The organism is Luteibacter mycovicinus (assembly GCF_000745235.1).
Taxonomy (GTDB): Bacteria; Pseudomonadota; Gammaproteobacteria; order Xanthomonadales; family Rhodanobacteraceae; genus Luteibacter; species Luteibacter mycovicinus.
This window is the reverse complement of the sequence record NZ_JQNL01000001.1, coordinates 171,688-399,864: the sequence shown is the minus strand read 5'-3', so window position 1 is coordinate 399,864 and position 228,177 is coordinate 171,688. Positions and strand designations below refer to the sequence as shown.

General features: G+C 64.6%; 206 protein-coding genes, 1 tRNA gene and 6 pseudogenes (2 of these 213 cut by a window edge). 111 read left to right on the top strand and 102 right to left on the bottom strand.

Going from position 1 to position 228,177, the window contains the following annotated elements; genetic code table 11:
- Window positions 1–270, top strand: the end of a protein-coding gene (locus FA85_RS21300; RefSeq protein WP_081907440.1) for a lysozyme inhibitor LprI family protein. The gene continues 663 nt to the left of window position 1, outside the view; 270 of the gene's 933 nt are visible here — the last part of the coding sequence; its start codon lies beyond the left edge, outside the window; its stop codon occupies window positions 268–270.
- A gap of 493 nt (window positions 271–763) precedes the next feature.
- Here the strand turns inward: FA85_RS21300 and FA85_RS01790 are convergent, their stop codons facing one another.
- On the bottom strand, window positions 764–1,213 hold the full coding sequence (locus FA85_RS01790) for a glycine zipper 2TM domain-containing protein (protein ID WP_036112607.1): 450 nt from the start codon (window positions 1,211–1,213) through the stop codon (window positions 764–766).
- Window positions 1,214–1,330: 117 nt separating this feature from the next.
- Between FA85_RS01790 and FA85_RS01785 the strand changes: the two genes are divergently transcribed.
- Window positions 1,331–2,770 carry a cryptochrome/photolyase family protein gene (locus FA85_RS01785; protein WP_051943538.1) on the top strand — a complete coding sequence of 480 codons (1,440 nt, stop codon included), beginning with the start codon at window positions 1,331–1,333 and terminating at the stop codon, window positions 2,768–2,770.
- Here the strand turns inward: FA85_RS01785 and FA85_RS01780 are convergent.
- Entirely contained in the window at window positions 2,709–4,193 is a 1,485-nt protein-coding gene (locus FA85_RS01780; RefSeq protein ID WP_081907441.1) for an MFS transporter, read from the bottom strand. The two genes, FA85_RS01785 and FA85_RS01780, sit on opposite strands and share 62 nt — an antisense overlap.
- 102 nt (window positions 4,194–4,295) lie before the next feature.
- On the opposite strand from FA85_RS01780, the gene ligA reads away from it, so the two are divergent.
- Genes ligA through gloA2 form a run of 3 tightly spaced genes read left to right on the top strand, consistent with a single transcriptional unit; the run spans window position 4,296 to window position 8,058 of the window.
- On the top strand, window positions 4,296–6,686 hold the full coding sequence (ligA, locus tag FA85_RS01775; protein WP_036112610.1) for an NAD-dependent DNA ligase LigA: 2,391 nt from the start codon (window positions 4,296–4,298) through the stop codon (window positions 6,684–6,686).
- Complete coding sequence (gene epmA, locus FA85_RS01770; RefSeq protein WP_051943541.1) at window positions 6,683–7,666, top strand: EF-P lysine aminoacylase EpmA; 984 nt, start codon at window positions 6,683–6,685, stop codon at window positions 7,664–7,666. Before ligA ends, epmA begins: the two co-directional genes overlap by 4 nt.
- A gap of 8 nt (window positions 7,667–7,674) precedes the next feature.
- Window positions 7,675–8,058: an SMU1112c/YaeR family gloxylase I-like metalloprotein gene (gene gloA2, locus FA85_RS01765; RefSeq protein WP_036117441.1), complete on the top strand. Its 384-nt coding sequence runs from the start codon at window positions 7,675–7,677 to the stop codon at window positions 8,056–8,058.
- Window positions 8,059–8,169: 111 nt separating this feature from the next.
- Here gloA2 and FA85_RS01760 read toward each other — a convergent pair whose 3' ends face one another.
- Window positions 8,170–8,856, bottom strand: a complete 687-nt coding sequence (locus tag FA85_RS01760) for a DUF2461 domain-containing protein (protein WP_036112614.1) — start codon at window positions 8,854–8,856, stop codon at window positions 8,170–8,172.
- A gap of 5 nt (window positions 8,857–8,861) precedes the next feature.
- A complete protein-coding gene (gene sbcB, locus FA85_RS01755; protein ID WP_036112615.1) occupies window positions 8,862–10,286 on the bottom strand; it encodes an exodeoxyribonuclease I in 1,425 nt (474 codons plus the stop codon).
- Window positions 10,287–10,362: 76 nt separating this feature from the next.
- On the opposite strand from sbcB, the gene orn reads away from it, so the two are divergent.
- The 4 genes and pseudogenes from orn to FA85_RS01735 all read left to right on the top strand — a co-directional run bounded on the left by orn (window position 10,363) and on the right by FA85_RS01735 (window position 14,344).
- Complete coding sequence (gene orn / locus FA85_RS01750; protein WP_036112618.1) at window positions 10,363–10,929, top strand: oligoribonuclease; 567 nt, start codon at window positions 10,363–10,365, stop codon at window positions 10,927–10,929.
- Between the two features lie 3 nt (window positions 10,930–10,932).
- On the top strand, window positions 10,933–11,832 hold the full coding sequence (gene folP / locus FA85_RS01745) for a dihydropteroate synthase (protein ID WP_036112620.1): 900 nt from the start codon (window positions 10,933–10,935) through the stop codon (window positions 11,830–11,832).
- 155 nt (window positions 11,833–11,987) lie between these two features.
- Window positions 11,988–13,390: pseudogene (gene glmM / locus FA85_RS01740) on the top strand (phosphoglucosamine mutase).
- An 18-nt stretch (window positions 13,391–13,408) separates the two neighbouring features.
- Entirely contained in the window at window positions 13,409–14,344 is a 936-nt protein-coding gene (locus tag FA85_RS01735; RefSeq protein WP_036112623.1) for an isopenicillin N synthase family dioxygenase, read from the top strand.
- A 294-nt stretch (window positions 14,345–14,638) separates the two neighbouring features.
- On the opposite strand, the gene FA85_RS01730 is transcribed toward FA85_RS01735, so the two are convergent.
- From FA85_RS01730 to FA85_RS01710, 5 genes are all read right to left on the bottom strand, one after another.
- A complete protein-coding gene (locus FA85_RS01730; RefSeq protein ID WP_036112625.1) occupies window positions 14,639–15,535 on the bottom strand; it encodes a DMT family transporter in 897 nt (298 codons plus the stop codon).
- 137 nt (window positions 15,536–15,672) lie between these two features.
- A complete protein-coding gene (locus tag FA85_RS01725) occupies window positions 15,673–17,823 on the bottom strand; it encodes an AsmA family protein (protein WP_036112627.1) in 2,151 nt (716 codons plus the stop codon).
- Window positions 17,824–17,953: 130 nt separating this feature from the next.
- Window positions 17,954–18,718, bottom strand: a complete 765-nt coding sequence (locus FA85_RS01720) for a siderophore-interacting protein (protein WP_036112629.1) — start codon at window positions 18,716–18,718, stop codon at window positions 17,954–17,956.
- Window positions 18,715–19,335 carry a PadR family transcriptional regulator gene (locus FA85_RS01715; RefSeq protein ID WP_156108716.1) on the bottom strand — a complete coding sequence of 207 codons (621 nt, stop codon included), beginning with the start codon at window positions 19,333–19,335 and terminating at the stop codon, window positions 18,715–18,717. Before FA85_RS01715 ends, FA85_RS01720 begins: the two co-directional genes overlap by 4 nt.
- Before the next feature lie 85 nt (window positions 19,336–19,420).
- Complete coding sequence (locus FA85_RS01710; protein ID WP_051943543.1) at window positions 19,421–20,386, bottom strand: thioredoxin family protein; 966 nt, start codon at window positions 20,384–20,386, stop codon at window positions 19,421–19,423.
- 117 nt (window positions 20,387–20,503) lie between these two features.
- On the opposite strand from FA85_RS01710, the gene FA85_RS01705 reads away from it, so the two are divergent.
- Window positions 20,504–22,021: a fumarate hydratase gene (locus FA85_RS01705; RefSeq protein WP_036112632.1), complete on the top strand. Its 1,518-nt coding sequence runs from the start codon at window positions 20,504–20,506 to the stop codon at window positions 22,019–22,021.
- A 67-nt stretch (window positions 22,022–22,088) separates the two neighbouring features.
- Here FA85_RS01705 and FA85_RS01700 read toward each other — a convergent pair whose 3' ends face one another.
- The 3 genes from FA85_RS01700 to FA85_RS20715 all read right to left on the bottom strand — a co-directional run bounded on the left by FA85_RS01700 (window position 22,089) and on the right by FA85_RS20715 (window position 26,580).
- Window positions 22,089–23,117, bottom strand: coding sequence for an acetate/propionate family kinase (locus tag FA85_RS01700; protein ID WP_036112634.1), 1,029 nt, complete (start codon window positions 23,115–23,117; stop codon window positions 22,089–22,091).
- Window positions 23,114–25,495, bottom strand: a complete 2,382-nt coding sequence (locus FA85_RS01695; RefSeq protein ID WP_051943547.1) for a phosphoketolase family protein — start codon at window positions 25,493–25,495, stop codon at window positions 23,114–23,116. Before FA85_RS01695 ends, FA85_RS01700 begins: the two co-directional genes overlap by 4 nt.
- A 140-nt stretch (window positions 25,496–25,635) precedes the next feature.
- Window positions 25,636–26,580, bottom strand: a complete 945-nt coding sequence (locus FA85_RS20715) for a restriction endonuclease (RefSeq protein WP_051943550.1) — start codon at window positions 26,578–26,580, stop codon at window positions 25,636–25,638.
- A gap of 183 nt (window positions 26,581–26,763) precedes the next feature.
- On the opposite strand from FA85_RS20715, the gene FA85_RS01685 reads away from it, so the two are divergent.
- Window positions 26,764–27,291, top strand: coding sequence for a hypothetical protein (locus FA85_RS01685; RefSeq protein ID WP_139382614.1), 528 nt, complete (start codon window positions 26,764–26,766; stop codon window positions 27,289–27,291).
- Here FA85_RS01685 and FA85_RS01680 read toward each other — a convergent pair.
- Window positions 27,288–28,340, bottom strand: coding sequence for an HDOD domain-containing protein (locus FA85_RS01680; protein ID WP_051943553.1), 1,053 nt, complete (start codon window positions 28,338–28,340; stop codon window positions 27,288–27,290). The two genes, FA85_RS01685 and FA85_RS01680, sit on opposite strands and share 4 nt — an antisense overlap.
- Before the next feature lie 83 nt (window positions 28,341–28,423).
- Here FA85_RS01680 and FA85_RS01675 point away from each other — a divergent pair, with 83 nt between their 5' ends.
- Entirely contained in the window at window positions 28,424–29,287 is an 864-nt protein-coding gene (locus tag FA85_RS01675; RefSeq protein ID WP_036112637.1) for a pseudouridine synthase, read from the top strand.
- Window positions 29,288–29,332: 45 nt separating this feature from the next.
- Window positions 29,333–30,730 (top strand): MFS transporter, encoded by a 1,398-nt coding sequence (locus FA85_RS01670; protein WP_051943556.1) that lies wholly within the window; start codon window positions 29,333–29,335, stop codon window positions 30,728–30,730.
- 49 nt (window positions 30,731–30,779) lie between these two features.
- Here FA85_RS01670 and aat read toward each other — a convergent pair whose 3' ends face one another.
- The 3 genes from aat to trxB are packed head-to-tail and all read right to left on the bottom strand — an operon-like array spanning window position 30,780 to window position 33,626.
- Window positions 30,780–31,490, bottom strand: coding sequence for a leucyl/phenylalanyl-tRNA--protein transferase (gene aat, locus FA85_RS01665; RefSeq protein WP_036112640.1), 711 nt, complete (start codon window positions 31,488–31,490; stop codon window positions 30,780–30,782).
- Complete coding sequence (locus tag FA85_RS01660; RefSeq protein WP_036112645.1) at window positions 31,487–32,620, bottom strand: GNAT family N-acetyltransferase; 1,134 nt, start codon at window positions 32,618–32,620, stop codon at window positions 31,487–31,489. Before FA85_RS01660 ends, aat begins: the two co-directional genes overlap by 4 nt.
- 43 nt (window positions 32,621–32,663) lie before the next feature.
- The gene (gene trxB, locus FA85_RS01655) at window positions 32,664–33,626 is read right to left on the bottom strand and encodes a thioredoxin-disulfide reductase (RefSeq protein ID WP_036112649.1); all 963 of its coding nucleotides are present in this window, start codon (window positions 33,624–33,626) and stop codon (window positions 32,664–32,666) included.
- Between the two features lie 183 nt (window positions 33,627–33,809).
- Here trxB and ald point away from each other — a divergent pair, with 183 nt between their 5' ends.
- The 7 genes from ald to FA85_RS01620 all read left to right on the top strand — a co-directional run bounded on the left by ald (window position 33,810) and on the right by FA85_RS01620 (window position 44,236).
- On the top strand, window positions 33,810–34,874 hold the full coding sequence (ald, locus tag FA85_RS01650; RefSeq protein ID WP_036112652.1) for an alanine dehydrogenase: 1,065 nt from the start codon (window positions 33,810–33,812) through the stop codon (window positions 34,872–34,874).
- Between the two features lie 32 nt (window positions 34,875–34,906).
- Entirely contained in the window at window positions 34,907–37,252 is a 2,346-nt protein-coding gene (locus FA85_RS01645) for a DNA translocase FtsK (protein WP_081907443.1), read from the top strand.
- A gap of 7 nt (window positions 37,253–37,259) precedes the next feature.
- Entirely contained in the window at window positions 37,260–37,688 is a 429-nt protein-coding gene (locus FA85_RS01640; RefSeq protein WP_036112654.1) for a hypothetical protein, read from the top strand.
- Between the two features lie 31 nt (window positions 37,689–37,719).
- On the top strand, window positions 37,720–38,370 hold the full coding sequence (gene lolA, locus FA85_RS01635) for an outer membrane lipoprotein periplasmic chaperone LolA (protein WP_036112657.1): 651 nt from the start codon (window positions 37,720–37,722) through the stop codon (window positions 38,368–38,370).
- 239 nt (window positions 38,371–38,609) lie between these two features.
- Window positions 38,610–41,438 carry a DUF2339 domain-containing protein gene (locus tag FA85_RS01630; protein WP_036112660.1) on the top strand — a complete coding sequence of 943 codons (2,829 nt, stop codon included), beginning with the start codon at window positions 38,610–38,612 and terminating at the stop codon, window positions 41,436–41,438.
- Window positions 41,428–42,831, top strand: a complete 1,404-nt coding sequence (locus FA85_RS01625; RefSeq protein WP_036112663.1) for a DUF3999 family protein — start codon at window positions 41,428–41,430, stop codon at window positions 42,829–42,831. The genes FA85_RS01630 and FA85_RS01625 overlap by 11 nt, the downstream gene beginning before the upstream one ends.
- A gap of 76 nt (window positions 42,832–42,907) precedes the next feature.
- The gene (locus FA85_RS01620; protein ID WP_036112666.1) at window positions 42,908–44,236 is read left to right on the top strand and encodes a replication-associated recombination protein A; all 1,329 of its coding nucleotides are present in this window, start codon (window positions 42,908–42,910) and stop codon (window positions 44,234–44,236) included.
- Between the two features lies 1 nt (window position 44,237).
- On the opposite strand, the gene FA85_RS01615 is transcribed toward FA85_RS01620, so the two are convergent.
- Window positions 44,238–44,546 (bottom strand): hypothetical protein, encoded by a 309-nt coding sequence (locus FA85_RS01615; protein ID WP_036112669.1) that lies wholly within the window; start codon window positions 44,544–44,546, stop codon window positions 44,238–44,240.
- 151 nt (window positions 44,547–44,697) lie between these two features.
- Here FA85_RS01615 and yidA point away from each other — a divergent pair.
- The 19 genes and pseudogenes from yidA to FA85_RS20705 all read left to right on the top strand — a co-directional run bounded on the left by yidA (window position 44,698) and on the right by FA85_RS20705 (window position 59,062).
- Window positions 44,698–45,513, top strand: a pseudogene (gene yidA, locus FA85_RS01610) (sugar-phosphatase).
- Between the two features lie 79 nt (window positions 45,514–45,592).
- Entirely contained in the window at window positions 45,593–46,189 is a 597-nt protein-coding gene (locus FA85_RS01605) for a hypothetical protein (RefSeq protein ID WP_051943558.1), read from the top strand.
- Between the two features lie 138 nt (window positions 46,190–46,327).
- Window positions 46,328–47,869 carry a cation:proton antiporter gene (locus tag FA85_RS01600; protein ID WP_036112672.1) on the top strand — a complete coding sequence of 514 codons (1,542 nt, stop codon included), beginning with the start codon at window positions 46,328–46,330 and terminating at the stop codon, window positions 47,867–47,869.
- 314 nt (window positions 47,870–48,183) lie between these two features.
- Entirely contained in the window at window positions 48,184–48,837 is a 654-nt protein-coding gene (locus tag FA85_RS01595) for a response regulator (protein ID WP_051943560.1), read from the top strand.
- 117 nt (window positions 48,838–48,954) lie between these two features.
- Entirely contained in the window at window positions 48,955–49,515 is a 561-nt protein-coding gene (locus FA85_RS01590; protein WP_036112675.1) for a glycoside hydrolase family 108 protein, read from the top strand.
- 3 nt (window positions 49,516–49,518) lie between these two features.
- Complete coding sequence (locus FA85_RS01585) at window positions 49,519–50,040, top strand: DUF2589 domain-containing protein (RefSeq protein ID WP_036112676.1); 522 nt, start codon at window positions 49,519–49,521, stop codon at window positions 50,038–50,040.
- 69 nt (window positions 50,041–50,109) lie between these two features.
- Window positions 50,110–50,727 (top strand): annotated as a pseudogene (locus tag FA85_RS01580) (DUF2589 domain-containing protein); the annotation flags it as partial.
- A 162-nt stretch (window positions 50,728–50,889) separates the two neighbouring features.
- A complete protein-coding gene (locus FA85_RS01575; RefSeq protein WP_036112678.1) occupies window positions 50,890–51,150 on the top strand; it encodes a hypothetical protein in 261 nt (86 codons plus the stop codon).
- Between the two features lie 6 nt (window positions 51,151–51,156).
- Window positions 51,157–51,597: a hypothetical protein gene (locus FA85_RS20710; protein WP_051943562.1), complete on the top strand. Its 441-nt coding sequence runs from the start codon at window positions 51,157–51,159 to the stop codon at window positions 51,595–51,597.
- A 202-nt stretch (window positions 51,598–51,799) separates the two neighbouring features.
- Window positions 51,800–52,198 (top strand): hypothetical protein, encoded by a 399-nt coding sequence (locus FA85_RS01565; protein WP_036112681.1) that lies wholly within the window; start codon window positions 51,800–51,802, stop codon window positions 52,196–52,198.
- Between the two features lie 19 nt (window positions 52,199–52,217).
- Complete coding sequence (locus FA85_RS01560) at window positions 52,218–52,547, top strand: hypothetical protein (protein ID WP_036112683.1); 330 nt, start codon at window positions 52,218–52,220, stop codon at window positions 52,545–52,547.
- Window positions 52,544–52,870: a hypothetical protein gene (locus FA85_RS01555; RefSeq protein ID WP_036112685.1), complete on the top strand. Its 327-nt coding sequence runs from the start codon at window positions 52,544–52,546 to the stop codon at window positions 52,868–52,870. The genes FA85_RS01560 and FA85_RS01555 overlap by 4 nt, the downstream gene beginning before the upstream one ends.
- 24 nt (window positions 52,871–52,894) lie before the next feature.
- Window positions 52,895–53,758, top strand: a pseudogene (locus FA85_RS01550) (MBL fold metallo-hydrolase); the annotation flags it as partial.
- Window positions 53,759–53,899: 141 nt separating this feature from the next.
- On the top strand, window positions 53,900–54,400 hold the full coding sequence (locus FA85_RS01545) for a YciE/YciF ferroxidase family protein (protein WP_036112688.1): 501 nt from the start codon (window positions 53,900–53,902) through the stop codon (window positions 54,398–54,400).
- Between the two features lie 159 nt (window positions 54,401–54,559).
- Window positions 54,560–55,840: a serine--tRNA ligase gene (gene serS, locus FA85_RS01540; protein ID WP_036112689.1), complete on the top strand. Its 1,281-nt coding sequence runs from the start codon at window positions 54,560–54,562 to the stop codon at window positions 55,838–55,840.
- 75 nt (window positions 55,841–55,915) lie between these two features.
- Window positions 55,916–56,005 (top strand) — tRNA-Ser (locus FA85_RS01535).
- 87 nt (window positions 56,006–56,092) lie between these two features.
- Window positions 56,093–56,575, top strand: coding sequence for a DUF6538 domain-containing protein (locus FA85_RS01530; RefSeq protein ID WP_036112691.1), 483 nt, complete (start codon window positions 56,093–56,095; stop codon window positions 56,573–56,575).
- A gap of 13 nt (window positions 56,576–56,588) precedes the next feature.
- On the top strand, window positions 56,589–57,668 hold the full coding sequence (locus tag FA85_RS01525) for a site-specific integrase (protein WP_051943564.1): 1,080 nt from the start codon (window positions 56,589–56,591) through the stop codon (window positions 57,666–57,668).
- 422 nt (window positions 57,669–58,090) lie between these two features.
- The gene (locus tag FA85_RS20705; protein ID WP_197056466.1) at window positions 58,091–59,062 is read left to right on the top strand and encodes an ImmA/IrrE family metallo-endopeptidase; all 972 of its coding nucleotides are present in this window, start codon (window positions 58,091–58,093) and stop codon (window positions 59,060–59,062) included.
- Between the two features lie 103 nt (window positions 59,063–59,165).
- Here FA85_RS20705 and FA85_RS01515 read toward each other — a convergent pair whose 3' ends face one another.
- Window positions 59,166–59,525, bottom strand: coding sequence for a virulence factor (locus tag FA85_RS01515; RefSeq protein ID WP_239739779.1), 360 nt, complete (start codon window positions 59,523–59,525; stop codon window positions 59,166–59,168).
- Window positions 59,526–59,937: 412 nt separating this feature from the next.
- On the opposite strand from FA85_RS01515, the gene FA85_RS01510 reads away from it, so the two are divergent.
- On the top strand, window positions 59,938–61,659 hold the full coding sequence (locus FA85_RS01510; protein WP_036112695.1) for a MobA/MobL family protein: 1,722 nt from the start codon (window positions 59,938–59,940) through the stop codon (window positions 61,657–61,659).
- Between the two features lie 31 nt (window positions 61,660–61,690).
- Here the strand turns inward: FA85_RS01510 and FA85_RS20700 are convergent, their stop codons facing one another.
- Together FA85_RS20700 and FA85_RS01500 are read right to left on the bottom strand one after the other, a co-directional pair.
- Window positions 61,691–62,491 carry a hypothetical protein gene (locus FA85_RS20700; RefSeq protein ID WP_051943568.1) on the bottom strand — a complete coding sequence of 267 codons (801 nt, stop codon included), beginning with the start codon at window positions 62,489–62,491 and terminating at the stop codon, window positions 61,691–61,693.
- Window positions 62,488–63,150 (bottom strand): hypothetical protein, encoded by a 663-nt coding sequence (locus tag FA85_RS01500; RefSeq protein WP_036112697.1) that lies wholly within the window; start codon window positions 63,148–63,150, stop codon window positions 62,488–62,490. The genes FA85_RS20700 and FA85_RS01500 overlap by 4 nt, the downstream gene beginning before the upstream one ends.
- A gap of 481 nt (window positions 63,151–63,631) precedes the next feature.
- Here FA85_RS01500 and FA85_RS01495 point away from each other — a divergent pair, with 481 nt between their 5' ends.
- Both FA85_RS01495 and FA85_RS01490 read left to right on the top strand, forming a co-directional pair.
- Entirely contained in the window at window positions 63,632–64,576 is a 945-nt protein-coding gene (locus tag FA85_RS01495) for a retron St85 family effector protein (protein ID WP_156108717.1), read from the top strand.
- A complete protein-coding gene (locus FA85_RS01490) occupies window positions 64,573–65,508 on the top strand; it encodes a retron St85 family RNA-directed DNA polymerase (RefSeq protein ID WP_051943570.1) in 936 nt (311 codons plus the stop codon). Before FA85_RS01495 ends, FA85_RS01490 begins: the two co-directional genes overlap by 4 nt.
- 85 nt (window positions 65,509–65,593) lie before the next feature.
- Here the strand turns inward: FA85_RS01490 and FA85_RS01485 are convergent, their stop codons facing one another.
- The 3 genes from FA85_RS01485 to FA85_RS01475 all read right to left on the bottom strand — a co-directional run bounded on the left by FA85_RS01485 (window position 65,594) and on the right by FA85_RS01475 (window position 69,133).
- Window positions 65,594–67,270: a site-specific integrase gene (locus FA85_RS01485; protein WP_036112701.1), complete on the bottom strand. Its 1,677-nt coding sequence runs from the start codon at window positions 67,268–67,270 to the stop codon at window positions 65,594–65,596.
- A 421-nt stretch (window positions 67,271–67,691) separates the two neighbouring features.
- Entirely contained in the window at window positions 67,692–68,354 is a 663-nt protein-coding gene (locus FA85_RS01480) for a hypothetical protein (protein ID WP_036112703.1), read from the bottom strand.
- On the bottom strand, window positions 68,351–69,133 hold the full coding sequence (locus tag FA85_RS01475) for a hypothetical protein (RefSeq protein WP_036112704.1): 783 nt from the start codon (window positions 69,131–69,133) through the stop codon (window positions 68,351–68,353). The genes FA85_RS01480 and FA85_RS01475 overlap by 4 nt, the downstream gene beginning before the upstream one ends.
- Window positions 69,134–69,316: 183 nt before the next feature.
- Here FA85_RS01475 and FA85_RS01470 point away from each other — a divergent pair, with 183 nt between their 5' ends.
- From FA85_RS01470 to FA85_RS01445, 6 genes are all read left to right on the top strand, one after another.
- Window positions 69,317–69,619: a helix-turn-helix domain-containing protein gene (locus FA85_RS01470; RefSeq protein ID WP_081907447.1), complete on the top strand. Its 303-nt coding sequence runs from the start codon at window positions 69,317–69,319 to the stop codon at window positions 69,617–69,619.
- Window positions 69,620–69,643: 24 nt separating this feature from the next.
- Window positions 69,644–69,889, top strand: a complete 246-nt coding sequence (locus FA85_RS01465; protein ID WP_036112707.1) for a hypothetical protein — start codon at window positions 69,644–69,646, stop codon at window positions 69,887–69,889.
- A gap of 32 nt (window positions 69,890–69,921) precedes the next feature.
- Window positions 69,922–70,404 (top strand): DUF6650 family protein, encoded by a 483-nt coding sequence (locus tag FA85_RS01460; RefSeq protein WP_036112708.1) that lies wholly within the window; start codon window positions 69,922–69,924, stop codon window positions 70,402–70,404.
- 176 nt (window positions 70,405–70,580) lie between these two features.
- Window positions 70,581–71,015, top strand: a complete 435-nt coding sequence (locus FA85_RS01455) for a hypothetical protein (protein WP_036112710.1) — start codon at window positions 70,581–70,583, stop codon at window positions 71,013–71,015.
- On the top strand, window positions 71,012–71,932 hold the full coding sequence (locus FA85_RS01450; RefSeq protein WP_036112712.1) for a DUF2971 domain-containing protein: 921 nt from the start codon (window positions 71,012–71,014) through the stop codon (window positions 71,930–71,932). The genes FA85_RS01455 and FA85_RS01450 overlap by 4 nt, the downstream gene beginning before the upstream one ends.
- A 483-nt stretch (window positions 71,933–72,415) precedes the next feature.
- Complete coding sequence (locus FA85_RS01445) at window positions 72,416–73,483, top strand: serine hydrolase domain-containing protein (protein WP_197056465.1); 1,068 nt, start codon at window positions 72,416–72,418, stop codon at window positions 73,481–73,483.
- A gap of 75 nt (window positions 73,484–73,558) precedes the next feature.
- On the opposite strand, the gene FA85_RS22085 is transcribed toward FA85_RS01445, so the two are convergent.
- Window positions 73,559–74,203, bottom strand: a complete 645-nt coding sequence (locus tag FA85_RS22085; protein WP_051974342.1) for a TetR/AcrR family transcriptional regulator — start codon at window positions 74,201–74,203, stop codon at window positions 73,559–73,561.
- A 128-nt stretch (window positions 74,204–74,331) separates the two neighbouring features.
- Here FA85_RS22085 and FA85_RS01435 point away from each other — a divergent pair, with 128 nt between their 5' ends.
- Complete coding sequence (locus FA85_RS01435; RefSeq protein WP_036112718.1) at window positions 74,332–75,258, top strand: NmrA family NAD(P)-binding protein; 927 nt, start codon at window positions 74,332–74,334, stop codon at window positions 75,256–75,258.
- A 402-nt stretch (window positions 75,259–75,660) separates the two neighbouring features.
- Here the strand turns inward: FA85_RS01435 and FA85_RS01430 are convergent, their stop codons facing one another.
- On the bottom strand, window positions 75,661–76,695 hold the full coding sequence (locus FA85_RS01430; protein ID WP_036112720.1) for a hypothetical protein: 1,035 nt from the start codon (window positions 76,693–76,695) through the stop codon (window positions 75,661–75,663).
- Between the two features lie 58 nt (window positions 76,696–76,753).
- Here FA85_RS01430 and FA85_RS22825 point away from each other — a divergent pair.
- Window positions 76,754–76,930 (top strand): annotated as a pseudogene (locus FA85_RS22825) (hypothetical protein); the annotation flags it as partial.
- Window positions 76,931–76,942: 12 nt separating this feature from the next.
- Complete coding sequence (locus tag FA85_RS20690; protein WP_051943574.1) at window positions 76,943–77,749, top strand: hypothetical protein; 807 nt, start codon at window positions 76,943–76,945, stop codon at window positions 77,747–77,749.
- A 765-nt stretch (window positions 77,750–78,514) separates the two neighbouring features.
- Here FA85_RS20690 and FA85_RS01420 read toward each other — a convergent pair.
- The 13 genes and pseudogenes from FA85_RS01420 to FA85_RS01360 form a co-directional block, all read right to left on the bottom strand.
- Entirely contained in the window at window positions 78,515–79,900 is a 1,386-nt protein-coding gene (locus FA85_RS01420) for a peptidoglycan-binding domain-containing protein (RefSeq protein WP_051943576.1), read from the bottom strand.
- 47 nt (window positions 79,901–79,947) lie between these two features.
- Window positions 79,948–80,346 carry a lysozyme inhibitor LprI family protein gene (locus FA85_RS21290; RefSeq protein ID WP_197056464.1) on the bottom strand — a complete coding sequence of 133 codons (399 nt, stop codon included), beginning with the start codon at window positions 80,344–80,346 and terminating at the stop codon, window positions 79,948–79,950.
- Window positions 80,347–80,454: 108 nt separating this feature from the next.
- Entirely contained in the window at window positions 80,455–81,000 is a 546-nt protein-coding gene (locus FA85_RS01415; RefSeq protein ID WP_051943578.1) for a substrate binding domain-containing protein, read from the bottom strand.
- A 449-nt stretch (window positions 81,001–81,449) separates the two neighbouring features.
- A complete protein-coding gene (locus FA85_RS01410; RefSeq protein WP_156108718.1) occupies window positions 81,450–81,836 on the bottom strand; it encodes a hypothetical protein in 387 nt (128 codons plus the stop codon).
- Between the two features lie 34 nt (window positions 81,837–81,870).
- Window positions 81,871–82,176 (bottom strand): annotated as a pseudogene (locus FA85_RS01405) (integrase core domain-containing protein); the annotation flags it as partial.
- A gap of 277 nt (window positions 82,177–82,453) precedes the next feature.
- Window positions 82,454–82,930 carry a M35 family metallo-endopeptidase gene (locus FA85_RS01400; protein ID WP_036112724.1) on the bottom strand — a complete coding sequence of 159 codons (477 nt, stop codon included), beginning with the start codon at window positions 82,928–82,930 and terminating at the stop codon, window positions 82,454–82,456.
- 83 nt (window positions 82,931–83,013) lie between these two features.
- Complete coding sequence (locus FA85_RS01395) at window positions 83,014–83,751, bottom strand: hypothetical protein (protein ID WP_036112727.1); 738 nt, start codon at window positions 83,749–83,751, stop codon at window positions 83,014–83,016.
- Window positions 83,752–85,131: 1,380 nt separating this feature from the next.
- On the bottom strand, window positions 85,132–85,929 hold the full coding sequence (locus FA85_RS01385) for a transporter (RefSeq protein ID WP_239739780.1): 798 nt from the start codon (window positions 85,927–85,929) through the stop codon (window positions 85,132–85,134).
- Window positions 85,930–86,098: 169 nt separating this feature from the next.
- Window positions 86,099–86,812: an arsenical resistance protein ArsH gene (gene arsH, locus FA85_RS01380; protein WP_428977053.1), complete on the bottom strand. Its 714-nt coding sequence runs from the start codon at window positions 86,810–86,812 to the stop codon at window positions 86,099–86,101.
- Between the two features lie 234 nt (window positions 86,813–87,046).
- Window positions 87,047–87,787, bottom strand: a complete 741-nt coding sequence (locus FA85_RS20685) for a TlpA family protein disulfide reductase (RefSeq protein ID WP_156108719.1) — start codon at window positions 87,785–87,787, stop codon at window positions 87,047–87,049.
- Window positions 87,788–87,870: 83 nt separating this feature from the next.
- The gene (locus FA85_RS01370; RefSeq protein WP_036112741.1) at window positions 87,871–88,971 is read right to left on the bottom strand and encodes a M56 family metallopeptidase; all 1,101 of its coding nucleotides are present in this window, start codon (window positions 88,969–88,971) and stop codon (window positions 87,871–87,873) included.
- 14 nt (window positions 88,972–88,985) lie between these two features.
- A complete protein-coding gene (locus tag FA85_RS01365) occupies window positions 88,986–89,354 on the bottom strand; it encodes a BlaI/MecI/CopY family transcriptional regulator (RefSeq protein ID WP_036112744.1) in 369 nt (122 codons plus the stop codon).
- Window positions 89,355–89,447: 93 nt separating this feature from the next.
- On the bottom strand, window positions 89,448–90,239 hold the full coding sequence (locus FA85_RS01360) for an SDR family NAD(P)-dependent oxidoreductase (protein ID WP_036112747.1): 792 nt from the start codon (window positions 90,237–90,239) through the stop codon (window positions 89,448–89,450).
- A 622-nt stretch (window positions 90,240–90,861) separates the two neighbouring features.
- Between FA85_RS01360 and FA85_RS01355 the strand changes: the two genes are divergently transcribed.
- Both FA85_RS01355 and tehA read left to right on the top strand, forming a co-directional pair.
- Window positions 90,862–91,134 carry a hypothetical protein gene (locus FA85_RS01355; RefSeq protein ID WP_036112750.1) on the top strand — a complete coding sequence of 91 codons (273 nt, stop codon included), beginning with the start codon at window positions 90,862–90,864 and terminating at the stop codon, window positions 91,132–91,134.
- 114 nt (window positions 91,135–91,248) lie between these two features.
- Window positions 91,249–92,229 carry a dicarboxylate transporter/tellurite-resistance protein TehA gene (tehA, locus tag FA85_RS01350; RefSeq protein ID WP_036112754.1) on the top strand — a complete coding sequence of 327 codons (981 nt, stop codon included), beginning with the start codon at window positions 91,249–91,251 and terminating at the stop codon, window positions 92,227–92,229.
- 82 nt (window positions 92,230–92,311) lie between these two features.
- On the opposite strand, the gene FA85_RS01345 is transcribed toward tehA, so the two are convergent.
- On the bottom strand, window positions 92,312–92,671 hold the full coding sequence (locus FA85_RS01345; RefSeq protein ID WP_081907451.1) for a helix-turn-helix domain-containing protein: 360 nt from the start codon (window positions 92,669–92,671) through the stop codon (window positions 92,312–92,314).
- A 355-nt stretch (window positions 92,672–93,026) separates the two neighbouring features.
- Between FA85_RS01345 and FA85_RS01340 the strand changes: the two genes are divergently transcribed.
- Window positions 93,027–95,021 (top strand): AAA family ATPase, encoded by a 1,995-nt coding sequence (locus tag FA85_RS01340; protein ID WP_036112759.1) that lies wholly within the window; start codon window positions 93,027–93,029, stop codon window positions 95,019–95,021.
- Here the strand turns inward: FA85_RS01340 and FA85_RS01335 are convergent.
- Window positions 95,014–95,529, bottom strand: a complete 516-nt coding sequence (locus tag FA85_RS01335; RefSeq protein WP_197056463.1) for a helix-turn-helix domain-containing protein — start codon at window positions 95,527–95,529, stop codon at window positions 95,014–95,016. The two genes, FA85_RS01340 and FA85_RS01335, sit on opposite strands and share 8 nt — an antisense overlap.
- Window positions 95,530–95,885: 356 nt before the next feature.
- Here FA85_RS01335 and FA85_RS01330 point away from each other — a divergent pair, with 356 nt between their 5' ends.
- The 3 genes from FA85_RS01330 (at window position 95,886) to FA85_RS01320 (ending at window position 98,773) form a co-directional block, all read left to right on the top strand.
- Window positions 95,886–96,716: an NAD-dependent epimerase/dehydratase family protein gene (locus FA85_RS01330; RefSeq protein WP_036112764.1), complete on the top strand. Its 831-nt coding sequence runs from the start codon at window positions 95,886–95,888 to the stop codon at window positions 96,714–96,716.
- A gap of 202 nt (window positions 96,717–96,918) precedes the next feature.
- A complete protein-coding gene (locus FA85_RS20680) occupies window positions 96,919–98,358 on the top strand; it encodes a sensor histidine kinase (protein ID WP_051943584.1) in 1,440 nt (479 codons plus the stop codon).
- A 31-nt stretch (window positions 98,359–98,389) separates the two neighbouring features.
- Window positions 98,390–98,773 (top strand): response regulator, encoded by a 384-nt coding sequence (locus tag FA85_RS01320; RefSeq protein ID WP_239709161.1) that lies wholly within the window; start codon window positions 98,390–98,392, stop codon window positions 98,771–98,773.
- Between the two features lie 92 nt (window positions 98,774–98,865).
- Here FA85_RS01320 and FA85_RS01315 read toward each other — a convergent pair whose 3' ends face one another.
- The 3 genes from FA85_RS01315 to FA85_RS01305 all read right to left on the bottom strand — a co-directional run bounded on the left by FA85_RS01315 (window position 98,866) and on the right by FA85_RS01305 (window position 101,042).
- A complete protein-coding gene (locus FA85_RS01315; RefSeq protein ID WP_036112766.1) occupies window positions 98,866–99,348 on the bottom strand; it encodes a GNAT family N-acetyltransferase in 483 nt (160 codons plus the stop codon).
- Window positions 99,349–99,381: 33 nt separating this feature from the next.
- Window positions 99,382–100,179 carry a thioesterase family protein gene (locus FA85_RS01310; RefSeq protein ID WP_036112768.1) on the bottom strand — a complete coding sequence of 266 codons (798 nt, stop codon included), beginning with the start codon at window positions 100,177–100,179 and terminating at the stop codon, window positions 99,382–99,384.
- 98 nt (window positions 100,180–100,277) lie between these two features.
- Complete coding sequence (locus FA85_RS01305; protein WP_051944224.1) at window positions 100,278–101,042, bottom strand: DUF72 domain-containing protein; 765 nt, start codon at window positions 101,040–101,042, stop codon at window positions 100,278–100,280.
- 167 nt (window positions 101,043–101,209) lie between these two features.
- Here FA85_RS01305 and FA85_RS01300 point away from each other — a divergent pair, with 167 nt between their 5' ends.
- From FA85_RS01300 to FA85_RS01275, 6 genes are all read left to right on the top strand, one after another.
- A complete protein-coding gene (locus FA85_RS01300) occupies window positions 101,210–101,404 on the top strand; it encodes a hypothetical protein (RefSeq protein WP_036112770.1) in 195 nt (64 codons plus the stop codon).
- 126 nt (window positions 101,405–101,530) lie between these two features.
- On the top strand, window positions 101,531–102,670 hold the full coding sequence (locus tag FA85_RS01295) for a hypothetical protein (RefSeq protein ID WP_197056461.1): 1,140 nt from the start codon (window positions 101,531–101,533) through the stop codon (window positions 102,668–102,670).
- Window positions 102,670–103,881 (top strand): efflux RND transporter periplasmic adaptor subunit, encoded by a 1,212-nt coding sequence (locus tag FA85_RS01290; protein WP_051943587.1) that lies wholly within the window; start codon window positions 102,670–102,672, stop codon window positions 103,879–103,881. Before FA85_RS01295 ends, FA85_RS01290 begins: the two co-directional genes overlap by 1 nt.
- Window positions 103,878–106,967 carry an efflux RND transporter permease subunit gene (locus FA85_RS01285; protein WP_036112772.1) on the top strand — a complete coding sequence of 1,030 codons (3,090 nt, stop codon included), beginning with the start codon at window positions 103,878–103,880 and terminating at the stop codon, window positions 106,965–106,967. The genes FA85_RS01290 and FA85_RS01285 overlap by 4 nt, the downstream gene beginning before the upstream one ends.
- A 10-nt stretch (window positions 106,968–106,977) precedes the next feature.
- The gene (locus FA85_RS01280) at window positions 106,978–110,094 is read left to right on the top strand and encodes an efflux RND transporter permease subunit (RefSeq protein WP_036112773.1); all 3,117 of its coding nucleotides are present in this window, start codon (window positions 106,978–106,980) and stop codon (window positions 110,092–110,094) included.
- Between the two features lie 8 nt (window positions 110,095–110,102).
- Complete coding sequence (locus tag FA85_RS01275; RefSeq protein ID WP_197056460.1) at window positions 110,103–111,464, top strand: efflux transporter outer membrane subunit; 1,362 nt, start codon at window positions 110,103–110,105, stop codon at window positions 111,462–111,464.
- On the opposite strand, the gene FA85_RS01270 is transcribed toward FA85_RS01275, so the two are convergent.
- The 8 genes from FA85_RS01270 to FA85_RS01235 form a co-directional block, all read right to left on the bottom strand.
- Window positions 111,461–112,303 carry a hypothetical protein gene (locus tag FA85_RS01270; protein WP_051943591.1) on the bottom strand — a complete coding sequence of 281 codons (843 nt, stop codon included), beginning with the start codon at window positions 112,301–112,303 and terminating at the stop codon, window positions 111,461–111,463. The genes FA85_RS01275 and FA85_RS01270 overlap by 4 nt on opposite strands.
- A complete protein-coding gene (locus FA85_RS01265; RefSeq protein WP_036112775.1) occupies window positions 112,300–113,637 on the bottom strand; it encodes a lipopolysaccharide biosynthesis protein in 1,338 nt (445 codons plus the stop codon). Before FA85_RS01265 ends, FA85_RS01270 begins: the two co-directional genes overlap by 4 nt.
- Window positions 113,634–114,818 carry a serine palmitoyltransferase gene (gene spt, locus FA85_RS01260; RefSeq protein WP_081907453.1) on the bottom strand — a complete coding sequence of 395 codons (1,185 nt, stop codon included), beginning with the start codon at window positions 114,816–114,818 and terminating at the stop codon, window positions 113,634–113,636. The genes FA85_RS01265 and spt overlap by 4 nt, the downstream gene beginning before the upstream one ends.
- Entirely contained in the window at window positions 114,815–115,066 is a 252-nt protein-coding gene (locus tag FA85_RS01255) for an acyl carrier protein (protein WP_036112777.1), read from the bottom strand. Before FA85_RS01255 ends, spt begins: the two co-directional genes overlap by 4 nt.
- 13 nt (window positions 115,067–115,079) lie before the next feature.
- Window positions 115,080–116,045, bottom strand: coding sequence for an NAD-dependent epimerase/dehydratase family protein (locus FA85_RS01250; RefSeq protein ID WP_036112780.1), 966 nt, complete (start codon window positions 116,043–116,045; stop codon window positions 115,080–115,082).
- Window positions 116,046–116,047: 2 nt separating this feature from the next.
- Window positions 116,048–117,781 carry a fatty acyl-AMP ligase gene (locus tag FA85_RS01245; RefSeq protein ID WP_036112782.1) on the bottom strand — a complete coding sequence of 578 codons (1,734 nt, stop codon included), beginning with the start codon at window positions 117,779–117,781 and terminating at the stop codon, window positions 116,048–116,050.
- Between the two features lie 201 nt (window positions 117,782–117,982).
- Window positions 117,983–118,699, bottom strand: coding sequence for a nucleoside/nucleotide kinase family protein (locus FA85_RS01240; RefSeq protein WP_036112785.1), 717 nt, complete (start codon window positions 118,697–118,699; stop codon window positions 117,983–117,985).
- Window positions 118,696–119,421 carry a nucleoside/nucleotide kinase family protein gene (locus FA85_RS01235; protein WP_036112788.1) on the bottom strand — a complete coding sequence of 242 codons (726 nt, stop codon included), beginning with the start codon at window positions 119,419–119,421 and terminating at the stop codon, window positions 118,696–118,698. Before FA85_RS01235 ends, FA85_RS01240 begins: the two co-directional genes overlap by 4 nt.
- A 145-nt stretch (window positions 119,422–119,566) precedes the next feature.
- Here FA85_RS01235 and FA85_RS01230 point away from each other — a divergent pair, with 145 nt between their 5' ends.
- The gene (locus FA85_RS01230; RefSeq protein WP_036112791.1) at window positions 119,567–120,271 is read left to right on the top strand and encodes a nucleoside/nucleotide kinase family protein; all 705 of its coding nucleotides are present in this window, start codon (window positions 119,567–119,569) and stop codon (window positions 120,269–120,271) included.
- A gap of 27 nt (window positions 120,272–120,298) precedes the next feature.
- Here FA85_RS01230 and FA85_RS01225 read toward each other — a convergent pair whose 3' ends face one another.
- Both FA85_RS01225 and FA85_RS01220 read right to left on the bottom strand, forming a co-directional pair.
- Window positions 120,299–120,562, bottom strand: a complete 264-nt coding sequence (locus FA85_RS01225; protein ID WP_036112792.1) for a hypothetical protein — start codon at window positions 120,560–120,562, stop codon at window positions 120,299–120,301.
- 43 nt (window positions 120,563–120,605) lie between these two features.
- Complete coding sequence (locus FA85_RS01220) at window positions 120,606–121,769, bottom strand: zinc-dependent alcohol dehydrogenase (RefSeq protein WP_036112793.1); 1,164 nt, start codon at window positions 121,767–121,769, stop codon at window positions 120,606–120,608.
- 242 nt (window positions 121,770–122,011) lie between these two features.
- On the opposite strand from FA85_RS01220, the gene FA85_RS01215 reads away from it, so the two are divergent.
- Window positions 122,012–122,338 carry a hypothetical protein gene (locus tag FA85_RS01215; protein ID WP_036112794.1) on the top strand — a complete coding sequence of 109 codons (327 nt, stop codon included), beginning with the start codon at window positions 122,012–122,014 and terminating at the stop codon, window positions 122,336–122,338.
- Between the two features lie 5 nt (window positions 122,339–122,343).
- Here FA85_RS01215 and FA85_RS01210 read toward each other — a convergent pair whose 3' ends face one another.
- The 4 genes from FA85_RS01210 to FA85_RS01195 are packed head-to-tail and all read right to left on the bottom strand — an operon-like array spanning window position 122,344 to window position 125,925.
- Window positions 122,344–122,928, bottom strand: a complete 585-nt coding sequence (locus FA85_RS01210; RefSeq protein ID WP_036112795.1) for an SAM-dependent methyltransferase — start codon at window positions 122,926–122,928, stop codon at window positions 122,344–122,346.
- The gene (locus FA85_RS01205) at window positions 122,913–123,650 is read right to left on the bottom strand and encodes a PIG-L deacetylase family protein (RefSeq protein WP_036117497.1); all 738 of its coding nucleotides are present in this window, start codon (window positions 123,648–123,650) and stop codon (window positions 122,913–122,915) included. The genes FA85_RS01210 and FA85_RS01205 overlap by 16 nt, the downstream gene beginning before the upstream one ends.
- Entirely contained in the window at window positions 123,647–124,795 is a 1,149-nt protein-coding gene (locus tag FA85_RS01200; RefSeq protein WP_051943596.1) for an acyl-CoA dehydrogenase family protein, read from the bottom strand. Before FA85_RS01200 ends, FA85_RS01205 begins: the two co-directional genes overlap by 4 nt.
- Window positions 124,792–125,925, bottom strand: a complete 1,134-nt coding sequence (locus FA85_RS01195; protein WP_081907455.1) for a glycosyltransferase family 2 protein — start codon at window positions 125,923–125,925, stop codon at window positions 124,792–124,794. The genes FA85_RS01200 and FA85_RS01195 overlap by 4 nt, the downstream gene beginning before the upstream one ends.
- A gap of 125 nt (window positions 125,926–126,050) precedes the next feature.
- Here FA85_RS01195 and FA85_RS01190 point away from each other — a divergent pair, with 125 nt between their 5' ends.
- Entirely contained in the window at window positions 126,051–126,803 is a 753-nt protein-coding gene (locus FA85_RS01190) for an EAL domain-containing protein (RefSeq protein ID WP_036112797.1), read from the top strand.
- On the opposite strand, the gene FA85_RS21285 is transcribed toward FA85_RS01190, so the two are convergent.
- The 5 genes from FA85_RS21285 to FA85_RS01170 form a co-directional block, all read right to left on the bottom strand.
- Window positions 126,787–127,053 carry a DUF3253 domain-containing protein gene (locus tag FA85_RS21285; protein WP_081907456.1) on the bottom strand — a complete coding sequence of 89 codons (267 nt, stop codon included), beginning with the start codon at window positions 127,051–127,053 and terminating at the stop codon, window positions 126,787–126,789. The genes FA85_RS01190 and FA85_RS21285 overlap by 17 nt on opposite strands.
- A gap of 43 nt (window positions 127,054–127,096) precedes the next feature.
- On the bottom strand, window positions 127,097–128,302 hold the full coding sequence (locus tag FA85_RS01185) for a GAF domain-containing sensor histidine kinase (protein ID WP_081907654.1): 1,206 nt from the start codon (window positions 128,300–128,302) through the stop codon (window positions 127,097–127,099).
- 117 nt (window positions 128,303–128,419) lie between these two features.
- On the bottom strand, window positions 128,420–130,357 hold the full coding sequence (locus tag FA85_RS01180; protein WP_081907655.1) for a glycoside hydrolase family 76 protein: 1,938 nt from the start codon (window positions 130,355–130,357) through the stop codon (window positions 128,420–128,422).
- Window positions 130,358–130,589: 232 nt separating this feature from the next.
- A complete protein-coding gene (locus FA85_RS01175; RefSeq protein WP_036112800.1) occupies window positions 130,590–131,330 on the bottom strand; it encodes an alpha/beta fold hydrolase in 741 nt (246 codons plus the stop codon).
- 76 nt (window positions 131,331–131,406) lie between these two features.
- A complete protein-coding gene (locus FA85_RS01170; RefSeq protein WP_036112802.1) occupies window positions 131,407–131,967 on the bottom strand; it encodes a TetR/AcrR family transcriptional regulator in 561 nt (186 codons plus the stop codon).
- A gap of 83 nt (window positions 131,968–132,050) precedes the next feature.
- Here FA85_RS01170 and FA85_RS01165 point away from each other — a divergent pair, with 83 nt between their 5' ends.
- A complete protein-coding gene (locus FA85_RS01165; RefSeq protein WP_036112804.1) occupies window positions 132,051–132,785 on the top strand; it encodes an SDR family NAD(P)-dependent oxidoreductase in 735 nt (244 codons plus the stop codon).
- Between the two features lie 22 nt (window positions 132,786–132,807).
- On the opposite strand, the gene FA85_RS01160 is transcribed toward FA85_RS01165, so the two are convergent.
- Window positions 132,808–133,170: a hypothetical protein gene (locus FA85_RS01160; RefSeq protein WP_036112806.1), complete on the bottom strand. Its 363-nt coding sequence runs from the start codon at window positions 133,168–133,170 to the stop codon at window positions 132,808–132,810.
- A 194-nt stretch (window positions 133,171–133,364) separates the two neighbouring features.
- Here FA85_RS01160 and FA85_RS01155 point away from each other — a divergent pair, with 194 nt between their 5' ends.
- The 4 genes from FA85_RS01155 to FA85_RS01140 all read left to right on the top strand — a co-directional run bounded on the left by FA85_RS01155 (window position 133,365) and on the right by FA85_RS01140 (window position 139,478).
- Window positions 133,365–134,648 carry a tetratricopeptide repeat protein gene (locus FA85_RS01155; protein WP_036112809.1) on the top strand — a complete coding sequence of 428 codons (1,284 nt, stop codon included), beginning with the start codon at window positions 133,365–133,367 and terminating at the stop codon, window positions 134,646–134,648.
- Between the two features lie 50 nt (window positions 134,649–134,698).
- Complete coding sequence (locus FA85_RS01150) at window positions 134,699–135,766, top strand: metallophosphoesterase (protein WP_051943602.1); 1,068 nt, start codon at window positions 134,699–134,701, stop codon at window positions 135,764–135,766.
- A gap of 177 nt (window positions 135,767–135,943) precedes the next feature.
- On the top strand, window positions 135,944–137,440 hold the full coding sequence (locus tag FA85_RS01145) for an ATPase domain-containing protein (protein WP_036112810.1): 1,497 nt from the start codon (window positions 135,944–135,946) through the stop codon (window positions 137,438–137,440).
- Window positions 137,418–139,478, top strand: coding sequence for a hybrid sensor histidine kinase/response regulator (locus FA85_RS01140; protein ID WP_036112813.1), 2,061 nt, complete (start codon window positions 137,418–137,420; stop codon window positions 139,476–139,478). Before FA85_RS01145 ends, FA85_RS01140 begins: the two co-directional genes overlap by 23 nt.
- Here the strand turns inward: FA85_RS01140 and FA85_RS01135 are convergent.
- Complete coding sequence (locus tag FA85_RS01135) at window positions 139,426–140,970, bottom strand: cryptochrome/photolyase family protein (RefSeq protein ID WP_036112816.1); 1,545 nt, start codon at window positions 140,968–140,970, stop codon at window positions 139,426–139,428. The two genes, FA85_RS01140 and FA85_RS01135, sit on opposite strands and share 53 nt — an antisense overlap.
- Window positions 140,971–141,016: 46 nt before the next feature.
- Window positions 141,017–141,490, bottom strand: coding sequence for a hypothetical protein (locus FA85_RS01130; RefSeq protein WP_156108721.1), 474 nt, complete (start codon window positions 141,488–141,490; stop codon window positions 141,017–141,019).
- Window positions 141,491–141,704: 214 nt separating this feature from the next.
- Here FA85_RS01130 and FA85_RS01125 point away from each other — a divergent pair, with 214 nt between their 5' ends.
- The 3 genes from FA85_RS01125 to FA85_RS01110 all read left to right on the top strand — a co-directional run bounded on the left by FA85_RS01125 (window position 141,705) and on the right by FA85_RS01110 (window position 143,823).
- Window positions 141,705–142,127 carry a substrate binding domain-containing protein gene (locus FA85_RS01125; RefSeq protein ID WP_051943604.1) on the top strand — a complete coding sequence of 141 codons (423 nt, stop codon included), beginning with the start codon at window positions 141,705–141,707 and terminating at the stop codon, window positions 142,125–142,127.
- 239 nt (window positions 142,128–142,366) lie between these two features.
- Window positions 142,367–142,663, top strand: a complete 297-nt coding sequence (locus FA85_RS01115) for a hypothetical protein (protein ID WP_036112821.1) — start codon at window positions 142,367–142,369, stop codon at window positions 142,661–142,663.
- A 203-nt stretch (window positions 142,664–142,866) separates the two neighbouring features.
- Window positions 142,867–143,823 carry an NAD(P)-dependent oxidoreductase gene (locus FA85_RS01110; RefSeq protein WP_081907458.1) on the top strand — a complete coding sequence of 319 codons (957 nt, stop codon included), beginning with the start codon at window positions 142,867–142,869 and terminating at the stop codon, window positions 143,821–143,823.
- Here the strand turns inward: FA85_RS01110 and FA85_RS01105 are convergent.
- The gene (locus tag FA85_RS01105) at window positions 143,797–144,996 is read right to left on the bottom strand and encodes an MFS transporter (protein WP_255349720.1); all 1,200 of its coding nucleotides are present in this window, start codon (window positions 144,994–144,996) and stop codon (window positions 143,797–143,799) included. The two genes, FA85_RS01110 and FA85_RS01105, sit on opposite strands and share 27 nt — an antisense overlap.
- A gap of 119 nt (window positions 144,997–145,115) precedes the next feature.
- On the opposite strand from FA85_RS01105, the gene FA85_RS01100 reads away from it, so the two are divergent.
- On the top strand, window positions 145,116–145,727 hold the full coding sequence (locus FA85_RS01100) for a TetR/AcrR family transcriptional regulator (RefSeq protein ID WP_036112823.1): 612 nt from the start codon (window positions 145,116–145,118) through the stop codon (window positions 145,725–145,727).
- 165 nt (window positions 145,728–145,892) lie between these two features.
- Window positions 145,893–148,070, top strand: coding sequence for a TonB-dependent siderophore receptor (locus FA85_RS01095; RefSeq protein ID WP_036112824.1), 2,178 nt, complete (start codon window positions 145,893–145,895; stop codon window positions 148,068–148,070).
- Window positions 148,071–148,109: 39 nt separating this feature from the next.
- Here the strand turns inward: FA85_RS01095 and FA85_RS01090 are convergent, their stop codons facing one another.
- Window positions 148,110–148,388 carry a hypothetical protein gene (locus FA85_RS01090; RefSeq protein ID WP_036112826.1) on the bottom strand — a complete coding sequence of 93 codons (279 nt, stop codon included), beginning with the start codon at window positions 148,386–148,388 and terminating at the stop codon, window positions 148,110–148,112.
- Window positions 148,389–148,490: 102 nt separating this feature from the next.
- A complete protein-coding gene (locus FA85_RS01085) occupies window positions 148,491–149,477 on the bottom strand; it encodes an AraC family transcriptional regulator (protein ID WP_239739787.1) in 987 nt (328 codons plus the stop codon).
- Here FA85_RS01085 and FA85_RS01080 point away from each other — a divergent pair.
- The 6 genes from FA85_RS01080 (at window position 149,461) to FA85_RS01055 (ending at window position 157,927) form a co-directional block, all read left to right on the top strand.
- Window positions 149,461–150,147, top strand: coding sequence for an O-methyltransferase (locus FA85_RS01080; protein ID WP_036112831.1), 687 nt, complete (start codon window positions 149,461–149,463; stop codon window positions 150,145–150,147). The two genes, FA85_RS01085 and FA85_RS01080, sit on opposite strands and share 17 nt — an antisense overlap.
- Window positions 150,144–150,860 (top strand): siderophore-interacting protein, encoded by a 717-nt coding sequence (locus tag FA85_RS01075; protein ID WP_036112834.1) that lies wholly within the window; start codon window positions 150,144–150,146, stop codon window positions 150,858–150,860. The genes FA85_RS01080 and FA85_RS01075 overlap by 4 nt, the downstream gene beginning before the upstream one ends.
- A 118-nt stretch (window positions 150,861–150,978) precedes the next feature.
- Window positions 150,979–151,854 (top strand): hypothetical protein, encoded by an 876-nt coding sequence (locus FA85_RS01070; RefSeq protein ID WP_036112837.1) that lies wholly within the window; start codon window positions 150,979–150,981, stop codon window positions 151,852–151,854.
- A gap of 193 nt (window positions 151,855–152,047) precedes the next feature.
- Window positions 152,048–155,500 (top strand): response regulator, encoded by a 3,453-nt coding sequence (locus FA85_RS01065; protein WP_051943605.1) that lies wholly within the window; start codon window positions 152,048–152,050, stop codon window positions 155,498–155,500.
- 14 nt (window positions 155,501–155,514) lie between these two features.
- Window positions 155,515–156,345 carry a CheR family methyltransferase gene (locus FA85_RS01060; protein WP_036117510.1) on the top strand — a complete coding sequence of 277 codons (831 nt, stop codon included), beginning with the start codon at window positions 155,515–155,517 and terminating at the stop codon, window positions 156,343–156,345.
- A gap of 16 nt (window positions 156,346–156,361) precedes the next feature.
- The gene (locus tag FA85_RS01055) at window positions 156,362–157,927 is read left to right on the top strand and encodes a response regulator (RefSeq protein ID WP_036112844.1); all 1,566 of its coding nucleotides are present in this window, start codon (window positions 156,362–156,364) and stop codon (window positions 157,925–157,927) included.
- A 74-nt stretch (window positions 157,928–158,001) separates the two neighbouring features.
- On the opposite strand, the gene FA85_RS01050 is transcribed toward FA85_RS01055, so the two are convergent.
- The 3 genes from FA85_RS01050 to FA85_RS01040 all read right to left on the bottom strand — a co-directional run bounded on the left by FA85_RS01050 (window position 158,002) and on the right by FA85_RS01040 (window position 164,942).
- Entirely contained in the window at window positions 158,002–160,983 is a 2,982-nt protein-coding gene (locus FA85_RS01050) for a TonB-dependent receptor (RefSeq protein ID WP_036112845.1), read from the bottom strand.
- Window positions 160,984–161,049: 66 nt separating this feature from the next.
- Window positions 161,050–163,422, bottom strand: a complete 2,373-nt coding sequence (locus tag FA85_RS01045; RefSeq protein ID WP_036112847.1) for a TonB-dependent receptor — start codon at window positions 163,420–163,422, stop codon at window positions 161,050–161,052.
- 320 nt (window positions 163,423–163,742) lie between these two features.
- Window positions 163,743–164,942 carry an MFS transporter gene (locus tag FA85_RS01040; protein ID WP_036112848.1) on the bottom strand — a complete coding sequence of 400 codons (1,200 nt, stop codon included), beginning with the start codon at window positions 164,940–164,942 and terminating at the stop codon, window positions 163,743–163,745.
- 101 nt (window positions 164,943–165,043) lie between these two features.
- On the opposite strand from FA85_RS01040, the gene FA85_RS01035 reads away from it, so the two are divergent.
- The 4 genes from FA85_RS01035 (at window position 165,044) to scpC (ending at window position 169,946) form a co-directional block, all read left to right on the top strand.
- Window positions 165,044–165,628, top strand: a complete 585-nt coding sequence (locus FA85_RS01035; protein WP_239709046.1) for a TetR/AcrR family transcriptional regulator — start codon at window positions 165,044–165,046, stop codon at window positions 165,626–165,628.
- Between the two features lie 197 nt (window positions 165,629–165,825).
- Window positions 165,826–167,730, top strand: coding sequence for a diguanylate cyclase domain-containing protein (locus tag FA85_RS20675; protein WP_051943607.1), 1,905 nt, complete (start codon window positions 165,826–165,828; stop codon window positions 167,728–167,730).
- Window positions 167,731–167,943: 213 nt separating this feature from the next.
- Complete coding sequence (locus FA85_RS01025; protein WP_036112853.1) at window positions 167,944–168,348, top strand: hypothetical protein; 405 nt, start codon at window positions 167,944–167,946, stop codon at window positions 168,346–168,348.
- A gap of 77 nt (window positions 168,349–168,425) precedes the next feature.
- Window positions 168,426–169,946 carry a succinyl-CoA:acetate CoA-transferase ScpC gene (gene scpC / locus FA85_RS01020; RefSeq protein ID WP_036117515.1) on the top strand — a complete coding sequence of 507 codons (1,521 nt, stop codon included), beginning with the start codon at window positions 168,426–168,428 and terminating at the stop codon, window positions 169,944–169,946.
- A 26-nt stretch (window positions 169,947–169,972) separates the two neighbouring features.
- Here scpC and FA85_RS01015 read toward each other — a convergent pair whose 3' ends face one another.
- The 6 genes from FA85_RS01015 to FA85_RS00990 all read right to left on the bottom strand — a co-directional run bounded on the left by FA85_RS01015 (window position 169,973) and on the right by FA85_RS00990 (window position 175,965).
- Window positions 169,973–171,397, bottom strand: a complete 1,425-nt coding sequence (locus FA85_RS01015) for an efflux transporter outer membrane subunit (protein WP_036112856.1) — start codon at window positions 171,395–171,397, stop codon at window positions 169,973–169,975.
- Window positions 171,397–172,293, bottom strand: coding sequence for an efflux RND transporter periplasmic adaptor subunit (locus tag FA85_RS01010; RefSeq protein ID WP_036112859.1), 897 nt, complete (start codon window positions 172,291–172,293; stop codon window positions 171,397–171,399). The genes FA85_RS01015 and FA85_RS01010 overlap by 1 nt, the downstream gene beginning before the upstream one ends.
- On the bottom strand, window positions 172,290–172,511 hold the full coding sequence (locus tag FA85_RS01005; protein WP_036112861.1) for a DUF1656 domain-containing protein: 222 nt from the start codon (window positions 172,509–172,511) through the stop codon (window positions 172,290–172,292). Before FA85_RS01005 ends, FA85_RS01010 begins: the two co-directional genes overlap by 4 nt.
- Window positions 172,508–174,514, bottom strand: a complete 2,007-nt coding sequence (locus FA85_RS01000) for an FUSC family protein (protein ID WP_051943609.1) — start codon at window positions 174,512–174,514, stop codon at window positions 172,508–172,510. Before FA85_RS01000 ends, FA85_RS01005 begins: the two co-directional genes overlap by 4 nt.
- 12 nt (window positions 174,515–174,526) lie before the next feature.
- Complete coding sequence (locus FA85_RS00995) at window positions 174,527–174,964, bottom strand: MarR family winged helix-turn-helix transcriptional regulator (RefSeq protein ID WP_051943611.1); 438 nt, start codon at window positions 174,962–174,964, stop codon at window positions 174,527–174,529.
- A gap of 89 nt (window positions 174,965–175,053) precedes the next feature.
- Window positions 175,054–175,965: a LysR family transcriptional regulator gene (locus FA85_RS00990; protein ID WP_036112863.1), complete on the bottom strand. Its 912-nt coding sequence runs from the start codon at window positions 175,963–175,965 to the stop codon at window positions 175,054–175,056.
- 104 nt (window positions 175,966–176,069) lie between these two features.
- Here FA85_RS00990 and FA85_RS00985 point away from each other — a divergent pair, with 104 nt between their 5' ends.
- The 4 genes from FA85_RS00985 to FA85_RS00970 are packed head-to-tail and all read left to right on the top strand — an operon-like array spanning window position 176,070 to window position 181,418.
- Window positions 176,070–177,116, top strand: coding sequence for an SDR family oxidoreductase (locus FA85_RS00985; protein ID WP_036112866.1), 1,047 nt, complete (start codon window positions 176,070–176,072; stop codon window positions 177,114–177,116).
- 48 nt (window positions 177,117–177,164) lie between these two features.
- Window positions 177,165–177,827, top strand: a complete 663-nt coding sequence (locus tag FA85_RS00980) for an ABC transporter ATP-binding protein (RefSeq protein ID WP_036112868.1) — start codon at window positions 177,165–177,167, stop codon at window positions 177,825–177,827.
- Window positions 177,820–180,336, top strand: coding sequence for an FtsX-like permease family protein (locus FA85_RS00975; protein ID WP_081907462.1), 2,517 nt, complete (start codon window positions 177,820–177,822; stop codon window positions 180,334–180,336). Before FA85_RS00980 ends, FA85_RS00975 begins: the two co-directional genes overlap by 8 nt.
- Window positions 180,336–181,418: a lipocalin-like domain-containing protein gene (locus FA85_RS00970; RefSeq protein WP_051943613.1), complete on the top strand. Its 1,083-nt coding sequence runs from the start codon at window positions 180,336–180,338 to the stop codon at window positions 181,416–181,418. Before FA85_RS00975 ends, FA85_RS00970 begins: the two co-directional genes overlap by 1 nt.
- Here the strand turns inward: FA85_RS00970 and FA85_RS00965 are convergent.
- Window positions 181,408–182,799 carry a cation:proton antiporter domain-containing protein gene (locus FA85_RS00965; protein ID WP_036112875.1) on the bottom strand — a complete coding sequence of 464 codons (1,392 nt, stop codon included), beginning with the start codon at window positions 182,797–182,799 and terminating at the stop codon, window positions 181,408–181,410. The genes FA85_RS00970 and FA85_RS00965 overlap by 11 nt on opposite strands.
- Window positions 182,800–182,840: 41 nt before the next feature.
- A complete protein-coding gene (locus FA85_RS00960) occupies window positions 182,841–183,800 on the bottom strand; it encodes an AraC family transcriptional regulator (protein ID WP_036112878.1) in 960 nt (319 codons plus the stop codon).
- A gap of 98 nt (window positions 183,801–183,898) precedes the next feature.
- On the opposite strand from FA85_RS00960, the gene FA85_RS00955 reads away from it, so the two are divergent.
- The 4 genes from FA85_RS00955 to FA85_RS00940 all read left to right on the top strand — a co-directional run bounded on the left by FA85_RS00955 (window position 183,899) and on the right by FA85_RS00940 (window position 189,460).
- A complete protein-coding gene (locus FA85_RS00955; protein ID WP_036112880.1) occupies window positions 183,899–185,125 on the top strand; it encodes an MFS transporter in 1,227 nt (408 codons plus the stop codon).
- 123 nt (window positions 185,126–185,248) lie between these two features.
- On the top strand, window positions 185,249–186,445 hold the full coding sequence (locus tag FA85_RS00950) for a DUF2252 family protein (RefSeq protein ID WP_036112882.1): 1,197 nt from the start codon (window positions 185,249–185,251) through the stop codon (window positions 186,443–186,445).
- Between the two features lie 75 nt (window positions 186,446–186,520).
- On the top strand, window positions 186,521–187,687 hold the full coding sequence (locus FA85_RS00945) for an AI-2E family transporter (RefSeq protein ID WP_081907463.1): 1,167 nt from the start codon (window positions 186,521–186,523) through the stop codon (window positions 187,685–187,687).
- 99 nt (window positions 187,688–187,786) lie between these two features.
- The gene (locus FA85_RS00940; protein ID WP_036112884.1) at window positions 187,787–189,460 is read left to right on the top strand and encodes a methyl-accepting chemotaxis protein; all 1,674 of its coding nucleotides are present in this window, start codon (window positions 187,787–187,789) and stop codon (window positions 189,458–189,460) included.
- Window positions 189,461–189,508: 48 nt separating this feature from the next.
- Here FA85_RS00940 and FA85_RS00935 read toward each other — a convergent pair whose 3' ends face one another.
- Window positions 189,509–189,838 (bottom strand): hypothetical protein, encoded by a 330-nt coding sequence (locus tag FA85_RS00935; RefSeq protein ID WP_036112887.1) that lies wholly within the window; start codon window positions 189,836–189,838, stop codon window positions 189,509–189,511.
- 159 nt (window positions 189,839–189,997) lie between these two features.
- On the opposite strand from FA85_RS00935, the gene FA85_RS00930 reads away from it, so the two are divergent.
- On the top strand, window positions 189,998–191,239 hold the full coding sequence (locus FA85_RS00930) for a cyclic di-GMP phosphodiesterase (protein ID WP_036112890.1): 1,242 nt from the start codon (window positions 189,998–190,000) through the stop codon (window positions 191,237–191,239).
- An 18-nt stretch (window positions 191,240–191,257) separates the two neighbouring features.
- On the opposite strand, the gene FA85_RS00925 is transcribed toward FA85_RS00930, so the two are convergent.
- The 6 genes from FA85_RS00925 to FA85_RS00900 all read right to left on the bottom strand — a co-directional run bounded on the left by FA85_RS00925 (window position 191,258) and on the right by FA85_RS00900 (window position 199,513).
- Window positions 191,258–191,539 (bottom strand): hypothetical protein, encoded by a 282-nt coding sequence (locus FA85_RS00925; RefSeq protein ID WP_036112893.1) that lies wholly within the window; start codon window positions 191,537–191,539, stop codon window positions 191,258–191,260.
- A 208-nt stretch (window positions 191,540–191,747) separates the two neighbouring features.
- Complete coding sequence (locus FA85_RS00920) at window positions 191,748–192,956, bottom strand: histidine phosphatase family protein (protein ID WP_036112897.1); 1,209 nt, start codon at window positions 192,954–192,956, stop codon at window positions 191,748–191,750.
- Complete coding sequence (locus FA85_RS00915) at window positions 192,953–195,424, bottom strand: TonB-dependent receptor (protein ID WP_036112900.1); 2,472 nt, start codon at window positions 195,422–195,424, stop codon at window positions 192,953–192,955. Before FA85_RS00915 ends, FA85_RS00920 begins: the two co-directional genes overlap by 4 nt.
- Window positions 195,425–195,543: 119 nt before the next feature.
- Window positions 195,544–196,689, bottom strand: coding sequence for a FecR family protein (locus tag FA85_RS00910; RefSeq protein WP_036112902.1), 1,146 nt, complete (start codon window positions 196,687–196,689; stop codon window positions 195,544–195,546).
- Complete coding sequence (locus FA85_RS00905) at window positions 196,682–197,200, bottom strand: RNA polymerase sigma factor (RefSeq protein ID WP_036112903.1); 519 nt, start codon at window positions 197,198–197,200, stop codon at window positions 196,682–196,684. Before FA85_RS00905 ends, FA85_RS00910 begins: the two co-directional genes overlap by 8 nt.
- 102 nt (window positions 197,201–197,302) lie before the next feature.
- Window positions 197,303–199,513 (bottom strand): TonB-dependent receptor, encoded by a 2,211-nt coding sequence (locus tag FA85_RS00900; protein ID WP_036112905.1) that lies wholly within the window; start codon window positions 199,511–199,513, stop codon window positions 197,303–197,305.
- 180 nt (window positions 199,514–199,693) lie between these two features.
- Between FA85_RS00900 and FA85_RS00895 the strand changes: the two genes are divergently transcribed.
- Window positions 199,694–202,807: a CheR family methyltransferase gene (locus tag FA85_RS00895; protein WP_036112907.1), complete on the top strand. Its 3,114-nt coding sequence runs from the start codon at window positions 199,694–199,696 to the stop codon at window positions 202,805–202,807.
- A gap of 22 nt (window positions 202,808–202,829) precedes the next feature.
- Window positions 202,830–203,219, top strand: a complete 390-nt coding sequence (locus tag FA85_RS00890) for a response regulator (protein ID WP_036112909.1) — start codon at window positions 202,830–202,832, stop codon at window positions 203,217–203,219.
- 37 nt (window positions 203,220–203,256) lie between these two features.
- Here FA85_RS00890 and FA85_RS00885 read toward each other — a convergent pair whose 3' ends face one another.
- Together FA85_RS00885 and FA85_RS00880 are read right to left on the bottom strand one after the other, a co-directional pair.
- Window positions 203,257–204,561 carry a carbohydrate-binding protein gene (locus FA85_RS00885; protein ID WP_051943619.1) on the bottom strand — a complete coding sequence of 435 codons (1,305 nt, stop codon included), beginning with the start codon at window positions 204,559–204,561 and terminating at the stop codon, window positions 203,257–203,259.
- A 479-nt stretch (window positions 204,562–205,040) separates the two neighbouring features.
- Entirely contained in the window at window positions 205,041–205,877 is an 837-nt protein-coding gene (locus FA85_RS00880; RefSeq protein ID WP_036112912.1) for a CHAD domain-containing protein, read from the bottom strand.
- A gap of 108 nt (window positions 205,878–205,985) precedes the next feature.
- On the opposite strand from FA85_RS00880, the gene FA85_RS00875 reads away from it, so the two are divergent.
- A complete protein-coding gene (locus tag FA85_RS00875; RefSeq protein WP_036112914.1) occupies window positions 205,986–207,572 on the top strand; it encodes an inorganic phosphate transporter in 1,587 nt (528 codons plus the stop codon).
- Here FA85_RS00875 and FA85_RS00870 read toward each other — a convergent pair.
- From FA85_RS00870 to FA85_RS00845, 6 genes are all read right to left on the bottom strand, one after another.
- Window positions 207,569–208,456, bottom strand: coding sequence for a bestrophin family protein (locus FA85_RS00870; protein WP_036112915.1), 888 nt, complete (start codon window positions 208,454–208,456; stop codon window positions 207,569–207,571). The genes FA85_RS00875 and FA85_RS00870 overlap by 4 nt on opposite strands.
- Window positions 208,453–208,794, bottom strand: a complete 342-nt coding sequence (locus FA85_RS00865) for a hypothetical protein (RefSeq protein ID WP_051944229.1) — start codon at window positions 208,792–208,794, stop codon at window positions 208,453–208,455. Before FA85_RS00865 ends, FA85_RS00870 begins: the two co-directional genes overlap by 4 nt.
- A 161-nt stretch (window positions 208,795–208,955) precedes the next feature.
- On the bottom strand, window positions 208,956–209,477 hold the full coding sequence (locus FA85_RS00860; protein ID WP_036112918.1) for a hypothetical protein: 522 nt from the start codon (window positions 209,475–209,477) through the stop codon (window positions 208,956–208,958).
- Between the two features lie 14 nt (window positions 209,478–209,491).
- A complete protein-coding gene (locus tag FA85_RS00855; protein WP_036112919.1) occupies window positions 209,492–209,860 on the bottom strand; it encodes a BON domain-containing protein in 369 nt (122 codons plus the stop codon).
- Between the two features lie 104 nt (window positions 209,861–209,964).
- Window positions 209,965–210,696 carry a 2OG-Fe dioxygenase family protein gene (locus tag FA85_RS00850; protein WP_036112920.1) on the bottom strand — a complete coding sequence of 244 codons (732 nt, stop codon included), beginning with the start codon at window positions 210,694–210,696 and terminating at the stop codon, window positions 209,965–209,967.
- A 115-nt stretch (window positions 210,697–210,811) separates the two neighbouring features.
- Window positions 210,812–212,539, bottom strand: a complete 1,728-nt coding sequence (locus tag FA85_RS00845; protein WP_081907465.1) for a L,D-transpeptidase family protein — start codon at window positions 212,537–212,539, stop codon at window positions 210,812–210,814.
- A gap of 142 nt (window positions 212,540–212,681) precedes the next feature.
- Between FA85_RS00845 and FA85_RS00840 the strand changes: the two genes are divergently transcribed.
- Together FA85_RS00840 and FA85_RS00835 are read left to right on the top strand one after the other, a co-directional pair.
- Complete coding sequence (locus FA85_RS00840) at window positions 212,682–213,404, top strand: murein L,D-transpeptidase catalytic domain family protein (RefSeq protein WP_036112921.1); 723 nt, start codon at window positions 212,682–212,684, stop codon at window positions 213,402–213,404.
- Between the two features lie 53 nt (window positions 213,405–213,457).
- Window positions 213,458–213,796 carry a hypothetical protein gene (locus tag FA85_RS00835; protein WP_036112922.1) on the top strand — a complete coding sequence of 113 codons (339 nt, stop codon included), beginning with the start codon at window positions 213,458–213,460 and terminating at the stop codon, window positions 213,794–213,796.
- Window positions 213,797–213,811: 15 nt separating this feature from the next.
- Here FA85_RS00835 and FA85_RS00830 read toward each other — a convergent pair whose 3' ends face one another.
- Entirely contained in the window at window positions 213,812–214,498 is a 687-nt protein-coding gene (locus tag FA85_RS00830; protein ID WP_036112924.1) for an SOS response-associated peptidase, read from the bottom strand.
- Between the two features lie 87 nt (window positions 214,499–214,585).
- Here FA85_RS00830 and FA85_RS00825 point away from each other — a divergent pair, with 87 nt between their 5' ends.
- Window positions 214,586–214,801 carry a hypothetical protein gene (locus tag FA85_RS00825; protein ID WP_036112927.1) on the top strand — a complete coding sequence of 72 codons (216 nt, stop codon included), beginning with the start codon at window positions 214,586–214,588 and terminating at the stop codon, window positions 214,799–214,801.
- A gap of 3 nt (window positions 214,802–214,804) precedes the next feature.
- Here FA85_RS00825 and FA85_RS00820 read toward each other — a convergent pair whose 3' ends face one another.
- Together FA85_RS00820 and FA85_RS00815 are read right to left on the bottom strand one after the other, a co-directional pair.
- Window positions 214,805–215,188 (bottom strand): DNA-binding transcriptional response regulator, encoded by a 384-nt coding sequence (locus tag FA85_RS00820; RefSeq protein WP_036112930.1) that lies wholly within the window; start codon window positions 215,186–215,188, stop codon window positions 214,805–214,807.
- Between the two features lie 38 nt (window positions 215,189–215,226).
- Complete coding sequence (locus tag FA85_RS00815; RefSeq protein ID WP_036112932.1) at window positions 215,227–215,631, bottom strand: hypothetical protein; 405 nt, start codon at window positions 215,629–215,631, stop codon at window positions 215,227–215,229.
- Between the two features lie 154 nt (window positions 215,632–215,785).
- On the opposite strand from FA85_RS00815, the gene FA85_RS20670 reads away from it, so the two are divergent.
- The 6 genes from FA85_RS20670 to FA85_RS21745 all read left to right on the top strand — a co-directional run bounded on the left by FA85_RS20670 (window position 215,786) and on the right by FA85_RS21745 (window position 220,687).
- The gene (locus FA85_RS20670) at window positions 215,786–216,199 is read left to right on the top strand and encodes a hypothetical protein (protein WP_051943620.1); all 414 of its coding nucleotides are present in this window, start codon (window positions 215,786–215,788) and stop codon (window positions 216,197–216,199) included.
- Between the two features lie 67 nt (window positions 216,200–216,266).
- Window positions 216,267–216,506, top strand: a complete 240-nt coding sequence (locus FA85_RS00805; RefSeq protein WP_036112935.1) for a hypothetical protein — start codon at window positions 216,267–216,269, stop codon at window positions 216,504–216,506.
- A gap of 97 nt (window positions 216,507–216,603) precedes the next feature.
- Window positions 216,604–216,837 (top strand): hypothetical protein, encoded by a 234-nt coding sequence (locus FA85_RS00800; protein WP_156108723.1) that lies wholly within the window; start codon window positions 216,604–216,606, stop codon window positions 216,835–216,837.
- Between the two features lie 77 nt (window positions 216,838–216,914).
- Window positions 216,915–219,353, top strand: coding sequence for a DEAD/DEAH box helicase (locus tag FA85_RS00795; RefSeq protein ID WP_036112940.1), 2,439 nt, complete (start codon window positions 216,915–216,917; stop codon window positions 219,351–219,353).
- Complete coding sequence (locus FA85_RS00790) at window positions 219,350–220,309, top strand: ribonuclease H-like domain-containing protein (protein WP_081907466.1); 960 nt, start codon at window positions 219,350–219,352, stop codon at window positions 220,307–220,309. The genes FA85_RS00795 and FA85_RS00790 overlap by 4 nt, the downstream gene beginning before the upstream one ends.
- A gap of 231 nt (window positions 220,310–220,540) precedes the next feature.
- Window positions 220,541–220,687, top strand: coding sequence for a hypothetical protein (locus tag FA85_RS21745; RefSeq protein WP_156108724.1), 147 nt, complete (start codon window positions 220,541–220,543; stop codon window positions 220,685–220,687).
- A 66-nt stretch (window positions 220,688–220,753) separates the two neighbouring features.
- On the opposite strand, the gene FA85_RS00785 is transcribed toward FA85_RS21745, so the two are convergent.
- A complete protein-coding gene (locus FA85_RS00785) occupies window positions 220,754–221,338 on the bottom strand; it encodes an FMN-dependent NADH-azoreductase (protein ID WP_036112942.1) in 585 nt (194 codons plus the stop codon).
- A 122-nt stretch (window positions 221,339–221,460) separates the two neighbouring features.
- On the opposite strand from FA85_RS00785, the gene FA85_RS00780 reads away from it, so the two are divergent.
- Genes FA85_RS00780 through FA85_RS00770 form a run of 3 tightly spaced genes read left to right on the top strand, consistent with a single transcriptional unit; the run spans window position 221,461 to window position 224,435 of the window.
- Window positions 221,461–222,489 carry a LysR substrate-binding domain-containing protein gene (locus tag FA85_RS00780; RefSeq protein WP_081907467.1) on the top strand — a complete coding sequence of 343 codons (1,029 nt, stop codon included), beginning with the start codon at window positions 221,461–221,463 and terminating at the stop codon, window positions 222,487–222,489.
- A gap of 9 nt (window positions 222,490–222,498) precedes the next feature.
- The gene (locus tag FA85_RS00775; RefSeq protein WP_036112946.1) at window positions 222,499–223,644 is read left to right on the top strand and encodes a pyridoxal phosphate-dependent aminotransferase; all 1,146 of its coding nucleotides are present in this window, start codon (window positions 222,499–222,501) and stop codon (window positions 223,642–223,644) included.
- The gene (locus FA85_RS00770) at window positions 223,632–224,435 is read left to right on the top strand and encodes an amidohydrolase (protein ID WP_036112949.1); all 804 of its coding nucleotides are present in this window, start codon (window positions 223,632–223,634) and stop codon (window positions 224,433–224,435) included. Before FA85_RS00775 ends, FA85_RS00770 begins: the two co-directional genes overlap by 13 nt.
- Before the next feature lie 98 nt (window positions 224,436–224,533).
- On the opposite strand, the gene FA85_RS00765 is transcribed toward FA85_RS00770, so the two are convergent.
- The 4 genes from FA85_RS00765 to FA85_RS00750 all read right to left on the bottom strand — a co-directional run bounded on the left by FA85_RS00765 (window position 224,534) and on the right by FA85_RS00750 (window position 227,699).
- The gene (locus tag FA85_RS00765; RefSeq protein ID WP_036112953.1) at window positions 224,534–225,607 is read right to left on the bottom strand and encodes a C13 family peptidase; all 1,074 of its coding nucleotides are present in this window, start codon (window positions 225,605–225,607) and stop codon (window positions 224,534–224,536) included.
- A complete protein-coding gene (gene mtnC / locus FA85_RS00760) occupies window positions 225,591–226,274 on the bottom strand; it encodes an acireductone synthase (protein WP_036112954.1) in 684 nt (227 codons plus the stop codon). Before mtnC ends, FA85_RS00765 begins: the two co-directional genes overlap by 17 nt.
- Before the next feature lie 208 nt (window positions 226,275–226,482).
- Window positions 226,483–227,058, bottom strand: a complete 576-nt coding sequence (locus tag FA85_RS00755) for a 1,2-dihydroxy-3-keto-5-methylthiopentene dioxygenase (RefSeq protein ID WP_036112958.1) — start codon at window positions 227,056–227,058, stop codon at window positions 226,483–226,485.
- A complete protein-coding gene (locus FA85_RS00750; protein WP_036117534.1) occupies window positions 227,055–227,699 on the bottom strand; it encodes a methylthioribulose 1-phosphate dehydratase in 645 nt (214 codons plus the stop codon). The genes FA85_RS00755 and FA85_RS00750 overlap by 4 nt, the downstream gene beginning before the upstream one ends.
- 187 nt (window positions 227,700–227,886) lie before the next feature.
- Here FA85_RS00750 and FA85_RS00745 point away from each other — a divergent pair, with 187 nt between their 5' ends.
- Window positions 227,887–228,177: the 5' portion of a high-potential iron-sulfur protein gene (locus tag FA85_RS00745; protein WP_036112961.1), read on the top strand. 42 nt of this gene lie beyond the right edge of the window; 291 of the gene's 333 nt are visible here — the first part of the coding sequence; the start codon lies at window positions 227,887–227,889; its stop codon lies beyond the right edge, outside the window.

The window sequence follows — 228,177 nt, the reverse complement described above, 5'->3', positions numbered from 1 at the left end:
CACGGTGATGACCCGCTAGCCTACGTATGGCTGGCGCAAGGTCGACTGCTGGTCGTGACGAGTGGGGGCGGCCGTGAGCGATGGTCGAATACCTATGCATTCAAGTACTCAGATCCAGCGAAGGCCTGGATCTTGTCCAGCGCGCTATTTGGCGAGAAAGACACGGTGACAGGTCAGGAGAAGCGCCGCCTTCTCACGTCCAGGGACTTTGGCGTTGTGAGGTTCGAGGACGCGGATCCAGCGCAACTTTCAAAGTTCAACAAGGTTTGATGAGTTCATCGTCGGAAGCGAGCCGATAAGGCGCAAGCACCTTCAACTGCTACAGATGCCCAGGGGCTCGGCTAGCGGCCCAGTCACGGAGCGAACCGCCGCTCGACCCCACGCTGCCTTACCGTCCGAAAGAGCCGGCGGGTGCCACCCTCGCGTCCGGTAGCCGCAGGCGAGGGCTCCGACTGGAAGAGGCCCGCAAGGGGGCCGGTCACGGATGACCGGCCGTTTTCGGGGAGGCAGGGACAGCCGACTCGAAAACCCCCAGTCGGAGCCCGACCCGGCCGTAGGCCATTGAAATACGGCCGCGGTAGCGGCCTTTCCCTGAGGGGTCGCCGCAGGCGTGGGCGCGAGGGTGGCACCCGCCGGCTCTTGCTCGTGCCGCCCGAACGCGGAAAGCCAAACGCGATGGCGAAGCCGAGCCCTCAGCTTAAAGCACACAAAAAAGGCCGGTCAAAAGACCGGCCTTCGAATAGCGAAGAAGTCGGAGCGCCTGTTACTGCACCCGCGACACGTTCCCGTTCTCGTCCACCACCACGATGTCGCCCTGGCGAATGGCGCTCGCATCCTTCACCTGGACATTGGTGTACCCACCACCGCCCATCTTCAGACGCAGCGTGTAGCTCTCGCTGCCGCCACCTTTGCCGATCGCGTTACCGGCGAAGCCGCCGCCCACCGCGCCGCCGACAGTAGCCAGCTTGCGGCCGTTGCCCCTGCCGACCTGGTTGCCGAGGACGCCGCCGGCGATGGCGCCGATGACCGCACCCGCGGTGCCGTGGTCGCGGCCCTGGACGACGTTGTGTTCGATGCTCTGGACGACGCCGCACTGGTCGCAGCGGACGTAGATGCCGTCGCTGCGGGTCAGCGTGGCGGCCGAGGCCGGCGCGACTGCCGCCGTGGCGAGCAGGGCGGCCAGGGGAAGGCCGAGGACGGTCTTGACGTTCATGGAAAACTCCTCATTCGAACGGCGGGGACGGTGCCGTAGTGGGACCAGTCTAAGCATCGCTGCTGAATGGATGGCGAGCACGATTCACACTTCACACAAAGACTGGATACTAGGGGCATGACTACCGCCATCCTGTGGTTCCGCCGCGATCTTCGTCTTGCAGATAACCCCGCTCTCGTCGAGGCGATGAAGGCGCACGACCACGTCGTGCCGCTGTACATCCACGCCCCGGAGGAGGAGGGCGAGTGGGCACCCGGCGCCGCCGGGCGCTGGTGGCTGCACCATTCCCTCGCGGCGCTCGATGCCTCGCTTGGCGCACATCGCGGGTCGCTGCAGATTCTGCAGGGGTCGAGCCTCGATTCGCTGCGCGCAGCCATCGAGGCCACCGGCGCCACGGCCGTGTACTTCAACCGGCTCTACGAACCGAAGGTCATCCGTCGCGACAAGGCCGTGCGCAAGGCGCTGGAGGAGGACGGTATCGACGTCGCCTCGTTCAACGCGTCGCTGTGGTGCGAGCCCTGGGACATCGCCACGAAGCAGGACGAGCCCTACCGGGTGTTCACGCCGTTCTGGCGCAACCTCCGCACGCGGATCGACGAGGTCGGGCCGGTCGAGGCGCCGTCCCCCATGCACCTGGCGGGCCTGCCGACGTCGATGGCGCTGGACGACCTGGCGCTGTTGCCGACACTCGACTGGGCCAGAGGCTTCGACGAATGGACGCCGGGCGAGCGGGGCGCTCACGAGATGCTCGAACTCTTTGCCGACGATGCCGTGGGCCACTACGTGGAAGGTCGCGACCTGCCTGCGAGGCATGGCACGTCAAGGATGTCGCCGCATCTGCACTGGGGTGAGATATCGCCCCTCCAGATCGCCGCGGGTCTGCGCGCCCACGCGGCAAGGACGAAGAAAAAGCCCGACATCGAGCCCTATCTGCGGCAGCTCGGCTGGCGCGAGTTCGCGCATCACCTGCTGTTCCACTTCCCCAAAACCCCGAAAGAAAACTTCAACCCGAAGTTCAACCGATTCCCCTGGGCGAAGCGCGATGCGCACGCGTTGCGCCGCTGGAAGCAGGGCAAGACGGGCATCCCCATCGTCGATGCGGGCATGCGGCAGCTCTGGGCCACCGGCTGGATGCACAACCGCGTGCGCATGCTGGTCGCCAGCCTGCTGACGAAGAACATGCGTCAGCACTGGGTGCTGGGCTCGAAGTGGTTCTGGGACACGCTGGTCGACGCGGACCTGGCCAACAACGCTCTGGGCTGGCAGTGGGTGGCGGGCAGCGGCGCCGATGCCGCGCCGTACTTCCGTATCTTCAACCCGGTGACGCAGTCGGAGAAATTCGACAAGGACGGGGCATACATCCGGCGCTGGGTGCCTGAGCTTCGCGATGCGCCCGGACGCCTGGTGCATGCGCCGTGGGAAGACGAAGCGTTCCTGAAGGCGTCGGGCTACCCGCGCCCGCTGGTCGACCTGAAGGCCACGCGCGACGACGCGCTTACGGCTTACCAGGCGTCGAAGAGCGATCGGGTGCCGTCCGCGGATCGTGCAGACGGCTGAAGATCCAGCTGGCACTGAGGGTGATCAGCCCGAGCACGATGACCGACCAGCGGAACGCCCAGACATAGCCCTGGGCGTTATGCGAACCGAGGAAACCGGCCATCAGCAAGGATGCCAGCGCGATGCCGAAGCTCATCGACAGATACTGCGCGGTCGAGGCCATCGAGGACGCCTGCGAGGCGTACTGCACGTCCAGGTCCACATAGGCCAGCGTGTTCATCGAGGTGTACTGCAAGGACATCACCGCGCCGTAGACGTAGACGAAAATGACGGTGACCCAGGCCGGCGTGTCGGCCGAAAGCAGCGCGAAGGAGCAAAGTACGGCCGAGACGGCGATGGTGTTGCCGAGCAGCAGGCGGCGATAGCCGAACTGAGTGAGCAGACGGTTGATGAAAGGCTTGACCGAGATCGAGCCGATCGCCTGCGGCACCATCATCATGCCGGCTACAAGGGGCGACCAGCCGCAACCGATCTGCAGGAACAGCACCAGCAGCAGATACATGCCGGAAACGCCCAGCCGCGTGAACAGGTTGCCGGCCAGCGAAACCCACACGCTGCGCACCTTCAGCAGCGATAGGTCGCTCACCGGGAACTCGGTACGACGGCTATGCCGGACGTAAAGCATGCCCGTCGCGATCGCGGCAACCGCATAACCGAGCACGAGGGGCCAGTGGCCGTCGCCACCGGCGGTCTCGGCGGCCATCAGCAGCAGCGCCGATGCGCCGGCAAACAGGATGAAGCCCAGCGTATCGAAACGGTGCGCGGTATCCAGCCGGTAGTCCGGCATCTCGCGGCGATTCAGCAGCAGTCCGACGATGCCGACCGGGACATTGATAAGGAAGATCAGCCGCCAGTTGGTGAACTCGACCAGCGCGCCGCCGACCAGCGGGCCGACCACCGATCCCAGCAGGCCGAAGGTGGCCACCGTCGTCATCGAACTGACGAACTCCCGGCGATCGATACTGCGCACCAGTACGTAGCGACCCACCGGCATCAGCGCCGCGCCGCCCAGGCCCTGGACGATACGCGAGGCGACCAGCTGCGGCAGGCTCTGGGCCACACCGCACAGCAATGAGCCCAGCGCGAAGACCAGGATCGCGCCGCCGAACACGCGGCGTGTGCCGAAGCGATCGCACAGCCAGGGGCTCATCGGGATGAAGATCGCCAGCGTCAGTACGTAGCTGGTGAGGGCGGTGCGCATGCTCAGCGGCGTCACCTCCAGCGCGTGGGAGATGGCGGGCACCGCGGTGTTGACGATCGTCGAATCCAGCGCCTGCATGAAGAATGCGGCTGACACCAGCCAGATCAGGCCGCGATAACGCGCCTTGCTGGACGGCTCTGCCGGAGCGAGGGCCGGTCGATCGGTGGGTAGGGCGTGGACGTCGGTCGAAATGGGGGTGTCAATGACGTCGGTCGAGGGCATGATCCGGGCGATTATAGCGGATCGAAACCTTGCTTTTGACGCGCCTTCGGCCGACAGTTCAGGGTCGCGTCTGCTTCGCTCATGCCATCACGGACCCTGCACATGCCTCAAGCCACCGCCCCCGAAGCTGAAGTCGCGCGCGCCGCCGAGCTGCGCCGCCGCATCGAGGATGCGAACTACCGCTACCACGTCCTCGACGATCCCGATATTGCCGACGCCGAGTACGACCGTCTCATGCGTGAGCTCGAGGCGCTCGAAGCCGAATACACCGATCTGGCCGCACTCGACTCGCCGACGCGTCGCGTGGGTGCGCGAGCGCATGGCGGTTTTGCCGAAGTCATACATGCCTTGCCGATGCTGTCGCTGGGCAACGCCTTCGAGCAGGAGGGCGACACCGATCGCGAGAAGTACCGCGAGGTCGCCGACTTCGAGCGCCGTATCGAACAGACCCTGGGCCGCAAGCAACCCGTGTTTTCCGTCGAGCCCAAGCTCGATGGCCTCGCGATCAGTCTTCGTTATGAGGACGGTGTCTTCGTACAGGGCGCCACACGCGGCGACGGTGCGGTCGGGGAGGACGTCACCGCCAATCTGCGCACGGTGAAGGCGATTCCGCTGCGCCTGCGCGGTTCGGACTGGCCGCGCGTGCTGGAAGTGCGTGGCGAGGTGATCATGCCGCGCGCCGGCTTCGAGAAGTTCAACGAGCGTGCCCGCGAAGCCGGTGAGAAACCGCTTGCCAATCCGCGCAATGGCGCCGCGGGTTCGCTGCGTCAGCTGGATCCCGCCATCACCGCGAAGCGTCCGCTGGCGTTCTTCGCCTATGCGATCGGTCTGGTCGAGGACGGCGAATTGCCGGATACGCACTCCGCGACGCTGGCGAAGCTGCGCGAATGGGGTTTTCCGGTCTCGCCGGAAGTATCGACGGCGAAAGGTTTCGAGGGTCTCATCACCTACTTCCGCAAGATCGGCGAGAAGCGCGACAGTCTGCCGTACGACATCGACGGCGTCGTCTACAAGCTCGACGATTACGAAGGCCAGCGGGAAATGGGCTTCGTCTCGCGCGCACCGCGCTGGGCCATCGCTCACAAGTATCCGGCGCAGGAGCAGATGACCACCGTCGAGGCGATCGAGATCCAGATCGGTCGCACGGGTGCGGCCACGCCCGTGGCGCGTCTCACGCCGGTGCAGGTCGGTGGCGTCACCGTGACCAATGCGACGTTGCATAACGCCGACCAGGTCGCCCGCCTCGACGTCCGCATCGGCGATACGGTGATCGTGCGCCGCGCCGGCGACGTCATTCCCGAAGTCGCGCGCGTGGTGGATGAGCGCCGGCCGGCGGGGACGGTCGCCTGGCGGATGCCCGCGACGTGTCCCGTGTGCGGATCCGAACTGCTCCGCGAAGAGGGCGCGGCGGCGTATCGCTGCTCCGGTGGCCTGATATGCGCCGCGCAACGGAAGGAGGCGCTCATTCATTTCGCCTCGCGTCGCGCGATGGACATCGACGGCCTGGGCGATCGCTTCGTCGACGCGCTGGTCGAGTTCGACATGGTGCACACGCCGGCCGATCTGTATGCGATGACCGTCGACCGCTTCGTGCAGATGAAGACGCTGGCCGACGAGCGCGACGGGTCGACGCCGGAGACGGTGAAGCAGGGCAAGGTCGCGACCCGGTGGGCCGAGAATCTCGTAGCCGCCATCGAGGCCAGCAAGCAGTCGACGCTGCCGCGCTTCCTGTTCGGTCTCGGCATCATGCATATCGGCGAGAGCACCGCGAAAACACTGGCATCGTGGCTCGGTTCGCTGGAGTTCGTGCGACATACGCCGGCACCGGTGCTGCGGGTGCTGCCCGATATCGGCGACGAAGTGGCGACATCGATCGCCGCCTTCTTCGAGCAGGAAGGTAACCAGAAGGTCGTCGACGCGCTGCTCGATGCGGGAATCGTTTTCGCGGACGAGGGCGTGCCGTCGCCGAAGCTGCGTGAGCGGCTGGGGCTGGATGTGCTGCTCGATGCGGCGAAGGTGCCCAAGCTGGGTTCGAAGAGCACGGCGACGCTGGCGAAGAACTACGCGAATCTCGATGCGCTGATCAAGGCGGGCGAGCATCAGTGGATCGTCGCCGGGGTGCCGCAGGCGGCGGCGTCGAATCTCAGTGCTTACCTCGCCGACAGCGATCGCGCGGCGGCTCTGCGCGCCAGTGCGGAGGCGATGGCCCGGCTGGCGGAGGCCTTGCCTGCGAAGGCGGCTGCGGCCTTGCCGCTGGAAGGGCTGACCTATGTGATCACCGGCACGATGGAAGCGCTGAAGCGCGATGACGCTACGGAACGGCTCGAAGGTCTCGGGGCCAAGGTGGCGGGGTCGGTGTCGAAGAAGACGACGGCGGTGTTCGCCGGTGAGGCCGCGGGGTCGAAGCTGGATAAGGCGAAGGAGCTGGGCGTGCCGGTTTATACGGAGGCGGATCTGGTGGCGTTGCTGGCCGAGCATGGGGTGGCGCCGTGACGGCGGACCACCGCCGAAAGGGCTGGCTCCCGCCGGGGCGCGAGGCCTTGAGACTGCGGGCGGAGACGCTGGGCCGGATTCGCGCGTTCTTCCTCGAGCGCGGCGTGATGGAGGTGGAGACGCCCATGCTTTCCGCCGCCGGAAACACGGATCCCAATATCCAGAGCTTTACGGCCAGCTTCACCGGCCACGTGGATGCCGGTGCGCGTGAGCGCTGGATGCGTACGTCGCCGGAGTTTCCGCTGAAGCGCCTGCTCGCAGCGGGCGCGGGTGACATCTATGAGCTGGGGCGCGTGTTTCGCAACGGCGAGGCGGGCGGCAGGCACAACCCCGAGTTCACCATGCTCGAGTGGTATCGCGTGGGCTGGGATGACGTGAAGCTGGCGCGCGAGGTGATCGATCTGCTGGAGCGGCTGCTGGTGCAGGCGGGGAAGACGTTCGGCGTATACGAGACGACGTATCGCGGACTGTTTCACGACGCGCTGGGCATCGATCCGCTGGTCGATCCGGTCGAGAAACTTCAGGCGGCCATGACCGGCACGGAGATCGACGGCGAAGGCCTCGAACGCGACGACTGGCTCGACCTCGTGCTGACCCATCGCATCCAGCCGTTTTTTCCGCGCGATCGCATCACGGTGGTGTATGACTTCCCGGCGAGCCAGTGTGCACTGGCGAGGATCCGTCATGACGATCCCCCGGTGGCCGAACGCTTCGAAGCCTATGTCGGGCCGTACGAAGTCGCCAACGGGTACCACGAGCTGAACGATCCCGCCGAGCAGAGGGCACGCTTCGAGCGTGACAACGCGAAGCGGCGGGAGCGGGGCGACCGCGAAGTGCCGATCGACGAGCGCTTGCTTGGCGTGCTCGCGGATATGCCGGATTGCGCGGGCGTCGCGCTGGGTGTCGAGCGCCTGCTGATGGTGCTGGCCGGTACGGATGCGATTGCCGACGTACTGGCATTCCCGTTTTCGGAGGCGTGACGATGGGGATGCTCGAGGCCATTCACCACGTCGCGATCATCTGCTCCGACTATGCGAAGTCGAAGGCGTTTTATACCGACACGTTAGGATTTCGCGTGGTGCACGAGGCGTATCGCGAAGCGCGTGACTCGTGGAAGCTGGACCTGGAGGTGAGCCCAGGCGTGCAGATCGAGCTGTTTTCGTTTCCGTCGCCGCCGAAGCGGTCGTCACGGCCGGAGGCGCAGGGGCTGCGGCACCTGGCGTTTTCGGTAGGCGATATCGATGCAGTCGTGGCGACGTTGGCGGAGCGTGGTGTGGATTGCGAGCCGATTCGTGTGGACGAGTTTACGGGGAAGCGGTTTACCTTCTTTGCCGACCCGGATCATTTGCCGATTGAGTTGTATGAGAACTGAGGCGGGTTGAATCGCCCGCAAGGCGGGCTCCTACAGGTACGGCGGCACCCGGTGCCGATACCCTATGTAGGAGCGCGCCCCGCGCGCGACGCCCGTCCGCGCGCGATCCCCTCAAAACTCCAACTCCTGCGCCGCACACAGATAATCCACCATCGGCGCGAGCCGCCTGAAGCTGTCCACCACAAACGGAAGCAGCTCCGACGAGCACGCCATCTCCTCATCGAAATTCTGCCCGGCGGCGAAATTCTTCCGCTTCAGATCCTCGATCAGCTCATGGTTCGGATCGAACCCGCGCGGCGGCCGCGTCAGGCTTTCACCCCAGAACTCGAAGCGCTCGCGAAACGCCTTCCCGTGCGTCGCCCGCTTCCATGAATCCGGGTTGTCCGCGAGAAAGTCGCGCAGCTTCTTCAGCACGGGCGGCTCGGGATGCCACATGCCGCCACCGGCGAAGCATTCGCCCGGCTGGATATGCAGATAAAAGCCGGGCGCCTGGATCTCATGCCGGCGCTCATGAAAGAAGCGCGATCCCTGCCAGCCCTTGTACGGCTGCTTGTCATTGGCGAAGCGCGTATCGCGATGAATGCGATACAGCGAGCCGCCGACCTTGCGCGTATCGGCGCGGTAATGCGGGCTGATCTTCTTCAGCGGCGCGTCGAGGTCGCCGATCAGCTGAAGGAACGGCTCGCGTACGTGACGCTCGTAATCCGCCTTGTGATCCTGGAACCACTCGCGGTTGTTGTTGCGCATGAGCGACTTGAAGAAACGAAAGGTCGCAGGCGTGAAATAAGTCTGGGCCATGGGTGTCAGAGCAGTTCGTGGCCCCACGCTTCCAGCTCGTCGAGCAGGGGCAGCGGGGAGCCGGGCAGGGCGCGGAGGGCGGTGAGTTCGAGCTGGTATTCGTCGAGCGTGAGCGAGGTCAGCGGGCCCCTGCGGGTGAGGCGCGCGACGCGAAACGCCTCCCAGCGCTCGTGCTCCTGTACCGAGAGGGTTTCGGGCCAGTTGCGCGCGCGATAACGGAACAGCAGTTCCGCGTAGCGCGGGTCGCGGAATGTGAAGCCACGCGAGCCCAGCTGGTCGGGCGGCGTGGCACGTACTTCGGCGAGCAGCCGCTTGTCCGCATCGGGCAGGAAGCCGCCGTACAGCGCGAGTTCCGGATCCTCGGCCGGCGGAAACTGGCCGGCCTGACCGTAGATGCGCCGCACCTTTTCGGCGAGGCCTTCCGCCTGGCGCAAAAGGGCGAGATGGCGTTCGACCGCGTCCATGTCCAGGCCGAGGCGGGTGTGGTCGGCACCCTTCAGGACGGAAAGCGGCGCAAGCGCCGGCGCGTTGTTCGCCTTGATCGTGCGCAACGCGATGCGTTCGACCCCTTCGGGCAGGTCGGCGCGCGACGTGAACACGCGGTCGGCCACATCGCCGTCGTCCAGCGCGAGCAGATCGGCGGGATCGGCCGTGAGATCGTAGACGATGATTTCTCCGGCGCGCGACGGATGCGCCGCCAGCGGCGCGATCACGGTCAGGCACTGGCGGCTGGCGGGATAGCGCGACGACACGTGCACCACCGGCGTCATCGCCGCCACGTCCAGCAGTTCGAAGACACGCTGTTTGCGGCGCAGGGCGAAGTACCAGTCCCACAGCTTCGGCTGGTGCCGGCGGATCAGGCGGGCGAGCGCGATCAGGGCTTCGACATCGGACAGCGCGTCGTGCGCGCGGTCCTGCTTGAGCCCATTGGCGGTAGCCAGGTGCTCGAGCCGGAAGCTGGGCAGGCCGTCCTCACGGGTCGGCCAGACGATGCCGTCGGGGCGCAGCGCCTGGCACAGGCGCACGAGGTCGATCAGGTCCCAGCGGGAATTGCCGTTCTCCCATTCGCGACCGTACGGCTCGTAGAAATTGCGGTACAGGAGATGCCGGGTGAACTCGTCATCGAAGCGCAGCGAGTTGTAGCCCACGGTGCAGGTACCCGGCACGGACAGCTGCTCGTGGATCGCGGCGGCGAAGTCGGCTTCGCGCAGGCCTTCACGTGCGGTCAGCTGCGGAGCGATGCCGGTAATCAGGCAGGCCGCGGGCTGGGGCGGCATGTCGCGCGGCGGCTGGCAGTAGATCATCAGCGGCTCGCCGACGATCTCCAGGTTGGCGTCGGTGCGGATGCCGGCGAACTGGCTGGGACGGTCCCGCCGCGGGTCGGAGCCAAAGGTTTCGTAGTCGTGCCAGAAGAAGGTCGGTTCGGCCATCGGCACATCATCTCATGGGTCGACCTGCTTTCCACGCGCACTGCCGTTAGACTGGGCGACACCGTTAGGAGCCCCCATGACCGCAGCGCACGACGACAACCTCATCTGGATCGACCTGGAAATGACCGGTCTGGACACGGACAACGACTCCATCCTGGAGATCGCCACGATCGTGACCGACAAGGATCTGAACGTTCTGGCTGAGGGCCCGGTCTTCGCGATCTCGCATGCCGACGCGCGCCTGCAGCAGATGGACGCCTGGAATCGTAACCAGCATATGCGTTCGGGCCTCTGGGGTCGGGCCGTCGAGTCCGACACCGCACCGGGTGAAGCCGAAACGGCCACCATCGAATTCCTCAGGCAGTGGGTGCCCGCCGGCAAGTCGCCGATGTGCGGCAATTCCATCTGCCAGGACCGCCGCTTCCTGCATCGCGAGATGCCGAAGCTGGAGCGCTTCTTCCATTACCGCAACCTCGACGTATCCACGTTGAAAGAGCTGTCGCGTCGCTGGTCGCCGGACATCGCTCGCGGCTTCAACAAGGACTCCGCTCACACCGCGCTGTCCGACATCCGCGATTCGATCGAAGAGCTTCGCTACTACCGTCGCTTCATGGGCCCGATGGGCGGCCCGCAGCAGGGCTGAGCCATGAATCCCTTCGCCACCTCGCTGGACTGCAACGGGCGCGTACTGGTCCTCGACCGACCGCGCGTCGTCGGCATCGTCAACGTCACGCCGGATTCGTTTTCGGACGGCGGCCGGTACGACACGCTCGACGCCGCCTACGAGCACGCTCTGCGTCTGGTCGAAGAAGGCGCCGACATGCTCGACATCGGCGGTGAGTCCACCCGCCCCGGTGCGGACGATGTCGGCGCCGCGGAAGAAATCCGTCGCGTGGTCCCGCTGATCGAGCGGCTGGCCGCGGCGACCACCGTGCCGCTCTCGATAGACACCTCCAAGGCGGAGGTGATGCGCGCCGCCGTCGGCGCCGGCGCCGGCATGATCAACGACGTCTTCGCGTTGCGTCGTGAGGGTGCGCTCGATGCCGCCGCCGATCTGCGGGTGCCGGTCTGCCTGATGCACATGCAGGGCGAGCCCCGGGGCATGCAGGACGCGCCGGATTACGACGACGTGGTCGGCGAGGTCCATCGCTTCCTGACCGACCGGCTGTTTTCGTGTGAACTGGCCGGCATCGATCGCAGGCGGGTGCTGGTCGACCCCGGCTTCGGATTCGGCAAGAACCTCGAACATAACCTGGCCCTGCTGCGCGCCACGGGGCGCTTCGCGGAACTCGGCGCCGGGGCGTACGTCGGTCTGTCGCGCAAGTCGATGATCGGCGCCATCACCGGTCGTGACGATCCGCGCGCCCGGGTCTCCGGCTCGGTCGCCGCCGCCCTGATCGCCGTGCAGCGTGGCGCCATCCTGGTCCGCGTCCACGACGTGGCCGCCACGGTGGACGCCCTGGCCGTGCAGCACGCCGTCCAGGCCGGCGACACCGCCGCCCGGGTCGACAAACTCACGATGCCGCGCTGGCCGGACGACGACTGAGCCGGGGATCGCGCGCGGGCGCCGGGGTCGCGCGCAGGGCGCGCTCCTACACGCGGCTTTCGTAGGAGCGCGCCCTGCGCGCGAAAAGCCGACAAGGCGACGACGCGGCACCCCCCATCCGGAGGTATCCTTCCAACCCCGGAAAGGAATTAGCCATGAGCGAACGCAAATACTTCGGTACGGACGGCATCCGTGGCCACGTCGGCTCATACCCGATCAGCGCCGACTTCATCCTGCGACTGGGCCGCGCCGCCGGTGCCGTGCTGGCGCGCCGCCGCGCCGCCGACCGCCGCGGGGCCGGTGCTGGTCCCGATCGCCGCGACCCCAACCGCAAGGTGCTGGTGGTCATCGGCAAGGACACCCGCGTGTCCGGCTACATGTTCGAAGCCGCGCTGGAAGCCGGTCTGGTCGCCTCGGGTGCCGACGTCCGCCTGCTCGGCCCGATGCCCACGCCGGGCGTGGCCTACCTGACGCGTTCCCTGCGCGCCGACGCCGGTATCGTCATCAGCGCCTCGCACAATCCGCACCAGGACAACGGCATCAAGTTCTTTTCCGGGCAGGGTGAAAAACTGGACGATTCGCTCGAGGCCGAGATCGAGGCCGAGCTCGAGGCGGACTTCGCCACCGTGGCGTCCGAAGCGTTGGGCAAGGCCCGCCGCGTCGACGACGCGGTGACCAAGTACGCCGAGTTCTGCAAGTCCACCGTGGCCGACGAGTTCTCGCTGCGCGGCATGCGTCTGGTGCTGGACTGCGCCCACGGCGCCACCTACCAGGTCGCGCCCAAGGTGTTCACGGAGCTGGGGGCCGAGGTCTCGACCATCGGTGCCGAGCCGGACGGCCTCAACATCAACCGCGGCGTCGGCTCCACGGCCCCGAGGCGCTGGCCAGAGCCGTGGTCGAGCGCGGGGCCGACCTGGGCATCGCCTTCGACGGTGACGGCGACCGCGTCCGCATCGTCGATGTCGACGGCTCGGTCACCGATGGCGACGACATGCTCTACGTGATCGCGCGCCACTGGAAGCGCAAGGCATCCCTGCCGGGTCCCGTCGTCGGCACGTTGATGAGCAACTATGGCCTGCAGCGTGCGCTGAAGGCGATGGACATCCCCTTCGTGCGCGCCAATGTGGGCGATCGCTACGTCCTGCAGCAGCTCAAGGAACACGGCGGCATCCTCGGCGGCGAGACGTCCGGGCACGTGCTGTGCCTCGACCGCTTCACCACGGGCGATGGCATCGTCGCCGCGCTGGCCCTGCTCGAATGCCTGGCCGAGACGGGCGAGACCTTCGGCGAGGCCCGTGCCGGCCTGGTCAAGCTGCCGCAGACGATGCTCAACGTGCGCGTGCAGGGCGCCAAGGCGGCGCTGGGCAGCGACACGGTGAAGCAGGCGCTTGCCGAGGTGGAAGCCGTACTGGAAGGCCGCGGGCGCGTCGTACTGCGGGCTTCGGGTACCGAACCGCTGGTCCGCGTCACCATCGAGGCCGCCGACGCGGCCGAAGTGGAACGTCTGGCGGGGCAGCTGGCCGAGGCCGTAAAATCGGCGGCCCAGGCAACCGCCTGAACGAAATCCGGAAGCAGCATGAAGAAGGTTCCCACCCTCGATATCCGTCGTTACGAGACCGACCGCGACGCCTTCGTCGCCGAGCTCGGCGCGGCCTATCGCGAATTCGGTTTCTGCGGCATTAGCGGTCACGGCATCCCGAAGGAAGCCATCGACGGCGCGTACGACGCCTTCGTGCGCTTCTTCGCGCTGCCCGACGAGACCAAGCGGCAGTACCACATCCCCGGCGGTGGCGGTGCGCGCGGCTACACGCCGTTCAAGGTCGAGACCGCCAAGGACAGCAAGTTCGCCGATCTCAAGGAGTTCTGGCACATCGGTCGCGAGATCCCGCGCGACTCGAAGTTTGCCGACGTGATGCCGGCCAACGTGTGGCCGTCCGAGGTGCCGGACTTCAAGGAAAAGGGCTACGGCATCTACGACGCGCTGGACCAGCTCGGCGCGCGCGTGCTGCGCGCCCTGGCCCTGCACATCGACCTGCCGGAGCGTTTCTTCGACGACAAGATCGACTCGGGCAATTCCATCCTGCGTCCGATCCATTACCCGCCGATCGTCCAGGACGACGTGCCCAACGTGCGCGCCGGTGCGCATGAGGACATCAACTTCATCACGCTGCTGGTGGGCGCGAGCGCGGAGGGCCTCGAGGTACTCACGCGTGAAGGTGAGTGGCTGCCGATCACCACCGAGGGTGACGCCATCGTCGTCAACATCGGCGACATGCTGCAGCGCCTCACCAACCACGTGTACCCGTCGACGACGCACCGCGTGACCAACCCGCAGAACGCCAACGCCCGCAAGCCGCGCTATTCGGTGCCGTTCTTCCTGCATCCGAACCCGGATGTCGTGCTGGACGTGCTGCCGTCCTGCATCACGCCCGAGAACCCGAAGCGCTACCCGGAGCCGATCACGGCGCACGAGTATCTTCAGGAACGTCTGCGCGAGATCAAACTGATCTGACTCCGCCTTAGCGGCTTTTTCACCGGGAGGGTCCCACGATGGACCCTCCCGGTTTTCGTTCCGGAGTACCTCGTGAAGACATCCAGCCAGCAAACGCCGGCCAAGCCGTCGTCTACCCGAAAAAAGGCCGCCTCACCAAAGGGCAGCGTGCGCACCTCCGGTAAGCGCGTGCGCCGCCAGCGCACGATGCGCGCACGCGGCCGGGCATAAACAGCGCCATCCCCCACGCAAAGCTCCTGTAGGAGCGCGCCCCGCGCGCGACATCCCTTGCAGGAGCGCGTCGCGCACGCGACCCTAAGGCACCACCAGATCCGACGTCTCCGCCTTCTCACCCCTATGCAGATAAGGATGAGCAAACACGGCGCCCAGAATGATCGCCACCCCCATGTAAAACGCCCAGCCCAGTTCCTTCTGCTCTCCCAGCAGCGGGACGGCCAGGACGATCGCATACACCGGCTCCAGATTCGTCACCATCTGCGTCGCGAAGGCGGTGAGATGCCGTAACGCCGTCAGCGCCAGGACAAAGGGCAGCAGCGTGCACCCATAGGCCAACAAAACGATCAGTGCCCCGTCGTGCAGATCAGGCACGGGGAATGCCGTGCCCGGCATGAACGGTGCAAGCACGGTAAGGAACAGGGTGCCCGTGCCCAGCTCGATACAGGTCACGGTGAGCGAATCGGCCTTATCGATGAGCCGCTTGTTGAACGCGCTGAAGAACGCCACGAACAACGCGGACAGCACGCCAACAGCGAGGCCGATCCGCATCTCACCCGGCACGCCGCCGGCGACCAGCGCCACGCCGGGCACGACGGCGGCACCGATCAGCAATTCGCGTGGATCGAAACGTCGTCCGGCCACCCATGGCTCGACCACGGCCAGAAATGCGGGGCATAGCGCGATACACGTCGCGGCGACCGAGGCGTTGGCCAATTTGATCGCGCCGTAAAACGTCAGCCAGTGCAGCGCGACGATGACGCCGATCCCCGCATAGGACAGCAGCAGCTTTGGCGGAAGCGCGCGAATCGCTCGCCACACCCGGGGCACGCAGAGCAGGGTTCCGGAGACCAGCAACATTCGCCACCAGACCAGGGGCAGGGCGGCCAGGGTGATCAGCTTGCCGAGGATGGCGGTAAAGCCCCAGAGCAGGACGCAGAAGTGGATCTGGAGATGGGCTTTACGGGAAGGCGACATGCGCGAAGCTTGCCGGGGCCGTGGCGCATCCACAAGCGCCACAGCGCACCCGTAGGAGCGCGCCTTCCGGGCAATGCTCTTGTTCAATGCCCGTCAGGGCAAAAAGCATCGCGCGCAGGGCGCGCTCCTGCGGTGGGTTACTGGCCCTTGGTCTTCCCAGCCGGCGGGGCCTTAGGCGGGTTGTTCCGGATGTCGTCGAGCAACGGCTTGCACTGCGTCGCATCCGCTTTGCCGCTCTCCGGCACGGCCAGGGCACCGAGAGCAGCGACAGGAGCGGCAAACACCGCCAGCGCCGCCGCACCGCCCGCACGCAGGATCAGCGGCCCGGCGTGCACGCCGACCGAGGGGTTCTTCATCGTCCCGTGCACATACAGCGGCGAGCGCAGCGAGAAGAGGCGGAAACCCTTCGTATGCGGAACGATGTCGAGGTTCAGCTTTTCATCCCGGAAGTTGATATTGCCGTTGACATTGATCAGAGCCTTCTCGGTATCCAGCGCGAAGAGGCGCGACTCCATGTCGCCGTTGGTCGCCACCAGATCGGCGGCCATGCAGTTGATCTTGACTACCTCATCGCCGAAGAGCTTGTTCACCGCGTAGCTGCCGACATTCAGGCCGGCGAGTTCCAGCAGCGAGCTGCTGATGGCGCCGTCGTTGATCAGCAGCTTCACCTCGCCGTTCGAGCTGCCCAGCAGGGCGGCGGGCGAGTTGCCGGTGGCGGTGAGGGAAGCATCGCCGTTGAGCTCACCGAAGCTGGTCTGCATCGGCGCGAAGGTCGGGAAGAGCTCCTTCAGCTTCAGATGACGGGCGCCCAGATTGAAGCCACCCCTCAAGGGCGTCTTCGATCCGTCCAGTTTGATGTTGCTGCCGACCGTGCCGCCGGCCACGCCGAACTTCAGCGGGTCGAGGATCAGCACGGCGTCCTTCATGATGAGGTGGGTGTAGAGGTTGTCGATCGGCAGACGCTCACCGTGGACGATCTTCACGCCGGTGAACTCGACATCCGCGTCCATCGCGTTCCAGCGATCGGTCTTGAACGGCTCGACGGGCAGCACCTTGTCGTTAGGTTGCTTCACCGCGTCGCCGCGCTCGGCCTTTTCTTCGTTCGAGCCACCGCCGATGAGCGGGGCCAGATCGCTGAAGAGCAACTGGTTGGACTTCAGCGCGCCGGTCAGCTTCGGACGCGGCCCGCCCGTGTTGAACGTCAGGCTCCCGCCCAGGTCGCTGCCACCCACCTTGCCGGTGAAGTGGTCATAGGTGAAGACGCTGGCGCCCTTCTTCAGATTGGCCTTGAGGTGGCCCTCGGTGGCGAACGGCGGCGTGTCCGGCAGGGTCACGCCGGTCAGGTCATACAGATGCGACATGCTCGTGCCGGAAAACCACAGGCGGACGTCCAGCGCGCCCATGTTGATCGGGTCGGTAAGGGTACCGACGAAGGCGACATGCGTATCGCCGAAGCGCGCGTCGGCCGCGACCGGGAAGGGACGGTTCGAGTCGCGGAGCGCGAGCACGCCGCCGGTCTTCGCCTTAGCGGTCACCGTCGACTTCTTGTACGTGCCCTTGGCTTCCCACGCGAACTGATAGATCTGCTTCTTCTTGGTCTCGTCGTTGCGGTCCTTCTCGTCCGCGTCGCTCTTCGACATCGCTTTGGCGCTGGCGCCCGTGGTCTTCTTTGCCTGCGCGCGCGAGTCGGTCTCCTGCTGCGCCATGATCTCGTCGAACGGGATGCCCTTGCTCAGTGGCGTCACGTCGATGCCCATGGCGATCTGGGTCTGCGCATCGTTGAAATCGATGTGACCCTTGTCGAACGCGATCGCGTTGAGTTCGAGCTGCCACTCGGACGGGCCCGTGCTTTCCGGCAGCTTGAAGGTCCACGTGTTGTCACCGTTCTTCACCCGCTGAAGATCGATCTTCGGCTGGCCAAGACGGATCTCCGGCACCACGATGCGGTGCGAGATCAGCGGGAAGGGCGAGAGGCGGAACTGGAGGGAGTCGAGCGTAGCGAACTGCTTCGTCTTCGCCCAGTCGGGATTGGCGACGGTGATGTCACGCGCTTCGAAGTGCGGCCAGGGGATCAGGCTGACCAGCCCGCTTTCACCCGGCTCGCGCGACCAGTGCGCGGAAAGGTCGCCATTGATCGCGAAAGGACGGCCGATGGCCTCCGAGACTTTCTCGTTGATCGTCGGCTTCAACCGGTTCCAGTCGAAGAACGCGATGAACAAGATGATCGCAACGATCAGCAGGACGAAGATCCCGATGACCCAGGCCAGTATTTTCCTTCCACGTCGCATCGTCACTTCTCCACTCCCATAACGGAGACAGAGGTAACGTGATCGCCGCCAACGTTATGTGTTCACGGAAGGCGGCGATTAAGCGTCGTGCAGGGGAGGTGATTGCGGGAGTATCGGAGGCCCCGCGACATCAGTCGGCCTGCCAGTACCCCGTCGCCTTCACCCAGTCCTTGTCGATCCCGCGCGTTTCGACGAGCAGCGAACGCAGGGATCGCGCACGCTTCGACTCCGTGGCCACCCACCAGAATGTATCGCCGCGCGGGATCGGCAGCGCCGCCAGCGTGTCGTCCAGTGAGGGCAACGAGCGATCGCGCACGAACCAGTGCACATCCCGCGCGAGTATCTGCTTCTCTTCGTTGGAGGCGATCTCGACGAGTACGGTCACGGGTGTCGAGGCAGGCAGCTCCTCGAGCCAGCGGCCGATGGCAGGCAGCGCGGTTTCGTCGCCGACCAGCACGTAATGATCGAAGTCGTGGGGCACGATCATCGATCCCCGCGGCCCGCCGACACCGAGGGTGTCACCGACCTTCACCCGCTCCGCCCAGGTCGAGGCCGGGCCTTCCCCGTGCAGAACGAAGTCGATGTCGAGCTCGTTATGCGCGGCGTTGTAGCGGCGCGGCGTGTAATCCCGGGCGGGCGACGGGGTGACACCCTCGGCGAACACCGGGCCTTCCGGGGTCATCGTCGGCGTGTTGATCGCGCCGTCGTCGACGGGGAAGAACAGCTTGACGTGGTCGTCGGGCGCGGCGGTGACGAAGCCCTCGAGGTCCGGCCCGGTGACCGTCACCCGCACCATGTGCGGGGTCAGGTTCTGCACGCGGGACACGCTGAGCTTGCGCATCTTCAGTTCGTGGCGGACGCGGGTGATGGCGTGGCGCTCGGTGATATCGCTCATGCGCTGCGCTCCGCGATGGCCCTGGCGGTGGCTTCGAGCAGCTTTGCGACGCGATGCAGCTCGGCCTCGTCCCATGCCTTGTGGTGGTTGATCAGCTGGTGCTTCAGTGTGTGCATCGCCTCGCGTACCTCGTTGGGAACGCTCATGCGGCGCATGTGGCGCGACATGACCTGCAGGCGCTCGGTCAGGGCTTCCAGCGTGTCGCGGTTTTCCTGAAGGAAGGTGCTGCCGGCTTCGGTGATCGCGTAGAGCTTCTTGCCGCCGGTCTCGGCCTCGACCCGGGCGTAGCCGAGCTCTTCGAGCATGGTCAAGGTGGGATAGATGGCGCCCGGGCTCGGGCTGTACTGGCCCTCGAACATCTCCTCGATGGTGCGGATCAGCTCGTAGCCGTGGCGCGGCTGCTCTTCGATCAGGGCGAGCAGAAGGAGGCGCAGGTCGCCGGTGCCGAACATGCGGCCGCCGAAACGACCGCCGCCGCGGCCGCCGCGCATACCGTCGCCGCGGTCGTCGAAGCCGAAGGGGCCGCCGCCGAAGCGGCCGCCCGGACCGCCGCGGCCCATGGCCATGGCCGCCATCTTGTCGTGGAAGCGGTGTTTTGCGTGGTAGAAAAAGTGCATGGGGGTGCTCCAGATATATCGTACGTAGTGGTCGTACGATATATCTTAAGAAACACTCTTGGCAAGACCCGCGCTGGCGCCGCTCCTAGCCGAAGGTGAACGTGAACGCGTGGAACCCGCCCTTCGGAATCTTGATCGTCAGCACGTGGTCCTTGTATCCGTCGCCATCGAACAGGGTGTACAGCTGGCTCTTCTGGACGGTCACCGGCGCCATCGGCTTGCCGTCCACCGCGATCTCCAGTGTCACGGCATCGTTTGCGCTCGCCACCATATGCACCTTCTTCGCCTTGAAATGCAGGCGAATCTCACCGTTGGCGCCCACCAGCGTGGCGTTCTGGCGACCGATCTCCCACTTGCCGATCAGTGCGAACTGGTTGAGCTCCAGCCTCGACGGCGCCGTGAAATCGCGGGTACCGGCGCTGTCGCCGCCCGGGCTGGCATTGTTCTTCGCACGGTCGCTGCCGAAATACATTTCCGGCGAGCCCAGCTGGGTGAAGTCCGGCGCGTCCTTGTCGGCTTCGGCGGTGGCCTCAAGACGGGGTAGGCCGAGCAGGGTACGGATCGCGTTTTCCATCTCGGCGTAATTGCCCTCGCCGAAATGATGGGCGATGACGTTGCCGCGCTGGTCGACCAGATACTCGGCCGGCCAGTACTGGTTATCCCAGGCGTCCCAGGTCTCCAGATCGTTGTCCTGGGCCACCGGGTACTTGATGTTGTACTTCGCGATGGCGTCGCGGACGTTGCCGTCCTGCTTCTCGAAGGCGAACTCCGGCGAGTGAACGCCGACGATCACCAGACCCTTGTCCTTGTATTGGTCGTACCAGCGGGTGACGTGGGGCAGGGTGCGCAGGCAGTTGATGCAGGAATACGCCCAGAAGTCGATCAGCACGACCTTGCCGCGCAGGCTCTTCATGGTCAGGGGCTTGGAATTCTGCCAGTTGGCGATGCCGGCGAATTCCGGGGCGGTCTGGGCGGCCATGGCGGGCGTGGCCGCCGCGAAGGCGGTCAGCGCGACGAGCAGGGCGAAAAAGGTGTGACGTAGCTGACGCATGAAAACTCCGTGGTTCCTGGGTACCGGAAGAAGACCGGTCGATCGCCCGGCACCTTACACCGGCCGGGTGCGCTAAAATCGCTGCTTTGCCAGCCCCCGCGAGCCAGCCGAAGCGCCATGACCTCGATCAAGCAGGACGACCTCATCACCAGCGTCGCCGACGCTCTCCAGTACATCTCGTACTATCACCCGGTCGACTACATCAAAAACCTCTCCGCCGCATACGAGCGTGAAGAGTCGCCGGCCGCCAGGGATGCCATCGCCCAGATCCTGATCAACTCGCGCATGTGCGCCGAGGGGCACCGCCCGATCTGCCAGGACACCGGCATCGTTACGGTGTTTCTCAAGGTCGGCATGAACGTGCGCTGGGACGATGCGACGATGGGCGTCGAGGACATGGTCAACGAAGGTGTGCGTCGCGCCTACAACCATCCGGACAACAAGCTGCGCGCCTCGGTCCTGGCCGACCCTGCGGGCAAGCGCATGAACACCCGCGACAACACGCCGGCCGTGGTCAACGTGTCGATCGTGCCGGGCGACAAGGTCGACGTGATCGTCGCCGCCAAGGGTGGCGGTTCGGAAGCCAAGTCCAAGTTCGCGATGCTCAACCCGTCCGATTCCATCGTCGACTGGGTGCTGAAGACCGTGCCGACGATGGGCGCCGGCTGGTGCCCGCCGGGCATGCTCGGCATCGGTATCGGCGGCACCGCTGAGAAAGCGATGCTGCTGGCGAAGGAAGCGCTGATGGAGCCGATCGACATCGTCGACCTCATCGCGCGCGGTCCGTCCAACCGTGCCGAAGAACTGCGCATCGAGCTGTACGAGAAGGTCAACGCACTGGGGATCGGCGCGCAGGGCCTCGGTGGCCTGACCACCGTGCTCGACATCAAGGTCAAGGACTACCCGACCCACGCCGCCAATCTGCCGGTCGCGCTGATTCCCAACTGCGCCGCCACGCGTCATGCGCACTTCGTGCTCGACGGCTCCGGCCCGGTGGCGCTCGATCCGCCGTCGCTGGAAGACTGGCCGAAGCTCACCTACGACTCGTCCAAGGGCCGTCGCGTCGACCTCGACACGATCACCCGTGAGGACGTGCTCGACTGGAAGCCCGGCGAAACGATCCTGCTCAACGGCAAGCTGCTCACCGGTCGCGACGCCGCGCACAAGCGCATGATCGACATGTTGAACCGCGGCGAGACGCTGCCGGTCGACTTCACCAACCGCTTCATCTACTACGTCGGCCCCGTCGATCCGGTGCGTGACGAAGTGGTGGGCCCGGCCGGTCCGACCACCGCGACGCGCATGGACAAGTTCACCCGCCAGATGCTCGAGACCACCGGTCTGCTCGGCATGGTCGGCAAGAGCGAGCGCGGTCCGGCCGCTATCGAGGCCATTCGCGACAACAAGGCCGTTTATCTGATGGCCGTGGGTGGTTCGGCGTATCTCGTGTCCAAGGCGATCAAGGCGTCGCGGGTGCTGGCGTTCGAAGACCTCGGGATGGAAGCGATCTACGAGTTCGAGGTGAAGGACATGCCGGTGACGGTAGCGGTCGACAGCGCCGGCACGTCGGTGCATGAGACCGGCCCGAAGGAATGGAAGTCGAGGATCGGCAAGATTCCCGTAGTCGTCATGTAGGAGCGCGCCTGCGCGCGACCGATCAAGGGGCACCGGTCCCGGTCACCGGTCGCGCGCAGGCGCGCTCCTACATGGTCAGGTGCCATGTGTGGCGGGCGATCTGCTCATCTTCTTCCGTCACCATCACCCGTGACGGAACATCGCCGATCCACTGCAGCCCCGCGAGAATCGCGTCGCGGGTTACCGCATCGTTCTCGCCGATACCGCCGGTAAACACGAGCAGATCGATGCCGCCGAGCGACGCGACCATCGCCGCGATCTGCTTCCGCGCCACATGTACGAACACATCCTGCGCGAGCTTCGACGCCTCGTTATCCATCGCATGCAACTTGCGCATGTCGCTGGTACCGCCGGAAAGCCCCTTCAGGCCGGCCTCCCGATCGACCAGTTTTTCAAGCCGCTCCGCATCGTAGCCACGCTCGCGCATCAGGTAGAGCAACACGCCCGGGTCCAGATCGCCCGGTCGCGTCCCCATCACGATGCCGCCGGTGGGCGTGAGCCCCATGGTCGTATCGACGGACCGCCCGTCGCGCACCGCGCACAGGCTCGCGCCATTGCCCAGATGGGCAATGACGACCCGTGACGGAATGCCATCGCCCAGCTGTCGGACGATCGACTCGTACGAGAGCCCGTGAAAGCCATACCGCTCGATACCACCCTCACGCAGATCCGCCGGCAAGGGCAGGGTCTTCGCGACCAGCGGCATCGACGCGTGAAAGGCCGTGTCGAAACACGCCACCTGCGGCAGGTCCGGGAAACGTTCCTTGCACCGTTTCACCATCTCTACCGCGGGCGGCACATGCAGTGGCGCGAACGCGCGCGCCTCGTCGAGGTGCGTCATCATCGCCTCGTCGATACGCGCATGCTTCCGCACACGAGGTCCGCCGTGCACGATGCGGTGACCGATCGCATCGGGGGAGGGCAGGGACTGTTTCGATAACGCATCGACGATGCCCGCCAGCGGATCGGCATCGGCGGGGCCGTCCGTCTGCCCGGTAAGCAGCGCCTCGCACCGGTCGCCATTGACGCGGTACAGGCCGTATTTCAGCGACGACGACCCCGTGTTGAGGGCCAGGACATGGCCGGTGGCGCTCACGAGGGATCCTTCCCGTGCGATGCCGCCTCTTCCGCCTTCCACTGCCAGTCGCGCACCTCCGGAAGGTCCTGCCCGTGCTCACTGACGTACAGCTTGTGTCGCTGGATATCCGACCAGTAACGCTGCGTCGCCTTCTCGCGCTCACCGGCCAGGCGCGGAATGCGGTTGATCGCATCGAGGGCCAGCTGGAAGCGGTCCATGTTGTTCAGCACCATCATGTCGAGCGCGGTGGTGGTCGTGCCTTCTTCCTTGTAGCCACGCACATGGATGTTGTCGTGGTTGTGCCGGCGATACGTCAGCTTGTGGATGATGCCGGGATAGCCATGGAAGGCGAAGATTACCGGCTTATCTTTGGTGAACAGATCGTCGAACACATCGTCGTCCATGCCGTGCGGATGTTCTTCCGGCTGTTCCAGCGACATCAGGTCGACCACGTTGACCACGCGGATGCGGATGTCCGGCACGTACTCGCGCAGCAGCATGACGGCGGCGAGAATCTCCACGGTCGGCGCGTCACCCGCGCAGGCCATGACCACGTCGGGGTCCTCCCCGCCACGGCCGGCCCATTCCCAGACGCCCGCCCCGGCGGCACAGTGACGGATCGCACTCTCCATATCCAGCCACTGCCAGTCCGGCTGCTTGCCCGCGATGATCACATTGACGTAGTGGCGGCTGCGCAGGCAGTGATCGGCGACGGAGAGCAGGCAGTTGGCATCGGGTGGAAGATAGATGCGCACGATCTCTGACTTCTTGTTCGCCACGTGATCGATAAAGCCGGGATCCTGATGCGAGAACCCGTTATGGTCCTGGTGCCAGACGTGCGAGCTCAGCAGGTAGTTGAGCGACGCGATCGGCGGACGCCACGACATCTTCCGGGTGACCTTCAGCCACTTCGCATGCTGGTTGAACATCGAATCGATGATGTGGATGAAGGCCTCGTAGCACGAAAAGAAACCATGGCGGCCGGTGAGCAGATAGCCTTCGAGCCAGCCCTGGCACTGGTGCTCGCTCAGTACCTCCATGACGCGGCCGGCGGGGGAGAGGTTCTCATCCACCTCTTCGTATTCCGCCAGCCAGGTCTTGCCGCTGGCTTCGTAGACGGCTTCGAGCCGGTTCGACGCGGTCTCGTCCGGCCCGAACAGGCGGAAGGTCTGCATGTTCTGCCGCATTACGTCGCGCAGGAACCTGCCGAGCACGCGCGTGGCTTCGGCCTTGTGGTCACCCGGTGTCTTTACGTCTTCCGCGAAACTGCGGAAGTGCGGCATATGCAGCTGCTTCAGCAACTGGCCGCCATTGGCATGGGGATTCATGCCCATGCGGCGCTGACCCGTGGGTGCCAGCGAAGCGAATTCGTCCCGGAAACGGCCGTGTTCGTCGAAGAGTTCGTGCGCGTCGTAGCTCTTCATCCAGTCTTCGAGGATCTTCAGATGCTCATCGGTCTCGAACTTCGCGATGGGCACCTGATGAGCGCGCCAGGTGCCTTCCACCGGCTTCCCATCCACCACCTTCGGGCCGGTCCAGCCCTTGGGGCTGCGCAGCACGATCATCGGCCAGCGCGGGCGCACGGCATCGGCGGCATCGTCGCTGCGGGCGGCCTCCTGGATGCGTCGGATCTCGTCGAGGCAGGTGTCGAGCGCCGCCGCGAAGTCCTGATGCATCGGCTCGAACTCGTGGCCTTCGACGAAGTGCGGCTCGTAGCCGTAGCCGCGCATCAGGTCGCGCAGTTCCTCCGGTTCGATGCGCGCGAGCACGGTGGGATTGGCGATCTTGAAGCCGTTGAGGTGCAGGATCGGCAGGACCGCGCCGTCGCGTGCGGGGTTGAGGAACTTGTTCGAATGCCACCCCGTGGCCAGTGCGCCGGTCTCGGCTTCACCATCGCCGACCACGCAGGCGACGATGAGGTCCGGGTTGTCGAACGCCGCGCCGAACGCATGTGACAGCGAGTAGCCGAGTTCACCGCCTTCATGGATCGAACCCGGCGTTTCGGGCGCGACGTGGCTCGGAATGCCATACGGCCACGAGAACTGGCGGAACAGTTCGCGCATGCCCGCTTCGCTGCGGTCGATGTGCGGATAGATCTCGGTGTACGACCCTTCCAGATACGTATGCGCGACCAGGCCGGGGCCACCATGGCCGGGACCGATGACGTAGATCATGTTGAGATCGCGTTCGACGATCGCGCGATTGAGATGCGTGTAAATGAAGTTCAGGCCGGTGGTCGTGCCCCAGTGCCCCAGCAGCCGGTGCTTGATATGTTCCTTGCGCAGCGGCTCGTCCAGCATCGGATTGTCGCGGAGGTAGATCTGTCCCACGGTGAGGTAGTTGGCGGCACGCCAATAGGCATGCATGCGACGGAGCAGGTCGGGCGCGAGCGTCATGAGTGCTTCCAGGCGACGGGGTCGCCAAACAGGCTAAGCGCGCGAGGATTGTCCCGGCGTGAACGAAACGGCCCTGACTTCGTTTAATCGTGCGGCGGAACGCCGCGTCGCGATGACGAACCGGTCAGATGACGGATCGGTTACTCGTGCGAGCCCAGTTCGCGCGTGCTCTGTTCGAGCACCTTCATGCCGTCTTCGTGCCTGCGTGCGTTACGTGCGTCCTCGGACTGCTGGCGCAGGCGTTCGCGCTCCGCGATTTCGCGCGCGGCGGACGGCGGATCGAGCGCACCATGCGTGCTGACGATGCCGGATGCACCACTGAGCGGAGGCGTGCCGGTCGCCGGCGCGACGGCGGACGCCGCCGGGTCGACAGGCGGGGCGGGTGCGGCCACCGGTGCGATGGCCGGCGTCTGCGCCGACACTGGCGTCGTGGAAGGGGACGGTGTGGCGTCGTCCGTCGGTGCCGTGGCGGCCACCTCTTCCCGGCGCGACATGCTGTGCCAGACGAATAACCCGAGCAGCGCCAGGATGGCGATCACGAGCAAGGCCGGGCCGAGACGCGAGGCGTCACCGGACGACCGGCGACGGGGCGCCGCGCCGCGTGTTTTCTCGTGCTTCGCGCCTTTGCCGCCCCGGGCGGATGGGGCCGAGGCCGCACCCGGAAGCGACATGTCCAGATGATCGGGCAGCTTCAGCATCACGCGCAGGACGTCACCGTCGACCAGCTGCAGGCGTGGCTGGCGGCGCATCAGTGCCCTGGCCTCGCTGCTGTAGCGCCCACGGGTGACGAAGACGCCCTTGCTCGCGGCCTCGTTGAGCATGTTGCCAAGCAGCTCGTTCACATCCTGCAGCTGCACTTCCTCGGTGTCCCAGTGCTTGCACTGGACGATGACGGTTTCGCTTCCGCGGCGCAGCCGGAGATCGACGCCAGCCGTCAGCGTCTTGAGTGACGTGGCAGGCGTATGGTGTTCAACGAGGTAACCCTGGCTACGATAATGCTCGGCCAGCAGATGCTCGAAATCCTGCCAGGCGAGGCGCGCGAGGGCGTCACCGGCTTGGGCTGGCGTCTGTCGTGCCGCAAACATCGTTCGGAAAAAACCCTGCCAAGGTTCAAACCGCCATTGTACCCGGACGGGACGCCGGATTTCCGCAACGGCGGATTTCCGCCATGGCATGGCGCCCGCCGTGCTCTCCGCCCTGCGTTGTCCGGGTTGCCGACGGTGGTTTCGCCCGGTAAATTGGGAGGTTGTATCGGGGGAATTCGGGGTTTGTCTGTGATCAAGCACGTATTGGCGGCCGCCGCGGCCCTGGCGCTGTCCGGTTGTGGCGGCAAGTCGATGATCGAGAGCGACATGAGTCGCCTGGTGTCCGCCAGCCCGGCGTCGCCGTGGCTCACTGTCGAAAACCGCGGTGAAAGCGTCGTCGTCGTTTCCGGACTCGAGGGCAAGCCCAAGGTTCAGGTCAGCCCGGACATCGCCACGGCCGTCGAGGCCCGCCTGCGTACGACACTGCAGCCGAAGTACATCACCGACCTGATCATCAACTGCCGTGGGCTGGAGACCGCCACATCGGTCGCCGCCGAGGCTGAGCCGCCGGCCGCCAGTCTCACCCTTGCGGTGAACTGCCGGATCGTCAATCGTGGCGTGGTGACGGCGAAGGCCTATCGCATTCAGCAGTCGCTGCCGGTACAGCCGGACGCGCCGCGCCTGGATACGCTGGTGCCGCGCCTGATCGACGGTGCGTCGACCCAACTGGCGGATCAGCTCTGGGCGGACGTGAAAGCGACGACCCGTTAAGCTTCGACCGTATTGGCCGCCCGCACGGCTTCCTGACACTCCACCAGCTGAGCCTGGGTGAAGCTCTGGCCGGGCACGGCCAGCAGCACGGCATCGGCCTCGGCGCCGCCCTGGTCGATGAGGACGTCGATCATCGCCACGCGACTGGCCGCGATCAGGGCGCGGCCCAGCGGCGTGCGCGCGCCCGCGTCGGCGGGATCGGCGCGCTCGGACAGGGCCTGCACCACGCGGGATGGGAAGTCCCAGTGCCGCGCCGCATGCAGCGACAGGCGCTCCATCTGCTGGGCCAGCGCGGCGATGAACGAGCGGCTGTACTGCGGTACCGCGTCGCCGTATTTCTCGAGCTCGGCCAGGATGGCCTGGGAGCCCGTATGGCTGACCAGTCCGGCCAGAAAGGCCTCGAAGGGGTCGCAGGCCGGACGGCCCAGATGGGAACAGGCGCGGGCGCAGCGCTCGGCGTGCTCCCACAGGCGTTCGCCGGCATGGTGGATGCCGTTTTCGCCCGTGCGCAGGATCGGCCGCATCACCAGTTGCATGACCACCCGGCGCAGGCCGTTCTGGCCGAGCAGCGTGATCGCCTGCTGCAGGCCCGTCACGGGTTTGGTCGAACGGAAGAAAGCGCTGTTGGCCACGCGGATGATTTCGCCGACCAGTACGCTGTCGCGGGAGACCTGTTCGGCCAGCATGCGGCTGTCGGTGTCGTCGCTGCGCAGTGAGCGCATCAGCTGCGGCACGACCGAGGGCAACCGGGGCAGCAGGCCGACGTCGAAACGTTCGCCGCCGAAGACGTCCTTCAGGCGGCGCAGCAGGCTCTGCTCGGCCGGCGTCATGGCGGGTTCGAACGATGGCGCCGCCGAAAGGATCAGCCGGTAAAAACGGTCTTCCACCTCGTCGGCCGGCAGCGCGCCGGCGGGCACCTCGACGATCGCCTCCACCCCTTCGTCGGCAACCGGCGCGGGCGCAGGCACAAGCGGCCATGCGTTGCTGGCCGCCGCCGGGGGAGTCGCGCCGCGAGCGCCGAACCACTTCCTGAAAAACCGGCCGATCACGGGGAAGCCTCGAGGCTGGGGAGGGAGGAAGACACAGTATATGGCGGCCGCGAGGCGAACGAGTTGAGGGATACAATCTTACGATGGAACCGCTTCCGCCCAGCCGACTCGTCCTGCCCGCCGGCGCGTGGCCTTCGGTGCTGGATTTCCTGTGCGACCGCTTCCCGGCGATCGGCCGTCCGGTCTGGATCGACCGCATGGAGCGCGGCATGGTGGAGATCGACGGCGTGGCGATCGACCGGCTCGCGCCCTACCGGCCGGGTACCAGGCTGGCCTACCGCCGCGAGGTGCTGGCGGAGCCGCCCATTCCCTTCGAGGAAACCATCGTCCATGCCGACGACGACCTCGTCGTGGCCGACAAGCCCCACTTCCTGCCCACGATGCCGGCCGGTCGTTTCGTCGAGGAGACCCTTTCCGTACGCCTGATGCGCCGGCTGGATAACCCGGCGCTGGTCGCGCTGCATCGGCTGGACCGGGGCACCGCCGGGCTGGTCGTGTTCTCGGCCCGGCCGGAGAGCCGGGACGCCTATACACGCCTGTTCCGCGAACGCCGGATCGGCAAGGTCTATGAGGCGCTGGCCGCCCCTCTGCCGGACCTCGTTTTTCCGCACGTCCGGGAAAGCCGGATCGAGCGCGGTGAACCTTTCTTCCGTGTCCGCGAAGCCGACGGCGAGCCTAATGCGCGCACCCGCGTCGAGGTGCTGGAGCGTGGCGAACACTGCTGGCGTTATCGGCTGCAGCCGGTGACCGGACGCAAGCACCAGTTACGTCTGCACATGGCCGCGCTGGGTGCGCCGATTCTGGGCGATCACGTGTATCCCGAACTGCGCGATGAGCCCGCGGACTTCAGCGAGCCGCTGCGGCTGCTTGCCCGCGAACTGCGCTTCGTCGACCCCGTCACCGGACAGGACCGCTCGTTTCTAAGCAAGCGTTCACTCGACCTTTGAGGCGTGCGGGCGCAAACTGTGCGCTTCCTCGCCGCTCCTTTCCGGATGACTTCCGCTCCTGGCTTCCGCACCGTTGCCCTGATCATCGCCAGCGCGATGTTCATGGAACAGTTGGACGGCACCATCCTGGCCACCGCGCTGCCGGCCATGGCGGAGTCCTTCGACGTTTCCCCGCTGCACATGAGTGTGGCGCTGACCTCGTACATGCTCAGCCTCGCCGTGTTCATTCCGGCCAGTGGCGCCATCGCCGATCGTTACGGTTCGCGCAACGTCTTCCGCGCCGCCATCGCGTTGTTCACGGTGGGATCCATTCTCTGCGGTCTGTCCGGCAACCTGCCGCTGCTGGTGCTGTCGCGCCTGCTGCAGGGTATCGGTGGCGCCATGATGGTGCCGGTGGGACGCCTGGTGCTGCTCCGCTCGGTGCCCAAGTCCGAGCTGGTCAGCGCGATGTCGTGGCTGCTGGTCCCCGCACTGATCGGGCCCGTGGTCGGGCCGCCGCTGGGTGGCTTCATCGTCACCTGGGTGTCCTGGCGCTGGATTTTCTACATCAACGTGCCGATCGGTCTGGCCGGGATGTGGCTGGCAACGAAATTCATTCCCGACATCCGTATTCCGGACAAGGTGCGCTTCGACAAGCTCGGTTTCGTGCTGTCGGGTGTATCGCTGTCGTGCCTGGTGTTCGGGCTGGAAATGGCCAGCCGGGGCGCGACGTCGATGGCAGGTTCCACGGGGCTGATGGTCGGCGGCCTGATCGTCGGTGCGATCTACGTATGGCATTCGAAGCGGACGACCAACCCGATCCTCGACCTGTCGCTGATGCGTTTCACCACCTTCCGCCTGTCCGTGATCGCAGGCTCGCTGACGCGTATCACGGCCGGTTCGGTGCCGTTCCTGCTGCCGCTGATGATGCAGCTGGGCTTCGGTCTTTCGGCGGCGCACAGCGGCGTGATCACCTTCGTGTCCGCACTGGGTGCGATGTTGATGAAGGCGACCGCGGCGCCGGTGCTGCGCTGGTGGGGTTTCCGCGCGACGCTCGTCTGGAACGGCGTCCTGTCGATGGTCTGCGTGGCCTTGTGCGCCGCGTTCCGGCCCGAGTGGCCGCTGTGGATCATCTATGTGGTGCTGCTGTTCAGCGGGTTCTTCCAGTCGCTGCAGTTCAGTGCATACAACACGGTGGCGTATGCGGATGTGCCCAGCGAGCGTTTTTCCAGCGCGACCAGTTTTTACACGACGTTCCAGCAGCTGATGCTGTCGCTGGGCATCTGCGTGGCCGCCGCGGCCTTGCACGTGTCGGTGACCTGGCACGGCCGCGAGCATGCGCAGCTGCCGGACTTCAGCGTGGCGTTCCTGGTGGTGACCTTCGTCTCGCTGCTGGCCGCGCCCGTGTGTCTGCTGCTGCCGAAGAATGCCGGCGCGGAGATGAGCGGACACCGCCGCCGCTAACGCCGTCGCTCACGTGTAGGAGCGCGCCCCGCGCGCGACCCGCGACCCGTCAAGGCAGCGCAATCGCCTCACTGATCCAGCTCCCCACTTTCCCCGGCATCGCCGCGAGCCGCCTCGCCTGCGCGATGAACGGCCGCCTTGGAATCTCCACCGCTCCCATGCTCAGCAGATGATCGTTGGTCACCTGCGCATCGAGAAACGGAAACCCCCAGCCATGCAGCAGTCCGCATAGGCCCGCCAGCGCCACCTTCGATCCACCCGTGCGCGCACTGAACATCGACTCGCCGCAAAACAGGCGCCCCACGGCCACACCGTAAATGCCGCCGACCAGCGACCCGCGATCCCACACTTCGACGCTGTGCGCATGCCCGCGCCGGTGCAGTTCTTCGTAAGCGGCGATCATGTCCGGTCCGATCCACGTGCCCGGCTGGCCGTTACGCGGCGCCGCGCACGCACGCATCACCCGGGCGAACGAGGTGTCCGCGGTGATCCGCCAGTTCGACTTGTTGAGCTGCTTGCGCAGACTGCGGCTGATGTGGACTTCGTCCGTGCGGAACACGCAGCGCGGATCGGGTGACCACCACAGGATCGGCTCGTCTTCGTTGAACCAGGGGAAGACGCCCTGCGAATACGCCGCCAGCAAGCGATCGGCCGAGAGATCGCCACCCCACGCCAACAAGCCGTTGGGCTCGGCCAGTGCCGACTCGGGGTCGGGGAACAGGCCAGTGCGCTGGGGATGCAGTTGTGGCAGCTGGATCATCGGTCCGCGTAAGGCGAGTGAGTCATCAGTTCGTCTTTATAGGCTTCACGGTGAGCCGCTTCGTGGACCAGGGCATCGGCCACGGCCTGGCGGAAACCTTCATGCGCAATGTAATGCCGCGAGTGGGTCAGCGTCGGCAGGAAGCCACGAGCCAGTTTGTGTTCGCCCTGCGCGCCGGGTTCGAAACGCGCCAGACCCTCGCGGATCGCGTAGTCGATACCGCGGTAGTAGCAGAGCTCGAAATGCAGGCCGGACAACTCCACGCTGGCGCCCCAGTAACGTCCATACAACGCGTCGGCGCTGCGGAGGAAGAGCGCCATCGCTACGATGTCACGGTCGTCGCGTGCAAGCGCGACCTGCACATTCGAACCGAGCGTACGTCCCAGGTATTGGAAAAACCGCGCCGTGAGTGCGGCATGGTTGCCCTTCATGTCGAAGGTGAGCTCGTAGAGGGCGTGGATCTGTCGCCACTCGGCATCGGACAGCGTGTCGCCGCCGCGCATCTCCAGGATCAGGCCGGAAGCCGCCGCATGCGCGCGCTCCTGTCGTATGTTCTTGCGCTTCTTGCGCGCCAGCGCATCGAGGAAGCCGTCGAAATCGGCATAACCGCGGTTATGCCAGTGAAACTGATAGTCCGCCCGGATCAGCCAGCGGTCGTCGAAGGCGTGAAGATCGGCCTCGGCGAGGAAGTTGGCGTGGATGGAGGACAGGCCGAGGCGATCGGCTTCGTCCACCAGCGCGGCGGTCAGCCGGTTGCGATGGATGTCGGCCCCGGGGCCCTCACGCACCAGCAGGCGCGGACCGGGCACGGGAGAGTAGGGCGCGGCGACCAGCAGCTTGGGGTAATAGTCCCCACCGGCGCGTTCCCAGGCCGAGGCCCAGCTCCAGTCGAAGACGAACTCGCCGTGCGAGTTGCCCTTGAGGTAGGTCGGGGCGGCGGCGACCAGCCGGCCGCCGTCGAAAATGGCAAGGTGGTAAGGCCTCCAGCCGTAATCCTCACGCAGGCAGCCCTTGGTCTCCATGCCGCTGAGAAACGCATGCGACACGAAAGGGTTGCCGTCGGGCACGAGCGCATCCCAGTCGGCGGCAGGGATCTCGCCGAGTCCGTCGAGGAAGCGGATCTCGCTCATGCGGCGCGGTGCCCCGCGCGTCGGGAGGCGCGGGGCGGTGCCATCACGTCAGCAGGTGCTGCTGGTCGAGCCAGCGCTCGGCATCCAGTGCGGCCATGCAGCCGAAGCCGGCCGAGGTGATCGCCTGGCGGTAGACGTGGTCGGCCACGTCGCCCGCCGCGAACACGCCCGGGACCGAGGTCGCCGTGGCCATGCCGTGGGTGCCCGACTGGATCTGGATGTAGCCGTCCTTCATGTCGAGCTGACCTTCGAAGATGCCGGTGGCCGGGGTGTGGCCGATGGCGACGAAGAAGCCCTGAACGTCGAGGTCGCGCTTCGCGCCGGTGTTGACGTCCTTGACGCGGACGCCGTTGACGCCGGAGTCGTCACCCAGCACTTCGTCGATCTGGTGGTTCCAGAGCAGCTCGATCTTGCCGGCCGCGACCTTCTCGAAGACCTTGTCCTGCATGATCTTTTCCGCACGGAACTTGTCGCGGCGGTGGACGAGGTACACCTTGCGGGCGATGTTGGCGAGGTAAAGGGCTTCTTCGACCGCGGTGTTGCCGCCGCCGACCACCACCACGTCCTGCTCGCGGAAGAAGAATCCGTCGCAGGTGGCGCAGGCGGAGACCCCGCGGCCCTTGAACTTCTCTTCCGAGGCGATGCCCAGGTACTTGGCGGTGGCACCGGTGGTGATGATCAGCGCGTCGGCGGTGTACTCGCCGCTGTCACCCTTCAGGCGGAACGGGCGGTTGCCCAGATCCACGCTGTGGATGTGGTCGAAGACCATCTCGGTTTCGAACCGCTCGGCGTGCTCGGCCATGCGGCGCATCAGCTCCGGTCCCTGCACACCCTTCTCGTCACCGGGCCAGTTGTCGACCTCGGTGGTGGTCATCAGCTGACCGCCCTGCTGCAGGCCGGTGATCATCGTCGGCTTGAGGTTGGCGCGCGCCGCGTAGACGGCGGCGGTATAGCCGGCGGGACCGGAGCCGAGGATCAGCAGACGGCTGTGCTTGGGGGTGCTCATGTATAATCCTTGAGGTTTGCTGCGACGTGTTTCGAGGTTGCGCAAGATCGTTGTCGACCCGGAAGAATGGGGAAGACGAGGGTGCGATTCAAGACATTCGCTTCATGATGGTGCCTCCCATGTCCCCGCATGGTGGCTTTTGTTCGTCCGACTTCTCTCGGTTCATTCAGGATCCTCCTCAAGATGCGCATCGGTATCCCCTCCGAAACCAAGACCCTCGAAGGCCGCGTGGCCCTCATTCCGGCCGCCGCGGCCGATCTGGTCCGCCGTGGCCATGAGGTCTTCATCCAGTCCGGCGCCGGCACCAAGTCCGGTTATACGGACGCCGACTACGCCGTGCTGGGCGTCACCGTGGTGCCCGACGCCGCCGCCCTTTATGAAAAGGGCGAGCTGATCGTCAAGGTCAAGGAGCCGATCGAAGGCGATCTGAAGCTGCTCAAGAAGCACCACCTGCTGTTCTGCTACCTGCACCTGGCCGCCGAGCCGGCGCTGACCAAGAGCCTGCTGGATATCGGCCTGACCGGTATCGCGTTCGAGTCCGTCGACGAAAACGGCATGCTGCCGCTGCTGCTGCCGATGTCCGTCATCGCCGGCCGCATCGCCACCCAGATCGGCACCACGCTCCTGCACCAGCCCAACGGCGGCAAGGGCAAGCTGCTGGGCGGCATGGCCTCCACGCCGCGCGGCAAGGTCGTCGTGCTGGGTGCGGGCGCCGCCGGTGGCAACGCCGCCGCGCTCGCCGCCTCGGCCGGTGCCAACGTCGTCGTCTTCGACAAGCGCCAGGACCGTCTGGCCGAGATGATGGCCATGGGCCCCAACGTCACCGCGCTCTACGCCTATGAGTCCTCGGTGGCCGAAGAAGTCCGCAACGCCGACATCGTCGTCGGCGCCGTGCTGATCCCCAGCGCCAAGGCGCCGCGCGTGGTCACGGAAGATATGGTCAAGACGATGGAGAAGGGCTCGGTGCTCGTCGACATCTCGATCGACCAGGGCGGCTGCTTCGAGACCTCGCGTCCGACCACCTGGAAGGAGCCGACCTACGACGTCCACGGCGTGACGCATTTCTGCGTGACCAACATGCCGGGCGCCGTGCCGCAGACCTCGTCGACCGCCATTTCGGCCGCCATCCTGCCGTACGTGCAGCGCCTGGCCGCCGGCGACGCGTGGCGCGATCACGCTCCGCTGGCCGCCGGCATCAATATCGAGGGCGGCAAGCTCGTCCACCCGGCGCTCCAGGGCGTGGCATGATGCCGAAAACCCGATCCGAGGTCGTTTGCTAAGTGGCGCGCAGCGCGAAAGTCGTCAAGAAACAGGCCAGGACGCAGATCAAGGCCCAACGCGAAGGCTTGAGTGACGAACTCAAGCGTCGCCTGCGCGAAGCGGGAGCCCTTCTGGTGCTCCCGCTCGCCCTGTACCTGCTCGTCTGCCTGATCAGCTACAACGATCAGGACCCGAGCTGGGGCCACATGGGGGTCGCCGAGCACGCTACCAATTTCGGTGGTGCGGTCGGCGCCAACATCGCCAATCTGCTCCGTTACATCTTCGGCCTTGTCTCGTACTTCTTTCCGCTGCTGCTGCTGGCCCTCGGCGTGCAGGTGATCCGCCAGCGGGGCGAGCGCAACGTCGCCCCGTGGGAGCCGTCCCTGCGCCTGATCGGGTTCGTGTTCTTCTTCATCACCGGCCCCGCGCTGGTGTATCTGAACGTCGATTCGCCCGTGTTGCCGGAAGGTCCGGGCGGCATCGTCGGCAAGTGGGTCGGGCGCGGCGTGCATGCCGCGTTCGGCGACAAGGGCGCGCCGCTGTTGCTGCTGGCCCTGTTCCTCATCGCCGTCACCCTCGCCACCGGCCTGTCGTGGTTCCGCCTCATGGACCTGACGGGGCAGGGCGTGGTGCGACTGGGCGGCTGGTTCGGCGGCAAGATGCGCCGCGCGCCGGACGTCATGGCGGCCCGCACCGCACGCGCCGAGCGCGAAATGGTGAAGAAGGCCGAGGCCGTCAAGCAGGCCAGACGCGAGCCCGTACGTATCGAGACGCCCACCCCCATGGTGGTCAAGAGCGAGCGTGCGTCCCGCGAGAACCAGATCCCGCTGTTCACCGGCGCATCCATCGAGGGTGAGATCCCGCCGCTGTCGCTGCTGGACGAAGCGCCGCCGCAGGGGCCTGGCTACTCCGAGGAAACCCTGGAGGTGCTGTCGCGCCAGGTGGAGCTGAAGCTCAAGGACTTCCGTGTCGAGGCGCGTGTGGTCGGCGTCTATCCCGGCCCGGTCATCACCCGCTTCGAGCTCGAACCCGCCGCGGGCGTGCGCGGCAGCCAGGTCTCCAGCCTGGACAAGGACATCGCGCGCGGGCTTTCCGTGGTCAGCGTGCGCGTGGTCGACGTCATTCCGGGCAAGAACGTCATCGGCCTGGAAATCCCGAACACCAAGAAGCAGATCGTCTACCTCTCGGAAATCCTTCGTTCCGAGCGCTACGACCAGGTGAAGTCGCCGCTGGCGCTGGCCCTGGGCAAGGATATCGGCGGCAAGGCCGTGGTCACCGACCTCGCCAAGATGCCCCACCTGCTCGTCGCCGGTACCACCGGTTCCGGTAAGTCCGTGGCGGTCAACGCCATGGTGCTCAGCTTGCTGTACAAGTCGAGCGCCAAGGACGTGCGGATGATCATGATCGATCCGAAGATGCTGGAGCTCTCGGTCTACGAGGGCATCCCGCATCTGCTGGCGCCGGTCGTCACCGACATGAAGGAAGCCGCCAACGCGCTGCGCTGGTGCGTCGCCGAGATGGAGCGCCGCTACAAGCTCATGGCCGCGGTGGGCGTGCGTAACCTCGGTGGCTTCAACAAGAAGGTGAAGGACGCGGAGAGCAGCGGTCAGCCGCTGCTCGACCCGCTTTTCCGCGCCAACCCCGACATGCCGTCGATGACGGCCGATCCGCTCGAGCCGCTGCCGCACATCGTCATCATCATCGACGAGTTCGCCGACATGATGATGATCGTCGGCAAGAAGGTCGAAGAGCTGATCGCGCGTCTGGCGCAGAAGGCGCGTGCGGCGGGTGTGCATCTGATCCTCGCCACGCAGCGTCCGTCGGTCGACGTCATCACCGGTCTGATCAAGGCGAACATCCCGACGCGTATCGCGTTCCAGGTGTCGTCCAAGATCGACTCGCGCACCATCCTCGACCAGTCCGGGGCGGAAGCGCTGCTCGGTCACGGTGACATGCTCTACCTCCCGCCGGGTACGGCCACGCCGGAGCGCGTGCACGGTGCCTTCGTGGACGACCACGAGGTGCACAACGTCGTCGAGTGGCTGCGTGCGCAGGGTGCGCCCAACTACATCGAAGGCGTGCTGGAAGAAGTTCAGTCCACCGCCGATGGCAAGATCATCAACGACGCCGGTCTTCCGCAGGATGCCGACGGTGACGGCGACAGCGACAACGCTCTCTACGACCGCGCGGTGCGCGTGGTGACGGAGACGCGTCGCGCGTCCATCTCCGGCGTGCAGCGTCATCTGCGTATCGGCTACAACCGCGCCGCCCGCCTCGTCGAACAGATGGAGCAGGAAGGCATCGTCAGCGCCCCGCAGCACAACGGTAACCGTGAAGTGCTGGCGCCGCCGCCCCCGAAGGATTAATCGCCCCATGAACACCATGAAACCGGGCGCGCTACGTCAGCGCCCCTGGAGCCTGCTCGTCACCGGCGACCTCGTGCCCACGGCCGAGGTGCTCGACGAAGTCACGAGCGTGTTCGAACTCAATCCGTCCATCCCGGGTCTGGAGCTGCGCGCCGACGACGGCCGCGCCTGTTTCGTCACGCGCGAGTACCCGAGCGGACACACCGCCGAAGTCGACGACGCGCTGGAAGTGATCTTCGCCGAACAGACCGAGATCGCCGAGATCGTCGTGCTGGGTCAGGAAGCGCGCCCCGCGCACACGGCCACCCGCGATGCGCCTTTCTGGCACCGCGACGGTAAGGCCATCGCCGACATCAGCGAGAAGATGGAGGCCGGCGAGATCTCGCCGGGAGAAGCCATCGACATGCTTAAGTCGCTGTTCGAAACCGATCGCTGACAATCGCGCCGAACCCTACGGAAGACATCCCATGAAACGCCTCCTGCTCGCCGCGACGCTTTCCCTCCTCAGCCTGCCGACTTTCGCCGCCACCGGCGCGGCTCGCGAGCGCCTGGATGCCTTCTCCAAGGGCCTGCATTCGCTGACCGGCCGTTTCAGCCAGACCCTGGCCAACGCCAATGGCGACCAGGGCAAGGTCAGCTCCGGCACGCTGGCGCTGCAGGCTCCGCGCCAGTTCCGCTGGGAGACCACGGCGCCGTACAAGCAGACGATCGTCGCCGACGGCAGCCGCGTATGGCTGTACGACCCCGACCTGGAGCAGGTCACGGTGCGCAAGCAGAGCAGCGAGGAAGCGCAGAGCCCGTTGACGGTGCTGACCGACCTGTCGCAGATGGACAAGGACTTCAAGGTCACCGAGCAGGGTGAGCACGACGGCCTGGTCTGGCTGCGCCTGCAGTCCACGTCGAAGGACCCTCAGTTCGACTTCGCCGATCTGGGGTTCGACGCCAGCGGCCTCGCCCGCATGGCCTTCAAAGATCAGCTCGGCAACACGACGCAGATTTCGTTCGCCGGATGGCAGAAGAACCCCGCCGTCCCGGCCAGCACGTTCGAGTTCGTCCCCCCGCAGGGCACCGACGTGATCGGTGACGCCCCGGTGCTCCAGACCCAGCCGGTGAAATAACGCGCATCACCCCCTCCGGGACGCGACCCGCGCTGTAGGAGCGCGCCCTGCGCGCGAAAAGCCAACAGTGCGAGGAAGCAGGAAGGGTACGGCTTCACCGCTCTGTGGGCTTTTCGCGCGCGGGGCGCGCTCCTACACGCGCGGGGCGCGCTCCTACACACGCGGGGCGCGTTCCTACGCGTCTGGCATTCATGCCAGACTCCGCCCGTCACACAGGATGTTACGGAGAGACCAACGGTATGTACGTCATCTGGGCCATTGTCTGCGCGGTGATCGGCGCCCTTGTCGATCAGGGGTGGACCGGCGCCGTCGCGGGGGCTGTCATCGGCTGGTTACTGGGGCGGCAGTCGCAATTTCGCGATGAGCTGGATGCACTGCGGACGCGGCTGGATGCGGTGAGTCCGGGCGCGGCGGAGTCAACGTCCGCGACGCCAGTGCCTGCGACGCCGAAGCCACTGACGCCGGCGGACTGGCCTGACGCCGACCCGGTGCGTGTGACGCGACCTCCGGTGCCTGCTGCGGGACCGGAGGGCCAGCCGGGGGTGTTTTCTTCACGGCCGCCGCCGGTGCCTTTGTCGGTGCCTGGGGCGGTTTCGCAGGTCCCGATCGCCAACAGGGTTGGCGCCACGCAGGAGCGGGGGACATCGGGTGAACCGGCAGTGTCCCGCGAGCCCTCCGTGCCCGTTGAGCCAGCCGGGCCTTCACTGGTCGATCGGTGGATCGAGGCGGGCAAGCGCTGGTTTACCGAGGGTAACGTGCCGGTGAAGGTCGGCATGCTGGTGTTGATCGCCGGCGTGGGCGCGTTCCTGAAATACGCCTCGGATAACGGCTTGCTCCGGGTGCCGGTATCGGTACGGCTGAGCATCGTGGCGCTGGTGGCGATCGCTGGCGTAGCGTTTGGCTGGGTGCAGCGCGAGAAGCGGCGTTCGTTCGGGCTGGCCTTGCAGGGTGGCGGCCTGGGCGTGCTGGTGATGATCGTGTTCGCCGCGTACCGACTTTATGGTCTGCTCGATGCGGGTCCGACGTTCGCACTGCTGCTGATCTTCGTCGCGGGTATGGGTGTTTTGGCGGTGCTGCAGGATGCGCTGGCGCTGGCCGTGCTCGGACTGATCGCCGGCTTCGCCGCGCCGATCATGGCATCGTCGGGGCAGGGCAATCACGTCGCGCTTTTCAGCTATTACGCGGTGCTCAACCTGGGCATTCTCGGCATCGCATGGAAAAAGGCGTGGCGCGTGCTCAACGTGCTCGGCTTCGTCGCCACCTTCGGGGTCGGCACGGCCTGGGGGGCGCTGAAGTACAGCCCGTCGCTGTTCGAAAGCACCGAGCCGTTCCTCATCTTCCACTTCCTGCTCTTTCTCGTGGTGCCGTGGCTGCACGTGCTGCGTTCGCCGAAGGGCCGCCGCGTCATCCTCGACGGCTGCCTGATGTTCGGCAATCCGATCGCCAGCCTGCTCTTGCAGGGCGCGTTGCTCGACTGGGAACCGATGCCGCTGGCCATCTCCGCGCTGATCGCCGCGGGCCTTTACATCGCCATCGCGTTCGCCATCCGCAAACGCGAGGATATGGGCCTGCTGCGTGAAACCTGGGCCGTCCTCGCCGTGGCCTTCGCGACGATCGCGGTGCCGTTGGCGCTGAGTGCCGCTGTGACCGCCAGTGTCTTCGCGCTCGAAGGCGCGTGCCTGATCTGGCTCGGCTTCCGGCAGGGACGTCGACTGCCGCGCTGGTCGGGTGTGTTCCTGCAACTTGTCGCTGGCGTGGCCTGGTGCCTGGCTCTTGCGTTCCGCACACGCTACCGGGACACCGCCTTCCTCAATCCCGAGTTCATCGGCAGCTTGCTGCTCGTGGTCGGCGCGGGTGTGGGGGTATGGCAGTTCGATCGTCATGGCACGTCCCGGGGCGTTTCCAGTCTCGCGCGCGTCGGTCTGCTGCTCTGGGCGGGCCTATGGTGGTTCGTGGGTTTCGGCAATGAAATCGGGCGATTCGTGCGCGATGCCGGTGACACAGGCATCCCGGCGAACGTGGATGCCGCGTGGCTCGCGCTGGTCGGCGTGACCGGCTGGTTGCTCGCGGAAGCCTGCCCGCGGACACGCAAGCTGGATCTCGGCGCCGTGCTGGCATTCTCGGTGCCGCTGTCCTTCCTGTTCTCGCTGCTGATCGTGCTGCAAGGCGCCAACGAGCGAGTGCAATGGCTCGCCGGTTGGCCCCTGGGTGCGGTCATCGTCATGGCGGTGACCGGCTGGCTCGCGATGCGCGGCGAAGGTACGCACCGTGTCGCCGCCGTGGCGACCAGCAGCGTCTGGTGGCTTCGCTGGCTGGCCCTGTTCACCTTGTCCATCGGGCTCGCGCTGGATCACGTGGCGGGCGTGGGGCAGAGCTGGCAGATCGTCGCCTGTTCGGTGCCGACCCTGTTGATCGCGGCAATCACGGTGTGGTGGCCTCGTCTGCTTGCGTCGCCGCTGGCGATTTACCTGCGCGAAATCCGCGTCAGTGTCGGGGGCGCGATGGTGCTGGCGATGGCCGTCGTCGGCCTGATCGCACTCACCGCCGCGGGCAGCCCGCAGCCGTTGCCCTTCGTTCCCGTCCTCAATCCGCTGGATCTTCTGCTCATCGCGGTGCTTCTGTTTACCGCACGTGCGATTTCCGACGAGGCCGTTCCGCCGGCGATCAGGCGCACGCGGCCCGCTGCGCTCGCGGTCGCCTTCTTCATCGTCGCGACCAGCATGACGCTGCGCGCCGTGCATCACCTTGGCGGCGTGCCGTGGGATTCGTCGATGCCTTCGTCCAGTCTTGCCGAACTCTCGCTCACCGTGGTCTGGAGCGTGATCGGCGTCGTTGCCTGGGTGCTAGGTTCGCGCCGCGGCCAGCGCCTGCTGTGGATGGCCGGTGCGGGCACGATGGCCGTGGTGCTGCTGAAGCTGCTGCTGGTGGATCGCGGACATCTGGGCAACCTGTTCGGCATCGCGTCCTTCATCGCCTATGGCCTGCTGTGCACGGTTATCGGCTATCTCGCTCCCGCGCCGCCCAAAGAGGGCGCGGTCATCGCTCCGGAGTCACCGCATGCGTCGTGATGTGGGTTGTCTGCTTGTTCTTGGTCTGTTCGCCGCAGGCGCCCGTGCCGAGCCGCCCGAGGCATTCGCCTATGCGTGGCCGATCGTCGCGCCGCAGGGTGGCAAGGCCTACCTCGTCGAACTGCCTCAGGACGCGTACGCGTGGGCATCGCGCGATGCCGGGCTCGCCGATGTCGTCGTGGTCGATGCGGAGGGGCGGCAGGTCGCCGCCGGCCCGTACACCGCCGCGGCGCCGACCTCGCATCCCGTGACGCTCGATGCGCCGTTGCGCGCGGTGCCCGCCGCCGTGGATGGCGTGCCCGGTGCGCGCATCCAGCGCAGCACCAACGGCGATATCGTAATCGAGCCGGGTCCGGTGGCGCCGACCGCCATGCCGCGCGTCTGGCTGTTCGACGCGCGCTCGGCGATCGCGCCGGAGCGCCTGGAGTTCGCGGCGATCGACCACGACGTGAACCTCGGCGTCGACGTCGATACCAGTAACGACTTGCAGGACTGGAACACGCGCGTGCGCGGCGCGTCGATCGTGACGCTCGGCAAGGGCGATGGCGCGGTGGATGCGCGCGTGATCAAGCTGTCCGGTTCGCCGGCGCGTTACTACCGCGTGCGTGTGATGAGTGGCGAAGCACCGTGGGCGATCGACGGCACGTCGTCCGTCACCTTGTCGGGAAGTGTCGAAGACGCGGCGGCAAAGGACGAAGCGAAGCTGCTCTGGCTGGATGTTCCCGTCGGTGACACGAAGAGCAGCGGGCAGGGCGTCGATTACGACTATCGCTTGCCGGCCGCGTTGCCGGTGAACTCCGTGCGCGTCACGCTGGGGAAGAGCGACAGCGTGGCCCGTCTTGATGCATCGGCGGTCGAGGGCACGATGAGCAGCGAGGCGCTGGGCACGCTCGTCGTCACTCCGGATGGTACGGAAGGTCGTCGGCCGCTCGAGGTGAATGCGCGTCGTCGCGATCTGCTGCGTCTGCATTCGGCGACGCCGCTGCGCGAAGCGCCGCATCTGTCGGTGGGCTGGCGGCCGGATCGCTTCGTCTTCCTGCCCGAAGGCAAGGGGCCGTATCGGTTGCTGGTGGGCAGTGCGCGCGAGCGGCGTCCGGCGTGGCCCGTCGGCGATGCGGTGACGGCCTTGCGTAAGAGCGAAGGCGCGGCGTGGCGGCCTGACGAAACGACGTTGGGTCCCGGACAGGAGCTGGGCGGACGCGAAGCGCTGAGTTCGCCGGCGGCGCCGTTCGACTGGACCCGGCCTTTGCTCTGGGTGGTGTTGTTGCTGGGGGCGGGTTTGATTGCAGGGATGGCGGGCAGTTTGCTGCGGAAGCCGAAGGCGGGTGGCGAGGACGAGGGCAAGGGCAAGGGCAAGGGCAAGGGCAAGGGCAAGGGCAAGGGCGAGAGTTGAGGGCGGCTCCGAGGCCTTGAGCGCATCTGCACGCCTGACGCGCGATAATAGGCCTTCACCCCCTCCCGCGAGTCCCATGTCTTTTCAGTCCCCCGGCCTTTTTGCCGAACCCGAAGCGCTGAAGCCCCTGGCCGAGCGTATGCGTCCGCGTGCCCTCGACGAGATAGTGGGGCAGCAGCGGGTGGCGGGCGAGGGTAAGCCGCTGCGCCGTGCGCTGGAGGCAGGCAAGGTCCATTCGATGATCCTGTGGGGGCCGCCGGGGTGTGGCAAGACCACGCTGGCCCTTCTGGTCGCCCGGTACGCCGACGCCGACTTCCGCGCCATCTCCGCTGTCATGAGCGGCCTGCCGGACGTGCGAAAGGCGCTCGCGGAGGCGGAAGGCAACTTCGCGCAGGGGCGCCGCACCGTCCTGTTCGTCGACGAGGTGCATCGCTTCAACAAAGCCCAGCAGGACGCCTTCCTGCCGCATATCGAGCGGGGCGTGATCATCTTCGTCGGCGCGACCACTGAGAACCCGTCGTTCGAGCTCAACTCCGCGTTGCTCTCACGGTGTCGTGTGCACGTGCTGGACGCGGTGAGCCCGGACGATATCGTGGCCGCATTGCATCGCGCGCTGGCCGACAAGGAACGCGGTCTGGGCGATCTCGAACTCGATGTCGACGAAGCGTCGCTGAAACTCATCGCCAGTGCCGCCGATGGCGATGTACGTCGCGCGCTTACCTTGCTGGAAATCGCCGCCGAGCTCGCCGAAAACGGCCGGATCGACGATGCGACGCTGGAGCAGGTGCTGGCGGATCGCACGCGTCGTTTCGACAAGAGCGGCGAGCAGTTCTACGACCAGATCTCGGCCCTGCATAAATCCGTGCGCTCGTCCGATCCGGATGCCGCCGTTTACTGGCTGACGCGCATGCTCGACGGGGGCTGCGATCCGCTGTATCTGGCCCGGCGCATGACGCGGATGGCGGTGGAAGATGTGGGTCTGGCCGAGCCGCGCGCGTGGCGCATGGCGCTGGATGCGTGGGATACGTACGAGCGCCTCGGCAGTCCCGAGGGCGAGCTGGGCCTGGCGCAGCTGGCGATCTGGCTGGCCATTTCGCCGAAGAGCAACGCAGCTTACATGGCGTACAACAAGGCCAGGGCCACCGTGAAGCAGATGGGCACGCTCGACGTGCCGATGCATCTGCGCAACGCGCCGACCAAGCTGATGAAGGGGCTGGGTTACGGCACCGGTTACCAGTACGACCACGACGTCGAAGGTGGCATTGCGCTGGATCAGCAGTGCCTGCCCGATGAACTGGTGGGGACGACCTTTTATGAGCCGGTCGATCGCGGACTGGAAACGAAACTGCGCGAAAAGCTGGAGGCGTTACGCGCCGCGCGTGCGGAAGCCCGGACGCGGAAGTAGTTCACCCGCTGTCACGGGAGTCCTGGCGGTCAGTCGTCTGCGGCATCTCGAGAGCGTCATTTTCCGCGGCACGTTCGGCTGGCACCGTGCGATCCTCGTCCAGCCATCGCCTGGGTTTATTGAGCGAATGCTCGAGGCAGTGTGAGAACCACGACCCGATAAACCCCTCCCTCAGCATCGATCTCAGCCGCGCCGCGCCGGCGGTGCATCCCACCCGCCGCGCGATTTCGTCCCAGTCCTCGACGCCTTGCTGCTGCAGATCCGCAACGAGTGCACGAAGGTTGTTCCTGCGGGCGGACTGGGTGGACATCGTAAAAAGATGCTCCCGGAACTGTGACTTTGGCGCATACGTGGCGCTGGAGGCTGAGGGCTCGCTTTTTCAGGGCGTCCCCCGCGACCTTAACGACGGTATTTGCTGCATTGCGGTACGATACCGCGCATCCCCGTTGAGACTTTCCCCGATGATCGATCTGATTGCCATCGACATGGATGGCACGCTGTTGAACGCCGCGCACGAAATCACGCCGCGGGTAAAGCAGGCCATCACGGCGGCCCGCGCCAGGGATATCCGCATCGTGCTGGCGAGCGGCCGGCCATTCTCGGGTGTCGAGGAATACCTCGCAGAGCTCGGCATGAACGGGGAGGGCGACTACTGCGTCACTTTCAATGGTGCGGTCGTGTAGAACGCCGCAGGCACGAAAATCATCGCCGAGACGACCCTCGGTTACGACGATTTCATCTACTGCGAAGAAGTCTCGCGCGACCTGGGTGTGCACTTTCATGCACTGTACGAGCGGAGCATGATGACGCCGAACGCGGACATCAGCTCGCACACCGTGCGTGACGCGTACATCTCACGCACGCCGTTGCTTTACCGCTCCATCGAACAGCTGGACCCGGCGTGGCGCTTCCGGAAGTTCATGATGGTGGATGACGGTCCCGTGCTCGATCGCGCCATCGCCAATATGCCGCCGGAACTGACGGAGCGTTACACGGTGGTCAAGAGCGCCTACGACTTCCTCGAGATCCTGCATCCGGACGCGGGCAAGGGCAGGGCGCTGGCCACGCTGGCCGCGCACCTGGGTGTCCCCAGCGATCGCATCATGGCGATCGGCGATCAGGAAAACGATCTGGTCATGCTGGAGTTCGCGGGCGTCGGCGTGGCGATGGGCAACGCGATCGACACCGTGAAGGCCGTGGCGAACCACGTCACGACCAGCAACAACGAAGACGGCGTGGCCGTCGCCATCGAGCGATACGTGCTCGACAGGCACTGAAGAACCCCTGCCGAAAGCCACTACCATCGTGCGTTGACGAGTCGTACGCTCGGACCAACAGCCCGGGTGGAGACGGCTCATGCGTATCGCGATGGCAACGCTGATCGGTGGTCTCGTGATGTTTCTCTGGGGTGCGTTCGCGCACATGGTGTTACCGCTGGGCGAGATGTCCATGCGGGCGCCACTGGACGAAGACAGGGTGATTGCTTCCCTGAAGCAAGGCCTGCCGGCCGAGGCTGGCATCTATGTGCTGCCGCACTTCGACAGGGGTGCCGCGGACGATGAAAAGGCCCGCGCCGCGTTCTCCGCGAAGGCGGTGGCCAGCCCGTTCGCTTTCATCGTTTACGAGCCGCATGGGCGCGATTCCATGCAGATGGGCGTCAACCTGTTTCATCAGTGGGTGACGAACACGCTCGGGGCATGGATTCTCGCCCTGGTGATGATCCGTGCCGGGGTGGGAGTGACGCGCGGGTTGGTGCTTGGCCTGGCGATGGGCGTCTTCAGCTGGTTGTCGATCAGCGTGCCCTACTGGAACTGGTACCGGTTTCCGGACGCGTTCACGGTGGGATCGCTGCTGGAGATCGCGTTCGGGTGGTTGCTGGCGGGTGCCTCTATCGGATGGTGGTTGAGGCGGGGGGTATCGCCAGCAGGCCCGGATCCCACCGGCCCGTTGTAGGAGCGCGCCCCGCGCGCGACCCAGTTCGCACGAAGAACAGCTGACCAAGGCAACCCGCAATCGCCAGCACGGCCGACTCCTACCCAAGAGCGTTATTGCCGGGTAGCCTGCGCGGACCGACTTGGGGAAGTCTCGCCCGTGACGTTATTCGAAAGCCTTCTTCTGCTGCTGCTGGCGGCCATCGTATTGCTGCAGGTGGCGCGGCATCTGTCGTTGCCGTATCCGTCAATGCTGGCGTTGGCGGGCGTGGGCGTGGCGCTTCTGCCGGGGGCACCGGACTTTCCGATCGATCCGCGGACCGCTTTGCCGTTATTCATCGCGCCGGCGCTCATGGATGCGGCGTTCGATTTCCCCGTGACCACCGCCAGGCGTTTCTGGGTACCGCTGGTCATCTTCGCGCTCGGCGGGGTGCTGATCACGGCTCTGCTGGTCGCGTGGGTGGGCTGGGCGTTCGCGGGCCTGCCGATCGCCGCGGCGCTGGTGCTCGGTGCGATCGTGGCACCGCCGGACGCGGCGGCGGCCACGGCGATACTCTCCGGCATGGCGATTCCGCGCGCCACCGACGCGATCCTGCGCGGCGAGAGCCTGTTCAACGACGCGGCCGCGCTGTTGCTGTTCAGCGCCGCGCTGACCGCGCAGATGTCCGGCGGACTCACGGCGGCCCAGGTCGGCGGATTCGCACTGGCGGCGCCCGGCGGTGTGTTATTCGGCATGGTCGCCGCCTGGCTGATGCCGTACATGAGCCGGCTCGTCACGGGCGCGCTGGACAGTAACCTGCTGCAGTTCGTCAACACCTTCCTCGTCTGGATCATCGCCGAGCACCTTCACGTATCGCCCGTGCTCGCCGTGGTGGCGCTGGCGATGACGCTCGCGTCGCGTACGGCGCGACCGACCTCGCCGCGCATGCGCGTGCAGTCGTACGCGGTGTGGAACGTCGTGGTGTTCGTGCTCAATGTGCTCGCCTTCCTGCTGATGGGCCTGCAGGCGCGGCGGATCATCGGCGACATGAGCGGTGAGCACCTGCGCCACGCGCTCGCCTTCACCGGGCTGGTGATCGCCATCGTCGTGGTCGTCCGGCTGGTCGTCGCGCTGGGCTTCAATCGCGCGGTGGCGTGGTACCGCCGCCGTTCGGGACGGGCGGAGCCCGCCACCTGGCGGCAGGGAACGCTGGCCGGGTGGTGCGGTATGCGCGGGCTGGTGACGCTGGCGACGGCGTTCATCCTGCCGGCGGAGTTCCCGCAGCGGGACACGGTGGTCCTTGCCGCCTTCGGCGTGGTGTTGGCCACGCTGGTGGTGCAGGGGCTGACCCTCGCGCCGATGATCCGGCTGCTGGGGCTGGATCATCGCGCGGTGACCGAGCGCGAGCTCGTCGCGGTCCGTCGCGGTCTGGCCCGGGCAGCCTTGCATCGGCTGGAGGACGAAGCCAGTGAAGAGGGCGCGCGGCTGGCGGCGCTGTTCCGCATCGAGGTCGACGCGCTGGACGAGCCGCCACGCGGCGATGCGCATCAGCGGCACTGTGCCTTGTCGCTCGCCGCCATCGCCGCGCAGCGGACGGAGCTCGAACGCTGCCGTCTGGAATTTCAGCTAAGCGACGACGATTACAACTTCCTGCTCGAGCAACTCGACTGGCGGGAACTGACCGTGCTTCCCCCGGAAGCGACGCGCATCGGTACGGCTTAGCCGCCGCAGCGGCTTCGGCTCGAAAAATCAGCATTTGGCCGATACGGCTGGTGGGGCGTCACGACATACCGTGACCACTCCTTCCACCGACCGGATCGTGTCATGCCTGGCGATTACCTGCGTCCCAAACCCGACCCCGTGTACGCGACGGCACGCTGCGGCCGTGCCGTCGTGGCGCGGCCACCGGGAGCACCCGTGGCCGCCAGCCGGCAGCGAAGCGTCCGCCGGTAAGCGTAGTCAATCGGGGGACCGACGATGGATTCGCAGCATCATTTCACCGCCATCGATGGCGGCTTTTGCCGTGGGCGGTTCGCATGATGCCCGTGCCGGTCCTGCTTGCGGACGAGCAGGCGCTGTTGCGCGACGGCGTGGCGGCGCTGCTGAGTCACTCCACGCGCTACCAGGTCATCGGCAGTACCGCGGACGGTCGCGACTGCGTGCGTCTGGCGTTGCGACAGCAGCCAGGACTGATCGTCTTCGACTGTGCCATGCGCGGACTCAGTGGTCTGGAAGCGATCCGGCGGATCGCACCGCGCTGTCCACAAACCCGGCTTCTCTGCCTTTCCGGCTACGAGGACTCCCGATGGGTACGCGCCGCCTTCGACGCGGGCGCCCACGGTTACGTGCTGAAGCGCGACGGCTTCGACGTGCTACGTGAGGCGATCGATACGGTGATGCGCCAGCGTTACTTCATCAGTCCGGACATAGGGCATCTGCTGGTGGATGGTCTGCGTCGCCAGGATGGACCGTCGTTTGCGACGACCGGAGCGCTGAGTGCGCGCGAGCGCGAAATCACCCAGCTGTTCGCCGAAGGGCTCAGTGCACGCGACATTTCCGAGCGATTGCACGTCAGCATCAAGACCGTCGGCACGCACCGGGAACACATCATGGCGAAACTGGGCATCAACGGCATCGCGCAGCTCACGCGATACGCCTTGCGCGAAGGACTCACCACGCTCGATCCGTGAGTCCCGCAGGTCAGCAACGGCGGCCGCGCGATTCAGTGTTTTGCCGATGCCGCCATTGCCACCACCCACGGATAGTGACTCCACGGACGCCACCGCGTCTTTTCAGGAGCTCACACCATGGCCGACTTCAACAGCTTCTTTCCCACGCTACTCAGACATGAGGGAGGGTTCGTCAACGACCCTGCGGATCCGGGCGGCGCGACCAACAAAGGCATCACGCTGGGCACGTTTCAGCAGTGCGCCAAACGCCTTCTGGGTGTCGAGCCCACGCTCGATAACCTGCGTGCGCTGAGCGACGCGGACGCGGGCAGGATCTACAAGGCGTTGTACTGGGACAAGGTGCACGGCGACGAGATCGCGCTGCAGGATCTGGCGAACATCGTCTTCGACTTTCAGGTCAACGCCGGTGGTAACGCATCCAGGCTGCTCCAGCGCGTGCTCAATGCGCAGGGTGTGACCCCACAAGTCGTCGTCGACGGCGCCATCGGTGCCGGTACGCTCGCCGCGCTGGGCAAGGTCGATAACGTCGCGGTTTACACCGCGTACAAGCAGGGGCGCAAGGACTACTACAAGAACCTCGTCGCCCAGCGGCCGGGGCTGGGCAAGTTCCTGAAAGGCTGGCTCAACCGCGTCGACTCTTTTCCCGATCTGCCGCAAGCCGCCACGGGAGGTCCCTGAGCCATGGCCGCGCAGACCTCGCTCAATACCCTGATCGAAGCCATCGCCGGCGCGGTGGTCGATGCGCAGGACCGCATCGAGCAACACCAGATCTCCCACCTCAGCGAGTTTTTCGATGAGGACAACCGGCCCAAGAGCGTCGTCATCCGCATGCCGTCCCTGCATCCGCAGGCCGGCGAGGACGATGAAGACCTGTACCGCGCGCCGATCCTTCCCCTGGTCTCGACCAACGTGCTGCGCATCAGGGATGTCGAGATCACCTTCGACGCGGACCTCGGTCCGCTGATCGAGGGCGACCCACCGGGTGACGATGCGCCCCACGAGCCCGGCTGGAAGGGGGTGAGCGCCGCGTCGCGGCCCCACCTGCGGGTCGATCCCTCGGTCGGTGGCGGCGATCGTCGCGGCGGGTCCGTGCACGTGGTGCTGCGCGTGGAAGGCAGCGAGCCGACCGACGGCGCGTCGCGGCTGATGAATCACCTCGCGCAGACCCAGGGGGTCTTCAAGACGTTCAAGCCGGGCGACTGAACACGTCGGTCGCGCTGAACCGCGACGCGCATTCCGCGTGTCGCGTCACATCTCACCAGGAGTCACATCATGGCTGACGAACTCGTCAACATGTCGAGTCAGTTCAAGGGTCTGCCCATGGGCGACCTGATCGGTTCGCCGCTCAGCGCCGCCTGCGAAGCACAGGTCAAGCTGGCCCAGGCCACCGCGGATTTCATCAAGGTCATCGGCTTTCTGCCGCCGGCCGCGAACGATCCCAATGGCGTGGGCGATACCCGTACCGCCACGTTCCGCTTCAAGCGTCCCGTCGACGATCCCAATGTCCAGGGCGGCACCGCCGAAGAAGACGTCGAGATCGTGGTGCCGCTGTTGGCCATCGTCAAGGTGCCCAGCCTCAGCATCACCAAGGTCGACATCACCTTCGACATGGAAGTGAAGTCGTCTTTCAGCAGCACCGAAAGCGAAGACAAGAAGGGCGAGTTCAGCGCCGAGATGTCGATCGGCTGGGGCATCTTCAAGGCCTCTGCGAAGGTGTCCGGCTCGGTCGCCACGCACAAGGAAAACACCCGCAAGTCCGACAACTCGGCGCGTTATCACGTCGAAGTACACGCGGAAGACGGTGGCATGCCGGAAGGCCTGTCGCGTGTGCTGGACATCCTGCAGACCGCCTGCGCGCCGCGCAAGGTCGGCGCGCCGGTGGCCGTGCCGGGTAACGCCTTGCCGAAGAAGACCAAGATCGCACCCGCGGCCATTCCGGCGCCGGCTTCGGCTCCGGCAACGGGTCCGGGCCCGGGCCCGTAAGCGGTTGGTTCCATACCTCGAGTCGCGGCGTCCGCAAGGCCGTCGCGATTCTCTCCAGGAGACCCAGTGATGTTCGATCTGACTGACGTCAAGTTCGTCAAGCGTGTGGTTGTCGGCAGCGACAATCCCAACCAGATGAGTACGGAGGCGCAGGTGGAAGAAGCGCGCGCCTTGCTCAATCGCTGCCTCACCGATTCGCCGAAAGGCTCGATCATCGGGACGGAAAAGAGTTTCACCATTCTGCAGGTCGGCGAGCATCAGGTCGTGCTGCAGTGGCTTTGTTACCACGTGGGCTTTCCGCGGAAGCCGTCGTGGATGACCGAGGGGTAGGGTGCCATGGCCGAGTGCAGCTTCGATCAGTTGTTGTTCGCGTTGCGTGTTTCCGTGGAGGCGGCCAATGACGGTCTGCGCCGTCGCCGGGGCTTACATTACGAACACGACCGTGCCGGAAACGAGGCATTGCACGTGGATATCCCGCGCGGTCCCCGCGACGACGCGACGCTGGATTCCGTGGTGATACCGATGAGCTGGTTCCGCGATCCGCGCCTGCCGCAGGTCACCGAACTGTCGGTCGCGTTCGACTGTCGCCTGCGCTACGAGCGGGTGCGCGGTGCGGCTGATGCACTGATCATCGACATGAATCCACCCCCGCCTCGCTGGTTCCGGCGACGCCCCTTGCACCGCATGGTGATCCGCTTTCGTGCCGCCGACGCCTGGCGGGCCGACGTGTCGCTCGATGGACGTCCGGTCGTCGTGGCCCAGGCCGGGGCGTCGTGATGGACAGGCTCTCCGGCCTGCGCGTGTCGAGTGCCTGGCAAAGCGCCCTGATCGCCAGCACCGAGGTTGCTCCACGGTCGCGTCGCGGTCGCAGCGCCGTACGGATCACGGCATACGTTCTGTTTCTTGCCGGCTTAGCCGGCTTCGCGGTGTGGCTTGCTCGGTAGCGTGAGCCCACCACCCAACATGTAAGGAGATCACGATGCATCTGAACACCATGAAGTGCCTGAGCCTTGCCGCTCTCATCGCGGCGCTGCCGACCCTGGCCGTCGCCGCCGAGCCCCAGGGGGTATGGCAAGGCCTTATCCAGCAGGCAAACTCCGATGTCGCATTGCGGCTTACGTTTGCACCGCAGCTGGTCAGGCTGCATTTCAACGAGCCGCTGTCGTGCGACGTGCCGGCCCGATTTCTGAAGGCCGACGGCGACACGTTGATCTATCGCTTTGCCCCGTCCGTCAACGGCGGCAGGTTCTGCGACGGCGTGTTGAATCACGATCTTCGGATCAAGGTAGCCGCCGAGCCGAAACGTGAGCTGGATCTGGTCTTCGACGGTCCGCGCTCGACATGGCACGGCCGTCTGGCTCCGGTCACGTCCCCCTGACCACAGCGAGGTCGCCATCATGGATTCCGTGGTTCTCTTCACCCGTTTCTGGCTGCTGCTGGCGGCCGTGGGCGGCGCCATCCTGCCTGTGGCGCTTGGCAACGAGGCATCGCGCAAGCGGGCCGTCGTCCAGGTGGTATGCGGGGCGATGATGGCGATCTTCCTGGGGCCCGCGCTGGAGCGGCGTTTTCTTCCCGACTCGCCGGCGGAGGTACACGCCGGCGTCTCTTTTCTCATCGGTTGTTTCGGTTTACGCCTGACGATGATCGTGCAGCGACTGATCGACTCGCGCGGTGAAACACTGGCCAACCGCGTCATCGACCGTATCGCCGGAGGCGATAATCCGTGAACGCACTTTTCTTTCTTTACACCGACCTTGCCTGCAGTGCGGTCATCATGGTCTCGGCCTGCTGGCTGCTGACCGATCTCAGCCTGCGGCGCATCAACCGCACGTGTCACGCCTGTATCGCCGCCGGTGCCTTTGCCAACATCCTTGGCATCGTGGCGGATCGGATCGGTTTTCAGGACATCAGCTACGGCAACGTCTGGCCGGGCGAGGTCGTGGTCAACATCGGCCTCGCCGTGATGCTCGGCGCGACGTTCTGGCGCTCGGTCGGTCGTCGTCTACAATGGACTCCTCTGCAGCGCGAGGGCGTCGCACGCAAGGAGTGATCCATGAACACCGACACATCCAGGCCGCACGTCCAGGGGTTCTGGGAGCCGCGGACGGGCACGGTGCAATACATCGTCGCCGATCCGGTCACGAAGCATTGCGCGATCATCGATCCGGTGCTCGACTTCGACGAGAAGTCGGGCTCCGTCGCGACGACGTCCGCCGACGGCTTGCTCGATGCGGTGGCGTCGCTGGGGCTCACGGTCGAGTGGATTCTCGACACGCATCCGCATGCGGACCATTTCTCCGCCACCGCCTATCTGTCGTCGAAGACCGGTGCGCCGATGGCGATGGGCGCCGGCGTGCTGGACGTGCAGCGCATCTGGGGCGAGATCTACGGGTTGCCACTGGATCAGCTGGACGGGCGTTACTGGGACCGGTTGTTCGACGAAGGCGATACGTTTTCCATCGGGTCGCTGGAAGTGCGTGTGATCTCGTCGCCGGGTCATACCGCCCCATCGGTGACGTACGTGATCGGAGACGCGGCGATCGTCGCGGATACGTTGTTCATGCCGGACAGCGGCAGTGCCCGCGCGGATTTTCCCGGCGGCGATGCGAGCGTGCTGTGGCATTCGATCCAGCGGATCCTGTCGCTGCCGCCGGAGACGCGTCTGTTCACCGGGCATGACTACCAGCCGGGAGGTCGCGAACCACGCTGGGAAAGTACAGTGGCCGAGCAACTGGCCACCAACACGCATGTGGCCGGCCTGGATGAGGCTGGGTTCATCGCGTTGCGCCACGGGCGGGACAGGGTGCTGCCCATGCCGAAGCTGCTGTTGCCTGCGTTGCAGGTAAATCTGCGCGGTGGGCGGTTGCCGGAGCCTGAGGCTAACGGTCGGCGTTACCTGCGGATTCCGCTGGATGCGTTTCCGGGGTCGGCCTGGTAAGCGTCGCGCAGTGCGGGCGGCGGTACCTAAGTAGATTTCCGGGCGCGCATTCACTCAGGTGTTCGCTCCCTTCACCCGCGTTGCGGTGCGCGCAAACATTCATAGCGCTAGTTTCGGAAGTCTTATCCGGGAGACAGCGCCATGACTATCAAAACCATCGAAGATCTCTTCATCCACGAGCTGTCCGATATCTACAGCGCCGAGAAGCAACTCACCAAGTCGCTGCCGCGACTGGCACGTGCATCGACGGCTCCGGAGCTCAAAGAAGCATTCACGTCTCACCTCGAGGAAACGCAGGGCCAGGTCGAGCGCATCGATCAGGTCGTCGAGCTTTTGGGTATCCGTCTGAAGCGCATCAAGTGCGCCGCGATGGAAGGGCTGGTCGAAGAGGGCAAGGAAGTGATCGACGGCGTCGAAGAAGGTCCGCTGCGCGATGCCGCGCTGATCGGCGGCGGAAACAAGGTAGAACATTATGAGATCGCCTCTTACGGCACCCTCATCGCGCTCGCCAAGCAGCTCGGCTACACCGATGCCGTGCCGCTGCTCGTCGCGACGCTGGCTGAGGAGAAGGCGGCCGATGAGAAGCTGACGCTGCTGTCCGAGCAGTTATCGAAGCAGATGCGGGCTGAGAAGGCCGCCTGATAACCTGACACGGGACGGATATCCCGTGTCATCGACGGGCTGATGGCGCCTTCCCTGAGGCGCCAGTGGCGGGGTTCGACGAGGATCTGGCATCGGGCGGGCATGAGGCCCCCCGAATTTGCGATAATCCTCCGTTCGAACACCCACGGAACCCGACCCATGCTGGATCCTGCACTCCTGCGCGGCAAACTCGCCGAAACGGCGGAACGCCTGCGCGCCGCCCGGAACTTCGACCTCGACGTCGCCACGATCGAGCGCCTCGAATCCGAGCGCAAGGCCCTCGCCACCGAGACCCAGGAGCTGCAGAACCTGCGCAACACGCGTTCCAAGGCGATCGGCCAGGCCAAGAGCAAGGGCGAAGACGTCGCCCCGCTGATGGCCGAAGTCGCCGGTATCGGTGACAAGCTCAAGGCCAACGAACAGGCCCTGGCCGACGTTCAGGCCAAGCTCGCCGACATCTCGCTGGGCCTGCCCAACCTGCCGGACGAGTCCGTGCCCATCGGCAAGGACGAGAACGACAACCTCGAGATTCTCCGCTGGGGCCACGCCCGCGCGTTCGACTTCGAGGTCAAGGACCATGTGGACCTGGGCGTCCGCCACGGCTGGCTCGACGGCGACGCCGGCTCGAAGCTCAGCGGCGCGCGCTTCACCGTCCTGCGCGGCCAGCTCGCGCACCTGCACCGCGCGCTCGCCCAGTTCATGCTCGACCTGCACACCACGCAGCACGGATACCTCGAGCACAACGTGCCGCTGATCGTGAACCCGGCCGCGATGGAAGGCACCAGCCAGCTGCCGAAGTTCGAAGAGGACCTGTTCGCCACCCAGATCGGCGACGCGAAGCGCTACCTCATCCCGACCTCCGAAGTGACCCTGACCAACCTGGTCCGCGAGAGCATCGTCGAAGCCGACGAGCTGCCCATGCGCCTGACCGCCCATTCCATGTGCTTCCGCGCCGAAGCCGGCAGCTACGGCCGCGACACCCGCGGCATGATCCGCCAGCACCAGTTCGAAAAGGTCGAAATGGTGCAGATCGCCACCGCCGAGACCAGCATGGCTCAGCTGGAGGAGATGGTCGGGCACGCCGAGACGGTCCTGCAGAAGCTGGGTCTGCCGTACCGGAAGGTGCAGCTGTGCACGGGGGATATGGGGTTCGCGGCGGCGAAGACGTATGACCTCGAGGTCTGGTTGCCTTCGCAGAATACGTACCGCGAGATCAGCAGCTGCTCGAACTGCACCGATTTCCAGGCGCGGCGTATGCAGGCCCGGTGGCGGAATCCGGCTACCGGGAAGCCGGAGCTGGTGCATACGCTGAATGGGTCTGGGTTGGCTGTGGGGCGGACGCTGGTTGCTGTTATGGAGAATTTCCAGCGGAAGGATGGGTCGATTGAGGTGCCTGAGGTGCTTAGGCCTTATATGGCGGGTTTGGAAGCGATTGCGTGACCTGACCGGAGGTTGGTCGGGTACAATGGCGCGCCGCTGGGGTGCAATGCCTCGGTGGCGCGGTGAAGAAAATACGGAGAGATGGCCGAGTGGTTTAAGGCAGCAGTCTTGAAAACTGCCGTAGGTGTGAGCCTACCGTGGGTTCGAATCCCACTCTCTCCGCCAGCCATCGAGATAAGTCCTATTTTCAAGGGGATTTGCGATGTCTGGGAGAAAAATGGCGCTTGGCGAAGTCGGTTGGCGAAATGCACCATGCGACTTGCCCACCATTTGCAGCGCCACCCTTCGGGGATGTGGCACTTCTGTCTGACCGTTCCGAAAGACCTGCGGGCCGCCTTCGGCCTGCGCTACATCAAGAAGTCCCTGCGCACGCGTGACCCCGTGCTGGCCAAGTGGTGGGCCTACGTTTTAGGCGCGCACTATGCTCAAATCTTCGCCACGACGCGGGGAACAGGGACCACCATGGCGAAGGCACCACCCACCAGGGACGAGCTAGGGGCGACGCCGCCGTCGCCCGCGCGGAAGTCGGTGACGCTGCGGACGGGCCCGGGTAACGAACTGGTCGACTACTCGTATCAGCTCCTTCCCGATGGCTCGATGACGTTGGAGGCCGAGGACGAGGCCGACCACGCGCGTCTGATGGAAGCCCTGCGCGAGGCCAAGAAGCCGACGGCCTCGCTTCCCCCGGCGCCGCCCAGGCCGATGCCTGTTGCGACTCCCCAACCCCGACACTAAGGCGTTGGCCGGAATGATGGAGGCGTTCAACACCTCGCTGGTCCAGGCGAGGACCGGCGCTGCGGCTTCGGCCGGTCCCGTCGTTCCCGCACGTCCACGCGAAATCGGCAAGGCCGCAGATCAATGGCTGCGGAGCATCAAAGCCGACACCATCCCCAAGACGCTTATCATCAAAACCGCGGCAGTCATGGGCTTCGTGCGGCACGTCGGCAGCAAGAAGATGATGCACGAGGTCCAGCGTGAGGACGTGCACGCGTGGGTGGAGGTGCTAAGGGCGAGCGGCCTGCAAACGCCCACGCTGGTCAACAAAACGTCGTATCTGCGGGGCTTCTTTACCTGGGCGGTGTCGTCCGGGTGCTTCCCGAGGTTTCCGAAGGATGAAAATCCGGCCGCCGGCCACGTGATCTTTCGTAAGCAAGAAAAGCAGCGACGGAAGGCGTTCGGGTTTAAAGCCTTCACCGTTGAAGAAGTTCAGGCGCTTTATGCGCCAAAGGCGCTGGCTAAGCTTAGCGAAGGTGCCAGGTGGGGCGCTGTCATCGGGCTTTACACGGGCGCGCGTGTTTCCGAAATCGGACAGCTCGCGTTGGTGGACTTCACCACTGTGGATGGGATCCCATGTCTGACGATCACCGACGAAGGAGAAGGGCAGAGCGTTAAGAACCATCCCAGTATCCGCACCATCCCCATCCATCCGGATCTCATGGTTCTCGGCTTGATGGAGCGAGTTGAACGACTGAGGGCGGAGGGTGAAAAGCGGTTGTTCCCGAAGGTGAAAATGGGATCCGTGAATGGCTTGGGCGACTGGCTTTCTAAGGCCTATGGCAGGCACATTCTGACCGTCGGCGTTACTAAACCGGGCAAGGGTAAGCACGGGTTCCACAGCTTGCGCAAAACTGCCATCCAGACAATGAAGTCTGCCAAGGTGCCTCTGGAATGGCGCTGCGCCTACGTCGGACATGATCTCGATGAGGAACATGTAGAAACGTATAGCGGTGAATACGGGCCGAGAGAAATGTTGGACGCGGTGGCGTCAGGATTAAAGTGGAGCCTGGACATCCCCGGTGTTCGCGCGAGTTTAGCCGCAGGTTCGTAGAGATGCCCATCTCCGGGTGGGACACCCGGTCGCTCGCCTCCCGGATATGCTGATCCAACAACGCCGCCACCTTCTGTGGTGTCCGGAGTGATCGAAGGGATCCACTGTTCGTTCACCTGGATGGTCGCTGGCCGTACAAGGTTTTCCCGCTGGGCAAAAGTGGCCCCACGCCCGCATTTGTCGCGGTTCGAAACAGCCATATGTGGGTCAGACGCCGATGCCCACCGCTCGCTGGGAGCATAAGCGGGGCATAAGTCTGACACTTGCTGAGCCAAGGTCGGGAGCGTAACCTGCTGACATCAAAGGTGGTTTGTGTGTCCGTTGTGCCGGTGCTGGCGAAGTGGATGCGGTGCCCTACGACGACTAATCCATGGTTGGAGTGCGACGGGCACGCCCGCAGCGCTCAGTTAAAGGGGGCGTCTGTGAGCAAATCTTTGAAAGCGCATATCGCTAGTCTGCGGCTTCTTCATCAAAACCCATATGCGTTCATCGAATACCTGGAAGATCTCGATGATCCGACAATGGCATCGTTGGCAGTGGATGACGCAAGTCCGGAGCAGCTGAGCGCGAGCCGCAAAGTTTTGGAAGACCCCTATGCCTATTTAGATGGGGATGGTGGTTTGAGTGCGGGCGTCAACGACAGCGAAGATGTGTTGTGGCTAAGTCAGACGCCATCTAAGGGTGTCGGTAACACTTCCTCTGACATTCAGAAGCGTCGTTATGGTGATGCCGAGATAGAGGCCAAAGCTATCGCCTTACAGCGCCGGCTTTGGCTTGAACGAGATCAGTTGTGGGAAGGCGCAGCTCCCACGAATCCCTTGGACGTATTGGACATCCGCAAGGCGTTACACCTCTCGGGATATCAGCTCATTTTTGAGAGCGGGTTAGGTCATGATCCGCGGACCCAGATCGAGGTTGCCGGCCTGATTGATAGAGACGCTAAGATCGTCAAGTGTTCCCTTCAATTCTTGGAGCCTTACCAGCGCTTTACTTTGGCCCATGAACTGGGACATGTGGTGCTACATCCGGATGGGGGTGGAATTCATCGTGATCGGCCGCTTGATGGCGTGACCCGGTCACGCGAGCCTGGGGAACGAGAGGCAGACCGTTTTGCTGCATTCTTTCTGATGCCAGAAAAGTTGCTGAGAGAATTGTTCTTTCAGCGGTTCGGCACCGATTGTTTTGTGTTGACGGACGGCACCGCATTTGCCCTATCGAGGACCAACAGTGACGCGGTCTATGAAAAGAACCCTACTGTGCGGCATCTCGCACGCACACTTGCCGCGGCGGAGACATACAACTCGCGCTCGTTTATCTCGCTGGCTGCTCAGTTCCGCGTCTCAGTGGGAGCCTTGGCATTTCGCATCGAGGAGTTGAATTTGTTGGAGGTGTGACCCGAGACCGATCAGCACTGCGGCATCTCGACCACGAGCTTCTGGCTCAAATTAAAAACCCCAGCCTTAGGCTGGGGTTTTTGTTTACGCCGACTTTGTAGGGTCAAAGCACGGGCGATAGATCGTTCAGGTCCTCAATTCGGAGCATGCGGAGATCGCTTACCGCCACTTTGAACCATGGATATTTCTGGCTCAACGCCTGAACTGTTGTGACACAGGTGACTGCGTTGACGGAGGGCCCGCCGAAATACACGCTACCTTGTTGCCAGGAAAACCCGTGCTTTTTGAGGAACCGTTTGATGTCAGCGTATGCATTTTCCCATGACGGGTTCGGATACATCTGCTTTAAGACATTAGTATCTAGATCGAAAGAAATCGCATACATCTTGCTGGCATTCCTTGGCAGCCGCTCCAGATCAGCAGCTTCCTCTAATTGATCTAAGCCCTTGGGGAAAAGACCCATGGCACGCGCCCTCCAAAGTGTGAATTCATCCTACCAAGCTTTCCCAAGTCACGCAACATATTGAGCAGGCGGCCATTTTGGCCGGAGAGGAGCTTTTAAGCCAATGCGAGAGCGCGTCTTCCGTGTTGTGCCAACACGACGCTCACAGCCAGATCCAACGCTAAGGCATCAAGCCGAGACCAGCCACAGCGCCACGGCCACGCCGGTCCCCGGTTTGCCTCATCCCTGCCGCCGTGCGTGACGTTGGTCACGTAACCGGCGCGGTGACATGTCAAGGATGCTTGACATGCCTAAGCGTTCTGGTTGGATGGTTCCCAGGGGCGGGCTGCACTGGGTTGGCCGCCGTTGCATGTTTTTGGTCATGGATGACCGTTCGTCGCCTGCGCTCTGGCGACCTCATCAGGAGGATGAAATGTCACTGCACGCTCGCCCCCACCTCGAGACCCATCGCCGCAGCTCGGGCCACTCCGCGGTCGCTGGCGTTGCTTACCGTCTCGGCCTGCGGCTACTCGACCGGCGCACGGGCGTCTGGCACGACTACCGCCGCCGGAAGCTCGGCGAAGAGATCGTCCGGGCGCTCACCATTGCGCCGGAGGGGGCTCCGGAATGGTGCACGGATCCCGACGAACTGTGGAACCGCTGCGAGGCAGCCGAGAAACGAAAAGACAGCCAGGTCGCCCGCGATTACCGGATCCCGATCCCTTTTGGGCTGTCCGACGATCAGGCTGGCGACATGGCGGAAGAAATGGCGCGCTTCATCGGTCGCCAGCTGCACACGTCGGTTTCGCTCGGCTTGCATCGCGACAGCCATGTTGATGCTTTGGGTGCAGAGAAACCTGCGGATAAGATCGGCTTTCACGCACACATCTATTTCCCGACGCGTCGACTGGAAGAGATCGTTGGCGAGGACGGCACGTCGGGGTGGGGCCCGGGCGCCAAGCTCGTGCTCCTCTCGAACAAGAACACCGCGGGCGCGTTTGTTGAGCAATTGAACGAGCGTTGGGCCGAGCTGGCGAACACATACACGGCCGCAATCGGTCTGACGGCCGACTTCGACCACCGCAGCTACGTCCGGCAGGACATCCCCGTCACTCCGCAACCGACCCTCGGACCGGCCGTGACGGCGATGGAACGAAGAGGGTTCTTCACCCGCCGCGGCGATGCCTTGCGCGGCGACATCCTCGTGCCGTCTCTTGTTTATGAAGCGGCGCACGCCGTGGACTTGGCGGATCAGCGTGCCCGGGCGGCGGACGATGCAGTGAGGGAGGCGATGGCACGGGTGCTGCCGCCGCCACAGGCGATGCCGTCTGCGGCGGACCAGCCTGACGTAGCGACGGTCACCGTCACGACGATCGCAGGACCGGCCGAGCCGGAGCGCGTTCCAGAGCCGGACCCGGTGCCACCGCAGGCGCCACCGTCGCTCGGGCCGCGGCCGGCGGCATGGGAGCGGGCGAGCCCGGGGGCCTTCACGTCGCGCTTCATGCAGATGATGCCGCCGACGGCGACGGGTGAAGAGGAGGAAATCCGAAGCCGGCTGGAAAAAGTAGTCCGGGTCATTGAGCGGGTGCTGTCTGGCCTCGTGCTCTTGGCCCGGAAGCTGCGAGGGCTTGGGGAAGACCGGAACCGGAGAATGGCAGCAAAGCTCGATGTCGACTACCAGCTCGATGGTGCCCGTCAGAGCCGTGCGACGGCCGAGGGGCGCGTGCGGGCATGGGAGGCCGGCCATCCGTGGCAGATGAAAGCAGCCCGAGCTACGCAAGGGCCTAACGGCAGGCCTAAGGAATGGACTGGCCTCGACGACCAGGTGCGTGTGGCGGACGGGCACGTGCAGCGCCTGAAAGCCGCGGTGCGTCGTCACCAGTCCACGTTGGACGACCTGAGCGGGGAGATTGCGCTGACGACCACCGAGCAGGGACGGCAAATCGCGGCTTTGGGGGAGGCGGTGGGGAGCTTTGTGGCGGTCCGGCCGGACCTGGCGCCGCGACTGATGGCGGCGGCTTACGATGATGAGCGGCAGTGGCTGGAGCCCGTCATGCTTGAACGCATCCCGAGTGCGGTGGAAGAGACCACGTTGAATCAGTCAGTGCCAGAAACGCTTTCGTTGCGGCTGCGGCCGGCGGCCCGCCCCTCTTAACGATGCCCATCCACCACCAGACAGAGGAACGTCATGCTTTCAAGAGTTGCCTGGCTATCGCCTTCGCGACCTCCCAAAGAATGGCCGCGTCTTCTGTCGTCAGGGACACATTGTGGGAATATTGCTTCGATGGATGAATGTAGTTTCGGTAGTCACGCAGAACTTCGCCAACGTCCTTTGCAGACACTGAGATCCATCCAAGTTCATGAGCTACTTCGATGTAGTTTTTAAGCGCCCACTCTTTGAGCGGGCGAGGCTTTTGCTGGTCGTTCCTGGGAGCCGCCTGAGCTTGGAACACGGCTGACTTGTCAGCTTCCAGGTTGACCCTCGCCAAGAGAAGAGCTTCTAAAAGGCCACCCATCATGACGGTGGCGGCAAGAGGCGCCTCCGCTTGTAGGCAGAGAACACATTCGTTCCATCGAGAGCTCAGAACTGACTGCATCCGGGCGTCGGCCGTCAGGGTTTGGAACGACACGGGCTGATCCGTGGTCGCCATCACCACAGTGGCTTGCGCCAGCATGGCAGACCGAAGCTTGATGAGGTCAGCACGCGCTGCTTTAAGGATGGGATCGTATACCGAGCGGCTCGTCTGCCGTTCGCTGAGTTCAATGAGCGACTTGTAAGCGTGGTCTAATTTCGGACCTTGCTCATGCGCCTCGATCTGACCGAGATTTGCGCGATGACTGTGGAACCAGCTGAGGCCGGTAGCTTTGACGATGGAACGCTCTTCTCCACTGCGAACCTGCGGGCCGCGGCCTTTTTTCAGCAGCTTTCGAAGCCGATCAATCTGTTGAATTGCAGTTTCGATCGTCTCAGTATCCATGCCGGTCAACGAGGCTTCCTGCCTTTCTTCGTTGCTTTCTTGGCCACTGTTCGCGCCGCCTTGGGCTTAGGTTTCCCCGCAGCCTTGGACGTTTTGGTGGTAGCCCGACCACGATTGGCGCGGCGTGTCCCGGTGGACGATCCGCCCGCTGCGCTTCCCGACGGAAGTGTCAACGCAACAAGGTTCTCGCCAACCGTATTAATCGCGTAGTTGCCTCTTCCCTCGGCCCTGTCTATGAGACCCTGCTGATGTGCGTTCACCATGGTCTGCGAGATTCTTTTCGGCCGTTGCCAGCCGGTGAGTCGGCACGCCTGCAACACGTCGTCGCCGTTTACTGTTTCCTTCCGAGCCTCAGGCGGAGCTTGGAAACGGAAATAGTAAGCGACGACGGCCACGAACTGATTGTCCGAGGTCGGTGCTTTCGCCTGGACGAAAGACTTGATGTCTGTTGCGCTGTCACCACCGGTAGATGGCTGTGCGGGTGATGCCGGAGGCATCGACGGAATCAGGGGGGTCCCAGGGGCGTGTTGAACGTGAGCGGGCGAGGCGATCCCCAACTTCTCCCTCGCCCATCGAATGATCCGTTCCTGGTCACTTGCTTCGAACCCATCGAGGGCTTCGATCACCATCCTCACTGCTTCGAAATCATCCTTCTGGGGCTTTGACACTGGCGCGCTCCTGTTAGGGCCCCCGCGAGGCGGGCCGGTCTGGACTTGCTTTACATCTTACGGCCTCATCGGGGGCATTCTATAAGATGGATGGCATGTCCCATTGACCTGCAACGCCTATCTAGATGCTGGCCGAAAACGTGCATTCGTGCATAGAGTTGGCCTTCACCCAAGGGTGCGAGGCCTGCGCGGCAACTTACTTCGACATCACGGCGCATGGTCTTTCTGGCAGACCAATTGTCCATTGCCTGGTGAGTTGACGGCTGGCCATAAGATGGACAGACTTGCCTCACTCTTTACGCGAATGGCAAGGGGAAATGCCGAAGCTGTTGACTGTGTCTGGCGATGCGCCGGACTGCTAAGGATTGATTGGGATTACCGCCCCGTGTAGCCGGCTTGGTCTCACCACCTCCGGTCCAGTGGGTCCTCAATGGTAAGCCCAAGCCGGCTACACGGGGCGTCTTCATGGTAAAGAGTGGCAATGGTTGATCCGCGCCGAAAGTTCCTGGAACGTCTAGACTTAGGCAAGAGCCGCATACGCAACTTCGGTGGCTTTGTTTTCCTCTGTGGGGGAGAACGAAACATGGACTTCACCCCGATCCTGTCTGTGCGGCATCTTCTCTACAACGAGTTGACCTCCGGGAAATATAGCGACGTCGCCAGTCGCTTGAAGCTCGCGGAAGATATCCAGGACTGGTTCCGAGGCGGCGCATACAGTGACCTCGTCACGTTTGAAGAGCACCTCGCTGGGCTCTCTGACGTAATTGTCTTGGTGGTCGAGAGCCCTGGCGCGATAGCCGAGCTTGGAGCGTTTGCAATCAGTCCGGCGATTTCCGACCGTCTACTCGTTTTGGTTGCAGAAGTTCACTACGAGCAAGAGTCGTTTATCAAGCTGGGGCCTTTGAAGCGCATCGAAGACAAGAACTTAGATGCCGTGCTCGTTTATGACTGGCATGACCGAGAGGTAGGTCGGTCTCCGATTGAGCGGTTCGACAAAATCAACGGCGAAATTCCTTCTATTGCGGAGTCAATCCGGAAATACATGTCTCCGGGAACGAAGGAGCGTGTGTTCAAGGTTGATGATGTCTCGCATCAGATGTTGTTGATTTGCGATTTGGTCGACTTATTCGGTGCGCTTCCCTATGCAGAGATCCACGAATTCCTATCTCTTCTGTCGGTCGAAATCGAGCCTGCTCACCTCAAACAATATCTTTTTCTCTTGGAAAAGTGCGACCTTTTGAGAATTAAGGCAAAGGGTCATGGTCGTTACTTTTACTGCGTTGACTGGACGCCGCGGATATCATTTTCTTACACCGAAGGACAGGCGATAGATAAACAGCGACTTAGGTTTGATGTCGTTGAATATTACGACGCGCACGAGAAAACCAGGTCGGAAGTAGTGAAGCTGATCAGGAAGGCAGCATGAGCGAATTCATAGATCAGGTTGCAGCCTCGCTCGGCTTATCACGCGGCGTTTGCGAAAATATCGCTAGAACGGCCCATAGACGCTACAAGGTTTTTCTGATCCCCAAGAAGAATGGCAGGGGATTTCGCACCGTGGCGCAGCCAGCTCGCGAGGTCAAAGCGATACAGCGGACCCTTGTCCTCATGCTGGATCAGTTGCTTCCTGTTCACCCGGCCGCAACTGCTTATCGGCCCGGCTCATCGATTTTGCGAAATGCCAGGGCTCACGTCCGAGCTAAATACATCACTAAGCTCGACTTCGAGGCCTTTTTCCCTTACATTGACCGCACGAGCCTCGGTCGCCATCTTCGTCAGCACCTCTCACATCTGGATGGAGACGACATAGCGTTCATCTTGTCCGCGTGTTGCTGGACCCCCAAGGGAACGACTACCCAACGCCTGTGCATAGGTGCCCCAAGTTCACCGATGTTGTCCAATTCCATCATGCACGATATCGACAGCGACATTCAGACTTACTGCGAGGAGGTCGGGGCGGTTTATACGCGTTACTCCGACGACATTTGCATCTCAGCCACAATGCCCGATGTCCTTGCCCCTTTGGAACAAAGGATCCGTCATCGGATACGAGAAAGCACGCGGCCTACGCTGACGCTCAATGAGGCTAAGCGAGTAGCTGTTGGACGTGGTTCTGCTATGAATGTGACGGGCCTGGTGTTGTCGAACGAAGGCACGGTAACTGTCGGTCGCGAAAGAAAGCGCGGCGTTCGTGCTGGTGTGATGAGGTATCTGAAAGGCGCTTTGGATCTCAACGAGACGGCAAGACTAAAGGGTGAGCTTGCCTACGTGATAAGCATCGAGCCTGGTTTCCGGTTTGTTCTTGCGAAGACCTATGGAATGGAGATACAAGCGCTCCTCCCCAGTGCAGGCATCTGATCCCTGCGATCTGTTTGACATCGCTCCGATTGTCGTATCGTTCAAACCTTTTGGCAGGTCGCACGGTCAAGCGTGATGTCGCAATCTATGCGCCAGAATTTGGCGCTGTTTTGGGGCGTGGGCCGTGATGCCGGATGAACGGCACGCCCTCCTCTTTGGCTCGTGCCTCCCGCTCATCCTCGGCAGCCGCGTGGGCCAGGTATCCGGCGAACTGCGACGGCACATATCGAGTGAGGGGCAGATCGGGGAAGGGGAGGGTGTCCAGGACGCGTTGCATCTCCAGCACCGTGCCGTCGGCCACGTAGTTCCGCTTATCCACGCTGTCGCCCGGCGTGTGGCCGTTGATCGCACACATGATGCTTTCGGGGATCTTGTTGCGTTCCATCAAGGTGGTCAGGGTGTGCCGGAAGCTGTGGAGTGACTTCCGACGATCGGTGATCTGGCAGACCTTCCTCAGCACGATGTCGTTGACCCACTGCGACACCGCGCGCCCCGGTCCCCCTTCGTTCCAGGGCAATCCGGGGAACAGGAGAGTGGCGCCACTGGCGCGAACGTCGGCCACGTAGCGTTCGAAGCCCAGATCCAGCAGGCGCCGCGGGACCGGGATCCGACGCACCGAGTAGTTTGACTTGACGCTCTGGCCGGCACGATCGCCGGTGATGTCGAAGGTCATGACTTGGCGCTCCTGACCTGACTCATCGAGGTAGGAATCGGTTCTGACATCCGCCAGATACAGCTGGGCAATTTCATTGACCCGCATGCCCGTGTGATAGGCAATGAGCGGCGCCCAGAACTTATGGGGCGCTGTGCAGTTCGCCATGCGCGCAGGGTCGAAGATGGCGGTCAGGTCGGCGTGATTGAAGATGTCTTTTTTCTTCCGTCGCCGGCCGTGCTCGTCGCGCAGATACCGCGACGTGTCCACATACCTAAATGGGTTTTCAGTCAGAGCCCCCAGCTTGATGGCCCAATTCATCAGCGCATTTACATGCGTGAGGTGCTTGAACTGCGTGCCGGGTTGGATTGGCGGAAGCTTCTCCCGCTTGGCGCGAGCGGCCACCGCCGGGGCGGTCAAGCCGTCGAGCTGGCGGTGGGCATGCCGCCGTGCCGGCCACATGGCGAGAAGCGCTGCAAATTGGAGCGCGTCGTCGGGCGTGATGGCGGCGATGGGCCGGTCGCCGACCGTTTCCAACAACAGGTTCAGGGCGTAGCCGCGATCGCGGGTGGCGGGGGTCGCACGTTTCGGCCCGAACGCTAAGTTACGGAGGTGGCGTTCGACCAAGCTGCTCAACAGCTCTCTGGACGTCGGCGCTTCCACGGGCGCCGCCGTCGGAATGACGTCAGTATTCGGCAAGGCGGCGATCGCCGGGCTCGCGTGGGCCGGCTGCGGGGCCGCTGCTGGGAGCCGCGCTGGCATGGGCACCGGCAATGCCGGCGTGGGGCGGGCGCGTGGCTCATCGAGGCCGTGGGGTGCCGGGACGGTGTGGAATGCAGCCCCGCGGCCCGTCATCTCAACGACGATGGGCGGCGACCCCGAACCGTGATGGATTAGAAACCCACGATCGGCCGCGCCTGGCCGCACCATCGGCACCGCGCGGGTTCGCATCCGTTCGGCAAGACCCAGCTTCTCAATCAGCTCCATGACCAGGACGTGCCCGTCGTGGCAGGTTGGCGACATGCGGATGCCGTCCGCCGTGGCGACGACATCGTAGAGGTGGGGATCGTGAGGTTGACCCTCGGGGCGACCGAACGGACGGAACAGCATGGCGGCGACAGTGAGAGGCGAAGGGGTCGTCTTTCTAGCGGAGGCCAGACCCCTGTCAACCCTTATTTTTGCGAGGAAAATCCCACTTCTGGCGAATCGACATCAGGCTTGGCTTAGCGCTCCAAAATATTTCGAAACCGCAGAAAAACGCCCTTTTATGAGGGGCAGCGGCGATACGGCTCTGTGCGCCAACGCTCCCCATTGACGCCTGCTCAATTTCTGGGAAGGTCAATTCAACTTTCCGGAGAACCCATGCCTCTCTTCAATGTTTGCTTATTTTTTCGCCATCGAGCAGGCAGGGAGAGTACTTAGGGTCTAATGGTGTTACGTCCTGAAATCCAGTAACTGCCAGTTCGACCTCACAGTCATTTTTGGTCGGGCCTGGTTAATACTGGCGGCACACTCGCCGCCAGAGCATTCGTCACCTGTCGAACCCTGGCAAGCGTCTCGTGATCTCGGACGAGACCGCGTTTGCCTGTGGCTCGGTCAGTCCCCCTGCCAAAATGGTGGATCGTCCCTCGTGTTCGACCTCCACGGTGTAGCTGACCTGCGTCAGCAGATGCGCGGTCATGGCGGCGGCTTGGCTCACGCCGGCGACGACGCCCACACCGCCGACGATCACCGATTGGCGGGACTGTGTGTTGCCGCGCCGGATCGCATAGACCTGGCCCGGGGCAACGAGTGTCCCGTTGGGCAATCGGATTCCCTGCGCCGACACTTGGAAAGGCTTCCGTTGCACCTGGCGGGTCGCGTCATGGCCTGCCTTGAAAAGCTTCGTGATGAGGACGCCGCAGCCGACGAGCGCAGCGAGGCCGAGGATCACGGGCAAAGGCGAGTGAGCATCGACCTTCGCGCCCAAGGCGGCGCCGGCCCAGCCTGCCGGGATGGCGAGGCACCACGACACCACGCTGACGCGGCCGGGCAGCGGCGCAGGGGTCGTCGCGACGGTCGTCCAGCCGTGATCTTCCGTGACCTGCAGGGGCGGGTGCTGGATCGCTTCCCGACCTTCGCGCCCAGTGGCCACGTGTCGGATGACAAGGGCAAGAACAAAGCCGATGGCGATGACGGCGAGCAGTGTGATCATCGTGGTAGCTCCTGCGCGCCGGAAGCGTTAGCGTCGATGCCAACGACCCACAAGACCTTGCCGCTTCGGATGTCGAGAACGGGATTGGAGTGGTTGATCCACCCCGTGATCCACATCAACCGCACCAAGATTTCGTGATATTGGCGAGCGAGCGGGCCGCTCTCGCTGCCTTGGCCCAGATAGAACAACATGTGCGGCGGTTGAGGACCGGGGCCACGGACATCGCCCGTGGCCGTGTCTGCGTGCGTCATCCCCTGGATGTTTTGCGCCGTGTTGATCGCCACCAAGCCTTGGCCGCCGCCGGGCGCGTCTTCGGGTGCCGTCATGTATCGGGTCTGGCCCATGGCGTCCCGGAAGGCCAGAGGAGAATTGCAGATGTCGAATGTTTCGACGGTGCGATCATTCGCGGACCGCCAGACAGTCGCTTCGGCACGCCAACATGCTTGATCCACGGCGGCCCGTGTGAAACTCACCGCCACACGCGGCCACGCATCACCCATGCGGTGGCCGTCGAAAATGCCCACGATGGCGCCAGGCGTGGACGGATGGAGCGGCCGGTAGTAAGCGCCCGTGGTGGTGGCGGGCCCAGCCACCTGTCCGGAGGTGTCCGACGGGTTGCCCGTCCCGAAGACCGAGGAAGCTGCGTGGGAGGCCGTTGCCCCAGCTTTTTGAAAGAAGCCTCGAAGGCCTCCGGTCGTCTGAGCTTGCGCGTGGGTTGTCAGGAGAAGAGCGGCAACGGCCACCCAAATAGCGATCCGGCGGAACCGGCGATTAGGCATGTGAAATCCCTCTGTTGTGCGGGGAACGTTCCGTGATCCCAGGGGCCCCGCGGCCCTCCCTGGCGCGGCCAGAGTAGCGTCGTGAAACCCGTTCTAGTTGAATAACGACTAACCGACTATCCGTTACCGGAATAAGGCTTTGACCGGTATAGCTTTATGACCCGTCAGCTCCCGGGGTAGGTCATGGCTATATCCAAGAAAACGGCGGCTCAACCCGCCAAATCGTTGTATCGACCTGAGAATCAACTCGTGCTGGGTGTGCTTCGGGCGCTCAGGGAGAGGACGGGCCTGACCCAGACAGAGTTCGCCCAGAAATTGGGCCGGTCCCAGACATATGTGAGCGCGGCGGAGCGCGGATCACGGCTGGACACGTTGCAGATCCGCGACTGGTGCCACGCGTGCGGCACTGACCTGGTGGGATGGGCAACCGAGATCGAGCAAGCTCTGGGGACGCGGCCGACCACCAAGCGCAAGGCCCCAAAATAAATCGTTTCCGACAGGAGTAGTGCGATGAAGGTTAAAGACCTGGTTGCCCGCCTCAGCAAATTTGACCCAAATCTGGAAGTGCTGTGCGCGACAGAAGACGAAGGTTTGGTTGGAGCGGATGAGCTGGTCCGTTTTCTCGACATCCAAGACACCATTAGTCCCGTCGAGGGCACACCAGGGCGTGACGACAGCGGCGCATTCACATTTTCATTCGGCAGCGGCCCGGGAACACGCAAGATCCTTGTCATCGACGTGACGTCAGTTTTCTAACCTCGAAACGCAGAGGGAGGGGATCAACTGCAATGAAATTCAAAGAAGCTGTCTCTCGCATCACCGGGTTCAGCGTGCCGATCTTCGGAGTGCAGTGGAACCCGCCTGAGGCCGATCGGGCAATTGCGCGGCGGGTCATCGGCTTCCTCGAAGATCGGCGCATCCTCTACGTGCCGTCCGAAATGGAAGTGCCCTCGCACGGGGTGCAGTCGGTGCTGCGCATCCGAGAGTTCCTGACCAATGAGCTCGGCCAGTTGACCGGTGACAGTCAACTGGCTCAGAGCCTGCGCGCCATGCGAGCCGCGTGCAGAAAATTCCTGGATGCGGTCGGCCCCGAGGACGGCACCATCGTTTCCCATGCGTTTGATCGCGGTCACTATGCGGGATGGGAATTCAATCAGGCGTTGGGTGAGATGCGGGGAGTGTTTGGCATCTACATCGCCATTCTGGCTGCCACTCACGGGCTGGACATTGAACCGGGCTTAGCGTCGATCGTCCCGGGCGTTGACGGTTGACCATGCGTTCCCGTCGGGGATGAGCCTGCCCTTCGGGCCGGCCGATAACGCACATCGGACATCGCCGATGTTCGGTATCGGCCCCCAGTAAATCTCGGTGCGTTCCACCTGACCGCAAATTGACAGCGCGAAGCCAGCCGCGGCCCCCCATGGCGGCGACGACACTAAGGAGTTTTATGACCGTTGGCACCATCGTTATCGACTTGGATCCTGACCGGACCGACAGCGACATCTGCGACGATCTTTTGGAACACGACGTGGTCATCGTGGAAATTGGCACACGACCCACAAAGATGCACAGGGCGCAGGCCATTTCAGAAGAATTGAAGCAGCGCCCCGAGCGGTGGGGGAAAGAAGAAGATGGCGATGTGTTTTTGCTGACCTATGTGGTCAACAGCACGGGGCGCATTTGCACCTACGACACCATCGATGATCTCGATAACTACGACGAGTTCGATGTCCTTTTCCTCACCGATGAGGATGGCGTCGGGACGAAGGGTGTGAAAGCCGGCATCGAGAAGTTGACGGTCGAATGGCGAAAGAGGGGTAGGCCCCGTCGTTGCGCCACGCACTTTGAATACGACCTCGAAGAGGACGATGACCAGGCATGAGCACGCGAGGCAAGGTCCGGCGTCACGAGCCGCGGTCGAAGGGTCTGTTCGATAAATCAAACAGTCGCCTTATCCAGTCGTTTGCTGAGTGGGACCTGCTCGACGCGTTCCAGAAGCGCGTCATGCTCCGGCGGATGGGCATTCCCCCGAGCCTTTACAAGTATCGGGGCATTCCGCCGTCGTCAGACCAGACCGGGCGCCGCCGGGTAGAAGACCTGCTTCTCGAAAACAAACTGTGGCTTGCCACCGCATCGTCGTTCAACGATCCGTTTGAAGGTCGTGTCGACTACGTGGTCCCTTACCGTGGAGCGCAACTGCGCCAGGCGATGGAGCGCAAATACCGCGAGCTCGGATTCAAGAGTGGGGATGCTCGTCGCATGGTCAAAACGGCGGACGTTGCTGATCCGTCCCGCATCGTCGAACGATCCCGAGCCGCCAGCGTCCGTGTGCTTGAAACCATCGGCATTTGCGCTCTCGGGACGAACCCATCGAGCCCGCTGCTCTGGGCGCATTATGCCGACAATCATCGTGGCTTCTGCGTCCAACTTCATCCTTCGCACGATCTGCGCGCGCTTTTGGCAAACGAGGTCGAATATAACGACGACTATCCCGTAGCGGACGACATGTTCGGAAGCGTCGAGGATCGCACCCTCATTCCGTTCCTTCGGAAGTCGCTGGACTGGGCGTATGAAGAGGAGTGGCGAATTGTCGCGCAGGATGAGCCGAACAGGTTTCGGCACTTCAATCCGTTGGCCATGAGCGCAGTGATCTTGGGCATGCGGACATCCGGCGCGGATAAAACCTACATTCTCGAACTGATGGAAGAGCGGCGTCGCCGCTTCGGCGTGAAACCCGTCGTCTACCAAGCAGAGGCGTCACAGCACAAATACCGCATCGTCGTCCGAGGATTGCGCTGACCCACCCCCAGGACGAGGCGTCGTTCCAGCCGTGCCAAGACGTTCTGTCGTGGAAGAGGTTGCTCGATGACGGGGAAGGGCGATAGCCTTCCCGCACTTGGCCAAACCCGGGAGGAAAACCCGACTGACGGGCCGAGCGCCGGAGACGTTGGTGGGCCTGGAAGTTACTCACCTCCCACTCTCTCCGCCATAAACCCTCAAGGTGATCTTTTTCAGCCACTCAGGAGAGGCTGGAGAAATTCGGTGGTAGGAACCCGCATAGGCGCTTCGCATGCGGATAGCACATCACCTTGATCGTTCCCCTATCGGTGTCGTTGAGGCAGCGTCGTCGACAAGAAAACGCAGCCGCAATAAACCGCACCCGTCTCGTCGTATTCAACCCGGCCGGGCTCCATCATCGCTCATGTCGCGGCGACAACAGCGGGCGCGCGGGTCCTCGGTTGCTGTGGCATCCTGACGGCCTAGTTCTCAAGGTGAATAAGAGTGAAGGCATGCATCCTCGTCGTCGGCCTTTGTGCGGCCATCAGCGGTCCGGGACGGGCGGCCGATCTGCAAGAAGCCCTCAACGCCCAGCTCAAGGCGAACGCTTTAGGTCACGGCATTCCGGCTCAGGCGGTGCGCGTTCGTCACAACGACCAGCTCATCTACGAGGGGATGACAGGGACAACGGCATTGGAGGGTGGAAAGCCCATCACTCCGAGCACGCCTTTTCCCATCTATTCGGTGAGCAAGTTATTCACCAACACGTTGATCCTTCAGCTCGTGCAAGAGGGGAAGATTGACCTGAGTGCGCCTGCCTCGCGTTATGTCCCGAACCTGCCCGTGGCATGGCGCGCCATCCGCGTCGATCAGTTCATGAATCACGTGTCGGGACTACCCGATTTCTTCGACTCGCAGAATATGGCCCGCCCCTTTCCTCCTTCACTCGAAGCGGCATGGGACGCCGCGAGCCAGCGGCCAGTTACTTCCGCCCCAAACGTGCAGACGCGCTATTCGGGAACGAACTACTTGGTGTTGGAGGCGGTGCTCGAAAACGTGACGCACAAGCGATACCAGGCCCTTGTGGAGGAGCGAATCATTCGACCCTTGGGCCTGCATCACACGTCGCTGGAGCCTTCGCACCCGCCCCGCGACATGGTAAGCAGCTATCACGCGGAGAATGGGCGCGCCGTCCTCGATCCGCAGATCAACTGGCCCGATTACGCCATCGCCCAGGGCTGTATCGTCTCCACGTTGGAAGACTTGGAGACCTTCATGTCGGCTGTTGCCGATGGGAAGCTGGTTCCACGCGACGACTTGGTCAAGTACTGGCATCCGTATGCCTTTCCCAATGGTAATTCAGGTGGTTTTGCATCCGGTTGGGAATACGGTGAAGCCGGCCGCTGGCATGAGCTGGGGCACGACGGAGGCACGAAGGTGCGCGTCCGCGTCCTCTATGGCGCGAACCTGGACGATCACTACGTCATCGTCTACTTGACCAACGGCAATCGTGACGATGTCTGGTCACGCACATTAGTGGACTCGGTGCAGGCGATCGCCGTGCCTCGCTGACGGCAGTTTTCGAGCAGCTGGCCGCTCGAGACACTGGCGCCTTGCGTGATCGTGCTCAGGAAGAACGGGGCAGGATTAAGAATGATCGGACTTGACACGCCGAAACGGATGACCCGCCATTGCGGCCAGCAACACATGGTCGACCAGTGCGATCAGACGCTCTACTGGAATCGATTCCCCGACAGGCCCGGTGTGGTGAGCCAGGAGGGCAACGACGGTGTCGGAAAGGACGTCGAGCTTGTCCTTTGGCAGCGGCTCGTGGCCCGTCTCGGCCGACCGCGTGGCGAGCTCTTGCAGTTCCGTTCGGACGTATACGCGGAACCTTTCCGTCAGCGTCTGAAATAGGTCCGGGTGGGAGCGTGCCATCTCCATGGTGGCCGTGACAACCGGGGGGCTGCCTTCGCACTTGCCAGCCTGCTCCATGAAGGCAATGAGATCGTCCCGCAAGGATGTGCCGGGATAACGCGGTGCGCTCATCGGCCGTAACGTTGCGACGGCATCGGCAACGAGGTCCGCTTTTGCCGTCCACCGCCGATAAAGCGTCGCCTTCGACACGCCCGCTCGCGATGCAACATCGGTCATGGTGAGATCGCGATACCCCTTGTCCGCGAGCAGTTCGAGCGCAGCTCGGATAATGACCTCGTCGCGGCCCTTGTCCTGGCTTCGTCCCCGGTCAGCGGGCGGTAATCGATGCTGGTGGCTCGGAGCTTGTTGGTTCATCCGACAGATATACATGAATTATACGAAAATCAACAGTTCCGAAACCATTGCGTTTCGTATTGTTGTGCGCCATTGTTTGACCGACCTGACAGGGCGGCGTTCGCTCAGTTACCTACAGGAGGTTTTCCGTGTCCTATTTAGATCCCCGTCCCATCCTCGTTGCCGGCGCCACAGGCAAGCAAGGCAGCTCAGTCGCCAACGCGCTGCTGAAGGCAGGCCGTTCCGTCCGAGCACTGGTGCGCGATCCCACTTCGCCGGGGGCCCAGGTGTTGGCCGCTCGCGGGGCCAAGATCGTGAAGGGCGATTACCACGACTCCGCCAGCCTTGATGCTGCAATGGCCGGGGTGGCTGGCGCATTTTCTGTGCAGATGGGTTCGCATCCAGGGGATCCGGATACCGAGATTGTTACCGGGAAGGCGTTCATAGAAGCTGCCGGTCGCGCAGGCGTCGACATGGTTGTCCACACCTCCGTCGCCCGGGCGGGCGATCAGGAGCGTTTCGTGGGTTGGGACGAGGGACGCTGGGAGCCGCTGTACTGGAACAACAAGGCGGCTGTGAATGACATGGTCAAGTCGCAGGGTTTCCGGCACTGGGTGATCCTAAAGCCAGCCATGATTATGGAGGACCTCTTGCCGCCGCAGGCCGACATGCAGTTCCCAACCCTTCGACAAGTGGGTAGGTTTGAGACGGCGATCGCATCGGAGAGCGGCATCGATTGGATTGCCGCGAAGGACATTGGCGAATTCGCCGCAGCTGCGTTTGCCGAGCCCGAACGCTTCCACGGTCACGAGATCGATCTCGCGGCGGAGACTTTTACCTTGCCCGAGGTCGCGGCCAAGATCGTTGAGGCCACCGGAAAGACGGTCACGGCCGTCACGCTGTCCGAAGAAGAGAGGCGCGCCAGACCCGACGGCGATCTGTTCTTTCAAGCCGAGTCGTGGAACAACGTCGAGGGCTACAAGGTCGATCTCGATGCCGTTCGTCGGTGGGGCGTGCCGCTTACCACCCTGGACCAGTTCATCGAGCAGAACCGCGACAGGTTCGTTATCGGCTGAATGTCCGCGGTTCTGCGCATCGGTTCATCATGGGGGTGATCGTAGCCGCGACTCTTCTCGGTCAACCTCTTTAGGGCGCACCCCACCTTTACCCCGCCTGGGCAACACGAACATCGCATCATGGCAAAGGGCTTGCAACGCGGATCGTTAGGGCAGCCCTGGTCGAGCTGACGGCCGGGCTGAGTCCCTATGGACAGTTCTGCGTCGCGACACCCCCAAATTTGAGGAGCGGCTCCGTCTCGATTCCGGCCCCCAAAAAGATACATCTCGGAAATGACTGATTAAGGTGTTTTCGAGAACCGCTCTGGCGCATATCAGGGGTCATCGCAGAGGCCGCTCTCGCACGGGTAGATGCGAGGCGCGCGCCACGCCAAGGCGGGGTCGACCGTGCTGACCTGCTTGCTATCGACCAATCAGCAGCCTCCCATCCAGCGTCACAGCGTCGAACCCATAAACATGCTCCCTCGGACTATCCGAGCAGCATCCGACCAATCGGCCCGGCCACGCCCGTCCACCATCCCGTATCTCAACAGTACCGGCGCAAATGGGGCACGACGCATAAAACCGCACAAGATCAAAGCGCCCGCCGAGCTTCTTATCGTTATCGCGCGTAAGACGCAACTGAGCATAGAACTGACTAATCCCCACCGCCCATTCCGGAGCGATGGTCACGCGAAGGTTCGGCAACTGCCAGAACGGCCGCATTGACCAAGTAAGGATGGCAGCAATGGTTGCAACGAATGCCAATGGCGCTGGCCATCCCGCAAACGCCCCGGCCTTACTCCACAAGATGAAAGCACTCGCATAGGCGCAAAGTACCGCCACCGGGAACGGCAGACCGACCATGGCGATGAAGACGACGCCCCTGGCCGATCGGATGTGGAAGGCCTCGCCTCCGATGAAGGGCACAACCAGCCATGACGGAGTTGCCGGTTCCATCCGGTAAACGACCCTTTCTCCGAAGCTGACCGGCCCCACCGGGCCTGAGGAGGGGGCGACCTCGGCCTCGGAAGAGGGATCCGCCTCGCTCACAGGCAGCGCCGGAAAACGAAGCCGATAAGTCGTCTGGTTGTGTCGGCCACCCCCTTTGTCGATGGCCAGCTCAACGTCCACAGCGGAGCCAGCCGCGGCGAGGAACTGCCGCCGGGCCTCCGCGCGACTGTCCTGCCAGGTAGTCATCTGCGCAGCGGGCAGCCACTTCCCGGTTACTGGATCCGTCGGCGGGGCGCCGCCGAAGCGGTCGCGATGCCACGAGTGGATCTGGGGGACATCGGCCACGGGAGGTTCGTCGCCACGAAGGACGGCGTTCCGCGACTGGGCCGCCAGGACAAGGAGGGAATCCCGATGCTTGCTCTGCGGCGGGTCGGTCTCCAGCCAGCGAACGTAGGCGTCCAGGGCAAAAAGGGTCGGGGAACCGGAATCGGTAGGTTTGTCCATGTTTGTCCGTCCATGGGGTCGGCAGTGTCGGTCTCCTTCATAGCGAGGGACAAAGACAATGGCAACCAGTTTGAATCGCCCCAGGGCGCAGCGGCTTCGTATTCCCTTCGGCGAGCGTGACGGCCGGCTGTTCGGACCATCCGACGTTCCGCGGGGGCTAGCGAGCGGATGCCGGTGTCCCGGTTGCGGATCTCCGCTTGAAGCAAAACAGGGTAGTAAGCGCCGGCACCACTTTGCTCATGTGGGTGTGATCGAACAGGTCTGCCGCGAATCCGTACTGCATCGATACGCGAAACAGGTGCTGGCTGACGCGACAACCTTGGCGCTCCCCGCCTGGGTCGGCACACCCGCCATGCCAAATCCGCCTAGCGCGTCCGACTGGGAGGGGCGCCTCGTAATCGGGGAGGCGGTGCATCTGCCGGCGAAGACGGTTCCCGTCGCCTCTGGCAGGCAAGAAGTGTCATTCGGGAACGTCCGCGCCGATGTGGTGCTCGATGATGGGGAGGGGCAGTTGCTGGTCGAGGTCCGGGTCACCCACAAGGTCGATGAGATCAAGGAAGAGCGTGTACGGGGGCTGGGGCTCAGGATGCTCGAGGTCGATCTCTCAGGTGCCGCAGGCGTAGAGACAGCGGGCCTGGCGGACTGGGTTTTGCACCAGGCACCTCGGCACTGGGTGTGGCATCCGGCGGCGGTCACACGCTGGCAGGCGTCGCTTGATCGGGTGAACGCCATCATTGCGGCGCGTGTTCCGGTCTATGGTTCTGGTGGCGAGAACATGCTCGTGCGATTGCATGGGCGCGCGGCAGCTAGGTTGCGCCACAAGGCCTCGTTGCCGCGACGGAGCGGCGATCCCGGCCTTGATGTGTTGCTCGGGGCCTGGGTTTGGCTCGAGGGCGAGGGGGAGGCCGAGCTGTTCGAACTGGTCGATGGGGAACTCTGTATCTTGCGTGCGCGGTTAGCTACCGGCGAAGAGCGCATCGTGCGCCTCGACGGCGGGCCGGGATCAACCTCCGGGGCGAAAGCTATCGCTGACGAATCAGCTAGGTCAGCCTAAGGCGAGATTTTGGCATTCCACTTCGCCTTTGCGATGCGCCTTTGTACGCGCACTCGGTATGCATGAGGCGCTAGTGGTCTCTTGGCCTTATGTCGATTCGAATTGCAGAACAGGCAGGCAGCGACGATGTTAGTCCTGACGCCCTTGCCGCCGTCTTGCCGTGCGACCAGATGCTCTGCTGTACACCGAAAACGCGCATTCAGGCGCCTTTTCGGTCGAGGGTCGTTTGGTGACGGAGTCCACATCTGACAGCCGCAGTAATAGCACTTGCCGTGTTGGGCCTGAAAGGCCTGAGACCGAAGGGTACGTAGCTTTGACATAGGGAGACTCCGTGAAATCTTAAGAGAAAGATTCCCGTGCCTCCTATGGAGTACCTCGGGCACTCGCAGTCGTACGACTATGCGAGCACAACACCGACGCGTTACGCGACCGGCGTAGCCGTTATATCGATAGTGGGGCCAGTTCGCAATCCCCGACAGGCACTATCGGGTTAGCGCTTAACGAGCTGCCCCTTGGCCGCATCCGCACACGCCGGTAGTTGAAGCAGATTCAGCGTTCACCGATAACGTGCGCAATACACCCGCCACGACTATGGAGCGGACCTCGCCGTACGCGCAAATCGGCGGGTTTTTTTGATTCGCTATCTCAAAAAGCCTGTAGCCGCGGACTCAAAACCCGCTTGTCCACGGCCGGCTGCACACGCCCGTTGCGTGTGTCACCCGTGGGTCGATCTGCCGCACAGGTGACACCAATGATCGCCCGCGATCAGCGGCTCAAGATAGGTGCAGCATGAGCCTGCCGATGTAACTCTTGTGCCGGGGCCGCAATTTGCTGTTGCTGCTGTTGATCCGCCTGGCTCCAGTTATGGGAGCTCTGGGCGAGAGGCTGAGCAACTGCTTGGGCGATGTCGACCGACGCGAATTGCTTGAACGGCGAATTCAAATCGCCCTGGACGGCATAGGCCCGGCTTGCATCGTCGTTAAGCACCAGATGATCGATTCTGGTCATCCCCTCGCTGCGTGACTGGGCGCAAAGCGAGCCCGCCAAGTTGCAGCTCATATGGTCGGTATCCCTCCCTTGCCTTGCGTCCAGGTCCTGGACAAGCCTAAAGGCCTGCTTATACATCGCGTGACCTGCGTGTTCGTGGTGATCCAGCCTCAAGGCCGGAGCATCATGAGTTTGAGCCTGCGCTTCGTTGAGTGCGTTCAGCGTTCGCGGACCGGCTATCCCATCAGCCTGCAAGTGGTGGTCGCGCTGAAATGCCAGAAGCGCGGTTTGTGTGTTTGGACCGAAGTGATTGTCGGCGCGAAGCGGGGTGCCATTGGCGCCGACGTAGCCCAGCGATGAGAGTTGCGACTGCAACGCACCAACAGCCTCCGAGTGGTCACTCAGGCGAAGGGTCCTGGAATGAGCTGCATGTGCTCCGTTCGGCGCATGGTGAACTGGCGTCACTCCAGGCGTGGGAGCCGCCGTGTGCTCTACGACGGCGCCGTTGGCACGGAGCGTGGTGTCCGCCTCGGCCAAATGTTCGAGCGAGATCTTTTCGTTCGCAAATCGATTCTTTAGCGACTCGTGCAGTTCGGGAGATCGACTGAACAGTGTTTGGACATGCGCGATCTTGTAGTCCTGGACCGCATCCACAATCTGCTTGTCAGTCAGCGCGGCAAGGTCGTAGTGCTCGCCAAATTTCTCCGTGAGACCCTTCGTGAAAATATTCGGCGTCAGGTCGCGGCACTGAACGGCCGTGCTCCAAAGCGCGTCTTTCACCGCCATTCCTCGGTCAGATAGATCCAGCCCACGTTCCTGAAGGGCGGCGGCCTGGGAGGAGTAATGCGAACGACCGACAAAGTCGTGCTGGTCTCGCCCAAAACCCGGATCCGTACGTGCCAGTTCCTGCCACTTGGCGTTGAACGCTGGCGTTACCGGCGTTAGTCCGTGGAACTGCGTACCGCAAGGCGATTGGTCGAGATACTCCTGCAGCGTTCCCATGGAGCTTGAAAGCTGGTACGACCCATAGGACACCCCGCCGTGATCGCCTCTGCCGGTCGACACGGCACCTGCACCCGCAGGGCCCGATTCATAGCCCGATGAGGTCTGCCCCAAATGCCACTGCTCCGCAGTGCTCCTGGCTCGTTCCAGTTCGTCCGTCATGCTGCCACTCCTGTTGGCTTCTTCACTTACCCCGTCTCTGGGGCGAACTATTTCTGGCGTAGACGATTTTCAAGGACGACTGCGCGGGCAGCGGTCTGATTCAACTGGCACTGATTAGTGTCGAGTAAGTCGGCGGTGCCGCCCTCGTTCTCGCGACAGGCGCTATCGCGCTGCGCGATCCATGCTCGTTCTTCATCGCGTAGCGCCGTGCGTTCAGTGACGCCGAGAGATGCACGTAGCCGCTGGTATGCGCTGTTGAGGCGTTTGTCCTGAAAGTCGTGTTCGGTGCCGATGCAGTTGTTCAGCGCGAGGGTTATTCCGCCCGACGATTTTACGCAAGAGTAGTAGGAGGGACGGAGCGGAGGGCTAGCTCCCGAATTAGCCTGAGCGAAAGTCACGCCCCCGAAAAGAAGCGCGGAACTCAGTCCAAAACCGATACGGAACACGTCTATCAGGATCCCTTGTTAGCAGTTCTTCGTTGCAATTATAGCTAGACAATACGGCTGGGATAAAATCACGCTGTCGTTGAGTTGCTTCAACAGACCGACCCGTCCTCAACGCGCCCAGGGCGGCGTCCCTGCGAAGTGCGCAGCCAGACGGTCGACGAAATCCCGGACCATTCCGGGGATGTAGCGGGCGGTAGGAAACACGGCGTGCACGGGAAGGGTGGTTGTGCGGTAGTTGCCGAGAACCTCGACAAGGGTGCCTTCATTTAAAGCGTCGGCCAGGGCGAAGTCAGGACCATACACAATGCCGCCGTCGGCGATGGCCGTTGCCCGCAGCATGTCCATGTTGTCGGCCTGCATGCGGACATCGATGATCCCGGTGTGTCGCTCGCCGTCGGGTCCGATGAAGGTCCAGTCTCCAGTGGACACTGCGCCTTTGAAAGCCAGGGCGGGGTGTCGGCAAAGATCGGTCGGCGTTATGGGGGCGCCATGCGACTCAAGGTAACCAGGGGCGGCACAGGCGACCATGTGGCACGAGGCAAGACGCCGCACCGTCAGGTTCTCATCGGACAACTGGCCGATGCGAATCGCAACATCAATCCCGGCTGCCAGCAAATCGATGTGACGGTCGGTGAGGCTCAGGTCGACCCGCATTCCAGGGTGCGCCTAGAGGTACCGTGCGACGGTCGGGCCGACGTGGCGCGCGCCGAACGTAACGGGCGCGGACACCCGCAGGGTGCCCTGAAGGGTCTGGTCGCGGTCGGCGACCTCGCGCCCGGCATCATCAAGTTAGGTTGTGGTTGATCGCCATGGGTAGGGCATTCTTGGCCGAGTCGTTGTACCGGCAATCGACCGCCTCGCCTTTTTTGATCGTCACGGCGTAGGTGGCGCCAGTGGCACGCAGCAACCACAGCTCGCAGGTATTGCCGGTTGAGGGAGCCGGCTGGGCGTGGCGCAAGACAAGAGCGCCCCCCACATCCTCCACACCGAATGGTTTGACCGGCAGGGCGGCAAGGACGGCTGCCTAAGTCCTGCATTAGTTATCGACTGTCACATCCGCGAACTACTGAGCTGGCATTTGCCAGTGCATAAGTCCGATCTGGCTAGGGCAAGGCCACTTTCCAGTCGTCAGCGACCTCATGCGAGTGGGGCTCCGGCGGAACCGCATTAAGACGGTCGACGACCTCGCTCAGTTTTTCAATTCTTCGATATTGAAACTGATGCGCAAGAAAGCGAAAAACTGCCTCGTAAGCCGCCTCATTTGATAATTGGTCAACATCCGTAGGATTGGCGGCAGGTGTATTCAGCGCTACAACCTCGTCCCAGTCCTCTCCTACGCCTGGGTCGGAGGGCGCACCTTCTATCAGCTGCATACCGCCTAGCAGGCCGGGCAGCGAGGGCCAGCCCAGGTCGCGCATTTTGATTGTAAAACTCACTAAAGCCTCAAAGGCTTCTTTGCGCGTGAGGGTCCGCATGGCATTTTTTGTCATTTTCGCAGTCACTGTCTTGTCGACCCCCCGTTAGTTACTGCCAACCATAACCCGAGGTGGCCGGATCGTTTTTCTGCCTGAACTCGGCGGGCGTCAGTCCGCCAAGACTATCGTGCGGTATCTCGCGGTTGTAGTCGGCCAGCCAAAGCTCCGCTTGCTCGAGCACTTCGGTCAGGTTCCGGAAGACATGCATGTCGAGAAAACCACGCCGGAAGCTTCCGTTGAAGCGCTCGATGAAGACGTTCTGCATGGGCCTCCCGGGCTCGATGAAGTCGAGCTTGATGCCTCTGCGTTCTGCCCACTCTGCGAGCGCCAGGGCGACGAATTCCGGGGCATTGTCCGGGCCAATACCGAGCGCGGCATCGGCGGTGGAGGCTTGCCGCGACTGCTGGTCATGAGCCATCTTTGAGTTGCCGCTCTCGAAAAGGACCTGCTGGCAAACCGCTTCGATCGCGGTGATTACCTTAGCGACGTGGGCTGGTCGCCGCCGTCATGATGACCATCGGCGAGTTTCGGCTTGCCGCGAGATATCGTGTGCCATTACTACAAGGCACGTTAAAAGCGGCGATCGCCGATTTGATCCCTCCAGGCCAGCGAGCGGCGTGGCATCCGTTCGATCACTTTGCCTGCTTGCGATCACCGGTCGGCGGTGCGACCGTCGGCGCATCGCCGGAGCCGTCCGCCATCAGCAGCGGGGCAATGGAGCCTTTATCGCGCTTCTTTAGAGCCGCCTCGATGTAGTAAGCATAGTTGTCTGCGTTGACCAGCGCCTCTTCGCGGTTCGCCAACGCAAATGCTTTAGCTTGCCTGCGGCCATAGGCACCCGCGTGATCGCCAACATACGGACCATAACTGTCCGCGTGATACCCATTTTCATGGATGATTGTTAGCACCTGATTGTCCACGTCGTAGGTCGAAAAGGGCAGTTCCCAGAACCAGCTGCAGATATGCGTCACGGTAGGCTCGGTCCACGCGGCAGTGCCATTTTTCTCATACTGTGCCGCGCAGCCGCAGGAGTAACTGTCCGTGGTGTTCACCCGGGCCCAGATGGCCTTCGTGACGTGAAGGGGCAGGAAATCCCCGGCATCCCACACGTCTTCCCGCTTCGGCGGGTCGGGAAATGTCGGGGACGTGTCCTGCGGGGCGCCGAACTAGGTAGTGTAGTTGGCGTCGTTGCTCAACTTGGCACGCCACACAATCTTGCCGGTGGCGTCCGGAGCGTAAGAGGTTCCGAACAGATCCCCGCGTCGGAATATCCGAAGAACGCCCAACTGGCAGCCAGGCTGCGCGCCTCATTGATGGTGGTGCGGTCCGGATGTTCGTCCGTTTCACGACACGTGTTATCCGGACCCGGGGCCCTGGCAGCGGCAGGCTTCAAGAGCGCCGTGGCGGCTCCTCGCTTGGCTTGGATCAGATTGGTGTTCGCGTAAAACTTCAAAGCGTTGCTATGCGCCTCGCGGGCCGGGGCTGCGTCGGGGTCCATTTCTCCGACTTCGCCGTAGCGCTGGGTATAAGTCACCGTGTAGGTGCCTCCGTCCACCGCGTAGTTCGCGGGCAGATCAACGCGCGATTCCTTGCGCTCCCCTGGGGCGAGTGTCGCGTAAGCCTGAGGGTTGCCCAGGGCCGGTCGCACCGCGCGACCGTGATAAGCCACAGTGCGACCCTCCGCATCCGTTACGGACATGACGTCGTTGAACAAGTGGTCGCCATCGGTGACCAAGGCGCTGTCGGCAGTGAGGATCAAGAGCGAACGATCGGACTGATTGGTGACCGTAACGACCACGATGCCCAGTTCTGCTTCCTGCGGATTCTCGGAGGTGCGCAAGGTCACTTCCAAAGGACCAGTGGCGCACAAGGCGGTGAGAGGGGTGATCGCCAGTAGCGTCATGGCGAATAAACGAAGCGAATGAAGCATGCGGCACATCTCCTTTGCAAATAGACGGCGCCCCCTACGCCGTCCGTGATTGTAGTAGGTCGCAATCTCTTACGGGTGTGCGGTGTCTCTCATTCGGATGTAGGTCAACTCCTACGCAAGTCGGCCACGTTTCCGCCTTTCGGAATTCGGGAATGCGCAGTGGCCGTCGAAGAGACCGCTCGGATCGGTGCGACGCGGTAGCCAAGCGTCTGATCTGGCGGAGAGACGCCGTGGGTCTCGAACAGGATGGGGGTAGTGATGGCGGACTTGGAAGATCCTTGGAAAAGGACGGTCGCAACGGCAGCGCGCGACGCACAGTGGTTGGCTGCGGGCACGCAGGGGTTGCCCGGACTTTATGCCTCCCTCTCCGGACGGGTTGAGAACGAGCACGGTGACACGCTCTTTCAGGCAAGTGCTCGATTCTTTTTTATTCGAAATGAAAGTTGGGCCCTCGCTCCTTAGCGCCGAGTGGACTGACACCCGCGTTGTTGTCGTCGATGGAAAGAAGGAGGGCGTTCCGAATCCCAAACCTCTGCACCAGGCATTTGTGAAAAAGGCGCTGGGTTGGAATCCAACGGGCGCGAGGAAGCGTCGCGTACTAGCGAAATACAGCCATCCTGTTCTTGCATGAGGATGATGCAGTCCTTGGGGTTGCAGTCACCCGCCTGACTTTTCCACATGGCATCAACAGTGGCACTTCCATGCACGAACGAAAACTTGTTGTCCTTGCTGTGGTTGATGAGGACGGACGTCGTTTTTGTCCGGCGCGGTCTCGAAGACGGCTGCTGCGTCGGCATTCGGTTGGTCGCCAATGCTGGCAAATGACAGCAGCATGGTGCCGGCTGGGGCCGCGGCAGTTACCTCAGCCGGAGCCTCGGGAGCTTTAAACGGGGATGAGGCGAAAGCAGGGGCCGAGGTCATCGCGTGGCGGACAATGCGAAGTGGGAAATCCCTCTCATCGCCAACTCCAGAACTACTCAGGCGTCATCTAAGCAGATGATGGCTATTTCCGGCGATTAACATGCGAGACATTGATCAAGATTCCTGTCACCGCCGTGGATAGGCCGAGAACAAACACCGAGACGCCCAGATACATGAATCCACAAACCGCAATAACGAATGCGATGAATCCGATGGTCACCCCGATCATCGTAATTCGAAACCCAATGTATTGACGGTCATTCAGGATACTTGCCCAATTGATGCTGTTCACCCTTTCGACCTCATTTGCAAGTTGACTGGGGGGCCGGCTTGTTGTCTCTGACCCAATATTACTGGGTAGTGCACATGAGTGCTCCGACCTTGTCCCGGTCAAGCCGAAGGACCGAGAAGAACAAGCGCCAACCAGCCAAAGCCAGGCTCTAGTCGAAACCGACGCGGTCACCACCGATGCGCAAAGCCAAGGTAGAACTGCTGGTCTGGCGTCTGATCGTTCAGTCCGAAATTCGCGCCCACATCCACCTGGAAGCGAGGCGCGATTGCGAAGCTCAACGCCACATCAGCCGATTGCTGCTTGATCGTCCCGGCGGGGTCCCAGTTACGCTGCTCCCAATACTCCACGGCCAGGGTCAGCCGGTCCGAGAGGGCGTGCGCCACGTTCACCAGATTGGTCAGCGCCGTGTGGTGTCCGTCCCCGTCGGTGTCCGCAAGGTAGTCGAGCTCCGGACCCAGCGTGAGTGAAAAGCCGGCCGGTAGCGTGACGCCGACGGGTACCGCTAACCCGCCCTCCCACCGATCGTTCCCCAGTCCAGAGCGCGCGGTAGGTGCTTTCACGAAAGGAATGATCGCCACCGAGGCCTGGTCGGAACTGTAGAGCCGGGTTTTCAGGCGAACGACCAGGTCCCCCTGACCGTGTCGACGCTGGTGGTTGCCATCTGCACGAGTGTGGACCCGCACGTCAGGCGCCCAGGTGGCTTCCAGGTCGGTGGCGCCCCCAAGGCCGTATTTCAGCGTCGGATTGAGTGGATACGACGTATCCGTTTTGTTCGCCCCTTGAGCATCACGAAGGGTGTTCCCAATGTCCGTTTCCAGCTGCCAATGGCCTTCGGGAACGGGGCAGGTGGCATTGGCTTTGGTCGGGCGGTCGGTACACAAAGGGCTGTCGTCGGTGGCCTGTGCGTGCGCGAAGCCAGACAGGGAGAGCGCGACGAAGGCGGCAATGAACGCAGGTGTCTTCACAGTGGTTCCAGATGCGGCTCCTGCCAGCGGGGGCGACGGAGCGGAACCGAAGACAGTAGGGACGACGTCGTAAAAACGGTGGCCGCTATGGCGCCGTACCCGTAAAGTTTTCGCAAGAAATTGCGGCGCTTGTCAGAGTGTCGCTTCCGATTGGCGGCTAGCCGAACCGTCAGCTCTCTTTTTCGACCGCACCCGCCGCCTGCACCAGCGCCCGCTGTTGCGCATCGCCTTTGCGTTCGCTGTAACGGTCGACCAGATAGTCGCTGCGACCTCGAACCATGAGAGTGAACTTCATCAGTTCCTCCATGACATCGACGACGCGGTCATAAAAGGCTGACGGTTTCATGCGTCCGTCTGCCTCGAACTCCTGCCATGCCTTCGCTACCGATGACTGGTTGGGGATGGTGACCATGCGCATCCAGCGGCCGAGCACGCGAAGCGCGTTGACGACATTGAAGCTTTGCGAACCGCCCGAAACCTGCATCACCGCCAGCGTCCGGCCCTGTGTCGGGCGAACGCTGCCGTCTTCGAGTGGCAGCCAGTCGATCTGGTTCTTGAATACGCCCGTGACCGATCCGTGCCGTTCGGGGCTCACCCAGACCTGGCCTTCCGACCAGGTGGACCATTCGCGCAGACGCTGCACCTCGGGATGGCTCGCCGGCACGGCGTCAAGCATGGGCAGCTCGTGCGGGTCGAATATCCTCGTCTCCGCACCCAGATGCCTGAGAATGCGCTCGGCTTCCAGGGCGAGCTTGCGACTGAACGACTGGGGCCGCAGCGACCCGTAGAGAATAAGGATCCGCGGTGCGTGGCCGAGGTCATCCGGATGGCGCAGCTGCGCCCCGTCGGGCGGAGACAGGTGATCCAGATCCAGATGGGGCAGATCGGTGTGCACGGGCCGTGTGTCCTCGGAATGGTTCCGACTATTCTAGTTCCATCTCTCCCAGTTCCATCGAAAGGAAGGAATTCAAACCGAAGGCCCTGTCTCAGGCAACCGACCGATCCCTGCGTTCTGATCGAACGGCAGCTGTCACGGAGGTAACGGAAGCCGTTGCGTATGTTTCCGACTTGAAGGCGGTTGATCGCCGGAGCGGAGTCGATCTACTCCGGTCCGGTCTCAGTGCGTACTCAAAGCCCATGCACTCAGCGAGGGCAGGTCCAGTGGCTTTCCAGCAGGCGCGATATCGTCCGTGTGGACCGCTTTGCGTACCACCCCTTTCTCATCGACCAGCATGAGTGTCGGGTAGACCTTCACGCCTGCGCTGTCGGCCAGTTCGGCCTGATCCGCCACGACGGCCCAGTTGAGCTTGCGGGTGATCGCGAAGTCTCGTGCCGTAGCCGGATCGTCGAACGTAAATGCCACGACCGCCATGTCCGGATGTGCCTGGTGAAAAGCGGAAAGCACGGGGGTTTCAGCGATACATGGACCGCATTGCGCAAAAAAGAAGCTGGCCAGGAAGGGCTTTCCGCGCAGCGCCGCGGTGGAAATCGGCGCGCCGTCCAGCGTCGTCGCGTGGAAGGTCGGGAAGGGGTGGTCCTGAATGGCGAGCGCTTTCGGCTTCGTTTTTGCCGCGGCCTGCCTGGCGATCTTTGCGTCGTTCTCGAGCTTGAACGTCACCCGGTGACCGGTAGCGTCCTTCTCGATATCGAACGGCCGCTTGGCCATGGCGGCCTGAAAGCGTTCGTACGAGATCGGGTTCCCCGTCTCGTCTTCGAAAGAAGTCCGGTAATCGCCCGGGATACCAAGCTGATCGAGGAAGGGCTTAGGCAGCAAGTCCTTTGCGAGATCGGACCGGGTGTCGGCCATGGAGAGGCTGCTCAGACAGCACAGAGCGAAGACACAAAGAAATTTTGCCACGACGGCTTCCAGGGAGCTGCTTCAGGAGCCTTTACGCTACACATGTAGCGCTCAAGTTACAACGGTAGCCTTGAGGCGTCGTTTTATGGCTGGGACGTCGTCACGACCCAGCTCCCATCCTGCGCGCGCGTGAACGAGACGCGGTAGTCGCCCGGATGAAACGGCTGGATATCAGGCGTCACTGGCGCCCCCAGCGTCGTGACGTGGAACCGATCCGTAGCGCTGCTGCTCACGGGAAGGAATCGCAATGTCATGCCGTGAAGGCCAGCCACCGTTTCGATACCGGCATGGACGCGCCACGCCGAGACTGCCATTGCCCATCCCAGGGCGACAGCGAGCAGGGCGGCAATCCAGTGACGAAAGTCAGGCGCGCGGTACGACTGCCCGGGATCGAGGATGGCGGCCATCCTTCTGCGCAAGGCGGGCAGCGGGCCGGCGACGGTCGATCCCATCGCGGTCGGGATCTGCGACTGCCGCAGAGCATCGATCAACGCCTGGCCGTATCCGCGTCGCGTCGCGTCGTCGGTACCGAGCAGAGCGGCCTCGTCGCATAACTCTTCCCGCGCGGCCAGTAAAGCTTGATGCAGAGAGCGCAGTGGCAGGCACCAGGGCATCAGCGCCATGGCACACGATTCGAGCAGAAGGTGCCAATTGTCGCGCCTGTCCGCGTGCGCGCGTTCGTGGCGAACGAGCGCCGCGATCACCGCCGGTGGGTATGCGAGAACCGATGCGGGAACGATCACGGCGGGATCGCGGTAACCGATCAGGAGTGGAGAAGGCACTTCCGCCACCAACACCGCAATATCGTCCTGCACCGACGGTACGGCTGCTCTCCTGAGCGTCCGTGTCCTACGCAGGGCACGGACGAGATGCGCGATGGCCCGCATTCCCCACAGTGACGACGCGATCAGCAGGCCGTTGGCAACCCACAGCAACCAGGTCTGTGCCGGCAGTGCGTCCGGCAGGAGTGCGGTGAGGTAACTCATCGCCTGCGTGCTCAACTGCTCCGCTATGGTTCCTGGAAAGCCGTTCACGATGAGCAGCGCCGCAGGCAGGACCGCCGTCAGCCAGAAGGCTACGGTCGTCAGGCGGTAACGCGTTGCCGCTTGCAAGCCATCCTGGACGCACCTCAACGCCCCGAGCATGCCGGCTCCCGCCAGCAGCGATGCCGAGAAGGCGATCACCGTCGTAATCGGGTTCACGACTTGCGCTTACGCCCGTTGAGCATGCGGTCGAGCTCGGCGAGTTCGTCCGCGTTGAGGATGGCACTACCCGTCAACGCCGAGACAGGCAGACTGCCGGGAACTTCAAGCACGTGACGGAAGAGATGCGACAGCGAATTTCCCAGTACTTCGACCTTGGTCTTCGCCGGGGTGAAGACGGCAAGGCCATGCGCCTCGCTTCGTATGACCAGCTCCTTTGTGCGCATGCGCTCGAGCACGGTGCGCGTCGTCGACACGGCCCACCCGGTACGGGCGGCGAGTTCGTCGTGAAGCTCTCGGGCGCTCAAGGGATTCTTCTCCCACAAGGCTTTGAGGACTTCCAGTTCGCTATCGGAAAGTTGCATGGGCGTTCACACGGGCGGGAAAGCCATGCTACACATGTAGCGTCCAGCCATGCAACCGTGACATCGCGGTGCTGACGCTTGGTAAATGTCCCGTCAGGTTCGGTAGCGCGTCGCAATGATGCCTTCCCGTCCCGCATCCTCCCGCAACTGGGTGAAAGCCTCGGCGAGGGTCTGGAAAGACGACGCATCCTCAAGCGTGGGAATGGTGACCTCTTCCCCAAGATCGAGTCCACGTAGCGCGGCGTCGACGAGCTGTTCCGAGGTAATAAACGAACCCGCCGGAAAGAGGGAGTCGTCGACACCCGCCGCGGCAAAGAACTCCGTTTTTACCGGACCAGGCAGTACGCATTGAAACCGTACGTTCGTTCCTCGGGTTTCCAGATTCAGCGAGCGGGTGAAGTTCAGCACAAACGCCTTCGAACCGCTGTAAGCCGCTCCACCGGCGACGGCGCGAAACGCACTGATCGAGCACATGTTCACGACGGTACCGCTCCCCCGTTTCGTGAATGCCTGCATGGCGGCGAGGGACAGGCGCGCAAGGGCAAGAACGTTGACGTTGATCAGGGTAGCCAGGTCGTCGACCTTCGTGTCGGAGAGCGCACCAAGTTTGCCCATGCCTGCGTTGTTGACGAGGAAATCGACGCTCGCGTCATCGGCGATGACTTGCTCGACACTGCGGCACCCTGTCTCCGTGGAAAGGTCTGCCGTGAGAGTGGTGACTTTGATCCCATGGTCACGGGTGAGCTCAGCGGCAAGCTGCTCGAGGCGGTCCGTGCGGCGTGCGACCAGCACGAGATCGAAGCCGCGCCTGGCGAGTCGGTCGGCATAGGTCAATCCGATACCGGATGACGCGCCCGTTACCAATGCGGTTCGATGTTGACTCATGGTGCGATGCTCTTCGAGGGATTGTCGTGATGCCATTATTCGACAACGGCGGCAGGTGCGCTTGGATGCGTGTGTTACGGCACTTCACCCCACGTGGCGAAAGGCACAGATCAGCTACCCCTACAGACAACCGCAAGTTGATTTGCTACGGTTTGTCCCGTTGCCTGCGTCGATGCTCTCGAAGCCTCGCAGGCAACCATCGCTCAAAGCGGTGAGAAGCGCGGGCCAAGGGTGGTGAGACACCCTCGACCCGCTGACCAATCCAACTGAAAGAGAGTTGAAATGGCTACCCCCGATCATACGGTACTCGCTCGCCCGCCGGATCCCCCCGGCGACAACCCCACCGGTCACCGGGACGTCTGCCGACCTCGCAGACACGGTTGAAGAACCGCGGCAGCGGCCGTTTAACTGAGTTTGTTCTCAGCCGTACCACCCGGCGCGTACTCCGCTGGGCCGCAGAAACGCGCTGACGCCGCCACACACTTCGTCAATCACGCCGCCCCGGCGCCTGGTCTCAGGCAGCCGATGAACCCGCGAATCCGTTTGATCCGCGGCACGCCTTGCTTACGCCCGGCGTGCCGCACCTGGATGCGCGGGGTGGGTTGCTACCAAGGAGAGTTTCATGAATACGTCCCAGCGCCAGTCGATGGACGATGGCCTCAGTTACCACGCGGACCCCGGAGCCACGCCGCATGACCTCATGAACGAAGCAACGGAGTGGCTGCAATACGCGCGCGGGCTGAATGGCTTGCTAGCCGACCTGATCCACGAGTCGGACGCGATGGATTGCCAGCGCGTCGCGCTGGGGATGGAAGCGATCGGCGCATTGATGCGCATGGGCATCCATTGCATGGCGCAGGCACACGTACGGATGTGCTGGGGGCAAGCGGACTGATCGCCTTTCGCGGCGAACCCATCGGAGCGGACTCTCATTACGTTCAATTTGGGAGCGTTCTTCCTAGACGTCACGGCACGCAACCCGGATGCTGAGCAAAAAAGGACCCTGTTCATGGCATCCCGCGCAACCGTTCCGGCATCGTTCTTCGGTATCGTTCTCGGCCTCGTAGGGCTCGGAGGGAACTGGCGGGTTGCCGCGTCTCTCTGGGGACTGCCGGCGATCGTGGGTGAAGCGGTGATGTTCCTTGCGCTCGTCGTGTGGGGAACGCTCATCGTGGCTTACGCGTACAAGTGGTGCTTCGACCGTGCGGCGGCTGTCGAGGAAGCGCGGCATCCGGTGCAATGCTGTTTTATCGGCCTCGCGCCTTCGTCGACCGTGCTGATGGCGCTGGTGATTCACCCGTACGCGTACCACGTTGCTGTCGGCGCGCTGGTTGTCGGCGGGGTAGGGCAGGTGACGTTCTGGCTCTGGCGATTCGGGGCCATGCTGCAGGGCGAACGCGACGTCGTTACGACGACACCCATTATCTATCTTCCGTCCGTGGCCGGAAACTTCATCATCGCTATAGGATGCGGTGTCCTCGGGTTTTCTTCGTGGGGGATCCTGTTCGCCGGCGGGGGCCTGTTGAGCTGGTTCGCGCTGGAATCCATCATCATTTTCCGACTCTTCCATGCGAGCGCACTTGCCGTGCCTCTGCGCCCCACGCTCGGCATTCAGCTCGCGCCTCCCGTCGTCGCCGTGGCCGCCTGGCTTGCGAACACGAAGGGGCCTCCCGATCTCGTCCTGCAGGCGATCTGGGGATATGGTCTGTTGCAGGCGCTTCTATTGATCCGGCTGCTACCGTGGATTCTGAAGCAGGCTTTCGCACCGGCTTACTGGGCCTTCAGCTTCGGCGTCACCGCACTATCCGGCGATGCGCTTCAGATGACAGCGCGTGGACTCACGGGCGCTGTCGCCGACATGGCGCCGGTGTTGTTCGTCATCACCAACGCGGTCATGGCTGTCCTGATGGTGGGAACCGTGGTTCGGCTCGCACAGAACAAACTGATTCCGCGACCCGCACCGGTCGCGCCATTCGGACGTGCACCCTGAGGTGAGCTACCGGCCTGAAGCAACGCGGTGGAAACGTCAGCGAGATGTCCGTCGATCGTCGCTATCGACAGTCATCGCGTTCCTACGCTTTGGGGCGGACACGCTTTTTCGCCAGGGCAGGCGAGGCGGTTGGCTTCATCTCGAAGAAACGAGCTTGCGCGTCGAGATCAGGGTAGTGAGGCGCGTCGAGCATCTTAATGACGTCGGAGCCATGTCCCAGTGCGAGTAACAGCCGCAGGAGATTCTCCGAAGAAACGGGGGACCCTTTCTCCGCAGCTTTGATCGTGCTTTCGGAAACGCCAGCGCGCCTGGCGAGATCGGCCTGTCGCCACGCGAACGCCATCCGCTGCCGCCGAATCCGGATTCCGACCTCACGTGGGAAGTCTTCCGGGGAGGGCGCGGGAGGCCGCTTATTGGCAAGCAATTCCGCCAGTGATTTCATGTACTTATGATAGGTTGGCTGCTTAAGAGGTGTAATCAAACCTCTTAGACGAAATTTATGGCAAATAAAAACCCGCGGAGGGGACCGCGGGTTTGAGAAACATCCGTCATTGCAAAAGGCAGCAGGGGAACTGCCCGGATATGCTGGGACCGGTGCCTCTCGGCAACCTTGGGAATAAATATACTTCGCAGTACATGAATCGTACGTGAGCCAGCACAAGCTGCCCGGCAACCTTTTCTCGAATCCGTAAAAGCCTTGCGCCCCAAGGCCTGTGCGCGGCCAAGTCCGCTGCGCGCTCCCTGGGCGTATCGCCTAGAATGACCTGATTATCGATAAATGAGGAGCATGACGCCCCATGGAATCTGGGACTCTCCGTCGCATCGACACCTGGTACCTCCCCGTCACCGAATTCGCCGCCTTGGCCTTCATCACCCACGGCGCGGTTCCGGAGGCGTCGATCGAGCGCGCGGCGCTGCTGGCCATGATGCTGGCGACGCAGCGCCCGCTGGGTCGCGGCGACCTCTATCGCCTGGTGGACGAGGCGCGCCAACTCTTCGATGGCCAGCCGCTGGCGGACGGCGAGCGCGATCTCCTGGCGCAGCGTGCCGTCCTCGCGGACATGGGATTTGGTGAGGTCGCAGGCTTGCTTGGCGATCAGGGCGTCGCTTTCGCCGATGTCGAGGTCATGGCGGCCGAGGCGTGGCTCGGGGAGGACGGCGAGTTCTCGCACGGGTTTCAGGCGGCCTGTCGTGAAACCTTCATGGAGGTGAGCGTTCGACTCGAAGAAGACCTCGGGGCGGACGACGAGGACGGCGACGTCGAACGACCGATGGCGGGCGATCAGGTCGTCGAAGTGGTCCGTCCCACGTTCCACCTTCGTGGAACGACGGATCAGGTCCGCGCGGTAAGGGCCATCGCGGCATCCTCGAGCGAGCATTACGCGATCACCGCGTTTGCCGGAACCGGCAAGACGCACCTCATGTTCGCCCTCGCGACCAGCGGTCGTCGTTTCACGCACCTCGCGCCGACCCATGCGCACCAGCACGCCTTCAACGAGCGCGTAGGGACGCGTGCGGTCTCCAGCGTGGTGCTTCGCACGCTCGCCAATGACATGGCCACCGCGCACGTCCAGGGCAACAGCATTCGCTGGGTGCGGGCGCCGACGGTGCGCGAAGCCAGTATGCCGCTCGAAGCACGATTGCAGGCCGCAGGCATCGTGTCGATTGCCGGCGATAGTCCGGCCAGGGTGCTTGCGGCGGTCGATCGCATCATCAACCGGTGGTGCTACTCGGATGCGCCTCAGATCGGCCCGGAGCACGTGCGCTTCAACGACGGCCTCTCGGTGGACGAGCGCGCCGCTTACGTGGCGATGGCACGCCGCGTGTGGGAGCTGATGCTGCAACCGCTCGGGAGCAAGACCGAGCGACCGTTCACCGTTCGCGCGTATCACCTGTTCAAATGGCTCGACGTCGAGGGCGCCTCGTTGCCACCGATGGGCACGCTGCTCATCGACGAGGCCCACGACCTGCCCGCGCCGCTGCTCGCCCTCATTCGTCGCTACCCCGATGGTTGCGTGACCATGGGCGATCCCTATCAGAAGTTGAGCGGGGTCATGGCCAACTACGGGTCGGGCAAGGCGTTGACGCTGACCCGGTCGGTACGCGCCGGTGGTCAGGCGGTCGGACTCATCCGGTCGGTGCTCGACATGCACAGTACGGAGCTGGTCGTCGAGTCGCTCGAGGGTTCGCGCGAGCACTACACGCGACGGTATTTCTATCAGTCGACCGACACGCTGCCACTCGCAGGGCTTCGCGTCTATGGGAGCGTGTGGTCCATTCTGGAGGACGCACTAAGGCTGAAGAGCCAGGGCGTGCCGTTCCGGTTGTTGCCCGCCACGGAGAGCGACCTGGCACGTGCCACCGAAGATGCGATCGGCATGCGACGTGGGGACCACGTGACACGGTATTACGGCAACCGGGAGTACACGTCCTGGAGCGCACTGGCAGGGCACCTGGAGAGGATCGGCTACAGCAGGGTCGTGCGGCTTTTCGAACGGGATTTCGGCAGCACGGACATGCAGTCGCTGCTCGGCGCCCAGAAGGACGCGGAAGCGGAAGGACTCACCCTGGGCCTGCTGGAGCATTGCAAGAGCCTGGAGTTCAGCCAGGTGACCTTGTGGCCGTGTTGCTTCGACACGCTGTCGGGAGCGCTCGAGCGACGTCGCGCCGACGAGCGCGTGCGCGCGGTCTATCTCGCAATGAGCCGTGCGACGGACGAACTGTGGTTGCCAGGCGATGCGCTCGACATCCTTGCCGACAGGGTGTCGCGGGGACGCGGCCAGTTCACCTGAATGCGATCAGCCTGCGCTGGTCGCGAACCTCCGCCAGGAACTTCTGCGGGGTGGTACCGGCGATGACGTGAAAGTCCGCGATGAGATGGGCCTGGTCGTAATAGCCCGCATCCACCGCGACGCTCGACCAGTTCGATCCGCCGTTATTCAGCGCGCTGCTTACGGCGCGATCGAACCGTTTCAGCCGGGCGAACGTCTTGGGATTGAGGCCCGTCACCTCCTGAAAGACGCGACGCAGATGACGATCGCTGATTCCCAGTTGCGTTGAGACTTCGCCGACGTTGGCGTGTTCCAGCAGTCCGGCTGCCCGGCGCACAAAGCCATGCCTGGCATCCATCGGCGTCGACGCGACACGCAGGGCGATGGCATCTTCCAGCACGGAGGCAGCGGTGGCGGAATCATGGGTATCGGCCAGCTTCCCGATCAGATCCTCCGCAGCGCTTCTGCTCCAGATCTCCTCGATCGGAATCGTCCGCCCCACCAGCGCGCTCGCCGGCACGCCGAACACGGCCTGGTGAGTCTCATAAGGAACACGGACAAAGGCGGCGCGGTGACCGCGGTAAATCCGCTTTCGATGAACGCGCTGACGTGCACCGAGCGCATGAACGTCCAGTCCGCCGGGAATCGACGGGCCGTAGCGAGCGACCAGATACATATTGGAGCTTGGGCTTGCGACGAGGTCGAGGTAAGTCGCGGATGCCGGGAAGGGCGTGCTCAGCGGGTCGTGATAACGGTGAATCTCTGTGCGCATGGGGTCAGTCTGAAGACAAACCGGGCGGCTAACAAGCCTTGTCCGGTTTATCCAATTCTCCGGAAATCCTGCGAGTACGCTGACCGTTCATTCTTTCGGAAAGGCGGTGTCGTATGAAGGTCCTGGTTACCGGAGCGACGGGTAAGGTGGGTTCACGTCTCGTGAAGCGCCTGATCGAGCATGGCGAGCAGGTGAGGGCGTTGGTGCGCGACGAGAAGCGCGCCCGGGACATGCTGGGCGACCAGGTGGAACTGGTCCAGGGCGATCTGCTCGAGCCTGATTCCTTGCCTGAGGCGGTGGAGGGCGTGGACGCGGTGGTTCATTGCGCCGCGTTTTTTCGTGGCGCGACCGATGAACAGGCGCACGCGACGAACGACCTGGGAACGCGGCATCTGGCGGAGGCGAGCAAGAACGCCTCGGTAGGGCGCTTCGTTTTCACGAGTACGGGCCTGGTGTACGGCCCCAAGGGTGGAGCGCAGACCGGCGAAGAGGATAGCTGTGCGCCGGTAGATGCGTACCCGGTGAGCAAGCTTGCCGCCGAGAAGATGCTGTTGTCGATGGACGGGCTGGATGTCCGGGTGCTTCGTCTTCCCTTCGTTTATGGCGCGGGTGATCCGCACATCAACGAGGTCCTGCCGTTCATGCGTAAGTTCCCCGCCGACATGCGGATGTCGCTCGGGCATCATGACGACATCGCTCAGGCGGTCGTTCGCATGCTTCATGCGAAAGCGCCGAAGCACCGTATCTACAACGTAGTCGACGACGAAGATCCCGATCTGGCGACGTTGTTCAGGGCGGTCGGCGAGCTGCCTCCGGATGGTTCGGACGCTGAGCGAGCCAGGATCTTCAATGTGCGCATGGACGGTCGCCGCATTCGCGAAGATCTGGGCTTCGCACCGGTGTTTCCGCGTCTGCGGGATGCTGTGGAGGCGGGGGCTCTCTAGGCGGCGGGACGGCTCAAAAGTCTTCCACCAAGCCACAATGCTCACGATGGCCGGTTACGGGGTATCCGCGGAGACATGGCTTCGGACATGTCGGACAGCATGGGCGCGTAGGCTCCGCGCGGGAAGAGGATGACAAAGTCGGGATCCGGGCTCATCGCAGCCCGTTGACGCGGCTTTGTCGCCCCGTCCCCGACCATGCCCCATGCCCGCCGATTCCCTCACATACACCCGTTCCCTTCGAGTCAACGAACTGCGCCGCAGCGGCCTGCTGGACCGGCCGGGGAGCGCCCAGTTCGGGCACCTCACCGAACTTGTCCGGAACGTTCTGAGCGTTCCCGTCGCCATCGTGTCCATCGTCGACGAAACCCGCCAGGTGTTCGCTGGCCACTCCGGCCTGCCCGAGCCGTGGGCGTCGATGGGCGAAACCCCGATCACTCATTCGTTCTGCCAGTACGTCGTCGAGCGGGGTGAAGTGTTCGACGTACCGGATGCGCGCGCCGAGCCGCTGGTAAAGAACAACCTCGCCATTCCCGATCTCGGCGTAGAGGCGTACCTTGGCGTGCCGATCCACTCGCTCGACGGTTCGCTGATTGGCGCCCTGGCCGCGATCGACACGAAGCCGCGAGCATGGACGGCGCACGATCGCAGCGTGCTCGAGATGATCGCGATCATCGTCGACAAGGAAATCCGCGTCGGTTCGTCGGAGCGAAAATTCCGTACGCTTTTCGGGGAGATGCGTGAGGGCTTCTACGTCGGTCAGCTCATTCGCTCGGCCGATGGCGCCGCCGTCGACTTCCGTTTCGAAGAGGTCAATCCATCTTTCGGCAGACTCACCGGTCTCGACCCGGCGGCGACGACCGGTGCGATGCTGGGCGATGTCGCGCCGCTGGCCATCGATGAATTGCTTCCGGTGTTCGAGGGCGTATTGAAGGATCGCTCGGCGGTCGTGCATGTCGGTCGTTCGACGCTGGTCGACGGCCGCTGGTTCGAGACCCGTCTGACGCCGCTCGACGGCGACCGGCTGATCGGCTTCTTTACTGACGTCACCGAGCGTCGCAGAAACGAAGAACTGCAGGATGTGCTCAACCATGAGATGAGCCATCGTCTGAAAAATACGCTCATGATGGTTCAGGCGCTGGCCGTGCAGACCTTGCGCGGCGTGACCGAGCGGGACGCGGTCGATGCACTGGAAAAGCGCATTCACGCTCTGAGTTCGGCGCACGACATTCTCTTCCGGGAGAACTGGCACGGCGCGCCCGTGCTCGCCATCGCGCAGTCGTCCTTCGGGCGTTTCTGCCTGGAAAGCCGTGTGGATTTCATCGGCACGGCGTTCGAACTCGGACCGAAAGCCACGCTTTCCCTGTCGCTCCTGCTTCATGAGCTGACGACCAATGCGGTGAAGTACGGCGCTCTTTCGAATGCCGAGGGAAGGATACGACTCAGTTGGTCAACCGACAGCGAACAGTTCTATCTGAAGTGGCAGGAAGTGGGTGGGCCGCTTGTGAGCGAGCCCGAACGCAAGGGCTTCGGCTCCCGTCTGATCAGGATGGGCATGGGGTCGGGCGATGTTCGTACGGAGTACCACCCTAAGGGGTTCGTACTGACGCTCTCCGCACCGCTTTCGCATCTACAGCAGGTATGACCCGATGGGCCAGGCATCTCCCTTGAAACCCGTGGTTCTCATCGTCGAAGACGAACCGTTGCTGCGCCTCATGGCGGAAGAGCTGATCGAGGACGGCGGCTTTGACGTCGTCTCCGTGCCGGATGCCGCGTCGGCCGTGCGGATTCTGGAAACCCGGCTCGACATCCGCATCGTGTTTACCGACATCGATATGCCCGGCGGCATGGACGGCATACGCCTTGCCGCGATGATCCGCGACCGTTGGCCGCCGATCGAGATCGTGGTTACGTCCAGTCATGTCAGCATCGCGAACCACGAGATGCCAGCGCGCGGAGTCTTCCTTTCCAAGCCGTATGACGCGCAGCAACTCGTGGGCCTGCTTCGGAGCATGGCGGAGCGGAGGCCGGATGTGCCGGATCCTGCGCGCCCGAGGTGAGCTGAGCTGAGGTGCATCGACCTGATTCATCTGTTTGGCCGCGGAAGCGCGCCCGGCAACGCCCTGAACGCGAACGGTGACCTCGCCATCGCTTACAGATCGCGTCGGTAGAAGCGCGTGTCCACCGCCATTCGGGGAAACATGGCCGGTAGCCTCCCTGGATCGACCACTGTAAACCCGTGTTTCTCATAGAAACGATGTGCGGCAAGAAAGCGGGCGGTGGTGCCGAGGTAGAGCGATCCAAATCCACGGTTCCTGGCGGTTCGCTCCAGGACGTCCAGCAGCCCTGCGGCCACGGACGGCCTGCTCCCACGCCAGTCGCGATGAACGAACATCTTCCGAAGCGCGCCGGTCCCGCCGCCGATGTCCTTCAGCGCGATAGTCCCTACGATCCGGCCACGTTGTCGGGCGACCCAGAAGTCGCCCTGGCCGGTACGATAGTAGCCGTCGATGTCGGTCAGATCCGGTTGATCGTCCCGGGTGATCGGGAGGCCGAATTCCTCCCTTTGTATGGACACGATGAGATCTGCGATGGCGTCGGTATCGGCGTGGGTCGCCGGGTCGAACGTGAGCATGCTATCTCCATAGGGAATGGCCAGCGTAGCGCTCTAGACGGCCGCCTTCGGGCGGACGGTCAACGACTGACTGATGACAGCGACGGGACCGCGCTCGTCGTATACCGTGCTATGAGTCACCCCGAGCCCTGCCGGTCCGAACGACGCGTGGCTTGCCAGCCCCAGCCAGCCGCTCTCGGGAGAGCGCAGGATGTGCGCGGTCAGATCCACATTGGGAAACGCCACGTCACCGGGCAGCCGCCTCGGACAAAGGCCATTCGCGACGTCGACGACACCGAGCATCCTTGCGAGAGGGCTGGTGGCGGCATCGGCGATCAGCGGAAACCCCGGTCGCACCCAGCTGGTCGCCTGACCGGTATCGACCTTGATCTGACGCGTTTCCACACTTCGTACGAAGCCGCCCGGCCACAGGGATGAGAAGTCCCACGGCGGGGTGTCCGCCAACGGAGGCATAGACGGGAATCCGTCCCCTGCGATCGTTGACGTGTCGGATGTCGCCAGCAGCCATGCGCGCAGCGTGATCGCGATGCGTCCCTGACAGGTGAGGGTGGCCTCGACGAGCTCGATGGTGCGGCCCGGGCGGATCACGTCGACCGATATATCGAACGCGTCCATGGGAAGCACGCCATGGATGTCGTAGGTGGCACGGCTGATGGTCAGAACGTCGGTCCGACGCGACGCATGGTGCGTTTCGATTTCGCGGGCGAGCAGACCCATGACCGGCGCGATGTGCTGCTCGTCGGGATTCCAGCCCCCGCCGACGTGGTCAGTGGGACGATAGCGCCCGGGTGCGATCTGAACGAAGTAGGCGTCGGCAACGGGCGTGCTCATCAAAGCTTTTTTCTGCGCAGGGAAACGGCGAGGTTAGCCGAACTGGCCGATCGACCTCAACGCGCTCGACAACGCAGGTATGTCAACGAGTTTCAGCATCAATCCGGCTGCTCGGCATCGAGCATGGCCTTCAGCGTCAGGGCATTGGGAACGGCCTCTCCGCGTGCCGTGTTGTCAAAAATGCACCACGCGTCGCGTCCGTCGCCGGCTGACAGCCGCATCCTCGTGGCGACGCTGTCGATGAACGTGCGGTCGTAAGCGGAATAGTAGACCTCGGGAGCGCCGTGCAACCGAATGTACAGAAGCTCGGGGTGAAGTATTGGCTCGACACCGGCGACCGGCGAAGGATGGGCCCAGACGATCGATATGTCCGCTTCTCGTAACAACGCATCCGCCTTCGCCGTAAACCAGGAAGCGTGTCGCGGTTCGCACACGACGGGGGTGGATGTGACCGTTCGCAAAACGCGAAAAAACGCTCTGGCCGTTTTTGAATCCAGCGCGAGGCTCGGGGGAAGCTGGATCAGGATGCAGCCGAGCTTGTCCTTCAGTCCCGACACCTCACGCAGAAAGGCGACGAGCGGGGCCTCACAGTTCCGCAGGCGAAGCTCGTGGGTGATCGTTCGAGGCATCTTTACGCTGAAGCGAAAGCCTTCAGGAACGCTTTCCCCCCAGCGAAGGTAGGTCTTCTCCTGGTGCGACCGATAGAAGGACGAGTTGATCTCGACGCAGGAAAACACCCGCGCATAGCGCTCCAGATGAGTGCCCTCGGTGCCGAACGACGAGGCGACCTTCGACGCAAGCGACCAGCCCGCGCAGCCCACTCGCAGGCCGGGCGATTCGGAAGCGTGAATGGTTCGGTTCATGCGGGCAGTCTTGGTCAGACGGCGTGAACGCACGGTGGCCTGACCGGACAACGTCGCATGAGGTCTTCACCGGGCCTCCTGACTCAGTCACGCAATGAACACCGCCGACACGCTCTTTCGTCACGGAGGTGGGGCAACGATTCGTTCTTCTGAGAGGAGAGAACACCATGAGCGACCGCGACAGCGTGCAGCATTCCTCCATCGGCGTCGGTGGGTCCAACAATCCAGCGGCCAACCCCGGCCAGGACAAGCCGGCGAACGAGCCCGCGGACCAGGTCGGTCAGACCCGGCCGGACGATGTGGCGACCGACGGCGCGGATCAGAAGGGACAGCGGGATCCGGACAAGAGCGGTCAGCGATAGGGCAGGGAGGCGCGCTTTTGAATTACTAGCCTCGCGGGTATATCAAATTGGGGTTCGCAAGATTAAAATCATGTTTCGCCGATATGGCAACGACATGTCTTAATCCGCTTTGCAGGGATCCCAGAATTGAGCAACTCCGCTTCGCTGCGCATCGTTCCCCTTGATAGCAAGGCCGATCTGGACCGGTTCATCAAGGTACCGGGCGCGATCCTGGGATCCGATCCCGCATGGATCGCGCCTTTATTTCTTGAACGAAAACTCCACCTCGGTGCAAAAACCAACCCATGGTTCGAGCATGCCCGGTGGAAGGGCTGGATCGCCTATCGCGGTGATCGCCCGGTTGGCAGGATCAGTGCCCAGATAGATTCCCTGCACCTGGAGCGCCACGCCGACGGTGCGGGCTTCTTCGGCATGCTCGACGCCGAGGACAACCCGGAGACCTTCGCCGCGTTGCTCCGGACGGCGGAAGACTGGCTCCGCGGCGAGGGTATCGAACGCATACGCGGGCCGCTCAGCCTGTCGATCAACGACGAGGTGGGCCTTCTCATCGACGGCTTCGATACGTCGCCCTATTTCATGATGGGGCATACGCGGCCGTATTACGGCTCGCACATCGAGCAGGCAGGCTACGCGAAAGCCAAGGACATGTTGGCCTATGTCGTCGCGCCGGACTTTCCCGAGCCTAAAGTGATGAACCGTTTGCTCGGCAAGTCGAAGCAGCGCATCCGCGTGCGCCCGCTCGACCGCAGCCGTTTCGATGAAGAACTGGCCACGCTGCGCGATATCTTCAACGATGCCTGGGCCGATAACTGGGGCTTCGTGCCGTTCACCGAAGCCGAATTCAAAGATCTCGGTCACACCCTGAAGGTCTTGATCGCCTCGGAGCTGATCCAGATCGCCGAGGTGGACGGCGAACCGGCCGCGTTCATCGTCGCCTTGCCCAACGTCAACGAAGTGATCAGGGACTTCGACGGCAAGCTGCTGCCGTTCAACTGGGTCAAGTTGCTGTGGCGGCTCAAGAAGCGCTTCCCGAAGTCGTCGCGCGTGCCGCTCATGGGCGTGCGTCGCAGCTTCCATAACACGCCGCTCGGTCCCGGACTGGCCTTTCTGGTGATCGATGCCGTCCGGCATCATCTGGTGGCGCGTGGCGTCGAGGAGGTCGAATTGTCCTGGATCCTCGAAGACAACGCCGGCATGCGCAACATCATCGAAGCGATCGGCGGTCGTGACTACAAGCGCTATCGCGTCTACGAAAGGCAGCTCTGATGGCGAAGCAATCCTCGCGTGGCACCGTGGCGGTCGTCGGCATCGTCGCGGTCGCCGCGATCGTATGGTGGGTCGGGCACGGCAAAAAAGACGGTGCCTCGGTAGCCGATCAGGCGGTGCCGGTCGTCACGGCCACCGTCCGGCAAGGCGGATTCGTCGTCTATCGCGTGCAGCCGGGAACGGTCACCCCGTTCAACAGCGTGCTGGTGCGGAGCCAGGTGGATGGAGTGCTCACGCGCGTCGCCTTCAGCGGCGGGCAGCAGGTCAGGAAGGGCGATCTGCTGGCCGAGATCGATCCGCGAGCGTCGCAGGCACAGCTCCAGCTCGCGACCGGCGATCTGGGCCGCAGTCAGGCGCAGCTGGCCAATGCGGAAGAAACGCTCAAGCACTATGAGGCGCTCCTCGCGCAGGATTCCATCTCGCGTCAGCGGGTCGCCGATCAGCGCTCGCTGGTACGGCAGTACGCCGCCGAGGTGAAATCCGAGCAGGGCCGTATCGGCAGCGCCAACCTCCAGGTGTCCAACGCGCGGATCGTCTCGCCGATCTCGGGAATGGTGGGCTTGCGGCGCGTCGACCCGGGCAATCTGGTGGGCCCGTCGGATGCTCGTGGCATCGTCACCGTCACGCAGTCGCAGCCCAGCAAGGTCCTCTTCTCCGTACCGGTCAACGTGGTTCCGCGCGTACTCGCGCGCCTGAACGGCGGTGCCTGTATCCCGGTCGATGCCTACGGCGACGGCCCTGACGACAAGCTGGGTACCGGCCATCTTCTCGCGGCGAACAATCAGGTGGACCCCACGACCGGCACGGTGAAGTTCGAAGCCGAGTTCGCCAATGCCGACGGCGCGCTGCTGCCGAACCAGTTCGTGACCGCGAAGCTCCCCGTCGATGTGTTGCCGCAGGCGATCCTGGTGCCATCAGCAGCGATCCAGCAGGGCGCGCAGGGGCCCTTCGTCTACGCGATCAAGGACGACAAGACCGCTGCCGTCGTGCCGGTCAAACTGGGTGCTCAGGACGCTTCCACCACCGTCATCGCCTCCGGTATCGCAGCGGGGGCGAAGGTCGTCGTCGAAGGCGCGGACCGGCTGCGCGCCGGGACGAAAGTGCAGGCCACGGCGGCGGCCGAGCCTGCGCCGTCCCCCGCGGCGGACACGCCTTCCTGTCATCGCGACGAGGCGAGCGCCTCAGCGCGGACGTCGACCGCGCGCTCGTGAACCCGTCCCGTCCGTTTATCCTCCGGCCGGTCGCGACCGCGCTGCTCGCCGTCGCGATCCTGCTGGTCGGCCTGTTCGGGTATCGCTTTCTGCCGCTCTCGGCGCTGCCGGAAGTGGACTTCCCGACCATCGAGGTCGTCACCGCGTATCCGGGGGCCGGACCGCAGGTGGTGGGGGCGACCATCACGGCGCCGCTCGAACGGCAGTTCGGCCAGATGCCAGGGCTGAGCCAGATGTCGTCGACGAGTTCGGCGGGCGCCTCGACGATCACCCTGCGCTTCAATCTCGATCTGCCGCTCGACGTGGCGGAGCAGGAAGTACAGGCTTCGATCAACGCGGTGTTACCGTCACTGCCTGCCGATATCTCGCAGCCGCCGATCTACCGCAAGGTCAATCCGGCCGATGCGCCGGTGATGACGCTGGCGCTGACGTCCCCGACGTTGCCCCTCCGGACGCTGCGCGAACTGGCGGATACCCGCCTCGTGCCCAAGTTGTCTCAGGTGACCGGCGTCGGCCTGGTCAGCCTCGGCGGAGGCCAGCAACCGGCCATCCTGGTGCAGGCCGATCCGGCGAAACTGCGCTCGCGTGGCATGACGCTGGAGGACCTGCGCGGTTCGATTCGCGAGGCCAATTCGAACGTGGCCAAAGGCACCCTCGACGGCGCGGTGCGTTCCTCCAACATCGCCATAGCGGATCCGCTGGACAGCGCGGAAGCCTTCGCGAATCTGACCGTGGGCCATCGCGAAGGCGCGGTGGTTCGCCTGCGCGATGTGGCGAGCGTGAGCGATGGTGCGGAAAACGCACGTCTTGCCGCCTGGTCGGGCGAGCAGCCCGCCATCATCCTGCAGATCCGCAGGCAGCCGGGCGCCAACGTGGTCGAGGTCGTGGATCGCGTCCGGCAGGTGCTGCCGCAACTGCAGGCGACACTGCCCGCGGCCGCCGATGTCACGACACTGGCCGATCGCACGGAGTCGGTGCGTGCCGCCGTGCACGACGTACAGATGGAGCTGGTATTCGCCGTGGTCCTGGTGGTCCTGGTGATCTTCCTGTTCCTCGGCGGTGGCGCCGCGACGCTTATCCCCGGTGTGGTCGTGCCGCTGTCGCTGATCGGCACGTTCGCGGTCATGTACCTGGCCGGCTTCTCGATCAACAACCTGACGCTGATGGCACTGATCGTGGCGACGGGTTTCATGGTGGACGATGCGATCGTCATGATCGAGAACATCGCACGCTATGTCGAAGCGGGCGAAGAGCCATTCGCCGCCGCGCTGAGGGGCTCGCGCCAGATCGCATTCACCGTGGTCTCGCTGACCTTGTCGCTGCTGGCGGTTCTGATCCCGCTGTTGTTCATGGGCGGGGTGGTGGGGCGCCTTTTCCGCGAGTTCGCGGTCACCCTCGCGGTCGCCATTCTGATCTCCGGCGTGGTGTCGCTGACACTGACACCGATGATGTGCGCACGGATGCTCCGGCGCACGCCCGTGCGCGAGGGCAAAGCGTGGCATGCCCGCGTACTCGCGCGTTACGAGGCCGGTCTGAGCTGGGTCCTGGCACGGCAGACCGCGACACTCGTCACGGTCGGCGCGATGGCGCTACTTGCGGTCGCGCTGTATCTCGTCGTGCCGCGCGGTCTGTTTCCCGCCCAGGACAGCGGCGACATCCAGGGCGTCACCATCGCGCCGGCGACCGTATCGTTCGCCGCCATGAGCCAGCGGCAGCAGGCGTTGACGCATGCGATCCTGCGCGATCCGGCCGTGGCCAGCGTCGCATCGTTTGTCGGTGTGGGTGACGGTGCGCCGTCCCTCAACAGCGGGCGGCTGCTCATCCACCTCAAGCCGCTGTCGCACCGCGACCGCGCGCCCGCGGTCATGAAGCGACTCGCGGACGCGGCGTCCGGCGTCGCCGGCATTACGCTCTACATGCAGCCGGTGCCCGACCTGACGATCGACGACCGCCTCAGTCCGGGTCAGTACCAGTTCTCGGTCGAAAACGCGGACTCCACCCAGCTTGCGGCCTGGCTGCCGCGGGTGCTGGAGCCCTTGCGGAACGACCGGCACCTGGCCCATGCCACCAGCGATCAGCAGGTCGACGGTCTCGAGGCTTACGTCCATGTCGATCACGAGCTTGCCAGCCGCTACGGGATCACGTCGGCGGCCGTGGGCGACGCGCTGTATAACAGTTTCGGCCAGCGTCAGGTCGGCACCTTGCTCACCCTCGCCAGCCAGCGTCGCGTCATCCTCGAGGCCTTGCCCGCCGCGGGCGGTACGGCGAGCGCGATGGAGGGTGTCTATCTCTCCGGCCAGGGCGGGGCAGGCGACGCCGGTGCCGACCCTGCGGATCCGGCGGCGTCGCTGATTCCCCTCGCATCCATCGCGAAGGTGACGGAGCGCACCGCGCCGCTGGTGGTCACCCGAATCGACCAGTTGCCCGCGGCTACGGTGTCGTTCAATCTCGCTTCGGGCGTGTCGCTGGACGGTGCGATGGAAGCCGTGGATTCGGCGTGGCATCGACTGAAACCGCCGGCCGGCATGCAGATGCGCTGGCAGGGCGCCGCGCAGGCGTTCGAAGCATCGCGCGGCGGACAGCCGTGGTTGCTGCTGGCCACGCTGCTCAGTGTCTACATCGTGCTCGGCGTACTTTACGAGAGCTACATCCACCCGTTGACGATTCTTTCGACGCTTCCCTCAGCCGGCATCGGTGCCCTGTTGGCACTCATCATCGGCGGCTTCGAGCTCGACGTGATCTCGCTGATCGGCGTGATCCTGCTGATCGGCATCGTGCAGAAGAACGCGATCATGCTGATCGACTTCGCGATCGATGCGCAGCGCGAGCAGGGCTTTCTCCCGCGCGACGCCATCGTGCAGGCGTGTCTCCTTCGTTTCCGTCCGATCATCATGACCACGCTGGCCGCGATGCTGGGCGCGTTGCCGCTGATGCTGGGCGGCGGTATGGGCGCGGAACTGCGTCACCCCCTGGGGGTGGGCATCTTCTGGGGGCTGTTGGTCAGCCAGTTGCTTACGCTGTTCACCACGCCGGTGATCTACCTGGCGTTCGAGCGTGTGCTGCAGCGGAGCGGGCGTCGCTCGTGAGTGAGACGGCATGAATCTGTCGCGTCTCTTCATCAACCGGCCGGTAGCGACCTCGCTGCTCTGCCTCGGGCTGGTGGTCGCTGGGGCGCTTGCCTGGCGGTTGCTGCCGATCGCGTCGCTGCCCGAGGTGAACGTGCCGACCATCAAGGTGTCGGCCGAATTGCCCGGTGCCAGTCCGGCGACGATGGTCTCGGCCGTGGCGACGCCGCTCGAGCGCGCGCTCGGGCGCATCGCCGGGCTCACCGAGATGACCTCCGTCAGTACGACGGGAGGCACCGATGTGCGACTCACCTTCGACCTGTCACGCAACGTCGTCGGGGCGTCGCGAGACGTACAGGCGGCGATCAATGCCGCGCGTGCGGATCTGCCGTCCGATATGCCCGCCGCACCGAGCTATCGCGAGGTCAGTTCCGCCGACGCGCCCGTGCTCGTGCTCGGCCTCACCTCCCGGCATGCGACGCCGAGTCAGATGTATGGCGTCGCGTCGACCACCTTCAGCCAGACGCTGGCGCAGGTGGATGGGGTGGGCGAGGTCGAACTGGTCGGAAGTTCCGTTCCCGCCGTGCGTGTGGCCCTGAATCCGCAGGCGATGAACCAACGGGGTGTCGGCTTCGAGCAGGTGCGCCATGCGGTGTCGGCTGCCGTGTCGAATGCCGCCGGCGGCGCGATCGAGACCGGTGACCGTTACCTGCAGGTCGCTACCAACGGTCAGTTCGACAAGGCCAGCGCGTTTCGCTCCGTCGTCGTGGCGGGACGCGATGGTACGGCCGTGCCGCTCGGTGACATCGCCCGCGTCATCGAGACGGAGCGCGACCCACATCAGGCGGCGCTCGCCAACGGCGAGCCGGCCGTGCTGGCCCTGGTCCGCCACAAGCCCGGCTCCAATACGATCGATGTCATCGACGGGGTGATGAAGCGCCTGCCCGCGCTCCAGGCTTCGCTGCCTGGCGACATGAAGGTGAGCGTCATCGTCGATCGTGCCACCTCGGTCCGCGGCTCGCTGCGCGCGGCCGAACATACCCTCGCGCTGGCCGTCGTGCTGGTCGTCCTGGTCATGCTGGTCTTCCTGCGCGACCTGCGCGCGGCCCTGATCGCCAGCGCCGTGGCGCCGATCTCGCTGCTCGGTGCGATGACCGCGATGTACCTGCTGGGGTACAGCCTCGACATCCTCTCGCTGATGGCACTCACCATCGCGGTGGGCTTTACCGTGGACGACGCGGTCGTCGTCGTCGAAAACATCGCGCGCCATATTGAAGACGGGGTACCGCCGCGCGAGGCGGCGCGTGTGGGTGCCGGGGAGGTCGGCCTCACGGTGGTGAGCATGAGCGCGGTCCTCATCGCGGTATTCATTCCCTTGTTGCTGATGGGCGGCTACGTCGGTCTGTTCGTGCGCGAATTCTCCGTCACGCTCGCCGTCGTGATCGCGATCTCGCTGGTGGTTTCGCTTACTGTCGTACCCATGCTGTGCGCGTTGTGGTTGCAACCGGCAGACGCCCGTCGCGCACCAGGGCGGATGCTGCGCTGGAGCGAACGTGCGTTCAGTCGCCTGCAAGCCGCTTACGACGACAGCCTGGTCTGGGCGCTCCGCCGCGCGCCGCTGACCATGCTCTCCCTGCTGGCCGTGCTTTGCCTGAGCGTTTTCCTCTACATCACCGTGCCGAAGGGGTTTTTTCCACGGCAGGATACCGGTGAGCTCACCGGCGATTTCGATACCGACGCGGATGCCTCCTTTCCGGTGGCGCGCGCCAAGCTGGCGAGCTATCTCGAGGTGGTGCGTGCGGATCCGGCCATAGCGAGTGTCGCGGGTTATGTCGAACACGATTCGGGATCGCTGTTCGCCACGCTGAAGCCGCTTTCGCAGCGCGACGCGACGGCGGACGAAGTGGCCGCGCGTATCAATGCCAGGCTGGCCAGGCTTTCGGGCGGCACGTTTACCGTGACGTCGGTGCAGAACATCCGCACGGGTGGACGTCGCAGCCGCGCTTCCAACGAATACACGATCCAGGCCGACTCGTCGGTGCTGCTGGCGACATGGGTGCCGCGTATCGCGGAGGCCATGGCAAGGTTGCCGGAGCTGTCCAACGTGCACGGCAGTGGGAGCGGGACGGGCGTCGCGACGGCGCTGCACGTCGACCGGGATGCCGCGGCACAGTTCGGTGTCAGCTACGCACGGGTGGACGGCGTGCTGCGAGACGCGTTCGCCGGCCGCCGGGTCACGACGATGTTTTCTCCGTCGAGCCAGACGCCGGTGCTGATGGGGATCGCGCCCGAGCACGCCACGTCTACCGACGTGTTCAACCACATCGAGGTTCCCGCGGCGAACGGTGCCAGCGTGCCGTTGCCCGTGCTCGCCCATGTCCGTCAGCACGACATGCCACTGACGATCGCGCATTTCGCTCAGTCGGTGGCGACGACGATTTCGTTCGACAGGGCGCCTGGCGTCTCCCTCTCTCAGGCAACGCTCGCTATCAGGAAGGCCGTGGATGGGATGGCCGTACCGACGTCCGTCCGCGGCAGCCTGCAAGGGTCGGCGGGTGCGGCTCGTCAGGTGGCGGACAGCGAGCCGGCCCTCATTCTTGGCGCGTTCCTCACCCTGTTCATCGTGCTGGGTATTCTCTATGAGAGCTGCGTACACCCGCTGACGATTCTGTCGACGTTGCCGTCGGCTGCCGTGGGTGCCGTCTTTGCGCTGATGCTCTTCCGGACCGACCTGGACGTCATCGCACTGGTCGGGATCTTCGCGCTGATCGGTATCGTGATGAAGAATGCGATCATGATGGTGGACTTCGCCCTGGCCGCGCAGCGCGGATCGGCGGTGACGCCGGCGGAAGCCATCCAGCTGGCATGCCGGCTGCGCTTTCGCCCCATCCTGATGACGTCTCTCGCCGTCATGGTCGCCGCGGTGCCGCTGGCGGTCGCACGCGGCGACGGTGCCGAGATGCACCGGCCGCTCGGCATCGCGATGGGCGGCGGCCTCGTGGTCAGTCAGCTCTTGACCCTTTACACGACTCCGGTTGTGTACCTTTACCTCGATCGATTCAGCAAGTGGGCAGGCAGATGGATGCAGAAACTCGGCAGGCGCGACGACGCGGGTTGGTCAACCGGCCGCGAGGATCCGCTGCCGTGAGTGTGCGCATGCCTCCGCGTGCATGGCGCGTCGCCCTCGTCACCCTGGGTGTGAGCTTCATCGGCGCCTGCGCTCCGGTGGGACCGGACTATGTGCGCCCTTCCGCGCCGGTACCCGCCGCTTACAAGGAATCGGGCGCGCATGCGTCGTCGGGTGCGCAAGCCGCTATCTCGGCCAGGTGGTGGGAGATTTACGGTGACCCCGCGCTCGATGCGCTGGTGTCGCAAGTCGCGGTGAGCAACCAGTCGCTGGCGGCCGCGGCGGCGCGCGTACGCGAGGCGCAGGCGCTGGTGCAGGTCGCCAGTGGCGCGTCGGTACCGGCGGTCAGTGCGGGAACGCTGAAATCCGGCCGCAAGAACGAGAACGACTTCGGCCTGGGTGTCAGCTGGGAGCTGGATCTGTGGGGACGGATCCGCCGTGACGTCGAAGCCCATCGGGCAGCCGCCGACGCCAGCGCCGACGATCTGGCCGCCGCAACCCTTTCGATGCAGGCGCAGCTGGTGCAAAGCTACTTCGCGCTGCGTCAGGACGATGCGCTCATCGTACTGCTCCAGCAGAGCGCCGAGGCCAGCGATCAGTGGCATCGCATGGTGGGCAACCAGTACGCCCAGGGACAGGCTTCGAGCGCGAACGTCGCCGAGGCGCTGATGCGGGCGAGCACGGCGCAGATGCAACTGGCGGATACCAGGAGTGCGCGGGCCCAGCTCGAGCACGCGATCGCGGTGATGCTCGGCAAGGCGCCGGCGGACTTTGCGATCGCCCCTGCGGCGTTCGATGTGCAGGTGCCGGCGATTCCCGCGGGCGTACCTGCCACGTTGCTCGAACGTCGGCCTGACGTCGCCGCCAGCGAGCGTCGCATGGCGGCGGCCAGCGCGCGCATCGGCGTGGCCAGGGCGGAAGCTTTGCCGACGATCAACCTCGCGGCCGGCATCGGCATCCTCCGCGGTCCCACGGGGACGGCCGATGTGCGCGCACCGTTATTCACGGGTGGCCGGCTGCAGGCGCAGGCCGTCAATGCCAGCGAGGCCTATAACGAGGCTGTCGCCAATTACCGCCAGACGGTGCTCGATGCTTTCCGCGAAGTGGAAGACGGCCTCGTGATCACGAGCACGCTGTCCGGTGCGGCGGAGCTGCAGGACAGGGCCGCCGCGGCGGCCAACGAATCCGACCGGGTCACGCGAAACCAGTACAGGGAAGGTGTCGCCGACTATTCCGCTGTCGTGGAGGCGGCCAATGCTTCCCTCGACGCGGGCCGTGGCGAACTTCAGCTTCGCGTTCGCCGGCTGGACGCCAGCGTCAACCTGATCATGGCACTGGGCGGCGGGTGGTCTTCTCCGTCGCCGCCCGTGCCTGAGCACCGATCACCTTAAACGGGGTAGCGGGCGATCAGCGTTTCGAGGCGTGAACGAATCTCGTTGGCCAGCGGAGCCGGCGTGCGGTAATGACGTCGGCCGGAGAGGGCCTCGGCCACCATTTCGTCATGGCGCGAACCCATCAGGCCATTGATGGCCGCCAGAAACCTCGACATGCGCAAGGCATGCTCGTCGGGACCGAGCGAGCGCAGCGTGTCGTAGTAGGACACCTGCATGCTGACGATCTTGCGCACGGTATGGAATTCGTGGCCCGCGAAGTGCGTGCGCGACACCGCTCTGGCCAGACGCCGCATTTCGGCCCGCTGCAACGCGATCAGCCCGGCTTCGGTATCGATGCGCGTGCGTTCCATGGTCCGCCGCACCATCGTCCAGACGGGCCTGGACAACAGCACGCGTAGCCTCAGCCCGTGACGGACGATGCCGCCGCGCCTGCCGCTGCGGAATGCGTCCTGCAAGTGGCCGAGCACGCGTGTCGTCAGGTCGAAAAGATAGCTGGAGGTGTGGCTTTCGCTGTACAGACGCTGCGCAAAACGGAGATGTTTGTATCGCGCGCGGATGTGCTTGAACTGCAGGCGCTCGTCCGCGCTCAGGCCCTCGTTGCGGAGCAGCTTTCCGACGAGTCCCAGGAGTTCATTCCGCCGCACGCCTTCTTCCCAGAACTGCAGGCACAGCGCGTAGCAGTCGCGCATCGTTCCCTCGGGGCAGCTCAGAACGATGGGGTCGGGCAGGGCGACATGCGCATCGACGATATCGTCGACATCGACGGCGTCGAACAGACGTCGGAGCGCTTCGGCCGGAAAGTTCGGCCATGCGGGGTCACGGCGGCGGCGGATCATGTCTGCGCTTCCTCGGGCTTGTAGAACGAAAGCGTGTGTCGCTTGCGATACGCGCCGATCGTCGGAATCAGCGAGAAGAAGGCCTCCAGGCACTGTCCGCCGAAGTAGGCGATGGCGGCGCCCATGATGCCGAGATAATGCGACAGTCCGACCAGCAACAGGGCGTAAAGAAGAGCGGCCAGCGCCTGGGCGACCAGAGCGGCACGCTGACGGCTGGCGATGTACAGCAGCGATTCGAGCGGGAAGCCGGCCATCGAGACCACCAGGGCGGCGGACATGACCTGGAGCAGGTTGTACGACTCGAGGTACTGCGCTCCGAACACCGTCGAGATCAGCGGCTTGCCGACGACGATGACCAGTAAGGCGACCAGAACACCGACGCCGCCGGCCAGCATGGCCGAGCGCAGCCCAAGCTTCCACGGACGCGTGCTGGCCGGATCCATGCGCATGATTTCCGGATAGAAGCTTTTCTGCATCAGCGACGCCGGTGTGCCGGCGGCGTCGAAGAAGGTCAGCGCGACCTTGAACAAGCCCGCCGCGGTCGGGCCCAGGATGATGCCGACCAGCACGTTGGTACCGGCGTTGCGGGCGGACCAGATCGAGTGCGCGATGTTGGTCGTCCAGACGAAATCCCATGCGCCCTTGATACGGCGGGCGGGACCGAACAGGCCCGGGCGCAGCGCATGATCGATCCGCTGACGGCGGAGTTCGCGGACGGCGAACAGCCACAGCACGCCGTCTCCGACCAGGCTCGAGACATACCAGGTGGCGATGAAGCCCGGAAATCCGAGATGGCCAAAGTACGCGATGACACTGCCAGCCGCGCGCAGCAGCGGGGTAATGGCTTGCTGAACAGCGATCAGGTCGAAGCGATCGATCGAACGCAGGATGCCGGTCGGCGTCGCCGCGGTCATCGTCGGAATCAGGGTGCAATAGGCCAGTGCCCACCAGAAGTCCGCGGGCGAGATGCCGACGGCGTGGCCGAGCAGGGGGAGCAGCACCATGCCGCCGACCAGGGCGACCGCGCCGCTCGCCAGATCCAGTCCGAAGGATAGTCCCGTGACATCGCGAAAGCGCGCCACGTCCTGATGGGCCAGCGCGGGTGTGCCGAACTGCACGACGAATTGCCAGGTCTGGAACTTGACGAAATCACTGACGCTCTTCGCGTAGGCCTGAACGACCACCAGCGTGCCGAACAGCTCCGGCGTCATGCCACGTCCCGCGCACGCGAGCGACAACAGTCCGAGCAACGCACTGGCGACGTTGCTGGATGCCAGATAGGACGCGTTGCGCACGATGGCGCGGAAAGCGCCATCGGAGAACCAGTGCTTCATGCTTTGGCGCCAGTCCAGCTGGCGAACGCGGCACAGATGGCGTCGATCTGCCCGGGTGTGTGAGCGGCGCTGACGCTGCAGCGCAGGAGCGATTCGCCCCCGGGCGTGGCCGGTGGAACCATGAGATTCACATAGACACCGTGTTTGAGCAGATGGTCCCAGAAGCGCAGCGCCTCGAGCTTGTCGCCGACAAGGACGGCGACGACGGCGTTCGCCGGAGCGCCGAGCCGGAAGCCAAGCGCGCCCAGGCCCGCGTGCAGACGCTCCGCATTGTTCTGCAGGCGCAGTCGCAGGTCGTCGGCGGCCGCGAGCGTGCGCAGCGCCTGCCGGGTGGCGGCGATGGTCGCGGGCGGCAGTGACGCGGTGAAAACGTAAGGCCGGCTCGCGTAGCGCAGCACGTCCAGATTCGGCGAGTCGCTGACGCAGAAGCCGCCGGTGTTTCCGAGGCTCTTGCTGAAGGTGCCGACGACGTAGTCGACGTCGGCAAGCACACCCTGCTCGTCGGCCAGGCCGCGCCCCTTGCTGCCGAGCACGCCCATGGAGTGGGCTTCGTCCACCATCAGCGTGGCACCGAACTCCTGCTTCACGCGGGCGAAATCGCGCAACGGCGCGCGGTCGCCGAGCATGCTGTAGACGCCTTCGACGACGATCAGCGCATTGGCCGCGTCGTCGCCAAGACGGCGCATGCGCTTGGCCAGATCGGCAGCGTCGTTGTGGCGAAAACGAATGACGTTGGCGCCGCTCAGCCGGCAGCCATCGTAGATGCTGGCGTGGCTGTCGGCGTCGATCATGACGACGTCGCCGGTGCCCACCAGCGCGGAGATCATGCCGAGGTTGGCCTGGTAGCCGGTGGAGAAGACGATGGCGTCGCGTTTGCCGTAGAACGCCGCCAGATCCACTTCCAGCTCGCGATGTCCCGCGTAGCTGCCGTTGGCCATGCGCGAGCCCGTGGTGCCCGTGCCGGCCGCCTCGAGCGCGTCGCGCGCCGCGGCGATCGTGCCGGGATCGAACGTCAGGCCGAGGTAGTTGTTCGTGCCCGCCAGGATCGTGCGGCGGCCGTGGATCAGGCCTTCCGTGGGCGAGAGGATGCGGTCGATCTGCACGCCGAACGGATCGATCCCCAGGGTGGCGAGCTCCTGCCGGACGGCTTGTACCGCCTGAAGCCTGGGATTCTCTCTCATGCGTTTGCGCTCAGCGTCGTTTCGATCTGCGCCGCGAGGTCGCCGACGGTCTTGATTTCGGCGAGCGCGTTGATGGGGATCGAGATGTCGAATTCGTCTTCAACCGCCAGCACGAGGTCCATGACCCGCAGTGAATCGAGGGCCAGTTCGCCGGTGAGCTCCGTGTTCTCGCCGATATCCGCGACGCGCCCCTCGGCGAGTGGCTCAAGGATGTCGACAAGCTTTGCAACGATGTCTTGATGGTTCATCAGGGTATTCCGTTCAGTGCGTCACGGTGTTGCCGAGCGTGGCGGCAAGACCACGTTCAAACCCGATCTCGGGCGTCCAACCGGTGGCGCGGGTAAAGGCGCGGCCGTCGCATACCCAGTCGGCATGCGTCAGCTCGCGGACCTTGCCGGGGGTCAGCATGGGGGCGTAACCGAACACGCGCGCCGCGGTGCGGTTCGCTCCGGCGATCGCGCGTAATAACGGCGTGGGGATGAGGAGGCGACGGATCGGCGCGTTGTCACGCAGGACGCGTGACGCCGCGCTCAGGACGGTGTCCCAGTCGTAGCCGCCCGCGTGACCGTCGTCGAGTTCGAAAGTCTGCCCCGACTGTGTGTCCGAGCGCAGCCAGGCCACGATAGCCGAGGCGAGATCGCTCACATGGATCAGGGAAAAGCGACCGTCGCCGCTGCCGGGTATCGGCGCGATGCCGCGCGCCATGCTCTGGAAGAGCGGAAGCATCTCGCGATCGCCTGGCCCGTAGACCGCCGGCGGCCGCAGCGCGGCCCACACGAGGTCGCCGGCATGGGCTGCCAGGGCGCGTTCACCGAGCCACTTGCTGCGTGAGTAGTCGGACAGCTGCGGCTCGCGGGCCGCCAGCGACGACACCAGCAGGAACCGGTGGCAATGGCTTTCTTCCCGCGCCGCACGCACGATGTCGATGACACCGGCTTCATTGACCACGTCGAAATCGGCGGCGCGCGCGCCGCGCACGTTGCCGGCGCAGTGCACGACCGCGTCCGCGCCTTGCACGAGGGCGGCGAGGGCATCGCGATCGTTGAGGTCGCCGGCGATCCACTTCACGCCGGGCGCGTTCTCCAGAACTCGCCCGGGACGAGGGCGATATAGCGCCCGCACGCGGTACCCGGCGGCCACCAGCCGTTCGCGCAGCGCAGTGCCAATGAAACCCGTCGCCCCCGTCAATGCAATGACGGGATGCCCTGAGTCGGCGAGGTCGTTCATCGCTACGCCGCGGCTCCGGTCGCTTCCCGCATCGACTGACGCTCTAGGTATCCGGCACGCGTCGCCGAGCGTGACAGCTTCCCGGAAGAGGTGCGCGGCAGTGTATGGCGGGGCACCAGCTCGATGATGCAGGCGATGCCGAGTTCTTCGAGCACGTCACGCCGCACGCGCCGCACCAGGGCCGCGCGGACATCGGGATCCAGCGAATTGCACTGTACGACCACCGCGGCGATTTCCGCGCCCCCGGGGCCGGGAATGCCGAACGCCGACGCATCCTGCGAGCGCAGTTCCGGTTGGCGTTCGACGATGCGTTCGATGTCCTGAGGCAGGATGTTGCGCCCGTTGACGATGATCATGTCCTTGTGCCGGCCGGTGATCACCACTTCGCCATCGACCACGTAACCGATGTCGCCGGTGTCGAGCCAGCCGTCATCACCCATCACCTGCGCGTTGAGTTCCGGCTGGCGGAAGTAACCCGACATCAGGCTGGGACCGCGCACGAGGATCCGGCCGACGTGGCGTTCCGGCAGGCGACGGCCGGCGTTGTCGCGCACGTCGAGGTCATGGCCGGGCAACGGTCCGCCGCATCGGACGAAACCGCTGCCGGTGCCTTCGGCGACCGGCGTGGCGCGCAGGTTCTCCGCGAGGTCCACGGGATCGAGCCACTCGACCACGATGCCGGTGTCCAGCGGTGCGAAACTGACGGCAAGCGATGCTTCGGCCATGCCATAGGAGGGCACGAACGCCTTCGCGTCGAAGCCGGCGGGTGCCAGCATCTCGGCGAAGCGCGCCGGTACTTCCGGAAGGATGGGCTCCGCGCCGATACCCGCGGCACGCCAGTGCGACAGATCGTATGACTCGATATCCGACGGGCGGACGCGTCGTGCGCACATTTCGTAACCGAACGGCGGACTGTAGGAGATGGTGGCCTTCGATTCGGTCATCAGCTCGAGCCAGCGACGGGGACGCATCGCGAACTCACGCGTGTCCAGGTAATCGATCGAGCGCTGGCTCGCCACGACGGTCAGCAGGCAGCCGACCAGACCCATGTCGTGATAGAACGGCAGCCACGATGCGAAGCGGTCGCTGTCGCGCAGGTCGAGGCCGTCGTTGATCGATCCGCGGGCGTTGGCAAGCAGCGCTTCCTGGGTGATCACGGCGGCTTTCGGGGTGCCGGTGCTGCCTGAGGTGAACTGCAGATAGGCCACTTCATGCGGGCCGATGGGCTTCAGTTCGACGTCATGGCGGGGCAGGGCGTCGAATGCCTGCGGCTCGCCCCACATGACGATGCCCAGGCCACTCACGGCTTCCCCGAGGAAACCCTGGAACGCGGGCGAGGCGACGGCGATCACCGCCTCGCAGGCCTGCAACATGCCGCGCAGCTTGTGCACGTAAGCGTCGTGTCCGCCCAGGTTCACCGAGGAAGGCAGCGCGACAGGCACGAGGCCCGCGTACTGGCAGGCGAAGAAGAAACGCAGGAAATCCGGCGTCGTCTCCGCGACGATCGCCAGGCATGCGCCGCGTTCGAGGCCGAGGCTGGCCAGCTTCTTCGCGAGGTCGCGCGCCTGCGCTCGCAAGGTTCGATAAGGCAGCGCGGTGTCGAGCTTGCCGCCAGCGTAGAAATTTGCACCTGTTACGCCGCATGCCGCGTAGTCGAGCGCCTCGGCCAGACTGGCAAAGTCGCCGCGTCGCATGGGCACCGTATTCGTGGTCGGCGTCGCCAGGCCGGCCTGCATCGCAATGTTTCCGTCTGCGCTCATAGTCTTAGTCGCGTCTCAACAAGTCCCATGCCACCGGGGCCAACCCCCAGTGTTACTGGTCTGTTACTGGGTTATTGCCGTGCTTTTACTGTACCCAAGGGTACCATAATCCCAGGATTTGTTAAGAAAAACCTCAAGCCGGCGTAAGATTGCGCTAGGCCGCCCATCAGGCGGCGCTCAGGCGCCATGAGCCGGCAGGCCGTCGATGGCCGCCATGGCCGCCGCGAACACCTCGGCGTATGGGGCACGGGTGTCCAGATCGAAGAGGCGGGCGCCGTTGAAGCGCAGCCGTGACATCACGGCGATCTTGTCGTTCAGCTCTTCCGGGCCGTGGTCCGGTTTGCGCGCATGTGCCGTGGCGAAGTCGATATCGAGCTTGATGACGAGCGAAGGGCGATACGTCGCCATGCGTTCGTACAAGCGCTGCTCGCGCACGGCAAGCTTGCGCACGAGCCAGTGTTCGCTGCGCGCGAGGCCCAGGCCGGGACCGTCATAACGAAAGCCCGCAATCTCAGCCTGGGGATAGCGGTCCGTGATGATCAGTGTGCCGCGCTCCGCGAGCCGGCATACCCGGCGCAGGTGAGCGGCACGCCAGACGGATAACCCGTACATGACGAGCGACCCGAGCACGCCGGGCACCTTGTTACGCATGTCCTGAGCGCTGGCGGCTTTGGCCGCCAGACGCCTTTCCAGTCGGGGGCCGATCAGCGGCAGGCGCTTGATCTTGTCGCCGGTTTCGCCGGATATCAGCCCGAGGTACCGGCGCTGCACGCTGCGCGTCTGCTTCAGCGTCCTGACGATATCGTGGGTCAGCGTCGATTTGCCGGTCCCGTCGCATCCCACGACGGCGATGAGCCGCGCGATCGGCGGCCGGAGGGTTTCAGTCGTCGTCATGTCGACAGCAACGGTAGCGCCGTGCTCACGGCGCGCAACGAACGGTCGAGAATGGCACCCTGATCGTCACGGCCATCGAGGTCGAGGATCCGCGCCCCGTTGAACCGGAGCGTCGGCAAGGTAGCGACCTTCTGGCGAAGCGATGCCATCTTGTGGTCGGGTTTGCGCGCATGCGCCGTCTCGGCATCGACGTTGAGACGGATGACGAGCGCTGGCACGCTCGACGCCATCCATTGGTAGAGGCGTTGCTCGCTCGCACGGAGACGGCGGATCCACCAGTTGCCTCCTTCGGTCTTCGCCAGCTGCGGGCCGTCGCAGTAGAAGCCGGGAATTTCCGCCTGCGGGTAACGATCCGTGACCACCAGGACGCCGCGCCGGCACATGGCGAGCATGCGGCGGAACTTGTGCGCGCGCCAACGCGACAGCATGTAGATCACCAATGCCGCGACGTTGCCGGGCGGCATCGACGGTTTGTCGTGCACCTGGTCGGATTTGCGCAGCAGATACGCGTTGAAGCGTGGCCCGATCAGGGGCAGCGTGCGGATCCACTCGGCGATCCGGCCGGACGACTGACCGAGGTACAGGGCCTCCGTGGGGCGTTGTTCGCGCAGGTGGGCGACGAGTTTCGCCGCCAGGGTGGACTTGCCGGAGCCATCGCAACCGGTAAGCGCGATCACCCCCACCGTCGGGTGGAAGTCATCGGAATCAGAGAGGAGAGGCACACCAGATAGCCGGTAGCGCAGGATGAATACAATTTTATTACATGGCATATTCTTGCGTCTACGGTCGTCTGACCGCGCGCATCAGCGAGATTTAATGAACCATTTTTTCAGTCCGGTAGCGGTATCCGGGGCAAAGGACGGCGCCATGGCGCCACTGATCGCGGTCATCGGCTGCGACGGTTCCGGCAAGTCGACGGTCAGCGAACATATCCTCGCCTGGATAGGACGTTACGGTCCCGCGGCCAGCGTTCACCTCGGCAAGCAGGCCGGCAACGTCGGCCGCGCGGTAGCGCAGTGGCCCCTGGTGGGAGGCGCGCTCGGTCGGGTGATCCGGCGCAAGTCCGATGACGTGAACAACCGGATGAAGGAGGCGAAGCAGCCCAGCCTGCTGCCCGCTCTGGTCATCAGCGCCTTCACGCTGCGCCGCCGGCGCCGCTTCCGGCGCATGCTCGCCCTCAGGCGCCGCGGGCTGATCGTGGTCACCGATCGCTTCCCGCAGCTGGAAATTCCCGGCGCGTACGACGGCCCGGGATTTCCCGCCGTCGAAGGGGGCTCGCGTTTCGTGCTCGGTCTGGCTCGGCGCGAGTACGCCATGTTCGAATGGATGGCCAGCCACCGACCCGATATCGTTCTCCGGCTGAATGTCGACCTGGACATCGCGTGCGCACGGAAGCCGGACCATCGGCGCGAAGCGTTGGCGCGGAAGATCGCCGTGACACCGCAGCTCGCATTCAGTGGTGCGACGGTGATCGACATCGACGCCAACCAGCCGCTCGAGCGAGTTCTTGACGATGCGAAAGCAGCCGTCGCACGGGTCATGGCTGAGCGCGGGTATACCGCGCGCGCATGAGGCGCCACGTGCGCCGTGACGATCGGCTTACTCGCTGCCCGCCGCGACCGGCTCGGCCAGCGCATCCCTGGTGAGCCAGACACCCGCATCGTCTTCGATCCGTAGCCGGATCGGGACGGCGCGGGTTTCGCGGATCACACGCGCCCTGGCAATCGCGAACTGAAGCGATTCCTCGCGAGTGGGAAACCCGCCGAGATGCTGGCGGTCCTGGAAAACCGCAAAGGCCTCGGCGCCAGCGTTTCCCTGGGGCAAATAAAAGGTGATCGTGTCACCGAGGTCGCGAGCTTCCATCGTGTTCGTTCCGTTATTTCAGCCGGTCATCGTGGGCAAGGCATCATGGAGTAAGCACGACCTTCCGACAATCTTCCTCCTTCTTGTCGAAGATTTCGTAGCCGCGGGCCGCGTCGGCCAGCTTCATGCGGTGGGAAATAATGATGTCGGGCTGAAGCTTGCCGTCTTCGATGAATTCGAGCAGTTCCGGCAGGTACTTCTGGACGTGCGTCTGACCCATTGCAAGCGTGAGTCCCTTGTCGAAGGCGTCGCCGATCAGGAAGGCATGGATGAATCCGGCATAGACACCCGGAATGCTTACCACGCCGCCACGCCGCGTAGCGGTGATGCACTGGCGGAGCACCTCGCCCGAACTCGTTTCGATCTTCAGTGTGCTCAGCACCGTCTCCGTCGTGCTGCCTTTCGCTTCGAAACCGACGGCATCGATAGATGCGTCGACACCATGCCCCGCCGTCTGCTCGAGGATGAACTCGGACGGATCGAGTGCACCGAAATCGACGGGGATCACGTCGAACGCCGAGACGGCGAAATCCAGCCGGTACTTTTCGGAGTCGACCATAAAGATGCGCTCCGCGCCCAGCATGCGCGCGCAGGCGGCGGCCATCAGGCCTACCGGGCCCGCGCCAAAAATGGCCACGGTCGAACCGCGCTCGATCTTTGCGTTGAGTACGGCCTGATAGCCGGTGGGAAGGATGTCGGAGAGAAAGAGCACACGCTCATCCGACAGGCTGCCGGGGATCTTGAAAGGCCCGACGTTGGCTTTCGGGACACGAACGAATTCCGCCTGACCACCGGGTACGCCGCCGTAGAGGTGCGAATAGCCGAAGAGGGCAGCGGGCGGTGTCATCTTCGCTCTCTTTCTGAGGGACGCACCCTGATCGGGGTTCGTCGTCTCGCAGGCGGCGAACAGGTCGTTCTCGCAGAAGAAACACTTTCCGCAGGCGATGACGAAGGGGATGACCACGCGGTCGCCGACAGCGACGTTGGTGACATCGGCGCCGACTTCTTCGACGACTCCCATGAATTCGTGCCCGAAGATATCGCCGTGCTTCGTTTCAGGGATCTTGCCGTGGTAGAGGTGCAGGTCCGAGCCGCAGATGGCGGTGGCTGTGACTCGGAGAACGACATCGTCGGCGGCCAGGATCGTCGGGTCGGGCATCGTTTCGACGCGTACGTCCTTGGAGCCGTGGTAGGTAAGAGCCTTCATGCTGTTTCTCCCGTCAAAGCCCGATCCTCTTCCTGCCGTGTTGAAGGGGAGGTGTTGGTCGCAAGCGGTTTCGCAGCCGCCACATCGACAAATGCCCATGGCCGACGCTCGGCCAGCCGCACGCGAAGCACTCCTTCACGCCGCGTTACGGTCGCTGTTACACCCGGCGTTGCACGGTCAGGAAATCATTGTCTCCGCGGCAGGTGCGTGGCGATGAATCCCATGGCTGAGAGGGTGTAACGATGGCTTATCGAAATCAAAAGGCGCTGAATTTCGTCGTCGCCGGCTTGCTCTTGCTGCCGCTGGGGGCGCTTGCCCAGACAAAGGCCGACGAATCCGCTCAGGTCAAGACGCAGACGGTGGCAGGTCATCCTCAGAAGGTCGTCGAAACACCGAAGACGAAGCGGGCTGAGGCGGCGCAGGAACTGACCGATCCGGTAAATACAAAAAAAGGCTCAGGCGATCCGCGTCGCCGGGACGCTTTTGGCACACCGGTGCCCGAGCCGCTAAAGGGCCAGGGTACGAACGTGAGCTCGGACGCTGTGCGGGCGGCGGACAAGAAAAAGTAACGTACCTACGCCGCGACAGCGCAGGTGACGTCCATCCTGTAACCTGTTCGACGTGAGGTCAGCCATCGACGCTGCGGGAAGGCGCGTATGAACTGCTCCGACGCGTCGTCTCCCGTCATCGGGTAGTTGGTATCTCCGGTCCAGTGAACCAGTACGATGTCCGCCGTGGTCGCCAGCCGCGACATGCGCTGCGTCATGACGGCGAGTTCTTCGCTGCTGAGGTAGTACAGCACTTCCGAGATGACCAGCGCATCCGCGTCGGCTTGCGTCGCCCATTCCCCCTGCGGAAGCTGCGCCTGCTCGAACGCGATGTGCGGCAGACCTGCGCACCGTTTCCGTGCGGCGGTTATGGCGACATCCGATGTATCTACACCGGTGAGACGCTCGGCGCGCGCTCCAAGAAGAGCGCTCAGTTCGCCGATGGACGAACCCAGTTCGATGATGTGCTCATACCGGTCGCGCGGTAACGCGGCGAGGGTCTCGGCGTACTTCCGGCGTTCGTACTCGCTCGTTCTGAAGTGCCACGGGTCGATGTCCTGCCGGTACAGCGTGTTGAAGTAGTCGGCGTCGAATGTCACCTCGTCGGCCATACCAGTGTCTCCGTCGGGTGATCGAACATGGCGAGGAAGCTCGCTTCGAGCTCGAAAGCGTGTTCGGCATCTGTGATGACGCCGCCGTGCTGTGAGCGGTGGGCCGCGATCGCCCGTCGCTTCGCGACGAGTGCTGTCGTTATGTCGACACGGTATCCGGTCGCCGCTTGTGTCGGCAGGCCGGTCTCGTCCGCCAGCCATGTCCAGACCGGATATTCCATGACGGCGACACCTTCCGGCCAGTCGATGTCGTTCACGATCGAGCTTGCGGCGCGGTGGTCGCCGTGCGGGTCCGTCCGTGCGGTGACGCACACCAGGGCGGGTGACGGCACACAGGCCCGCAGCGCGTTCATCGCCGCCTCGCGCGTCGTCGCAGACAGCGCATCGAGGCGCGCGTCCCCAAGGGCAAGAAATCGCGCACTAGTCGGAGGGATGCCGAGCGCGAAGAGCGCATCGGTCGCTTCCGCTCGCCGCCATCGCGCCAGCGTCTCCGGTGGAAAGGAAGGCGAGCCGACGTGTGAGCCCTCACCATCGGTCAGGAACACGACGGTAACCGGGGTGCCCATGGACTGCGCCGAAGCGAGCAGCCCGCCCATGCCCAGACTCTCATCGTCCGGATGGGGCGCGATGACGACCAGCGCGCGCCCGGCGAGCAGGTGCTCCGGCGACGTGAGAGGCAGCCGCCTGAGCGATGCGATGTATTCGCCGTCACCGTCCGTCACGACGGCCACCTGTCCAGCGCGGCTCCCTGGTACGCGGCGGCGCTGGCCCCGGCGGCATCGCGTATGGCGTCGGGCACCGGCTGTTTCAGATACGTCGCGAGGTCCCGGCAAATGCGCTCGACAGGGTGGTCCTGGTGCAAGGCGCGGAGCCCGATCGACCGCTGAGCCAGCTGGATGACGTCCGTGGCCACCTCTTCGACGACCAGACGGGCCATGCCCACGTACGAAACGACATCGGCAGGCGTCGCCGCCGGATCGTCGGCCATGCGTGCGGCGGCCTGAGTCCACAAACGCCCCGTCTCCACACGCATGACGGCTTCGGCGAGCCGTGCTCTCTGATGCGGGTCCGCGTCACGTCTCGCATCGACGAGATTCTGCTTCATGAGGTCCGCCAGCGCACCGGCGGCACCCAGCTGCGCGGCGACGAAGCGCCACGCGCCCCCTGAAAAAACAGGCTGCCGATGATAATCCTGATCGGCACCGAAGACCTGTCCCGGCTCGACGACAACGCCATCGAGCTTCACGGTACCTGTCGCGGTCGCGCGCATGCCGTGGACACGCCATCCGGACAGATCGACGACGGCACGACCCACGTCGCACCAGATCATCAACAGCTTTCCGTCCTCCGTCGTGGCGGTGAGCAGAGGCCGCTGGATGATGCCGGCGCCCGATGCGTAGATCTTGCTGCCTGAAAGGCGGAAGTGCTCCCCGTCCGCGAGCAGACGCAAGGGAGCCTCCGGCGCGGGTGCATTCCACACGCCGGTCAGACCGCCGTCGCGTACGTAGCGCATCAGCCGCTGTCGTTGCGCCGTGGAGCCGTGGTGCCACAGGAGCGCGAACGCGTTGACGTGTCCTTCGAACAGGCGGGCCAGGGAAAGGTGAGCGGCGCCCAGCCGTGTCAGCACGTGGTAGAGCGTCATGCTGGCCTGGCGGTCGATGCCCAGGCCGGCGCCGCCCTCGTCGACAGGGAGCACGGCGCCGAGCAGGCCGATAGCCCTGAGTCGGGCGAGGGCCTCGGTTGGAAAGGCCCCCGGGACATCGTCCATCCGTGCCAGGAGCGACAGATCGTCCATGCAGGCGTTCAGGGCGCCGAGGAGCCTCTCCCGCGCATTCTGCCCATCGGCGTGCAGCGCGTGCACCGTCATGCGGGGATCTCCTTCCGGGTCACGCTAAGCCGTGTCGCGAGCCATGCCTTCGCCTTAGTTATCTCACGGGGCAGATCGCCGGGTGACAAAGGCACGCGCGCCAGGGAAGGGGAGCACCGTTCCAGCCACTGCCACGTGTCCCCGAAATGCAGGGACGGCGCGCCTGAGATCTGATGGGCGGGCAGGCCGAGCGAGTGTGCAAGAGCGGCGTCCGGTACGCCTGGCATGAACGTCCGTCGTGCGCGAGCCCGCTGCGTCGCGCGATAGACGTGCGTCGAGCAGGCCTCGATCATGGCGTCGCAAGGGAGGTCGTGCTGTCGCGACCTGTCGCTGAGCGTATCCGCCATGCCGCCGCTTGCCCGACCGGTCAGTCGGGACGACGTTTCGACCCGCGGCGAGGGGGCATGTCGGACCGACAGATCCCGGGCAAGGCAGGCGTCCACGAGAGCCCGGTCCTCACCGTACGGCGGCGCGGGTAGTGCGCGCAGTTCGCGAAGGGCGTCGGCGCGAAAGGCAAGATTGGCACCGGAGCATCGTCGATGCCGCGGCCAGGGATTGTGGGGGACAGGATCGCAAAGCGCGTCGATTTCATCGAGCAGACTCGTGTATTCCGCCTCGATCCGATGCCGCGACCGCAAAGACTCCGGCCAGACCGCGGCGGTCTCATCGACCGTGATCTCGCCGGCGACAGCATCCGCACCGCCGTCGATCATCGCCTGGATCTGGACCATCCATTCGCGAGGCACCCGGCTATCCGCGTCGGTGGTCAGGATGGTGCCGCCGCGCCGCTCACTCAGTGCCGTCAGTGCGAGCGAGAGTGCCGCCGCGCGCGCGCCGCCAGCGTGATTCAGGGCTGGGTCGAGGGCCACCTCGATGAGTCTGAGGGGCAGGCGTGTGCTGCCCCAGCAGGCGGACGCAGTTTCCCAGCTGGTGTCCGAACAGCCATTGAAAACGAGGATGACGGCGAGAAGCTGGATGCCGCGGCGATCCATACGGGCGAGCGCGTCAAGGCATCCAGCGATATTTTCAGCCTCATTACGTACCGGGATAGCCACGACGACGGGCGGCGTGTCGGTTTCCATCGACGGCCCGGTCCACCGGTTGGTCCGCAATGTGGTGAATCCTGTCATTCGTCAATCCCCTGCGCAGTAGACGAGAAGAGCCCAACAGGCGTGAATGGTCCGCATCGGAACGGTGGTACCTTCAGAATCGCGGATGCCGGCCGATAAACGGGGACTTGAGGAACACGGAAACGATGGACAGCCAATTGACCTGCGGGGCCTGCCGCGACAGCGATTCACTTGCCGCCGGGATTACGATGGCGTTTCAGCCCATCGTGGACGTCGCCGCACGTACCGTCTTCGCGCACGAAGCACTGGTACGTGGCATCCATGGCGAGGGAGCCGCTGAAGTACTCAGCGGCATCGACGAATCGAATCGTTACGGTTTCGATCAGGCGTGCCGGGTGCGCGCGCTGGAATGTGCTAAGGATGCCGCGCTTCCCGCGCTGGTCTCCATCAATTTCCTGCCCAACGCCGTCTACAATCCGGAGCATTGCCTCCGGGCGACCCTGGCGGCCGCGGAACGGGTGAACTGGCCGCTGACCGACATCATCTTCGAAGTGACCGAGCACGAAGAGATCACGGACCACGCGCACCTGCTCTCCATCCTCGCGGCTTACCGGGCACGCGGATTCAAGACCGCGATCGACGACTTCGGGGCGGGATACGCAGGACTGAATCTGCTGGCCGACTTTCAGCCGGACCTGCTCAAGCTGGACATCGGCCTGATCCGAAACGTCCACGAAGACGTGGTGCGCCAGCGCATCGTGAGACACATGGTCCGGTTATGTGAGGAGATCGGCGTCCGCGTCATCGCCGAAGGCGTCGAGCTCGCGGAGGAGGCGAAGGCGCTGTTCGACCTGGGTATCTCGCTGCAGCAGGGCTTTTTCTTTGCGCGTCCGGCGCTGGCCCCGCTGCCGGACATCCGTTTTATTTCTGTGCCTTAGACCAGCCTGGGCCGCGGCGAAGACGGACAGGTCCCCGATCGACATCCTCCGGGGATAGTCGCTCCGCTCCCTGAGTGATGACGACGCGCCCGCTACGCGCGAGCGCGGCGGCGACTTCGCGTACCTGTGGCATGAGTGCCCGCCAGGCGGCTTCGTCGGCGGTGAGCGCCCGCGCGACATCCGACGGACAAATCGACGCCTCGGGAGCTCGTCGACCCAGAAGCTGGATGATTGTCGCCTCTATATCCATGCTCGCTCCCGCCGGCGAGGCCTGAGCCGAAGGCGCTTCGCCCTCAAGCGGCGACCCGCACTCGCGGCACGCTGAGGGTGAAACGCGTGCCTTCGTTGGCGTTCGAGTCCACCCGAAGGGTTCCGCCGTGGCCTCGGGCGATCTCGGACGCGATGTAAAGGCCAAGACCCAGCCCGGGCTGGGAGCGTGGCGATTCCGGCCGGAAGAACGGCTCGAACAGGCGTGGCAGGAAGTGGGCGGGAATGGGCTCGCCGGCGTTGGCGACACAGACCTCGATGCCGTCTCCGGACTGTGCATAACTCACGACGATCGGCTGGGTGGGATCGCCGTGGGCCACCGCGTTGTTCAGCAGGTTGGCCATCAGCTGCCGGATGCGCCGGTCGTCGAAGCGTACGCCACAGTCGATCTCACCTTCGGTCACGATCTGGCACGTGGGGTTGCCCAGGCGAACCTCTTCCGCGACACCATCGAGAACCATCTGCAGATCGGGGCCTTCCTCGAGGTCGAGTTCCAGTCGTCCGGCGAGTCGGCCGCGGACCAGATCCATCACGTCGGCGATGAGTCCCGTCATGCGGTTGAGGCTCTGCGTCAGATTGCGGGTCAGGCGCCTGGCGCGCTCGCCTTCCTGCAACGGTTCGAGGAGTTCAGCGGCCAGCTTGGCGGCCTGCAAGGGGCTGCGCAGGTCGTGACCGACGACGGCAAGGAACTGTTCGCGCAGCGCGCCGGTCTCCGCCTCGACTTTCAGGGCGTTTTCGGCGGCCATCGTGCGGTCGTGGAGGGCGAGATGGGAGGCGACGAGTTCGGCGAACATCGTGAGACTCGCGAGGATCGTCCCTTCGTCGAAGTCGCGCGGCGCGCTGTCGATCGCACACAAGGTGCCGAAGAACTTGCCGCCCTCGGTCAGGATGGGCACCGAGACGTAGCTTTCCAGCCCGTAGATCCGGGGCGTGTGGTGCGCCGAAAAAACAGGATGATGGCTGGCATGGCCGAAGATGACCGACTGGCGATGCTCGCGGATTTCATCGCAGATGGTGCTGTTGAGGACGAGGTCGCCGCCCGGAAGCAGTCCGAAGTTCAGGTGGTCGAGTACGGCGCAGGCGGTCCAGCGATCGTCGGTGACGCGGGCGATGGCGGCGAAGCGCATTCCCGTGACCTTGCAGACCGCTTCCAGGACCTTGGGCACGATCGACAGCCGCTGGATGGCCTCAACGGAGGCCTCGACGCTCAGGGGTGTCAGGGAATCGGTCATCGGCCAAGCATAGCCGGGAAACCGGCGCGCCGCTGGATCATCGGCACGGCGGTCCATGATCCCGACGGTGGCGGGAACCTCCGTCCCGTCCCGTGACGAGGACGGAGGTCCTTCAGCCTACTGGAGTATGTTCGCCGTCACGTGGTACACGCGACCGCCCCAGCCGTCGTCGGGGAAGGCATCGGACACTTTCAGGTACACGGGCTTCGACCCGTCTGCCGCCGCGCCGAGGTACGGGGTGAGGTCGATGGTGCGGTCCGCCTTGTTCGAGCCATCCGTGACCGGCTGCGACTCCTGCAGCACCGTGGTCCAGTGCGCGTTGTCCTGGCTGATCTGCACGAGGAATTCGGCATCGATGGTCAGCGTGACATGCGCGGCGGACGTGTCCGCCGGGAACGGGAAGCGATACGTGAAGTGGGCATGGCCATCGGCAAAGCGGTTCTGCACGCCGTTGCTCTGCGACCCGCCCGCGTCGAACAACCAGGGGTTCTCGTCGACCGTGCCGGTATCGAAGTCGATCGCATGGGCAACGAGCACGTCGGCCTGCGTCGTGAAGCGTAAGCCCGCCGCTTTCAGATACACCGTCACCATGTGGTGTCCATCCGCCGCGTTGCCAGGCACGGTGACGTTCAACGGCAGCTTGCCGCTGACCGGCGCCGAGATGCCGTGAGGCTGAAGGGCAAGCAGATTCGTACGTGGCGTCGCGTTCCATCCCGAAGGTACGTCGACCGAGGCGAGCGCGAGCACGGGCAGGAAGCCGGTGGCCGAAACGCCGAGGTCGACGGGAATCTTCGTCGTGCCGGATGCCGACGGCATGATGACCGGTTGTGCCGGAGACAGCGTCGCCGCCAGCGACTCAAGCGGTGTCGCGGCGGGCACATCGCCAATCAGCGCGCTGAGCGCGCTAGCCTGCGTGCGCCAGTCGAAGACGTTGGGATGATCGTTATCCGTCGCTCCGGACCAGCGGGTGCCGAGTCGTCCTGCCGCATCTCGATCGTTCGCCCAGACGCTTTGCGCCTGGTGGTCCAGGAAGGTGGCATAACGGGGGTCATGCGTGGTGTCGACCAGATCGGTCCAGTAGCGCGTGAAGATGCCCTTGAACTGCTTGCCATTGTCGTCGCAGCTCTGATCGGCTGCGTCGCAGCTCTCGGTGAGGATGCCATTGGTCGCTAAAGCGTCCGGTCCGATCGCCGCGTCGGCGAGGCGCTTCACTGTCGCCAGGATCTGTGCATCCCCGGTCGCCCGATACAGTTCCAGGCCCCCGCCGATGGCGAGCCCCTGGTTGTAACTCCAGACGGTCTGGCCGTTATTGATGCATGCGTTGGTCAGTCCGTCGTTGACCAGTCCGTCGGCATTGACCATGCCGCTGCCCTGGAACCAGGTCCACGCCGTCCTGGAACGGCCCAGCCACAACGTGTCGCCGGGAATGCGGTTATGCAGTTCGGCGGTGAGGCGGATCCACAAACCGTTGGTGATGGCATTCTTGTACGTGCGCTCGCCGTCCCACCAGACGCCACCACCACAGGTGCCGGTGTCCCAGTAGCCGTTGACGTAGTTGGCGATGGTGACCGCCATGGCCAGGTACTTGGGATCCTTTGTCAGGTCATAGGCCCGCAGCCAGGTCAGGGCCCACCATTCCGAATCGTCGATCGCCCGGCTGGTGAAGTTGCCCAGCAGCGGATCGCCCGACAACACGCCGGCGGGAAAGGCGCCCTTGTCCTTCTCGAACGTGTTGTCCAGCTGACCGAGGTAGCGGCGGTCGCCGGTGCGCTGCATGTAGTCACCGATGGTCTGCAAGGCGACGGCGGAGTTCCACCAGCTGGAGGGGAACCAGGCCTTCACGGGATCGTAGGTGGCCATCAGCACGTCGGCTGCCACACGCGCACGCGCAACGGCGGTCGGACCGTCGACTTGCGGCCCGGTCAATGGCGCGTGTTCCGCGGCGGCAGCAGGCAAAGCCGCCGCCATGGTCGCAAGGCTTGCTATGGCCAGCAGCGATTTGAAACGGGCACGCGTCGGCACCAGCCGATGCGCGATCGGCTTGAACTTGATCATCGGATTCACTCACCGCTCCTCAGGGATACCCACAACCCATCTGTCCGTCACCGGACCGTGGGTGGTCATCCAGTGGGGAAACGTGCACGCAGGGCGCCGTTTTCGACAGGTCTGAAGAGGCGTCGGCTCGTGCGAGTCGGCGAAGTGTCGCAGAGGTGGTTCGTTGAAAATGAGAACCAGGTCAAGGCAGCGCGGTGCTTTCAACGGTAACCAATTTAATCCCGGCTCGCGATCAGCTGAGTTCCCTGATGATGGCGACGACGGCGGCGGCAACGGCCTCGGGTGCTTCCAGAACCATGAGGTGCCCGGCGCCTGGAATGGTGATCGTTCCTGCGGCCATGGCGACGAGACGCGGCGGCACACCGAGCGCACCTACCGACTTTGCGCCCTGGATGAGATAGGTGGGAACCGATGCCATGACGCTCGCGACGGCCATGGCGTACCCGGGATGCACGGTCTCGACGAGCAGGGCACGCGCCATGGCATGTATCGCTTCGGCGGACTGGTGAGCGAGCCAGTCTTCGAGACGTGCCAGCTGTTCGGTGTCGAACGCCATCCGCTCCTGCGCGACGAACGCGGCCGGGTTGGCGCGAGCTTTCTCCAGCCACGCACGTATCGCATCGCCCGACATGGGGGCCAGGCGCGAGGAGAGGAATGCGTCGCTTGGCGCGAGGTTTCCTTCCGCACTGACCAGGCCCGCGACACGCCCGGGCCAGGCCTGGGCAAAGCGCACGCACACGGCCGCCCCGCCCGAGTGGCCCGCCAGCAGCACCGGCGCGTCGCCGAATCGCTCGGAAATCTGACGTTCCAGGTGCTCGACCTGGTCGGCCACGGACCGCGGAAGGCGATGCGCGAACTCACCGAAGCCAAGAAGATCGGGGCTGATGACCCGCGACGGATCGAGTCCCGCGCGCAATTCCGGAAAACGCAGATGGCCGATGAAACCTTGGACGTAGACGACGGGCAGAGGCATTCGGCGGTCCTTGCAAGGAGATGCAAAAACTTATCACGCACGGCGCCCAAAAGGGTTCGTGTCAGCGGCCTCGGCGTTACGGCGAGCGAGGCCTCGCGGTCAGCAGGGCATCGGCAATGACGTCGAACAAATGCGCCGCTCTCGGGGCAAACGAGGGCTGGTCATTGAGCCAACCCAGCGCCGCGATGAGTGACAGCAGATCCGCCCCGTCGATGTCCTTGCGGGCCAGTCCCGCGTCCTGGGCACGCAGCAACAGTCGGGCACCGTCCGCGCGAACCTTCGTGCACGAGGCATGTAGCGCGGAGTTTTCATCGTCCATCGCGGTAGCCATCAGGTCGACGACGCCGCGGAAGGTGTGGGTGAACGCGACCGCCAGCCGTGACCACGTCAACAGCGCTTCGTCGGGAGCGCAGGTGGCTTCGATGTCGGTCGCCTTCCGTGTCAGCTCGTCCATGGTGGTGCGCAACAAGACTTCGAGTAATGCCTCGCGTGTGGGGAAATGGCGGTACAGCGTCCCGAGACCGACCTCCGCCCGCCGCGCGATATCGCGGAGTGACGCATCCGCGCCCTGTTCGGCGACGACCTCGGCGGCGACGGCCAGTACCTGATCGTAATTTTTCTTCGCGTCGGCTCGCATGGGCTTCCATTGACAAGTGGAGCGGTGCTCCATATATTGAATCGGAGCACTGCTCCATTAAATATAACTCAAGAGGAAAGGCCATGGGTAAGCTGGACGGTAAGGTCGCGGTCATCACGGGTGGCAGCAGCGGTATGGCGCTGGCCACCGCGCAACGGTTCGTGGAAGAAGGGGCGTATGTGTTCATCACCGGGCGCACCAAAGCGACGCTCGATGAGGCCGTGAAGCTGATCGGTCGCAATGTGACCGGCGTGCAGGGCGATGCGGCCAATCTGGACGATCTGGATCGCCTTTACGACACGGTGAAGCGCGAGAAGGGCAAGGTCGACATCATTTTCGCCAGCGCCGGCACGGGCGAATCGGCCATGCTCGGTGACATCACCGAAGAACATTTCGACAACGTCTTCGGCCTGAATACGCGCGGCACGCTTTTCACCGTGCAGAAGGCTCTTCCGTTGCTGACCGAGGGCGCATCGATCGTGCTGAACGGATCGATGGTCGTGGTCAAAGGATTCCCGTCGTTCGGCGTGTATTCGGCGAGCAAGGCCGCGTTGCACGCGTTTGCGCGCACATGGCTGAATGAGCTCAAGGACCGCCGGATCCGGGTCAACGTGCTGCATCCCGGACAGGTGCGCACACCGATCCAGGAAAAGCTGTTCGATGAAGCGACGATCCGTCAGTTCGAGTCGATGATCCCGCGGGGCCAGATGGGCACGTCGGAAGAGATCGCGAAAGCGGCTCTCTTCCTGGCATCGGACGATTCGACCTACGTCAACGGGGTTCAGCTCTTCGTCGACGGCGGGACGTCGGCGATCTGATTTCAGGCGCCTTGCGGCCCGGTCACGGAGCCGCGTGGCGGCTGAGCAGGCCGTAAGGCGTGATGGCATCGCGCAGGGATGCCGAGGTCATCGCGCCGTAGGGCAGAACGGTCTCCGCGGAGGACATCGCTTCGTGGCTCACCGCGCCGTAGGGAAGCACCGTCTGCGGCGCTGCGTGCACGTCGTGTCCGACGGCTCCGTACGGGAGCAAGGTATTTGCCCCGTTCGCCACATACACGGCAGGCGCCGTGTCCTCATTTGCGGGAGCCACCTGCTGCGATGCCTTGCGGACCTGCGGCGCGACGACAAGGAGGCCAGCGGCAAGAACCAGTGCGGCCAGGGGGAGCGCACGGGACGGCGTGCGGGTGAGGGCGGTAGTGTTCATGGTGTTTTCGACTTGGGGCGTTCGCCCCCGGTTGCTTCTGTGAGCGTAGAGCGTGCGCGGCAAGCGCGTTCCAATCCAATCGTTACTTGCTATGGGGGCGATAGCGAAGACAAATGAGCCTTCGCACGTCACCCAGGGTTGTAAGACGGCCGCCTATGGATAGACTAGGGGTTCACCAGGGGAAGGGAACAGGGATGTACTGGCATAAGCGTGTATTTATCGCGTTCGTCTGCGTGCTGTCGGCAACTGCGCTTGCGCAGGACGGTCCTGCGCGTCAAAGCAGTTCGGCGGGCGCCGCCGCTACCCGTCCAGGCGGGTTACTGCACCATACGACCGACGCCGAGAAAGCGGTCATCGAGGACATGGCGCGCTTCGATGCCGATCCCGATCGTCTTGCCCGCTGCCTGCATTACCCGGATCCGCGGGACGTGCACTGGGATCACCGGGAAGTCGACTTGCTGTGCCACTTCCAGTTCGACCCCTTGATGTCGCTCGGGCAACTTCAGCAGGTCTTCGATGCGAAGGGCTCCAAGGCTCTGGAGCGATATTTCGACGGTTTGCTGAGAGATCAGGCTCGCATCGAGACCTCGTGGAAGCTGGACGAGGCTTTCCTGCGTACCTTCTCGTGCGCGTGCAAGGAAGCGCGCGATCTTGCCGACGCCTGGCTCGCGCGTTCGCCCGATAACGTCTGGGCGCACGTTGCCAGCGGTCTGCAGCATGTAGCCGCGGCCGGTGAGGCGCGCGGGGGCGCCTTCAGCCAGGACACCTCGGACGAGCGGTTTGCGCGGATGGCACAGCTTGACGCGAGAGGCGCTGAAGACCTGCAGCGAGCCCTCATCGCTGTCCCCCATCTGACGCCAGCCACGTACGGCATGCTCTGGGTCGAAGCGCGCGAGGGCGAACGGCTGGAAGCGAGGGAGCGCCTCGAAAAGGCTCTGCACGAACATCCCGACAATTTCATGTTGCATGAGGAAGCAGCCAGGCTTCTTCAGCGTAAATGGGTGGGATCGGACGCCGATCTCGTCGCCGAGCAGGAACGGGCGCGGGCGGCCGGCGCGAGCAATCCGTTGCTGATCCTCATCGTGAGCCAGATCGAATGGACGCGACGCTCGTGCGGCGACGAATGCGCATGGAGCACCGCCGACCTGGAGGCCATGAACCAGATCGGTCCGAGCCTGCCCGTCATGCGACAGATCGCACAACGTCGCGCACGCGCCGGCGGCCCGGCGGATGCCGCGATCTACGCTACCGAGGTGCTTCGCATGTCACCCGCCTCCGAAGTAGCGAGCCGGACCGAGCGCGGCCTCGCCCGCCTGTCGATGAATGATGTGAAAGGCGCCGAATCCGATGCGGAAGCCGCACTCGCGGCGAAGCCCGATTTCGAGCGGGCGCTCCAGCTGATGCAACTGATCACGATGCGGCACCGGTTCGACAGCGGACAAGGCCCCGACAGACTGCGTAAGCAGCCCACCATCTGAGCGGCCACTGCCGGTAAACTCGTCGTTTGACAGACGGGCAGGGAGCGGCCATGACGCGCATCGCAGCACTTTTCGACGGCCCGCTTGACCTGATCGGCGACGTCCACGGTGAGATCGACGCGCTGAGGGATCTGCTGTACCGGCTTGGCTATGGTCCGGACGGCACGCACCCCGAGGGGCGTCGGCTGGTCTTTGTCGGTGACCTCTGCGACCGCGGTCCCGACAGTCCCGCCGTGCTCGACCTGGTCAGCGGGCTGGTGGAGAGCGGACACGCGCAGTGCGTGCTCGGCAACCACGAACTGAACATTCTCTGCGGCGCCATCAGAGAGGGCAACGGATGGTTCTTCGAGCACGACCACGATCGTGCGGAGGGGAAGTTTCACACGTCCGCGGCTGTCGACCCGACCATGCGTTCACGGTATCTCGCTTTCCTGGAAGCGCTGCCGCTGGCCCTCGAGGGACCGGGTCTTCGCGTGGTGCACGCCTGCTGGCACGCGGACTCGGTCGGGAGGGTGCGGGCGGCTTCCGTGACTGGCACCACCGCCATGTTCGACCAGTGGGAAGAGGAACTCGAAGCGAAACTGGAAGCCGACGGTGCATTCGTCGGTGCCCGTGACGAGCGGTTGGCGTTCGGCGAACTCATGCATGATCCGAACGCCCTGATGCCCATGTTGCCCGACACGGCGGTCATGGACGAGACGCGCCAGATGGCCAACCCCATCCGGGTGCTGACCTCCGGAGTCGAGCGTGTCGGTACCGCGCCGTTTTACAGCAGCGGAAAATGGCGCATGGTCGAGCGCGTCGCCTGGTGGAACGAATACGCCGACGATGTGCCGGTCGTGATCGGTCACTACTGGCGCTGGCCGTATCCGGTCGATCGCGCCGCGTTCGGCAAGGGTGGTCCGGACCTCTTCGGCGGCGCCTCCTTTGACGAACCGTTGGGAGCGCGAAAGAACGTCTACTGCATAGACTATTCGGTCGGTCGGCGGTTTCAGGAGCGGCTGCGGGGCACGGACTTCCAGACGCGACTCGGCGCCCTGCGCTGGCCCGAGCGAGAGGTTGTCTTCGATGACCTGGCCACCGCTGGAGTCGCAGGATCGGTCGCGCGCCGCGGTTAGCGCGACGCGAAAACGTCTTCACCATCGGTTCGGTCGATCGCACACAAATGTGAAGACGTGTCGATTATTCGGCTGCCGCATTTGCCGTCGAGAAAGTGGGGAATTCGGTTACCATGGCCTCTGAACAGGTGCGCCGCCCAGGCTGCGGACCCCCGTCCGTCCCGACCTGGTTCCCCCATGCCTCTTCCCCGTATGACGACCGGTACCGCCGGGCTGGACACGATCCTCAAGGGCGGGTTGCCCGTCGACCGCGTCTACCTGCTGGAAGGCCAGCCGGGCTCTGGCAAGACGACCCTTGCCCTGCAGTTTCTCCGCGAGGGCGTGCGGAACGGCGAGCGCTGTCTTTATGTCACCCTCTCGGAAACCACGGACGAACTGACCGAAGTGGCGGCCTCGCACGGCTGGTCGCTGGATGGGATCGACCTTTTCGAACTGGCCTCCGCCGAGGCCGTTCTGGGCGACGGTCGTCAGCAATCGATCCTGCACCCGTGGGAGATGGAGCTCGACGGCACGGTCCGACTGATCCAGGCGGAGGTCGAACGCTTCAACCCGAGCCGCATCGTCTTCGATTCGCTGTCCGAACTTCGCCTGCTGGCCCAGGATGCGCTGCGTTACCGTCGTCAGGTGCTGTCGCTCAAGCAGTTTTTCGCGCCACGCAACATCACCGTGATCCTGGTCGACGACCTGACCGGTGAGGGCGGCGAGCGTGATGCGCACCTGCACAGCCTTTGCCACGGCGTGCTTTCGCTGGAGCGCCTGACCCTCGATTTCGGCGCGGCGCGTCGACGCATGCAGGTGCAGAAGCTGCGCGGTGTGGATTTCATCGCGGGTTACCACGATCTGTCGATCGAGACGGGTGGCATGCGCGTTTATCCGAGGCTGGTTGCTTCGGATCATCACAGGCCTTTTGTCGGCGACGCGGTGCCCAGCGATATCGCCGAACTCGACGATCTGCTGGGAGGCGGCCCGCTGCGAGGTACCAGCACGCTGCTGACGGGGCCCGCAGGGTCGGGGAAAACCAACGTCGCCCTGCAGTTCGTCGCCGCCGCCTGCCAGCGCGGTGAGCATTGCTGCATTTTCGAATTCGACGAGCGTACCGGGACGTTGCTGACCCGGGCCGACGCGCTCGGCTTCGACCTGCGGCCGCATATCGAAAGCGGTCTGCTCGAGCTGCGCCAGATGGACCCCGCGGAAATCTCACCCGGTGAGTTTGCCTGGAGTGTCCGCGAATCCGTGCAGGACAAGAATTGCCGGGTTCTGGTCATCGACAGCCTCAACGGATACCTCGCATCGATGCCGCAGGAAAAGCAGCTGATGCTGCAGATGCATGAACTGCTTTCCTTCCTCAACCAGGCAGGCGTACTGACCTTGCTGATCAACCCCCAGCACGGTCTGGTCGGCACGATGTCGACGGGTAACCTCAACGTCAGCTACATGGCGGACACGGTCATCCTGTTCCGTTTCTTCGAAGCCCAGGGGCGTATTCGCAAGGCGTTGTCGGTCATCAAGAACCGCAGCGGCGCGCACGAAGACACCATTCGCGAATTGCGCATCGACAGTCAGGGTTTGCGTCTGAGCGCGCCGCTGTCCGATTTCCGTGGCGTGCTCACGGGTACGCCCGAATTCCTGGGAAGCCCGGCGCCCTTGCTGGATGAGCTCAGTGCCGTTCAGTAAGACGGTCCTGCTGCTGGCGCCTTACGGACGCGACGCGGAGAGCCTGGCGTCCATCATCGGCGAGAACGGCTATCGATCGGCGATTGCCTCCTCGCTCGAAGACCTCGCGCAGCGCCTCGACGACTCGGTGGGCGCTGTGCTGCTCACGGAGGAAGCGATCGCCGGTGACCCGGCGGCGCTCGTCTCGGCACTGCGCCATCAGGAATCGTGGTCCGACATTCCCTTCGTGCTGCTTCGTGCGCCGCGTTCCGCAGGTCCCGGTAAGCGTGCGGCGCTGCCGGACGAAGCCCTGAACGTCGTCGAGCTCGAGCGCCCGCTGAGCGCCGCTTCGCTGGTCAGCGCCGTCACCTCGGCGCTGCGCGCGCGGCATAAGCAGTTCATCATTCGCGACCAGATGGTGCGGCTCGAGGAAAGCCAGGCGCTGCAAGCCGAGAGCGAAGCGGAGCTGCGCCTGATTGCCGATTCGATCCCCGTATTGATCGGGTTCGTCGATACGAACCTGGTTTACCGTTTTGCCAACCTCGCTTACGAGGAATGGTTCGGCGTGCCCGTGAAGGAGATCCTCGGTCGGCGCATGCCGGATGTACTGGGACCCTTGACGTGGGCTGAGCGAGGCGAAGCGATCGACCGTGCGCTGCATGGACGTCCCGTGCGCATGGAGGTCAACTGGCCGCGCCGTGACGGTCGCCGGCGCGACGCCGAAATCCGTTATCTGCCTCGGTTCGATGCCGATGGCCGTGTCGACGGATTCCACATCTTCGCCACCGATGTCACGGTGCGCAAGGTCGCACTCGAAGCGACGCAGCAGCAGGCGGCTCTGCTCGAGTCGCGGGTCGCGGAGCGCACGGCCGAGCTGAAAGCCGAAATGGCCGCGCGCGAAAGCAGCGAGGAAGCCTTGCGGCAGGCGCAGAAGATGGAGGCGGTCGGCCAGTTGACTGGAGGCATCGCGCATGACTTCAACAATATGCTCACCGGCATCCTGGCCGCGATGGAGCTGATGCGCATGCGCCTGGATGCGAAGCGCTACGAGGGCCTCGATCGTTTTCTGGATATCGCCTCGACATCGGCCCAGCGGGCCGCGGGGCTCACGCAGCGGCTGCTGGCGTTTTCCCGCCGTCAGTCACTGGACCCGCGCCCGGTCGATGTGGAAGTCCTGGTGCGCTCGATGGAAGATCTGCTGACGCGGACGCTCGGCGAGCGCGTGCAGCTGCATATCGACCTGGGGCATGTGCCGCATGCGATGGTCGACCACAACCAGCTCGAGAGTGCGCTGCTCAATCTGGCGATCAATGCGCGGGACGCGATGCCCGAGGGTGGTTCGCTGTGCGTCAGGACGACGGTCGAAACGCTTCCCGACACGTCGGACGACACGGTGTACGTGGTCATGTCCGTCACCGATACCGGCACCGGCATGGACGCGGGCACGCTGGACAAGGTATTCGAACCGTTCTTCACGACCAAGCCGATCGGACAGGGCACGGGGTTGGGCATGTCGATGATCTACGGCTTTGTCCGGCAGTCGCATGGACATGTCCGCATTACCTCCGCCTTGCGGCAGGGTACGACGGTACGGCTTTATCTGCCGATGGCGACCGGGACCGAGGTTGCACCCGAGCAGGGTCGCGCTGTCGTGTTGCAAGGTGGCGGTCAGCGCATCCTCGTCGTGGAAGACGATATGCAGGTACGCTCACTCGTCACCGAGCTGCTGGAACAGCTGGGTTACGACGTGGAGGCCGTGGAGTCCGCGGATGCCGCGCTTCCCCTGCTTGCCTCCGCACGTCCTCTGGACCTGCTGGTCACCGATGTGGGGCTGCCTGGACTGAACGGCCGCCAGCTTGCCGAGATCGCCCGCCAGTCGAGGCCTGAATTGCCTGTGCTGTTCATGACAGGCTACGCGGCGACCACCGCGACGCAGGGGGAGTACCTCGATGTCGGCATGACGCTCATCACCAAGCCTTTCAGCCTGAGTGCGCTGAGTTCGGCGGTCAGCGCGATTCTGGGGAGTACTCGATCCGCAGTTGCCGCGCACGGGACCTGATGGCTTCGCGCTGATCTTCGCTCAGTCGTTCGGGCGAGCGCCACTGCAGAGCCGCGCGTGGATGATTCCAGAATCGCGCCCGGTGGCGGTCGAGGAAATCCCAGTAGAGCGTCGTGAACGGGCAGGCGTTATCGCCGACCGCTTCGCCCGGCTTGAAGCGGCAATCCGTGCAGTAGTTGCTCATGCGCTCGATGTAGCGGCCCGATGCCGCGTACGGCTTGGATACCATGCGGCCGCCATCGGCGAACTGGCTCATGCCCAGTGTGTTGGGTGCTTCCACCCATTCGACGGCGTCGACATAGATCGCGAGGTACCACTCGTGGATCTGTGCCGGCGCGACGCCGAACAGGAGCGCGAAGTTGCCGGTGACCATGAGACGCTGGATATGGTGGGCGTAACCGGTCTGCAGCGTCTGGGTGATCGTTTCCCTCATGCAGTGCATGTCGGTGTCACCGGTCCAGTAAAAGGCTGGCAGCGGTGCGTCGGCGCGCAACGCGTTGGAGGCCAGCAGGCGCTCCGGCGATAGCCAGTAGACGCCACGCACGTATTCACGCCAGCCCAGGATTTGCCGCACGAAGCCTTCGATCGACGAAAGACTGACCTCGCCGCGATGGTAACGGCCGAGGGCGGCGTCGATCACCTCGGCGGGCGACAGCAGGCGCAGATTCATCGAGGTCGACAGACGTGCATGGTAAAGCCACGGCTCGCCGGTCCACATCGCATCCTGCCAGTGGCCGAAGGCGGGCAGGCGGTGGTCGAGAAAGTCGGTGAGTGCCTCCAGTGCCTGCTCGCGGGTGACCGGCCAGTCGAACCGGTCGAGTTCACCGGGATGGTCCGGCAGCGTGGCCTCGATATCGTCGAGGGCGCTCTGGGTGATGGCATCCGGTTTGAACGCCCTCGGGCGTGGGACCCAACCGGGTCCTTGCCGACCGAAGCTGCCCCGGTTGTCGGCGTCGTAGTTCCACTTGCCGCCGACGGGCTTTCCGTTCTCGAGCAGGATGTCATGCCGCTGGCGCATCCAGCGGTAAAAGTTCTCCATGCGCAGTTCGGTCTTGCCTTTGGCCCATTGGGCAAAGTCATCGACCGAGACGAGGAAGTGGCGATCGGGCCGCTCGACGTATTGCACGCCGCATGCGGCGGCCACTGACTGGATGCCTGTACGCAGGCGGTGTTCGCCGGGACGGATGACGATCAGGCGTTCGGGCTTGAGGTGCTGGAGGGTTTCTTGCAACAGCGCGGTGAGGTCGTCGGGGCCGGCGTCGTTGAGCTTCGCGTAACGCAGCGGAAACCCTTCTCGCTGAAGTTCGGCTGCAAAGTGCCGCATGGCAGCGATGAACAGGGCACTCCGCGCCTTGTGCGACCACACGTGTTCGGATTCGCCGCGTCGCTCGGCTATCCAGACGAGATCGGTCGCCGGATCGAAGTCATCGAAGGCGGAGGAGTTCCGGTTGAGCTGGTCACCGAGTACGACGACGAGGTGGCGAATGGTCATCGGTGGAGTTTATCTCCGCCGGGAGCCATCCCGCCGCCTCAACCGGTCAGAGCAGCGTGCACGCCCCCGCGGTAGCGCGGCCGCTGGCGAACGTCACGCTGGAGCACAGCACGCGGACCGCCGTGCCGGCTTTCAGCATCGAAACGCCCGACCACGCGTCGGCGCCGAGAACCATTCTGGGATCGGTCGCGCTGCCGCCACTTGCCAGCGTCAATACCGGAACACCCGGACCGTCGGCGTCGACGCTACGAACGTCACCCGTGATTTCCAGCTGTCGATGAGCGAAGTGCTTCGCGGCGACATCAGGATCCGCGGCAAAGGCGCCGGCCAGATCGCCGGCCGAAATCGCTTCCTTCGCCTGCATCGGCGGCCTGGCCGCGTGATGGCCCGCCACGACGGCTACCTGCCTGGAGGGCGGTTGAACCGAATCCTCGCCGGAAGGATGGCTTCGGCAGCCGCCCAGCAAGGCGAGGCCTGCAAGGGCTACGGAAAGGATGAGGGGGTACTTTGAGGTGTTCATGGGGGCTCCTGGCGGCCAAGATGGGGGCCGCCGTCGCCTTTTCCAGAGGGCACCTCGCAGGTTCAGGCGACCAGGACGGCCTTACTCCCGTCGGACGGGGCGTATGCCATGGCCTCGTCGATCTGGTCGAAGGCGAATTCCTTGCCCAGCCGGGTCCGGAACAGGGGATCCCCGATCACGCCGCCGAGCGCTCGCAGTGCGGCAACCAGACCTGTTGACCGAAACGGAATTCGTGATCGTGGCGAGCCCAGCGTATCTCGCCGAACACGGTGTTCCGCAGCGGTTGTCCGATTTGGACAAACACAGCTGTATCGTGTTCGCGCGTGGTCGCGAGCGTCGCCCGTGGACCCTGAAACAAGGACGGGAAACCGTCGCGTACGTGCCGCATGGGTCGCTGGTCACAGGCGATGCCGAACACGTGCGGGCAGGCGTGCTCAGTGGGCTTGGTATCTCCCAGGTACCGATGTGGCTGCTGGCAAAGGAAGTGCTTTCCGGCGAGGTGCAGGTGGTGCTGCCGGAGTTACAGCCCGCACGCATACCCGTGCATGTCGTTTATGCGGCGGGCCGGCGCATCCCGATGCGCGTCCGGGTGTTTATCGATTATCTGGTGGAGGCGTTCACCGCGGCTGAATCCTGAAGGTCTTTCCCGATCGCTCCCAGCAGTCCCACCATCCATCGGGTTTCCGCCGTATCCATCATGGGTGCGAGTGCGAGCAGGTTGCAGGTCATCGGCTGCATGTCGAACGGCAGCTCGAAGAGGGTCAGTGGTGTACCCGGATTCGCCACGACGACGATCGTCTTTCACCGGGCGACGAAAACATCTAGGCGGAGGGTATGGCACCATGCTTCTCACGGCACATCCTGAAGGAGCGGGTTTTGGCAAAACGTCTGTCGGTTGGCAAGCGCAGGCTCGGTGCAGCGCTTGGCGCATCACTCAGCATCTTCGTTGCCATCATGATCCCGACGACCGGGAATCTCTGGTCCATGTGCGGCATGTTGCTGCTCTGCTGGAACATCGCGTTCACGCCTGGCCCATCGATCGCGACGCCGCTGGGCGAAGTTTACGAGCGCGCGCGGGCCGGTAGTTTTCGCACGTCTACGACATCGAAACTCGTCAGCCTGGCGGGCATGCTTCTGATCGTCGTTGGTACGTATTACACGTACGCCCGGTGACGATGCAGGGCGCATCCGTTAAGTTCGTACATCGTTCCACTCCAGGGCGTGATTCCGTACAAACATGTAAGTTCAACATGCGGGAATGTCAGTCGTTGGGCAATGGATTTGGCCGCACCATGGTATTTCAGGCCCCATGGAGTAATCGATATGAATTTTCGCATGAACATTTGTGTACGTATCGGCCCCGCTAGGGCGCTCCGATGAGGGTGGCGTGGATCGGCCTGGGCAGCATGGGCGCCGCGATCGTTCCCCGCCTCGTGGCAGCCGGACATCGCGTGTCCGTATGGAACCGTTCGCGGGAAGCGATGGATGCGCTGGACGGCGTTGAAAGGCTCGAGCGAGCGGCGGACGCGTTCGGGCACGATGTGGTGATCAGCATGCTTGCCGATGATCGTGCGGTCCGCGACGTCTTGATCGAGAGCGGTGCCATTTCACGTGCTGGAAGGTCGACAATCCACATCGTGATGTCGACGATTTCGCTGGCGCTCGTGCAGCAACTAAAAACCTTGCATGACGAAGCCGGGATGGCTTATGTCGCCGCGCCTGTCTTCGGCGTACCGGCGGTGGCAGCTGCCGGAGCGCTCAATATCCTGGCCGCGGGATCGGAAGAAGCGATTGCATCGGCCCAGCCCTTGTTCGACGTGATGGGTAAAACCACGTGGCGTCTCGGTGCGGATCAGCGCATGGCGCATGTTGCGAAGATCGCCGGCAATCTGATGATTACCCAGGCCATCGAGTCCATGGCTGAAGCGACGGCGCTCACTGAAGCGTACGGCTTATCGGCGGACGTCTTCCTCGGCGTGGTGACGCAGACAATGTTCGCCAGTCCGAGCTATCAGCGCTATGCACATAATATCGCCCACGGCTCGTACGAACCGGGTTTCAAACTTTCCCTGGGACTGAAAGACGTCAATCTTGCGCGGGATGCGGCGGAGTCCGCTGCACTCGAGCTCCCCGCGATGAGCGTCGTGCGTGAAAGCCTTTCGCGAGCCGCGTCCGCCGGTCTCGGTAACGAGGATTGGTCCGCGCTCGCGAAAGTCGTACGTGGGGAGGTAAGCGGGGAGAGCGCTACCGTGACAGATGAGTGCGGTGTGCGCGGGGCGGGCAGGGCCGCCGTGCCGCCACGGCCCTTAGTGCGCGATGACCGGCCCGGATGACTGCCGCGCCCCTGGCGGGAAGCCGTGAGACCGTGCCGCGAACGCAATAGACAGTGCGGCGAGCGCGAGGACCAGCGTGGCCCACGGAAACGACACCGCTCCGAAGTGATCGAGCAGGACGCCGCCAAGCAGGCCGCCGCCGGCGATCGCGCTGTTCCAGGTCACCACGTTCATCGACAAGGCGACATCCGCCGCATCGCCTGCCGCATCGGCGAGGGCGGTCTGCAGGAGGGTGGCGGCACCGCCGAAGGTCAGTCCCCATACGGCGACGGCCGCGCATACCACACCGGGCGATCGCATGCCGAAGCCCAGCGCGAGACATGTCGCCGCGAAGACGGCGAGACTGCCAAGAACGGAAGGCCGCAGACCCCGGTCCACGGTACGACCGGTCGCGTAGATGCCTGCCAATGCCGCTACGCCGAAGACGAGAAGCAGCTTGTCCAGGTCTCTCAGCAGGCCGGAAGGTGTCGCCAACGGAGCGATGTATGTGTAAAGGATGTTGTGTCCGAGCATCCAGGTGAGCACGACGCCCAGGACAGGGCGCACACCGGGCATGCGTAGTACGGCGCGCAGGGCGTGCGATGACTTGGCTGGTTGCCCAGCGTAATCAGGGACCTTCAGTAGCACCCACGCGATCAGCACGAGCGTCAGGCCTGACATGCTGCCGAAGGCCCAGCGCCATCCGATGGCGGCCCCCAGCCACGTTCCGACCGGCACGCCCAGCGCCAGTGCGATCGGGGTACCCACCATCGCCAGTGCCATCGCCTTGCCTTGCTGGGCGACGGTGACCATGCGTCGCGCATAGCCTGCCAGCAGGCTCCATGCAAGACCGGCCGCGGCACCGGCGAAGAATCGGGCGACCAGTGTCAGCGTAAAGCTGGATGACCACGCCGTAAGTGAGTTGAAGACGAGGAAGCCAACGATCGACAGGAGGAGCACGCTGCGCCGCCGCCAGTTCTGCGTCGCGACGGTCAGGGGAATGGCCGCGATCAACGAGCCCGCGGCATAGGCCGTCACCGTCTGTCCGGCCGCGGAAGCATCAATGCCCAGACCGTCGCCGATCTGTGTCAGCAGCCCGGCGGGAAGGGTCTCCGTGACGATGCAGGTGAAGCCGGTCATCGCGAGGGCGAGTAACGCGGCTATGGGGAGCTTGGGGTCTGAAGGCTTTGCCACCGGAATTCCTGAATTGATCGAGTTGTGTATCAGTCGATACAAAAGTAGGCGGTGGCGGTCTCGTGGTCAAGGACTTCTGTATCGAGTAGTATATAAATCATCCAACGGAGGACCTTTCGATGGCTCAGATGGGGCGACCGCGCGGCTTCGATCGCGACGCCGCGGTAAAGCAGGCGATGCACCTGTTCTGGGAGCGTGGGTACGAATCCACCTCGCTGAACGACCTGAAAGCAGGTATCGGCGGCGGGATATCGTCGCCAAGCCTTTACGCGGCTTTCGGTTCGAAGGAGGGTCTGTTCCACGAGGCGGTCGAGCTGTATCTCGCGACGCACGGGCAGGTCATGGAATGCCTGTGGGACGCATCGCTGTCGCCACGTGAGGCCATCGAACAGTCGCTGCGTCGCTCAGCGCGCATGCAATCCGAGCGTGGCCATCCGCGCGGCTGCTTGATCGCGCTGGGGGCAATGGGCGCCTGCTCGCCGGAGCACGCCGACATCGACAAGCCAGTGAAAGCCGCACGCGAACGGAATAAGGCGGGGCTGCTCGCCTGCGTGAGACGCGGTATCGCACAAGGCGACTTTCCCGCGGAGCTGGACGCCCACGCAACCGCTATGGCGCTTTACGGCTTCCTGCTGGGCATGTCGATCATGGCGCGTGACGGTGCGTCGCGCGCCATGCTGGAAGGCGCGGTGAGCCGGATGATGGATTTCTTAGGACCGGCACTTAAGTAGCTTCTGCAAAGAAAGCTTAGTTTTTGCTGATGCGAATGCATTCGATTTGCGTTAATATCTCGCCGCGAAACGATGAGCCAGCCCTGCGGCAAGCCCTAGTCGTCACATGAATCGGGACGGCCAGACGGCCGTTCCATGGGTTTTTGCTTGCCTGGGGTTTTTGCCATGTCTCATCGTTCATCGAGCCAGCTGCGGCTGACTTTGCTTTGCCTTGCCCTCAGCGCGGCGCTGCCCGCGATGGTCCACGCCGAAACGGCCGTTGAGGACGCCGACAAGGACGCCAAGGACAAGAAGACGACCACCCTGGACACGGTCAACGTGAAGGGCCAGGCCGTCTCGGTGTACACGACGGACCAGACCAGCGCGACCACGCGCCTGCCGCTGACCCTGCAGGACACCCCGCAGTCGATCAGCGTGATCACCGAGCAGCGGATCAAGGACCAGAACCTGACCAACCTGCGCGACGTGCTGGACAACACCACGGGTGTCTCGTCCACGGCGTACGATTCCGAGCGCGTCGTGTTCTGGTCGCGCGGCTTCCAGATCGAGAACATGTCGTACGACGGCGTGCCGATCGCGTCCAGCCTGAACATCAGTTCGGCCGACTCGTCGCTGGACACCTCGATCTATGAGCGTGTCGAAGTGATACGCGGTGCGACCGGTCTGCTGAGCGGCGCCGGCAGCCCGTCGGCCAACATCAACTTCGTTCGCAAGCATGCGGACAGCCGCACGGCCGAAGCCGATGTGAGCGTGAGCTACGGTTCCTGGAATACCCAGCGCGAGACCGTGGATGCTTCCGTCCCGCTCAATAGCTCGGGCAGTGTGCGCGGCCGCTTCGTCGCCGCGCATGAGGATGGCGACTCGTACCTCGACCGCTACCACAACCAGAAGAACGTGGCCTATGGCGTCATCGACGCCGACCTCGACGACAACACCACGCTGAGCGTGGGCTACGACTGGCAGAAGACGCGTCCCACGGGCGTCACCTGGGGTTCGTATCCGGTGTATGACGATGCGGGCGGCTTCATCAAGTGGCCGCGCAGCTTCTCGCCGGCGGCTGACTGGACCCACTGGAACAACACGACGCAGACCGCTTTTATTGACCTCAAGCACAGCTTCGACAATGGCTGGCAGCTGCACGCGATGGCGAGCCACCGCAAAACCGATGCGGACTCCGCGCTGTTCTACGTTTACGGCTGGCCCAACCGCGAAACGGGCGAGGGCATCACGCCGTACGCGTACAAGAGCTTCCAGCGCGGCAGCCAGAACAACCTGGACCTTTATGCGTCCGGTCCGTTCAGCGCATTTGGCCGTGAGCACGAGCTGGTCGTGGGTGTCACCGACTCGCACTACCGTACCGACTATTTCGAGTACCCGCATGGCGATCTGCCGGACGTGGGCAACTTCCTCGAGTGGACGGGCAACTACCCGTACCCGGACTTCTCGTCGGTCGCGGACCGTGTCTCGATCGCCCGGACTGAGCAGAGTGGCGCGTACGCCGCGGCTCGCCTGTCGCTGGCCGACCCCCTGAAGCTGATCATCGGTGCCCGCTATGCCAGGTGGAAGAACGACACCAACGACAGCACGGCGGGGATATATCACGAGACCGCCAGCAAGACGATCCCGTACGCCGGCTTGATTTACGACATCACGCCGACTTACTCCGCGTTCGTCAGCTACACGCAGATCTTCGATCCGCAGAACAACCGCAAGGGAGACGGCAGCTTCCTCGAGCCCGTGCTGGGCACGAGCCGCGAAGTGGGCGTCAAGGGTCGCCACTTCGACGGTGCACTGAATACCTCGCTGGTCTTCTTCGAAACCCGGCAGGACCATGTGGCCGACGCGCTTCCGGGCGTCTACCTGCCGGACGGCATCACCCAGGCCTACCGGTCGGTTGACGGTACGAAGTCGCGCGGCTATGAGTTCGAGGCATCCGGCGTGCTGTCGCGTGACTGGAACGCGACGCTCGGCTGGTCGCACTTCAACGTGAAATCGCCGGACGGTGGTGCGCTGCGTCCCTCGTTGCCACGCACGCTGGTTCGCCTGTTCACCTCGTACACGCTGCCGGACGCATGGAGCGGGCTCACCGTGGGTGGCGGTGTGAACTGGCAGGGTCCGTCGAAGGCGTATGTCGACGGTGCCAGCGGGCCGAACATCCTACGCCAGTCGTCAGTGACGCTGGTCAGCGCGATGGCCCGCTACGCCTTCAACGACCGCGCATCCGTGCAGTTCAACGGCGACAACCTCCTCAACAAGAACTACTTCGTGCTCGACGATTCCAGCGACCTGTATTACGCGCCGGGCTCGACCTGGACGCTGTCGTTCAACTACAAGTTCTTCTGATAGAACGTCTCGACAAGCCGGAGGAAGATCGCCGGCTTTTCAGCTGCCCATGCGGGAGCGGATGGCCGACTGAAACTGCTCCAGCGTGATGTAACCGCGATGCTCGCTGTCGATGTCGTCGAAGTGCTCGGCGATGCGCGGCATACCCGCTTTCGCCTCGTCACGGGTCAACTTGCCATCGCGGTCCTTGTCCGCCTGGTTGAAACGCTGTGTCAGCTGGGACATGGCCTGCTGCGCGCGACCGCCGGCTTCCTGGGGCGAAGCGATGGCGAAGGTCGGGACAATCATCAGGCAGGCGGTTACGTAGAGGTATCGCATATCGGCTCCTCGGGACGTGGCGGTATGCCTCGTCGTCGGGAGCAGGTTAGTCACCGGGTGCGTTGCGTATGTGTCGGAAGCGGCGAAACTTGTTTCAAAACGTTACCGGCGCTCAGCCATGTATCGCCCCGGGGACGTTCCCAGCGCCTTGCGGAACATGGTCACGAAACTACCGGCGCTTTCATAGCCCAGCCGCTCCGCGACGCTCTGAACGGTCGATCCCGTGCCAAGCCACCTGACGGCCAGCATCAGGTGGATCTGCTGGCGCCAGCGGCCAAAGCTCATGCCGGTTTCCCGGGGAAGGATGCGGGCCATGGTTCGTTCGCTGAGTCCGACGCGAGCGGCCCAGCTATGCATCGTGCCGCGGTCGGCGGGCGCGGCCATGATCATGGTGGCGATTTTGCGCAGGCGGGCGTCCGTGGGCATAGGCAGGTGGAGGTTGCCTGTCGGCATCGCCGCGATTTCGTCCAGCAGCAGCGTTACGACGTGCGATTCGATCCCGCCCTCGGGATAGAGCAGGGGGAAGCTCGCCGAGCGGATCATGAGCTCGCGTAGCAGCGGGGAGACCGTGATGGAGCAGCATTCGGCCGGCATGTTCGCCGTCACCGCCGGATCGATGAAGAGCGTATAGCCTTCGAGTCGGCCGGCGATCGTGATGTTGTGCAGCACGCCGCCGGGTACCCAGATGGCGTGCTGGGGCGGCACCGTCCAGAGGCCGCTCTCGACTTCGCAACTGGCGATGCCGCGCACCAGCATCATGAGTTGCGCCTTCCGGTGCCGATGAAAATCGGTCTCGATCGGGCTCAGGTTCTCGGCGACGACACCGAACGTGATGGCGGGCCGGGGAACGTCATCGGGTTCGATCCATTCGGCATTCTCGGCGCCGGGCGTGGGCGAGTCGGTAAGGATCGGCATGCGATGGGCCTGTACCCGGTCCGGGTAGCGGTGGCAGGAATTCCAAACATTCTGGCGTTCTTGCGCAATGGCAGCAAGCTCGTCGCGGCCTAGGCTGTCCGTCGATGGCTGGCGGGCTCTCCGGCAGCAGCTCACCCTTATCCGGAGAACCGGCAGCATGGAAACCTTGAGCACGGGGCGTGTCGCTGACACGCTGGCACGTCTTTTCGCGGAAGCGGAGCTGGCGGATCGCCCTCTGATGGAGCGGTTTGCGGAGGTCGAGATCGACGATGCGTTCTTCGCGCAGCAGATCGCGCTGGAGCAAAACGACCTGCGCGGCGTCTACCATGGTTACGCGGAAAACTTCCTCAACGTGGCGCCTGAATACGGCCGCTTTCTCTATCAGTGTGCGCGTGCCGGCCGAGCCACCCGGATCGTCGAATTCGGGACATCGATGGGCGTATCGGCCATTTATCTGGCCGCCGCCTTGCGCGATATGGGTGGCGGTCAGCTGGTGGGCAGTGAGATCGAGCCGGCCAAGGCCGAGCGAGCGCGTGCGAATCTTGCATCCGCCGGACTCGCGGAGTTCGTGGATATCAGGGTCGGCGATGCGCGCGAGACGCTGTTGGACGTGGGTGGCCCCATCGACATGGTGCTGCTCGATGGCGCCTTCAGCCTCTATCTGCCGATACTCAAACTGCTCGAACCTCATCTCACGTCGGGGGCGGTCATACTGGCGGAGAACGCCTTCGATCACGGCAACGACTACCTCGACTATGTGCGCGATCCGACGCACGGCTACCTGTCACAGCCCATCCCGGTGAGCGAAGGGCGGGGCAACGAATATTCGGTGTTCGTGCGATGACGGGGCAGCCCGGCCGGTTCGGGAAGACGCTGATCCGCATGTTCATGAAGCAGGCGCAGGTGACCGCGGTCGAGACCCTTGCGGGCGGATTCCATTTGATTTCGCTGCAGAGCGACGCCTTCAGAGACGTGGCGTGGGCACCCGGGCAAAAAGTGCAGGTCGCCATGGGATCCGCGTTCACGGCCCGAACCTTCACGCCCGTCGACTGGAATGCGATATCGGGAAGAGCAAGGATTGTGGGCTATGCGCACGGAGACGGGCCTGGTGCCCAGTGGCTTCGGGGTGTGATGCCAGGTGTGCCATGCGATGTTTTCGGCCCTCGTGCATCCCTCGATCTGAGCGGTGTGCAAGGCGAGCCCGTGGTATTCGGTGACGAAACCTCGATGGGTCTGGTGTATGCCGTTGCCCAGCGGTTCCCCCATCAGAAACTGCACGGCATCCTGGAGGTCAGTCACGCAGCCCGTGCCGGTGAGGTCATCGCCCGGCTGGCGCTCGAGGGTGTGGAAATTCACGAGCGTTTGCCGGAGGACGCCCATTTCCCGGCCGTAGAGCGCCGCTTCGCCGCGCTGGCCGCCACACCGGCCAGCTTTGTTCTTACGGGCAAGGCGACATCGATACAGCACGCCAGCCGCGCGCTGAAGGCACTGGGTGTGTCTCGGGCGCGCATGACGTCTAAGGCGTATTGGTCCCCCGGTAAAACGGGCCTCGACTGACGTTGGCGAATTCAATCGCACGGCGTCCTCGTGCGATAGCGGGATGCTGGAATCGTGTGTGGAGCAGGACGCAGAATGAGGTCTTCGTGCCTTCTGCGACTCGCCCCCGGAATCCATCATGCGATCACACGTTCTTCTTGCCGCCATGGCCCTGTTCGTCGCTCCAGCCTCGTTCGCCGCGACGCAGGATTATTCGGTCGGGCCGCAATATGACACGACGCACGTCTATGTGGCCCCCGGCGACGTCGACGCGTTCGTGCGCAGTTTTGCCGCGACGTTCGGCGGTCAGTCCACGCCGCAAGCCGTCGTCACGGTCACTCCGACGCCATCGTCGACGTCATCTCAGCTGGTGAAGAGCCCCGTGGGCGCGATCTCCGTATTCGGCTTCCGCACACCGGTGCCGTATCCGTTCGGGCTGGAGCGCACGGGTTATCTGGTGACCGATCTGGATGAGGCGGTCAGGGCGGCCAATCATGCAGGCGCCGCTACGCTGGTGGCGCCCTTCGATGATCCCATCGGTCGCGACGCGGTGGTGACGTGGCCGGGCGGCGTGAACATGCAGCTCTACTGGCACACGAAGAAATCCGAATACGCCCCACTGGCGCACGTGCCCGAGAACCGCATCTATCTGCCGGTGCAGTCGGCTGACGTTTTCGTCAAGGCGTTCGTCGCTTTCGCGCATGGCAAGGTCGTATCGGACGAGCGTGCCGCTCCGGTGGCGGATATCGGCGGCAAGAGCGGCGTGTTCCGTCGTATCCGTATCGAATCGGGCTACGGCAAGGCGACTGTGCTGGTGACGGATGGGCACCTCGACTGGCCCTATGGCGCGGAAACCACGGGCTACGAGGTCGGCGATCTGGACGCGACGCTGGCACGTGCGCGCGACAATGGCGTAAAGGTCCTGGTCGACATCCATGCGGAAAGGGATCGCCGCGCCGCGATGCTGCAGTTCCCTGGCGGCTACGTCGCGGAAGTGCACAGCGCTGCCAGGTGATCGGGTGCCCGCGATTCGACGGGGTAACATGCCAAGGCCATGACGACTTCCGGATGGATCGTCGTGAAGAGGGTGTGAAAAATGACCTCTCGAATCGCTTGCACACCGGCGCTTTGGCAACACATGGTGGGCGAGACTGTCGGGACCGTCATGATATCTTAGGCAGCTAACAGGGCGGCTTTGGACAGGCGGTATGACTTCTCAGGTTTCCGGCGCATCGCGCTCACGCGCGGTGGACCAGCGCACATCGCTGGCACTTATCGTCGTCATCGTATTTTTCCTCGTGACGGGTCTGCTTGCCTGGCAGAATATCCGGAGCATCCGCGACAACAACGAGAAAGTCATTCACTCCCAGCAGACCGTCACGGCGCTGAGTGAGATCCTTTCCAGCGCGCAGGATGCGGAGACCGGACAGCGTGGGTTCCTGCTCACCGGCAACGATCGCTACCTCGAGCCCTATCGCGCGGCTGTCGCGGGCGTACCGGCCCGACTCGACACCGTGCGCGATGCCCTCAGGGACAATCCGGCGCAGCTTGCGCGGCTGAAGGAAGTCGGCGCCCGCCTGGGCGACAAGTTCGCGGAACTGAAAACCACGATCGAGCTGCGTCAGACGCAGGGCTTCGATGCGGCCGTGGCGGTGGTCAACAGCGACCGGGGCAAGGCCGCGATGGATGCCATCCGGTCGCAGCTGGGCACCATGCAGACGGAAGAGCTGGCACTGCGCGACAAGCGTGTCGCAGAAATGACCTCCGCGTACAGCAGTGCGCTCACCAGCGGTATCCTCAGCGCGCTGCTCGGCGTCGCGCTGACGGTGGTCGTGGGCGTGCTGATCCGTAATGCCTCGCGGGCGCGTCAGCGCAGTGAGTGGCTGCAGGCCGGCCAGCTGGAACTCGCCAGCGTGATGCGCGGTGACCAGGGCACCGACGAACTGGGTGCGAACGTTCTCGCCTTCCTGGCCCGCTTCCTCAATGCGCAAGCCGGCGCATTGTTCGTCAATGCCGCGACGTTCTTCGAGCGGATCGGTGTGTACGGGCTTGCGCCAGGGCATGACACGGTCGAGCGTTTCCTGCCCACCGAGGGCTTGCTCGGCCAGGCGGCGGCGGAACAGCGCATGCTGGTGGTCAATGACGTGCCGGACGGTTATCTCTCCGTCGGCTCGGCACTGGGCAAGGAAAAGCCCCGCCAGCTCGTGATGCTGCCCGTCCTGGTGGACGGTGAGGTCAACGGCGTGCTGGAACTCGGGTTCTTCCGTCCGATCGACGATGACGCGCTGACGCTGCTCGACGAGGTGGCCTCGGACATCGGCGTTGCGCTGCGGTCGGCGACCTACCGTGCCGAGTTGAGCCGCCTGCTCGAAGAAACGCGGCGGCAGTCGGATTCGCTGCAGCACCAGAGCGAAGAGCTGCGCGCGTCCAACGAAGAGCTGGAAGAGCAGAGCCGTGCCCTCAAGCAGTCCCAGCACGAGCTCGAACAGCAGCAGGCGGAACTCGAACAGACCAACGCCCACCTCGAAGAACAAGCCAGCCAGCTCGAAGTGCAGCGCGACGACCTCTACCGCGCCAACGAACAGATCGAAGCCAAGGCGGAGGAAGTCCAGCGTGCCAGCCGCTACAAGTCGGACTTCCTGGCCAACATGTCGCACGAATTGCGGACGCCGCTGAACTCCGCCCTCATCCTGTCCAAGCTGCTCGCGGACAATCCGCGCGGCAATCTGACCGAGGAGCAGGTGAAGTTCGCCCGTACCATCCACTCCTCGGGCAACGACCTGCTCACGCTGATCAACGACATCCTCGACCTGTCGAAGATCGAGGCGGGCCATATCGCCATCCAGCCGGAGCCGTTCGCGGTCGACCGGATGGTCAATGGCCTCATTCCGGGTTTCCAGCCGATCGCCGAACAGAAGGGGTTGTCCTTCGAAGTGACGATGTCGCCGGGTTGTCCGGCTGTGCTGGATACGGATCGTCAGCGCCTGGAGCAGATCCTGCGCAACCTGTTGTCCAATGCGTTCAAGTTCACGGAAGAGGGCGGCGTACGCGTCGACGTATCGGCAGGTACGCAGGGGGATGTCGTCTTCACGGTCAGCGACACCGGTATCGGCATCCCCATCGAGCAGCAGCGGCGTATCTTCGATGCGTTCCAGCAGGCCGATGGCACCATCAGCCGCAAATACGGCGGCACGGGCCTCGGCCTGTCGATCTCGGTCGAGCTTTCGCGGCTTCTGGGCGGCGGCATCACCGTGGAGAGCGAAGTCGGGCAGGGCAGCACATTCATCCTGACCCTGCCACTCAGCATCGCCGATGCCGGTGTCGACGCCGCCGCCAGCAGCGCGTCACCGGCGCGTCCTCGCATCGCCGCGTCGGGCCAGGGTCATGCGCCGCCGCCTCGTGTCGAAACCCCCGCTCCCGCGCCGGCCATCGTTCCGCGCATCCCCGACGATCGCGAAGACGAGGCCGATAACCGCCGCGTCATCCTGGTCATCGAAGACGACGAGGCCTTCGCGAGGATCGTGCTGGATCTGGTTCGCGAGATGAACTTCCGCGGCCTGGTGGCTACCAGCGCGCAGGAAGCGCTGGCGCTGGCGAGGAAGTTCCTGCCGCATGCCATCGTGCTGGACGTCGGCCTGCCGGATCAGTCGGGCCTCTCCGTGCTCGATATCCTCAAGCGCGACGTGCGCACGCGCCATATTCCGATCCATGTCGTGTCCGCGGAGGACCATTCGCACGCGGCGTTGTCGATGGGCGCCATCGGCTACCTGATCAAGCCGGTGCGCCGCCCCCAGCTGGTCGAAGTCCTGGACAAGCTGGACGCCCGTCTGTCTCGCGACGTGCGACGTGTCCTCGTGGTCGAGGACGACGACGTGCAGCGCGACGCCATCCGCAGTCTGCTTTCGACGGCGGACGTCGAAACCGTGGACGCGGGCACGGCGGCCGAATGCCTGGAGCTGCTCAAGAGCCAGACCTTCGACTGCATGGTGCTCGACCTCTCCCTGCCGGACGCGTCGGGTCTGGCCTTGCTGGAAACGCTCAGCGCCGAAGGCATCTACGCCTTCCCGCCGGTCATCGTCTATACCGGGCGCGACCTCACGGCGGAAGAAGAGTCGCGCCTGCGCGTCTATTCCCGCTCGATCATCATCAAGGGCGCCAAATCGCCCGAGCGTCTGCTCGACGAGGTGTCGCTGTTCCTGCACCAGGTCGTGACCGATCTGCCGGCCGAGCACCAGCGCATGATCCAGGAAGCCCAGCACCGCGACGCCGTGCTGGAAGGCCGCCGCATTCTGGTCGTCGAGGACGACGTGCGTAACGTCTACGCGCTGATCAATATCCTCGAGCCGCGCGGATGCGTCCTCACGGTCGCACGCAACGGCAAGGAGGCGATCGAGGCGCTGAACAAGGCGGCGGATGTCGACGGACAGCCGATGGACCTCGTGCTGATGGACGTGATGATGCCGGTCATGGATGGCCTGACCGCGACGCGTCATATCCGTAGCGACTTCCGCTGGAAGAAGCTGCCGATCATCACCCTGACCGCCAAGGCGATGCCGGACGATCAGGAAACCTGCCTGGCGGCGGGGGCCAGCGACTACATGGCCAAACCGCTCGACGTCGACAAGCTGCTGTCTCTGGTCCGCGTGTGGCTGGCGCGATGATTTCGCCCGTGGAAATGACCGATCGCGTCGAGGCGATCGAGATCGACCTTCTGCTGGAGGCGCTGTACCAGCGCTTTCACTACGATTTTCGCGGTTACTCCAAGGCGTCGGTCAAGCGGCGCCTGAAGCAGCTGCGCGAAAGGCTGGGCTATCGCACTTATTCCGCGATGCTGGAAGGCCTGCTTCACGACCCCTCGGTCGTGCCGCAGGTGATCAGCTACCTCACCGTCCAGGTCAGCGAGATGTTCCGCGATCCGTCGTACTTCCGCGCGCTGCGGGAGCATGTCGTGCCGCACCTGCGTACCTATCCCTCGCTGAAAGTCTGGGTCGCCGGCTGCAGCAGCGGTGAAGAACTCTACTCGCTGGCCATCCTGTTCCGGGAAGAAGGGCTCGAGCAGCGCACGATGTTCTATGCGACCGATATCAATCCGGGTGCCCTGGAGGCCGCGTCGGCCGGCGTCTACAACCTGGACCGGATTCGCGGGTTTACCGAGAACCACCAGCAATCGGGCGGCCGGTCCTCGCTCTCCGACTACTACACGACCGGATACGGCAAGGCGACGTTTGATCGCAGCCTGCGCGAACGCGTGGTGTTCTCGGACCACAGTCTGGTCACCGATGCGGTCTTCGGGGAGATGCACCTCATCTCGTGCCGCAACGTGCTCATCTATTTCGACAACACGCTTCAGGATCGTACGCTGAAGTTATTCAACGACTCCCTCATTCGCAGGGGATTCCTGGGGCTCGGGTCCAAGGAGAGCATCCGCTTCTCCAGTCAGGCCGCCGCGTTCCAGGATTTCGTGCAGGGCGAGAGGATTTACCAGAAGACTTCCGACGATGCTTAAAGACACAAGTACCGCTATGAGCCCGGTTTATTTCCTGCTCGTCGACGACCTCGAGGACAATCTCCTCTCGCTGGAAGCGCTGCTCCGGCGCGAAAACCTCGTCCTGCTGAAGGCGCGCTCCGGCGAGGAGGCGCTCGAGCTTTTGCTGGTTCACGACGTGGCGCTGGGCCTGCTCGACGTGCAGATGCCCGGCATGGATGGTTTCGAGCTTGCCGAGCTGATGCGCGGCAACGATCGCACTCGGCATGTGCCGATCATCTTCCTGACGGCGAGCACGGCGGACAACCAGAGAAAGTTTCGTGGATACGAGGCCGGTGCGGTCGATTTCATCCAGAAGCCGATCGAGTGGGACATCCTGCGCAGCAAGGCCAACGTGTTCTTCGACCTCTACCGTCAGAAGCAGCAGATCGCCGACCAGCGCGACCGGCTCGAAGCCTATGCCGAGACCCTGACGCGTTCGGACCGCTACAAGGATCAGTTCCTGGCGATCCTGGCGCACGAGCTGCGCAATCCGCTGACCCCCTTGCGCATGGGACTCGACGTGCTTCGTGGGCATCCCGCGCGGGAGCGCACCGAACAGATTCACGGCGTGATGGATCGGCAGCTGGTGCATCTCGTACGGCTGGTCGACGACCTGCTCGACGTATCCCGCGTGAGCCAGGGGAAGATCGCGCTGCAGCGGACGAAAGTGCGGATCGCCGACATTGTCGAGGCCGCGCTCGAGGCAAGTCAGCCCTTCGTGGATGGGGGCAAGCACGCCCTGCGGGTCGACGTCGCCGATACCCCCATGTGGATCGACGGCGACAAGACGCGACTGACCCAGATCGTCGGCAACCTGCTGAACAATGCGGCCAAGTACACGCCGACCGGCGGCTCGCTCGCCGTGGATGCCACCCGTGAGGGTGACGAGGCGGTGATCGTGGTGTCCGACAACGGCATGGGCATCCCTCCGGCCATGCAGGCGAATATCTTCGAGCTCTTCACACAGGTCGGTGAGCACCTGACCCGTTCACAGGGCGGGCTCGGTATCGGCCTTGCGCTGGTGAAGCAGCTGGTCGGCATGCACGAGGGATCGATCTCGGTCAGTAGCGAAGGCGAGAACCAGGGCAGTCGCTTCACCGTTCGCCTGCCGCTTCTGCCGCTCGAGCAGCCGGCTGACCGCGTCTTGTCGTCGGACGACCGGGGCGCGAACGACGAGCGCCTCAAGGTCCTCGTCATCGACGACAACGTGGATGTCGCCGAGACGATCGGCTGGTTGCTTCAGGAGATGGGCCACGAACACCATGTGGTGCTGGATGCACGGCTGGCCCTCGACGCGGCGCACGCGTTTCAGCCCGACGTGGTCCTGCTGGACGTCGGCATGCCGACGATGAGCGGCTACGACGTCTGCCGCGCATTCCGTCAGGATGCCTTGCTGAAGCACCTTCCGATCATTGCCCAGACGGGCTGGGGTCAGGCCAACGATAAGGCGGCTACCGCCGAAGCCGGCTTCAACCATCACCTCGTCAAGCCGGTCGGCGCCGTCGATTTGCGGGATGCACTCGCGCTGGTGACCGACCCGGCCCGGAACGTCGTGGTGTAGGACCGTGCCTGCGCGCGAAACCGTGTGGACCGGGTTTCGCGAGCAGGCGCGATCCTGCATGGCGCCCTTTGCTGCTAGTAGTCGTAGCTCACGCTGAGGCGCACATAACGCGGCACCTGCCTGACGACCGCCTGACCGTACTGTGGATCGGCCACGCCAGGGTCCGTCTGCGAGTACGGATACCTGTTCAGCGGCCGCTGCTCGTTGAAAGCGTTGAACACGCTGGCGGTAAAGGCAAGCTTGCCTTCGCCGAACGCCGGCTTGTAGGTCGTTCCCAGATCGAGCTGGCGGACCCACGGCAAGCGACCCTGCTTGCCGGGCGGTGACGCGACGCCGGCGCAGTAGTGGTATGACCCGCCGTACTTGCCCGGATCCGTATCGTCGGGGCCGTAATAGCCCAGGCAGATTTTCGGCGATCCTGAGGTGAGGCTCAGGTTGGCCGATACGAGCCATTCGGGGGTCAGCTGGTAATAGCCATACCATTTCAGCTGATGCGTGTGGTCGTTGTTCGTCGGGCCGTTGGTGTTTTCCATGATGTAGCTGTTGTCCCAGTCCTCGCTGGTGGACGCCGCCGTCTGCTGGAGATCGGAACGGAGCTGCCCCTCGGTGTTGCCGTAGCTGCGCGAGAACACGTAGTCGACCTTGCCGTACCAGCGACCGTCGAACGGATGCTCGAGGAAGCCTTCGAGCGAGTAGTAGCGACGCTTCAGTCCCTGAAAGCCCAGCTCGTTGTTGCTCAGCGGTACGCTGACGAGCCGGCCGGAGGCGTCGCTCACATTGAACGTATTGGCCCGGCCCGGATTGAACAGGTAGCAGCTGTTCGTGGTGGTCACGTCGTAACCCAGTTCCGCCGCCTTGGCGACGATGCGATCGGTATCGCAGTAATCGTCGATGGCGCTGCGCAGAATCCGCTGCGTAAGCTTCGCCCCGTAGACCCAGTCGTGCCCCAGCGTCCTGGTAAAGCCGAGAATGAACTCGTCCTGATACTCGGACTTGAGGTTGCTGGCGGTCACGGTGCGTGGATCGGGCAGCACGCCGTAGTAGTTGTTCGACGATACCGGCTGCGAGAACGAGGTCAGCCCGGTCGGCAGGCCCTGCGCATCGATACCGCCATAGGTAAAGTACTGCGAGGTACTGAGCGATGCGCCAGCGGCGTTGAGGCCGGGGTTCAGCGGCAGGCCGAGGTAGTAGCGCCCCGCGTTGCCGTACACCTTGAAACTGGAATCGCCGTTCACGTCCCAGCTGAAGCCCAGACGCGGTGCCCACTGAGGACGATGCTGCGTGACATAGGCATCGCCGTCGCGGTTGTAGTTCTCGAACTGGTCGTTACGCAGGCCCAGCGACAGCAACCACCGATCGTTCACCTGCCACTTGTCCTCGACGTACTGGGCCCTCTGGTCGGCGCGCACGCTCGCGAGCGAACTCACGACGTGGCGTACGACGTAGTAGCCGCCCTGGCCGTTGACGACGCCGCCCGTGGCCGGCACACCGAGACCGGTGGAGATCGGCGTATCGGGATCGGCCTGGCCGTAAGTCCAGTAATAGCCAGGGCCCGAGGCCTCGGACCCCTGATCGAGAGCTTTCGTTACCTGGTTGTCGATACCGGCGCTCAGGGTGTGATCCCCCAGCACATACGTGATGTCGAACCGTGTGTTGGTGCTGCGTGTACCTCGGCCCGGGTTCGTGAGCGTCGCGAGCGTCTGGTTGTTGCCGATCGGCGAGCCGCCGTTGAGCGCCGGGTTCTGGTTGATCAGTCCGCTCGCGTAGGTCAGGCTTTCGTCGTATGAGCCCGGCTGGTCGTACTGGTTGAGCTTCATCTTGCCGTAGAGCGCGGAGACGGTCAGGTTGTCGGTGATGTAACCGGTGTATTTGCCGGACCACACGTCACCACCGGTCTTGATGTTGTCGTCGGCGCCAATGCGCTGACCACGGCTCAGTGCTGAGTAGTCGTAATCGTAGATGGTGCCCTGCGTCTCCCGCTTGCTGGAGGCACTGGTGAACTCGAGGATGTGATTGTCCGTGATGTTCCAGTCGATCTTGCCGTACCAGCTTGGCGAGCCGTAGCGGTACTGTACATCGGGTTTCGTGCTATCCACGGCGTTATGTGTCGAGCCTTGCTCGCGCGTGAACTCACCTGCGAGGAAGAAGAACAGCTTGTCCTTGATCAGCGGGCCGCCGACGTAGCTGCTGACCGTGGTGATCCAGTCGCGGTCCTGCCGTCCGGGCTGGTAAAGGCTGCCGGCGACGGGCGAGGAAGGCAGGCCGTTGGTGTAATAGGTGTTCGCCGTTTCCGAACGCGCAAACGCCGGTTCCCAGAGCACCTGTCCGCCGAAATGCCACTCGTTGGTACCGCGCTTTCCCACCTGGTTGATGACACCGCCGTCGGAACGTCCGTACTGGGCGCTGTAACCGCCCGTGTAGACTTCCTGCTGATCGATCGCTCCGTAGGGCAGGGAGATACCACCGAGTCCGCGCTGTGGATCGGTCACGTTATAGCCGTTGATGTAGTACGCGTTCTCGCTGGCGGCGGAGCCACCGAAGCTGTTCAACGACGCGCCCGTCGGCCCGGTATAACCGCCGGCATTGGAGATCACGCCGGGAGCGAGCCGGGCGATTTCGTCGGCGTTGCGAGCCAGCGGAAGCTTCGAGAGCTGATCGGCGTTGATCACCGTGCGCGAATCCACGGCGGTCACGTCGATGTCCGGAAGCCGCGAGGCGTCGACCTTGACGCCTTCGAGGTCGGAGGTCGCCGCACCGAACGAGACATCCGTCGACGCGCCCACGCGAAGGCCGATGTCCTTGCGCGTTTCCACATCGGCGCCGTTGCGCCGCAGTGTCACCGAGTAAGTGCCCAGCGGCAGCTGGCTCGCGCTGTACCGTCCCTTCGCGTCGACACCGACTTCGCGGGTCAATCCATTGCCGCCCTGTACGACGACCGTCGCACCTTGCGCGTCGTTCACCTGGCCTGAAATGGCACCGGTGGTTGACTGCGCCCATGCCCCATGGTTACCGATCGCCGCGATCAGGGCCGCCGCCAGCAAGTGCCGGCGCATCATGATTCTGGATTGCACGTTCTAGCATCCCCTGAGTGGTCTGAAAGCCTCTGTAGCCCCGGAAAACGGTCACCAGCGATAGGCGACACGCGTGTACAGATACCGTCCGCTGTAGCCGAACGGCGAGTAATCGGGATAAGGCCAGGTGCCTCCCACGGCACCATCGCTGCCGCTCTTGTATTTCCGCGGGTAGACGTTGGTAAGGTTGTCGACGCCTGCGGTGAAGGTCCATCCATGCGTCGCGTAGCTCGTGGAGAGATCGAGCAGCCAGCGCGCCGGAAATACCTGGTCGAATCCGGGGTTGCTCACCGGATCCTGGTTGACGGCGAACTGGCCGTAGCGGGTGAGCGCGCTGTGGACGCTCCATTTACCCAGCGCGTAGTCGGCGCCAAGGGCGATCTTGTCGCGTGGCGCGCCGTTGGTGATGTAGCCCTGCGCGATGTGCCCGACGCGCACCAGTTCCAGCCCGCTCTCGGCCAGCGACGCGGGATTCGGCGCCACGGACAGGATCGAAGTGTGGTTGCGGTTGTAAGCCGCCGTGAGCTGCAGCTTGCCCGCGTTGCCGAAGTCGATGCGATAGCCGCTGCTCAGGTCGATGCCCCGGGTGCGCGTCTTCAGGGCATTGGTGAAGTAGCTCCCGCCCTGGATGTTGGCGAAACCTTGTCCCTCCAGGTATGCCTGCACCGGGTCGCCGACGAGGTTCTCCGACGGCACGATACGGTTACCGATGGTGATCTGGTACAGGTCGAGTGACAGCGTCCAGGTCCCCGGCGCATACACGGCACCCAGCGTGTAGTTATGCGACTTCTCCGGCTTCAGTGGCTCGGCGCCCAGCGCGCGCGCCACCGGGTCGCTCACCGCGAAGTTTCGGATCTGCGTCGGCACACCGCCGATCACATTGGTCGACGTGGTGGTGTAGTACTGCTGAGGAAGCGATGGCGCGCGGAAGCCGGTCGCCGCCGTGCCGCGCAGCGCGAAGCTGTCCGTGAAGTCGTATCGCGCGGACAGCGTTCCCGATGTGGTATTGCCGAAGTCGCTGTAATCCTCGTGCCGGATCGCCAGCGAACCGCTCAGCTTGTCGGTAATCTGATTCTCCAGGCTGACGTATTCGGCCACGTCGTGGCGGCTGTGCTGTCCCGCATCGGCGGGCTGGAAGCCGGGGAAGCCTTGCGAGCCCGTGCCAAAGTACGACGCCGGGTCGCCAGCCTCGATCTCATATTGCTGGTGCAGGTACTCGAGCCCGAAGGCGAGTGTCACGGGATTATTGAGCCAGCTCACGTCGAGGTCGCGGGCGATGTCGACGTCGAAGGCTTTCTGAGTGGCAATCAGGCGACCTGCGTTGAAGCGGGTGGGGCTCGCGGCACCGAGGTCGACGTTGAGCGTGTGGATCGGGTCGATACTGACGCGGTCGCGTCCGTAGTTGCCGCTGATATCCCAGCGCCATCCACTCGCGGTGGTGCCGCGCACGCCGGCGACGACGGCGCTGTCGATCGAGCGGACATCGTTGAGCGGGAGGTAGCCGTTGGGGTAGATGGAGCGTACGTTGCGTGCGCTGTCGTAGGTGCGGAACAGGGCAGGCGAGGTACCTTCGCGGCTGCTGGTACTGGCGAAAGCATAGAAGTCGATGTCCGACGCCAGCGCGTACTGCACGTTGAGCAGCGCCTGATGGGTGCTGATGTCCGGCTCGCCGATGCGCTGCGTCTGATGGCCGTAAACAGGCGAAGAAGGATCGCGATAGTCGCGGCCGCCACGATTCGTGGCGTCCGCGTGCCCCTGCACGACGCTCAGGCGAGCGAAGCCTTTGTCACCGCCCAGCGGCACGCCAAGGCTTGCCTCACCTTGCCACTGTCTGCCGTCGCCGGCGCTCGATCGTCCCGCGGTGATGCTCGCTTCGTTGGTGCCGTCGCCCGCGGCGCCCTTCAGCACGATGTTGATGACGCCAGCGATGGCGTCCGATCCGTACTGAGCGGACGCACCGTCACGCAGTACTTCGATGTGATCGATCGCCGAGATCGGTATCGAGTTGAGGTCGGCCGGTGCCGAGCCACGACCGAGCGCACCCTGCAGATTGAGCAATGCGCTCGTGTGCCAGCGCTTGCCGTTGACGAGCACCAGGGTCTCGTCGGGTGAGAGACCGCGCAGCGCCGCGGGGCGCACGATGCCGGAGCCGTCGTTGCCCGGCGCACGCGGGAAGTTGAATGACGGAGCGAGGCGCGACAGCACCGCGCCGAGCTGCGTATCGCCGAAGGATTGCAAGTCCTGCGCCGACACCACGTCGATCGGCGAGAGCGAACTGCTCTGGCTCCGGTTGACCGAGCGGGTACCGGTCACGACCACGGTCTGCAGCCTGGCGGCGTCTTCCTGCGCTTCGGAAACGGGAACGTAAAGACTGGCTGCGATGACGACGGACAGCGACAAGCGCGCGGGCAGGGCATGCCTCATGAATGAATTCCTGGATTTTACGGACGGCGACACGTCAACGCGGCGGCAGGCCGCGCGTGGCACAGTGGGGGCGATCGGAGGGGGTGGGTCCGCCGGTCAGGCGGAAGCGCGCAGGGGCGCTACAGGATCAGGCGAGGCGACAACAGCAACACGCACCGATCGACATGGCGATCGGGTGAGGCGTGTGGGTTGACTGCGGCATGATCAAGATGGGTTTACCTCGAAGGACGTCCAGAAGTCTGGGCGTTTAGAAGTCCGAATGGTGAACCCATGCTGGTGCAGTGCGTTTCGAATGTCAACTAGCCGCAAACGTCGGAGCTTCAGCCGGGGCTGGGTGCGCGAACGTGGCGGCGTTGCAGCACGATCCAGCCGATGGCGGCGGTCGTGAGTACGAGGATGGTCGCGCTGTACAGGTTGACCGCGGCAATCAGTCCTTCGTGCTGCACGACGAAACCCAGAGCGATGGCGGGTGCGCTGAATGACAGGTAGCTCTCGATATAGAACACGCCCATGAGATGGCTGCGCTCATGCGGCGCGGCGAGGGGGAGTACGGTGCGCAACGAGCCCAGGAAGGCGCTGCCGAATCCCGCGCCCGCCAGCACCGAGCCCGTGAGCAGACCGGTCGTGCTTCCGTGTACCGCCGCCCAGCGGATGCACGCCGTGCCGGCGGCAAGCAACGTGGCACCGGCAAGCAGGGCATGCAGTGCGTGCCGCTTCATCGCCAGCCATACGGCGGCCGCACCGGTCAGCGTCAGCAAGGCCACGCTCGCGCCGCCGAGCCACAGCGAGGAAGAATGCGATGCCTGCGCGATCAGCGTTGGCATGAGTGAGAGGTAGAACGCGCCAAGCATCCACAGCGCGATGTTCAGGGGCGATACCGCCAGCAGGGCCGCCCGTGCGCTGGGCGGCACGCTGACTCTGGGGCGCAGGCTGGCAAGAACGCCTGGCCGCCGCACGACCGTTTCGGGGGTGCGCCACGTGAGTACCGCGCAGAGGATCAGGAGCAAACCCATCACGGCATAGACCAACGACAGGGGCGCGGGGGCCAGCTGGGCGAGGGCGGTGCTGCCCAGCGCGCCCGCGGCGAGGCCGACCAGGGGAGCGATGCTGTTGAGATCCGGGCCGCGTCTGGGATCCGTGTCCATCAGGGCCGCGCCGAGCGTGCTGGCGGCGAGGCCGGTCGCCGCGCCCTGGACCGCCCGCGCGAGCAGCAGGGCGGGCGCCGAACCGGCGATGATGAAGAGCAGCATGGATAGCAATTCCAGTGCGATCGCCATGCCAATGACCGGGCGCCGCCCCAGATGATCGGACAGCCGGGCCCCGGTCAACAGCGCCGCCAGCAAGGCGATCGCGTACATGGCGAACACGGCGGTGAGCCAGGTCGCGGAGAAGTGCCAGGTCTGCTGGTAGACGCGATACAGCGGCGTGGGCGCCGAGGACGCCGCGAAAAACACGAGCAGCGTCAGGCCATGGGTCAGCAGCGCACCGGTCGTGCTGGGTGTCGTACGGGGCGAGGACATGCGATACTTTCCACTAAAGCTAAGAATATGCATTAGTAAGCTACCCCTCCTTTCTCACTAAAGCAAATAAATTGCGTTAGTACTGACAGCTTGTAAGACCTATGACCGACGTTTCAGACATGCCCGACCCTGCGTCCCGCCCTGGTCCTCGTCCGGGCGGCCGCAGCGCGCGCATCCAGGCCGCCGTCCATGCGGCGGTGCGCGAGCTGCAGGACGATGCGGGCCGCGAAGGTCTCACGGTTCCCGCGATCGCATCGCGCGCCGGGGTGACCGCGTCGACGATCTACCGCCGCTGGGGCGACCTCGGACGGCTTCTTGCCGACGTGGCGGTCGAACAGCTGTGGCCCGAAACACCGCCGGCCGACGAGGGATCGTTCGAGGCGGACCTTCGTGCGTGGCTGGAGCAGTACGTCGACGAGATGACGTCGGTGCCGGGACGAGCGATGCTCCGCGACCTGCTCGGTACACAGGATCACGCGATGGCAGGGAAGTGCCTGACCTTCTGCACGCAGCAGATCGACGTGATCCGCGAGCGAGCGCTCGATCGTGGCGAACATCCCGTCCCCACTATCGACATCATCGACGGGGTCATCGCCCCGGTGATGTTTCGTATCGTCTTCGCGAACGCGACGCCCGTCCCGGAGGACGTCGACCGCTGGACGCGGACGGCGCTTCAGCCGCGATGACCGTTATCGTCGGCAAGCGCAGCGGATATCCATTCCTGGCGTGAGCCCCTGCGGTCGTGCGCCTGACCGCCAATTTATCGCCGCCGGGCGTGGCACCGAATTTGCTTCACGCTGGCATGGCCCCAACGCATCCCCGTCCAGCGATACCCGAACCGCGCCCGCAGCGCCTGAGCCGTCTTGTCGACCGTGCGCTTCGGATGGGCGCCGCGCTGATCGGACTGCTCATCGTCTGCGGGGTGGCGACGACAGGCGCCTTGCTGATCGCGCAGGGCAGAGTGGCTCACAGTTACGACGTGCTGCATGAAACCTCGCTGGTGCGCGAAGACGTGCAGGCGCTGCGGCTCCGGGTGGGCATTTTTATCGTCCGCGGCGATCGCGCGTCGCGTGACGATGTCGCCGCCTCCATCCGCTCCGCCCGTGCGCGACTGGCGTCCCTGCGCGCCCTCGTGGGTTCGAACCAGGCGCAGAAGCCGCTGCTCGATCAGCTTGCCGGTGCCTTTGAAGAGCGTGTGCGCAGCTCGACCAGGCTGATGTCGACGGCCGACTTTTCCGCGGCGATCGAAAGTCGCGCCCGGGCGATGACGGAGCCGGCTTATCAGGTCGTCAATGCCCGCCTCATGGATTCGATCGACCGGATGGAACGGGCTGAAGAGCTGTTGCTGGCGGAACGGCGATCGCGTCAGAGCGGCATCCTCCTCGTGCTCGGTATCACTCTGGGTGGTCTGGTTTTCTGGGCGGTGGCGATCCTTGCCAGGTTGCGTCGGGCCGCGCACGACCTGATCGGCGAACTCTCCGCGGCCTATCGCGACACGGCATTGAGCAAGGCCGAACTGGAGGCGTTCATCGATGCGTCGCCACTGGGCCTGTTTCACCTCGACGAGAAAGGCTTGCCGACGTACTTCAACGCCGAAGCCATCCGGATGGGTGAACTGGTGACCGAGGGTGGCAGCGTGGCGGACTGGCTGGCCAGTGTGCATCCCGAAGATAGTGATGCCCTGAGCAGTGCATGGCACCGGCTGCTACGCACCAACGAAAGTCTCGAGGAGATGTTCCGGCTGGTCCGTAAGGATGGCTCGCCGGTCTGGGTCGAATCGCATCTGGCGCCGGTGCTTGTCGAAAACCGTACCACGGGTTTTGTCGGTGTCTGCCGTGACCTGTCGGAGCGCAAGGCGCTGGAAGAAAATCTTTTTGCCGCCAAGGAGGCCGCCCAGGTCACTCTCGAATCGATCGGCGACGCGGTGATCGCGACCGATGCGGAAGGCGTGATCACCTTTCTGAATCCGCGCGCCGCCGTCTTGCTCGAAACCGAAGCGCAACTCGGCGTCGGCATGCCAGTGGATGAACTGCTGCAGCTGGTCGACGAGGATGGCGAGGCCAGTCCGACGTCGCTGCTCCGGGCGATCGCGGAAAACCGTACGATCGATGTGATCAAGCCGAGGCGCCTCGTCCTGTCGGATGGCACGCGACTCGATATCGAAGACGTCGCCGCGCCCATCCGCAATCGTCAGGGCACGGTCATCGGCGGCGTTCTCGTCTTGCGCGATGTGAGCATCGCGCAGGCTATCGCCGAACGCATGCGTCACCTCGCGGAATACGACGTTCTGACGGATCTTCCCAACCGGCTGCTGTTCGAGGACCGGGCCCGCCAGGCCCTGCATGCGGCCATTCGTCATCGTGCGCGTGTCGGCTTGCTGTATATCGACCTGGACGGCTTCAAGCAGGTCAATGACACGCATGGTCACGGCGCGGGGGACGAACTCCTCCGGCAGGTGGCTGCATGCCTGGAAAGTACCGTGCGCCTTACCGATACCGTATGCCGGATCGGCGGCGACGAGTTTGTCGTGCTCATGCCTGAGGTCAGTGACGGCGAGGGGGCGATGAACCTGGCGGAGAAGATCGTCGCCGCCGCGCAGGGACGCTTCAGCTGGCACGGCGAGCCACTGGACGTGACGTTCAGCGTCGGTGCCGCGCTTTATCCGGACCACGCAACGGACGTCATTGCGCTCATGCGGCAGGCCGACCACGCCCTGTATCGCGCGAAACAGTCCGGGCGCAATCGCGCGCTCATGGCGCCGGAAGCGGCGAACACCGTCTCAGTCTGACTCTCGCCGATCCGCCCGGCCGGGTGCTTGCGGGTCGCGGCCGACGGGCGCATACCCCTGCTGGTTAAAATGTGACGAACTTGGCTATTTGTTGACCAAGCCTGCCGCGTCTTCACATTCAACTCCTTGATTTTACGGTCGTGCAATACCGGCACGGCTCTTGCTTCTTCACGGTACCGGCCCTCTTGCCGGCGTCTGAATCGGGAGTGGGACATGGTGGTGCTGCGTGAGCTTGCGGAACGTCTGGTCTGGCGCGTAACGCTGAATCGTCGTCTGGGTGAAGTCTTCGCTCTGCCGGGTGGCGCGTCGCTGGCGAGCCGTTCGGCACCCTGGATTACCGAAGCCTCCTGGTGGGGTAACCATGACGCCGGCGCCGAGGCTTCCGCCTTGTTCGCGGCCATGCACCGTGACGACACGCTCGAAGCCGCCTTCCGTGCTCACCGCCTGCAGCGTGCCGGCCGCCTGAGCGGTATGCCTGGCGTCACCATGCATGCCGAGGCACTCGAGATCGCCCTGGTGTCGAACGCTTCGTGCGGAACGGCGTCGGTGTGCAGTGCGTCGATCCAGCTGGTCCGGTCGCTGACGGATGAGGGTGTGCTGCTGACGTCGCAGCCGTAACGCGCGAGGCGCCAGAGCTGCTCGTTGCGCGTTGCGCGGCACGTATAATGGGCGGTCCCCACAACCAAGCCGCCCTCATGTCCGCCGAGCGAATTCGTCATCCTCTTCTGCGCGATCGTGTCGTTTCCGCCGAAGCCGCGGCCGCGCTGATCCAGCCGGGCGAAACGGTAGCGATGAGTGGTTTCACCGGCTCGGGATACCCGAAGTCGGTGCCGATGGAGCTGGCGAAGCGGATCGACGCGGCACATGGCCGGGGCGAATCGTTCCGCATCAAGCTGATGACGGGTGCATCCACGGCGCCGGAGCTCGACGGCGCGTTGGCCAAGGCGGACGGCATCGCGCTGCGCATGCCTTTCCAGACCGATCCCGACGCCCGTCAGCGAATCAACGCGGGCACGCTCGATTACATCGACATCCATCTCAGTCACGTGGCCCAGCACGTATGGTTCGGCTTCTACGGCGAGATCGATACCGCTGTGGTGGAGGTGGCCGGCATTCGTGAGGACGGCAGCCTGATCCCCTCGACATCGGTCGGCAATAACAAGACCTGGCTCGACCTCGCCCGCAAGGTGATCATCGAGGTCAACGAGTGGCAACCGGAAGGCATCGACGGTATGCACGATGTCTATTACGGCACGGCCTTGCCGCCCAACCGCAAGCCGATTCCGCTGGTGCACGCCGACGATCGCATCGGTGTGCCGTCGCTGCACTGCGACCCCGACAAGATCGTCGCCATCGTGCGGACCAACGGCCCCGACCGGAACAGTCCGTTTGCCGCTGCCGACGAGTGCAGCCAGCGGATCGCCGGGCATCTCATCGAATTTCTCCAGCACGAAGTGGCGAAGGGCAGGCTTCCCGCCAACCTGCTGCCGCTGCAGTCGGGTGTGGGCAATATCCCGAATGCGGTACTGGCCGGGCTCGCCAGCAGCGGATTCCGCGACCTCACCGCCTTCACCGAAGTGATCCAGGATGGCATGCTCGACCTGCTGCGCAGCGGCGTGCTCAAGGTGGCGTCGTGCACCGGTTTCGCGCTGAGTCCTCAGGCCAACGAAGAGTTCAAGCGCAACATCGATTTCTACCGCGAGCGCATCATCATGCGCACGCAGGAGATCTCCAATCATCCCGAGCTGGTGCGCCGACTCGGCTGCATCGGCATGAACGGGATGATCGAAGCCGACCTCTACGGCAACGTCAACTCCACGCACGTCATGGGCAGCCGCATCATGAACGGCATCGGCGGATCGGGCGACTTCGCCCGCAACGGTTTCCTGTCGATCTTCCTCAGTCCGAGCACGGCGAAGAACGGAAGTATTTCGTCGATCGTGCCGATGGTCAGCCACGTCGATCACACCGAGCACGACGTTTCGATCATCGTGACCGAGCACGGTCTGGCCGATCTGCGCGGACTTCCTCCCCGGCACCGCGCGCGACAGCTGATCGATCGTTGCGTGCATCCGGACTATCGTGCGCAGCTCGAGGATTACTTCGACCGCGCCTCCCGTGACAGCTACGGCAAGCACACGCCGCATCTGTTGCCCGAGGCGTTGTCATGGCACCAGCGCTGGCTCGACACCGGGAGCATGCACGGCGCGGTGTGAACCGGCGGTGCGGTGCGGTGCCGGTCTCAAGGGCCCTGCGTTTGCCAGCCGCCGCCGAGGGCGAAGAACAGGTTCACCTGAGCCTCGGTGACCTCACGGTCCGCTTCGGCCAGCGCGTGTTCGGTGGAGACCCGGGTGCGTTCCGCGTCGAGGCTGCTCAGATAGGGCGAGCGTCCCGCACGGAACAGGGTCTGCGCATCGGAGGAGGCCTGCGTGGCATCGTTCAGCGCCTGCTTGAGCAGCGCCTGTCGATCCAGCGCCCGCGCATAGTCGCTCAGCGCGGTCTGCGCTTCCTTGAGGGCCGTGAGTACCGTCTGATCGAAGGCGGCAAGCTCGGCATCCCCACCTGCCTCGCTGGCGCGAACGCGCGCGTGAGACGATCTGGTCGGTACCGTCCAGGAAATCAGCGGTCCCAGCGACCAGTAGCGTGCGGGTGCCTGACCGACATCCGCCAGCGTGCCGTTGCTGCCGAGGCCGGCGCCCAGCGTGATGTCCGGATAAAGCTCGGCGGTCGCGACGCCGATACGTGCCGTCGCCGCGGCCAGATGACGTTCGGCCTGTCGGACATCCGGTCGGCGACGGAGCAACGTCGCGCCGTCGCCGACCGGTATCGGCGTCGACAGGTGCGGTGCCTCGTCACATGCCTCGACGGTGGAGGGCAGACGTCCGGGGGTTTCACCTGTCAGGGCGGCGAGCGCGTAGCGCGAAGCGTCGCGCCGTTTCTCGATCGGCGGGAGCTCGGCGCGTGCGAGGTCACGTTGTGTCGTGGCACGCGTCACGTCGATGCGCGTGCCCCTGCCTGCCGCCATCATGCGCGTGGTAGTCGACAGGACCTGCTCCTGGATGCGCAGCGTCTCCTGCGCGACCGACAGATCGTGAGTCGCTTCGCACTGCCCGAGATAGCTGCGCGCCACCTCGGCGGCGACCGTCGTGCGCACGAGATCCCGTGCTGCGCGCGTGGCTTCGGCATCGGCGGCCGACGCCTCCGTGGCCCGCCTGAGCTTGCCGAAGAGATCGAACTCGTACGAGGCGGATGCCGCCACCGACGACAGCGTGAAAACGGGCAGCTTGTCCGATTGCAGGTATGACTCGGCGGACAGCTGGTTCCGCGACGCCGAGGCGGATGCGCCGCCGGTCAGGCCGCCCTCCGCACGCGCCGCATCCAGCATGGCGTACGCCTGACGGAGGTGTGCCTCGGCTTCGCGAAGCGCCGCGTTCGCCTTGAAGGCCTGCGTTTCCAGCGCATCCAGCGTCGGGTCGTCGTAGAGCTTCCACCACGCGTCGGCGGCGGCATGCGACGTGTCCACGGTTGCGGTGTCCACGTCCACGAAGGCGGCCTGAGCCTCGGGACGCTTCACCACCGCGCGGTCCGGCAAGCGGTAATCGGGGCCTACCGCCGCGCAGCCCGAAAGCAGCAGGCCGATCGTTACGAGTGCCGCGTGCCGGCGCATCACGAATGTGCCGCCGTCGCCGGGGGCGTGTGTCGCGTGTCGACGGTCACCGTGACCGTGCGGCCGGCGATCAGCCGCAGATCGTCCGGTCGCCCATCGATCGATATGCGGACGGGGATACGTTGCGCGAGACGGACCCAGTTGAAGGTGGGATTGATGTTCGGAAGCATCGTGCCGTCGGCGCTTCGCTCGCGGTCGGCGATGCCGGCCGCCAGGCTGACGACGCGGCCGTGCAGTACGCGAGGCTCGCCCATGACCTCGATACTGACCGCTTGACCGGGCTCCACGCCACGCAGTCGTGTTTCCTCGAAGTAGCCGTCGACGTGGAACGACGCGGCATCGACCATGGAGAACGGTGCATGACCGGCCGTGACGTAATCACCGGCGCGGACGACGCGGTCATTGAGATAACCGTCCGCGGGTGCGCGGACGACGGTACGGTCCAGATCGAGACGCGCCGTATCGGCGGCGACCTCCGCGGCGTGCAGATGCGCCTCCGCTTCGGCGACCTTCGCGTGAACCTGTTCGACGCTCTCGGCGGCGACGAGATCCTTCAGCGCATCGTTTCGACTGGCATCGCGATGGAGTTGCGCCAGCGCCGCCCGGTCTTCTTCCACGGCCGCGGCGGCCCGGCGAAAGGCCAGTTCGAAGCGTGCGCGGTCGACGAGGAAGAGAGGATCGCCCCTTTTTACGAACTGGTTGTCGGAGGCATAGACCTTTTCGACGAGTCCTGAAACGTCCGGCGAGACAGGCAGCGTGTCCGCACGGATGTGCGCGTCGCGGGTCCACGACGCGCTGCGGTACGAGGTGTAGACGTGCCAGCCGACCACGGCCGCCAGCGCCGCCATGGCCAGCGTGGGCCAGATCGAGCGGGCATGCGCGAGGCGGCCGCTCATGACGCCGCCCCGGGCATCAGCGCGAGCATCGAGCCGAGGACGACGATGTAAAGGGCGACGTTGAAGAGTCCTGGATGCCAGATGCGCGCGTAGAATCCCGAGCGCGCAAGAACGCCGCGGATCGCGCCCTTGAGGAGGTATGCCGCAGTCATGAGGACGAGGAACGTGGGGACGAAGACCCCGTAGAGATTGAGATCGCCGGAGAGGCTGGTGTTCACGGAAGTGCCGGTGAGATGCGTAAGGGAGAGACAGGTTCGGAGAGCGCGAGGCGGTAGGCGATCAGCAGCGTGGCGAGCTGGCCGTCTCCATCGCCGCGATGCATGGCGGCGGCGTCGATAAGCGTGAGCAGTGCATCGGGAGGGTCGATGCGCGTACGCCGCGCGACGCAGTCGAGCAGCCAGGCCCTGCTGCGCGCGAGTACGTCGTCGATGTCGGTCGCGGCGCCGCGTGCGATGCGTTGCAGATCCAGTAGCGCCAGGCAGAGGCGCATATCGCGCACCGCATCCATCCGGACCAGCGATTCACCCGTCGCCAGCGCGATGCGCGGCAGCCATTGCATCGTGCGATCGAGGACACGAGTGGCTCGCGCGACCTGCTTCGGGGCGGACGCTGGCTGGGCGAGCAGGGCAAGGTCGCGCGCATTGGCCAGACCGAGGCGGTGCGCCGCGCTGTCGCCGCCGAGCGGTCGCGTGACCAGGGTCCAGGCCAGCGCGAAGCCCAGTCCCAGCATCATCCCTGTCGCGGAATTGGCGAAATCCTCGAAGCCGACCGCCGCATTGTTCTGCAGGGCGATGGCGCTGACGGTCTGCGACGTGACCAGCACGATACCCGTGGTCATGGACGGACGACCGGTGAACGCCCCAAGCACGAGGAAGAAGGGTGCCATGGCCGCGACCACGCCCATGAAGGTGGTGATCCGCGGCAGCACGAGAAAGAGATACGTGCCGGCCGTGACGACGCTGATCGCCTGCCAGACCAGGAAGCGGCGCACCTGCGGCGCCGGATCGTCCGACGCGGCGAAGAAGGCGGTGGCGATGGCCACGAGCACGACCCCGCCGGCGCCGCCCGGCCAGTCCGTGAGCAGCCACAGCCATCCGGTGGCGATCACCGCCATCGCCGGCGATGCGGCGGCAAGCAGGCGGGCACGGAGGTCGTCATGACGAGCGCGGTGGTCCAGCGTGTGCGCGCGATAGATGAGCGGCGTGGGCTGTGGGCGATGCTCGGTGAACGCGGTATGCAGCAGTAGGACGTCCCGCCAGAGGTCGATGACGTCCGTGAGGCGTTCGGTCGCGTGACGATGCAGCGCGTGCGCGCCGGGCGTCGTCATAGCCGTCGTCAGTCGCAATGCGCCGCATCGTGTGCGCAGGACGTCGCCGGTCGTTATCGACGCGGTCGTCCCCTCGTGCATCCAGGCGATGGTCGCGTCCAGCACGTCCTGCAGGCCACCATCGCGCGTGTCGGCGCGTCCGTCGAGCGCGACGAGCGCGTCGCTCAGAGACGCCACCTGCGGCAGCAGCAGTGTCATGCGCATGCGGATCTGGCGTGCCTCCTCGGCCTGGCCGTCGCGCGTGCTGTCATAGGACAGATGCGTAATCAGCGCGTCGAGAGCGAGCACGTCGTTGAGCAGGCGGAGACGCAGCGGAGGCGGTGCCGACCGGTCCAGGTGCCGCAGGCGTTGCCCGGTCCAGTCCCCCGCGTCCTTCAGCAGCGAAGCGACGCGTGCATGAAACAGCGGCGATACCCGGCTGGGAAAGAGCACCGTACTGACCACGCTGGCACAGACGATACCGAGCAGGATCTCCTCCGTGCGTGCGACGGCGATATCGAAGATCGAACCGGGGGCGAGAATGGCGGGTATCGCGATCAGCGGTGCGGTGTACGAGGCGAGCAGGAAGGCGTAGGCACTGGGCGTGTTGTTACCCAGCGAGAGGTAAAGGGACACGCCCATCCACGTGCCGAGTGCGAACACCAGCAGCATGGGTGACTCGGCGAGCGCGGACACGAGGAGCAGCGCGACGGCGGCGCCGATCGCCGTTCCGATCGCGCGGTACACGCCCTTCGAGCGCGTCGCGCCCGAGAGCGGATGCGACACGATATAGACCGTCGCGAACGACCAGTAGGGATTCGGCAGCTGCAGGAACAGCGCCAGATAGAAGGCCAGCATGCCGGCGAAGAACGCTTTGCCCGAGTAGAGCCACTCGAAGCGCGTGGGCGCAGCCATGGGTTTCGGTCCTCAGCTGCCCGGGCGGATGGGCGCGAGCAGGGCGAGGCGGTCGACCAGGGCTTCGTGCACGCGCAGCGCTGCCTTGAGGTCGTCGGTCGAGATGCCCTCGAAGAGTTCGGCGCGGATCTCGACGAGCCTTTTTTCCAGTCCCTCCACCATGGCCTGACCGGCGTCGGTCAGCCAGAGGGTCCGTACACGGCGGTCGTTCGGGTCAGGCTCGCGCCTCAGCAGGCCTTGTTCATCCAGCCGCGCCAGGGTGCGAACGAGCGAGGGCTCGACGACGCCGAGCTGTTCGGCCAGCGCGATCTGGGCGATGCCACCGCCGGCGCGTCCGACCAGGATCAGCGGGACGACACCTGCCGGGGTAATGTCGAAATCGGGAATCCGCGCAAAAAGCAGCCGCAGCCAGCGCCGGCTGGTCGAGGGCAGCAGCGTGGTGAATTGCATTTGCAGTCTGGCGGGAGGTCCCATCCGAAAAGCTTAGCATGCTATGAATTGATCTGGGAGCCCGGGCGTCCTGCTTCAGCGCGATCTTGCTACCGTCGGAGGGACGCTCGCAGCGAGGCATGACCGGCCATTGCCGTCTCCACGCACGTGATCAAAGCCTTTACCGTTCGCGTGACGTACCGGCGGGTCGGCACGACGACGTGGACGTCGAGGGGAGGGTAGCCGAACTCGTCGAGCACACGGACGAGCGCGCCGCTCTCCAGCTCGTTGCGCACGAGCGCCGTCTGCACGCCGCCGATGCCGCGTCCCGCGAGCAACGCTGCGATCAGCACGAAGCTGTTGTTCGCGACGAACGTCGGCGATAGAGGAACGGCTATCGTTCCGCCTGTGCCAACGAGCGCGAGGTCGTGATCCGCGCTCCCGCTGAAACACACGTAGCGATGTCGTGTCAGGTCGGAGGGTGTAAGCGGTGCGCCGTTGGCGGCGAGATACTCCGGAGAGGCAACGAGCGCACGTTCGAGTGCGCCGACGCGTCGTGCGACCAGCCCGTCCGGAGCGAGCGACCCGAGGCGAACGGCGACGTCCACGCCCTCCGCGACGATATCGGCGACGCGGTCGTCCAGGGCGAGATCCAGGCGGACGTCGGGATGTTCGGCCTGAAACGCCATCAACGCGGGGACGATGAATCGCTGCCCTATGCCGTTTGGCGCCTGGATGCGAACCCGGCCGGTCAGCCGCTTCCCGTCATCCGTGACGGCGGCTTCGGTGCGCGCCAGCGCCTTGAGTACGTCCAGCGCATTTTCGTAGTAGCGCATGCCCGCGTCGGTCAACGACAACCTGCGGGTCGTCCGTTGAATCAGACGGACGCCGAGGGTGGCCTCGAGCGCAGCCACGCTCTGGCTGACGGAAGGCTGGCTGGCGCCCATGGCCCTGGCGGCGGCGGAGAAACTTCCCAGTTCGGCGACGCGCACGAACACCTGTAGGGCGGCAAGGCGATCCATGAGAGGTCCATTGCTAGTTCTTATAAGTCTAAGCGAAATCGATGGGCTAATAAGACGGTGGAGTGATCAATACCATGACGTTTCACGCCCTGCGGAGACGTCTCATGCCACAAAAAACTGCCCTGATCGTCGGAGCCACCGGTGTCATCGGAACGGAGCTCACGCGATATCTGGCCACCCGCGACGACTGGCGCGTGATGGTCGTTTCGCGGCACGCACGTGGCGATGGCGACGTTAAGGCGATCGCGGTCGATCTTCTCGACGCGGGGGCCAGTCGCAAGGCGCTCGTGACGGCTGATCAGGTCACCCATGTGTTCTATGCGGCCTATCAGGACAGCGACAGCTGGTCGGGGCTGGTCGGCCCCAACGTGTCGATGCTGGCTCATTTGCTAGATGGTTTGCTGCCGGTCGCGCACGATCTGCGCCACGTGTCCATCATGCAGGGGTACAAGGTGTATGGCGCGCATCTCGGGCCGTTCCGGACGCCGGCACGCGAAGATGATCCGCCGGTCATGCCGCCCGAGTTCATGACCTCGCAACAGCGCCTGCTCGAGCAGCGGAGCCTGGGCGCGCCGTGGACATGGTCCGCGTTGCGTCCCGCGGTCGTGGGTGGCGCAGCCATCGGCAACCCCCTGAACCTGGCCATGGCGATCGCGGTGTATGCGTCGCTGTCGAAGGAACTCGGGTTGCCCCTGCGTTTTCCGGGAAGTCCGGAGGCGTATGGCCGGCTCATCGAATTCACGGATGCGGGTTTGCTGGCGAAGGCGGCCGAATGGGCGGCGACGCAGGCGCCGGGTGGTCAGGCATGGAACATCGGCAACGGCGACCTCGTGCGCTGGTGCGATCTGTGGCCGCGGATCGCCGCCTGGTTCGACATGGATCACGCGCCACCGATGAGGGTGCCGCTGGTGGACGTCATGGGCGACAAGGAGCACGTCTGGGACGCCATGCGCCAGCGTCACCAGCTTCACCCACTGGCGTTCGCGAAGGTGAGCGCGTGGCCTTTTGCCGACTTCGTGTTCTCCTGGACCTGGGACATGTTCGGCGACACCTCCAAAGCGAGGCGTGCGGGGTTCGGCGTGTATGAAGAGACCGCCGCGATGATGTTCCGGCTGTTCGCGGACTTCCGCGAACGAGGGGTCATTCCCTGAGTTGACCCCCGGCCGCGCTAGACTGGGGTTTTCCCGGGTGTTTCACGGATGCTGAAGGTCGATGGGCTGGTCAAGACGGTGCCGGGTGGGCGTAGCTTGTTCGGCGGGCTGGATCTGTCGCTTGCCCCCGGGGAGTTTGTCGCGGTAACCGGCGAGTCGGGTGCGGGCAAGTCGACGCTGCTCAATCTGATCGCCGGGCTGGATACGCCGGATGCCGGGAAAGTGATGATCGGTGGCGTGGATATCGCCAGCCTCGACGACGACGGGCGCACCGCCTTGCGTCGCGATCGGGTGGGTTTCGTCTTCCAGGCGTTTCACGTGTTGCCGCATCTGGATCTCGCTCATAACGTGGCCCTGCCGCTGGCACTCCAGGGGCGCGAGGCGCGTGAGTCGCTGACCGCCGCGGACGCTATGCTCGAAGCCGTTGGCCTGGGCGGGCGAGGGAGCGCGTATCCCCGCGAACTCTCGGGCGGCGAACTGCAGCGTGTCGCGGTGGCGCGGGCGCTCGTCCACCGGCCGGGGCTGATCCTTGCGGACGAGCCCACGGGGAATCTCGATCCGGAAACCGCGGCACGCACGCTGACCTTGTTTGTCGATCGCGTGCGCGACGCCGGCACCGCCGTACTGCTGGTGACGCATTCGGCCGTGGCGGCCGCGGCCGCGGATCGCACGCTGGTGCTGTCGCAGCGCGGGCTCATCGCGTATGGCTGAGCGCATGCTCCTGCCGGTGGTCGGGCGCTGGCTGCTGAGCAGCGAATGGCGCGCTTACCCCGGGCGCGCGTTCTCCGCCGTCCTTGCCATCGCGCTCGGTGTCGCGCTGGGTTTCGCGGTGCATCTCATCAACGCCTCGGCGCTCGGCGAGTTCGACAAGGCCGTGCACGCGGTGAGTGGCGCGGCCGACTTCAGCGTGCGCTCGTCCAGCCCGTTCGGTTTCGACGAGATGCTCTATCCGCGTGTCGCGAAGCTGTCGCACGTGTCGGTGTCGCCGGTCGTGTCGTTGCCCGGGATCGTCGGCGGAAAGACCCCTGTCACCCTCGAAGGCATCGACCTTCTGCGACCCGCGCCGCCCGGCCAGTCGGCCGGTGCGGTCGACTCGGGTGGCTTCGGCCGGCTGCTGACCGGTGAGTCGATCTACCTCTCATCGGACGCGATGGTGTCCGCCGGATACAAGGTGGGCGACACGGTGACACTCGTCGCCAACGGTCACACGGTATCGGTGCGGATCGCGGGGAGTCTTCCCGGCGGTGCAAACGACGGCGCACATGCGGTCATGGATATCGGCGCGGCGCAGTGGCGATTCGGCACGCTGGGGCGCCTCCAGCGTCTGGACGTCCATCTCGCCGCCGGTGCCGATGTGACGAAGGCGAAGCAGGCGGTACGCGCGGTCCTGCCTGCGGACGCCATCCTCGCCGACGCGGCGAGCGACGTCGTCCGCAACGATGGTCTCTCCGCCGCATATCGCGTGAATCTCGACATGCTGGCGCTGATCGCGTTGCTCACGGGTGGCTTTCTCGTCTACTCGGCGCAGTCCTTGTCGGTCGCCCGCCGCCGCCCGCAGCTCGCCTTACTGCGCGTCCTGGGGATGGCGCGGAAGACGTTACTCGGGCAGGTCCTGGCGGAAGCGCTCGCGCTGGGTGTCATCGGTGCCGCATCGGGCATCGGTCTGGGCCTCGGTCTGGCCCAGCTCGCGCTCAGGGTGCTCGGTGGCGATCTGGGCGGCGGCTACTTCCATGGCCAGGCCCCGCAGCTGGTGTTCGCGCCCTGGCCCGCGCTCGTTTTCGGTTTGCTCGGCATCGCCGCGGCGGTGCTCGGCAGCATGGTGCCGGCGCTCGCCGCCTCGCGCATTTCGCCGGGTATCGCGATCAAGAACGCGGGTGACGCGGTGGATCCCCGCGTGCGCGCACGGGTACTGCCCGCCATCGTGTTGCTGGCCGGCGCGCTGGTGGCGTCACTTCTTCCCGCCGTGGGCGGCATCGCGCTGTTCGGATATGTAGCGATGGCGTTGCTTCTGGCGGGTGGCGTCATGCTGATGCCGTGGCTGGCCCGTGCGCTGGTCTCGCCATTGCGCCGTGTTCCCTCGCGGTCGGTGGCGTTCCGTCTCGCCACCGCCAGGCTCTGGGGCGCTCCCTCGCAGGCGTCCGTCGCGCTGGCCGGTGTTCTCGCCTCCACGGCCTTGACCGTGGCGATGGCGGTGATGGTCACCAGTTTCCGCGGATCGGTCGAACACTGGCTGGGCGACGTCCTGCAGGCCGATGTGTATCTGCTGGCGGACGGTGGCGCCGGCGGCGGCTTCGATGCCACGATGCAGGCGCGCTTGCGCGCGGTACCCGGCGTCGCCTGGCTCGGCACGCTGAAGGAAACCCCGTTGCAGTTCGACGAGCGGCGTCCCGCCGTCACGCTGGTGGCCAGGACGCTGAATGGCCCCGGTGGGCGACTGTCCCTCATCGGTCCGCAGGTCGCGGCGGGCCCGAAAGCGTTACCGGTGTGGATCTCCGAGCCGGCATCGCGCATTTATCGCTGGCAGCCGGGTGACACGATCACCTTGCCCCTGCCGGGATCGCCCCGCGCGACGGTTGTCGGCATCTGGCGCGACTATGCACGGCAGCAGGGCGCGATCGTGATCGACGAGGCGGCATACACGCGACTGACAGGCGACCGTACACGCAGCGGCGTGTCCGTCATGGTGTCCCCGGGCACGAGCGTCGACGAGGTGGCGACGGGCTTGCGCGCCGTGGTCCGCGCGAGCGGCGGCACGGCCACGATCAGCAGCCCGCGCGACATACGCGCGAAGGCCCTGCAAGCGTTCGACCGCAGCTTCCTCATCACGTATCTGCTCGAAGGCATCGCCGTGTGCGTCGGCCTGGCCGGCGTTGCCGCGACCATCGGCGCGCAGGTACTGTCGCGCATCCGAGAGTTCGGCATGCTTCGACATGTCGGAGCGCTGCGCGGCGATCTGGCCCGCATGCTGATGATCGAGGGGACGCTCCTGGGGTTGGTGGGCGGCGTGGCGGGCGTAGCGCTGGGTCTGGCCATGAGCCAGGTGCTCATTCATGTGGTTAATCCGCAGTCGTTCCACTGGACGATGGACACCTTGCTGCCCTGGCCTTTGCTCATCGGTGTGATCGGAAGTCTTGCGGTCGCGACGGCCGGTACGGCGGTTGTCGTGGGGCGGGGCGTGCTTTCGACGGACGCGGTGCGTGCCGTGCGGGAGGACTGGTGATGCGCGCGCGCGTACTCGGACTGGCAGCCATGTTGCTCACGACCCTCACCGGCGCGGTCGACGTCGCGGCGAGCGATCGGGTCACGTATACGCCCGTGTCGCCGGACGCGCCGGTGGCGCTCCCGCGGGACCACGGCGCCCACCCGGGTTTCAGGACGGAATGGTGGTACGTCACCGGCTGGCTGCGAACGAAGGACGGTCCCGTCGGCTTTCAGATCACCTTCTTTCGCTCGCGGCTTCCGTTCGACGACGCGAATCCCAGTCGCTTCGCGCCGCGTCAGGCGATCGTCGGACACGTAGCGCTGTCCGATCCCGCGACGGGACACATCGTCGAGTCGCAGCGTCTCGCACGTGAAGGCTTCGGTCTCGCCGAAGCGTCGACCGCGGATACCGACGTGACGCTCGGTGACTGGCGGCTGCGTCGCGACCCGGGCGGCAGCTTCGCGACGAAGGTGAGCGGCGAGGATTTCACGCTCGACCTGACACTGACGCCAGGCCAGCCCGCTTTGCTGCAGGGCGACCGTGGCTACAGCCGCAAAGGCCCTGGCACAGGCGAAGCGAGCGCGTACTTCAGTCTCCCGCATCTCAAGGTCGGCGGACGCTTGTCGCGGGGAACGAAGAACGAAGCCGTGCAGGGTGAGGCCTGGCTCGATCGCGAATGGTCGTCGAGCCTGCTCGATCCACGTTCGGTCGGCTGGGACTGGGCCGGTCTCAACATGGATGACGGCAGCGCGGTCACCGTCTTCCGCGTGCGCGATGAAGCGGGCCATGCCGTCTGGGCGGGCGGCAGCGTGCGCGGCGCGGATGGAACGCTTACGGTACTCGGCGCGGTCGATGTCGCCTTCGAACCGCGACGCCGCTGGCACTCGCCGCGCACCGGTGCGGATTATCCGGTGGAAACCGATGTCATCGTCACCACCCCGACCGGCAAACGTCGTTTCACCCTGCGACCGCTGTTCGACGATCAGGAACTCGATACCCGTCGCACGGGAGGCCCGGTGTACTGGGAAGGCGCCGTGCGCACCGAAGGGGGACGTGGTTATCTCGAACTCGTCGGTTACGGCGGCAAGGTCAGTCTTTGACGTCCGGACCCGCAGCTTCCTGTGCCGCGAGCGCGCGCCCGCGCCAGTTCATCAACGGCGTGGTGCTGGCGCCGTGCGCGACGATGCTGAGCGCCACCACCGTGAGCACCGCGGCGGCGGCGGTCTGCGCCTGCGCACCCCCGAGGCCATGCACGAGCGCGTAAGCCAGATAGTTGAGGCTGCCCAGGCCGCGAATCCCGAACCAGCCGAACAGCAGGCGGCGCTGCCAGGGTGCGCCGGAGCGTATCGTCACCAGCCACACCGCGGCGGGGCGGACGACGAAGAACAGCGCGACGGCAAGCAACACGCCATCGACGGTAAAGCGGGGTAGCACCGCCACGCCGACCAGGAACACCATGGCGGCACCGATCAGGCGTTCCATGGTTTCTCCGAACGATAGCGCATCGGACACGACCCAGCCGACGGTTTGCGCGGGATGGTTCGCTTCGGACGTGGCCCGCTCATTGGGATTGACGAGCAACTCGGCGGGCGCCCGCGCGCGGCTGTGTTCGTGCCGTGCTTCGTCCGCATCGTCTTCCTTGCCGACCGGTGGATGGCCGTGGGTGACGCCCATCTCTACCCGGCGTAGCCCGACGCCCGCCGCGAACGCCGCGAGAAAGCCCGAACTATGCAGTGCTTCGGCACCCGCATACGCCAGCGCCATGATGCCGAGCGCGAGAAAATCGCTCGGTGCCACGCCCGGTGCGAAGTGCCGGAGACGCGTGCCGATGTGGCCGAGACCCCAGCCGATGAGAAAACCGATGCCGATGCCTCCCACGCAGTCCCAGCCAAGCTCGACGCTGAACCAGTGCGGCCAGAAGCCGGCATCGCCGGACATTTCGCCGGTCATCCATGCGAGTGCGAGGACGAGGAAGGGTAGCGCGGTACCGTCGTTGAGGCCGGCTTCGCCGGAGAGCCCGACACGCAGCGCATCGTCGTCACGTGCGTCGTCGACGGAGACCAGACTGGCCAACACCGGGTCGGTCGGCGACAGAATGGCCGCGAGTGCCAGCGCGAGCGGCCACGGCCACCCGAAGGCGAAATGACCAACGAGGCAAAGCCCACCGACGGTCAGCGCCATGCCGGGCAGGGCGAGGCGTATCGCCATGCGCCAGCCGGGATCGTTGAACGGCAGACGCAGCTTCAGACCGGTGATGAACAGCGAGACGATCATGCCCATCTCGGTGGCGGGTCGCAGCCACGCCGTGCTGTCCCCATCGAACGCGACGGCCGCCAGTCCCAGCAAAGCGGGGCCGACTACCGCCCCAGCCACGAGATAGAGGGCGAACGCGGTGATCGGGCTGCGTCTTATGAAGCCGGCACTCGCCGAGGTGGCGACCAGTAGCACGCCAAAGAAAATGATCCAGCCGAGGTATCCCATGGCCCAGCATCGCGGTCAGGCCATGAAACGGCCGCGAAGGATCAGGCACGACCCGCGCGCAGTGCCCCGGGCGCGGAACCGACCACGCGTTTGAACGCCCGGCTGAACGCGGCCAGCGATCCATAACCTAGACGGAAGGCCACGGATTCGATCGGCTGACGATCATGGGAGATCCACTGCGCGGCCAGACGCATCCGCAGCTCGGTGAGGTAATGAACCGGGGTCATGCCGGTCACCGCGAGGAAACGCTCCGCGAACACCGAGCGCGAACTTCCCATTTCCGCCGCGAGATCGGCGACGGTCCATGCGCGCCCTGGATCGCGGTGCAGGGCGACGATGGCCTTGCCCAGGCGGGGATCGCGCAGCGCCTGCAGCCAGCCCGCCGCATCGCCGCAGCCGCATTCGACCCAGCCGCGCACGATGATCGCCGCGACGACATCGGCAAGGCGCGCGAGAATGCCGGCGAAGCCGCTCCGCTTCGCGGCGGACTCGCGTTCCATCGCGGCGAGGATCGGCGGCAATTCCGGATACCGGTCGAGCAGGGTGCCGACCTGCATCACTTCGGGCATGGCGTGCACCATGGGTTGCATCCCGCCGAGCTCGAAGTCCATGCAGCCGCTGAAGATCAGCGCGCCGTCCGCCCGTGTCGCGAACACGCAGTCAGGATGGATGTCCTTCACCGTGTCGCAGAGGGGTGTTTCGTCGAAGGTGGCGATATGCCGGGTGGTCGCCTCTTCGGACGAGAGCAACGCATGAGCACGCCCCTGCGACATGAGCAGCGCATCGCCCGTCTTCAGCGGATAGATCGTGCCGTCCTCGGTGCGCAGCAACACGGGGCCACGGCCGATGAAGTAGAACTGCGCCTTGCCGGGTGCGGCGTCCACGGCGATGCCGAACGGCCGGGCCACTTCGATCCGACGGTATCTGACGCCGACCAGACGCATGCCCAGCAGGAGTTCACTGGCGGCATCGGTGTCGTGGATAGAGAGCGTAGCGGTCATGATCCGGACGAAAGATCAAATTTTGAGGATGATGCATCATATACCGTCCGGACCTGGCCGGGTAACCTCATGTTTTCTCCGACCAAGATACCGACCACATGGATACCTGCGCAGACACCGCCGACGCGGTGACGGAAACGACGGCTCCCGCCTGGGGCGCGGTCTTCGCCATGACGCTTGGCGTCTTCGGACTGATCACCGCCGAGTTCCTCCCGGCCAGCCTGCTCACCCCCATGGCGCTCACGCTCGGCGTGACCGAAGGCATGGCCGGGCAGACGGTCACGGCGACCGCCGTGGTGGCGCTGTTCACCAGCCTGGTGATTTCTGTGGTTACCCGCAACACCGATCGCCGGCACGTCCTGCTCGCCTTCTCGGTCCTGCTGATCGGCTCCAACCTGCTGGTCGCCTATGCGCCCAACCTGACCGTGATGCTGCTCGGTCGCGTCCTGCTGGGTGTCGCCATCGGCGGTTTCTGGACGATGTCGGCGGCGACCGCCATGCGGCTCGTGCCCGAAGCGATGGTGCCGCGTGCGTTGTCGATCATCTTTAGCGGCGTATCCGTGGCCACCGTGGCCGCGGCGCCACTCGGGAGCTACTTCGGCCATCTGATCGGCTGGCGCAACGTGTTTCTGATCGCCACCGCGATCGGCGTGTTCGCCCTGGTGTGGCAGTGGTTCACGCTGCCGCGCATGCCGTCGAACGGCGCCGCACGCATGGGTACGCTGCTCAAGGTGATGAAACGTCCCGCGATGCGCACGGGCATGGTCGCGGTGATTCTGGTCTTCACCGGGCACTTCGCGTTCTTCACCTATCTGCGCCCGTTCCTCGAAACGGTCACCGGCGTGGGCGTCAACGGTCTGTCCGCGATGTTGCTGGGTTTCGGTATCGCCAATTTCGTCGGCACCTCGCTGGCCGGCTTCCTTCTGGAGCGCAATCTGCGGCTCATGCTCCTGTTGATGCCGCTCGCGATGGGTGCGATGGCGCTGGTGCTGGTCACGCTCGGTCGTGCGCCCGTCGCCGATGCCGTGCTCGTCTCGCTGTGGGGCATGGCGTTCGGCTGCGTGCCGGTCGCCTGGACGACGTGGATCACGCGGACCGTGCCCGATGAGGCCGAGAGCGGCGGTGGCCTGATCGTCGCTGCCGTGCAGCTCGCGATCACACTGGGTGCCGCGGTAGGTGGCGTGATTTTCGATGCGTCGGGTGCGACCGGCGTCTTCGTGGCATCCGCGGTCGTGTTGCTCGTGGCGGCGGCGACGATTTCGATGCGCTTGCCCGCGGTCGCTGCGTTGCCTTCGGGTGCGAGCGCCGCGCCCGGTCTTCACTAGGGCGCGGTCGCTCCAAGAGCTTGCGCACGTGCGCGCTTCTGCAACGGCGTTTTCACCGGACGCTGTTCAAGCTTCGTGGTTGGTTGCGCATCGAAACGATGCGCAAGAACTTACGAGGCGAGCATGGCGAAGATCGTTCCAAAGACACCGGAGGAGCGCGCTCCCCGTCTCGCATCACTGCGCAATCTGAAGATGGCGCGCTCGGCGCACGCCTTCGTGCGCGGTAACACCGTGCAGTTCTATGAGTGGCTGGAGAGAGCCGGACGTACATTGCCCAGCGGCCCCGACCTGTGGATCTGCGGCGACTGCCATGTCAGCAACATCGGACCGGTGGCCGATATGCAAGGCGGCATCGATATCCAGATCCGCGATCTCGACCAGTCGGTCATCGGCAACCCCGCCCACGACATCGTGCGGCTCGCGGTATCGCTAGCCACCGCGGCGCGCGGCTCGGATCTGCCAGGCGTGGTGACGGCGCGCATGGTGGAACAGCTGATCGATGGCTACGAGCGGGCGATGGGCAGCGGCCGCAAGGAGTACCGTCTCGTCGACCGGCCGCCGTCGATCAAGCTGGTGATGAAGACGGCGCTCAGGCGGCGGTGGAAAGATCTTGCGCGCGAGCGCATCGACGGGGCGCATCCTCGCATCCCCGAAGGACGTCGTTTCTGGCCGGTGACGGAGGAGGAACTGGAAGAACTGCGCGCGCTCGTGCACACGGAAGGCATGCGTTCGCTGGTTACGCAGATCGTGCATCGCGCCGATGACGCGGCGATCGAACTGGTCGATGCGAAGTACTGGGTCAAGGGATGCAGCTCGCTCGGACGCTTGCGTTACGCGTTGCTGGTGCGCGTCGGCGAAGGCAAGGGCGAACTCTGCCTGGTCGACGTCAAGGAAGCGCTGCGCGCCGCCGCGCCGCGCAGCGCGGAAGCGATCATGCCGCGCGATAACGCGACGCGGGTGCGTGAGGGTGCCCTGCATCTCGCACCCAACCTCGGCCAGCGGATGCTCGGTGGCAAGGTGCAGGGACGCTCGGTCTTCGTGCGTGAGCTCAGACCGCAGGATCTCAAGGTCGACATCGAGCGGATGGAGGAGGGCGAGGCAATGGACGTCGCGCGTTACCTCGGCAACGTCGTCGGCCGTGCGCACGCCCGCCAGCTCACCCGCGAACGCCGCAAGGCTTGGCTGGGCGAGCTCGCGCGTAACCGCCCGGCCAACATCGATGCTCCCTCGTGGCTCTGGCGCAGTGTCGTGGAACTGGTCCAGGCGCACGAAGGCGGTTATCTGGAGCACTGCAGGCGTTACGCCACCGCCGCACCCTGAGTGCGTTTTCACGCGGGGCGCTCATCGTGCGTGCTCCACTCCGCGTCGAAAACGACCGATGCCCCAGGGGAACCCATGAACAGCAGCGTGCCCGAGACGAAACCGACCGTCGAACCCGAGGTTTCCAAAGCGCTGGACAGCGCCGCCGAAGACGCGGAGATGCCGCTGCCGAGTGACCCGAAGACGGTCTTTCTCGGCGGCCTCTTCCTGCTCGCCGTGCTGGCGGCGTCCTTCGTGGCACGCGAGGTGATCCTTCCGGTCGTCCTCGCTTTCATCCTTAAACTGCTCCTTCAGCCCGTCATGCGTCTGCTGGCCCGACTGCGCGTGCCGCGCGTGCTCGCCTCGTTGCTGATGATCCTTGCGCTGTTCGGCATCATCGCCGGGCTGGGCAGTGCCCTGAGCGGTCCCGCCGCGAACTGGGCGAAGCGACTGCCGGAAGGCCTGCCCCGCCTGCAGGAACGGGTCAAGGTGATCAGTGGTCCGCTCGACAGCCTGAAGGGCATGCTCGCGCATGCCAGGGGCATGGTCGGCGCCGGCGACGAGGGTCATCCGGCGCAGCCAGCGCAGCCGGCGTCCGCCGGAACGGCCGACATCCAGTCGGCCATCCTGTCCGGCGTACAGACCTTTACCTCGGAATTCCTGACCACCTTTCTGGTCCTGTTCTTCCTCCTCAATTCCGGCGACACCTTCCTGCGCAGGCTGGTCGAGGTGATGCCCCGCTTCAAGGACAAGCGTCAGGTCATCGATATATCCCAGCAGGTCGAATCGGACGTGTCGTCGTATCTGGTGACCATCACGGTGATGAACGCGGCGGTCGGCGTTGCCACCGGCCTGGCCATGTGGGCACTCGGCTTGCCCGATGCGGCGCTGTGGGGTGCGGTGGCCTTCCTGCTCAACTACGTACCGATCCTGGGCCCGCTGGTCGGCGTGGTGACCTTTCTGGGGGTGGGCATGCTCAGCCTCGATCCGTTGTGGAAGGCCTTCATGCCGATGATTCTCTACGGGGCGATCCATGTGATCGAGGGCGAGACCATCACGCCCATGCTACTGGCCCGCCGGTTCACCCTCAATCCGGTGCTGGTGATCATCTCCCTGTTGTTCTGGGACTGGATGTGGGGCGTGCCCGGCGCGATTCTCGCCGTACCGATGCTGGCGATCACCAAGATCGTCTGCGACCGGATCCGGCCGCTCGCGGCCTTCGGGCATTTCCTCGAGGGGGAGAAACACGGGATCTCGCCTTGAGGGGCTCCTGGGACATGCGCCTGGCTCGATGCATTAAGTAAATTCGGCAGCGGCCGATACTCCTGCAAAGTGTGACGTACGTCACAACGGGGGTGAGGCATGAAGATCGGAATCAGGATCCTGGGTACGGTCGCCGCGTCGGTGGGCATCGCCGTCGTCGTTGGCTTCGTGGGGTTGCGCGGCATTCGTGCGGCGGACCAGGGCGCCCATCGGATTTACGGCGAGGCGCTGGTGCCGATCGCCGAGGTGACGGACGTTCGCCATCACATCGACCAGCAGCGAACGGCGCTGAACCGGTCGCTGCTCACGGATGCGCCGGATGCCTCGAATGTGGCTCATGCCCGGATTCAGGTCCTGCGTGCCGAGGGCGATGAAATGTGGAAGCGTTATTACCCGGACCATGTGGATACCGACCGCGAGCGCGCCGCCGCGGACGCCTTCATCGCCGCGCGGAGTGCCGTGCGGCCGCTGGTCGACGCTCAGCTGGAATTGCTCAAACGCGACCATGCCGCGGCGACGCACAACATGCTCACCGTGGTGGGCCCGTCCTTGCAGAAGGAGACGGATCTCATCGCGCAGCTGGTTACGATCAACCGTGAGCAGGCCAAGGCGACCTACGACGGCATGGTTGCCGACGGAGAGCGCTCGGCGGTCGAGGCGCTGATCGCGCTCGTCGTCGGCGCCGTGGCGATTGCCGTCATCGGCTTCTTCCTCCGCCGCGCGGTGATGCGACCGTTGCTCGAGGCCCGGGCACTGGCTTCGCAGATACGCGATGGCCAGCTCGGCAACCAGCTGACGGTGAGCGGGAACGATGAGCTGAGCGACACCTTGCGCGCGCTTGCCGCGATGGACGAGCAGCTGACGCTGATCGTGCGTCGCGTACGGGAAAACGCCGTGCAGGTGAATGCCGCCGCGCGTGACATGTCCGCCGGTAACGACGATCTTTCCAACCGGACGCAGGAGCAGGCGTCGTCGCTCGAGGAAACCGCGGCGTCCATGGAGGAGATGGCGGCGACGGTGAAGCAGAACGCGGACGCGGCGGGCCATACCCAGCGTCTGGCCGACAAGCTACGCAACGATGCGCAGGCCAGCCACACGATCGCGAGCACGGCGGTCGAGGCGATGGGGCGCATTTCGCAGGCGAGCACCGATATCGGCGAAATGGCCGTGCTGATCGACGAGATCGCTTTTCAGACGAACCTGCTCGCGCTCAATGCCGCGGTGGAAGCGGCGCGTGCGGGTGAACAGGGTCGGGGCTTCACTGTCGTGGCGGCCGAAGTTCGTGCGCTGGCGCAGCGCAGTGCGGCGGCGGCGAAGGATATCCGTCGCCTGATCGCGAGCACGCGTGACGAAGTCGGGCAGGGTAAGGAACTGGTGGAGTCGACCGGACGCTCGTTGGCGGGCATGGTCAGTGACGTGGGCGCCGTATCGGGGCTCGTTGGCGAGATAGCCGCCGCTTCGGTGGAGCAGTCGGCCGGTGTGGACCAGGTCAATCAGGCGGTCTCCGCGCTGGACGAGGTCACCCAGCAGAACGCGGCGCTGGTCGAAGAAGCCAGCGCCGCCAGCCGGGCCACGCTGGAACTGGCCGAGGCGCTGATGCGCGATGTGGCGTTCTTCAGGCTGGGCGATGAACGGGCCGGAGTGGCACCTGTCGCTGCGGCGGTGAGCCGCCTGCAAGCCGCTCCCGTGACGGAGCCGATGCCGGCGCGCCTGCCCACCCAGCCGCGCTCCGCACCGGTGCGTGTCGAGGAAGCGGTCTGGCAGGAGTTCTGAGTCGGGGCGGGGTGCGTGGTGCGGCGCGGCGTTGCTGCCTGCTCGGGGTCAGCGCGCGAGGCGGGCGCTTTGCGCTGCCGGCTCGCGCCGGAGCGCCAGGATGAGCAGACGAACGACGCAGCTGAGCGCCGCCAGCGTCAGCAGGGATGTCGCTCCGACCAGCCACAGATCGAAGGCTTCCACCGGGTCGCGTGGGTCGATGGTGGCGGCCAGCGGGGCAATGCATTCGCCGAGCCGCCAGGCGACATAGGCCAGGCCTGGTACCAGCACGGCGGTCAGTGCGTTCGCGGCCCGTGAGGAAGCAGGTGCCGCCGCGACGACCATGGTGAGGACGATGCCGATCAGTCCGGCCGATCCAAGAAACAGCAGCTGTGACATCGCGGTCCTGCGAAAGGAAATAGAAAGCTAAGCCGATACTAAGCTTCTCCGGTGACGTTTGGGTGACTTTGGCCGGACCCATGACTTTTGGCCTATTCAGACGATTTCGCGCCGCGCCGATAGCTTTGCAAATGTGACGGGGGTCACAGAAGGGGCGGGATGACGATCGTGGAGCGTGGTTCACCGCTCAAGGAAATCCCGATGGGAGACCTGAGGCTGGGCATGTTCGTCCACAAGGTCGGGGTGTCATGGGTGTCGCATCCCTTCTGGCGGACGAAGTTCCTTCTTGAAGCACCGGACGATCTGGCGACGCTCCGCGCGCTCGACGTGCCGACCATCTGGATCGATACCGACCGCGGACTGGACGTTCCGCCGGCAGACGTTCCGGTAGCGGCGGGCGGGTCCGGCGGCGAGGCGGAGAACGATGTCACGCCGGGCGAACACCCCGTCGCGTCACCCGCGGCCGTTTCCGCTCCGGACCCCGTGGCCACCGCAGCCGCCCTGTGCGAACGTGCGCGCGGTGTGGTCGTGCGTATGTTTCAGGACGCGCGGCTGGGACGAGGCATCGATGCCGTGGCTGCGCGCGAGCTGGTCGACGACATGTCGCGTTCGATCGAGGCGCACCCCTCGGCTTTGCTGAGCCTCGTCCGCCTCAAGACCGCGGACGATTACACCTATATGCACTCCGTCGCCGTGGCTGCGCTCATGCTGAGCTTCGCCCGGCACCTGGGTCTGGATGCCCTGCGCGTGCGCGCGGCTGGCATGGCGGGGATGCTGCATGACGTCGGCAAGTCGCAGGTACCCCTCGAGGTGCTGAATAAGCCGATGGAACTCAGCGTCACCGAGACGAATCAGGTCCGCAAGCATCCGCAGATGGGCCACCGCCTGCTGGTCAGCCGGGGCGGTGTCGATAACGAGGCGGTGGATGCATGCCTGCACCACCATGAGAAATTCGACGGCACCGGCTACCCGCACGGGCTGGTCGGTGAACAGATCACACGGCTGGCGCGCATGACCGCCATCTGCGACGTGTACGACGCGATCACTTCGGATCGCCCGTACAAGAAAGGCTGGGACCCGGCGCATGCGGTTCAGCGCATGGCGAGCTGGCGCGGCCACTTCGACCCCCGCCTGTTCCGCGCCTTCGTCCGCACGGTCGGCGTCTACCCCACCGGTGCCCTTGTCCGCCTCGAGTCGGGCAGGCTGGCCGTGGTGCTCGACGGCTCGCGCGACTCGCTCACCCAGCCGGTGGTCCGGGTGTTCTATTCCATCGTGGAAGGACGCCGGGTCGACCCGTTCGTCCTCGACCTTGCGACACCCGGCTGCGAGGATCGTGTCGCGGCCAAGGAGGCACGAGGTGAGTGGTCGGAAGCGGAGCTGGCGAAGCTGGCCTTGCCCTGACGGGCGCCCTGGCCGATCTCAGCCCTCGCCGAAGGCCCGGTCGATCTCGGTGGATACGTTCACCATGGCGGCGCCGTAGCCTGGGAGCGGCTCGGAACCGGGCGGCCCGAGCAGGCGGGTGAGGGCGTGCGCGGCTTCGGCGATGCCGTCGAGTCCTTCGGGCGCCGCGAGCGAGGCGATGCGACGTGCACGAAAACGGCTCACGTCGAGATTGCCGGATACGGCGGCCTCGTTCATCTCCACGGCGTCGAAGATGATCTCGCCCATCGTGAACGTGTCGGCTTCCTGATTTTGCTGCATCTTCCTTTTCTCCCCGATGGTCGGCCCAGAGCATAGCTCCGCTGACGTGGCGACGGTGTCGACGCCCTCCCGCACGAGTGCGGCGCATGGCCGATCTGTGACGATGTTCGCATCGTACGATCAGAAGGCTGAAGGTGCATCGGTTTCTGCCGAAACCGTCCGGGTGGCAGACCGACGTAGACCGGGGCTCTGAATGCGTGCGGAGCGCCTACTGGGCATGCATGGCGGGGAGGGCGCCTTCGACCCGGCTCCGGTCGATGCCGCGCTTCGCGATCGCGGCGAACTCGTCCACCGTGCATTCGCCCGGATGGCTGCACCCGGCCACGTGAACCGGCCTGCGACGCATGGCATCGAAGCGCCCCTCGCGTAGCTGTTCCATGGACGGCATCAGGGTGTCGATGCGGATCAGGCGTTTGCCATCGCGCTCGACCAGCGCCATGAGCAGCGCACCGCCCGGGGGATAATCGTCCGGACGCGATGTATCGTGCCAGTCCAGGCCCAGGAGCCCCGCCACGTTCGCAAGATTGGTGTCGTGTCCGACGAGCACCACGACGCCCTGGTGCGACGGGGTCAGGGATGCGACGTCCGTCGTGACGCCATTGGCCGCATCCAGCGTGGCAACGATGTGCGCAACCAGGTTGGAGGCCGCAAGCGACGCGGCGGGCATGGCCTTCTTCGTTACGGCGAACTGGTCGTTATGCAGCGTTATGATCCGGCCAAGCCGCGTGACGTCGCCGCGGCCGAAAGCGACCGTATCCAGCGGCATGCCTTCGACATAGGCGAGCATCAGGTTCTCGCTGAGTGTGCCAGCGAGTTTCATGGCCTTCGGCAGCGCATCCGGTGTGGACAAGAGGAGCTTCTTTCCGTCGCGTCGGGCGATGTCGGCACACGTAGCGCTTTCGCAGCCCAGCAGCACGGACTGCAGTTCATCCAGTGCAGGGGGCGTTGAACCGAGGGTTGCCGGTGCCGCGTCGTCGTCATCGTCCTTGCGGTAGTGGAACAGCGGGTTGTTGGTCGCGCCGTCCATGGCAAGGTACGTCGTGCCGCAGCCCGGCGTCAGCCCTTCACGCAGGGCCACGCTGCTCTCGCGATTGCGTGGCGTGCTGTCGCCGATGAGGACCAGCGAGGATCCCGTGGGGCATGACTTCGACATGGCACCGTCGGCGACCAGTTCCTGGCGAAGGCGCGAGCCGATGGCCCGCATGCCCTCATGACCGTGCGCCGTGAGCATGCCCGGTGCCACGGGCCAGTCGGGCCAGCTGGCGTTCGCATAATCGACGTAGTTGGCGTTGGGTTTGGTCGGCGAGCGGATGCCGTGGCGCAGTAGCACGATCTCGACCTGCACGTGATCTTTCGCATGCGCCATGGGCGCCGCAAGCACCGCCGCAGCGAGGAGCAGGGCGAGCGCGGCCCTCACAGCTTCACCGACAGGTCGAGAAAGATACCGCGACCGGGCAGCCCGAAGTAGAGCGGATCGCCACTGACCGACTGCGTGCCGGCATAGCCGGTGTACTTGTGCACGTTGAACAGGTTGTTGACGTCGATACTCACGGAAAAGCCCTTGGTTCCGGCGGGGCCTTTGTCCGTGCGGTAGCCGGCGGCGGCGTCGACGCTCATGTAGCCGGCGATGCGCTGATCGTTATGGAACGCCAGGTTGCCATCGTCGCCGGCCGTATTGTCCAGACCGTACTGGTGGCCGAGGAACTTGCCCATCAGCGAACCGAAGTACCCGTTGCTTCCGCTGTAGAGCAAACCCAGCGCGGCCGTGACCTTCGGTGTGCCGGCGACCTGCACGCTGCTGTTCTTGTACGTGGCCTTGTTGTAGCTGGCATTGCCGTAGAGGCTCAGCGTGCGCGTCAGCGCCCAGGTCCCTTCGACTTCCGCACCCTTGTAGATGGCGCCGCCACCGTTGACGTACGTGCTCTCGTTGCCGTTGTCGGTGGCGACCTGAGTCTCGGTGATGTAGCTGGAAAAGTCGATGTAGTAGACATCGGCACCGAAGGTCAGCTGGCGTGACGCGAAGGCCGTGCCCAGCTGGTAGTTCTTCGTGGTTTCCGGGCTGAGGCCGTGTGAGCCGTTGACCTGGATGACGTCGATGGGCGGTGCGAGGAAGCCCCTGGCGGCCTGCAGATACGCGCTCCACTCATCGCTCAGGCGGTCGTGCACGCTGATCGAGGGCAGGGTAGCGTGATAGGTCGCTTCCGCATCGAGCGGCACCGGCGGGGATACCTTATTCAGCGGTGCGTCGATGCTGCGGGTGACTTCCGAGTAGCGCACGCCCGGACTCACGGTGATGCTGTCCGTGGCCTTCCAGTCGTACTGGAGATAAGGCTGCAGCGTGTCGGTGCGGTCGCTCAGCTCGTAGTTCTGGACGGGGCCGTACTTCGTGCCGGTCTTCTCGCCGGTGGTCAGGTCGAGCGGATACTGGTACCGCGCATCGAGGTTTCGTTCGAGCCAGACACCCGTCTGCAGCGTGCCGGGACCGAGGTCGCGGCCAAGGCGAAGCACGTTACCGAACGCATGAAAGCCGGAGTCGGACAACTTGCCCGGCACGTCGCCCGCCACGGTGCGCACCTTCTTGCCGGCCGCATTGTAAAACGTCACGCCATTGTCGGCAGGGTCGATGTCCGACGCATCGCTGGCCTTGCGCGCCCAGTGGTCGAAGCTGTTGTAGTAGAGCTTGTCGTCGACGGTCCAGTCACCGACCTGGCTGGTGAGACCCAGATAAGTGAAGCTGGAGTAGTAGGCGGCGTTGTTCGCACCGGCGAAGTTCTGCAAGGTCGGATCGTTGCCGAGCCCGAAACGCCAGCCGTAGCGGTCGATTTCATCCTTGGTCGCGCCCTGCACGGTGTTCTGGTGTTCGCGGTTGTAACTGGTGACGAACGTGAGTTCGGTGGTGGTACCGAGCTGCGTGATCGTCTTCAGGAAGATGTGCTCACGGCGATCGTCCGTACCTTTGAGGTAGGTATCGCTGGATTCCTTGGAGATGTCGGCGAACACGCGCGTGTTGCCGAGGGTTTCGTCGGCGGTGACGCCGCCGGCCCGCGTGTCCCAGCTGCCCAGCGTGAGGTAGGGCGTGATGCCCGGCTCGTCGGACGGATCGCGCGAGCGCAGTGCGATGGTGCCGCCGAAGGTGGCGTTACCGATGGTGCTGCCGCCACCCGGGCCACGGTCGATCTCCGCCTGGCCGAGCACATGATTGTTGAAGTAAGCCGAGGTCGTGTGGTGCAGGTCGCTGGCGTCGCCGAAGGGAATGCCGTCGAAGGTGATGTTGAACTGGCCATCCTGGAATCCACGCAGGCTGATGCCTTCGTTCTTGCCCAGGCCCGGACCCTCGGGTGAGGTCACGGTGATGCTGGGTGCGTACTTGATGATGTCGTCGAAGTTGGCATTGAAGCGCAGGCCGTCGCGGATGAAACGCTCGTCGATCACCGAGGTCGGCTGGGTGGCGTCGAGCGGCGCGGCGCTGGGTGCCAGCGTGTCCACCGCGTTGGCTGAGACGCTGACCGGCGCGAGGTTCTTCGCGTCGTCATGGGTGTCGATGGCGGGCAGTTCCCTCGCCGGCGCCGGGCCGGCCCCGACGTTTCCCGGCACGATCTTCACCGTCGTCGGGGTAACGAAGCGGTAGGTCAGGTGCGTACCGCGGAGCAGGGTGGCCAGCTGCTTTTCGGCGGTAACGCCGCCCGGAGCGGCGGTGCTGCGCGCGTCGTCCGGCACGCTGGTGTCATAGACCACCTGCCAGCCCGAATCCTGCGCAAAGCGATCCAGTGCCTGCGACAGCGGCATGGCGGCGATCGGTGTCGTGCTCACCGTCGCGGCGCGGAGCGTGGGCGAGGCGGTGGCCGCGAGGGCGAGGGCGATACAGAGCGCGAGCGAATGACGCATGGGAACGCTTTCCTTTGAGGGGTAGAAGCATGGCAACGTGTGGTGCCGACCCCATCAAAGAGTCCGTTCGCGGGCCATCGGGTACCGCCGATTCGATGAATTTTTTCTTACAGCGTCGTTTAGCGCTTCGCCGAAACGAACCGGATGCGTCCTGGTTCGCGGATCACGCGGACGTTCGGCAGGCTGCCGAGGTAGCTGACAAAGGCCTCGACGTCGCTCGCGTGGAAGACGCCGCTGATACGTTTGTCCGCGAGGTCGGGGTCGTCGATGGTCAGCGGTGCCTGCGTATACGCGTTGAAGCGCCGGGCCACGTCGGCCACGCTGCTACCGTGGAAGGCGATCTCCGCCGGCAGCCAGGGGGCGACCGTGGCAGTGGCGTGATTGGCGTGACCCAGCAGACGCCCGTCCATGGCGACGCGTGCGTCTTCGCCCGCGCCGAGCGCGACGATAAGATCGGTCGACCATGCGGAGCCGGTGACGCGCTGGCTCGCGCGATCCAGCCATGCCACGGGGCGCTGCGATACGGTCACGCGTCCGCTGACCACGCTGACGTCGGTCTCGCCGTCGCGAAGACCGACGTTGAAGACCGTGCCGATGTCGTCGATCCGCTGGCCACCCGCCATCACGGACAGTGGGCGCGCGGGATCCTTGCCTATGTCGAAACTGGCGTGGCCGGCGATCAGCGTGATGCGGCGTGCATGAAGATCGAAGGCAACGTCCACCACGGCGCCCGGTGCAAGCTGGAGCCATGTGCCGTCATCGAGTGCAACGCTGCGGACGGCGGCAGCGTCCGCCGCATAGCGCACTGCCGGGGTTTCCCGGGCCGGCCATGCGCCGATGAGTCCGATGGACACGGCCATCGCGACGCTTGCGGCTATCGCGAGGCGTCGGACGGTGCGGGCCCGCTGACGCTCATGGCGGTGGGCTGTTGCGGGTTCGGCTGCGGCGGATGGTCTCTGCCCATCCTGCGGTGCCGCGACCCTGGACGCCTGGCCGCCACGAACGAACGGCAGCACCGACGGTTCGCTGTCGGCCAGTGCGCGCAGTTCGTCGAGCGTAGCGATCTCGGCCAGCGTCGCTGCGCGCATTTCACCGTGCAACTGAGCGATGGCGAGGTATTCGGCCACATGCTGGGGGGACCGGCGCAGCCAGTCGAGAAAGCGCTGGCGGGTGCCCGCGTCGACCTCCTCACGCATGTCGAGGTGCCAGGCCGCGGCTTCTTCGGTCGTGCGTCGCGATACGCGCGTCGTCCGTGCTTCATTCATAGCGCAGCATCCCTTGCCGGCACGTAGCCAGTCCCTTGACGATGTATTTCTTGACCATGTTGGTGGAGATCGACAACTGCTCCGCGATCTCGCGGTAGGACAGGTCATCGCGGTAATGCATGACCAGGACGGCGCGACATTTCGGCGAAAGCCGTCCGATCAGTGTCGCCAGTCGTTCACGGCGCAACGCGCGATCGACGTCGGCGCCCGCGTCGCATGGCGTGGCGAGGCGTTCGATAACATCTTCGAGCCCTTCACTGCTGATCGGCGCGCGCTGTTTCATCTGCGCGTGTTCCTTGACCAGGTTGGCGGCGACGGTGAACAGATAGGCTTCGGGGTTGCGAACGTCCGAAGCATCGCCCTGACCATTGCGCAGCAGGCGCAGGTAGACCTCCTGCACGAGGTCTTGCGCATCCCAGCGATGGGAGACGCGGCGGAGGAAGTAATTGGCGAGGGTGGGACCCTTGTCGACCAACAAGCGCGCCCAACTCGACGGCGTCTCGTGGCTCAAGGTCGCTCCCGGTTCGTGTGACGAGCCTAGGAGGCGTTTGTGGCAGCGGTGTTACGGCGCAGGGCCGGCTTCTGTAGGAGCCAGCCCCGCTGGCGATGCTCTTTACAGGTCGAACGAAGCCGACACCATGAACGTACGCGGCGTTCCCTGGCTCAGGTAACCGCCGTTGGCACTGGCCCAGTACCCCTTGTTGGCGACGTTGCGCACCGTCAGGCGGAACGTGACGGGTACGCCCTCGAGGTGAGCCGTCGTGCGTGCACCCACGTCATACGTCGTCCATGCCGGGAGCCTGAGCGAGTTGGCGGCATCCAGATACTGCTTGCCCGTACGGACGGCGCGCGCGCTCAGCGAAATGTCCGGGGTGTTCGGAATGTCCCACTCGGCACCCAGGTTCGCCTGGAAGCGCGGCGTGCCGATGGAGTCCTTGCCTTCGTTGACCCCGTCCTGCGTGTCGGTCTGCTCAGGCTGGATATAGTTGGCGCCGCCCAGCAGGCGCAGGCCCTTGACGGGTTCACCGAAGAAGCTCCACTCGACGCCGCGGTTGCGCTGTTCGCCGTTGACCACATAGGTGACGGTCGAGGGATCGACATACGCGTTGGGCTGCTTGATCTGGAACAGCGACAGCGTGCTGCCGAATTCACCGGCGTCCCACTTCACGCCGACCTCGTTCTGCTTCGACTTGTACGGTGCGAACACCTGGCCGGCATTCGTCACCGGCAGGCTACCGTACGTATCCGGCGCCTGGCCACCCTGGGTCAGCGCTTCGATGTGGTTGGCGTAGATCGACCACTGGTCGGCGAGACGGAAATTGACGCCGACAATCGGGCTGTTGGCGAACTGGCTGTACTCCGAGTTCTTCACCTCGGTGCCATAGTCGTAGCCGAGTACTTCGAGCTTCTGGCGTCGGGCGCCGAGGGTCACCTGCAGGCGGTCGTCCATGAAGCCGAGGGTGTCGGACACCGCCACGCTGCGAAGGATCGTACGCCCCGTGATGCCCGGATCGGCAATAGGACCGATGTCGTAGTCGAACGCCGGAACCGGCACGTAGGTCGGCGAGTAGATGTTAGTCTGGATGGGCGTCAGCGAGCCGGCGTACGCCGCCTTCTTGCGGAAATTGAGTGCCGAGAAACTCACGTTGACGCGCTGGCTCACGTCGCCGTCGAATTTGGCGTTCAGACCCGCTTCGCCGGTCGCGGTGTCCGCGATATAGGGCACGGTGAAGCGCGTCTCGGTGGCGCTGCCGCTGCCGTTGAGCAGCGTCGGGCTCACGTAGTCGCCATACTCGTTACCGTGATGGACACCGGCGGCCACGTAACCGGTCAGCCAGTCGGTGAAGTCATATTCGGCACGAACCACGCCGAAGGTATCTTCCAGCGACGAGTTGGACCACGGCTGGGCATAATTGGTCTTCGCCGAAGGCGCGCGCGGCACATAGGTCAGGCCGCCGTTGTAGACGACCGCACGGCCACCCGTAATGTCCTGCTTCTGATAACCGAGATCGGTCGTGATGCGCAGGTTCTCACCCTGGAAGTCGAACGCGACGCCGAGCGCGGTAACGCGACGCTTTTCGCCATCGATGGCGTCGCCACCCTCGCGGTGGACGGCGTTCACGCGGATACCGAATTCCTTGCCGGCGCCGAACCGACGGCCGATATCGACGCTCTCGCCGATCTGGCTGTCGCTGCCCCAGTCCATGCCGATGCGTGTGATGGGCTCGGCCTCGGCGCGCTTGGGCGCGATGTTGATATTGCCGCCGACGGCCGTGCCGCCCGGGCTGATGCCGTTGAGAAAGGCGCTGGCACCCTTGAACACCTCGACGCGGTTGACCAGCTCCGGCGCCAGGAGCTGGCGTGGCAGGAGACCGTAGAGACCGTCGAAGCCGATGTCGTCGCTGGCGACCTGAAAACCGCGGATCACGAAGGTCTGCGAGAAATTGCCGTAGCCGAAACCGGTCCGGACCGACGGGTCGTTCGAGACCACGTCACCCAGCGAGCGGGCCTGCTGATTGCGGATCAGCGTGTCCGTATAGCTGGTCATGCTGAAAGGCACGTTCATCATGTCCTGGTTACCCAGCACGCCGAAGCGGCCGCCCTGGGCAACCTGCCCACCCGCGTAGGCCGCCGTAGGCGCGACGACATTCGCCGCTACCTGCATGCCGGACAGGGTGGTGACGTTGTCCGTGTGCTTGTTCTGATCGTCCGGGGCGGATGCATCGGCCGCGTGTGCGGCACCGGTGACGAGAAGCGCACCGATCAGAGAGGCGCGGATGGACACGGCGAGGCGGCGACGCGCCTGGAAGGAGGTGGCAAGCATGGTGGTCCCGAGGGCGAAAGTCGCCCGACTAGAAGCGAATGGAAATGCGAATCGATCTTATTATGATCGATCCGTGAATCCGCCGCCAGTGGCGGGACGCGGCGGCCATTTGACTTCCGGGGCGGTGCGCATGAGCATGGGCATGCCTTCTTGATGCCGGGCGCCAGGATGAGGGACGCCATGAGCCTTGAAGACACCTTTCTCGTCGTGGGTATCGGCGCTTCCGCCGGTGGCATCGAAGCCCTGCAAGGTTTTTTCCAGGGCGTACCGGATGAACTGGACGCCGCCTTCGTCGTCGCGACCCACCTGAACCCCGAACGCGAGAGCCTGCTGCACGAGGTACTGGCGCGCTTCACCTCCCGGCCCGTCTCGGTCGCTGTCCATGATTCGCCTGTGGAATCGGGGCATGTCTACGTACTGCCCGAAGGAGCCACCCTGACCACCGCCCAGGGGCGCCTCGTGCTCACTGCGACCGTGGGTCGCGGCGAGGTCAAGCCTGTCGATCTGCTCCTGGCGTCGCTGGCCACGGACTTCGCCGAGCGGTCCGTCGGCGTGGTTCTTTCCGGAGGCGATGGAGACGGGACGCTGGGGGTCAAGGCGATCAAGGAGCACGGCGGTATCACCATGGCCCAGGCGCCCGATGGCTTCGGCCCGCGCCATCCCAGCATGCCGGACACGGCGATCTCCACGGGTTTCATCGACTTCGCCTTGCCCGCCGAGCGTATGGGGGCGCGCCTGCTCGACATGATGCACGCGGCGGATGCCCTCGAGCGGACCGGCATCGCATCCAGGGAGGCGGAGCAGTCCCGCGCCGACCTGCTGGGCCACATCTACAAGTTGCTGCGTGGCCAGCTTGGACACGACTTCAGCGGATACAAGACGAAAACCTTCGTCAGGCGCGTGGAGCGACGCATGCAGGTACACGACATGCGCTCGATGGATGAGTATCTGGCGCTGCTTCGCACGGACGCGCAGGAGGTGCACGCGTTGTTCCGCGACCTGCTGATCAGCGTGACCAGCTTCTTCCGGGACGCCGCCGCTTTCGAAGCGCTGGCGGCCAGCGTGATACCCCGGCTCTTCGAGCACAAGGGAGCCGACGATGTCGTACGCCTCTGGGTGCCCGGCTGTGCCACGGGTGAAGAGGTTTACTCCATCGCCATCGTGGTACGCGAATACATGGATGCGTTGAGCGCGCCGCCGAAAGTCCAGTTGTTCGCCACCGACATCGATGACAGCGCGCTTTCCGTGGCCCGCGCGGCTCGCTATCCGGAAGCACTGATGACATCCGTGTCCGCTGAGCGCCGCGAGCGATTCTTCACCGCCGACGGGGACGCATACGTGGTGGCCAGGGAAGTGCGCGACCTGTGCATCTTCTCCCCGCACAGCCTGATCCGCGACCCGCCGTTTTCCCGCATCGACCTCGTTTCCTGCCGCAATCTGCTGATCTATTTCGGCGCGGATGTGCAGAGCCAGGTGATTCCGATCTTTCATTACGCCCTTCGTCCGGGCGGTTTCCTGTTTCTGGGCTCCGCTGAAAATGTCAGTCTGTTTGACGATCTGTTCGAATCCCTGGAGAAGCGCCATCGTATCTTCCGTCGCCGTTCCGACAGCACTCGCAATCTGCGCCTTCCGGTGGGTCCCGCGCGGGGTACCGGCGGGTACGCCGCCGTGATGTCCCCACGCCGTACCGACGTGCCGGGAACCGGTCTTCGCCAGCTGGTGGATCAGCAGGTGCTGGATCGCTTCGCGCCTGCGCACGTCGTCGCCAACCGCGATGGCGACGTTGTCTATTACTCCTCGCGTACGGGCAAGTATCTCGAGCCGCCCGCAGGCGCGCCGACCCGTCACCTTATGACCATGGCGCGGAAGGATATCCGGCTCGATCTGCGAACCTGCTTCCGTGCCTGCGTCGAGAGCGGCCGTGCCAGCAGCCGCGAAGGCGTCATGGTGGAACTCGAAGACGGGCGCATCCAGGTCCTCACGCTGCACGTCGAGGCCCTTCAGGGCGGAGACGCCGCCGATTCGCTGTACATCGTCCTGTTTGTCGATCAGGGAGTGGTCCAGAGTCGCGGCGATGCGATCGATCACCTCGGTCGTGGCAGCGCCGACGGTTCGCAGGTGGAACACGAACTGCGCGAGACGCGCGATCGCCTGCAGTCGATGGTAGAGGAGTACGAGACCTCGCTTGAGGAACTCAAGGCGTCCAACGAAGAACTCGTCTCGGTCAACGAAGAACTCCAGTCCACCAACGAGGAGCTCGAAGCATCCAAGGAGGAACTGCAGTCCGTCAACGAGGAACTGCACACCGTCAATGGCGAGCTTCACGGCAAGATCGACGCGCTCGACCGGGCCAACAGCGACCTGATCAACCTCTTCGACAGCACGAACGTGGCGACGGTGTTCCTGGATCGCGGTCTCGTCATACGCTCCTACACACCGGCTGTCGCAACGGTCTTCAATATCCGGGGCAGCGACCGCGGCAGGCCTATCACGGATCTGTCCACGCAGCTGCTGATTCCCACCCTGCCGGAGGACATCGACAAGGTCTTCCGGTATCACGCGCCGATCGAGCGGCGCACCACCAGCGAGGACGGGCGGCGGCACTACCTCCTTCGCGTCGCCCCTTATCAGGCTTCCGATGCGCAGGTGGACGGCGTCGTGGTGACGTTTCTGGACATCACGAGCCTGACCCGCTCGGAAGCGCGACAGAGGATGCTCATCGCCGAGTTGCAGCATCGGACGCGCAATCTGCTGACCATCGTGGAGAGCATCGTCCGACGCACCGTCAAAGGTTCGCAGGGCCTCGACGAACTCAGCGTCCGTCTCGGTGCGCTCAGCCGTGTGCAGGGTCTGGTGGGAAGCCAGTCCGGTGAGTCGATCGACCTGAGCGATATGCTTCGGCTGGAACTGGAGGCTCACCCGGTGCCCGCCGGCAAGGTCTCCATCGAGGGTCCCGCCGTGCCGCTCAGCTATGACGTGGCGCAGACACTGTGCATGGCGCTGCACGAGCTGACAACGAACGCGGTGAAGTACGGTGCATTGCGGAACGACGGTGGTGGCACCCTCGCCGTGACCTGGCGCCTCATCGGCGAGAGCGAGGAAACGCTGTCGTTGACGTGGAAGGAAAGTGGCGTGGCGATCGCGAACCGCGAGGTCGGAAAGGGTTTCGGACGGGAACTGATCGAGCAGGCGCTCGCGTTCTCGTTACGTGCCAGGCCCTCCTGGCAACTGGAGGAAGACGGTGTCCGCTACGTTCTCGACATGCCGATGAACAATCGCGGCGTCCATTACTGATCCGCGAGGGGGGGCGAAGACCATGGGTATGGAACTGACCGGCAAGGCGGTCATGGTGATCGAGGACGACTACGTCATCGCGCAGTCGCTCGTCGTTCTCCTTCGATCGGCAGGTGCCAACGCCATCGGACCGTTCGGATGGCTCGATGAAGCGATCCGGCATGCCGCATCGGACGCCTACATCGACGCGGCGCTGGTCGATGTAAACCTGCACGGCGAGTATTCCTATCCCGCCGTCGATGCCCTCCTGGCTCGTGGAGCGCACGTCGTGTTCATGACCGGCTATGCGCGCGACAGCATCAAGCCGGCCTACAGCAGCTGCACGATCTGCACCAAGCCTTTCAGGCGCGCCGACGTGGTCGAGGCGTTGCTGTCCGTCCCCGGCCGCCAGCGCCCGGCACACGTATCGTAAAGCCGCCCCCGGACACGGCCGGGGGCGGCGTATCGCGTCAGCGACCGAGGTCGCTCAGGAACCGCCTGGTGTACTGCAAGGCACTGGTGCCCGACACCGAGTTGCACGTCGGCGAGGCAAAGCCGCCGTTGTTGCCGTTGGTGCATGGCGTGTCGCGGTCGAGCGACCAGAAGTGCACGCCGGCCAGCTTGTTGGTCGCGGCGTACGCCGTCACCTCGTCGATGTCCTGAAGGGTGAAGGTCTCGCTCGACACGTCGTTGACACCGATCATCGGCGTGAGCTCGATCTTCGTCAGCGGAATGCCGTAGGTGTGCTGCAGGTTCTTCGCCGCCTGGATGGCCGACTGACCCATGTCGCAGCTACCGCCGCTGACCACGCAGATACCGGCACCGGCCGCACCGTAATCCATCGTCATGAGGTTGATGGTGTAGTTCTGCAGGCCGGATGCGAGCACGGCACGGACCACCGTGTCACCGGTGCTGTTCAGGCCGCCGTAGCTGCCGTCCGAAGCGGCCAGGGTGGCCAGCGTGAACGAGAAGCGCAGGTTCGGATACAGGCCCGCGGCATACTTGGCATTGGCGATCAGCGCGTTGAGCTGCGCGGGCGTCTGGCCGGCCTCGATGTCGAAGTCGATGCCGACGAGGTGCGATGAGTTGTACGTCTGGATGAACTTGGCCATGCCCGCGGTGCTGCCGCAGGTAAACGTTCCCGCCTGACCGCCGGTGGAGACGACGTAATTCACGCCTGCACTGTTGAGCCGCGCGATGTTCGCGCTGGCAAATGCCGCGGCGGGAACGCCGCCCCAGTTCTCGCTGCCGCATTCGCCGGTCGCGAAGGCGAGGGTGATCGCACCGATGTTCGGTACCTGCGTCGAAACCAGGCTGCCGCTGCCGACGACCGGAATCCGCGTTCCGGTGACCAGCGTCGACATGATGTTGGTGTTCCAGTCGAGGTTGATCGTGATGTCCTTGTAAGGACTGAACAGCAGGTCGCCCGCCGCGGGCGGCGGGTTGGTCGGCGGATCGCCGCCCGGATTGCCCGGGTCGGTGGGCGGCGTGGTGGTGCCGCCGTCGCAGGCGCCCTGCGAGGTCCACGGCTGACCGGAACCGGCACCGCCGCTGTTCGTGGCGGGATCGTTGCCCTGGGTCCACCAGTTGGCGACGTAGTTGGTGCCGTTCTTGCTGGCCACATTGCCGCCGGTATAAACCGTGCCCGCCTGCCAGGCGGCGGCGCATGCGGTGGCCGCGTGCGCGGCATTCACAGGGACGACCGAGGAAAGAGCGAGCGCGATGGCGAGGGCGAGACTGCCTGTACATCCGCCCAGTACCGCACGAGACCGCATAGCTGATGCTTTCGGGAACATGGAGCGCCTCCGGATCGAGTGGTGCTTGAAAGGGAAGGGGCGCGCGCGACCACGGCGGATTGCCGGCGTCCACGTCCCCTGACCGCGTCCTTGCGCGATACGACCAACCACGATTGAGCGCTTACGGTTTAGTCCCGAATGACAACGTTGTCTATTTGAAATGTGACGAAATGTGACGGGCGCCATGAAAGCCGCAGCGCCCGTTTTGCGGCATCGCAGGGTATTTCCTTCCTCGATCCTGTATACGCGATGTCCCGGTCGTGATGCACTGCGCAAGCCACTTTGCGTCCGCCGCAGTGGCTCAAATGTCCCGCATGACAACGTGGGTCAATCGATCGGCGTGACGGCGTCGCGGTCGCGAGCCGACTTGCCGGAAGCGCATAGGCGGTCAGGCAAAGAGCACGGTGGCGGAAGGCGGGATCGTCGGTCGGGCTGGGACGGAGAAAGGGTATTCCGGTCTATTCGCCCTGATGCTGAGGCAGCGATTCGATCGTGGGCGTGCGGTGCTTCTTCAGCTCGTGCGTTATCGCGACGATCAGCGCCGGCATGGTGTCGGGATCGACGATGGTGCGAAGGGTCTTGCGCAGCGCGCGCAGATCCTGCTTGCTGCCTATCGTGTCGGACAGGGCGGACATCGTCCTGGCGAGTGCCTTGTCGCGTTCCGCATGGTGCGAGGCGGGCATGCCGGCCGCCTTGCGTGCCTTACGGATCAACTCCAGTTGCATGCGCAACCGTCGGGCCCGCCTGCGCCAACGGTGCAGGTTGGCCGTCGTCGCCGACTTGCGCATGCGCTTGCGTGCTTTGGCGACGCGCTTTTCCGAGTTCGCGAGCGCGTGTTCGACGGCATGCCGTGACAGTTTCCGCCACGGAAGCGCGGCGATGGCGTGGGCGAGTTCGCGAATCCGTTTGCGGCGCTCAAGAAACCGGGGATCCTTGATCAGCGCCGCGGTAAGCCGGCCCTCGCTGCGTAGTTCCAGCGCGTCGATGGCGTGCTTCCATCCATCGGACGGGTCGGCGCCGGCAAGCAAGCGGGCGGTGAGAACGGCGACGTGCGCGTCTCGCACGGAAGAGAGGCTTACGGCGAGGCGATCGATGGCGATTTCGAGTGGTGGCAGGGCGTGGTCGAACACGGTCGCCCCGAGTCTCAAAAGGCTCTTCAGGCGCCGCAGGGCCTTGCGGGCTTCGTGGATGCCCTTGTGTGGCTGCTTGCTGTCGCCCAGCGACCGAATGGCTCGACGACATTCGCTGGCGGCGAACGTGGCGAGAGCCGTGGCGAGTTTCGGGGCGGTCGGCATGACGCATTAGTACCATGCTTAAACCATCTTCACACCGCGCCGGTGCGACTGACACCTATGTGTCATACGCGCTTGCTACCTCTGGGCGACCAAGACCGGAGGCGAGCCATGAACAGTACCGTCCTGACCGAACAGGCCGCGGGGTCGCCACGAACCCGCTTGCTCAGCCTGGGAATCTTTACGCTGGTATTGCTCGTTGCAACCGTTTACGTTGCGATGCAGCTCGGCCACGACCTTCATGTCGCGCCTACCAGCCCGGTATTCGAATACGTCCTGCTCGGCATCGCGCTGTTGATCGCGCTGGGCTTCGAATTCGTCAACGGGTTTCATGACACCGCCAATGCGGTGGCGACGGTTATCTACACGCGGTCGTTGCCGGCTACCTTCGCCGTGGTCTGGTCCGGTGGCTGGAACTTCGTGGGCGTCCTGATCTCGAGTGGTGCGGTGGCCTATGCCGTGTTGCAGTTGCTACCGATCGGACTCGTGCTCAACGTAGGCAGCGGGACCGGTTTCGCGATGGTGTTCGCCTTGCTGCTCGCATCGATCGTCTGGAATCTGGGCACGTGGTATCTCGGGCTGCCATCGTCGAGTTCGCACACGCTGATCGGCTCGATCATCGGCGTGGGCCTGATGAACCAGATGATGAATCCCGGTAATGCGAATGCCGCCGTCGACTGGAGTCAGGCACTGAGCGTCGGCAAGGCCTTGTTGTTCTCGCCGCTGATCGGCTTCGGTCTCGCTTTCGCCCTGCTGATGCTGCTGAAGAAGTTCGTCAAGGCACCCGAGTTGTACGCCGAACCGCATGGCGACAAACCGCCGCCGTTCTGGGTACGCAGTCTGCTGATTCTGACGTGTACCGGCGTGTCATTCGCGCATGGCTCCAATGACGGCCAGAAGGGCATGGGCCTCATCATGCTGATCCTCATCGGTACCGTGCCGAGCGCATATGCACTGAACCGGGCGGTGACACAGGATGAGACGCAGAGCTTCGTCTCGGTCGCCCACCATGCGAGTGAGACACTGCAGAAGTACGCGCAGGGTGCGGCGCCGGTAACATCGGCACGCAGCGAGATCGAGCACTACATCCAGTCGCGCGAGGCGACGCCGACGACGATGGCCGCCCTGGTTCAGCTCACGGACAGCATCGGCGCGCAGGTCGCCAACCGGCCCACGCTGGCCGACGTGCCGGAACATGAAGTCAACAACGTTCGCAACAACATGTACCTGAGTTCGGAAGCGCTGCGCCTGATGGAAAAGGACAAGAAACCCGCGTTCCGTGCGGAGGACAGCGCCATCCTCGGCAACTACCACGGCTTACTGGACAAATCGACCAAGTTCATTCCGCCCTGGGTCAAGGTCGCCGTCGCCATCGCGCTGGGCCTTGGCACGATGGTCGGCTGGCGGCGCATCGTGCGCACCGTGGGTGAGCGCATCGGCAAGCAGCACCTGACCTATGCGCAGGGCGCGTCCGCGGAGGTGGTCGCCATGCTCACGATCGGTGCCGCCGATCGCTTCGGATTGCCGGTGAGCACGACCCATGTGCTCTCCTCGGGCGTGGCCGGCTCGATGGTCGCGAACGGCTCGGGTCTGCAGTGGAGCACGGTGCGCAGCATGCTGATGGCGTGGGTGCTGACCTTGCCGGTATCCATCGCCCTGGCCGCGGGATTGTTCTGGCTTTTGCGTCACGTCTTCTAGGCGGGAGAGGCCTGCAAGGCGAGCAGATCGTTTTCGATCGTGGTGCTGTAAGCCTCCAGTGGCAGATCGTTCGGCAGCGTGCCGAAAGGATCTTCAATCTGGTCGCCGAGCGCATCCAGGCCAAAGAAGGTATACGCCAGCACACCCACGACCAGAGGCGTGAACCAGCCCATCAGGCCGACCAGACAGAACGGCAGCAGGAAGCAGTAGATGTGTACCGTCCGATGCAGCAGCAGGATGTACGCGAACGGGATGGGTGTGCCCTGTATGCGTTCGCAGCCGCCCAGTACATGCGACAGCTTGCCGAGTTCGGCGTCGATCGCGGCCAGCAGGATGGGTTCGACGCGAAGCGCCCGGGCGATCTCCGCGTAGGCGGCCCCGGTGCGCGCCAACAAGGCGGACGGGCGATTGGGCATGGCGAGGACGGCCTCGCAGGATGCCGGGTCGAGCCAGCGCCCGAGCTCGGTGGCGGGGTCGCTGCCGCGCAGGTGATGACGCAGCGTATGCGCATAGGCAATCAGGTGATACGTAAGCCGGCGCGAGTCCGCTGCTTCGATGCCCGGCAGAAATGCCACACGCTGGCGGGCCAGGTTACGCATGGCGATGATCATTTCGCCCCAGAGCGTGCGGGCCTCCCACCATCGCTGATAGGCCACCGTGTTGCGGAAGCCGAGAAAGATGGCGAGCGTGAGACCCATGAGGGTCAGCGGTGCCGCGTTGAGACCGGCCTTGAGCGCGAAGAGGCGATGGTCCAGCAGGACCACGATCAGCGACAGAAGCACGGTGTAGAGGACGCGACGCCAGATCATGGGCACGATCGACCCGTGCACGCCACTCAGGGAGAAAAGCAGCGAGCGCAGGCTGGGCGTGCGGGTGCGGGTCATTCGTCGACGGACGGTTTCTTGGAGCGCGGCTTGCGCGGCTTCGGTTCCGCGCTGGCGATCAGGCCCTGGAGGTACGCGATGCCCTCCTCAGGCGGAAACCATGCCACCACGTCAGCCACACTGAGCTGGTAACGAAGCCGCAGCGCCTCGAATTCCGCCCTGGCGGGCGCGAGGGGATCGACCTTGGGGGGCCGGCCGCGGCGCTTTGGCGCCACCGGCTCAGGCACTACCGGCTCCGGCGCGACGACCGGCTTCGTCGTCGCATTGCCGGATAATCGGTCGAGGGCGGCCAGTTCGTCCTGGAACTGCTTGAAGTCATATTTGCCGGACGAGTTCATGGTCATGCTTCGATCGTGGGTCGGCCCATTGTGCCACGACGATCCCATTCCGGCCTGAGACGGATTGCCCCGGATCGGGCAATACTTCGATCAGGGGCGTCGTCTTGAGCCCCCATATCGGTAGGGGCGGACGGCACCGTTTGCCGGTGCCGTCCATTGCATCACGTCGGCGCGGTGGCTTCCGAGCCGGTGGAAATGTCGTCCGCGTTGTTTCGCTTGAAGACATCCTTGGCCACGTCGCGCTGGCGACCGCTTTCGGTGTGCACCGAAATGAGAATGCTGCCTTCGCGAACTTTCGCGTCGTAGCGTTTGGCCTCGAATTCCGGGATGCCCATGCCCACCAGCGCACCCAGGATGCCGCCGGTGGCCGTGCCCACAGCGGCGCCGCCCAGGGCGGCCATGATCGGTCCGGCCGCGATGAACGGGCCCACGCCGGGGATGGCGAGCGCGCCAACGCCGGCAAGCCAGCCCATGCCTGCGCCCAGACCCAGGCCGAGGACGCCACCCGTCGTGGCGCCTTCGGGCGCCTTGGTGTGGTGCTCGTGTGCGAAGTCACGGGTGCCACGGCGGTCGGGCAGGAGCGCCGAAATGTCGTCGCTCGTGAAGCCCGCCTGCTTCAGTTCCAGCACGATGTGCTCGGCCTGCTCGACGGTACGGGTGGTGCAGTAGACAGATGCTTTCATGACGGTCCTCGCTTTCAGTGCTTGATATCGAGCTGGTTTTCGACCTGGCTCACGCCGGCCACGGAATGCACGATGCTTTCGACCCGCGCTTTCTCGGCGGCGTCCTTGACGGGGCCGCGAAGGGTGACCACGCCCTTGGCGGCTATCAGCTTGAGGTTGTGGGCGGCGCTGGAAAGACCGTCATCGGCGACAATGGCGGCGCGCACGCTGGCCGCCAGCTTGATGTCGGCAGGGTCGTTCGACTGATCGAACGGGGTCGCATGCTCGGTATGGCGGTCGCGCTGATTGATCTGCGTGTTGTCGACCTTCGAGGTGTCCTGGGCGAACGCGGGTGCGCTGATCAGGGCGGCGAAGGCGAGAAGCGGGGCGATACGAAAGGTCACGGCGTCAACTCCGTCGCGGGGGAGGGCGCAGTACGCGGCAGACGCCGTGAACCGGCGGTGCAATCCGCGCGACGGGAGTTTCGCTCAGGCTAACGGTGGATGAATCAGGCGGCGCGAAATGTCACGACCAGCACATCGCGATGCGATGCCTGACCCGGATCCAGCGGCGTTACCGGCGTCACGCCGTGAAACACTCTGGGGTCGTGGATCAACGCGGCATCCAGCGGGCGGGCGAGAGTGAACTCGCCCAGCGACGTGCCGTCGGGTGCGTGGATGGTCGTCGTGCCGCGGGCGATGTTTTCGCGGTCGACCAGCAGAACCAGGACATAGTCGACGCCATCGCGATGGCTGCCTTCGGGAGTCGGTTCACCGGCGGCGCCGGCCGTGGCTTCGATGCGAAACTGATGGACTTCGACGTGCCACTGCTCGATCTCCGGCGACAATCCACCGAAGAAGTCGCGGCAGAATTCGAGGATCGCACGCAGCGTCGCTCCCCCGGCGATCTCAGGAAGCACCGGCTCGAACCAGCGGGCGATGTCGCCCTGCAACGTGTTGTAAGCCAGCGTCTGGAAATGCGCCTGATGCGGGCGCTGCTCGACATGACCGAAGCGAGAGGCGGCATAGACGGCGTGGCGACGACGGCGAAACCGTCCTGTCGCTGCCAGATAGGTGTCGGGCTCCAGGGCGTTCCAGCTGGCACGAAAGGTGTCCCAGTCCGCGAGCGGTGCGATATTCGACACCAGCTCCCGCATGTCGTCTCCCTGGACGAAGGCGAAGCCGTCATCCCGAACCTGGTCGTGTAAGGTCGTCTCGGTCGCGGTGGGAGAGGGGTTCATCCACACAGTATACGACCGGGACCCTTGCTTGCGCCGTGCGGCAAACGGCCCCGGATGCCTTACCGATATCTGTCAGGCGCGTTCCGGTCCGACACGATGCGGATGCACTCCCGGCTCAGGGCGCACGTAGCGGTTGCGGCTTGTCCAGTGCGGCGACCAGCGGCCCGTCGCGATCGTAGATGTCGGGCTTGTAGCTGAGCTTACCGTCGTCGGCGATGTCCACCGTCCAATAGGCGAGCAGCACGGGCACCGCGGTGGGCAAGGTGACGTTCTGTGTCTTCTTCGTCGCGATGCGCTCATCGATCGCCTGACGGCTGAACTTGTCCGGATCGTTGAACAGCAGCTCGACCAGGTCGAGAGGATGCTCGACGCGGATGCAGCCGGAACTCGTGTCGCGCTTGGCCTTGGAGAACAGCTCCTGGTGCGGCGTGTCGTGCAGGTACACCGCGAAGGAGTTCGGGAACCGGATCACCACCTGTCCCAGCGAGTTGCCCGGGCCCGCGTCCTGCCGCAGTGTGATCCCGCGCGGATTGGCCCAGTTGACGCTGGATGCCGCCACCACATTGCCGCCGCTGTCGAGTACCCGGATGCGGTTGTTGGCGAGGTACGACGGATTGCTGCGGATCTTGGGAAGCACGTCGTTCTTCAGGATCGTCGGCGGCACGGTCCACGTCGGGTTGAACGTGACGTAGGTGATCTGCGACCGGAAGATCGGCGTGCTTCGATAGGGCTTGCCGACCTGCACACGCGACTTCCATACGGGATTTCCGTCACGGTAGAAGCTGATCTTGTAGCCGGCCACATCGACGACGACAAACGTACCCTGCAGCGAATGCAGCAGCCAGCGTGCGCGCTCGAGATTGGCGCGGACCTGGCCGATACGTTCCTGGACGGGGATGTTGAGTGAGGCCAGCGTGCCGGCGCCCACGCTGCCATCGGCGTCGAGATACTGGTCGGCCTGAAAGCGTTTGACCGCGTCCGCCAACGCGTTGTCGAAGTGGTGTCCGTGAGCGAGCGTCGGGTCGAGGTAGCCACCAGCCACCATGCGAGCGCGCAAGGCTTCGACGCGGGCGTCCTTCATGCCGGGCTTGAGCGTGGGGCCTTCGGGGACGCTGGGCCATCCTCCCTGCGCGGCGGTGGTTCGCAGCTGCGCCAGTGCATCGCGTAATTTGGCGTAGAGCGGGTTTTGCGGCCTCGCCATGGCGAACGCCTGGTCGACGCTGCGCTCATCGACCGATGTCTGCAGCATGGACATACCCTGTTGGGGATCGATGGCGGCGGCATCGAAGTTCCAGGTCGGATCGAGCCGGACGGGGTCGACCTTGCCGCGGGCCAGCTGCACGAGTGCCGTGATGTAAGCGCTGCTCGCGGCCATGTCGAAATCGGCCTTCTGTTCGGGCGTGGCGCTGGCGCGGTCGGGGGATTCGGCAAGCGCCTTCAGCTCGCTGAGGTGGTAATCCTCGGGAAGAAGCCCGTCGGCGTCGACCGAGGCGAGGCCCCCGAGCAGTTGCTGGACATTGCTGTCGTCCGTCCATGCCGCGGTGTAGTGGCGCTGCATGTAGAAGTCGGCGAGCGCCTTACCAAGCGCGGCGTCCTGCCGTGAAATCGGGCTGCCCTGGATCGGCGCCATCTGCTGGATGCGCGCGTAAAGGGCCTGGGCGACGGGATCGTCGATGGCTGGCGGGGCAGGGGTGGACGCCGCCGTCGCGGGGTCGGGCGCGACGATGGGAGGCGGTGACGCGGCCGATGCCGCTGTCGTCGGATGCACCTGCGGGCCCGCTGCGGCGACGAGCGGAAAGATGGACCACGCGATGAGCGCGGCGCTGCGAAATCTGGCTTCCATAGTCATTATCTATCGCTTCCGGTGGAACGGCGGGCTTTACTTAAGCATTTCACATATATGAATGGCAGAGATGTGACGGCTTTGTGGTCAATAAATGATCAGCGCGTTAGGATGGCCTGTCGCACTTCACCCGGCTGGTCGCATGATTCGATCGTTTCGGACGCTCCTGGCGTCGGCGCCACTCGTTGGCGCACTGTTCTTCCTCCCCGCGCAGGCCCACGCCGCCGACTCCCTCGGCGAAGCTCTGGCTCATCTCGCTCCCTCCGCCGATCCGAAGGTGATCGATCTCGCGGTGAAGGCAGCCGAGTGTGCGCAGACACAGGGCGGGGCGCCGTCGGACCGCCTGGCGGTGATCGACTACTCGAAGCCGTCGTCGCAGCCACGCCTCTGGGTGTTCGACACGGTGAATCGGAAGCTGCTGTTTCAGGAACTGGTCGCGCACGGCAAGAACAGCGGCGACGCCAACGCCACCAGATTCTCCAACGCGCCCGAGAGCCTCGCATCCAGCATCGGCCTCTTCCGTACGTCGGATACATACATGGGGAAGAACGGGTACTCCCTGCGCATGTCGGGCCTGGAGCCCGGCGTCAACGACCAGGCACTCGCGCGGGCCATCGTCATTCATGGCGCCGCCTATGTGAATGAGGCGATGGCGAAAGTCGCCGGTCGTATCGGTCGCAGCTGGGGTTGTCCCGCCGTTCGCACGGCCATCGCACACAAGCTGATCGACGCGCTGAAGGGTGGCCAGATGGTCTTTTCGTACTACCCCGACCAACGCTGGCTGGCCTCTTCCCACTACCTGAAGTGCAGCAACGGTCAGCTTGCCAAAGTGGAAGCCAACACCGTCGCGCGCGCCGGGATCTGATCCTCCCTCCCTGGTCGCGCTAGAATTCCCGGACCCTAACCGTGGAATCGAGCATGAAACACGTTCTTGCGATCGCTGCCTGTGTTGTCCTGGCCGGCTGCGCCACCAGCGGCATGACCGATACCCTGCCCAAGCTCAGCAGCAAGACGGGCAAGAATGTCACGGCCTATGTGCAGTGCGTCGAACCGAAGTGGCAGGCACTCACCAAGGACGCGAAGGGCAACGCCAAGGACGACGAAGGCCGCGTCACCGCGAACGACAACGGCAAGCATGAGCGCCTCGACGTGACCGCCAGCGGCGCGGGTGCCCAGGTGGTGATGTACGAAATTCAGAAGGTGAAGGGCGGCGAGTATGACGGCCGCTATCGCGAAGAGGCCATTTCCTGCCTCTAAGCGCGGTGCCCGGTACTAGATGACGATGGGCTCGACCAGTTCGGGCCCATCGTTTTTAGGTGAGCCGACGCGCTTGCCGACCGGATGAAAGACGAGGTCCGGCCCGGCCGCCGAGGCAAGGGCTTCAAGTGCCGGTTCGACGGGCGCGAAGAGCCAGTCCTCCCACGCCTCCGGCGCCAGCATGACGGGCTGACGATCGTGCACGTCGCCTGTGACCTTGCCAGGCTCGCCGGTCACGATGGTGAAGCTGCGTACCGGCTCGTCATCCGGTCCTCGCCAGACTTCCCATAGCCCCGCGAACAGAAGCAAGCCTCCGTCAGCGGCCTGGATGAAATACGGCTGCTTGCTGCCTTTTTCGCCGGTCCATTCGTAGTAACCGGACGCGGGTACGAGGCAGCGACGCCGTCTGACCGCCGCACGGAACGCAGGTTTTTCGGCAAGACCTTCACGCCTGGCGTTGATCGTCTTCGCACCGATGGAGGCGTCCCTGGCCCAGGAAGGTATGAGCCCCCAGCGAGCGAGTCCGATGTCGGCGCGGCGATCGCCGACGGTGACGATCAGTGCTCGCTGGGTGGGAGCGATATTGAACCGGTCGTCGCGCTGGTTGATTTCGCTGGTCAGATCGAGCTCGAGCCGCTCGAGTACGTCGCGACCCTGTCGTGACAGGCTGGCAGGGCCGAAGGTGGCATAGCGTCCGCACATGATTCGAGCGTAGCGATTTCGCGTGATCTTGATGTTTATGCTGCTCCGATCGACGACCGGGGGTGACGATCATCGCTCGGAGGAAACATGGAATCTGTCCGTTATCGGCGCACGCTGGGCCAGCAGGCCACTTACCTCGTGGAGTACGACACCGAAGGTTACCGGATCAGTCGCGATGGACGGCTTCGCCGGGCGCGGCCACTGGGCGCCGCCTGCCAGGCCATGGGCCGCCGTGAGCGGCAACGCGCCGCACGTCAGTTCGCCATCGACGACATCGAGAAGCTCATCGGGATGGAGGAGTGAGGCTCAGGCGACCGGACGGGCGCTGCGCGCGCGATCCACGGCGTCGAGCAACTGGGCGCGGTCGAACGGTTTTTCCAGGAAGACCGCAGTGCGCGGAAACGGCGCGAGGTCTTGCGGAAGCCGGCTGGAGATGACGACGATGGCCGTGGAAGGGCGTTCGCGCAGCGTCGCCTGCAGCAGGACACTGCCGCGCCTTTCTCCGGGCGTATCGGCATGGATGACCAGCAGCGCGAGGTCGTCCATTTCATTGAAGGCCTGCTTCGCCGCCCGGTACGTGACCACGCCGCGTGCGTCGTAGCCCGCATCGCTGAGTACCATGGCCACGGTCTCGGCGACCATGGCGGCACGGTCGAAGACGAGAGCTGGCTGGCTGGCGAAGTCATTCATGGCGCGATTCTATCCCGGGCGCGCCCCGCACGGGTGGTTCAGCTTTGCGAAGATTCGGGCGGCCAGCTGGCATTGATCGCCTTCATCCGTGCGATCAGGTCGCGGACCTCGTCGTTGCGGTCGGCGATCCGCTTCTCCTCTGCCGCCTTCTGCGCCGCGAAATCGTGGTTCGTGCCCTGGACGGTGGCATGGACCAGCCGGCAGGTCTCCTCCGCGGACGCGGCCCGCGTGTGGAAGCCCAGGCGATCGGCCAGGATCTCCATGCGCAACCCGGGATGGGTCTGCTCCAGTTCGCGGGCGCGCACGAGGAAGAACTGCTGCCACTCCCGCTCGGGAGCGCCGGAGAGTATGGCTTCCACGCGCGGGATGTCGGGGCGGTCGAATTGCTCGGTATCGTCCACGGCCTCAAACGAGTCGATGTCGATCCAGTCGCGGCTGGCCATTGAGGTATTTCTCCAGGACGATGATAGTAATCGGTAGGGGCGCGCGATTGTTCGGCGTCGGATGTGCACGATCCGTCAGGGACGGGGGCACCCGTTCACCGAGCGTCGACGTTGCGAAACCAATGCTCTTCACATTCATCAACGAGGTTTTCCCATGCGCCATCTCCGTCTTGCCGGGCTCGCCGGCGTGGCTCTCCTCGCCGGGTGCGCGACCCAGAACGAACGTCACGTCGGCATCCACGACGTTCCGTCCAGCACCGTCTTCGCCAACCAGTCCCCGACGGACGGGGATGCCACCTTGAACATCGTGCGCGACCAGGGCTTGTGGGGCGCCGGATGCTCGAGCGCCATCTATCTCGACGACAAGGCCGTGGCGGACATGGAGATCGGCGAACAGCTGGTGCTGCGCGTGCCCTCCGGTACGCGGAAGCTGAGCCTTCTTCCGCACGGGTCGTGCTCGGCCGATCGCGTCGACGTCGACGCCAGCGTGGGGCAGGGCGAAACGAAGAACTTCTCCATCCCGGCCAGTGGTCAGGGGCTAGGCACGCAGGCGCCGCCCAGGGCGTAAGACTTGCCATCGGCGTCGCGGAGGCGCAAGAATCGAGCTGTCGCCGCGACACCGGCAAGGGGGTTCCGTGCATCGACGTACCGTGGGTCAGTACTCCGTGGAGGTCCGCACGCTGCGAACCGTCGCCGGCTTCTGGAAAGCCGCCTATATCGTTGAGCCGGCCATGAGCGCCGGCCCCCGCGATTTCGTGATGATCACTCTGCTCGATGAGTTCGAGGACGAGCGCGTCGCCGTCGATGCGGCGATGGAGCGAGGCGTCAGGCACGCCGACTGGCTCGTCGCGTCACGCGGCGCATTGACGCGTTGACGTGACTGATCCGGCGACTCCGCCATAACGCGGCCGCGACGACCGTCCGCCTAGCTTCGCCCCCATGGGCCTCCGGCCCCTTCAGGCGGAGCCGACCTTGCAGCACACGACCCTCTACGTCCCTTTCAACGCCTCGACGCGCGGTCCCTGGATCCTGCGTCGAAACGCCGAGCTGGTCGGCCAGTACCCGACCCGCGAAGACGCGTTACGGCACGCGATGAGCCTGACGGCGGCGCTGCGTGCCCAGTCGGGCCAGCAGGTGGACATCAAGATCGAGGATGAATCAGGGCGCTGGCAGGCCGCCGACATGGAAGCCGCTGGCCCTGTCTGACGGCACCTGGTCGCTCTGTCGCAGGATATGAGATCGGGCTGGGGGATAAGGGGCATCTTCCTGTCCGGATGCCCTTCATGGCCGCCTATCTTCAAGCCCGACGTACCGACGAGGCCGACTCGGTTCTGGCCACGAGCCATGACGGGCGTACGCTCGCCAGTCGTTTGACCGATAAATACGGCGACCGGGTCGCCACGGCGTTCACCGTATTCGGACGGGAGGGCAGTTTCGTCCCGTTGCCTGCGGACCTGCCCGAAGGACTCTCGCGGGCGCTTACCGCCCGAGGCATCGAACGCCTCTACAGCCACCAGCAGGAGGCCTGGGATGCCGCGCGTGCGGGGCGTAACGTCCTCGTGGCCACGCCGACCGCCTCCGGCAAGACGCTTTGCTACACCTTGCCGGTGATTTCCTCGGTTCTGGAAACCGGCGGCAAGGCGCTGTACCTCTTTCCGACCAAGGCGCTCGCGCAGGACCAGGTCGCCGAGCTGCTGGATATCAACCGGGCGGGCGACCTGGGCGTCAAGGCCTTCACCTTCGATGGCGACACGCCGGGCGACGCAAGGCAGGCCATCCGCCTGCACGGCGACGTGGTGGTCAGCAATCCGGACATGCTGCACCAGGCGATTCTTCCGCATCACACCAAGTGGGCACAGTTCTTCGAAAACCTGCGTTATGTGGTAATCGATGAGATCCACACGTACCGGGGCGTCTTTGGTTCCCATCTGGCCAACGTGCTGCGCCGGCTCAAGCGGATCTGCGCCTTCTACGGTGTCACGCCGCAGTTCGTGCTCTGCTCGGCCACCATCGGCAATGCCACCGAGCATGCGCAGGCGCTGATCGAGGACGAGGTGGTCACCATCTCGTCCAGCGGTGCGCCCAGCGGTGACAAGCACGTGCTGCTCTGGAATCCGCCGGTGATCAATCCGGATCTGGGCCTGCGGGCGTCGGCGCGCTCGCAGACCAACCTGATCGCCCGCGTCGCCATCAAGGCGAAGATGAAAACCCTGGTGTTCGCCCAGTCACGGCTGATGGTCGAAGTGCTGACCAAGTACCTGAAGGACGTCTTCGATCACGACACCCGCAAGCCCGCACGCATTCGCGCCTACCGGGGCGGCTATCTGCCGACGGAGCGGCGTGAAGTCGAGCGTGCGATGCGAGCCGGCGACGTGGACGGGATCGTGTCGACGTCCGCGCTCGAACTGGGTGTCGACATCGGCAGCCTCGACGCCGTCGTCCTCAACGGGTATCCGGGTTCCATCGCGGCGACATGGCAGCGCTTCGGTCGTGCCGGGCGCCGCCAGCAGCCGTCTCTGGGCGTGCTCGTCGCGACCAGTGCTCCGCTGGACCAGTACCTCATGCGACACCCGGCCTTCCTGACCGAAGCGACGCCCGAGCACGCACGCATCCAGCCGGACCAGCCGCTCATCCTGCTCGACCACATCCGTTGCGCCGCGTTCGAGCTGCCTTTTCTCGCCGGGGATACCTTCGGTCCCGATGACGCGGAACCCTATCTCACGGTGCTCGCCGAGTCGGAGGTGCTGCATCGCGAGGGTGACCGCTGGGAATGGATCGCCGACTCCTACCCGGCGAACGCGGTGAGCCTGCGTTCGGTCGCGGACGGCAATTTCGTCGTCGTCGACCGGACGGAGGGGCGCCAGACGATCATCGCCGAGGTCGACTATTCCGCCGCCGCTCTGACGCTCTACGAGGGTGCGATCCACATGATCCAGTCGGTGCCCTACCAGGTCGAGAGGCTCGACTGGGAAGGCCGCAAGGCGTATTGCACGCGAACGCGTGTCGACTACTACACCGACGCCATCGACTACACCAAGCTCAAGGAGCTGGAGTGTTTCGACGGCAGCAAGGCAGGGCAGGGCAGCTCGCGCCACGGTGAGGTGCACGTCGTGCGTCGGGTATCGGGTTACAAGAAGATTCGTTACTACACGCACGAGAACATCGGCTACGGGCCGGTGAACCTGCCCGATCAGGAACTGCATTCCACCGCGGTGTGGTGGCAGCTGCCGCAGACGGTACTGGACGAAGCGTTCCGTTCGCGTCAGCACGCCCTGGACGGGTTTCTGGGTGCGGCGTATGCGTTGCACACCTCGGCCATCGTCGCGGTCATGGCCGAGGCGCGCGACCTGCAGAAAGCGGTCGGTTCGGGTGACGGGGGATGGTCAGCGCAGGTGGACTCCTCCGGTCGCGGGCAGATCCATGCGCCTGATGGAGGCATCGCGCTGCCGGACGCGCTCGAGCGGTTCCTGCCCACCGTCTATCTGTACGACAACTTTCCCGGCGGCGTCGGCCTCAGCGAGCCGTTGTTTCACCGCTCGTCGGAGCTGCTTCGGCATGCGCTGGCGACCGTCGAAGGCTGCGAGTGCAAGGCGGGCTGTCCGGCCTGTGTCGGACCGGTGCTGGCGGCTGATGAAGCGCGCGGGGAGAACACGCCGCGTGCGCTGACGGCTCGCGTGCTGAGGTTGCTGGGTGCCGATGCGCGGATCGGTGGCGATGCATGAGTGATCTGGCCGCGCGGCTGCGGGCGCTCAGGAAGCAGGCGGGCATTCGCGAGTCCGGGCCAGCGCCGACAGGCTCGGCTCCCGCCAGGGGACGATCCACCGGGGATGCTTCGTCCGAGTCACCGGGCCAGACGGCCCGGCGGGAGCCAACCCTGTCGGCGAAAGAGCCTCGTCCCGGTATCGATCTGGCCGCGCTGCGCCGCATGGCTGGCGTACGCGAACGCGTCAGTCAGCCCCGCGCTCCTTTGCGCTCGTACACCCGTGACGTTCCCGGCGATGAGCTTTCCCCCGGCCTGCGTCTTCTCGAGAAGCGTTTCGCCTCGTCCGAACCGCCCGCCGAGTTCGACCTGACCTTCGCGCGTCTCGCCACGGCGCGGCGCGAGCACCTGCTGCACTTCGACACGGAAACCACGGGCCTGGCCGGCGGGACGGGTACACGCGCTTTCATGATCGGCGCCGCCGACTGGCACGACGGCGCGCTCCGCGTGCGTCAGCTCTACATCACGACCATGGCCGCCGAGACGGCGATGCTGAAGGCGTTCTCCGAATGGATCGATCCGCACACGGTGCTCGTCAGCTACAACGGCAAGTCGTACGACGCGCCATTGCTCGCCACGCGTTACCGGCTGGCCCGGCTTACGAATCCGTTATCCGGCCTGACGCACGTCGACCTGCTGCACCCGATGCGGCGGCGCTACAGGCAGGACTGGGAGAACTGCAAGATGCAGACGGCCGAACGTCGGCTGTTGCGTATCGTCCGCGAAGACGACTTGCCGGGGTCTGAAGCGCCACGTGCGTGGCTCTCCTACCTGCGCGGCGGCGCATCGACGGACCTGATCCGCGTCGCAGACCATAACCTGCAGGACGTGCGCAGCCTCAGCGGCCTCCTGATCGAGGCGCATGGCTGGGCGGCGAAGGACGCCCTGGCGGCTTCGCTGGCCGATTACAAAAAATAGACGCCGGGCCGCGCACGCTCGACGAGGATCAAACCATGCGGTGAGGAGTTCGCGTCATGAACGAAGCCACGAAACCCTGCGATCACGCCGGTTGTAACTGCCAGGTGCCGGTGTCCAGGGACTTCTGCAGCGAGAGCTGCCGCATGGCGTCTGAGAGCCAAATGGGAGGCGCCGGCTGCGAATGTGGGCACGCCGCGTGTCAGCAGCGCCACCGATCCGGAGGTACCGACAATGAGCAACGACACTAAACAGCCGACACCTGGCTACCGCGAGGACAACCCCAAGCCGTCGCACGGCACGCCGAAGGTTCCGGGCGAGGGGCATCCGAAAGAATCCCAGAACATGCCCAACGACAAGCCCGGTAAGCAGGGCTCCTAGTAAAAAGGCCGCGCATCCTGCGATGCGCGGCCTTTCTTCAAGCACGAAGCCCGGCGCCGCTGACGATCAGGCGGCCTTGCGCAGCAGGCCGCCGATGCCGGCCACCGCGCCGCCGATCGCCTGGGCCTTGTGGTCGTCGCCCATGGCGACACCTTCCGCGCGGACGAATTCGAGGTCGGTCACGCCCAGGAAGCCGAACAGTGCCTTCAGATAGGGCTCCTGAAAATCCATTGCCGCCGCCGGGCTGCCGGCGCTGTAGATGCCGCCTCGCGACGACGCCATGATGACACGCTTGCCGCCGGCCAGGCCTTCGGGCCCCGTCGCGGTGTAGCGGAAGGTCTTTCCGGCGACCGTGATGCGATCGATCCAGGCCTTGAGCGAGCTGCTGATGGAAAAGTTGTACATCGGCGCACCGATGACCACGACGTCGGCGGCAAGGAACTCCTCCATCACCCTGGCGCCTTCGGCGGCCTGCGGATCGTCTTCGCCGGCCGGCAATGCCCAGTGCGGCAACGGCTCGGCGTGGACGTCGCGATAGGTGACTTCGACATCGGGATGGTTGGCGACGAATTCGGCGACGATGGCCGAAGTCAGACCGCGGGAGACCGAGTGGGCGCCCAGCGCGCTGGCATCGATATGCAGGAGTTTCATGGACAGATTCCTCGACAAGGGCCGCCGTGGCGGTATGCCGACAAGGTACCCCGCACACAATGCCTTGATTAGTCGGCGTGAGGTAGACTGATTGTTCTAAACGAGAAACGACGGACTCCCCGATGGAAGGCGCGCTGCAGGACCTCAACGACCTCTATTTCTTCGCCTCGGTGGTGGAACATGGGGGTTTTTCGGCGGCGGGGCGGGCCCTGGGTATCCCCAAATCGCGCCTCAGCAAGCGGATCGCCCAGCTCGAAGACCGTCTGGGAGTCCGGCTGTTGCAGCGCACGACGCGCCGCTTCGTCGTTACCGAGATCGGCGAACGCTTCTACCAGCACTGCCGCGCCGTCCTCGAAGAGGCCCGCGCCGCACAGGATGCGGTGGACGAACTGCGCACGGAACCCCGTGGCGTGGTCCGAGTCAGCTGCCCGATCTCCCTTGCCCAGAACGTACTGGGCCCGATGCTGCCGGCTTTTCTGCTCGAGCACCCCAAGGTTCAGGTCCGCGTTACCGCGACCAATCGCCGGGTCGACCTGATCGGTGAGGGCTTCGACGTGGCGATCCGCGTGCGCGAAAAGCTGGACAGCGACGCCACGCTGGTCCTTCGCAGCATCGGCTACGCGCGCAGCCTGCTCGTGGCGAGTCCGAAGTTTCTCGACAGCTACGGCCGGCCGAAGACGCTGGACGATCTGGCCCAGGTGCCGGCGCTGTCGATGTTCGAGCACGAGGGTGCGCAGGTATGGGAGATGGTCGACGCCAGCGGCAAGAAGGCCGCTGTCGAAGTGAAGCCGCGTCTGGTCAGCGGCGATTTTTCGGTGCTGATCGCCGCCGCCGTCCAATGTTGCGGTGTGGCCTTGCTTCCCGAGGAGTATTGCGGTCCGCTGATCGCCAACGGTCAGCTGGAATGGGTGCTTCCGGATTACACCACCGCCCAGGGTACGTTGCACTTCGTCTACCCGAGCCGGCGTGGCCTGCTGCCGGCGATCCGCAGCTTCGTCGACTTCCTCGCCGAACGGCTGCCCAAGGCGCGGTCGGACTTCCATAAGGACTGCGAGACGGTGGCGGGCGATCCCGCCCAGGCAGGGGCGCTGCAGATGGCGCGCATGTTAGGATCGGATCATTCGGCGGCGTTTGGCCGTCCAAACGAATAAGGGCGTTCAATGCAGCTCGAAACCAAGCTTCCCAAGGTCGGCACGACGATTTTCAGTGTCATGAGCCAGCTCGCGCTGGAACACAAGGCGGTGAATCTGGGGCAGGGTTTTCCCGATTTCGAGCCGCCGGAGGCACTGCGCGACGCGGTCACGCGCGCCATGGCCGAGGGCAAAAATCAGTATGCGCCGGGCGTCGGCATCCCGAAGCTGCGCGAGCAGATCGCCCTCAAGACCGAGCGGCTCTACGGCCATCGGGTCAGTCCCGATACGGAAGTAACGGTCACCTCGGGCGCCACAGAAGCGCTGTTCTCGGCCATCGCCGCCGTCGTGCGCGCCGGTGACGAGGTCATCGTCTTCGATCCGTGCTACGACAGCTACGAGCCGGCCATCGAACTGCAGGGCGCGGCCGCCGTGCATATTCCGCTGACCTTGCCCTCCTTTGGCATCGACTGGCAGAGGGTTCGCGACGCGATCACGCCGAAGACGCGCATGATCCTGATCAATTCGCCGCATAACCCGTCGGGTGCGGTCCTCTCGCGCGCCGATCTCGACGAGCTCGCGTCCATCGTGCGCGATTCCGGCATCGTGGTGCTGTCCGATGAGGTCTACGAGCACATCGTGTTCGATGGCGCCGAGCATCAGAGCGTGCTGCGCCATGCGGAACTCGCCACGCGGAGCATCGTCGTGTCGTCGTTCGGCAAGACGTATCACTGCACGGGCTGGAAGGTCGGCTATGCCATCGCGCCGAAGGCGCTGACCGCCGAGTTCCGCAAGGTGCATCAGTACCTGACCTTCTGCACCTTCAACCCGGCGCAGCAGGCGTTCGCCGAGTTCCTCGAGTCCACGCCTGAGCATTACCTCGAGCTTCCGGCCTTCTATCAGGCCAAGCGCGATCGTTTTCGCGAGTTGCTCGCACCGTCGCGACTGAAGCTGCTGGACGTGCCGGGCGGATACTTCCAGCTGGTCGATTACAGCGCGATCCGCGATCTCGACGACATCAATTTCAGTGAATGGCTCGTGCGCGAGGGCGGTGTCGCCGCCATTCCGCTGAGCCCGTTCTACGAAAGCGCCCCGGACACGCGGCTGGTCCGGCTGTGCTTCGCGAAGAACGACGCCACCATGGAAGCCGCCGTGGAGCTGCTGTGCAAACTCTGACCGTCACGCTTGTCCAGGGCGCGACCCGCTGGCACGACGCGGCGGCTAACCGCGAGTATTACGGCGCGCTGGTGCGCGGCGCCGCGCGGAGCGACCTCTTCGTCCTGCCGGAAACCTTCCTGTCGGGCTTCACCAACGATACGCTCGGCAATGCGGAGACCATGGACGGCGCGAGCGTGGCGTGGATGCGCGCGCTGGCCGGCGAGGTGAATGCCACGGTCACCGGCAGTCTGGTGATCCGCGAAGGCGAGACGGTCTTCAACCGGCTGATCTGGGCGTCTCCCGACGGCTCGCTGGCTTACTACGATAAGCGACACCTGTTCCGCATGGCGGGCGAGCACACCCGCTACGGTGGCGGTAACGAGCGCCTGATCGTGGAGCTCAAGGGGTGGCGTATTCTTCCGCAGGTCTGCTACGACCTGCGCTTCCCGGTGTGGCTGCGCAACGGCCGTCGTGAGGAAGCCGCGGGTGGCATGGATTACGACCTCGCGCTGTTCGTCGCCAACTGGCCGGCGCCGCGTCGTCAGCCGTGGCGCACCTTGCTGCGTGCGCGGGCGATCGAGAACCTGGCCTACGTGATCGGCGTGAATCGCGTCGGGGTGGACGGTAACGACCATCCGTACGCGGGCGACAGCGCGGTCATCGATCCGGTGGGCGAGCCATTGGTCGAACTTGGGCCGCAGGAGCAGGTGGTCACCCTCGTGCTCGATCCGAAGCCGTTGCAGGCGCACCGCGAGCGGTTTCCTGCCTGGATGGATGCGGATCGGTTCTCTCTGGACGTGTCGGTCTGACCGGATGTGGGAGCGCGCCTTGCGCGTTGGGGTCCGGCGTCGGCGCTTCGTTGGCTTTTCGCGCGCGGGGCGCGCTCCTACCGCGCGCGGGGCGCGCCCTACCTTGCGCTGAACGGAACTACCGGCCCAGCCTTGAGGCCCTTCCGCCACGCTGCCAGCTTGTCTTCGATGCCCTCACCGACGTCGATCTGCGGCTCCGACGCCTCGAGCGAATCCGTCTTCTCCCACGCCGCGATTTCCGTCTTCGCCTTACCGAAGGCTTCCACGAAATCGCTGGTGGCATTCAGTCCGTCGGTGAGCCAGGCACGGCCGAAGTACGTGATGTCCGAGTCGGCGCCGCAGCCGAACGAGGTGCGGTCGGTGCGCGCCGAGGTCATGACCAGGGTGCCTTCGCCGCGCAGCTTCGGGACGAAGCCGCCGGAGTAGCACGCGTTGACCACCACGACCTTCCAGCGGAACGGGTGCTTGGCGAAGATATCGGCAAGGCCGTCGACGTCGAGCTGATCCAGCGGAATCGGGTCCATATCCACGAGCAGGGAGTGGTCGCTGCCGCCGTGGGTCGCGACATAGAGCAGCAACACGTCTTCCTTCGGGTCCATCACCTTCGACAGTCCGGTCAGGGCGGCCTCGAGATTGGTCCAGCTGGCGAGGGGATGGGTCGACAGCGTTGCCGGATTGTTCTCCAGCACCAGCGTATGCCCCGGGCTGCCGAACCGCGTCGTCATCAGGCGATTCAGGTACTCGGCCTCGTTGCGGAACACGTCCTCGGAGCCGTCGCCCGCGAAAGCGATGGCGTAGACGTTGGTCTTTCCCGGTCGGCGCTTCGCCAGCCTGGCCAGCGATGCTCTGACCTGATCAGGCTGTGCGGAGAAAACCTGCTCTGGCGTGGGAGCATCGTCCGGCCACGCGCTCGCGTCGAGCTCGACGGGCTGATCGTTGTCGGCGTCGTCGTTCGCTGTCGCAGGAGCGGACGTGCTTGCCGGCCGGGCTGGCCCGGCTGTCGTCGCACCGGCCGCCGGCGCGACCCGGGGCGCGGAGACGGCGGCGACGGGGCGCATCGTCACGGGAGCAGGCCCGAAACGAAGGACGCCGACGGTTCCCAGCACGCCGACCGCAAACGCGGCCAGCACGTAGATCGCCGTGCGTCGGCGTGGATCAAGGAATGATGGCATCGAAATCCGTTACGGCGGGGTGGCCGGCGTCCACCAGCGGAAGCGGCGGACGGATGAGGTGGGTGGTGAGCATGCCGGCATCGCGGGCGGCGTCGAGCTCTTCGCGGATGTCGGAAAGGAACAGAACCTGCGCGGGTTCGAGACCGATCGCTTCGGCGATCTTCCGGTACGAGTCCGTTTCGCGCTTGTGACCCGTCTGCGTATCGAAGTAACCGGAGAACAAAGGAGTGAGATCGCCGTTTTCCGTGAAGCCGAACAGCAGCTTCTGCGCGGGCACCGAACCCGACGAATACACGTAGAGCGAGAGCCCCTGCTGATGCCAGGCCCGCAGGCGTGCCGCTACTTCGGGATACATGTGGGAGGTGTAAACGCCCGACTCGTAACCTTCACGCCAGATCATGCCCTGCAGCGCCTTCAGGGCCGTGGACTTGCGGTCTTCGTCGATCCAGCGAATCAGCAGGTCGATGATCTCACCCCGTGTCGCCTCGACGATGCCAGCCTCTTTGGCGGCTTCGTGCAGCCAGTGCTGTACCTCGGGTTCGTCCGTATGTGTTTCCACGTAGGCCGGCAGGTGCTGACGGGCATACGGAAACAGCACGTCCTTGACGAAGTCGATCGAGCTGGTGGTGCCTTCGATGTCGGTGAGGACGGCGCGGATATCGGACATGCGATGGAAGCCTGCGGGGCGGGGAGACCATGCAGGATAAACGACGACCAGGGCCGGCGGAATGGCCGGGCGTCACGGGAGGTCGCGGAACGTGAACAGGCTCGCTCGCTAAGGGGGGTATCCGACCCCAGCCACCACCTCGCGGAGGTCATCCGCGAGGTGGTGAGAGCCGTCGTGCGCGCCGGCCGAAGCCCGGCGCGGGCAGGACTCAGGCTTCGCTGGTCTGCCCGGCGGACGCGTGCGGGTTCATGCGCGGGAAGCGCTCCGCGATATCCGTTCCGGTGAAGTTCGCCACCCAGCCCTCGGTGTTGGTGAACAGGCGAATAGCCACGAAGTAGGGCGACTCGCTCATGTCGAACCAGTGAGGCGTGCCATCCGGTACGCCGATCAGGTCGCCCTTTTCGCAAAGCACCTCGTACACCTTGCCGTCGAGATGCAGGGTGAACTGACCGGCACCCGCGACGAAGAAGCGTACTTCGTCTTCGCTGTGCGTGTGCTCGTTGAGGAACTTCTGGCGGAACGCGGCACGATCGGGGTGATCGGGTTTGAGGCTGATGACATCGACCGACCGATAGCCGTTCTCCGCCATCAGCCGATCGATGTCGGCGCGGTAGGCGGCGATGACTTCGTCCTGCGTCGCACCCGGGGTGATTGGCTGGCCGGCTTCCCACTGCTCGAAGCGCACGCCGACCGCATGGAGCGCCGCTGCGATGTCGGCATGATTCTCGAGCACCGCGACCGGCGCTTCGTGCTTGTTGTCTTCGTAGATGCGCAGACGGCTCATGGGGTCAGCCTCCTCAGGTCGAGTTCGCAGCCCAGCAGAAATTCGAGTGCCTCAAGGTGACGGCGCGTCTCGGCCATGTCCCGACCCCACGTGTAGATGCCGTGCCCGTTGATCAGGTAGGCATGTAGCGGCTTGCCGGAGTCGATCCAGGCGTCCACACGGGCTTCGAGCTCCGGCATGTGCTGGGTATTGGGGAAAACGGGGATGTCGAGCACGCTTTCATGCGTGGTGTAGCCCGTGATGGCCTTCTGCAGCTCCCAGCCTTCGAGGCGCACCCGGCCCTCATCTGCAAACAGGCGCGAGCAGACGCTCTGCGTTCGCGAATGCGTGTGCAGCACGACGTTGGCTTCGGGAAAACGGCGATACACCTGGGTATGGAGTCCGGTCTCGGCGGAAGGGCGGTTGTCCGAGCCGACGGCCTTGCCATCCATGTCGACGACCATGATGTCGTCGCGTCCCAGCCGACCCTTGTCGCGGCCGGAAATCGTTATGGCGGCGAGCTCGTCGTCGATCCGCATCGAGAAGTTGCTGCTGGTCGCCGGAGTCCAGCCGAAGGCCGCAAGCTCGCGTGCCGCATCGGCGATGGCGTCGGCGCGCTCGGCGAGCAGGGCGGGATCGAGGTGGGACAGGGTCTTCGACATGGAGATTTGGACGTCCAAACGGGTATGAAGTGTATCACGCACGCCAAGGCGGACTTTTTTTCCGGTCTGCTGCGACCAGACGTCGCGGAGCGGAATGCGAACCACTGCTATTTTGGCAAATCGCGTACGCTTCAACTGGGTGCGAGCCATCTGGCCCGCAGGTTGCTTTATCGACGGAGGTTAACCAATGTCGCAAGACGATAAGAATATGGAGGGGCGCCGCCGCTTCCTCAAGGCCGCCGCTGGCGGCGTGGCCGCTGCGGCGGTCCTCGGGACGGTGCCGCGTTTCGCGAACGCGCAGGACCTGCCGCACCTCGCCACGAGCGACCCGACGGCTTCGGCGCTGAAATACGTCGAGGACGGCAGCAAGGCCGCTGGCAAGAAGGATCCGAAGGACGCCTGCATGAACTGTAACTTCTACAGCGGAAAGGCCGGCGCCGCATGGGGCCCATGCCAGCTGTTCCCCGGCAAGGCCGTG

What these genes read in the sequence shown, in the direction of transcription:
- FA85_RS01790 (WP_036112607.1), bottom strand. Translation starts at nt 1,213, where the DNA reads ATGAACGTCAAGACCGTCCTCGGCCTTCCCCTGGCCGCCCTGCTCGCC.
- FA85_RS01785 (WP_051943538.1), top strand. Translation starts at nt 1,331, where the DNA reads ATGACTACCGCCATCCTGTGGTTCCGCCGCGATCTTCGTCTTGCAGAT.
- FA85_RS01780 (WP_081907441.1), bottom strand. Translation starts at nt 4,193, where the DNA reads ATGCCCTCGACCGACGTCATTGACACCCCCATTTCGACCGACGTCCAC.
- ligA (WP_036112610.1), top strand. Translation starts at nt 4,296, where the DNA reads ATGCCTCAAGCCACCGCCCCCGAAGCTGAAGTCGCGCGCGCCGCCGAG.
- gloA2 (WP_036117441.1), top strand. Translation starts at nt 7,675, where the DNA reads ATGCTCGAGGCCATTCACCACGTCGCGATCATCTGCTCCGACTATGCG.
- FA85_RS01760 (WP_036112614.1), bottom strand. Translation starts at nt 8,856, where the DNA reads ATGGCCCAGACTTATTTCACGCCTGCGACCTTTCGTTTCTTCAAGTCG.
- sbcB (WP_036112615.1), bottom strand. Translation starts at nt 10,286, where the DNA reads ATGGCCGAACCGACCTTCTTCTGGCACGACTACGAAACCTTTGGCTCC.
- orn (WP_036112618.1), top strand. Translation starts at nt 10,363, where the DNA reads ATGACCGCAGCGCACGACGACAACCTCATCTGGATCGACCTGGAAATG.
- folP (WP_036112620.1), top strand. Translation starts at nt 10,933, where the DNA reads ATGAATCCCTTCGCCACCTCGCTGGACTGCAACGGGCGCGTACTGGTC.
- FA85_RS01735 (WP_036112623.1), top strand. Translation starts at nt 13,409, where the DNA reads ATGAAGAAGGTTCCCACCCTCGATATCCGTCGTTACGAGACCGACCGC.
- FA85_RS01730 (WP_036112625.1), bottom strand. Translation starts at nt 15,535, where the DNA reads ATGTCGCCTTCCCGTAAAGCCCATCTCCAGATCCACTTCTGCGTCCTG.
- FA85_RS01725 (WP_036112627.1), bottom strand. Translation starts at nt 17,823, where the DNA reads ATGCGACGTGGAAGGAAAATACTGGCCTGGGTCATCGGGATCTTCGTC.
- FA85_RS01720 (WP_036112629.1), bottom strand. Translation starts at nt 18,718, where the DNA reads ATGAGCGATATCACCGAGCGCCACGCCATCACCCGCGTCCGCCACGAA.
- FA85_RS01715 (WP_156108716.1), bottom strand. Translation starts at nt 19,335, where the DNA reads ATGCACTTTTTCTACCACGCAAAACACCGCTTCCACGACAAGATGGCG.
- FA85_RS01710 (WP_051943543.1), bottom strand. Translation starts at nt 20,386, where the DNA reads ATGCGTCAGCTACGTCACACCTTTTTCGCCCTGCTCGTCGCGCTGACC.
- FA85_RS01705 (WP_036112632.1), top strand. Translation starts at nt 20,504, where the DNA reads ATGACCTCGATCAAGCAGGACGACCTCATCACCAGCGTCGCCGACGCT.
- FA85_RS01695 (WP_051943547.1), bottom strand. Translation starts at nt 25,495, where the DNA reads ATGACGCTCGCGCCCGACCTGCTCCGTCGCATGCATGCCTATTGGCGT.
- FA85_RS20715 (WP_051943550.1), bottom strand. Translation starts at nt 26,580, where the DNA reads ATGTTTGCGGCACGACAGACGCCAGCCCAAGCCGGTGACGCCCTCGCG.
- FA85_RS01675 (WP_036112637.1), top strand. Translation starts at nt 28,424, where the DNA reads ATGGAACCGCTTCCGCCCAGCCGACTCGTCCTGCCCGCCGGCGCGTGG.
- FA85_RS01670 (WP_051943556.1), top strand. Translation starts at nt 29,333, where the DNA reads ATGACTTCCGCTCCTGGCTTCCGCACCGTTGCCCTGATCATCGCCAGC.
- aat (WP_036112640.1), bottom strand. Translation starts at nt 31,490, where the DNA reads ATGATCCAGCTGCCACAACTGCATCCCCAGCGCACTGGCCTGTTCCCC.
- FA85_RS01660 (WP_036112645.1), bottom strand. Translation starts at nt 32,620, where the DNA reads ATGAGCGAGATCCGCTTCCTCGACGGACTCGGCGAGATCCCTGCCGCC.
- trxB (WP_036112649.1), bottom strand. Translation starts at nt 33,626, where the DNA reads ATGAGCACCCCCAAGCACAGCCGTCTGCTGATCCTCGGCTCCGGTCCC.
- ald (WP_036112652.1), top strand. Translation starts at nt 33,810, where the DNA reads ATGCGCATCGGTATCCCCTCCGAAACCAAGACCCTCGAAGGCCGCGTG.
- FA85_RS01640 (WP_036112654.1), top strand. Translation starts at nt 37,260, where the DNA reads ATGAACACCATGAAACCGGGCGCGCTACGTCAGCGCCCCTGGAGCCTG.
- lolA (WP_036112657.1), top strand. Translation starts at nt 37,720, where the DNA reads ATGAAACGCCTCCTGCTCGCCGCGACGCTTTCCCTCCTCAGCCTGCCG.
- FA85_RS01630 (WP_036112660.1), top strand. Translation starts at nt 38,610, where the DNA reads ATGTACGTCATCTGGGCCATTGTCTGCGCGGTGATCGGCGCCCTTGTC.
- FA85_RS01625 (WP_036112663.1), top strand. Translation starts at nt 41,428, where the DNA reads ATGCGTCGTGATGTGGGTTGTCTGCTTGTTCTTGGTCTGTTCGCCGCA.
- FA85_RS01620 (WP_036112666.1), top strand. Translation starts at nt 42,908, where the DNA reads ATGTCTTTTCAGTCCCCCGGCCTTTTTGCCGAACCCGAAGCGCTGAAG.
- FA85_RS01615 (WP_036112669.1), bottom strand. Translation starts at nt 44,546, where the DNA reads ATGTCCACCCAGTCCGCCCGCAGGAACAACCTTCGTGCACTCGTTGCG.
- FA85_RS01605 (WP_051943558.1), top strand. Translation starts at nt 45,593, where the DNA reads ATGCGTATCGCGATGGCAACGCTGATCGGTGGTCTCGTGATGTTTCTC.
- FA85_RS01595 (WP_051943560.1), top strand. Translation starts at nt 48,184, where the DNA reads ATGATGCCCGTGCCGGTCCTGCTTGCGGACGAGCAGGCGCTGTTGCGC.
- FA85_RS01590 (WP_036112675.1), top strand. Translation starts at nt 48,955, where the DNA reads ATGGCCGACTTCAACAGCTTCTTTCCCACGCTACTCAGACATGAGGGA.
- FA85_RS01585 (WP_036112676.1), top strand. Translation starts at nt 49,519, where the DNA reads ATGGCCGCGCAGACCTCGCTCAATACCCTGATCGAAGCCATCGCCGGC.
- FA85_RS01575 (WP_036112678.1), top strand. Translation starts at nt 50,890, where the DNA reads ATGTTCGATCTGACTGACGTCAAGTTCGTCAAGCGTGTGGTTGTCGGC.
- FA85_RS20710 (WP_051943562.1), top strand. Translation starts at nt 51,157, where the DNA reads ATGGCCGAGTGCAGCTTCGATCAGTTGTTGTTCGCGTTGCGTGTTTCC.
- FA85_RS01565 (WP_036112681.1), top strand. Translation starts at nt 51,800, where the DNA reads ATGCATCTGAACACCATGAAGTGCCTGAGCCTTGCCGCTCTCATCGCG.
- FA85_RS01560 (WP_036112683.1), top strand. Translation starts at nt 52,218, where the DNA reads ATGGATTCCGTGGTTCTCTTCACCCGTTTCTGGCTGCTGCTGGCGGCC.
- FA85_RS01545 (WP_036112688.1), top strand. Translation starts at nt 53,900, where the DNA reads ATGACTATCAAAACCATCGAAGATCTCTTCATCCACGAGCTGTCCGAT.
- serS (WP_036112689.1), top strand. Translation starts at nt 54,560, where the DNA reads ATGCTGGATCCTGCACTCCTGCGCGGCAAACTCGCCGAAACGGCGGAA.
- FA85_RS01530 (WP_036112691.1), top strand. Translation starts at nt 56,093, where the DNA reads ATGCGACTTGCCCACCATTTGCAGCGCCACCCTTCGGGGATGTGGCAC.
- FA85_RS01525 (WP_051943564.1), top strand. Translation starts at nt 56,589, where the DNA reads ATGATGGAGGCGTTCAACACCTCGCTGGTCCAGGCGAGGACCGGCGCT.
- FA85_RS01515 (WP_239739779.1), bottom strand. Translation starts at nt 59,525, where the DNA reads ATGGGTCTTTTCCCCAAGGGCTTAGATCAATTAGAGGAAGCTGCTGAT.
- FA85_RS01510 (WP_036112695.1), top strand. Translation starts at nt 59,938, where the DNA reads ATGTCACTGCACGCTCGCCCCCACCTCGAGACCCATCGCCGCAGCTCG.
- FA85_RS01495 (WP_156108717.1), top strand. Translation starts at nt 63,632, where the DNA reads ATGGTTGATCCGCGCCGAAAGTTCCTGGAACGTCTAGACTTAGGCAAG.
- FA85_RS01490 (WP_051943570.1), top strand. Translation starts at nt 64,573, where the DNA reads ATGAGCGAATTCATAGATCAGGTTGCAGCCTCGCTCGGCTTATCACGC.
- FA85_RS01485 (WP_036112701.1), bottom strand. Translation starts at nt 67,270, where the DNA reads ATGCTGTTCCGTCCGTTCGGTCGCCCCGAGGGTCAACCTCACGATCCC.
- FA85_RS01480 (WP_036112703.1), bottom strand. Translation starts at nt 68,354, where the DNA reads ATGATCACACTGCTCGCCGTCATCGCCATCGGCTTTGTTCTTGCCCTT.
- FA85_RS01475 (WP_036112704.1), bottom strand. Translation starts at nt 69,133, where the DNA reads ATGCCTAATCGCCGGTTCCGCCGGATCGCTATTTGGGTGGCCGTTGCC.
- FA85_RS01470 (WP_081907447.1), top strand. Translation starts at nt 69,317, where the DNA reads ATGGCTATATCCAAGAAAACGGCGGCTCAACCCGCCAAATCGTTGTAT.
- FA85_RS01465 (WP_036112707.1), top strand. Translation starts at nt 69,644, where the DNA reads ATGAAGGTTAAAGACCTGGTTGCCCGCCTCAGCAAATTTGACCCAAAT.
- FA85_RS01460 (WP_036112708.1), top strand. Translation starts at nt 69,922, where the DNA reads ATGAAATTCAAAGAAGCTGTCTCTCGCATCACCGGGTTCAGCGTGCCG.
- FA85_RS01455 (WP_036112710.1), top strand. Translation starts at nt 70,581, where the DNA reads ATGACCGTTGGCACCATCGTTATCGACTTGGATCCTGACCGGACCGAC.
- FA85_RS01450 (WP_036112712.1), top strand. Translation starts at nt 71,012, where the DNA reads ATGAGCACGCGAGGCAAGGTCCGGCGTCACGAGCCGCGGTCGAAGGGT.
- FA85_RS22085 (WP_051974342.1), bottom strand. Translation starts at nt 74,203, where the DNA reads ATGAACCAACAAGCTCCGAGCCACCAGCATCGATTACCGCCCGCTGAC.
- FA85_RS01430 (WP_036112720.1), bottom strand. Translation starts at nt 76,695, where the DNA reads ATGGACAAACCTACCGATTCCGGTTCCCCGACCCTTTTTGCCCTGGAC.
- FA85_RS01420 (WP_051943576.1), bottom strand. Translation starts at nt 79,900, where the DNA reads ATGACGGACGAACTGGAACGAGCCAGGAGCACTGCGGAGCAGTGGCAT.
- FA85_RS01415 (WP_051943578.1), bottom strand. Translation starts at nt 81,000, where the DNA reads ATGCGGGTCGACCTGAGCCTCACCGACCGTCACATCGATTTGCTGGCA.
- FA85_RS01410 (WP_156108718.1), bottom strand. Translation starts at nt 81,836, where the DNA reads ATGACAAAAAATGCCATGCGGACCCTCACGCGCAAAGAAGCCTTTGAG.
- FA85_RS01395 (WP_036112727.1), bottom strand. Translation starts at nt 83,751, where the DNA reads ATGCTTCATTCGCTTCGTTTATTCGCCATGACGCTACTGGCGATCACC.
- FA85_RS01365 (WP_036112744.1), bottom strand. Translation starts at nt 89,354, where the DNA reads ATGCAACTTTCCGATAGCGAACTGGAAGTCCTCAAAGCCTTGTGGGAG.
- FA85_RS01360 (WP_036112747.1), bottom strand. Translation starts at nt 90,239, where the DNA reads ATGAGTCAACATCGAACCGCATTGGTAACGGGCGCGTCATCCGGTATC.
- FA85_RS01355 (WP_036112750.1), top strand. Translation starts at nt 90,862, where the DNA reads ATGAATACGTCCCAGCGCCAGTCGATGGACGATGGCCTCAGTTACCAC.
- tehA (WP_036112754.1), top strand. Translation starts at nt 91,249, where the DNA reads ATGGCATCCCGCGCAACCGTTCCGGCATCGTTCTTCGGTATCGTTCTC.
- FA85_RS01345 (WP_081907451.1), bottom strand. Translation starts at nt 92,671, where the DNA reads ATGAAATCACTGGCGGAATTGCTTGCCAATAAGCGGCCTCCCGCGCCC.
- FA85_RS01340 (WP_036112759.1), top strand. Translation starts at nt 93,027, where the DNA reads ATGGAATCTGGGACTCTCCGTCGCATCGACACCTGGTACCTCCCCGTC.
- FA85_RS01330 (WP_036112764.1), top strand. Translation starts at nt 95,886, where the DNA reads ATGAAGGTCCTGGTTACCGGAGCGACGGGTAAGGTGGGTTCACGTCTC.
- FA85_RS20680 (WP_051943584.1), top strand. Translation starts at nt 96,919, where the DNA reads ATGCCCGCCGATTCCCTCACATACACCCGTTCCCTTCGAGTCAACGAA.
- FA85_RS01315 (WP_036112766.1), bottom strand. Translation starts at nt 99,348, where the DNA reads ATGCTCACGTTCGACCCGGCGACCCACGCCGATACCGACGCCATCGCA.
- FA85_RS01310 (WP_036112768.1), bottom strand. Translation starts at nt 100,179, where the DNA reads ATGAGCACGCCCGTTGCCGACGCCTACTTCGTTCAGATCGCACCCGGG.
- FA85_RS01305 (WP_051944224.1), bottom strand. Translation starts at nt 101,042, where the DNA reads ATGAACCGAACCATTCACGCTTCCGAATCGCCCGGCCTGCGAGTGGGC.
- FA85_RS01300 (WP_036112770.1), top strand. Translation starts at nt 101,210, where the DNA reads ATGAGCGACCGCGACAGCGTGCAGCATTCCTCCATCGGCGTCGGTGGG.
- FA85_RS01290 (WP_051943587.1), top strand. Translation starts at nt 102,670, where the DNA reads ATGGCGAAGCAATCCTCGCGTGGCACCGTGGCGGTCGTCGGCATCGTC.
- FA85_RS01280 (WP_036112773.1), top strand. Translation starts at nt 106,978, where the DNA reads ATGAATCTGTCGCGTCTCTTCATCAACCGGCCGGTAGCGACCTCGCTG.
- FA85_RS01275 (WP_197056460.1), top strand. Translation starts at nt 110,103, where the DNA reads ATGCCTCCGCGTGCATGGCGCGTCGCCCTCGTCACCCTGGGTGTGAGC.
- FA85_RS01270 (WP_051943591.1), bottom strand. Translation starts at nt 112,303, where the DNA reads ATGATCCGCCGCCGCCGTGACCCCGCATGGCCGAACTTTCCGGCCGAA.
- FA85_RS01265 (WP_036112775.1), bottom strand. Translation starts at nt 113,637, where the DNA reads ATGAAGCACTGGTTCTCCGATGGCGCTTTCCGCGCCATCGTGCGCAAC.
- spt (WP_081907453.1), bottom strand. Translation starts at nt 114,818, where the DNA reads ATGAGAGAGAATCCCAGGCTTCAGGCGGTACAAGCCGTCCGGCAGGAG.
- FA85_RS01255 (WP_036112777.1), bottom strand. Translation starts at nt 115,066, where the DNA reads ATGAACCATCAAGACATCGTTGCAAAGCTTGTCGACATCCTTGAGCCA.
- FA85_RS01250 (WP_036112780.1), bottom strand. Translation starts at nt 116,045, where the DNA reads ATGAACGACCTCGCCGACTCAGGGCATCCCGTCATTGCATTGACGGGG.
- FA85_RS01245 (WP_036112782.1), bottom strand. Translation starts at nt 117,781, where the DNA reads ATGCAGGCCGGCCTGGCGACGCCGACCACGAATACGGTGCCCATGCGA.
- FA85_RS01240 (WP_036112785.1), bottom strand. Translation starts at nt 118,699, where the DNA reads ATGACGACGACTGAAACCCTCCGGCCGCCGATCGCGCGGCTCATCGCC.
- FA85_RS01230 (WP_036112791.1), top strand. Translation starts at nt 119,567, where the DNA reads ATGGCGCCACTGATCGCGGTCATCGGCTGCGACGGTTCCGGCAAGTCG.
- FA85_RS01225 (WP_036112792.1), bottom strand. Translation starts at nt 120,562, where the DNA reads ATGGAAGCTCGCGACCTCGGTGACACGATCACCTTTTATTTGCCCCAG.
- FA85_RS01220 (WP_036112793.1), bottom strand. Translation starts at nt 121,769, where the DNA reads ATGAAGGCTCTTACCTACCACGGCTCCAAGGACGTACGCGTCGAAACG.
- FA85_RS01215 (WP_036112794.1), top strand. Translation starts at nt 122,012, where the DNA reads ATGGCTTATCGAAATCAAAAGGCGCTGAATTTCGTCGTCGCCGGCTTG.
- FA85_RS01210 (WP_036112795.1), bottom strand. Translation starts at nt 122,928, where the DNA reads ATGGCCGACGAGGTGACATTCGACGCCGACTACTTCAACACGCTGTAC.
- FA85_RS01200 (WP_051943596.1), bottom strand. Translation starts at nt 124,795, where the DNA reads ATGACGGTGCACGCGCTGCACGCCGATGGGCAGAATGCGCGGGAGAGG.
- FA85_RS01195 (WP_081907455.1), bottom strand. Translation starts at nt 125,925, where the DNA reads ATGACAGGATTCACCACATTGCGGACCAACCGGTGGACCGGGCCGTCG.
- FA85_RS01190 (WP_036112797.1), top strand. Translation starts at nt 126,051, where the DNA reads ATGGACAGCCAATTGACCTGCGGGGCCTGCCGCGACAGCGATTCACTT.
- FA85_RS21285 (WP_081907456.1), bottom strand. Translation starts at nt 127,053, where the DNA reads ATGGATATAGAGGCGACAATCATCCAGCTTCTGGGTCGACGAGCTCCC.
- FA85_RS01185 (WP_081907654.1), bottom strand. Translation starts at nt 128,302, where the DNA reads ATGACCGATTCCCTGACACCCCTGAGCGTCGAGGCCTCCGTTGAGGCC.
- FA85_RS01180 (WP_081907655.1), bottom strand. Translation starts at nt 130,357, where the DNA reads ATGATCAAGTTCAAGCCGATCGCGCATCGGCTGGTGCCGACGCGTGCC.
- FA85_RS01175 (WP_036112800.1), bottom strand. Translation starts at nt 131,330, where the DNA reads ATGCCTCTGCCCGTCGTCTACGTCCAAGGTTTCATCGGCCATCTGCGT.
- FA85_RS01170 (WP_036112802.1), bottom strand. Translation starts at nt 131,967, where the DNA reads ATGCGAGCCGACGCGAAGAAAAATTACGATCAGGTACTGGCCGTCGCC.
- FA85_RS01165 (WP_036112804.1), top strand. Translation starts at nt 132,051, where the DNA reads ATGGGTAAGCTGGACGGTAAGGTCGCGGTCATCACGGGTGGCAGCAGC.
- FA85_RS01160 (WP_036112806.1), bottom strand. Translation starts at nt 133,170, where the DNA reads ATGAACACTACCGCCCTCACCCGCACGCCGTCCCGTGCGCTCCCCCTG.
- FA85_RS01155 (WP_036112809.1), top strand. Translation starts at nt 133,365, where the DNA reads ATGTACTGGCATAAGCGTGTATTTATCGCGTTCGTCTGCGTGCTGTCG.
- FA85_RS01150 (WP_051943602.1), top strand. Translation starts at nt 134,699, where the DNA reads ATGACGCGCATCGCAGCACTTTTCGACGGCCCGCTTGACCTGATCGGC.
- FA85_RS01145 (WP_036112810.1), top strand. Translation starts at nt 135,944, where the DNA reads ATGCCTCTTCCCCGTATGACGACCGGTACCGCCGGGCTGGACACGATC.
- FA85_RS01140 (WP_036112813.1), top strand. Translation starts at nt 137,418, where the DNA reads ATGAGCTCAGTGCCGTTCAGTAAGACGGTCCTGCTGCTGGCGCCTTAC.
- FA85_RS01135 (WP_036112816.1), bottom strand. Translation starts at nt 140,970, where the DNA reads ATGACCATTCGCCACCTCGTCGTCGTACTCGGTGACCAGCTCAACCGG.
- FA85_RS01130 (WP_156108721.1), bottom strand. Translation starts at nt 141,490, where the DNA reads ATGAACACCTCAAAGTACCCCCTCATCCTTTCCGTAGCCCTTGCAGGC.
- FA85_RS01110 (WP_081907458.1), top strand. Translation starts at nt 142,867, where the DNA reads ATGAGGGTGGCGTGGATCGGCCTGGGCAGCATGGGCGCCGCGATCGTT.
- FA85_RS01100 (WP_036112823.1), top strand. Translation starts at nt 145,116, where the DNA reads ATGGCTCAGATGGGGCGACCGCGCGGCTTCGATCGCGACGCCGCGGTA.
- FA85_RS01095 (WP_036112824.1), top strand. Translation starts at nt 145,893, where the DNA reads ATGTCTCATCGTTCATCGAGCCAGCTGCGGCTGACTTTGCTTTGCCTT.
- FA85_RS01090 (WP_036112826.1), bottom strand. Translation starts at nt 148,388, where the DNA reads ATGCGATACCTCTACGTAACCGCCTGCCTGATGATTGTCCCGACCTTC.
- FA85_RS01080 (WP_036112831.1), top strand. Translation starts at nt 149,461, where the DNA reads ATGGAAACCTTGAGCACGGGGCGTGTCGCTGACACGCTGGCACGTCTT.
- FA85_RS01075 (WP_036112834.1), top strand. Translation starts at nt 150,144, where the DNA reads ATGACGGGGCAGCCCGGCCGGTTCGGGAAGACGCTGATCCGCATGTTC.
- FA85_RS01070 (WP_036112837.1), top strand. Translation starts at nt 150,979, where the DNA reads ATGCGATCACACGTTCTTCTTGCCGCCATGGCCCTGTTCGTCGCTCCA.
- FA85_RS01065 (WP_051943605.1), top strand. Translation starts at nt 152,048, where the DNA reads ATGACTTCTCAGGTTTCCGGCGCATCGCGCTCACGCGCGGTGGACCAG.
- FA85_RS01060 (WP_036117510.1), top strand. Translation starts at nt 155,515, where the DNA reads ATGACCGATCGCGTCGAGGCGATCGAGATCGACCTTCTGCTGGAGGCG.
- FA85_RS01055 (WP_036112844.1), top strand. Translation starts at nt 156,362, where the DNA reads ATGAGCCCGGTTTATTTCCTGCTCGTCGACGACCTCGAGGACAATCTC.
- FA85_RS01050 (WP_036112845.1), bottom strand. Translation starts at nt 160,983, where the DNA reads ATGATGCGCCGGCACTTGCTGGCGGCGGCCCTGATCGCGGCGATCGGT.
- FA85_RS01045 (WP_036112847.1), bottom strand. Translation starts at nt 163,422, where the DNA reads ATGAGGCATGCCCTGCCCGCGCGCTTGTCGCTGTCCGTCGTCATCGCA.
- FA85_RS01040 (WP_036112848.1), bottom strand. Translation starts at nt 164,942, where the DNA reads ATGTCCTCGCCCCGTACGACACCCAGCACGACCGGTGCGCTGCTGACC.
- FA85_RS01035 (WP_239709046.1), top strand. Translation starts at nt 165,044, where the DNA reads ATGACCGACGTTTCAGACATGCCCGACCCTGCGTCCCGCCCTGGTCCT.
- FA85_RS20675 (WP_051943607.1), top strand. Translation starts at nt 165,826, where the DNA reads ATGGGCGCCGCGCTGATCGGACTGCTCATCGTCTGCGGGGTGGCGACG.
- FA85_RS01025 (WP_036112853.1), top strand. Translation starts at nt 167,944, where the DNA reads ATGGTGGTGCTGCGTGAGCTTGCGGAACGTCTGGTCTGGCGCGTAACG.
- scpC (WP_036117515.1), top strand. Translation starts at nt 168,426, where the DNA reads ATGTCCGCCGAGCGAATTCGTCATCCTCTTCTGCGCGATCGTGTCGTT.
- FA85_RS01015 (WP_036112856.1), bottom strand. Translation starts at nt 171,397, where the DNA reads ATGCGCCGGCACGCGGCACTCGTAACGATCGGCCTGCTGCTTTCGGGC.
- FA85_RS01010 (WP_036112859.1), bottom strand. Translation starts at nt 172,293, where the DNA reads ATGAGCGGCCGCCTCGCGCATGCCCGCTCGATCTGGCCCACGCTGGCC.
- FA85_RS01000 (WP_051943609.1), bottom strand. Translation starts at nt 174,514, where the DNA reads ATGGCTGCGCCCACGCGCTTCGAGTGGCTCTACTCGGGCAAAGCGTTC.
- FA85_RS00995 (WP_051943611.1), bottom strand. Translation starts at nt 174,964, where the DNA reads ATGCAATTCACCACGCTGCTGCCCTCGACCAGCCGGCGCTGGCTGCGG.
- FA85_RS00990 (WP_036112863.1), bottom strand. Translation starts at nt 175,965, where the DNA reads ATGGATCGCCTTGCCGCCCTACAGGTGTTCGTGCGCGTCGCCGAACTG.
- FA85_RS00985 (WP_036112866.1), top strand. Translation starts at nt 176,070, where the DNA reads ATGCCACAAAAAACTGCCCTGATCGTCGGAGCCACCGGTGTCATCGGA.
- FA85_RS00980 (WP_036112868.1), top strand. Translation starts at nt 177,165, where the DNA reads ATGCTGAAGGTCGATGGGCTGGTCAAGACGGTGCCGGGTGGGCGTAGC.
- FA85_RS00975 (WP_081907462.1), top strand. Translation starts at nt 177,820, where the DNA reads ATGGCTGAGCGCATGCTCCTGCCGGTGGTCGGGCGCTGGCTGCTGAGC.
- FA85_RS00970 (WP_051943613.1), top strand. Translation starts at nt 180,336, where the DNA reads ATGCGCGCGCGCGTACTCGGACTGGCAGCCATGTTGCTCACGACCCTC.
- FA85_RS00965 (WP_036112875.1), bottom strand. Translation starts at nt 182,799, where the DNA reads ATGGGATACCTCGGCTGGATCATTTTCTTTGGCGTGCTACTGGTCGCC.
- FA85_RS00960 (WP_036112878.1), bottom strand. Translation starts at nt 183,800, where the DNA reads ATGACCGCTACGCTCTCTATCCACGACACCGATGCCGCCAGTGAACTC.
- FA85_RS00955 (WP_036112880.1), top strand. Translation starts at nt 183,899, where the DNA reads ATGGATACCTGCGCAGACACCGCCGACGCGGTGACGGAAACGACGGCT.
- FA85_RS00950 (WP_036112882.1), top strand. Translation starts at nt 185,249, where the DNA reads ATGGCGAAGATCGTTCCAAAGACACCGGAGGAGCGCGCTCCCCGTCTC.
- FA85_RS00945 (WP_081907463.1), top strand. Translation starts at nt 186,521, where the DNA reads ATGAACAGCAGCGTGCCCGAGACGAAACCGACCGTCGAACCCGAGGTT.
- FA85_RS00940 (WP_036112884.1), top strand. Translation starts at nt 187,787, where the DNA reads ATGAAGATCGGAATCAGGATCCTGGGTACGGTCGCCGCGTCGGTGGGC.
- FA85_RS00935 (WP_036112887.1), bottom strand. Translation starts at nt 189,838, where the DNA reads ATGTCACAGCTGCTGTTTCTTGGATCGGCCGGACTGATCGGCATCGTC.
- FA85_RS00930 (WP_036112890.1), top strand. Translation starts at nt 189,998, where the DNA reads ATGACGATCGTGGAGCGTGGTTCACCGCTCAAGGAAATCCCGATGGGA.
- FA85_RS00925 (WP_036112893.1), bottom strand. Translation starts at nt 191,539, where the DNA reads ATGCAGCAAAATCAGGAAGCCGACACGTTCACGATGGGCGAGATCATC.
- FA85_RS00915 (WP_036112900.1), bottom strand. Translation starts at nt 195,424, where the DNA reads ATGCGTCATTCGCTCGCGCTCTGTATCGCCCTCGCCCTCGCGGCCACC.
- FA85_RS00910 (WP_036112902.1), bottom strand. Translation starts at nt 196,689, where the DNA reads ATGAATGAAGCACGGACGACGCGCGTATCGCGACGCACGACCGAAGAA.
- FA85_RS00900 (WP_036112905.1), bottom strand. Translation starts at nt 199,513, where the DNA reads ATGCTTGCCACCTCCTTCCAGGCGCGTCGCCGCCTCGCCGTGTCCATC.
- FA85_RS00895 (WP_036112907.1), top strand. Translation starts at nt 199,694, where the DNA reads ATGAGCCTTGAAGACACCTTTCTCGTCGTGGGTATCGGCGCTTCCGCC.
- FA85_RS00890 (WP_036112909.1), top strand. Translation starts at nt 202,830, where the DNA reads ATGGGTATGGAACTGACCGGCAAGGCGGTCATGGTGATCGAGGACGAC.
- FA85_RS00885 (WP_051943619.1), bottom strand. Translation starts at nt 204,561, where the DNA reads ATGCGGTCTCGTGCGGTACTGGGCGGATGTACAGGCAGTCTCGCCCTC.
- FA85_RS00880 (WP_036112912.1), bottom strand. Translation starts at nt 205,877, where the DNA reads ATGCCGACCGCCCCGAAACTCGCCACGGCTCTCGCCACGTTCGCCGCC.
- FA85_RS00875 (WP_036112914.1), top strand. Translation starts at nt 205,986, where the DNA reads ATGAACAGTACCGTCCTGACCGAACAGGCCGCGGGGTCGCCACGAACC.
- FA85_RS00870 (WP_036112915.1), bottom strand. Translation starts at nt 208,456, where the DNA reads ATGACCCGCACCCGCACGCCCAGCCTGCGCTCGCTGCTTTTCTCCCTG.
- FA85_RS00865 (WP_051944229.1), bottom strand. Translation starts at nt 208,794, where the DNA reads ATGAACTCGTCCGGCAAATATGACTTCAAGCAGTTCCAGGACGAACTG.
- FA85_RS00860 (WP_036112918.1), bottom strand. Translation starts at nt 209,477, where the DNA reads ATGAAAGCATCTGTCTACTGCACCACCCGTACCGTCGAGCAGGCCGAG.
- FA85_RS00850 (WP_036112920.1), bottom strand. Translation starts at nt 210,696, where the DNA reads ATGAACCCCTCTCCCACCGCGACCGAGACGACCTTACACGACCAGGTT.
- FA85_RS00845 (WP_081907465.1), bottom strand. Translation starts at nt 212,539, where the DNA reads ATGGAAGCCAGATTTCGCAGCGCCGCGCTCATCGCGTGGTCCATCTTT.
- FA85_RS00840 (WP_036112921.1), top strand. Translation starts at nt 212,682, where the DNA reads ATGATTCGATCGTTTCGGACGCTCCTGGCGTCGGCGCCACTCGTTGGC.
- FA85_RS00835 (WP_036112922.1), top strand. Translation starts at nt 213,458, where the DNA reads ATGAAACACGTTCTTGCGATCGCTGCCTGTGTTGTCCTGGCCGGCTGC.
- FA85_RS00830 (WP_036112924.1), bottom strand. Translation starts at nt 214,498, where the DNA reads ATGTGCGGACGCTATGCCACCTTCGGCCCTGCCAGCCTGTCACGACAG.
- FA85_RS00825 (WP_036112927.1), top strand. Translation starts at nt 214,586, where the DNA reads ATGGAATCTGTCCGTTATCGGCGCACGCTGGGCCAGCAGGCCACTTAC.
- FA85_RS00820 (WP_036112930.1), bottom strand. Translation starts at nt 215,188, where the DNA reads ATGAATGACTTCGCCAGCCAGCCAGCTCTCGTCTTCGACCGTGCCGCC.
- FA85_RS00815 (WP_036112932.1), bottom strand. Translation starts at nt 215,631, where the DNA reads ATGGCCAGCCGCGACTGGATCGACATCGACTCGTTTGAGGCCGTGGAC.
- FA85_RS20670 (WP_051943620.1), top strand. Translation starts at nt 215,786, where the DNA reads ATGCGCCATCTCCGTCTTGCCGGGCTCGCCGGCGTGGCTCTCCTCGCC.
- FA85_RS00795 (WP_036112940.1), top strand. Translation starts at nt 216,915, where the DNA reads ATGGCCGCCTATCTTCAAGCCCGACGTACCGACGAGGCCGACTCGGTT.
- FA85_RS00790 (WP_081907466.1), top strand. Translation starts at nt 219,350, where the DNA reads ATGAGTGATCTGGCCGCGCGGCTGCGGGCGCTCAGGAAGCAGGCGGGC.
- FA85_RS21745 (WP_156108724.1), top strand. Translation starts at nt 220,541, where the DNA reads ATGAGCAACGACACTAAACAGCCGACACCTGGCTACCGCGAGGACAAC.
- FA85_RS00785 (WP_036112942.1), bottom strand. Translation starts at nt 221,338, where the DNA reads ATGAAACTCCTGCATATCGATGCCAGCGCGCTGGGCGCCCACTCGGTC.
- FA85_RS00780 (WP_081907467.1), top strand. Translation starts at nt 221,461, where the DNA reads ATGGAAGGCGCGCTGCAGGACCTCAACGACCTCTATTTCTTCGCCTCG.
- FA85_RS00775 (WP_036112946.1), top strand. Translation starts at nt 222,499, where the DNA reads ATGCAGCTCGAAACCAAGCTTCCCAAGGTCGGCACGACGATTTTCAGT.
- FA85_RS00765 (WP_036112953.1), bottom strand. Translation starts at nt 225,607, where the DNA reads ATGCCATCATTCCTTGATCCACGCCGACGCACGGCGATCTACGTGCTG.
- mtnC (WP_036112954.1), bottom strand. Translation starts at nt 226,274, where the DNA reads ATGTCCGATATCCGCGCCGTCCTCACCGACATCGAAGGCACCACCAGC.
- FA85_RS00755 (WP_036112958.1), bottom strand. Translation starts at nt 227,058, where the DNA reads ATGAGCCGTCTGCGCATCTACGAAGACAACAAGCACGAAGCGCCGGTC.
- FA85_RS00750 (WP_036117534.1), bottom strand. Translation starts at nt 227,699, where the DNA reads ATGTCGAAGACCCTGTCCCACCTCGATCCCGCCCTGCTCGCCGAGCGC.